The sequence below is a fragment of the Roseivirga thermotolerans genome (assembly GCF_014653175.1).
Classification (GTDB): domain Bacteria; phylum Bacteroidota; class Bacteroidia; order Cytophagales; family Cyclobacteriaceae; genus Roseivirga; species Roseivirga thermotolerans.
Genome location: NZ_BNAG01000004.1, coordinates 230,687 through 461,372 on the forward strand (window position 1 = coordinate 230,687; position 230,686 = coordinate 461,372).

Genomic DNA, 230,686 nt, shown 5'->3' on the forward strand with positions numbered 1-230,686 from the left:
ACACGAGATGCTATGGCTTAAGATGCCTTAGCTCCTTCAGCACACTTTTTATAGTTGTTGAGAATAGCCTGCCAGCCGTCTTTCTGCATTTCTAGGGAGTTTTGGGTTTCCGCATCGAAAGTCGTGGTTACTTCAACTCCCTCCGGCTTAGTTTCGAACGTGGTACAAACCTCGCGGCCATCGTCTAACCGATAAACGAGCTTCTTTTCTTTCTCCACCGTTTCGTAAGTCGCTTCAAAATCGAAGCCGAAACTACCGTCTTTGGCCTCCATTCTCGAACGGAGTTTTCCTCCTACTTTGAGGTCGTTTTGAGCCGTTGGGCAATGCCAGGTATCATCGGCAAAGTTCCATTGAGTAATGTAATGCGGGTTGGTATAGCAATCCCAGGCTGTGGAAAGGCCGGCTTTTACCGTAGCTGCAATAGTTATTTTCTGAAAAGTCATGTGGTTGGTGTTTTATAATTCAATTTAAATGTTTTTCTGTGCGAATGGGTGTTGAGTTACTTTACCATTACCAGGTATTTGTTACGGTTTTCAAAAATTACCCAACATTCAATGGCCAGTAATGCAATTACTAAGGGTAGCCCGCTGGGTGCTGCGGTAAGGTTAATGAGCGTGATACCGGTAAGAATAGGAATCAACACAATGGCCCCCAGAGCTCTGTAGCGCGGTATCATAAAAAGCACTCCACCAATTATTTCGATAATGGCCACCAAAGGCAATAGCCAGCTAACCTGCATTAGAGCCGTCATCAACTCAATCATGCTTTGAGGCAGATCGTCCGGTATCGGCATGTAGTTGAAAAACTTGTTGAGGCCGGCATTTACAAACATGAGCCCAAGGAGCAATGAAAGTGCAAAGAGTATTTTCTGTTTCATATATAAGTTTTTATAGGGTTAATGTTCTTAAGGGGTGGTGAAGCATCCATTGATTGCCAAATTGGTCGGTAAGTCCACCAATCATGGCTCCCCAATGTGTTTTTTGAATCGGACGCGTTACCTGTCCTCCCATTTTGAGCTTATCAAAAATGGCCTCCATTTCTCCTTCTTTTTGGCACTCCAGTAAAATACTCATGTGGTTGCCAGTGGTTAAAGGTTCATCCAAAAGGTCAGAAGCCATCAATATCAGTTGTTCACTTCTTAGGGTAGCATGTACAACCAATTGGGAGAGTTTGGGTGGAAAAGCGTGTCGTTGAGGCATGTCTTCAAGGGTTTGCATGTTCAGCTCTCCACCAAAGCAGTTTTTATAGAAGTGCATGGCTGCTCTGCAATTTCCGTTGAATGACAAATGGGCAAAGGCTCTTTTCATTTTTGTTTTGCTTCCCTACAAAGGTGGCAGAGTAGAAGCTTAGAAACAGGGTGTGAAAACGACTCTCTACGGGGTTGATCGCGTCAAATACTTCATCTATCTTCAATACATGAAAAACATATGCATACTTGTGCCCGAAATGGCAGTTACTGAGGCTGTTTCTAACCCTCGTTACATGTTCTCTGCCGCCAATCAGTTTTTACAAGCTTCCGGAAGGTCGCCCGTTTTTAATATTGAGCTGGTTGGTTCTCGGGCTCAGGTGCCGGTACACGATGGCTATTGCAGTATTCAAACCACTCGGCTTTTAAACCACTCCAAATCGGCAGATCTGGTGATCATACCCGCGCTGTTTGGAGATATGCAAACGGCTGTCAGTAAGAACGAGGCTTTGATTCCATGGATTATTGAACAACACAGTCGTGGAGCAGAAGTAGCCTCACTCTGTGTAGGTGCTTTTTTGCTGGCCGCCACCGGCCTGCTTAATGGTAAAAAATGCAGCACCCATTGGGCCTATTATCAAGAGTTTAAGGAAACCTATCCGGAGGTAGAGGTACAAGACGGAAGCATTATAACGGAAGAAGATCGTATCTACTCCAGTGGTGGAGCCAATTCGTATTGGAACTTACTGCTCTATTTGCTGGAAAAATATACCGACAGAGACACGGCCATCCTTGCCTCTAAATACTTTGCCATAGATATGGATAGAGAGAGCCAGGCACCATTTACGATTTTCAGAGGGCAGAAGGACCACAACGATCAACAGGTGTTGCAGGCCCAGGAGTTTATAGAGCAAAATTTTGCCGACAAGCTAACAGTTGATGAATTGGCCGATCATGTGGCTGTAAGTCGCAGAAGTTTTGAAAGGCGTTTTAAACAAGCCACCGGCAATACCATTCTAGAATACATTCAAAGGGTGAAAATAGAAGCGGCCAAACGCTCATTTGAGGCCACGCGAAAGAATATTACCGAGGTGATGTTCGATGTAGGATACACCGATACCAAGGCCTTCCGAAATGTTTTTAAGAAAATAACAGGTCTTACTCCGGCTGAGTACAGAGATAAGTATAGGAAGTAAGAAATTGATCAGGATAACTGTGGCACTTTAAATAAATTTGTCAACCATGTCGACAAAGAATCAAATCAATTGCCCCAATTGTGGCACCGCTATAGACGTACAAGACATTCTTTCGCATCAGTTAGAAGAGGAGATAAAACAGAAATATCAGGCCGAACTGACTGCTGCACAACAACGGTTCAAAGCCGAACAGGAGAGTCTGGCCAAAGCCAGAGCCGACTTTGAAGAAAAGAAGAGGAGAGAGAATGAGCTTTTTCAAGAGCGACTGGAAAAGCAAATGGCCCAGGAGCGCAAATTGTTGGAAGATAAACTGAAGTCGAAATTGCTCTCAGAACAAGCCGAGCAGTTTGAAGCCCTTCAAAAGGAACTCAACGAGAAATCCGAACAAGTAAAAGAGCTGAATCGCTCGCGGGTTGAAATTGAACGCTTAAAAAGGGAGAAAGAAGAGGCAAAGGAACTAGCTCAGTTGGAGGCACAGAGAATGCTCAACGAAATGCTCGTACAAGAGCGCGAAAAAATCAGCAAGTCGGAAGCCGAGAAAAATGAGCTTAAAATGAAAGAGCTCGAAAAAAAGCTGGAAGATCAGAAGAAGCTCACTGAAGAAATGCAGCGTAAGCAAGCTCAGGGCTCTATGCAATTGCAGGGTGAGGTACAAGAACTGGCCATTGAAGAGTGGCTTTCTACACAGTTTCCTTTAGATACGATCGAAGAAATTAAGAAAGGAGCCCGAGGAGCCGATTGCATTCAGGTAGTCAACACGCGCACTTTACAAAACTGCGGTAAGATCTATTACGAGAGCAAGCGAACCAAGGACTTTCAACCGGGATGGATTGAGAAATTTAAAGCCGATATGCGCGACAAAGAGGCCGATGTGGGAGTGCTGGTTACCGAGGCTATGCCCGCTGATATGGAGCGCATGGGGCTTAAAGATGGGGTCTGGGTTTGCTCATTTGCTGAGTTTAAGGGGCTTTGCGCGGTGCTCAGAGAGTCGGTTATACAGTTGAGTAAGGTGGCTATTTCTCAAGAAGGCAAAGGCGATAAAATGCATATGCTTTACGATTTCCTTACCAGTAACACCTTCCGTATGCAAGTAGAAGCCATTGTAGAAGGCTTCTCTCAAATGAAAGCCGACCTGGAAAGGGAGAAAAACTCCATGCAGCGAATTTGGAAGCAACGCGAAAAGCAAATCGATAAAGTAGTTTCTAATACTATTGATATGTACGGCTCCATAAAAGGAATTGCCGGCAATGCAGTTCAAAGCGTGAAGGCTCTGGAACTCGATGCCGGTTTGCCTGAAGAAGGAGAGGAGTAATAAGGTGAGTAGAAGGTGTGGGGCTGAGTTATAAGTTCAGAATGACACACTACGAGTTGTGCCAGACATATAAACCATGAGTCAGGAATTACAATTTAGGTGATGATCTTTGGAGAGTAATTACGACTACTCATCATTTAGTTCAACATATTTTATGCGTTTGGCATAGCGTGTGGCACGAATGTATACTTCGTTTACTTTGGCCATAGCTTTGATCAATTCGCCACCAAAGAATAGGATCACCGATGAGTAGTACACCCAAAGCATAAGTATAATAATACCTGAAGAAGCTCCGCCAAGCTGGCTAAAATTGCTACTGCCAATGTACCATCCAATGCCAAATTTACCAATGATGAGTAGCAGGGCGGTGATAAGACTCCCTCTGAATATGAACTTTTTGGGAATAACCACATCGGGTAGAAAGCGAATGAGCGCGTAAATAACCCCATACACCAGTAAAAGAATGAGGCTGTATTGGGCCGCCAGGGCCATGGCCACAGAAAGCGTGTCGAAACTTTCGGAAAGAAAATCGACAAAAGCCACCACCAAAGAATCAAGAATCAGAGAAATGATCATGATAAAGCCCAGGCTTAGCACCATGCCCAGCGAAATAAGACGGTCTATCACCAACTTTTTAAATCCTTTACCCTCAATTGCCTTCACCATAAATATCTCGTTGAAAGAGGTTTGAATTTGAATGAAGATGTTGGTGGCCGAATAGAGTAGAAGTCCAATGCCGGCTACTAACGAAAAGGTGTTTTGGTCTTCCTTATGCAAGGTATCCATAAGGGCGCGTACGCCATTAGCTCCTTGTGTACCAATCAGGCTCTCGAACTGAGAGGTCACCTGATCCCTCACCAGAGCATCATCGGCAAAAATACCTGCTACGTAAATGGCCAGTAAAATGAGCGGAGCGATTGAAAATAGTGTGTAGAAAGAGAGGGCGGCACTAAAGCGAAAACAGTGATCTTTCATAAATGCAGGAATGGCAGTTTTTAACACCTTCCAGGCGTACTTTATGGCTTTCATGTTTTGTTTATTGATGTTTTATAGGGTTACTACAAATATCAAGCAAGGTTTGGGCAGTTTTGTTTGGGCAGCCTGCGCTTGTTTTCCGGTAACTTCTCCACCCCTGTGTTTTTCCATTTGACAGAACCATTTTCAAATTGACAAAGAATGGATTGCAAGATGTGCTTATTATAGCAATAGGAGCGGTTTTGACTCAGCTGGCATGAGTTTTTCCTTATGTGAAGCAACCAAAATTAATCGCTATGAACACGCTTACCAAGAACCTGAAACTTGTATTGGGTATGGCCATAGCCATAGTGGCCTGTACCGAAGCGAGACAAAAAACGGAGGAGGTAGAAGATGCAGTGGCCAAGAGAGTGGCCAGCGAAGCCCAAAAGACCTACCGAACCATTACCACACCAATCAAAAGCATTAACGGGAGTGGTTTGAGGGGAGAAGCTACTTTCAAAGAATTAGAAAATGGAGCCATAGATCTGACGGTAAGACTGAACGGAGTGAGTCCCGGTGAGCATGCCGTGCACTTACACGAAAACGGAGATTGTTCTGCTGTTGATGGCTCTTCGGCCGGTGGGCACTGGAACCCAATGGACGTAAGCCATGGCCACAGGCTGGAAGATGAGCAGTTTCATCAGGGCGATATAGGCAATATTACCGTTGGAGCCGATAGCAGCGGCTTGTTTACCATGGAGGTCGAAGGCTGGACCATCGGAGGAGATTCTACCAGCAATATCCTTCAAAAGGCCATAATTATTCATGCCGGACCCGATGACTTTATCTCACAGCCTTCCGGTGCGGCAGGCTCGAGAATAGGTTGTGGTGTCATAAAGCTTTAGAAATCAACGAGATTTATCGACCTGATAAATCCTAGCTATACATTTATTGACCTTTCGACCATTCTGATAGACGATCGGAATGGTCTTTTTTATACTGAAATTTCATACTTACTTGTATGTGCTCAAAATAAGCAGCCCTAAGATTGTACTAAAAAACGGATTGGAGTCCTTCAATAGGAGCCAGAAAGTGGTGTCGGGTTATTCTTGCCTGATATAAGTTGTATTGTTTACCCCATTTCTGGCTAGCACATATTCGGTAGATCAAAAACCAAGAACTATGAATTAAGAACAATGAACCACCAAACCTCAAGCGGTTCCTCCCAACTGCATAAACTGCTGACGGTATTGACCGGGCAATACAAGTCTTTTTAGGAATGAATTTAACCCAAGAGGGCGAATGATTCTGTAGAAGCCAATTAAGAGAAGAATAGGTCTCTTTTTCTTCAGGCCCATTAATGAGCGTACCTTTTTGGGGGCCAAAACTGCTTGTACCTGTAACAGCATGTGGTAACGAAAAGACCCCAGGTGAAGTTTGTATTGCAAAAATAGGTCGCTGGTATAGTCGCTAAACTCCAGGTTTCGTTTAAGGTGTTTTTGGCGCATGTTCATCCATACTTGATAGGTTTCCGGCAGACCGGTCATTTCCATTTTCTCACCCAGTTGATTAAAGACCCGAAACACTTCCTCTTTCTCCTCATTAGTGAGTTGGCGATGAAGTACTTCATAGGCTCTTATGGAGTAATCAATAAGCATAAAGAGTACATCTCTGTAGGCCCATTCTGGAATTTGAAAGCCTCGTTTGTACTCCACTCCGTGGTGTATAGCCGAAATGCTGTCTATGGCTTTAAAGGCATCTTGTTTTTGGGAGAATACAATGCGCTTGGCGTAGGTAACTGTAGATAGTAAGCGTCCAAGAGGGTCGGAGGGAAGGCGGCCGGTAAAATACAACCAGTCCACGGCTTTGCTAAGCGCAAATTCTGCTGCGGCTCCTGCAAAAATAAGTAGTATGGTATCTCCATCGGCCCATATTTGCCGCACAATGGAGCCTTCCGGAACAAAGAACTCCTGTACGGCATCAGGTTCTGATGTTAATTGTGCTGTCGATTGTGTCATTGGTTAGTCGTTGAGTCTGGTAAACCTGACATCTTTCAGAACAGGGTTACTATAGGTTAAGGCAACAATTGAGCCTTGGTCGTCCCTTATCCACCCAATGTGCATTCTTCTAAAGACAAACATGTCTTTTACAACCGGGCTAAAGGGAAGCCGCTGCATAGGAGCGTGCTCCAAATATACGACCAATTGTTTTTCTGTGGCCTTTATATGGAAAACAGCTTTGAGGTCTTTGCTCTCATAACGACCTTCATAGCGACTCAATTCATCTATGGCAGGCCGGTATGTTTCTACTGGTACATATATTTCTTGTTGACCTTCCATAGAAGTGAGCGTAAAGCTGCCGTTAGGTTGAAATTCGATTTCGAACTGGTCTTCTGAGCGGAACTCGATATTTCTGCGAGTATTGATAAAGTGAGTATTGCTTTTGGCGCTGAGCATCGGTCCGCCTACAATAGCCAGTCTATTCTTATTCACGGTTAACTGGAGCAGGTTCTTGTCCTTTTTATGGATATACCATCCGCTACGTGTATTGAGTATATCTTCCGGCACCATCACATCTTCTTTGCCGGGGGGATACGACTGAGTTTGTGGTTCAGCGAACAACCTGAAAATCCGGCCGGCAAGTGCAGTTCTGTTGATCTGGTCACCCGAATTGCACATAATGGCAATGGATAAACCATGAGCTGGTAGATGGCCGACCAGTGATTTATAACCTCCGGCACTACCCGTGTGCCATATGAGCTTGCCCAGCTCGTTGGAGGTCACGAACAGCCCTTTGGTATATGAGAGTTCCCTTCCATTATTTAGGCGTGTCGGGGTTAGTAGGTTGTTGGTTACAAATTCACCTAGTTTTTGTTGTGCAAGCGCCTGAGTCCATAACAGTAAATCCGGTGCAGTAGTCATCAAAGCGCCATCGCCACCACGGTCGTTGTTTTCCAGCACGGCATTTTCCCATCCGCTCTTTCCCTTTTCGTAGGCCAGTGCCAGATTGGATGTTTTATCCGGATATTGAGTGTATGTGGTATTTTTCATTCCTAATGGTTCAAAGAGGTAGGTGGAAGCAAACTCACCAAAAGTTAAACCCGTTACCCTCGCCACGATCTCTTTGAGCAATACGTAGCCGCTGTTCGAATAAGACCATTGCTCCCCGGGAGCAAAATTGAGCGACTTTTGGCGCAAGACCATGGTAAGGGCGTCCTCATCGGCAGCAGAGATCATTCGTATGCCGGTCCAATCGCGAATTCCTGATGTGTGGGTGAGTAAATGATAAAGTGTAACCGGGTGTTCGTAAGGTGGTAGTTCCGGTAGGTACTCATGTATATCAGTATGTAGCGAGAGTTGCCCTTGCTCTACGAGCAGTAGGGTAGATGCTGCTACAAATTGCTTAACTACTGAGCCGGCATCGAGAACGGAGCTTGGTTGGAGAGGTGTTTTAGTCTCCATATTGGCCAAACCATAGGCTTTATTGAATAGTACTTCTCCATTTTTTGAAAAGGAACAAGAGCAACCGGGCTCATCGGTTGCTATGCTGCTAAATAATTGGTCGATGGCATCGGACTCTTGTTGAGCCATAAGTAGTAATGACCTGGTTGAGGCAAAGAGAAGCAGGCTGATCAAAAAAAAGAGGCCTCTAGATATCAGGTGGCTAGAGTACTTTGCTGTTGAAAATATTGAGTGATTGAACATTTGAGTATATTTTACTTTGAAATACAAAGTGCATGAATAAATTTTTTTAATTCCAGTAGGTGCCGTTGAGTCCGAGGACTGTGCCTAACCAGAGTGTCACTACAAAACCTAGTGTGCTAACTATGAATGCTAAAACCCTGCTCCAGTTGTTTGTGCTGAAGATTTTATCGACATAGAAGTGAAGGCCGCCACCCATTGCAGCAGCAATGGGAGTGATAATTAATGGCTTAATAAACCAGAGTTTGTTCCAAGAAGGATCAGCCTCATCAGCTGAAATTAGAAACAGTGTTATAAGCACGAGGCCAATGATTCCTCCAATGAGCATTCTTTTCATTAAACCTGTTGAAGAGACTGTGTTTGAGACATATTCATTCATTATTTTTTATTTAAAAGTACTTTGAAATACAAAGTAAATAATAAAATCAGATTCAATGCAAGAGGAGGGGGATATTAAATTGAACAATGGAAAATGTCTTGAGAAGACTAAGAATCTTTTTCTATTGGCCGAAAAGGGTAGGATAGTTAGTTTTAATTAGTTCAACCAATTCTTTACTTATAGATTCTGATACAACTCCAGATGCTATCATTTCTGTCATCTTGCCCAGAAATAGTTGTGTCCAGTTCTTTTTGTTTAGGAAATAAAAGTCCTTGAGTTCAATGAGTTGATCGGAGATGTCATCGTAGGTTATCTGTTGACCAACCTGAATTTTCTTCAATTCGGCAAGTATTTCAGTTATAGCCTTAGAAAGCTGTTCTTTTTCATATCGTGAAAATTCCGCTGGATCTAATGAATCTTCAATATCTTCTATTTCTTCTTGCAAAAAAAAGAGTGCGTTCTCAAAGAATTGATTGGTTGGACACTCCTCAATCTTACTTGCAGTACATATTTTTAAGTGCTCATCATAATCTGTCTTTGCTTTATTAACCAAGTGGTTAAGAAATTCTAGTTTATAAGAGTCTTTTCGATATTCATAAAGTTCGGATCTGACATCTTGTATGAATTTCTTGTGTTCCCATGGATAATCACTATTTGTGCTTATAAAGTCGTTCGCCTGCTGTTGTATTAAGTTCATCCTTGAGAATATCTGAGTATGTTTTCTTTATGAATATGCATATTTCAATTGGTAAGGAAAATAATTTTCTGCTTCGTTAGCAGTGATGGCAGGTGATATTAGATCAATATCCTTCTTTCATCTACCAATTTAGATTGAGTAGGAACAGTCTTTTTCTTTTCAATCTGGCTGAGGTCTTTGAAGATAATAGATTCAGCCTGACCGAGGTATTCTAAGATATGGTCGTACTCGTAGAAGGTTCTTTGTTTGCGACTGCTGAGGGTAAAATCGGCTTTTCCGTTAATTTTGAATCGAAGAGGTTTGTCCTTGTACAGCTCACCAATTTTATGATCAACACGTTCCGGCAGCCCTATGTAATAGTGGTTGTCAGTATAATTCAGGTGAATGTCGAAGCCTCCAGATTCATTCTTTTCGATCCTGAAAATTTCGAAAGCCCTTGGCTTAGCTGGTTTGCTGAAACTGACGAACTGAGGATTGGCCGCCAAAATGTAGCTGTATTGGTGTTCGGGTAGATTTTGACCACTACAGTCCTTCTTCACCGCCAAGGCATCGAAGCCATCAATATCCTGAATGATCATCAGGTCATCGGTTTTTATGTCAGGTTTAGACTCCGTACCTACTGGTAAGTAGAGGGTGCTATTTTCCAGATAACCAGTTTTGCAAACAAGCTTGCTTTCCCATACTTCCAGTTGTCGGGCTTCCGGAATATAGTCTGGCTTTTCAATTTTCCGTAGCGATTTCCAAACCTGAATTACGTCAGTCATAAGGTAGGTCTTAATTCCAGATGCCGTTGGATTCAGTGAGGATTACAGGCTCGCCATCCGTAATCAAAATAGTGTGCTCGTGCTGCGTTACATAACCACCTCTGTTGCCCACCAACGTCCAGCCATCGTTTAGTTGAACCGCTACAGTTGATTGGGTCGAAATAAAGGTTTCAACAGCCACAGTGGTGTTTTTTCTGAATCGTTCTCTATTGGTTTTTACTCTATAGTTCAGAATATCTTCTGGTGCTTCATGCAGGCTTCTGCCTACACCATGTCCTGCTAGGTTCTTAATTACCTTAAAGCCCGATTTTTTGGCTTCTGTTTCTATCAGATAACCAATGTCAGAGATTTTCACCCCTCCTTTGATGCTGTGGATCGCCTTGTGAAGTATGTCTCTAGAAGCATCTACCAAGGGCTGATGATTGTGAATGTCTTTGCCTAAAATAAAAGATCCTCCATTATCTGCCCAGAAGCCATCGAGCTCTGCAGACACATCAATATTCACCAGGTCGCCTTCTTTCAAGATTTTTTGATCAGACGGAATACCGTGAGCAGCCTCTTCATTTACACTAATACATGAGTAGCCAGGGAATCCATAAGTCTCATAAGGAGCAGATTTGGCACCATGGCTCTTAAGAATTTCGCCCCCAAAATTATCTAGCTCTTTCGTAGACATGCCCACTTTTGCGTGTTCTCTCATTAGCCTTAGCGTTGTGGCAACCACTTCGCTTACTCTTTTCATTCCTTCTAATTCAGACTCTTTTGAGATGGACATATCAGTATTTTTGATTGATGAGTTTTAGCTATTTCGATTCAAAGATAGAAGATTAGCTTGCTAGAAGAGATGATGTATGTATTTCTTCAAATTTAAATCTTTTGAATCCTTTCCTTCCTTTTGGGGGAATCTTACATTTGCCCAAAATGGGGTGCTTGCTTGCGCAGGCTGAGATGATACCCAGGAGTTTGGCTCCGCACCTGATCCAGATAATGCTGGCGTAGGGAAAACAAAGCTTTTGCCGTGCTGCAAGGGCTGGTTCATCTCCTCATTTCATTGAAACCTAAAAACAATGATCGAGGAATTTTTAACACAACTTACCTGGCTTCAAGGGTTGGGAACTCTCTTTGGCATAGTACAAGTAGTGCTGGCCCGTCAAAACAATGTGCATACCTATCTGTTTGGTATTGCCTCCATCTTAATCAGTATGTGGGTGCTTTATCAGAGCGCACTTTATGCTGATATTCTACTGAACATGTATTATTTGGTCATGAGTGTTTATGGCTGGGTTTATTGGAAATTTGGCAAGCAAAAAACGGAAACGCCCATTTCTTCAGTCAATAAAAATGAGTTTTTAAAGGCCAATGGTATTGTACTAGCTTGCTTTGTGCTGATGTCTTACTGGCTTACATTTCACACCGATTCGGATGTTCCCATTTGGGATGCTGTAGTAGTGGCTTTTGCATGGGCCGGAATGTGGCTGATGGCCAAGCGCAAAATCGAAAACTGGATTTACCTCAATATCAGCAACATCGTTTCCATTCCACTAATGGTTTATAAAGAGCTTTATATATATGCCGGAATGACCGTGTTCTTATTTATAATGGGTACATCGGGATATCTGAAATGGCGAAAATTAATGAAGAACGAAAGAGAGCTTACTTATGCAGCCGCCTAGAGAATATTTGAATGATGCAGCAGTTTTTAGAAAAGAGGTGTTGCAATGGATAGAGGAAGAAAACCTATGGAACATCTGGGTGCCAAAAGCTTTTGGCGGACTTGAATGCTCACTTTCTGATGGTTTGAAAACTCTGCAAGCTTTGGCTAGGTTAGACGGTAGTTTAGGCTGGACGGTCACTTTGTGTAGTGGTGCTAATTTTTTTATCGGTAACCTTCGGCCCGAAGTTGCCCAAGAAATTTTTGCTCAGTCAGCGATTTTGGGTGGAAGTGGAGGAATGTTTGGAACTGCCGAAAAGGAGGGAGATGCTTATCGACTGAATGGTACTTGGCGCTACGCAACAGGAGCACCATATCTCACTCATTTTACCTTGAATGCAAAAATTATAGAGAATGGGATAGAGTTGAAGAATGAGGATGGAACACCAAAATTCCTGTCATTCGTTATTCCAGCAACTGAAGTGACCGTCATTGAGGATTGGCAAACCATGGGGCTGAAAGCTTCGGCTACTCATTCTTTTGAGGTGAATAATGTAGTTGTTCACGAACGTTTCAGCTTTATTTATAATCAGTTTTATCACCCTCAATCAGTCTTTAAAATTCATTTTTCAGTATTTGCCGACCTCACCCTTTGGGTAAACTATATTGGTATGGCTGAACACTTTTGGGAAGAGGCAGCTTTAATTACTCAGTCCGAACCATTGAATGGGCTGGAATCTGTCGTTCGATCGGCTAATCGGGAAATCAGAGAAATTGTACGAACCGTATCGGAATTGACGGACAGCAACGGAATATTTGCTGATTCATTCATAAGAGAGGTACATGAGGCGGCATCCGTTTCAGTCAGGTATATTTCCAGCGCAATTACGGCTCTTTATCCCCACTTAGGCGTTAAGGCTAGCAGAGAGGATCATTCGATCAATCAGATTTTCAGAGATTACTTCACCGCTACCCAGCATCATATATTTACCAGAAAGACTGATTGAAGAAAGACGTTTAGGCATCTTTTAGTCAATAAAAAGAGACTTTCCCAAACTTAAACGCCATTGCCTACCCCTGAAGGTGATTTCATCTACTTGGCACTTAAGGCCGATGGAGATTTCCGATCAAACCGGAAATAACGAGAATAGTGGCTTTCGCGGTGACCTCTTTTTATGACTTTTGTTGAATAACTGTTCAACAATGCCTAGCAATTGCCTTCAATATCACAGCTATCGCCTTGTTCTGGCGAAGTATCGATGAAAGGGCTACATTCAGCCTGAACCTTTTCCAAGGTAGCCTTGAAATGCTCTATCGGTTGAGCTCCGGAGACGGCATACTTCCTGTCGAAAACAAAAAAGGGAACTCCTTGAATACCTATTTGCCGAGCCTCTTCAATGTCTTGCTTCACATAATGAGCAAATTGTTCTTCATTGAGCGCCAGTTCTACTTCATCACCACTAATTCCTACAGAATTAGCTAGTTCAACGAGCGTTTTAGTGTCGCTGGTATTTTTTCCTTTAGTGAAATAGGCTTCGAGGAGTGTTTCTTTTAGTTCATCGCCAAGATTCTTTCTCTTGGCTAACTGTAGCACGCGGTGTGCCTTAAATGAGTTGGCTACTTTGGCAATGTCGAAGTTGTAATCTAGTCCGGCATTGGCAGCCATTTCTTCAACGCGCTTATGCATTTGTATGGACTGTTCCAGACTAATGCCCTTGGCCTTTGCCAGGTATTCATAGACGCTTTCATCGCTGCTTTCCGGCATATTGGGGTTCAGCTGAAAGCTTTTCCAAACCACTTTAACTTTATCTTTCTCGGGAAAATCTTCTAAGGCCTTTTCCAGATGCCGCTTGCCAATGTAGCAAAACGGACACATCACATCGCTCCAAATCTCTATGGTCATTTGCCGGTTTTCATTTTAATGATCAATGCCTACAACTCCATAGTACCCGAATTGATTCAACTTTTGAAGGTTAAGTACCGATTTTTTTCATAATCGTAAGGTATTCGGGATCCGATTCCGACAGTTTTAGACATTCTACCATCTGCCAGTTTGCCCTTGTCAGGGTTCGTTTGAGACCGGGTAGAGAGAAGCCTGTGATATCGGGCGCAAGTTTAATTTTGGAAAGTCCTTTTAGAGTCAGTAAGAGAAGAGGTTTTTCTTTCATGCAGGGTGTGGTTGCCATAAAGTAACCTCCCGGTTTCAACAGGTGGTCGGCCCGCTGTAAAACGGCCTGTAGATCGGGTAATAGGTGGAGCAGATAGTTGGCTGTAATGCATTCGAAAGAGTGGTGACTGAGCTTTTCATCAAATACATCGGCTTTGAGAAAATGCGTGTTCGTAAGGCTATTTTGCAGGGCTCGTTCTTGCGCTTTTCTAATCATTTGGGATGAAATATCTATTCCTGTGACTTGTTGTACATGACCCGCAATTCGCGAAGCCATTAAACCTGTTCCGCAGCCTAGATCTAATACCTTATCGGCTGGCAGCATGTATTTTTTAAGGGTATCGAAAACCAGCTCGTGCTTATGGCTGTCGCTGGCCTCGGCATTGTCATAGCCTGGTGCGGCCCTATCCCAAAATTTTTCGGTGTTATATCTGCGGTTCTTCATTAAGCGGTAATAACAGTAACATATAGGCTGTTTACCGCCATGAAGGTATTAAGTTGAGTCGTTAGCGCCAATGGTTTTAAGCACTTAGAGGCTAATCCGTTTCCATTGAACCTGTTGAGGTAGGGCACCGGCCAAGTATTTTGGCTTTGGCCGATGCTTAAATAGGCTTGCCGTTAGTTGTTGAAATATATCTTGTTGGTATTTCTGTAGCCTGAGTTGTCGCCATACCAATCTTTATATAACGCCCCGCTGCTGAGTCCCCAGTCAACAAATTTGTTGTAGCCCTGGTCAATTCGGTTTTTTTCGATTGGGTATCGGAACTCATGTATGATATGGATGGCCCAAGGCAGGTTGTTGCTATCCTGATAGGTTTTTCCGGTGTTCACGTTGGTGTCATCGCTGGCCGTTCCAAATAGGCTTGCATCGGCCAAAGAAGTTGGCATTTTGCCGGCCAGGTGCAGTTCTTTTCCTCTCTCATAACTAGAGAAGATAAAAGGGTTGAAGGGGGCTTCGCCAAGTAACTCGGGGGCTATCGGGTTGGTAAATTCTACCACAACTTCTACCGTAAAGGGAGCCACACTACTTTCGGAAGGGTCGGTATTGATGAACTTTGCGCCTGCAGCCGGTTTCAGGTGATTAAAACTATCATTAAATACAATAATTACCGATTTGCTCTGCTGAGCCTCAAGTCCTTTGGCGTTGAGTGTGGTGTTTTGTCCGTCCGTTTTATGACCCGATACGGAAGCAATCAATGTGGGGTCTACATCGAGTTCAATGCCAAAACCACTATGATTGGCGGCTCCTACTGCCCGAATAGTAAAGCTCATTTTAAAGCGTACGCTTTTGTTATCTGAGTTTAACACATTGGTATATCGGTAACCAATAACCATGTCGTTGAAGTCGTAGTCGCCTTTTACCGGCCATAAATCTTCAAAAGCAAACGTACCCATGCCCAGTTCGGAGGGAGTGTAGCTATCTACAGCCGCAGTAGGATCGTTTGGATAGTCGTCCAATTCGTCAATTACTCCATCGTTGTCAGAGTCTTGCTGGTTGAGCGAACCGGTATCGCATTTCCAGGCGGTGAGGTCGTTAATTTTTTTGTTGAAAGTTTTTACAATCTGGTAGGCTCCATCTTCCTTACTAATTTGAATGAGGTTTGAGTTGGCATCGTTGGTACCTACAAATATTCTATCCTGGCGGTCTATAGCCATAGAGGTGAGTTGAAAGGGGAAGTTTTCGGCACTTATTCTTACAATTTCGGCTGTTCCGTTGGTGTCGTTTATTGAAGTGAATTTATACAGCCCTGAAAAACAAGCCAGATAAAGCTCTCCGTGCGAGTCGAATGCCAGGTCGCCACCACCGCTGTTGTTGATGAATCCGTTGATGGTGTAGCTGGCTACCAGGTTGTTTGTGGCTGCTTCTACTTTGTGCATGATATTTTTGTTGCTCATGTAGAAGTAACCGCCTTTATACTCGAGGCGAGGGTAGTTGCCATTGAAGGGGTTGTTGGTATGTTTTACGGAGAAGGTGCTGCTGGCAATATCGTAAGCATAGAGTGTTTTCCCCACGTTGTAATACATAATTCCGTTGGCCTGATCGAGAGCGTTGGCTATGGATCCGCCCCCTTGAAGCTGACTCAAGTCGGTAGGAGTAAAGGAAGAGTTAGAGATATCTATGGTAAAGAAATCTCCATTATTATTAACGGCATAGAGATGGTCTATACAGTCGGAGCTGCTATTGGCTACACTACCGGCAGCTGTCTGTTGAATGGTAAGGTTTGCTGAAGCACCACTTACCGGCATAGAAAAGGTTTCTGTACCATCAGCACTGATTTTGGTAACATACAACTCACTGATGGAGGCTGGCAATAACTGCTCGATACTTAGCCCACTGCTCTGCTTAATAAATGAGCCTATGGAGAGCGATTCTCCACCCGATAAGTAGTGTATTCGGTATTTGGCGGCTCCTTTGGTGTAGTCCGTAATGTTTAGGGCTACCATTTGAGAGGTTTCGAAATTAAACGAGTCGAAGCTGAAATCGGTAAGGGAAGAAGAGTTCTCTGCCGGTTCTTCGAAAGGTGGCTCTTCTATACACGATACGATAAGGAGGGGGAGGATTAAATACAATAAATTCTTCATGCTTCACTCGATTTCCTCCCAAAATGCTCAGTATTAATAAGGTAGAAGCAAATTTTCGATCACTGAACGGAATCTTTCGATAACCCGAACCTTTTCACGATAAGTGGTTGTGGTTGAAAATGGATTGGGTTTAGGTTTTGCTTAATATTCTTTTCATTGAATGTTGTTTTTCATTGCTTATATAACTTAGTGAGTAATGTTGTTGTGAATGGCTTTGATAACACAGCTTTTTCACCAACCCAGCATACCACCAATGTTCCAATAATAGATCAAATAGGAAAGTACGCATAGGTTAATGGAGAAGATGGTATGCACGAGTTTACTTCTGGTAGAAATATTCGTTCTTTTCCAATTTCTGTAAGTTTGAATAAGAAAATATAAGGTGGCCAGACCAAAAGTGATGTGGATTAGAAGTGGAGAATAACCGGAAGATAAGGCAGCGGAGCCGTTAGGTTTAAGAATTAGAGTTATCTGAAATGCTACTAGCCCAATGGCAAGCACAGAAGCAATTGCGGGATATTGAAGAATGTTTTTGTTTTTCCTTAGAGTTTGGATAGAGAATGCGATGATAGTGATTAGGCAAAATACTTTAGTAATAGCCAGAGGTATAATGCGAAATATAAAGTTGTTTCTAAACTGTGTTTCATAGCTTCTATTGATGCTATTGCTTGCGTAAGAGGCTTCTTTAAAGTAAATGATGGCGTCAAAACCATTGGCTGATTTTCGAATATTGTTTTCGAGGTTGGACTTTAAAGTGTCACTAACGGTTACAAGGAGCATTTGGCTATCGCCAAAATCATTGATTGAAATATTACTATTTTCGGAATTGTATCTTACAACATTAATATTGAGAGTACCATAACCGTTTTGGTTTGCTAGTTTTTGTGCATAGTCTCCTAGCGTAGGTACTCCATTAGGGCCAATACCATACATTGTATGAGCACCTCCCATTTTGAATACGGCTTTTGCATTAGGGAGCCGCTTTAGATAATTGTTGAGGTTTTGTTTCATCAGTTCTTCTCTCACAGCTACAGACTCCTGTCGGGTTTCAGGGTTCATCCACTTGGTAAATATTTCAATGGTTTGTTTTAGCTCTTGAATTATTAGTTCCTTTTCTTCAGAGGGGTTTGAGCTAAATGCCTTTTCCAAAGCTTCAATATCTTTTTCGTTATGCTGTCGGGTATATCTTCCCATTTTGAGGGTAGCCTTCAAGAAAGCTCCTCGGGCCAACCTTTTTTGTTTGGGGGTATTAGCCAACTCTATCAGTCTATAAAAAGGATGTATGGCTGTTTGCATTTGATCCATTCCCCAGACGGGCTGTTCTAGGGTTGGATTTAGTTCAATAGCGGTTCTCATTAATTCGATATCTCCGTTAGAATCAAAGGCTATTGAGTGTGGGTTTTGCTTCGTGAACTCATTAACCCCCATTTTAGCACATCTTTCGGTTGTCCAGGGGTCGGTTTCTAAGGCAAGGTGGTCAAACCCTCTGGACTGAAGTTGTTCATAAACGAAGTTCACAAATTCGGCTATTCCTTCAACTCCATGTTGTTCTCCGAAGAATACGAATTGACAGGTGTCGGCTCTGTCTAAAATCCAATCGATACCCGTGCCATGTAATGTTCCATTGGTTTTAGAAATAGGATAAAATTCGTTCGATTGTGCGATTAGGGTAGTGTAATGAATGATTAGAATGGTTGAAAGAATTAGTCTTTTCATAAAATATGGTTTGTTTAATATTTTATCTGTAGCCTTCGCACTATTCGTTTCTTAGCTCTTTAAGAAGACTTTTGGCTGTTTCATTATTTGGTTCAAGAATCAAAAGGTTTTCGATGCACTTTACTGCGTAATTTTGCCTTCCCATTAACACGGAAAACCTGCCAATGGAAATGAACCTTTCTGAAATGGGAATTTGTCTCGATTTATAGAATTGAAATAATCTCTTCGATAGGGTCGTATCTCCTTCTTCCAATAGCTGAGAAATAAGAGAGAAGGCAAAAATATCATTGAAAACAGGGTTTTTTTCTTGCCTGGGAAAGAAATACTCGAGTGCGAAGACCAGAGAGTCAGGATGATTGCTTCTAGCCAGTTGCCATGTTTGTTTTGGAGTAATAGGTAATGATGAATGAAAGTTATATGGTTCAACATTTGTGGTTCCTTTTGTTAGTTGAGTTACCAGTGGGGTTTCAAAATCCATGTTAAGGCTATAGCTATCTTCCTTGAACAGATTGGCTGCTGACGAATCATTTCCTAGCTTCCAGTTTAAAAAGGCCAAAATATATTGATTCACTTTGGTGTAGTTCACTAAATCTTGCTGGTCGTATAGGGTGGAACTTTCTCCATGTATCTTCCGGTCTAGAAATCCAGCGTCAATTCCTTGCGAAACAAACTCATTGTGGTTCAACGATTGGGGAAAAGTTATATAATACCTGTCGGAATGGGTTAAATAATCATACAATTGAAAGCTTGCCAAATGAGTTGTTAAGGCAAGTAAAGGGACGTTAAAAGCTCTTCTACTCTTTAGTACGGGCTCTGTGAAATCTTTCCATCGGGTATCGGCAATACCAAATATTTCCTGAGTAGTCTCAATAGCCACCACCAATTGAACGGAGTCAATGTTACCGGACTTGGCCAAAATGCAAGCCTGTGCACCTCCACTATGACCAACAAGAGCAACTTTTGAGGTGTCTGCACTTGGCAGATTTGCGGCATGTTCAATTAAAAGAGCAATGTCTTTAACCGATTGGTTTCTACCATCAACCCCCATATCTTCAAGATTCTCAGCAAAGAAAGAACTGCCCAGAACTATGTAGCCGTTTCTGGCCAGAAACTGTGCTAGTATAGAATTGTCTTCGAAACTGGCTCCAAAGCCCTGATGATAGATTATGACTGGAAAGTCATTTTTTACAATGGGCGCGTCTTTCATGACAAACGTTGGCTGTCTTAAGTAGGCCTTAAAAATTTCTCTTTCGGTCTCGTCCAATTCATGGGCTTCTTTCCCTAATAGTCCATAGGTCAAAGCATCCAGATTATAGTTTCTATAAGCTAGTGAGATTTTCTCCAAGCCATTTTTCTTCGATTCAATTTCGAAGTATTCACCAGTTGACATCACGGAGGACTGGGGGCTCTTTTTTGCCGGATACCACAAAGTAACCAGTATGGGTCTGACCATCGTGTCGTTTTCAAAAACAACGGATCGGGTACTGTCCCAAAGCCAATAAGAATCATAGCCTGCATCGTAGGTGCCACTAATCAAGGCTCCCCAATCTTGTTCCTGGGCATTAACCGAATTGGCTGTACTGAATAAATAGAATATAAGAACTGTACAGAATGTTCTTTTCAATATGGCAGTCACAAGCATTTTCTTTCTTGAATTTCTTATTCCTTTTCCATTTCACTTGCTCTTGAACCCCATTCCCACAGACCAAACAATCGCTTTTTATCTGGCATGTGATCACTCTGTTTCAATGACAGTATGATTTGACCTCTATGATGGGCTTCATGCGCAATTATATATCCGAGAAATGCTGTTGGGTGAGGTTTGAATCCTTTGATTCGGTTTGTTTGGAACCCTTTTTCAATCATTTTAGCCATTGCATGGGCACTCTTTTTAAATGCCTCGATGATTATTTTTTTATCCGTAGTGCCTTTTTCAAGTCTAATCACCGTGTCCATCAACTCCGGTTCACTTTCCTTTAGCCACATCAATCGTACGTTGTTTATATGGCCAAATTGATCTCCAACGGTTCTGCCTTTTGACGAGGCCGTATCATTCATGTGGGCTTGCTCAATGCCATTTAAGAGATACAAGTTTATTTGGTTATTGATGTGCCAAGTCTCTTTGATTTCGTCTAATCCATTCATGCGAAAAATTTGTTTTAAGGATTCTAATTATTGGTTAGTTCGTTTTTCAACTTTTGCTCAAGGTTGTTTTCCGCATAAAGCAGCAACATGCCTCCTTGACTAAATAACGTACTATTCGATCCATGCAATTAAGTTTTGGTCGTAGCGATACCACCTTCCAAGGCTGTGAGAGCGATATAGGGTGGTGCCAGCCGCTTTGGTAGTTAGAAAGGAAACTTTGGGTATCTTCTCACTTTCAGTTTTCAAGAATGCAATGTCCCTATTGGCCATTTTTGCAGACCACACTTCTTTGCCTAACTCATTGCGCACACTTATTTTCTTCTTGTTATAGAGAGTAATGCTGTGATTTTTAAATTCTGAGGTCATGTATTTCATTATTACTTCATTTTCCGTTGCATTGTACTGGTCTATGTTCGCTACATGTGCTGCATCAGCCAACCATTGAAAACTTATGAATACCGGTCCTTGTATTTGCAGTGTTTCTTTGAGGTCGAAATGACATTCCCCATCCGCTGCACGTACTTTTTTTATTAGTCTGTGCTCAAGCAAATCACCAGGAGACTTTTCAGCATTGAGTGTATATATTCTCGCCTGAAGCAGAATAGAGTCTAAACGCTGTACCTTGAATTTTACGCTGATTTTATTCAGAACTACAGGTTGCCCGCCATTGTCAATTACGAGGCCTACCTCAGACCCTCTATGTGGGAAAGCAATGCTTATGTCGCCATTGGATATGCTTTGCATTATGCCCGTAGGCCTGAGGTGTGTCGTGTTTTTTTTTGGGGTTACAAGTACATCATTCAAATGTGATATTGATTCCTTTAGGGTAATAGTGATTCTGTCTTGATTAAGCAAAGGACCAATTTCAACTGATATGGTTTCGTAGCCAATACAACTGACAGTGAGCTTTTCTTGTAGATAGTTTTTTGGAATAGATAGACTGAATAGGCCGTTTTCGAATGAATATGTACCTATGTTTTTGGTGTATATGCCAATGGTAGCATAGGGAATTGGAGTTCCTTGCCTATCGACAACCAATCCTGCAATATGATGCTGAGGGTAGGTTAAAGAGGGGAGGGCCAGTAAGAAGATTATTATGTATACTACTTTCATTGTTTAATAATGCTTAAGGCCTGTTGAAATGCTATACTGCCCGGTTTTGGAAGATTTTTATTGATAATTCTTCCTTCCGGATCAATCAAAATATATTGGGGAGTAAGTGTAGTCATTCGGACTTCTCCCGATTGAGTATGTGCCGGCTGAAGATTCGCGAGCATGAAGGGGTTAGAAAGTGAAAAACCACTAAAGTAGTTTGGATATCCTATGGAATACTTTTGATGATATTTAGAAAATCTATCAAAGGATTTATCCACATTTATGGCCACTACGGTAAGCTTCTTAGGATTTTCGTTGTTGAGGGCTTGTAAGAATGGAAAAGCCTCTACACATGGCTTGCAACCTGCTGTCCAATAGTCCAAAATAATCCATGTACCTTTCAAAGAACCGAAAGTAATGGTGTCTCCATTCACTGAGATTAACCAGGCATTGTCTGGAAAAACGTAGCCCTCGTCTATTGAGCTTGCCTTTTTTGCTAGGTTGGAAGCAGCCGTTTGAGCATTTAATCGTAATGCCCAGACAAAAAGAGCGGCTATGCAAAGTATGTATTTGATCATGCCGAAAGGGCTTTTTTTATAAACACAGCGTGAAGCATGAATAACAAGACGATTCCATAGAAAACCGCAAAAAAAGGCCCAGGATCAATAAGTTCATTATTGGCCGGTGGAACTGGGAAGGTAAGCATATTGATGAATAGCCCACCAATACCGATTATTAAACCGGCAATCGTCAGTAGTTTTGGCAAATATTTTTGGTATAAGATGGCCAAGGCAAAAAACGATATGCCAATAGATACCAGAACGTCCCAATAGAAATCCATACCCAATTGGGTAAGATTCCCGGACTTAAAACTTCTGCGTATCATCTCTCTTACCAGGTGGTCGTCTGTCGACTGCATATCGGCCATCATTGAAAAGACAGACTTCTGCACGGTATTGGTCATGAGTATTGCAGCTCCGGCAAGTATGGTAAACAACCAGCCTATTTCATTGTAAAAACTGTTGCCGTAATGCTTTATAAACAGATAAAGTGAATAACTACTAATGATAAACATTGGGCCAAAAGAGATTTCGAGAAGCAAAGGCCATAGCCCTGGGCCATGAGTAGTAATCATTAGGGGGTAAATAATGGAAGTTACTACTCCTGCTATGAGTCCAAACTTGATAGCAAAAAATCTGTCTCTACTGTTCATAATTCACGCAAGAACAGCAGATTGATGATTCAAAATAACAAAGACTTAGAGCTTGTGATGAATGACAGAATATTGGGACGTTTGAAACAACTAGTGAATCTGTGACCACCGGCTTTCAAAATGGCTTGAGTATTTACGGGAGACTTTAAAAGAAGAATCTATCCCTTTAAGTGAAATAAAACCACCAGAACTATTCATTTTCACCCAAGATACTTTCTCTAAATTGATGAGATAGGAACGATGAATACGGACAATAGGAGTACGCACCTGCTTCTCGAAATGTGATAAACTCCCTCTAAGGAGTTTCTTATTATAGGTGCCATTCTGAAGAAAATGAATGCTTGTATAGTTATCTTCGCTTTGCAAATAGAGTAGGTTTTTCATATCTAATTTTACCAACTCAGGATTTTTGTCTTTCGAAATTAAGATCAGATTTTCTTGTCTTCCTGTCTTGTTTATTAGTAAGACTATAAGGGAAAGAGGAATAATAGCAACTATTACCACCCTGTAAAGTGTGACTGGTAAGCTGTTTAAACCGGAGTCATTCCATCCAATCCAACTCGATCGCACGAAATAAATTCCGATGACCACAAAGGTTAATACAATCAGATACCAAAGTACATGACCATAGTAGGTTTGTGAAATCCTATTAGAGGATCTAAAGAAGTTGCCTAAAAACGCTTCAGATAGATAAACGATTGCAGCGGGAGTAAAAGAATAACTTAAAACCCTCAAGAATCCTGCGAGTGTGAAACCATGCCGTACATCGCCAAATGGCTGCAAAAAATAGAGTATAAAAAAAGTGCTAAGAAGTATAGTGAGGCAAATTTTCCAGAGCTGATTTCGGTTTGTTATATGAGGAATAAACATTGTTTGAACAGAATCTGAGTTAAATTTTATGAACGACAAGATTGATTGGCATAGGTTGCAAGCCATAGGGTATGATTTTCTTTAGACGAAAGAAAAATGTTTGATGTCCGGCTTAATCTACTCTTAATTTAGAGCAGGTGTATAAAATAGTGGGAATACCTGACCTTGTAAGAAGAGACTACATGTACGGCCATTACAGGTGCTTTACTTTCCGATACAAAACTTGCTGAAAATATTCGCCAGCAAATCATCTGTGGTGATTTCTCCGGTGATCTCACCAAGATAATGGAGCGCTTGGCGGATATCCATGGCCACAAAGTCATTGGTGACCTGATTGTCAATGCCTTCGATGACGTTCATGAGGGCGTTTTTGGTTTGTAGGAGAGAGTCATAATGGCGAATGTTAGTGACTACCGTATCGCCTCGCTTGAATTTGTTGAGGTTGACGAGCTCCAGGATTCTGTTCTTAAGCTCCTCCACGTGCCCCGGCTCTTTGGCGGTAAGGAAAAGCATATCAGGGTGTTGATGTTGGAGCTTTTCAACTAAAGCTTCATCTACCTTATCCAGTTTGTTACCGACTTTCAGGAATGGCACCCCGGTGTTTTCGAGTACATTGATCTCCTTGTTCATTTCCACAATATCTACCTGAGAAAGGTCGAAAAGGTAGATGATCATGGATGCCGTTTTCATTTTGGCTTGGGTTCGCTCCACACCAATTTTTTCAATCGCATCGGTAGTTTCTCGCAAACCCGCAGTATCGATAAATCGGAAGGCTACTCCACCAATCACGATTTCATCTTCGATAAAATCGCGGGTAGTACCGGCAATGTCGGAAACTATGGCTTTTTCCTCTTTTAGCAGAGCGTTGAGAAGGGTAGATTTACCGGCATTGGGCTTACCGGCAATCACCGTGGGTACTCCGTTTTTGATCACGTTACCCAGGTCAAAACTTTGTATAAGTGCATTTACAACCGTTAAAAGTCGGTTCACAAGGTCTTTGAGGTCATCTCTGCTAGCGAATTCTACATCTTCTTCGCCAAAGTCGAGTTCCAACTCAATCATAGAGGCAAAATGAATTAACTCCTCGCGAAGCTTTTTGATCTCACCGGAGAACCCACCACGCATCTGATTCAGAGCTGCATTATGAGCCGCTTCGGTATCGGCATTGATGAGGTCGGCCACTGCTTCAGCTTGAGCTAAATCGAACTGTCCATTCATAAAGGCACGTTTGGTGAATTCACCCGGCTTGGCCGGTCTGGCTCCTTTTCTGATCAGAAGTTGGATAATCTGCTTGATGATGAAGTTGGAGCCATGGCAGGATATTTCTACCACGTTCTCTTTGGTAAAGGATTTTGGGGCAATAAACAATGAAACCAACACCTCATCTAAAATGCGGTTGTCCTCATCGCGAATTGTACCAAAATGAATCGTGTGTGACTCCTGTTTTGTAAGGTCTTTTCCTTTAAAAACCTTATTGGTGATGTTGATTGCCTCTTTTCCACTTAAACGAATTACCCCAATGGCACCAACTCCCTGGGGGGTGGCCAAAGCGATTATCGTATCATCATTTTGCAGGAGATTTTGCATGCTGCAAAGATAGGTTTTCGAATGAATAGATGTTTATGTCTCAAATTCTAAATGGTAAGGCCAGTTCGCAACTAATTCTTTTCTAGTCTGCGTTGTTGTCAAGTATGGCTAATTGTAAAGAGAAGCGAGTGCTTTTGCTGTGTGGTGTAATGCTTTTTACGACATTACTTTGTTTCTCTCAACGTTGTTATGGATTGATTGTAGTATAGTCTCAGTTTCAATAATGGGCGATAAACAATGAACAAGCCCTGTGTCGGAGATCCTTCGGCCATGCTCAGGATAGGAAAGTGAAGTTTCGTTCTTAGCAATTAACCGAATAACCAATAATCTCGAACAAGCCCTGTGTCAGATTCTTCAACTACGCTTAGGATAGGAGAGGGAGGTTTCCTTCTTTACGATTAACCAATAACCGATGAGCGTGAACAAGTCTCTGCGGATCCTTCGGCCATGCTCAGGATAGGAAAGAGAAGTTTCGTTCTTGGTAATTAACCGAATAACCAATAATCTCCAACAAGTCCAGTGTCAGATTCTTCAACCTCGCTTAGGTCAGGAGAGGGAGGTTTCCTTCTTTACGATTAACCAATAACGAATAAGCGTGAACAAGTCTCTGCCGGATCCTTCGGCTGAGCTCAGGATAGGAAAGTGAAGCCTCGTTCTTAGCAATTAACCGAATAACCAATAATCTCCAACAAGTCCAGTGTCAGATTCTTCAACTACGCTTAGGACAGGAGAGGGAGGTCTCCTTCTTTACGATTAACCAATAACCGATGAGCGTGAACAAGTCTCTGCGGATCCTTCGGCCATGCTCAGGATAGGAAAGAGAAGTTTCGTTCTTGGTAATTAACCGAATAACCAATAATCTCCAACAAGTCCAGTGTCAGATTCTTCAACCTCGCTTAGGTCAGGAGAGGGAGGTTTCCTTCTTTACGATTAACCAATAACGAATAAGCGTGAACAAGTCTCTGCCGGATCCTTCGGCTGGGCTCAGGATGGGAAAAGGAGTAGGTAAGTGTTGAATAACGAAGAGCGGTTAACGACTAACCATTAGTAGCTTCCTTCAATGATATCAATAAACCTTTCTCTTGGGAAGGAAGAAAAGGGTATCAAAATAGCTTTCGCTACTATGAGAGAGGAGCTTCAGTTTTGAGTCTTTGTGCTTCTTTTCGTTGGAGTCTTTTCTTCATAAGCACTCCATGGCCGGGAGAAAAGAGGAAGGTGATCCCGAACAGAATACCTATGATGGTAACAATAGCACCGGCAATGGAACCATCTACCCAAACAGCAAGGTAGTAACCGAGCGCGCTACTGACAATGGCCACAAAAACGGTAATAATCATCATGGTTTGGAACCGGTCGGTGAGGAGGTAGGCAATGGCCGCTGGCCCGACAAGCAAGGCTACAACAAGAATGGCTCCTACAGAATCGAAGGCGGCTACAGTAGTCATGGATACAGCTCCCATTAAGAGGTAGTTCCAAAGCGACACTGAAACCCCTATGGTAGCTGCAAAAGCCGGATCGAAGGTGGTTAAATGTAGCTGTTTAAAGCCAATGCGAATAAAGGCAACATTCACTATGAGTGTCATGGCAGCTACATAAAGGGCTCTTGGACCAAATATGGTACCGTTATCTCCAATCCATAAATCGATTGGGACATAGGCAATTTCACCATAGAGTACGCATTCCTGATCGAGGTCTACCTGGCCCGCAAAAACAGAGATAAGAATTACACCCAAAGCAAACAGCCAGGTAAAAGTAACTCCTATGGCTGCATCGGTTTGTAGTCGGGCTTTATGATGAAAAAATTCGATAAGGAAAGTGCTGAAGATACCGATTAGTGCAGCACCGAGTATCATTTCGAACGAATCGCGGGTACCGGTAAGCAAAAAAGCAATCACTATGCCGGGCAATACGGCATGAGAAATGGCATCACCTACCATGGCCATTTTTCTGAGAATCAGAAAGCAACCTAGCAGGCCACAGGAAATGGCAAACAGAGTAGCCGTTAGTATGATATAAAAAGCATCCATCCGAATCAGTTGTCGGTTAATTGTTGTTTAGTTATCGGTAATATTTTTCATTACAATCTCTTGCCTAAAGCTTACTGTCTTCGTCTTCCGTCTTTTAGCCACTTCAATACGGTATCTTTTCTTCATGCGGATCCACTTCAGGATATTCCAGCATTTTTTCCAATCTTTTTTCCAATTCGGGGGTAATAATGTGCTCTATGGTTTCGGCATCTTCATGCACATGATCGGGGTCAATTTTCATGTATTTGGAAAGATATAACTCCCAGAGCCTGTGTAGTTTGACCACCCGCTGTCCTTTTTGTCGGCCGGCTTCGGTGTATCGCCAATGCCCGTTTTCTTTGGTAATGAAACCTTCTCGCCTAAGTCTTCTCAGCGAACTTCTCAATCGGTCTTTTGGAAAAAAACGTTCCTCAACAATTTCTTCAATGCTGCGTGCTTTATAAATATCTGCATCTTTTTCTCCCAGATGATAGAGCTCTTTGAGCAAGTTTTCGTCCATAATCATTCGTTGTAGCCTTCTTTGCTGAACTCCGCGGGAAATAATACCTCGCTTTGGGGCTATGAAGAAGGAGGTGAGCGCAATGGCAGAAATAATCATTACAATCCACGGGCCTGTGGGCATAGCCGGAGCCACATAACTTACGTAAGCTCCTGAAAGACCGGAAACTCCGCCCATAATGGCAGCTAAAACGGTCATTATTCGTACATCGTTGGTCCAAAAGCGGGCCGCTGCGGCCGGAGTAATCAACATGGCGGCCATTAACACTACCCCCACAGCTTGAATACCGGTAACCACAGCCAGCACTGTGAGCGAGGTGAGTAGCAAATCCATCCCTTTTACGGGTAGCCCAAGAGCTTTGGCGTAGCTGGCATCGAAGGCAATTAGCTTCAGTTCTTTAAAAAACAGTGCTACGGTAACCAGCAGTACAATAGCCACAATGCCAAAAACTTGTAAGTCTTTGCCCACCAATGCGGCTGCTTTACCAAATAAAAAAGAATCGAGGCCTGTTTGAGCTGCATTTCCGGAATGCTGAATATGAGTGAGCAGGAGTATGCCAATGCCAAAGAAAACAGATAGAATGAGGGCAATGGCGGTATCTTCTTTGATCTTAGTTTTAAGGGTAATGTTATCGATGATGACCAGAGATAGCCAGCCGGTAACAAAAGCTCCTATAATTAGCCAAAGAGGGTTTTTTGTGCCGGAAAGTATGAAGGCCAGGCATATGCCGGGCAATACCGAATGCGCCACAGCATCGCCAACCAGGGCTTTCTTTTTAAGAAAAGTGAAAGTCCCGACTACTGCCGAAGAGGCACTCAGAAGTACGGCACCCACTGTTACGGCAATTATGCTCGGATCGCTGAAAGAAAAGAATTCCTGTAAGGTTTCCATATCAGTATTTCTCCCGGCTGGGTATTTGCCTTTTCCGAACCAATTCGCCCACCTCGGCCAATACGGTGAGTTTTCCTCCATAAGTTTCCTGTAGCATTTCATTGGTAAATACCTTATCGATAGGGCCGGAAGCTACAAGTCTCATGTTAAGCAGTACTATCCAATCGAAAAACTCTGCAGCCGACTGTAGGTCGTGGTGCACCACTATTACGGTTTTGCCCTGTGCCGTCATTTCTTGCATAATGGAAAGTATGGCTGCTTCGGTTGCCGCATCCACTCCTGCAAAGGGTTCGTCCATAAAGTATAGATCGGCCTCCTGAGCTAGTGCTCTGGCCAGAAAAACCCGTTGCTGTTGCCCACCGGAAAGCTGGGATATTTGTCGGTCTACATAGGCTTCCATTCCCACCTTTCTCAAGCAGTTTAAGGCCATTTCTTTATCGGCTTTTCTGGGGCGTGTGAGCAAACCTAGCTTGGCGTAACGCCCCATCAGCACCACATCCAGCACAGAGGTGGGGAAATCCCAGTCTACACTTTCGCGTTGCGGCACATAGCTTACTCTATGCCTCACATCGTCCAGTGCTTCATCGAATATTCTCACATAACCAGAGGCTAAAGGAAGCAAGCCCATGGCCGACTTAATCAGGGTTGACTTTCCCGCTCCATTTGGCCCGATAATTCCAATAAGTGCGCCTTTGGGTAAAGTCATGTCAATGTTCCAGAGTACTGGCTTCTTATGATATGACACCGTCAAATCATGAAATTCTACTACTGGTTCTTGTGCTTCTACTTTCATTTCTTCCTTCCTTAGGTATCCCCTAAATCTCATAAAGGGGACTTTCGAATTTTTGACACCCTTTCGAGCCGGGGTCTTGTGCTTCTATTTTCTTCGTTCCGTTTCAGGTTTTATGTTCAATGTTCCAGGTGTTTTCGTAAAACCTTGAACCATGAACTTTAAGCTCATTTCAATGCTTCAACTATGGTTTTAACATTGGCTCTTACCATGCCCAAATAGGTTCCCTCCGGGGTTCCGGCAGCGCCCATGGCATCAGAAAATAGGCTTCCTCCAATTTTCACTTCGTGGCCTTTCTGTTCACAGCCTTCCACAATGGCTTTTATGTTCTTTTCGGAAACCGAGGTTTCTACAAAAACTGCATTTATCTGTTTTTCAACAATAAAGTTGATAAGGTCTACCCGGTCTTTCAGCCCAAACTCGGAGAGTGTAGAAATACCCTGTAGCCCGCGTACTTCCAGGCCATATGCCCTGCCGAAATAACTAAAAGCATCGTGAGCGGTAATCATTATCCGCTTGGTAGGGGGGATGGTTTGGATTTGCTCCGTGACCCACTCATGGAGCTCGGCAAATTGCCTGCGCAGAGCTTCAGCATTGGCAATAAAATAATCACGGTTTTCCGGTCGGGCTTCAATCAATGTATTGGTTACTTCCACAATGGTTTGGCTCCAAAGGCTTACATCGAACCAGATGTGCGGGTCGTATGTGCCCTGATATACCGGGCTATCGAGTAATAAGTTCTTTTCAATACCTCTGGCCACCGGAATCACCGTTTTTATGCGTTCCAGTTTTTCGAATACCTCGCCCATTTTACCTTCGAGGTGTAGACCGTTATAGAAAATAATATCGGCTTGTTGCAGGCGTGCCAGGTCGCCTTGTGTAGCCTTGTAGAGGTGTGGGTCTACTCCAGGGCCCATTAGGGCTGTTACCGTTACAGAGTCTTTGCCTACGTTTTTGACCACATCGGCAATCATGCCGGTAGTGGTTACAACATTTAGTTTACCGACAGTTTTCCGGCTGGCTTTAGGTTGGCAGCCCAAAAGAATCAATACGGCCAACAGTGCAATGTGTAGAGGTTTAATCATAGCGGTGTTACAAGTATATTTTGGGCAGCGGCCGGAGATACGGTGGTGCTTTTATTTTGGTTTATGGTAATGTCTACAGAGCCATCGAACTCATTGTGATCATCTATTCGCAAGGTGGTGCCAATCGATATACCCACCTTGTCCAAATATTTTAAGAAGGCCGAACTGGAATCATTTACGGTAATTACTTTGCAGCTCTGTCCTGCTTCTATATTGCAGAGGGGTTCCTTCTTTACGGTAGAAAAGACTCCATTCTCATCGGGTATGGGGTCGCCATGCGGATCGTGCTTAGGAAAGCCCAAAAACTCATCTAGTTTACTTATCAGTAGGGGAGATTTAATGTGCTCTAATTGTTCGGCAATATCGTGCACTTCGTCCCAATGAAAATTTAGCTTTTCAACCAAGAACACTTCCCAGAGCCTGTGCTTACGAATTATTTTGAGCGCAATCTCTTTGCCTTTCTCCGAGATATGAACCCCGCGATATTTCTGATAGTCCACCACTTTCTTTTTAGAGAGTTTGCGGATCATATCGCTTACTGAGGCCGGAGTAGTGTTCATTTCTATGGCTATGGCATTGGTGTTTACACTTTCCTGTCCGTGGTTAGACAGGTGGTAAATAGCCTTTATGTAGTTTTCTTCCGATAGACTATACACGTAATTAAAGTTTGACACAAATATATGTTTTAGATTTATCTAAAAAAAATGTATTGATAATCTAAACTATTTAAAATATGCTCCATATTGCTGATTTAAAGCTTGTTAGTTGGGGAGATAAAAATTTTTAGACAAAACTAAAAATGAGAGAAGAGGCTGTTGGTAAGGTTGGCTTAAACTCGGCAGAAGGTGGTTGTTAGCTCATTGCCCGGAGAGTTCCTCTAATAAGTTCAGTAGTTTCGGCTTCTCACTCGACCAAAGGCTGGAAGAAGCATTACCCCTATCGTAGAAGGTTTTGGTCTTCATGGTGTTCAATAAGGTCTTTGCATCAAAGTCATCAGGGTTAACTTCAATGGCCGCATTAAACTCGGCACAGAACTGCAACCATGTGGGGTTATTGAGCAGTAGAATAGGCAGTTTATTGGCGGTATACTCAAAAAGCCTGGTGAGTATTTTGTCGTCATTAATACCTCCATTCGAGCGTTTTAGTACAAAACCAAAATCGGCCTTTTGAATGGCTTCAATAATCTCCAGGTGCGGAACGAGGTGATCCCCGCCATTTAGTTCTATGAATTCATAGTGCTCTATTTCTTTATGAAGACGCATAAGGTCTTTTTTAAGAGCACAATAGCCTACAATGCGGAGCCTGACTTTCGGGTCGCACAAATGAAGCGATTTGGTGATGTCTATGGCATCAAACACCCCATTAGACTCAGAAATGGTGCCTGTATATAGCAGGTCTATATATTCAGGGTCGGGGTTGCGGTAGGCCGTAGACTCATGCGTTTGTGGTGCATATTTATTTTCGATTACGGTTACTCGTTTTGAAAGAAAGGGGAGTTGTTTGTTGTACACCCTTTCTGCAAGAATATAATGGTTGATAAAGGGCCTGCTCAGCCATTCTTTCAGTCGTACCCATGCGGCCAGAAACGGACGGACAGCGGGAGGGAAAACCTGGGTGAAACGAATATTCTTTACATAATTTTCTCTTAAATCATAGATGAGTTTGCTGCCAAATAAAATTTTGTAAACACTGCTAACTATCAGCAATTCATGGGTGTTAGCTATTATTATTTCAGGTTTTAGTTGAATGTACTTTTTGAATACTTTGAAGGGATGAATAAGGCGCTGAAAGCTCAAACGTCCGAAGGGACCATGAGGGTGAAAAGTAATGCCTTCATGTGTACGGACATTTTTTGAATCAAAGCCTATGATATTAATATCATATTTATTTGTTTCAGCCATTGAAAGGCCGAATTTCTCATACATGCGGGTGTCATCTATTGGCTTAAGCAGCGAGGCAATTACTACTTTGGTCTTTTTCATCAACAGTATTAAAGTTAAAATTTTCTGCGATATAAATGGAACTAAAAGACATCATCGAAAGAGCTTGGGAAGACCGCACATTACTCAATGATAAGGAGGTGGTAATTGCCATCAAAACTATTATTGAAGATTTGGATAGAGGAGATAAGCGTGTGGCCACTCCCACAGAAGAAGGTTGGGTAGTTAATGAATGGGTAAAAAAGGCGGTGATTCTTTACTTCCCTATTCAGAAAATGCAAACCATTGAAGTTGGGCCGTTTGAGTTTCACGATAAAATGAAGCTCAAAACCGGATATGAACAGAAAGGAGTCCGTGTGGTTCCTCATGCCGTGGCCAGATATGGAGCCTACATTAGCAGTGGCGTTATTCTAATGCCATCTTATGTAAACATTGGAGCTTATGTGGATGCCGGCACTATGGTAGATACCTGGGCTACGGTTGGTAGCTGCGCCCAGATCGGTAAAAACGTACACCTAAGTGGTGGGGTAGGTATTGGTGGAGTGTTGGAGCCTCTACAGGCTGCTCCTGTAATTATTGAAGACAATGCCTTTATTGGCTCGCGATGTATAGTGGTGGAAGGCGTTAGAGTAGGTAAGGAAGCTGTGTTAGGGGCTAACGTGACACTTACTGCTAGCACCAAAATTATTGATGTGACAGGTTCTGAACCTGTAGAATACAAGGGCTATGTGCCTGAGCGATCGGTAGTTATTCCGGGTTCCTATACTAAAAAGTTCCCGGCAGGAGAGTACCAGGTTCCTACAGCCTTGATTATCGGAAAACGCAAAGAAAGTACGGATAAGAAAACCTCACTCAATGATGCGCTTAGAGAAAACAATGTAGCCGTCTAGAATTGAATGATAATTTCCCGTTTTGGGAGCGATAATATCGTATGAATTTATATAAGTCATTGATTTTCAGTGACTTATTTTTTTGGTCTTTAGCTTGTCTTTTATAGGTTAGTTGTTTGAGTTTTTGACATTGGGTAGCGGACACTTGTCCGCTTTAGGGTAGACCTTTCACCCTACCTGAGGAAAGGGGGCTTAGTGCCCCCTTTTTCTTTTATTCTGATGTTTAAAGGGCTAACTTTGCAGCCGCAATTTGAAAAACAGATAAAATGAAAAAGTTGATAGGGTTGATTTGGGTGCTGATGATGGTGGTGTTTTCAGCTTGTAATTCTGATGTAACCAGAGAGGCCGATGTGCTGTTTAAAGACGGCAAATACAATGAGGCCATTGAATCCTATACCGAATATCTTTCTACGAAACCAAAAGACATAAAATCACTTTACAACAGAGGTAGAGCCTATGAAGAAGTGGGTCAACTGGAGGAAGCCAGAGAGGACTTCGAAGCAGTTTTGGCTATTGATGAGACCAATGTGAACGCCAACCTGAGCATGGGCAAATATTGGTATAACTCCAAAGATTTCACCAAAGCCATTTATTATTTCGATAAAGTGATTCAGGTAGATGGAAGGGTGTCTACTGCCTATCTGCTAAAAGGTCGTTCCCATCATCAATTGGGTGATTTCGATGAAGCAAAAGCCAATTACGACCAAGCCATAAACTTCGATAATGAGAATGCCGAAGCGTTCTTGTATAGGGGTGCTTTGAAAGTGGCTTTGAATCAATCCAAGGGTGCTTGCAATGACCTGAACCGTGCGAGGGCTTTGGGGTCAGAAGAGGCTAAAGACGCTATTGCCAGGTATTGCAAGTAGTTCCGTCAATGTGGTATTAGTCGAAGTTCCAACGGCTGGTCATCACCGTACTTTCGAGCATATTTTCCAGTTCATCGGGTATGGAAGGAAAGAAATCGAGCAGGGTGAGTCTTTCTATTTCATCGATAGTTACCACAAAAGAACTTAGCTCATTCGAAGATTTTTCGTTTTTCATAAGAAATGCAATGGCCTTGATTTCCGGCCTGTCAATGTCTAGCACAATCTTGTAGTAGTATTCAGGCACCGATACCTTATTTGGCCCAATACTTTTGAGTCCGGATTTCAACACCGGGCCCGTAACCACATATACCACTCCATTTTCTTTAGCCCAGTCTCGCACTTTCGATTCCAGTTTTTTCCAAATGCCTCTGTTGAACCCGGGATCTTGCGGACTCATATTACTCATGTAAAAACTCTGAGAAAGCGCAAATTCATCATATGAAAAGTCTGCGGCAGGAGCCAAATGACCACGGTCGTAGCCTGAGCCCCTGTAGTCGGCCAGTGAAGCCGATCCGGTTCGAACCCTTGGATCCTCCCTAAAATCATCGGCTCTATCGAAAGTGGGCCGGTTAAGCGAATCAGCCACTAATTTGTATGCAACCCACATGGCTTGCTCATGGTCTTCGTTGTAGCGCAGGGTATAATAAGGTCTTTCTATAATGGCATCATTCGTGTTGTATGCCGGCCACATGAAGTCAAATGCAGAGGTAAAGTATAAATCAAATTCACTGTAGTTAAGATCTTCATTATTAGAAGGTTCAGAGGTTGATTCAGGAGCTGATATTACCTCACTTCCTGTGTTTTCAGATCCCGGCTCAGCTTTAATACGGTCACCATTGAGGGGTGATTCTAACCTGAATTCTCTGATGGACTCAGGCACCAATTCTCCTTCGCGCAAGGCCAGACCGGTGTAGCCCAGTCCACCTAAAATTAAGACTCCTAGGATAAATTTGCCAAGACTAAAGCCAGAGCTGTTCTTTTTGCTTCCCGCTCTACTGCTGGTTTTTCGTGAAGCTGCTTTTCGTTTCTGAGCCATTCCGGTTTTTTCGCAATGTTAATTATTATTCAGCTTACTGCGTAACCGATATTTCTTAAATTCAAGACTGTTTACAAACTAATCAACTAAGCTATGACGCATTCAACTCAATGGAAGGCTACCGTACATAGAGTACTTTTATGCCTCTTTATTGGTCTTGTCTGGTTAGGGGTGGGAGTACAGCCCGCTCATGCCTTTTGGCAAGACGATAAGTCCGATACCTCAAAATTCAACCAAAAAACCTACAAAGATTTGCCCCTCAAGGCCGATCGACTGCTTGAGTTTAATACCAAGGAAGGTACCTGGGTTTCTGTAGACGTTTCGCCCGATGGAAAAACAATTGCTTTCGATATGCTGGGAGACCTGTATACCATGCCTATTTCGGGAGGAAAGGCTACACGGATTACCGATGGTATGGCCTACGATACGCACCCTCGCTATAGTCCGGATGGAAAAAGCATTGTGTTTACCTCAGACAGAAGCGGTTCGGACAATGCCTGGATTATGAACCTGGAAACAAAAGAATTCACTCAGATTACTAAGGGCAACAATGAGTGGGTGCAATCGGCCGAATGGTCGCCTGACGGTGACTATGTAGTGGTATCGAAAGGCCGCAGAAACTTAAAGTTATTTATGTACCACAAAGATGGTGGTGGAGGCTTTCAGCTTATCGATGAGCCAAGCAGCCTGAAAGTGATTGAGCCGGCATTTTCGGCCGATGGTCGATACATCTATTTTTCGCAGCGTAATGGTGCGTGGAATTACAATGCGCAGTTACCTCAGTACCAAATTGGTATGTATGACAGAGAGAACGGGCAGCGGGCTACCATTACCAGCCGTTATGGGTCGGCCTTTACGCCAACTCTCTCACCTGATGGGCGATGGATGGTGTATGGCTCTCGTTATGAAGACCAAACCGGCTTGGTGTTGAGAAACCTTTCAACAGGTGATGAAAGGTGGTTGGCCTATCCGATTCAGCGCGATGAACAGGAGTCTATAGCTCCGCTAGGAGTATTGCCTGCCATGTCTTTTACACCTGATTCCAAAGAAGTAATTACCTCATGGGGAGGAAAACTCTATAGGGTAGCCATTGAAGGAGGAAAGGCAACCGAGATACCCCTGGACGTGGATGTGAAGTTAGAAATGGGCCCCCGCCTCAAGTTTGAATACCCTATTTCGGACGACCCGAACATGGTGGTGACACAGATTCGCGATGGAGTGCCTTCACCGGATGGTACTCAACTGGCTTTTACGGCACTCAACCGACTGTATGTAATGAAAATACCCAATGGTGAACCCAAAAGACTCACCGACTTTGAGATGACTGAAGCCATGCCCACCTGGTCGCCAGATGGTAAAATGATAGCTTTTGTTACCTGGTCCGATACAGATGGTGGGGCTATTTACAAAGTGAATGTGGAAGGGCGCCCACGTCCGGTTAAACTCACCAAAACACCGGCTATTTATCAGACACCCGCCTGGGCGGCCAACAATAGAATTGTGTTTACCAAGGGAAGCGCACAAAACCTAAAAGATGCCTCTGGTCCGGGAGCACCAAGAGCCGATGAGGACCTTTGCTGGATTTCTGCCGATGGAGGTGATATTAACTTTATAATGAAAACCCAGGGAAAAGGAGGGCCGCACTTTGTAAAAGGTAGCGACCGAATTTACCTGAGTGGTTTCAATGGATTGAGCTCCGTAAGGTGGGACGGTACCGATGAAAAGGAAATCGTAAAAATTACCGGAATTACCACTTACGGTTCTATCGCTGATCATCACCATGCGCCATACGAAGTGTACGATCCCTGGTCTCAGCAAGCTGCCACGACTGCAGGTGGCACCTCGCTCGAAGAAGGTGAGGGATGGCGTGAAAATAACCCTCCATCCAGAGCTACAGCCATATATATGGCTCCAGAAGGAGATAAAGCCATGGCACTCATAAACAATGATATTTACGTAGTAACGGTGCCAAAACTTGGACAAACTCCAACTATTTCCGTCTCAAACCCCGAAAGTGCACAGTTTCCGGCTATAAAACTGACTGAAATTGGTGGTCAGTTTCCGGCTTGGTCGGCCGATGCAAAAAAGGTTCACTGGTCAATTGGCAATGCCCATTTTATCTATGACCTGAACGCTGCCGAGGCCTATGCAGATAGTGTGAAAATGGCGAAAAAGGCAGAGGCAGAAGCCAAAAAGACTGAGGAGAAAGACGAAGAAAAGAAAGAAGAGGCCAAAGAAGATACTAAGGAGGAGAAAAAGAAGGACGAAGGCTACAAACCTCATGAATTCAGAGTAAAAGTAATGGCCAAAAAAGACATACCGCAAGGTGTGGCTTTGTTGAAAGGTGCCCGAATTATTACTATGAATGGTAATGAGGTGATTGAAAATGGAGACGTTCTAATAGAGAATGCACGAATCAAGGCCGTTGGAGCCAGTGGCACACTTGATGTACCAAGGGGAGCTCAGGTATTCGACATGACGGGTAAAACAATAGTGCCGGGCTTTGTAGACACTCACGCACACATGTGGCCGGCCTGGGGACTTCATAAAAATCAGGTTTGGGTATATGCCGCTAACCTGGCTTACGGAGTAACTACTACGCGAGACCCTCAAACGGCAACTACCGATGTTTTAACCTATGCCGATTTGGTAGAAACAGGCGATTTGTATGGCCCTAGAGTCTACTCAACCGGCCCGGGTGTAGGTTTCTGGATGTACAACCTCAAAGATCTGGATCATACCAAGCGTGTGCTAAAACAGTACAGTGAGTACTACAACACCAAGACCATAAAAATGTATTTGGTGGGTAACAGAAAGCAGAGACAATGGGTTATTGAAGCTGCTAAAGAGCAGCAACTGATGCCTACTACTGAGGGTGGTTTGGATTTTAAACTGAATATGACCCAGATGATTGACGGATACCCCGGCCATGAGCACTCACTGCCAATTGCTCCGCTTTACAAAGATGTAACCTACGCGGTGGCACAATCTAAAATGGCTTACACACCAACCTTACTGGTGTCTTATGGTGGTCCCTGGGCTGAAAATTACTTCTACAGCAGAGAAAACCCTTATCACGACAAAAAGCTGCAACATTTTACACCATACGATGAACTGGCTTCTAAATCCAGAAGAAGACCAGGGTGGTTTATGGACGAAGAACATGTTTTTGAAAAACACAGTGAAGGGGTGAATGCCGTGGTGAAACAAGGTGGCTTGGCAGGTATTGGTAGCCACGGACAGTTACAAGGTTTGGGTTATCATTGGGAATTGTGGTCTGTTGGAGCTAAAATGGCTCCTCACGATGCATTAAAGGCAGCTACTATTTTAGGAGCAACAGCGATTGGCTTAGAAAAAGACCTGGGCTCCATAGAAGCAGGTAAGCTGGCCGACCTTGTCATACTTAATGACAACCCACTTAATAACCTGAGAAATACGAACAAGATTTATCAGGTTATGAAGAATGGAAGACTCTATGATGCCAATACTCTGGATGAGGTTTATCCACGCAAGCGTAAGGCAGAACCCTTCTATTGGCACCAGTCCAAACCAGAAGGACTGCCAGGGCTTAAAAAGTAGTATGATATTAGAGATTTATTGATGAACCGGTGGGGGAAACCCTGCCGGTTTTTGTTTTCAGCCTACCAATAGTAGCTCGCGCTGAGGACCTTTTATGTGCGGTGAGTTTGATTGATAAAGGTTCAGAGCGTACCGCACCAATTCTCAGACAAGTGCGGATGATTTCAATCCAAGAAGCCCGGAGGAGTGCTTGTCCCCCGAGTCTTCCTGATAGGCTAGTTATTCTACATGAACAAAAAGTTTATTGACAATTAACCACCGATTGTTGAAACAAGCCAGAGATAAAAAGTCATAGTAGTTAAACCCAAGCATGGGTATGCGAACTTTGGCGGTGGCTACATTATCCAGCACCTCAACAGCCAGTATTTCCATGGCAAAGCTCTCTCCAAGACTTTCAGGGCTTTTTCTGCTTTTTACCGCTTCCAAGTACTCCTCCAGGTTTTTTTCATAGGGGGTGCCCTTAATATTCCCATAAAGCCAGGCACGACTATCAAATACCTGCTTTAATTTTTGGATATCGCCTGTAAAGAGGCCATCAAAGTAGTTTTCAATGACCTCTACAACTGATTGAATGTTTTCTTTGTACATAAAATGAATGGTTTAGATGGCGTGGCCAATAGAATGGCCACCACTTAGGTTTAATGTTTCACCAGTTACAAATCCTGAAAAAGCCAAATAGTAGGCAGCTTCGGCTACTTCTTCAGCTTCGCCAATTCGGTTGAGCAAGTGTAATCCTGCCAGACTATCGGCATCTTCAACGCCAATTTTACTCTGAAGTGGACTGCGGATTATTCCTGGAGCAATGGTATTGACACGTATGTTGTCTTTTCCAAATTCTGCTGCTAGATGTCTCGTAAGGGTATGAATAGCTCCTTTGGAAACAAGAGGTGCCGAGCAAGGAAATCCTGCAATGGCATGGTCAACCAGAACGGTACCATTGTTTATTATGGCGCCCCCGGTGCCTTGAGCCAGCATTTGCCTAATTGTTGCCTGCGAAGTAAAGTAGGTACCCTTTAGGTTAATAGCCATGTAATGTTCCAAATCGTCTTCTGTGACTTCCAGAAAAGGCTTTGGAGCAAATACCCCGGCATTATTGATTAAGACATCAACCCCTCCAAAAGTGTTCACGGCAGTATCTACCAGCCTTTGGCCTACCTCTCGTTCGGCTATGTTGCCAACTACGGTTTGCACACGGTTTGTGCCCAATTCTCTGGCAGTATTGAGTAGCCGTTCTTCGTTGGCTGAATTTATAACCAACTGGTGCCCTCGGTCCAGAAAATATTGGGAAATGGCTTTGCCAATTCCGGTTGAAGCCCCGGTAATAATTATTCGTTTAGTACCCATCTTACTTTTGTTTTTTAAGTGTTGAATAAAGGTTTCCTCTAACTCCCCAGTTATCTACCGGAACTTCTTGAATGACTATGTGGGTAGTTTCCGGATTTTTGTCGAGTACATCGACCAAAAGTTGTGTAACTCCCTGTACGAGTTGCAGTTTTTGCTCTTTGGTTACATTCTCGTCAGTAACCTGAATGTTTACGTATGGCATATTAGCTTACTTATAATTGAACTTGTTTTGGAGCAAAGTTCACTAGAGAGGGTAAGACACCACAGGAGCCAGGTCACCATTTAGGAGTGATGTATATCACAGGTTTTCAGTCGTTCAGGCGACTCAATGTTTCCCGAGATACTCCCAGATAGGAGGCTATGTGCTTTTTGGGCACTCGCTGTAGTAGTTGAGGATACTGACTTAGAAGGAGTTCATAGCGCTCTTTGGCTGTGTTCTTCATCATGGAAAGAATACGATTTTGCAAAGCAATGCGACCTAGCTTGCTTTTCTTTGCCCAAAAACGCTCCATTTTGTGCATTTCTGAGGTGAGCTTTTCACGGTTTTCGTGGCTTATAGAGTAGAGTTCAACATCTTCCATGCAGTCAATAGATGTTTTGGAAGGTGCTCGCAATACGAAAGACTCGTAGTCGGTAATCCACCAGTTTTCCATACCAAATTGTAGGATATGTTCTTTACCATCTTCTCCAAGAAAATAGCTGCGAACACAACCCTCCGCAATCCAGAATTCTTTGTCGGCTATGTCTCCTTCCTGCACTAGGTATTGGTGCCTGCGCTTTTTTACATGAGAGAAATGACTGAGTATAAATTCGAATTCCTTATCGCTGAGTGGAATGAGTTCTTCTATATGAGCTCTGAGAGGATGCATATTACTGAACTACCTAATGCATTTTTTTGAACTCGGGTTCCATTTTAATGTTGGAGTTGGTGGTTGAGGGGGGAATGTTTAAGGTTTACGGTTCATGGTTTATAGTTTGATGTTGATGATTTAGAGTTCATGGTTCATAGCAGGATGGTGAATTTCATGTTGGTAAAGGCCAATGATGTCATCAAACCCTTTGGGGGAGATAGAGGGGAGTTATTCGTGTGTGATGAATTTATTTTTGAGATGGTAAGTGCAAAGTAAAGAAGTTTAGAAGGTGCATTGTGAGTCTGACGCTTTCCAAAGTAGGGTGGGGTTCTGAAGGTCATCTATCATTATTTCATTGCCAATATGGCCTATGAGAGTACCCTCACATGAATAAACGGAAAATATAGATCCACACATAGGACAACAGTTGCCAAACAGGAGTACGAGCTGCCCCTGATAAGTGGCTTTTTGAATGTAATTGTACTCGTTCATGCCTGAGTTTTCCAGCTCCTCTATTTTATCCTGAAGCCAGGAGCTATTTTCCAGGTCTATGCCTTCGCAAACAGGGAAGACACTTTTTTCACAACCATAAGACAGGCTTAACAACAGTATAAGTATTAAGGCTTTTTTCATACTTTTTAAGACACAGACCAAGACTATAGGGTTGTAATTGACTTAAAAAGAAGAGGTTGCCCCAGAAGTTTGCCGCTTGGTGTTGCGAACTTAAACTTTTGAGACAACCTCTTTTTAGTTTAGCTGTATGCCTAGTCGTTGCCTCCTTTTCGGGTAGGTTTTCTTGGCGATGGCCATTCTCTTGGTTGCCCGGTTCTAGGGTTAGTGCCTAATTCGGCCTTATCTCTCGGGAAGAACTCAGGGTCTTCACAAGCCATGTAAACCAAAATAGCCGTGAGAATAACATTATTTCTTACGTCATCAAATACCACCTTGTCATAAGTGTCACGGTTAGTATGCCAGGTGTAGGTGCCATAATCCCAGCTCAGTGAACTAAGGCTAAAGCCTGGTGCTCCGGCTGCCACAAACGAGGCATAATCTGAGCCTCCACCACCCGGAGCTCCCGGGAAGTTGGTGTTAATTTCGTTGCTAATAGAGCGTGGTACAGGTTCTAACCAGCGGTTAATAAACTCATAGGCATGCAAAAAGCCTTGTCCGCTAATGTTTACTACCCGGCCGGTACCGTTGTCTTGGTTAAAGAGTGCTTGTAGACCCTTTACTACTTCAGGATGATCTTCTACAAATGAGCTTGAACCGTTTAGTCCTTGTTCTTCACTACCCCAATGCCCTACCAAAATGGTGCGCTTAGGGTTAGGGTATACTTTTTTGAGAATTCGCATGGCTTCCATCATTATGATTGTGCCGGTACCATTGTCGGTGGCTCCGGTACCTCCATCCCACGAATCGAAGTGGGCAGAAAGCATAACATATTGATCGGGGTTTACCGCGCTTTTTATCTCTGCCATAGTATTGTAAGTAGGTACTGTACCATGGTCTTTATTGGTTACCTCCACTCTAATTTTTGGTACATCACCATACTCAACCATTCTAAAAAGTGTTCCGTAGTCTTCCAAGCCAATGTCTATGGTAGGAATGCTTTTGGTACGCGCACCAAAGATTTTGTTTACTCCAAATCCTCTGGACCAGTTGGATATAAGAATTCCTGCGGCTCCGGCCTCTTCCAATACGCCCGGTAACTCCCGGCTGTTGTACCCTGTGTTTCTGATTCGCTCACCCCAGGCGCGCATGGCGTCTCTGCGATCGGCTTCCATCTTTTCAATAGACTCTTTGGTGCCCCATTTTTCCCAGTTATAGTCAGGTCGGCCAGAAAGCTGGGCCATGTCTATCATTACAAACTTGCCTTTTACGGTCTTAAGCCAGTTTTTAAATTCGCTTTCATTTTGAACGTTTGGTATAACTGTTACTTCAGCGTCCACAATTCCATTGGTAGGAGGGCTCCAGGCCAGTTGCATGGCTTCGAGGGTTTTTACACGCGGCTCAATAAGGTCTACGTGGGTAATGCCGCGTTCCCAGCCTCTCCACTCGCCCCATTGCTCGTTTCTGGCACTAATTCCCCAGCCGTTGTAGCGATTAACAGCCCACTCATGAGCGTTTTGCATTTGGGGAGTTCCCACCAGGCGCGGGCCATTTTTATCGAGCAGTTCATAAGCCAATTGCTCGAGCATAGAATTATCGTTGGCTTCTTTGATAATCTGGTCTACCACATTGCCTTGCGCCCAGGCCTGTGTAAAGACCAGGGAGAAAGCTGTGATAGCAAAAAGTAGTTTTCTCATAATTGGATAGTTTTTGTGCGTTGAAATTAAAGAAGTTGGACACCAAACGTGAACCGATAGTGGAAAATTAGGAATGCCTCTGCTCGTATTTCTCCAACATGCGATGGGTTTGTTGTCGTAGTTTTTTCTTGAAATATTCTGACCAGCCAAGTATAGCTCCTTTAAAACCCATGGCTTGTTTAGCCCAGCGGTGTAAGTCGAAAAAATCTGTATGCCTTACGATGAGCCCCTCTTTGAATTCAAACTGAGCAATAATTTTATTGTGAACCTTTCGGCCTGTAGGGCTAAATGTGTAGAAGGCTTCCCAGTAGGCTGAGTCTTCCGTTACTTTGGTATACTTTATGGCAAAGTCCCTGCCTTTCTGACTATCGCAAAGCATGCGCCACATATTGGCAGCTCGCACGCCTTCAAGCCTGCCAAAAGCGGGGTCTTCAAAGACAACCTCTTTGTGGTAGCATTTGACCATTCCTTCAGCATCGAGCTGTTGAAACGACTGGTAGAATTGCTGAATGACTTCTTTCAAGGCTTATGTTTTTAAAGGTCTTGTACAATAAACAATGCATTTTTATTCAGGTCGAAGAAACCGAACTCGTGGGTGCCCCAGGGTGTGTTTTTTCGGAGACTGTCTTCATTAATAGTGTTGCGCTCCAGAAACTCTTCGTACCAGGGTTGAATGTCTTTTACAAATATCTTGACGACCGAACCGCCCAGTAGTGGGTCTTCAGGGGTATCGGCATGCCATTGCAAATGAATACAGAGCTGGTCGCGCACCATACCAGTATACATGTGGTCTCCAAAGGCATAGGTGAAACCGGTATACTGTTCGTACCAACTAAGATCCCGACCAATATCGGTGGTGGGAAGTACAGGTTCAATTCCTTTAATGTTTGGGTTGTGGGCCATAGTATGCTAAGCTTGGGTTGAACAAGTTAACTTATTTATTAGGATTACTTAGTCGGTTCACACAGAAGTAGGCAGACAACTTGAGCGATAAACTGTGTTTTCGCTATGCCTTATAGGCGCGATTGATAAAGACAAAAATGGTAGCAAAATGAGGAAACATACGCCAATCGACTTAAGCCAGTAAGCCTGTTATGAATAAAAAAGAGGCTGTATTCAAAGCCTTACCGCGCAGGTAAAAACTCTGAAACAGCCTCTTTAGCTGTAAGTAAGGGTTGGTTATTTCTTTTTAATATCGATAACCGGCTTGGTTTTGTCTACACCCGGAGTTCTGTTCAGGAACTCATCGTAAAGCCTGATTTGACGAGAAGTCATTGGTACTTTGAAGCCATCAATGAACAAGTCTGTGATCTTAGTTGCTGTTTCGAACGGATCGCCAGTAGCTACAAAGATGTTGGCTTTCTTGCCTACTTCAATAGATCCTACCTGGTCGCTAATGCCTAGGATTTCGGCTGCATTGATAGTAATGGCTTTCAATGCTTCTTCGCGTCCCATTCCGTATGCAGCAGCAAAACCGGCATGGTAGGGGAGATTTCTAACGTTCTCAGACTCCATGGTTCTAAGCGCTACTTTAACTCCTGCCTTAGACATAATTCCGGGATTGGCGTAAGCGGCATCGTAGTTGTCAGATTCTCTTGTAGGTATAGCCTGTACAGGGCCGGTGATTACCGGAAGACCGGCCTTGGCAATTTCATCGGCTACTCTCCAGCCTTCTGAAACGCCTGTTAGAATCACTTTTTTGTAGCCTCTTTTCTTAACCCACTCAATGGCATTGAGTATATCTTCGGCCGCATTTACCTCAATGAATAAAGGCATTTCACCTTTTACCACAGGAACCAAAGCTTCTATTTCAGGGTAGTTACGTAAGTCATCGGCATTTTGAAGTTTGGCATAAAGCTCAGCCTTATCCCAGGTATCGTTAACCTGCTTGAGCGCTCTTTCCTGACGTTTCTTCAGTTCGTCTTCCGAAAGTCTTCTCCAGCGTCTTCCTGCCCCGGTAGAGGGGTAGTTCATTACAATGCCTCTTTGTCCGGCATACATCTGATCTGGCGTATAGCCAAAAAGATTAATGGCTGCTGCAGTACCCGGCAAAAAGCCACCTTGCGGCATTGTCCATACAGTTGTTACTCCACTCACGCGGGTTACCGGAATGGCTACCGAGTTAGGGTTTACAGCCGTAAGCGCCTGCATCTGAGGTGTTAACTCTCCGTACTCACGGTAGTCGTTGGCTTCGGCAATACTTCCAATTTCGGCAAGGCCCAGAGTGGTTCCACCGTCAATCATGCCCGGGTAAATTTCTTTACCTCCGCAATCAATCACTTCCGCATCGTTCGGAATCTGTACATTGGCTCCAACGGCTTCAATAATTCCATTGTTAATTACCACTGTACCATTTTCAATAATACCGTTGGTTACGGTATAAATTTTGGCATTGGTCAATGCAAATTTGCCATTTCGGGCTTTCATTACCTGATCATCTTCCTGACCAAATGACAGAAGTGGGATGATGGCGAGCATTAACAATGCAGAAAACAGCTTTCTAAGTTTTTTCATGTCTTCTATCATTTTTGGTTAGAAAATAAATCTTCAAAGTTGATAAAGTTGGCTCCTTCCATGCATCTGTGCTGATCTTCTCTATCGAAAATGGTGATTTTCTCAATAGAAGATTCCGGGTCTACATAAATGCGTTGGTCAGCTTTGTCGTTGGCTTTATCAAAATACTTTACACCGTCTACAAAAGTCATTTGCGGAATGGCGTATACTGAAAGCGGATGGCCTTCAAATATGGCAATGTCTGCATCTTTGCCTACTTCTATTGAGCCTACACGGTTGTCAATACCCAATTGCTTGGCAGGGTTGAGGGTAATGAGTGCAAGGGCTTCATCGTCCGATAGGTCACCGTACTTCTGAGTCTTGGCGGCTTCGTGAAACAGGTGACGGATAAGTTCTCCTGAATCGGAGTTAATGGAAGTAAGTACTCCATTTTCGGTAAGAATGGCTGCGTTGTAAGCAGTTGAGTAATATACTTCAAGCTTGTATGCCCACCAGTCGGCAAATACGGAAGCACTGGCACCAAAGGCAGCAAGTTCTGGAGCTACTTTGTAAGCTTCGTTGGCATGCTGGAAGGTGATTTTCGGAATGCCAAAGTCAGAGAATACTTTCAGTAGCATGTAAATCTCATCGGCTCTGTAAGAGTGGCAGTGTACCAGTACGTCTCCATTCAGAATGTCTACCAAAGTTTGTAGCCTGAGGTCGTATTCAGGAGCTACTTTTCTTGGATTCTTATCGGCTCTGTAGGCTTCCCATTTCTTCTTGTACTCTACAGCCTGCTGAAAAGAGGTACGCAGCATGTTCTCAACACCCATTCTACTCTGTGGTTGAATACCACGTGCTCTACCACCTCTTGTTGGGTTTTCTCCAAGTGCAAACTTGATGGTTCTCGGAGCTCCTTCAAAACGTAACTGATCGGGGTCGGTAAGTCCCCAACGGAGCTTCATGGTTTCATTTTGACCACCGATTACGTTGGCTGATCCGTGCATCAGGTGAATGCTTGTCACACCTCCGGCCAGGGCTCTGTATATGGATACATCGTAAGGGTCTACCACATCTTCCATGCTTACTTCAGAAGTTACCTGGCTTGTGCCTTCGTTGATGGCCGAACCGGCAATGTGAGAGTGGGCATCAATAATACCCGGCATAAGGTATTTGCCTGTAATATCAATGGTTTCCACTCCATTTGGAGCTCTTAGTCCTTTGCCTATTCTGGCAATTTTTCCATCTCTTACCAACACATCGGTGTTTTCGAGAGTACCGTTGGTTACGGTGAGTACTGTACCACCTTTGAACAATACGTCACCTTTTGGTACCTGCTGCCCCCAGGCGGTGAAGCCTACTAGTAGGAGGAGGGATACCAGTATATTTTTAGTTTTCATAGTTCTGTTCATTATTGCTCGTCTTTGGTCGCTGTAAGGTTCATGCTAAAATCCTGTCCACCAAATGAGACAGTTGCAGTTGCATCGTAGGTTTTTCCGTTGATAGTGCCAACTACCACAATTTCTACAGACTGACCGCCAGCATCGATGGTGAAATCGAAAGCCAACTCATTGTTTCTGTAGCTAATGTTGTTCATGGTGTTGTCAGGGCTTCCGTCATCGCTGGTCAGGTAGCCGGAGTAGGCTCCATTTTCACGGCTGATCACCATTTTACCACCCTGGTCGCCCTGAGGGGTTTCTAATGTGTAAGACCACGATCCGGCCAGAGGATCGTTGCTTGTAGCAGCATTGTTGTTGGTGTTACGGCCATTACCTTTAGACTCTTTGGTTTCATACTCGAACTTGTCGCCATCAACAAACATCAGTTTTACCTGAGCATCTTTGCTAAAGATAGGAGCAGTACTTACCAATAGGTTGGCTAGTTTGCCTTGCTCTACTGTACCGGCAATGTTAGAAATACCAAATATTGAAGCTGGATTGGTGGTGAGTGCGGCCAGAGCAGCATCTTCCGAAAGGCCATTTTCAATATAGGTCCTTACATTTTTGAGTACAGCGTTGGCTCTTACGTTGCCTACTGAGAAGCCAAAGGGAATTCCGGCTTCTGAAAGTTTAGCAGCCTGAGAAACATGAATCTTGTAGAATTCCATTCTGCGGGCTTCAAGGGCTTTCATTTCGGCCGACTTATCGTCTTCTTTGGCATCTTTAGGCTCATCGGGAACATCGAGCGAAAGGAACAATGGTGTATTGCTGCTTTTAATTTCGTTGGTCAACTCCCAGGCTTGCTCAACACCGGCCACCATAAGAGGAAAACCAAGGTCTTTTTGTAGTCGCATGGCTCTACGTGCATCCAGCACACCATCTACATTGAACATAACGGGCTTTTGCTTAGCAATTACCGGGAAGAACGCCTGGCTAACTCGGTCGTTTTCCGGTCTCGGAAGCCCTGCCGGATTCTCGGCATATAGCTCAAAGTGCTTTTTATCTTGTTCGGCATTTCGGTAGAGGTTTCTCCATTTGGCCATCATACCCAAAATATTGCCAGGGTAGGCACCGGGTGCTCCAATCCACTGAGCAAATAAAGCCACATCTTTCTTTAGAATAATTTCGTCCGGATGCTCAGCATCGTTCAATAGAATAAGAGCTGTGCTTCCCGGTAGCATTCGTCCATAAGGCACTGCGTGCGAAATGGCAAAACCGGCTTCTCTCAGGCTTCCAATGCTGGAGTTGGTCACATCCAGTTGGGCAATAACACTGTTTTCTGGGGTTATTCCCGCATATTCATTGGGCGGATCGGGAGTGAATAGGTTTTGAGGTCTTTCCGGGTTTTCAGGTCTTTTGGCACCGGTATTCGACATACCGTCTATAAAAGCCGCATAAACGTATAGTTTGGAGGCATCTATAACCTGAGCCTCTGCCGGAATGGGTACATTCTTACCCACACGAACAATAAGACCGTCTTTAATGACCACGGTTGTTTCTTTCAATTCGGTGCCCGGTTTGGTTATTACCGTGGCGTTGGTCAAGGCATAGGTGCGGGTTACGGCCGACTCTCCGGTGGGGTCGCTTTGTGCCCTGCTACTCAATGCGATCACCGACATGGAAAGCAGCAACACAGCGTGAAGACATAACTTTCGGAGTGATTTCATATTTAGCAATTTAGTTTAGTATTTAATTCAAGCAGATAAGTTAAGTGAATCGCCATTTGATTTCAAAATCAAATATGAGAGTGGTAGCATAATCGTTTTGAGGGTCAATGTGTAGCACTGCGCTTGGCTTGCAATTATTCAGCAACACCCAACACTTATCAATCTTAGGCTCTTCATGTGCCCATTTTTCACAGGTTTGTTTTACTTTAATAGGATGGTACCAATGCGCGTGTGGTATTTGTGCTTATCGGCAAGCCTTTTTTTAGGCGGTTTTCCTCTGCTGGGTCAGGAAACTACCGAAGAGGCCATGATGAAGGAGCTCGATAGTCTCTATCGGGTTATTTTTACCTTTAATTATGCCGATGATACTACCACTATCAACGATTTTGAGAGTTTTGAGCGTAGACTTTCGGTCATTGAAAGGAGAGCTTATGAACAGGAGTTGAACGCTCCCTATTTTCAGGCACGTAACATTTGGTTTCTACACTTTAAGTATCAGGAAATGCGCCAGGAAGCCACCCGGTTGCTTGATGAAACCATTGCCACGGCTCGCGAATGGCGCGATGAAGAAAAGGAGGTTAGGTTTGTCTATTTTAAGGGTAACCTTTCCTTTCGGTTCGATGATTTCGATTCGGCAGTCTACTACTTTCAGGATGCTCTCTCTATGGCCAGAGCCATGGAGAGCCTTTCTTTGCAGGCGGCTTCTATAAATGCTCTGGCGGTTTGTTATGCGCAGTTGGGGCGCGATATGGAAGCGACAACTTACTACAAAGAGTCTTATGCCATAGCCCAACAAATAGCCGATAAAAAGCAGGTTTTGACAGCTGCCCTAAACCTGAGCAATGTGTACGGCCGTCTGGAACAGGCCGACTCGGCACTTTATTTTGGGCAGGAGGCTTACCATTTGGCCATTGAACTTGACGAGACCTCACTCTATTGGAGCTGCCTCAATGCCCTGAGTGTGGCTCATCTGTTGAAAGGGAACTTCAGTCAGACTATTGCTTATGCTAAAGATTTGGAACAGGCCGTATTGCCTATTGGTGAAACCGGCTTTCTTATCACTTCTTATTTGACAAGGAGTAAGGCTTTGTTTGCCCTTGGAAATGCAGTAGAGGCCCTGTCTTATGCCGAAAAGAGCCGACTTCTGGCTATTGAGTATGGAGCGGTAGACAATGAGCAACGCACCTTAAAATGGTTGGTAGAGCTTAGCAGCTATCTCAATGACTTTAAGCAGGCACTGCACCATCAGCAAAGGCTTAGTTTTTTGGAAGATAGTCTAAGCCGAATAGCCGTGAATGAGCGGCTGGAAAAGCTAGCGATTGCCTATGAAACCGATAAAAAGCAGGCGGCTTTGGAAAACCTGGAGTTGCTTCAGGCCCAAACCGCACAGAAACTGAGGTTTCGAAACCTCATGATAGGAGCCATTGTTGTTGCAGGCCTACTGCTGGTGTTATGGTTGGTTTATTTCTTTAAGCGCAGGGTAGAAAAAGAGAAAATTGCCCAGCAAAAAGCACAAAACGAATTGCTTCGCACTCAACTCAATCCCCACTTTCTTTTCAATGCACTTTCTTCCATTCAGCTTTTCCTTATCAATCAGGGGCAAGGTAGCCATGCGCTTGAGTACCTCTCTAAGTTTGCTAAACTGATGAGACGCATTCTGGAAAACAGCCGGAAAGATTTTGTATCCCTGGAAGAGGAGATAGTTACACTTCGCCATTACCTGGATTTGCAAAAGGTAAGGTTCGAAAGTGCCTTTGACTATACGCTCGATGTAAATGTAGAAGACCATCTCTCTGAAATAAAAATACCTCCTATGTTTGCCCAGCCATTCATTGAAAACTCACTTGAACACGGTATCTCCAGTATTAAAAATGGGCTTATAGCCATCTCATTTCAACAGAAAGGGGATACCATGCTCTTTAAGGTAGAAGATAACGGTGTGGGGCTTAGCCGTTCGGCTGCACTCAGGCAAAACAAGGAACATGTTTCGCTGGCTACTAAGATTACCCGCGATAGAATTGAATTACTGAAAAGACAGCTAAAAAAGAATATCTCGTTTGTGGTAAAAGACAGGCTTAATGAAACCAATGAAGTGGTGGGAACAGAGGTGATTTTTGAGATTCCAATACAATTTTAAGCATGAAAACACTCATAATAGACAATGAGAAAAGCATTAGGGAAGGGCTGAAACAGATGCTGGCTACTTATTGCCCCAAGGTGGTGGTTGCCGGTGAGGCCAATAGTGTAGCGACTGCCAAAGAACAAATTTTACAAAACCAACCAGAGCTCATGTTTTTAGATGTAGAACTTGGTGATGGTTTGGGTATAGACCTTATTCGTTCATTCAAAAAGCTAGAAACTCAGGTGATCTTCATTACGGCTCATCACAAATATGCCATAGATGCTTTTCAATGCAGTGCGCTTGATTTTTTGCTTAAGCCCATAGATCCGGAAGATTTGGTAAATGCAGTGCGCAAGGCAGAGCAATTTAGTCTGGTAAAAGACCTTGAGGCCCAGCTAAAAGTATTGGAAGACCGGTTGAACAAAGCTAATCAGCTTCCTGAAAAAATAGTTCTTACTGATTCTGAGAGTATTTATCTGGTGAAAGTGAACGATATTCTTTGGTGTGGGGCTGAGGGTAGTTATACCCGTTTTACTCTGGCCGATGGCTCCGAAATACTGGTATCTAAGAACCTGAAAGCGTATGAGGGTATTCTGGAGGGAGACCGTTTTTTGCGCATACATCACTCATACCTCGTTAATATTCAACACATCAAGCGGTTCGAGCGTAGCGAAGGAGGACTTCTTGTGATGGACAATGGCCAGATATTGCCCGTTTCGGTTCGAAAAAAAGACAATCTCATGCAGTTGCTAAAGACCTGGAACGAAACACTTATTAAGTAAAAAAAGGCAACTGTCTACTTATTCCTTTCGATGGCTAAACACTTGGGTATTTGGGCCATATTCTTAGCAAATTGAAGACTATACACTAGGGCTATGAAGTGGTTATTTTCTTCTGCTATTTTTCTTACTTCTCTTTGGTTTACATCCGGAAGTGGTACCCCAAACGGGCAGAACCTAAGGGTTTTTGCCGACTTTGAGGCAGAACAACTTACGGTTGAACAAGGCCAGAAGGTAAAGTTTATGGACAGGTCTAAAGGCCACCCTAACTTTTGGAGCTGGAGTTTTGAACAAGGATTGCCCAACCGGGCCACAGGAGCAACCCCCGAAGTGTATTATGCCAAAGCCGGGGTGTACGATGTAACTATTACAGTATCAGACGGGGAGAGTACAGACACCAAAGTAATGAAGGATTACATAAAGGTAAGGGGGGTGTTGCATAGCCTGCGGTTTGACGGAATGCTCCGTGACGATGCCAATGTGAATACAGCGATTGAGTTTAATGCCCGGCCTCAGTTTGAAAGAGACAGAAGTGGAGCTGCTGGCAGAGCACTGCATTTGATTGGGCATGAGCGAATTAAGCTGCCACCTAACCAGAAGTTTAAAACCAATGAGCTAAGCCTTAGCCTTTGGTTTAAGGCTCCTAAGAAGCAAGATACTCAGATGATTATAGTAGAGCAGTATGCGGGCCGTTCGGCCGACTTCGGTTTTCGGTTGTTGCTTACCAATGGCCACCTGCAATTTGAGGGCAGAGATGGCAGCCAGCTGATGCGAAGCAGCGGGCTTAGCCGCACTACTGTAGATGATAACGAATGGCACCATGTGGTTGCCGTAATGACTGCCGATAGCCAATGGCAGGTTTGGGTAGATGGCATTTTAGAAGCCCACAATGCATATACATACACTATACCGGAGCAATACAATCCGGCCAATTTAACCATTGGGCATTCAGAGCGTTTCGATTTTCGCACGTTTGAAGGCTTGCTCGATGAGGTCGTGATTTATAATAAAGCACTTAGCATGAGGTCCATCGTAGAATTGCTCAATTAAGAGCCATTCTGCGTTGACTCATGGTTTTGGTTGTGTCAATAGAGAGAGTGTCTTAAAAGCATTTGTCTGCTGTTGCTCCAATGTGTTTGGAAAGGTTCTATTGAGGTGGGTTTGGTTGGTATCTATTCTCCTCAATGGTCAACAGTTTAAGCCCGGTGTTTTTGGTGCTCTCTTGGATTCTGGAATTAGTTGATTCTTGGAATGAGGTGAAAAGGAAGGTTCGTACGGAACCTTCCTTTTTCAATTTAGTTATCCAGGTCTAAAATTTCTTCTATTCTATCTTTCAGGTCAGCCAAGTGCAGGTTTCCTGCCCGGTCAGAGGTATATCTTCCTCTGGCCGATCCAATGTCTCTCAGCAGAGCTCTCAATTCGGCTTTTACCACCGGTCGAATGTCGGACTGTGAGATGTTGACCTCCCTGGCCTGGAAAGAACTGGCTTCATTTTTTAACAAATATTCCATTCGCTCCACAAAGGCTCGTTGCAAATTTCTTCGGTAAGTAGAAATAGGAGCACCGGAAGCCAACTCAGTAAAGAGTCCTTGGCGTACATCGGTCACCAATTGATATATGGTGTAGGTATTGCGACCTTTGAAAGCTTCGGCCTCAATCAGGCGTTGCATGCGCACAGGGTCTAGTACAGAGTTGAGGAACGATGACTGTGTACTTCTGATACGGTTCACTGCCCCAAAGTCTTCCAGCTTTCGCAACAGATTCTCATCTAAAAGCCAATCAGGAGTAGCAAAAGCATATTTCATTAGCCAGTTCACGGCCTCAGTTTGCTGGCTCTCCGGAACAACCTCAAAAACAGCTCCCTGCTGATCGGTCGATTTTAGGTTTTCTGTTACACCTCCAATGTTGGTGATTACATGGCCTACAAACCTTCTCCACTGGCCAATTATTTCGCCATAAATTTCTTGAGTGTCATCATAGCTTTCACCGGCAGTAGTGGTCCACTCCAAAAGGTTGGGTACTACTTTCTTTAAGTTTTCCATACCATAGGCGCTTGCCTTCATGGAGTTATCTCCCAGGTCTTCGGTTTGAGCCTCAGGGTTTGAGCCATTGCTAGATCCAAAGCGGAACATACGATCATTGGCCTTTTCTAAAATCCACCGATCGAGAGTATTGGTTTCGGCCTCCGGGCTATTTGCACCGGGAATTACCCGGTAGCCCCAGTTAATCACGTATTTATCGTATGGTCCTATTTTTCGTATAAACCGTGTTACTCCATCGCCCGGCTGAGCAATGTAGTTAAGCCGAGCATAATCCATGATGGTAGGAGCAACACCATACTCTTCAGCAAACTCCGGGTTTCGAAGTGACTCAACAGGGTAGGCAGAACTGGCCTTCATGTTGTGGGGGAGTCCGAGGGCATGGCCTATTTCGTGGGCAATTACGGCACGCATCATTTCTCCAATGTCATCTTCGGGTGTGTTGAGGGTGCGGGCCCTCGGGTTGGCCGCTCCGGTCTGAATCATGTACCAGTTGCGGTAAGACCGCAGATGGTTGTGAAACCAGATAATGTCGCTTTCAATAATTTCTCCGGTTCTGGGGTCGGCAGTGCTGGGGCCTACTGCATTTCGGGTCATACTGGCAATGTAACGCACTGTAGAGTAGCGGGCGTCTTCGGGGCTCCAGTCGGGGTCTTCTTCTTTGCTGGGAGGGTCTTTGGCAATTATGGCATTTTTAAATCCGGCTGCTTCAAAAGCAACCTGCCAATCTTCTATTCCCAGCTTGAACCATTTCCTGAATTTTTCAGGAGTAGCCGGATCAAGGTAGTAGACAATCGGTTTTACAGGCTCCACCAGTTCTCCACGGGCATAGGCGGCCGGGTCTTTTGGCTCTAGTCTCCAACGTTTGAGAAAACTCACCTGATCGCCTTTGAGTGCATCGGAGCTGTAGTTGATATTGCCTACGGTGAACCAGCCTACACGCTCATCGGCCAACCGGGGCATCATGGGGTATACAGGGAGTTTAACCATCGATTGGCTCACCTTCATGGAAATTACTCCGGCCGATTCGTTGGAAGGAGGCCTGCCGGCATCGTACGTCATTACCTGGCGTACTTCTATATTAATGGGGAATGACTTTACCGATTCAACGTAGCTTTTGTCATTTTCCAGTCTTCTTATTTGCAGCTGGCTTCTCAAGCCCGAGCTCAGGGCGCTAATGGCTCTGGTGTCTTGATTGAAAAAGCCGGTAATATCAATAAGGTAGGCCGAAGAGTCTTTTGGTTGTCCTTCAATTTTAAAAGAGCCAATAATAGGCGCAAAGTTATTGTCGGCTACCGATTTATAAATGGCGTCTGTGCTGTCGGCCACATTGTTATAAGAGATCGATTTCAGGTAAATTCGACCTTTTATTTCCTGCCACTGTACCACCTGCTCGTTCATTTTCCATCCCGAACCTAAAAACGGACTTAGGTTTTCAGGACTGGAAACCAGCCGGGTAATCCAGAGCATGTCTTTGTTGAGCTCCGACTTCGGGATTTCAAACATAATCTTCTCATCGTTCTGATATACCTTGAAGAGGCCATCATCGGCTTTCAGGCCTTTTACAACCGATTCGTATGTTTTTTCATTTTTTTTAGGAGCTTCTTGCTTGGGACTTTCAGGGGGAGTGTCCTGCTTGTCCCGGTTTCTGCGTTGAGCATCTACATGAGTAGTGGTCAGAAGCAGAAAGGCCGCGGCCAGCAATGCGGCTGACGGTCTTAAAATGCGGGTGACTTTCATAGAATTGATAAATTTGAAATTTAGATGTAACCAAGTGAATTAACCCTTAGGAAAAAAAGTTATTCTTACCATTGGTTAGAGTTTAGTTTAACAGCGGGTTTAAAGCGGCTAATTGTGGAGAAGTATTTGGAAATAATTGCTAATGCATACCGTGGCTATGCTCAGTACTTGTGGCAAGAGATCACCTTTCAGTACGATTACAAACCCTGGTGGCAAAACTATTTTTGGGCGCTAATTCTTATTTCTGCCTTTTTTTTGCTCTGGGAGTGGCTCAGACCCTGGCGCGAAAACCAGCCCCGCTTTAGAAAAGACTTTTGGCTCGATGCCTTTTACATGTTCTTTAACTTTTTCCTCTTTTCGCTTATTGTTTTCAATGCGCTTTCCGAAGTTGTTGTCAATGCCTTCAATGATTTACTGGCTGTTTTTGGTCTTTCCAATATAGTAGCTCTAGAAATTGCCTCCTGGCCTGTGGGCTTGCAGTTGCTAACCTTGTTTGTGATTAGAGACTTTGTACAATGGTGGACCCACAGATTACTGCACTACGTGCCCTGGCTTTGGGAATACCACAAGGTGCACCACTCGGTAGAAGAAATGGGCTTTGCGGCTCATCTGAGGTATCATTGGATGGAAACAGTAGTGTACAGAACCATTGAATACATTCCGCTGGCTATGATTGGTTTTGGTATTGACGACTTTTTCTTTGTACACATGTTCACACTGGCGGTAGGGCACTGGAACCATGCCAATATTCGGGTGAAACTGGGTCCCTTAAAATACATCTTCAATCACCCTAACATGCACATGTGGCACCATGCCCACGACTTACCTGCCGAAAGAGCACGGGGAGTGAACTTTGGCCTTACGCTTAGTGTGTGGGATTATATTTTTGGAACGGCTTACATACCACACTCCGGCAAATCCATAAAGCTGGGTTTTCCCGGAATCAAAAGGTTTCCTAAAACCTTCTGGGGGCAGATAACTCATGGATTTAAACGCTCGGAAGAGGCACAGGCAGCTAAGAAGCCCTAATTGATTGCTCCAAGAGAGTGCTTGAGCGTGTGTATGCCTGATATTTAGCAAGTACCACATTGGCTATATTACTATATTTAGCTTCTGGATAATCTTCAACCATCATGAAAAAAGTAGCCTATCTATTCCTTTTTTGTGCCATAGGTTTTTCTAGCCGGGCTCAAACCGCCAAGCCGGAAGACGTAGCGTCTATGGACGCTATTCTTACGGCCTTATATGATGTTATTTCAGGCCCCGCTGGTGAAAAGCGTGACTGGGAACGCATGAAAAGCCTGTTCATACCAGAGGGCAGACTTATTCCTTCCGGCAAAAATCAGCAAGGTGATTTAGTGTACAGGTGGTGGTCGGTAGATGAGTACATTCAGACCAACGGGCCGGCCCTGGAACGCTCAGGTTTTTATGAAACGGAAATTGGCCGAAGGGTAGAAGAGTATGGCACTATTGCCCACGTTTTCAGCACCTATGAAACACGAAGGTCTGCCAGTGACAAGGAGCCATTTATGCGCGGCATTAATAGCATTCAGTTGCTCAACGATGGAAAACGATGGTGGATTGTGAGCGTAATGTGGATGGGAGAAAACCCTCAGTTTCCTTTGCCCGATAAGTACCTCAGGAAGTAGCCTTTGAATACTTACTTTCGCCATCCATCAGCGCCCAGCAATGGCACAAACTTAAAGTTGTCGAACGATTCTGTTCTCACCTTATTTTCGGCTGTTTTTGTAATGCGGAGCATACGTTGGGTTTTGGCATCGCCCACAGGAATAACCAGTACACCGCCAACGCGTAGTTGATCAATGAGCGCATCGGGCACAGTAGGCGCACCTGCCGTAACAATTATCTTGTCGTAAGGGGCATACCGGGGTAATCCTTTGGAGCCATCGCCAAAGAAAAAATTGGGTTTATAACCCATGGAGGGCAAAAATCGCCTGGTTCGCTCATAGAGCTCCTTTTGGTATTCAATGGTGTATACATCGGCCCCAAGTTCCAGCAGCACTATGGCCTGATAACCCGAACCGGTGCCAATTTCAAACACCTTGTCGCCTGGTTGTACTTGTAGAAGTTCCGACTGAAAAGCTACCGTGTAAGGTTGAGAGATGGTTTGCCCGGCCCCAATGGGAAAGGCCTTGTCTTCGTAGGCGTGTTCCAGAAAAGCATTTTCAAAGAAAAAATGTCTGGGTATTTTGCCAATGGCAGCCAAAACCCGCTCATCCTCAATGCCCTTCTCTCTGACAACCTTTACCAGCTGTCTTCTCATGCCTTTGTGTCTGTAAGAGTCTACCATAGAGCCTTCGAAGTTATTTCAAAAATCAGAGAACCATTCAAAAAAATGTCTGTTTTCATTAGAGTTGAAGAGAAAATTTTTTCTGAATTAATTCATTAACATTGCCCTATGTTTACCGGAATAATTGAAACCCTTGGTCAAGTAGTTGATATTCAAAAAGAAGGCACTAATGTGCATTTCGATGTAGAATCTGCCATTGGCCACGAACTAAAAATAGACCAAAGTGTGGCCCACAATGGCACCTGTCTTACCGTGGTTGCCCTCAAAGAGAAGGTGCACCGGGTAACGGCCATAGATGAGACTCTCAAGAAGACCACCCTTGGCAATTGGAAAGTGGGTACATTGGTTAATTTGGAGCGCTGCATGGTGGCCAATGGCCGTTTCGATGGGCATGTGGTGCAAGGCCATGTGGATCAGATTGGCACAGTTACGGCCATTGCTGAACAGGAGGGAAGTTGGTTGTTCGACTTTGCTTATGATGCTTCTTTGGGGAATGTAACGGTTGAAAAAGGTTCTATTTGCATTAACGGAACCAGCCTTACCTGTTTCAACTCTCAGCAAGGGAGCTTTAGAGTTGCCATTATTCCATACACTTTTGAGCATACCAATTTTAAAGAACTACGGGTGGGCGATAAGGTCAATCTGGAATTTGATATTATTGGTAAGTATGTAAAGAGACTTTTGGGCCAATGAGACTTAGGTTTCAGGTTATTCCTCATGTATTAAAGTTTCGGTTCGAAGCCGGTACTTCGCGTGGTTCTTTTACAGAGAAACCCACGTGGTTTATAAAAGCCGTTAATCAGGAAACCGGCCAGGTAGGTTGGGGAGAGGCCAGCCCTTTGAAAGGTCTTTCTAAAGACTATGTTCCGGATTATTCCAATCGACTAGAGCAATACCTCAACGCTTGTGAGGGAAACGATATTCCTGAAACAGAGCCGGAGGTACTGGAGTTTGTTTCTCAAGTTATTCCTGCCGAGTTTCCGTCCATCCGTTTTGGCCTCGAAACGGCCTTGCTCGATATCGCTCAGGGAGGCGGTTTTTGCCTGTTCAACAATGATTTTGCAAAGGGCAAAAACAGAATTCCTATTAACGGATTGGTGTGGATGGGCGATGAAAGCTTTATGAGAATGCAAATTGAAGAAAAACTGAAAGCCGGCTTTGGTACCATAAAAATGAAGATTGGCGCCATTGATTTTTCAACGGAACTAAGCCTGCTCGAATCTATTCGAAAACACTACACCAGTCGTGAAATTACCCTCAGAGTGGATGCCAATGGTGCTTTTGATGCTCACAACGTGTATGACCATTTGCACGAGTTGGCGGCTTTAGAGATTCACTCCATTGAACAGCCCGTGGCTCCGGGACAATGGTCGCTAATGGCAGAACTTTGCCAGGCAAATTTAATCCCCATAGCTCTGGACGAAGAGTTGATTGGAGTGCATGACACAGGGGAAAAAGTACGCTTGCTGGAAACAATAAGGCCGCAATATATTATTCTAAAACCATCGTTGGTAGGAGGTATAGGCTCTAGCCGTGAGTGGATAAATCTGGCAAACTCAAGGCAGATTGGCTGGTGGATGACCTCCATGCTCGAGTCGAACATAGGTTTGAATGCCATTGCGCAGTTCACCGCTCAATACACTAACCTCTTGCCACAAGGCTTGGGTACGGGCCAGCTGTACCACAACAACGTGCCTTCTCCACTCACCATTCGAGGTGGGCAATTGCTCTACGATTACCACCAAGCCTGGACCATACCCTATGCACTTCAAGGTTGAAACTTACATATTGAGCCAATAGGTAACCTTAAACACTACCTGTCGGTTTTTTATGTTCAACCCATCAATTCCGTAATTGTCGGTGTAGACTATGAACAGGTCTGACATGGGCTTGTAGCGCCATTGAAACCGCGAAAAGATGTTGTAGTTCTCGGCCTGAGAGTTGTATTGTACGGAAGTGGTCCAGAACATACGGTTGGAAAAACTGATTTCTGTGTTGAACCTGAAAAGGTGCAGGTCGGTTTCTCCAAACCCTTCAGCTAGTTTCACTTTATTGAAGTCGTAGTTTACACTAAAAGTACCCCATGGCTGTGCCCGCATATTGAGTCCACCGGAGAGTCCTGTTTTGGTACCGTTATAAAAGCTACCGTAGCTAAGGCGTAAATCGGTGCTGAAAATCTTTCTTCGGTCGCTGGAGTAGGATACAAAATTATCGCTGAACCGGTAATTGGCCACCGGTAAGTTCCGGTCTCCTCCAATCAGATTGGTTGGAACGGGCAGTTCTACTTCAAAAAACATACGATTAAAATTGAGCTCAGAAGTGTTTTTGAAGATAAAATCATAGGCCATCCCATGACGCCTCTCATTGAGGCTTCCATCTGTATTGAACCAGGCCATATGCCAGGTGCGTATGCCGTGTTGGTTGAGAGCGGAGCTTGGGTTTTCGGGCAGAAACCTATACATGAGCCAGGGATTAATGTGTGCATAGCCTTGACGTGTTACCTCTTTGGTTTCTGCATTGTAGTTGTACAGTCGTGGGTTAAAACCCAGTTCTGTTTCGTGGTTTTTTCCTACCACATCTAAAGCCCAACCCATTCGCAGATTTCTGTCGCGATAGCCTCCACTCATGCCATAATAGTGATTGTCGCCCAGCTGCTCTTCAGTTTCTGCCAAATGGTATCTAAGGGTATTGTTCCAGCTTCCTGAGGGGTGTACGTAGTTAAATTCAATTCCTCCGTTTCGGCCATAGTCGCCATTTGCGCCTTTTCGATTCATGAAAATTCCCTTAATGACCGACCGGCTTAGCACTCGCTGATGGACAGCTAATACCGAGTAGTTGTTTGAGGCCAATTCTTCGGTCGATCCGGTTTGCACGTTCATGGCTCCCACACGCATGTTATCTGTTACATTGCCGGTGAGCCGTGCACCGTAGGTTATGGGTACCTGCCGGCCATTGTTGAGCCCGATGGTTCTGGAGAAGAATGGCTGCACTTGCCAGCTACCGAAGTTGGAAAATATATCACCGTTTTCCAGAAAGAAGTTTCTGCGTTCTGGAAAGAAAATACTGAAACGGGAGAGGTTGGTGACCTGTTGATCGACATCGGCATTGGAGAAGTCCGGGTTTAGGGTCAGATCCAGATTGAGCGAACTGGTAATGGCCACCTTGGCATCCAGCCCTGCATCAATTTCACTTTCGTAGTCTTCCTGCACTTCGGTTTGAAAGTCTCTGGTAGTCGATCCGGCCAGATAAGGGATAAGTACTACTTTGCCTTCGGCTTTTTTAGGTGGAGCATCCCATTGCATAGTGCCCATAAAGTTGATGTCAACGCCACCAAAACTGAGCGGAAACTGGGTCCAGGTAGAGTAATGGTTGCGCTCCATATCCCCTCGAATAAAATTGACTCCCCAGGCTGTAGACTGGCTATTGTAGCGAAGGGTTTTAAAAGGTATGGCCATTTCTACCAGCCAGTGGTCGACATAGCTCTTTACCTCCGAAAACCACTTGTTGTCCCAGTTCTCATCGAAGTTGGTGTTTCCGTTTTCTACATTCATAAGCGCCTCAATTTGAGCTCCTCCGGCATTTACGCCAAAGAAGAAACCACTCTGCTTGTTATTGAAAGGATCAATTATAAAAGTGAAATTATCGCTGTTCCAGTGAGCTTCTCTATTGTCTCTTCGGAGCGACTGAACCACCCGATCTCCATTGTCGTAGAGTTTGGCCATCACGTAAATAAACTCATCGTCATAGGTGCACCATACCTCTGTGCGGGCTTCGGCCTCGCCAGTATCGTAAGGCCAGTGGTTCATCAGTTTGTCAATTTTACCGGCCTGTTGCCAGGCCGGTTCATCAGCCGAACCATCGACTATTATGGGCGATTGAGTCTTGGTAATTCGGTACTGATAGGTACTTCTTGTATCGGTTTGTTGAGCTGTTAGGCTCAGAGTAACTGCACAAAGCGCAAGAGTTAAAAAAGCTTTCATTTTGAGTTGTTGACTTGGGTGTTAGCTGCTTTTACTCCAATAATTTCCTGAGGTTCAGGGAATAGCGGCTTTTTAGACTAAAGACTTAGTTTTGGTGTCTAATGGCATAAAACGGGCTACGAAGTCACTCGTCATAGCAATGGTGTATTTGGTGCCATTAGTTGTGTAGTTTGTCTATTTGTATGAATATTAGAAACTTATGGCCTAAGTTTAGTGCTTAAACACATGAGTTCACCAGTCTTATGAGCAAACCCCGTTTAGAGAATCTCCTTTTCAATAGCCCCAGAATTGTCTGGCATCTGGTTTTCTGGGCGGTTTATATTCTCTTTTTCGGAATTGTTTACGGAAGCTTTGAGGAGAAGTATGCGCAGCAAATTCTGATTCAGTCTACTGATGCTTTGGTACAACTACCGGCTGTCTATCTTACCCTTTATGTATTAATGCCGGTTTACCTGTTCCGTCAACGGTATGCCCGTTTCTTTGGCTGGTTAATTGTACTCATTCTTACCTTTTCCATGCTGGCCTGGATTGGCTATCTGTTAGTACAACAGCCTTTGTTTTGGCCGGAAGATACTTACCGAAGTCCTATCATAAACATTGGCAAGATTCTAAAATTCACCACCAAGATATATCCGGTAGTGTTTCTGGCTGTTGTGATTAAATGGTTCAAGTATTGGTATTTGGAGCAGAAGAAGAATCAACAGCTTGTAGAGGATAAACTGGAGGCGGAGTTAAAGTTCTTGAAAGCTCAAATCCATCCTCATTTCTTGTTCAACACGCTAAACAACCTTTATGCGCTTACCCTCAAGCGAAGCAAAGATGCTCCAGAGGTGGTTTTAAAACTTTCGGAATTGCTCGATTACATGCTCTATGAGTGCAATGCCGATAAAATTCCTTTGAGTAAAGAGGTAAGACTACTGCAAGGCTATATTGAACTGGAGAAAATTCGTTATGGGGAGCGGCTGAATGTGAGCTTTAATATGACTAAAGAAAACGGAGAGAAAATGATTGCTCCTTTGGTCATCTTGCCTTTTGTTGAAAATGCCTTTAAGCATGGGGCCAGTGAGGAATTGGAAGACTCGTGGATATCGATAGATATAGCCTCAAAAGACAAAAGCCTAACCTTAAAGGTTGAAAACAGTAAAAGTAATCATACCGATTCGGAAGATCACTTCTCTTACAAAGAGGGTATTGGGCTCAAAAATGTGAAGCGAAGGCTGGAGATACTTTACCCGGAGCAGCATGAATTGAATATCCACGAATCGTCAGACTCTTTTTTGGTGGTGTTGAAACTGAATTTTTAGACCAATGAAACTTAAATGCCTGGTAGTTGATGATGAACCGCTAGCCCGAGAGGTGATTATATCGCATATAGAGAAAATTGAGGCTTTGGAATTAGTGGAGCAATGTGATAATGCGCTCAAGGCCTTTGAAGTACTCAAGAAAGAACCGGTCGATTTAATATTTCTGGACATTCAAATGCCTAAACTCAATGGTATTGAATTCTTGAAAGTGCTAAACCCTGAAGCCCAGATTATTTTTACAACGGCCTATAGAGAATATGCTCTCGAAAGCTATGAGTTGAATGTGGCCGACTACCTGCTAAAACCTGTTTCGTTTCACCGTTTTCTCAAAGCCGTAAATAAGGTGGTAGAAGTGCAACAAGAAGAAAATAATGCTGTAGAACCGGCCGACAAATTAAGAACAGACGAACCGCACATTTTTCTCAAGGCCGACCGCAAAATGGTGAAGGTATACCTGAAAGACATTCTGTATATCGAAAGCCTCAAGGATTATGTGCGCATTAAACTACCCGGAAGAGAAGTAATTTCGTTGCAGAAAATCTCATTTTTAGAAGAGAAACTTCCGGAAGACTGTTTCATAAGAGTACACCGATCGTTTATAGTTCCTTTCAAAAAAATCGAAGCTTTCTCTAACCATGCGGTTGAGGTGAATGGTGTAGAAATTCCTATTGGCCGCAACTATAAGGAACAGGTGTTAGAACAGCTCAACTCAAGCAAATCTATTATTAGTTAAGGCCATATGATTGTGTGCTTCGGTTAGGCCCGGTAACCTGCATTTTCTTTGAGCCAGCCTGGCAATTCGCTAATAGATGTCAGCCGCGGAAATTTATAGCCGTTTATTTGGGCTGAACCTAACTGCTCGTGTGCCCAGGTATCATGAAAGGGTATGTGAATAGCTTGTGCACCCAGATCGAGTAGTGGAATTATATCTGACTTAAGCGAGTTGCCCACCATAAGCAATTCATTTTCTGTTAGCTGGTGTCTTTTAAGTAGGGCAGCGTAAGTGGCAGTGTCTTTTTCGCTAACTATTTCAACTGCGCTAAAGTACCGATCGAGGTTAGACCTTGCAATCTTATTCTCCTGATCCCACAAATCACCTTTGGTAATAACCATTAGCCTGTAGTGATTCTCCAGCTCATCGAGAACCTCTTCTACACCCGGTAATACTTGCACGGGATGTTGGAGCATTTCTTTACCCAACCGGATGATACGTTCTACATCACGACCCTTTAGCGCATAGTCTGTCAGCTCCAAAGCTGTTTCTATCATTGAAAGAGTAAAACCTTTTATACCATAGCCGAATAGTTGAAGATTTCGTATTTCTACTGCGTAAAGCTCCTTTTCCAAACCGGAATCAATGGTCATATAGGCGCTTAGAATAGCTTCGAATTTTAAGCGGGTATCGGTGAAAATGGGTTCATTGACCCAAAGCGTATCGTCTGCGTCAAAGGCAATGGTGGTAAGGCTAGGCATGCTTCAAATTAGCAACTAATAAGCCATTTCCGGCAAGGAAATATAGGTTTTTATGACTGGTCCTTTTGTAATTCTCTAAACACGTAGAGCATTTCAGAGGCCACTTTCAGGTTTGTATCGTCATAGGCCAATTGCACATCTGGTGTGTTATCGAAAGCCTTGGGGTCTGAATAGGTAAGAGGAATTCTGGCTGAGGCTTGCGGTATGTAAGGGCATGCTTCATAGGCGGCATCACAGGTCATTACTGCAATGAAGGGGTGTTTTAGGTTGTCGGGATGATCGAAAAGCTTGGAGTACATGGTCAGCCGGGTTTGCTTATCGATGGTAACCCGATACCTGGGGTTTTCACTCTCGTCCATGAGCTCTATGCCAAAGCCCATTCGTTGACAGGAGGCTGCTGCATGGGCATTGAATCGGGTTACTTCCGTTCCACCGGACAAAGAGCGTATGTTGTAGCCAAAAAAGCGCGCGGCCGTTAGGGCCCAGAGCTGGGTCATTTGGCTTCTGCGAGAGTTATGAGTACAAATGAACTGTAGGGTAGGAGTGCCGGAACACTCCTTTATTTTACCCATTAATTCATTTAGAAGGCTCTTTCTTTCATGAGAAATAGGAAGCTTTTGAGCCTTTTCAATGGTTTGGAGTAATAGCGCATTCATATTAACAACAACCACCTCCCGGGCTGCAACAAGCCGCTGACGCTTCTGCCTGAGAGGCCGGTTGTTCAATTCCGCAACTGTCTTTGGCCAGGCAGTCGGTTTGTTGGGTAGTGAGCCAAAACTCTCCATCGTAGAAGTCCAGACCAAATTTTTGGATGGTCGCTTCACCCTGATATTCTACTTCAATTACTTGATCGGTAAGGTTGAGGTGACGCTCCGAAAGAGATATGATAGATTTTAATTTTTGTGGTGCTAGGCGGTGGTCATAGTCATTGGAGGTCCATAATTGAAAATTAATGACCGATTCTTTTCGAATAGTTCCGCCACAATCTATAAAGTGTTTGGTAACGGCACCAACCTCTGTGACATGAAAGTGCGAGGGTATTTGAGTGCCGTCAGGCAAACGAAAAGAGATTTCTTGAAGATTCTCCAGTATGTGTTTTAATTCAGATAGCTTCATATCAACAGCGTTTAGAGTTACACGGATCAGGACTATAAGACTGAAACAAACGATTTAGTCTCGACTCAAAATATTTCCAACGTTCGGCATTAATACAATAGCTCATGCTTACACCTTCTATAGTCCCTGATATGAGCCCTAGACTTTTGAGCTCTTTTAGGTGTTGACTAATAGTAGCCTGAGCCAGTCCTAGTTCGGCAACCAAATCGCTATTAATGCAGGCATTGGCTTTAAGTAAATGTTCGAGTATGGCTATTCTGGCCGGGTGAGCAAGAGCCTTGGCCATATTGGCCAGTTCGTTTTGCTCGGTGGTAAATAAATCTGTTTTTGTTAGCCCCATAAATACATTGCAATATTACGATGAATAGATCATTCGACCTAACTTTGGGTATATATTTTTCCCTTAAGTTCTGTGTTTTCTGTACCGGGCTCAGGTAGCCAGCCGGTAGAAATTCTCAATGTTGTGCTGTTCACCCTGCACGTAGACAATATCGCCCTGCTTAATCTTCTGGTCAGCACTAATGTTCTGAATTAGTTCATTGTTTCTGGATATGGCCAGAATATTAATGCCGTAATTGTTCCGTATTTGCAGGTCTTTAAGCGGCTTACCCACCAGTTTGGAGCTATCGGTAGTCACCCGGAGGCAGGTAATGTTAAAGTCTGGAAATTTAGAGGGCTTAAAGGTTCTCGGTAGCGATTTTTTATTTTGAAAGAGCTCGTAGTTATCGGCCCTAACAGCTTCAATAAAGCGGTTGATGTCGTCTACCGGTACTAAAAACTGGTGGAGTATTCTGGAGAATATTTCAATGGATGTTTCGAATTCTTCAGGAATAACTTCGTCAGCACCAAGGGCCAACAGCTCATTCATTTCTTTTACATATCGGGTGCGGACAACGAGGTAAACCGATTGCGATATGCTTCTTATATTACTAATGATGGCCTTGGTGGCCTTGGGGTCTGAGATAGCAATTACCACCCCTCTGGCCTTATGAAGGTGCACATGTTCTAAAATGTGCTTTTGAGAGGCATCGCCAAAAAGTATAGGTATCTCCTTTAGCCTTTCTCTTCTTACTGTTTCTGCGTTGAGCTCTAGCACCACATAGGGTATTTGATTTACCCGTGCGGCATGGGCCACATTCGAACCATTCACTCCATAACCAATTATCACCAGGTGGTTGTTGAGTTCATCGGGCGCATCTTCTAAAACAGGTTGTAGTCCGCTCATTTTCTTAGTAACCGAGTCGACTAACCGAGACCTAAGGGCCAGGCTGGAAAGCCGCTCAGAAAACATCATAACAAAAGGTGTGCAGAGCATAGAGAGAATGGAAACGGCTAAAAAGTATTGGTTGGTTTGGTCATCAATTAGCCCGTATTCTATTCCTGTTTTAGAGAGAATAAAAGCGAATTCTCCAACCTGAAAGAGCGCCAGTCCGGTAAGGATAACCGTGCGTGGTGGGTATTTAAGCACAGCCACAGCAAAAGAGGCAATGGCCGATTTGAGTACAAACACACCTACGAGCAGCAAGAGTATTGGCCCCAGATTTTCAAGCAAAAAGAATACGTCAAGCAACATGCCTACCGATATGAAGAAGAAGGAGGTGAACAGCTCACGAAAGGGGAGTATTATGCTTGTGGCCTGATGGCTATATTCCGATTCTGATATGATGAGTCCGGCCAAAAAAGCTCCTAAAGCCAGTGAAAGCCCGGCCTCGGAGGTAAGAAAGGCCACAGCAAAACAGATGGTAATGGTGGCCAATAAGAAGAGCTCTTTGCTTTTGGTCTTAGCTATGGCATACATGAGCTTAGGCACCAAATAACGCGCACTTAGAATGGTGACAAGAATAACTACAGCCGACTTTATGACCAGTTCGATAACACTTTGGGTTACATTGGTGGTTGCTCCGGCAATAATGGGAGTAACCAGCATCATTGGCACAACTATGATGTCTTGAAAAATGAGAATTCCCAGGGCATTTCTGCCGTGTGGTGTAGAAATTTCGTTACGCTCCTGAAAAATGGAGAGCACAATGGCTGTACTGGAAAGTGAGAAGAGAAAGCCCGTAAAAACAGCTTCATTCCAACTACTACCCAAAAGATAATATATACCTCCGGAGAACACCACTGTGAGCCCCACCTGCAACAGTCCCCCTATAAAAACGGTCCGTTTTATAGACATTAGTTGTTTGATGGAAAGCTCCATGCCAATTACAAACAATAGCAGAATGACTCCGATTTCGGCAATAATTTCTACCTGTTCGGCAGCTTCTACCAGGCTAAAGGCATAAGGGCCAATGAGAATGCCTGTGAGCAAAAAGCCAAGTATAGAGGGCAATCGTAAACGCTGAAGAAGAAAAACAATGATTACTGAGAAAACCAGCAATACCAGTAAGTCTTGAAGCAGCGGTAGGTGCATAATCTACTTAATTTAGGGTGTTTGAAAGGTTAGGGCTTTTTATAGCTGCTTGCCGCAGCTTCATCGAGAAACCAGATTAATTCTCCTTCTTTGGGGTTGATGTGATAGGCCGGATATGATTTGGCCACATCTTGTTCTTCAAAAATCTGTTTTATCTTCTCCTTTTTGTTGTCTCCGGTCACCAAAAAGCATACGGAGCGTGCCTGGTTAAGTACCGGGCCCGTGAGCGTGACTCTTTTTTGGCCGGTTTCCGGGTGGTTGGCTACTTCACAGGTTTTGGCACTGTCCAGCAATTCAATTTCATGAGGAAAAATTGAAGCTGTATGGCCATCGGTTCCCATGCCCAGAATGATTATGTCGAATACCGGATTTCCGTCTTTCTTTGGTAGGTTTTGCTCAATTAACTGTCCGTAGCGAATGACTTCTTGTTCAGGGTCGTTTTCTCCCAGCACTCTGTGTATGTTGCCTTCAGGAATGTTCACCTTAGCCAGTAAATGCTCATTCGTCATTTTATAGTTGCTGTCGCTGTCGGTAGGTGCTACACAACGTTCATCGCCCCAGTAAAGGTTTATTTTTGTCCAGTCAAAGGCTGCGGCATAGTCTGTAGCCAACAGGTCGAAAAGTATTTTTGGTGTAGAGCCACCGGAAAGTGCCACGTTCATTGCTCCATGCTGTTTGTGCCAGGCCAGCATATATTCGGCAAAGGCTTTGGCGGTAGCAACGGGGTTTTCACAAATATTGATTTGCATAATCTTCTTCTTCAGTTAAAGTTCACAGTAATTCCCATCGTTTGTCAGGTTGCTGCAGGGGTATCGCCAGGTCATTTTATCCCCTTCAATCAGGCTGTCTGCATTTTCCGGCCCCCAGGTTCCTGAAGGATATCCATAAATGGGCACTTCGTCATTGGCCCATGCTTTGAGTATTGGGTCTATAAATTCCCAGGCAGCTTCGGTGGAGTCGCCACGGGCGTAAAGAGTAGCATCTCCCTGCATGCAATCCAGTATCAGGCGTTCGTAAGCATCAGGTACATACACATTGCTGAGATCGTCATAGTGAAAGTCCATATTCACATGCTCCGTATTGTAGCCGGCTCCCGGAATCTTCATGGCGAATTTCAGTAATATACCTTCGTTGGGCTGAATTCTCAGTACCAATGTATTTTGCGGGTTGGCCAGATGCGGGTTGGCCGAGAAAAGGTGATGATGGTTAGGTTTGAAGTGAATAACCACTTCTGTAACCCGCGTAGGGAGGCGTTTTCCGGTGCGTATATAGAAGGGTACACCTGCCCAGCGCCAGTTGTCGATATAAAACTTGAGGGCAGCATAAGTTTCCGTTTTAGAATTCGGGTCAACTCCTTCTTCTTCGCGATAGCCCGGCACTTTTTCTCCTCGAATGGTAGAGGCCGTGTATTGGCCTCTGATTACGTTTTTGGCAATATCTTCAGTGGTGTATGGTCTCAGACTTTGAAACACCTTAAGCTTCTCATTTCTAATACTTTCGGCATCGGCTTTCACGGGAGGTTCCATGGCTACCAGCGCTACGAGCTGAAACAAATGGTTTTGCACCATGTCGCGCAAGGCCCCCGAAGAGTCGTAGTATCCGCCTCTTTTTTCTACTCCCACGCTTTCTGCCGCGGTAATTTCAACCCGATGAATGTAGTTCCGATTCCATAGGGGTTCGAATATGCTATTGGCAAACCGGGTAACAAACATATTTTGTACCGTTTCTTTGCCCAAGTAGTGATCGATTCTGTATATCTGATCTTCCTCAAAGAATTTTCTCAGGTGTTGGTTCAAGTGCCTGGCCGATTCCAAATCATATCCAAAGGGTTTTTCTACAATCAGCCGGCTCCATCCGTTTTTTTGACTATTCAAGCCATTGGCCGCCAGCCCCTCGGCAATAACCTCATATAGGCTGGGAGGGGTAGAGAGGTAGAAAATGTAATTATGACAGGTAGCCTTCTCCTCGTCTAGTGCTCTAAGCCTTTCTTTGAGTGTGGCATAAGCCTCTTTGTTTTTGGTGTCGAGCGACTGGTAATGAATGAGCTTGGAAAACGCATTAAGGTCGTCTTGACTTACTTTATTTTTGTCGGTGAGATGCTCGTTCTCAAAAACCACACTCTGCCTGTATTCTTCATCGCTGTAAGCCGTGCGCCCCACACCAACTACAGCATAGCACTCGGCTAAAAAGCCTCCTTTAAAAAGATTGAAAACTGCAGGGATTAACTTGCGCTTGGTCAAATCGCCTGAGCCTCCGAATATTACCAAAACTTGATCGTCAGTTTTTTTCATTAATGTTTTATGCCTTGCTAAGGCTTTGTTTCTTTGTAAAGTCTAAATCAGTTTTACCCGCTAAAGTTCCGCGATAAAGATAATGGGTTGTGGTCAGAGTAGAGGAACTTAATGGTAGTTTTAGAACTTGGAAATTAAAACAAAAGCATGTCTCAAGAAAAGTATGATTTTGGCCTGATAGGGCTGGGCGTAATGGGTAAGAACTTTATTCTTAATGTGGCCGACCATGGTTTTTCGGCTCTGGGCTACGACCTGGATCAGGGCAAGGTAGAAGGGCTCATTGAGGAAGCCGGTAATGATAAAGTTTCGGCCACAACAGATGCAGATACTTTTTTGGCCGGACTAAAGCGACCTCGAAAAATTATGCTGTTGGTTCCGGCCGGAAAACCGGTAGACGCAGTAATAGAGAGTTTGAGGCCTAAGTTGGATGAAGGAGATATTATTATAGATGGAGGTAACTCGTTTTATACTGATACCGACCGGAGGTTTGAATCGCTGGCCAAAGACAAAATTCACTTTTTTGGAGCCGGAGTTTCCGGTGGGGCTAAAGGCGCCCGGGTGGGGCCTAGCATTATGCCCGGGGGCAATAAAGAGGCCTATGAACATATCCGACCTATTTTTGAAGCCGCATCGGCTAAGGTAAATGGTGAACCTTGCGTGGCGCATTTGGGAAATGGTTCGGCCGGAAATTATGTGAAGATGGTGCACAACGGCATTGAGTATGGCCTTATGCAGCTCATTTCAGAGGTATACGATATAATGAAGCACGGCCTTCGAATGTCTAATGTTGAAATGAAAGCCACTTTTGAGGCTTGGAACCAAGCCGAACTCGGTTCTTTCCTTACAGAAATTACGGCAGACATATTGGGAGTTCCTGATGATTTGGAAACCGGTGCATTGGTAGATGCCATTTTGGATAAGGCAAAACAAAAAGGAACCGGAAAATGGACTTCGCAAAACGCCATGGATTTGGGAGTGCCAATACCTACGGTGGATGCTGCTGTACGGATGCGCGAAATTTCTTCGTTCAAAAGTATGCGCGTTGAGGCAGCTAAACTATACACTTTGCCCATGGCTGAACGGGCCGATTTATCGACCGATGAACTGAAAGCCGCGCTCTATACTTCCTTTATTGTTACTTATGCGCAAGGACTCCACCAGCTATCGGAGGCTTCTAAGGAATATAATTATGACCTGAACCTGGAGGTGATTGCTAAAATTTGGAGAGGCGGATGCATTATCAGGGCAAAATTTCTTGAAGAGATTCGCAAGGCCTATTCGTTCAATAAATCGCTGCAACATCTGTTGCTCAATGAGCAAATAGCCGAATTAGTGAAAACCAACCTCCCTCATTTAGCTAAGGTTTGCGCTGAGGGTATGCGTCTTGGTCTGCCGGTTTCGGCTTTGGCAGCATCACTTAACTATTTCAATGCATTCAAGGCCGAACGTTTGCCGCTAAACCTCATTCAGGCCCAGCGAGACTATTTTGGATCGCATACCTATGAGCGATTGGATCGGCCGGGTATTTTTCATACAGAGTGGGAGGCTTAAACGAACTGATAGGCAATAAGCACGAGTATAAAGCTGGTAACAGAAATAAGGCTCGACTGTATGGTCCATGAGCGCAGGGTTTGTTGTACAGACTGGCCTAAAATGCGATTGACTAACCAAAAACCACTGTCGTTTACGTGAGACATAACGATGCTGCCTGAGGCAATGGCCATCATGATGAAGGTTTTCTCCAGCATGTTCAGGTCCATTCCCGGTAATACAGCGGCTACAATTCCGGCACCGGTGAGCATGGCCACCGTTGCACTGCCTTGCATAATACGAACCAGCACGGTAACCAGGTAGGCTAGCAGAAGCACAGAAAAGCTTGTATTTAGCATGCCCTGGGCTATTATATCTCCTATACCGGTGTTAATCATTACGGTTTTAAGAACTCCTCCTGCCCCGGTTATCAGAATAATAGAACCGGCCGGAGCCAGTGAATCATTAGAGAGTTTGAACAAGGCCTCTTTTCCTAAACCCTTTTTGACTCCAAGAAAGTAAAGGGCTAGAAAGGTAGCCAATAGGAGCGATACAAACGGATGTCCTATAAAAGCCGCAACATCGACAAAAACCGAAGAAGCTATGAGGCCTTCACGAGCCATTGTGTTTAGAAATGATCCTAACAGTATAAGGCAAATGGGAAGCCCCAAAACCCAGAAAATGGTACGAACCAGCCCTTCGTCCAGAGCTTGGTCGGTCGTTTCAGTTGCTATTTCCAATTCACCATCGGGAGTATCGGGTACCAGAAACTTAGTCATAATCAGCCCGCAGAAAAGCGCAACGGGGATGCCAACGAGGGCTCCTACAACAATGGCATAGCCCAGGTCTACCTGCAATATATCTGCCACCGCTACCGGCCCGGGTGTAGGAGGAATAAAGCTATGGGTAATTCCCAGTCCTGTCAGCAAGGGAAGGCCATAGTATAATACATGGCGATTACTCTTTTTGGCCAGTGCCTTTACCAGGGGCATAAGAATGATAATACCTACATCGAAGAATACAGGAATAGAAACTATAAAGCCTGTGCTTAACAGGGCCAGCCGAGACTTAGATTCTCCTCCTTTTTTTAACAGGTAACGAGCCAATGCCTGAGCACCCCCTGAATGTTCCAGTATGGCTCCAAAAATGGCTCCCAGCCCCACAATGGTAGCTACAAAGGCCAGCGTATCGCCCATGCCTTTTGCTATAGAATCGATTATCTCGTCAGTATTCAGCCCTCCTAAAAGGCCTACCCAAATGCTGGCAAAAAGCAAACTCAGAAAAGCATTGAGCTTCCACTTCATAATTAGAAAAAGGAGCAGGGCTACTCCCGAAACAATGGCCAGATAGAGTTGTAGGTTTTCCATGAAAAAGTAATGAAGCCAAGAAATTAGTCAATTACTGTAAAGTGGAAAAATGTTCGGCCAGTAAATCAACCGATTTGGTAATATTGAGGGTGGCCGATAGGCGAAAAGCACTTGAAGGGATCTCTAGCGCATCGAGCTGAGATTGTACTAATGTAGCGGGCATAAAATGACCTTTACGTCTTTTTAGTCTTCTGTGAGCTTCTTCGGCAGTAATCTCTAAGTAAACCAGATGTAGTTTTAGGCGTTGGGCCAGGTACAACCTGTAACTTTCTTTAAGGGCGCTACAACCCAATACAAAACATGGCCTATGACTTTGTAATATGTGTTCTACTATGGCTGCAAGCCAAGGCCATCGGTCGTCATCGTCTAAAGGCTGCCCGCTGCTCATTTTCATTACGTTTTCGCGAGGGTGAAAATCGTCAGCATCTAAAAATGGCATGCCCATACGGTTGGCCAAGGCTTTTCCCACGGTGCTTTTACCTGCACCGCTTATCCCCATCACCACTATAACTTCTTTCAATGTTTTTTCCGTTTGTCACTTAAAATTCAGCAGTTCAAGTTATTTGAAAAACTCTACATCTGCCAAAGCGTTAATAGTCAGGTAATAAGGAGTTCTATGCTCAGGTGGTTTATTATATTATGGCTTTTAACGAGTACTCTATTCTCAGTAAACGCACAGACGTTTGGCGAGCCATCGGCTATTCGAAGTATTTATTTTGGAGGAGGAAGTGCCCGTGTGGACATACGCCAGGCCAATCAGCTAAAATTATTTCTGGACTCTATACCAAATATTCATGATTATTTTATCACAGTGCATAGCCATACCGACAATATAGGCGGCAAGGAGTATAATGAGCGGCTCAGTAAAATGAGGAGTCAGTCGGTAATTGATCTAATGCTAAAGCTGGAGAAGATTAAAAAGGAAATGATAGAGGTACGAGATTTTGGGCTATATAACCCGGTTTACGATAACTCAACCTGGGAAGGACGTATGAAAAACAGGCGGGTAGATGTAATTCTTTGGCTGGTTATTTAAAGAAACTGCCGAAATCAAAACCTTAAGGCTTTCTTTCGACAGCTTTTCTTTCGAGTGGTTTAGTGATGTGTCTACTACTGCCACAAGCTGTACCCACCCGGTATTTTATTACTGCTATTTCTGCCAACATCAATGGAGTTGAAACCCGGAGTCTGTTCTTTAGCTTGCCAGATTGGTCTCTCCATTATTGTTTTTAGAAAAGCTTTTCGGGTGGTGGTGTTACCCCTTTCATTCTCAGGTATACTGTAGTTTGCCCTCTGTGGTGAGTTTGGTGTTCAAACGCTTTTTTAAGCCACTCTACCCTGGAAATATTGAAGCCAAAAGATTCAACTTTTTCTTCGCCTTTGGTCATATCCATGTTTTTTACGGCAGCAATACACCAGTCGTAAGCTTCAACAGTGATATCCCGGAGGGCTTTTTTGTTATGATATTTGCTTTCCTTTTCAAGGTTTACCGTAGCGTAAATACGCTCAGCGCCCGTAGCATTGGCTACAATACCAATATTGCCCTGAGCCATGTGTAGAAATTGTTCGGCAAAGGTGCGTACTCCTTCGGTAGGTCTAAAAGTTATTCCGTCTTCAGGCATGGCATCAATATACTCCAATGAGTAGGCCTTAGCTCGTTCCCAGTCGGCAACGAAACCTTCTTTCATCGACTCCTCCACTGCAGAGTCTCCCGTTACGATCAGATTGGCCGAAGCAAATATGATGAGCGTAAGTGCTAAAATGGTTTTTGTGAAGTTTTTCATGAGATTTGAATAAAAGTGTCTTAAAGTCTTACGGTGATATTGGCAAAATGATTTGTTACTTTGATCCCCATGAACAATAGAGTGGCCATTATAGGTGGTGGAGCGGCCGGTTTTTTTGCAGCTATTTCGTGTAAAATGCACGCCCCAAATGCCAGGGTTGTGTTGTACGAAAAATCCGTCAAACTGCTGGCTAAGGTAAAGGTTTCCGGAGGAGGTAGGTGTAATGCAACGAATGGTTGCCAGGGTATTCCTACTTTTGCAGCGCATTACCCAAGGGGTGAAAAGCATCTTAAAAAAGCCTTTTCACAATTCAATGCCTCAGATACAATCGAGTGGTTTGAAAGTAGGGGAGTACAACTAAAGGAGGAAGCCGATGGGCGCGTATTTCCTGTGACGGACGATTCTCAAACCATAGTAGATTGCCTTTTGAATGAAGCCCGAAAGCTTAGGATTGATATTCAACTCAGTGCGGCCGTACAGGCCATTCAGAAAGAAGAAAATGCCTTTAAACTCCGTTTTAAAGAAGGAACCGAACAATTCGATAGAGTGATAGTGGCAACCGGTGGCAGTCCTAAACCAGAAGGTTTTGGCTGGTTAGAATCGCTCGGTCATCAGGTAGAATCGCCAGTGCCCAGTCTTTTTACTTTTAACATGCCCGGGCAGTCCATTACTCAGCTCATGGGGGTATCGGTGCCTGCCGCAGTTGTAAAAATTCAGGGTACACGCCTAATGGAAAAGGGACCTTTATTGATTACCCATTGGGGTATGAGTGGCCCGGCCATTTTGAAAACATCGGCCTGGGGTGCTCGTTTGCTTCACGAAATGAACTATAAGTTCATAGCTCATATTAACTGGTTGGGCCTTAGCGAAAAGGAGTTAAGGGAGATGTTAAGGCAAATACAGACAGACCACCCCAAGAAAAAAATTAAAAATCAGATGCCGCTGGGGCTTACACAGAGGCTATGGGAACATTTTCTGACAACCCTTGGAATAGACGAAGATAAGCCATGGGCTGAACTGTCGAAAAAGTCACTAAACCGTTTGGTGGAAAAACTCGGCAACGATCAGTATCCGGTGAACGGAAAAACCACTTTTAAAGAAGAGTTTGTGACAGCCGGGGGGGTAAAACTGGGTGAGGTAAACTTCAACACCATGGAGAGTCGGGTGGTTGAAGGCTTGTTTTTTGCCGGAGAAGTGCTCGATATAGACGGTATTACGGGAGGCTTTAATTTTCAGGCTGCCTGGACCACCGGCTACATTGCCGGAAAACACTGCCTGGCTTAGTTCCGCTCGTCAAAATGCTGCACCGCTTTTTGCAGTATTTATTTTAATTTCCCCATTCTTAAAATTTAAAACTATCATGAAGATTAGACATCTGATCATTACATGTCTTGCAGTGTTTTCTTCCGTGGGTCTACAGGCCCAGGATCTGCAGGGAATTCTTAAAAACTATGAGTTCCGAAACGTAGGCCCGCTAAGGGGAGGCCGTGTTACAGCCGTGGCCGGAGTAGCCAGCCAGCCCTCCGTTTTTTACATGGGAGCCACGGGTGGTGGCGTTTGGAAAACCGATGATTACGGAATGACCTGGAACAATGTATCAGATGGATATTTTTCAACCCCTTCTATTGGAGCCATATCGGTTTATCAAAAAGATCCCAATATCATTTATGTGGGTACAGGCTCTGACGGTTTACGCTCCAATGTGATTACGGGAAAGGGCATGTACAAATCTACCGATGCCGGTAAAACCTGGGAGTTTATAGGCTTAAAAGAAACCGGGCAGATTGGTGCTGTTGAGATTCATCCGGATAATCCCAATGTGGTTTATGTGGCTGCTATTGGTAAAGCTTTTGGTAAAAACGAAGAGCGCGGAGTATTTAAAACAGTCGATGGAGGAAAGTCCTGGCAAAAAGTATTGTATCATTCCGATAGTGTGGGTTTCTCCGATTTGGAATTGGCTCCTGACGACCCGAATACGATCTATGCCGGAGCCTGGCGTGCAGAACGTAAGCCCTGGACAATTATCAGTGGTTCGTCTGAGGGAGGCGTGTACAAGTCGACCGATGGAGGAGTGAACTGGACCAAACTTACCAACGGATTACCAACCCGACTGATCGGTAAGATAGATTTTGCCGTTTCGGCAGCGAAGCCGGAGAGGGTATATGCTAATATTGAAGCTTCAGACGATCAGGGCGGTTTGTACAGATCGGACAATCGTGGCGAAAGCTGGGAATTTGTTTCAGACAATTCTAACCTTACCAACCGGCCTTTTTACTACACCAATATTTACGCAAATCCGAAAAATGCCGATGTGGTGTTCAACAGTGCACTTCGCTTTTTAAAATCGACCGATGGGGGCAAAACCTGGCGGTCTGTGAGTACTCCTCATGGAGATAACCACGATATTTGGATTAACCCTAACGACACTTCCATTTGGATTCAGGCCAACGATGGGGGAGCAAACGTAACACTCAACAATGGCCGAACCTGGTCTACTCAGTTCAACCAACCAACAGCCGAGCTGTATCAGGTAGAGGTAGACGATCAATACCCGTATTGGTTATATGCCGGCCAGCAAGACAATTACAGCACTATTGCAGTGCCCAGTATGCCAACAGAAAGTGTGCAGTCGGGGAGCAATGCTTTTATCATAAACACCGGTGGTTGTGAAACAGGCCCTGCCGTGCCTAAACCCGGAAATCCCAATATTGTATACTCCAATTGCAAGGGGCGTTTTGGAGTATATGACAAGCGCACCGGCCAGGAATTACAGTACTATGTGGGGGCAACCAATATTTATGGACACAACCCCAAAGATCTTAAATTCCGTTTTCAGCGAGTGGCTCCCATTCATGTATCGCCTCATAATCCCGATGTAGTGTATCATACCTCACAGTATGTACACAAAACCACAGACGATGGAAAGACCTGGGAAATTATTTCGCCAGACCTGACAGCCTTTGAAGCTGACAAGCAGGTGGTACCGGGAGAACCAATTACCCGCGATGTAACGGGAGAAGAATACTACAGTACCATTTATGCCATTAGAGAGTCTACCTTGCAGGAAGGCCTTATTTGGGTAGGGGCTAATGACGGACCTGTGCATGTGACCCGAGATGGTGGTAAAACCTGGACCAACGTGACTCCTGATATGCCTAAAGGGGGCAGGGTAGATGCAGTAGAACCCTCACCTCATAATCCGGCCAAAGCTTACGTGGCCGTTTTGCGCTATCAATTAGACAATGACTTTAGCCCTTACATCTATAAAACAGAAGATTATGGGCAAACCTGGGAGCTCTTAACTCCCGGTAATAATGGAATACCGGCCGATTACCCTACCCGCGTGGTGCGTGAAGACCCTGAGAAAGAAGGGGTGCTCTATGCCGGTACCGAGTTTGGGCTTTTTGTGTCGTTCAATGATGGTAAAAACTGGCAGGCTTTTAACAATAACCTGCCTGTAACCCCAATTACAGACATTAAGGTGCATAATGATGACTTGGTGATGTCTACCATGGGTAGAGGATTTTGGATATTGGACAACATTATTAGCCTTAGAGAACTGGCCGATGTAAAAGATTATCAGGCTTATTTGTTCGATTTGAAAGACGGAATAAGAAACCGTATGAGAGCCTCTAGCGATTACAATGGCCCGGAATATCCATCGATGGGTGTTACAATTGACTACTACATAAAAGACCAAGACCAGCCGGTAAAGCTGGAAATTGTGAATAGTGAGGGTCAGGTGGTTCGTTCTTTTGTAAATGGAAGACCAAGTCCTCCGGTAGATAGAGAACGAGACATGTCTACGGAATTTTCTGAGCCGCCAGCCGCTGGAGGACTACCAAATAAGCAGGGAATTAACCGCTATGTATGGAATATGCGCCATGCAGGAGGCTGGAGTGAAAATCCAAGAAGGTCTTATCTTGGCAATGGGCCAATGGTATCGAATGGCACCTACACGGCCAGACTTACTGTGGGCGATCAGGTGATGGAAGAACAGTTTAAAGTGGTACTGGACCCAAGAGGCAGCCTGGTGAATGATGATGATGTAGCTGAGCAAGAGCGGTTGGCTTTGGAGATTCAGTCGTTTGCCGATGAGGTGGCTCAATTGGTAGCTACGGTAGCCAAGGCCAGAGAAGACCTGCAAAACAGCCTTGAAACTGAAAAAGCAAGTAAGAGAGCGCAACGCAAGAAAGAACAGTTAGATGCGATTTATTACCAATTGGTAACGCCTCCGGGTACATACATGCAGCCAATGTTGCAGTCACAGACCGGCTATCTTTCGAGCATGATTGGGCGGGCAGACCAACGTCCGGGGCAAGATGCTTATGAACGTTTTGAAGAATTGAAAAGCCGCTTCGAAGCAATTAAGAAAGAATTTGAGTCGCTTAAGTAGTGGCCGATAAGTCAATCAATAGGCTCCGTTTTAGCTTTCCACACCCAGTGGTAATGCTCTTCGGGATTTTAGTGCTCACAGCTTTGATGAGCTATCTAATACCCGCAGGAGTTTTTGATAGAGAAATAATTGATGGCAGGAGCCGGGTAATTCCCGGCTCTTATCATACCATAGACCCTACACCATTATCATTCCTCGATACTTTTCTGGCAATTCCCGGAGGTTTTGCCTCTGCTATTCCCATCATATTTGTGGTGCTTTCTTCGGGCATTATGTTCGGCATGTTAGAGAAGTCTGGCATGATCGAAAACGCGGTTGGTAGTTTTGTTAAAAGGCTGGGAGTGGAGAGAAGGTTGCTGGTTGTGGTGCTTCTAACTTACTTATATGGCTGTTTAGGAATCTTTATTGGGTATGAAAGCAATATTGCCCTTATTCCGCTTGCGGCCATTACTTCTCTTGCACTTGGTGGAGATCTTATACTGGCCGCTGGTATATCTGTTGGAGCGGTTACGGTGGGTTTTGGGTTGTCTCCGGTAAATCCTTATACCGTAGGAACAGGGCATACACTGGCACAAATGCCTATGTTTTCCGGATGGTTATTGCGACTTATTCTCTGTTTGGTGGCTTTAACGGTGTTAGCCTATTTTAACCTGCGGTACTTTAAAGAGATAATTAAGGAACCTGAGAAATCGCTCTCTCTTGGTATAGACACCAGCGGTTTAAAGCTTTCAAAACCTTTGCATACCTATGCCATGAGCACCAACAACTGGCTGGTGCTTTGGGCTTTTGTTTTAGGCATGATAGTTATGCTCTATGGGGTTTTTAAGTGGCACTGGTACATCAATGAAATTTCTGCCATGTTCATAATCATTTCTATTGTGGCAGGATTGCTATCGCGAATTAGCGGTAAAACTATTGGTGAGACCACCTTGCGATCGGTAGCGGTTGTGGCACCCGGGGCGTTTATGGTAGGCTTAGCCACCAGCATTAAGGTGGCCATGGAAATGGCCAATATTTCAGACACCATAGCCTTTAATCTTTCAGAAGGTCTTAAAGAATTGCCGCTTTATGCCAGTGCTCTGGCTATGTCAGGTTCGCAATGTGTCATTAATTTTTTCATACCTTCCGGCAGTGGGTAGGCCTTGGCTACTTTGCCCATAATGTTGCCTTTAGGAGATGTTTTGGGGCTTACCCGACAGTCCACAATTCTTGCCTTTCAGATTGGGTATGGTGTAACCAACCTGATCAATCCCACTCTCGGGGGGCTTATTGCTATGCTGGCTATGTGCAGAATTCCTTTCGACAAATGGATACGTTTTATCGCTCCGGTTGTAGGGCTGGTACTGCTTATGGCCTGGATTGGACTGAGCGTGTCGGTGGCCATTCATTGGGGGCCTGCCTAAAATTACCTTCGCTTTGCGACCGTTTGCAAAACCAAGGATTGTACTAATTTAGGCCACCGATTGACCAGCCAATGGCTGGCCGCATCGACAAACCTTGACTTACCGAACCTTATGCGTATGACCGTTGAAGAAATATTGTCTAAACTGGTGTCTTTTCCCGTCTTAGGAGGAGAAAGTAACCTTTCTATCATTCATTGGATACAGGAATACATAGAAAGCCATGGGGTGAAAACCACGTTGGTGCCGAATCCTGAAGGCACAAAAGCTTCATTACATTGTAGGATTGGGCCCGCAGTAGACGGTGGGGTCATCCTATCCGGTCATACCGATGTGGTTCCTGTAGAAGGTCAGGACTGGACCACAGATCCTTTTACTCTTACCGACAAAGGAGATGGCCTGCTCTATGGAAGAGGCTCATGCGATATGAAAGGGTTTGTAGCCTGTTGTTTGGCAGCCTTGCCCGATATGACCCGGGCCAACCTTACTAAACCAATTTACTTTGCCTTTTCATACGATGAGGAGATTGGCTGCCTTGCCGCTCCCGAATTGGCCCGAGCCATTAAAAGTCACTACACAGAGACTCCTCGTTTTGCCATTATTGGTGAACCAACCATGATGGTGCCAACTGTTGGACAAAAAGGGATTTGTATTTTTCAGACTAAAGTAACCGGTAGCCAAGGACATAGTAGCCGAATAAAACAAGAAGTAAGTGCTATACACGAGGCCATGCGTCTGATTCTCTGGTTAGAGTCTAAAATGGATGGATTAATTGCTTCGGGTTCGGTCGATCATCGATTTACACCCAATCATACGTCTATACACATAGGTAATATTTCCGGTGGGTTGGCGCCAAACATCATTGCCCAGGAGTGTGTATTCAACTGGGATGTAAGAACTATTCCTTCGGAAACTCCACAGCAAATATTAAAAGAATTTGAGGAGTATTGTCGCCAGAGAGAGGCTGAGCTGAAGCAGCGTTTTGCGGGGTTCAGGATTTCTACCACCAACAAACACCCTGCGGTTCCGGGGCTAGATACCCGTTCAAACCAGGCTATTGTAGCTTTGGTAAAAGAACTGGCGGCCAACGAGACCACCGATGCAGTTTCTTATGCGGCCGAGGCAGGGCAGTTTGCCGAAGTTGGTTTTGAAGCAATGATTTGTGGCCCGGGAGATATTGCACAGGCCCATAGGGCCGATGAATTTATAGCCAAAGAGCAGCTTGCACTGGGGGGGGAGTTTATGAATCGGTTAATTAAAAAATTTTCTGAATGAACCTGTCAAAGTTACTTGCTGAAGCCGGTATTTCGGCCGTACAACCCATTCGGTTTGGCTCCGGTGAATTTTGTCAACTGGACTTAAGTAAAAATAACCCTTCATTGGAGCGTATAGACCTGAACGATGAAGAGCAATTTACAGCACAGGTTTTCGGCCAGTTGAAGGCCAATGGAGCCAGAGTGGGTATTGGTGGATATTTGGAAGAACGGGGCTTGTATTCGCGCAGCGAGCTTTTTACTGAAGATGAACCCCGCACCATTCACCTGGGTATCGATTTATGGGCACAGGCCGGCACAGCTGTTTATGCACCTTTTAAGGGTGTTGTCCATTCGTTTGACAACCGCAGGTTTCATGGCGATTACGGTCCGGTAATTATTCTTGAACACGAGGAGGCCGGCCTTACTTTCTATACTTTGTACGGGCATTTGAGTACCATGTCTTTACACGGATTGTATGAGGGTAAGCCCATTAGGAAAGGGGAGCAGTTTGCTAGTCTGGGAGCTTACCACGAGAATTTTCATTGGCCCCCTCATCTTCATTTTCAATTGATAATGAATATGGAGGGCTTTCATGGCGATTATCCCGGTGTTTGCAAGGCTTCGGAAAAGGGCAGGTACTTACAAAATTGTCCCAATCCTGAATTCATCGTCATGGCGGGGATACACTAGGTAAAGAGTTCTCCCACGTGTTTCTTTAAAAAGTCCACGGAAAGAGGTTTAATTTCGAAACCGTTTACCTCAGGGTATTTTGCAGCCTTTTGTTCATCTTCGGGGTTTATGGAAGAGGTGAGAATAAATATACGTGTACCATCGTGCCCCTCAATGTTCTGGTAGGCATCCAGAAAGTCCCATCCGCTCATGGTAGGCATGTTAATGTCTAGAAAAATGATATACTGGCCTGGGGCTTCTTTAAGGTAGTCCAGGGCCTGTTTACCATTGAGAAAAGTCTTGATGGTTAAAGGTACAGAAGTGAATTTTTTAAGAATAATTTCATGCAAAACATTGGTTGGCTGGTCATCATCCACTAATAAAATCTTCCTCATTTTAGCTCAGTAGTTTTGTTCGAAATTTCACCAATAATTTGATCCAATTCTTTGGCCGAGTCTAATATTACCTTTTTTATTTCATCAAAACTAAGCGATTCAACCTCATTCTCATTGAGTAAAGCCACATAACCCATAAGACGGGCCAATGGAGCCCGTACAACGTGCGACTGTATCCAGGCAATTTCACGTAGGCTTTTATTTTGCTCTTCAATTTTTTTCATGCGCAGTTTGGACTCCGTGATGTCCATTACGGAGCCTACCACTCGTATGGGTTTGCCAGTTTTATCGCGCAAAATTGCACAGCGATCTATAACGTAAGACACTTGGTTGTTCTTATCCAAAATACGGTATTCTTGCTGCCAAACCTCATCGGTGCCTTTCATGGCTTGTTCAAAGCTTTTCCATGAGCTTTCCTTATCGTCAGGGTGTATGCGCTCAAACCATGAGTTTTGCTTACTAAAGTCTTCAGACTCTTCAAGGTAGAAATTAGACTCTCCACCTCGAGTAATGGCTCCACTGTTGGGGTCGTAATCCCATATAATCTGGTTACTGGCGTGTATGGCCAACTGAAAGCGCCTGTTACTTACAGCCAGTTGCTGCTCAAAGTCTTTTCTCTCGGTAATGTCTTGAATAGTGCCCTCCATGTATCGCGTTAGGCCACTAGAGTTTTTAACCACATGTACTTTTTGGTATACCCATCGTAATTGATTGTCGGCCGTAATGATCCGGTGTTCCAACTGAATGTTGTCTTCAGCCTTTATTACGTTTTTCAACCACTCATTCATTAGCTCCAACTCATCGGGGTGAAAGGTAACGTGCAGGTTGTCTACGGTTGGGGTAAAGCTTTCTTTGGAGTACCCGTAAATGCCATATGTTTCTTCAGACCACTCGAAGTGACTGGTGTTAATGTCTTTTCGCCAATAGCCAATGAGCGCGAGTTCCTGGGTATTTTTGAGTCTCTGGTTGGTGCGTTTTAAATGGCTTTGTACCTGTTTTTGTTCTGTAATATCTTTTCCCACAAAGAGCAATAGATCATCGGCTACACTATACCCCATATTGAGCAATACCCATACAAGGTCGCCAGTTTTGGTGGTCAGCCTTATTTCATAGCCAATCGGATTGGCCTGATCTTTATAGGGCTCAAGTAAAATCTGATCGATTATTTGAGAGTCATCGCTATAAATAAAGTCTCGAATGCTCATGGTACTTACGGACTCCCTGCTGTACCCTAAAACCTGCAGAAAAGTATTGTTGGTTTCTTTTAGCAAACCATCCCGATTAGTAGAAAAGTGTAGGTCGGGCGATATGAGCTGAAACTGGCGGTTTCGCTCTTCGAGCAATCGCTGCTTGAGCAATGGGGCAATGGCCTGGCCCATAGCGGCTATGGTTTCCTTAAGGTTTATGAAGTCGCCTTTGTCATGGCTGGATAAGAACACCAGTACCCCTAAGAATTCTTTGTTGTTGATTATTGGAACACCAAGGGCACCCTTAAGCTTAAAGTCGTTTACTAAATCGGCCCTGACAAACTCTGTTTCAGGTTGGTCGATGCTGTGCCACATAATGGCCTCTTGTTTTTCCCAGACTTTACCCGGTAGTCCTTTGCCTTTAGCAAAGCTGGAAACATTACTCTTTTCGCTGTAGGCCAGTAGCCCCATCGATTCTTTGAGGAAGAACTCAACCCGATTGAGTTTGGGCTCATCGTGCGACTTGAGCCATATTTCACAAATATCGAATCGTGTTTCTTCCACTATGGTGCGCAAGGCAGATTTAAGACTGTCTCTGAGTGGTTCTGCTTGTGAAAAAGTAGCAATAAGCGTATGCAGAACATCTTTTATGCGCTGCTTAAGTATGGATTCACTAATATCTCGCACAGTTCCTACCAACCGAATGGCATGTCCGTTTTTATCGCGTATAATGTGGCCGGAGTCTATAATGGTATAATAGTTTCCATTTTTTCCCCTAAACCGGTATTGCAAAATGCAGCGATCTTTGGTCTGATCTTCCAGAACAGCCTTAAGGCTATCGTACACATAGCCCACATCTTCCGGATGAATATTGGGAAACCAGAATCCTTCTTTATTCCAGTCGGCCTCTTCATAGCCAAACAGGGCTTTTAGGCTTTGCCCGGTACGCTCCACGTGGTTGGAAGCCAGATCCCAGTCGTAAATGTGATCTCTGGAGGTCATGCTGGCCAGGCGGTATCGCTCATTGGCTATTTCCAACTCATGTTCTGTACTTACTTGCCCGGTCACGTCTTTGGCATTGATCACAATTCCCTTTACTGCGGGGTTGTCGATCATATTGGTGAGTTGCATTTCAATGAGGATGGTATGACCATAGGCCGTGGGCACTTGAAAAGGTCTGAGCTGGGCAGAACCTTCATTGAGAGTTTCTTCTATTTTGGATCGAACATAGTCTACCTCAGACTTATCAATTAAATCATAGATGTAGCTTCCCACCAATTGTTTGGCCGGTTTGCCCAGTTTTTTCTCGCAGGTAGGGCTCACATAAGTGTAGCAACCATCGCGATTCATAATGGCCGTCAGGTCGTTGCTTTTTTCAACAATCGATTTGAATTTCTTTTCACTTAAGGCCAGTTCTTCTTTTATCTGCAGATTACAAACGGCCTGGGAGACACTACTTACTACAGTTTCAAAGAATTTTATCTCTTCACTGGTCCATTGCCTGTCTTTTTTGTAGTCATCAAAACAGATGTAGCCACCGGTAGAGTCTTCTTTTTGTACCGGAGCCAGATATAGCGATTTGGTGGTTTCAGGATTTGTGTACAGGTGTTCTTTAAAGACCTCCAGTGCCTCATCGAAGGCTTTGATAACAATTTTTTCGCGAGTCTTTTCTAGTAAGGCTACGGGGATAGTGGGAGCTTTCTCTGGGTTTTCTACCACAAACTCATGGTCTTTCCAGATGGCATATACCTGGCCATGCTTGCTGTTGCTGCTTATTTTAAAATAGCAAATGGAATCTATCTCTGCTACCGAAGCCACTAGCTCAAATGTACCTGAAAGGGCCTCATCAATGGTTTCGCAACTCAACAAGTAGGAGTTAACTTCTGAAATAGTGGTAAGAAAAAGCTGTTGCTGCAAGAGCTTATTGTCTTTTTCCCGGTCATCGGTTAGATCAATCACACTCACTAGCTCGCCCGGGCGACCGTCATAGTCTATGGTGTTTCCTTTAATGTGTACGTAGAGTATCCGCCCGTCTTTGGCCTTGTGTCTGTACACTCGCTGTGGGGCTTTTTCGGCTTTGCTTTTGAGTCGATCTATGGCTTTGAGCAGTAACTGAACATCTTCTTTAGGTCTGATGTCCTTCAGTGTCATACTCAAAAACTCTTCCCGGCTGTAGCCATAGAGTCGAATGGCCGAGTCGTTCACATAGAGAAAACGCAGACTTTCAAGGTCATATACCCACATAGGGAAGGGGCTTAGGTCTATGACCTGCTTAAACGATTTAATATCGTTTACTACTTCCATATTTGGGATTTGGTTCATGGGTATAATTATCCAACTTAATAGATGTACAATAAGTTACTCAATAATTCAACTACGTGCAATGGAGGTGAAGAATGTATAACCAGCTATAAACTTATTCTGACGATTGTTAATGAGAATCGGAGGTGACCCGATGTAAAACCAGCATGGTTGAGGCAGGCACTGGTATAGCAATCAATCATTCATTGTACTAAAGCTAGTTAAAAATTGTGGTTTGTTAATACAATACCATTGCATTCTCTCGAAAGATAAGGGTTCTTTGAAAGGGCTGGCTCCATTTCTTAGACTTTGATATTCAATCGTTTTCAGGGTTTTTGAAAAAAATCTGAACTATGCCGCCCTCTTTGTGTTTTATTAGTGTTATGAGCTACGCAGAGAATAGAATACATCCAAAAGATAGTATCGAGTCTCATCCTACAGGCCTGTTTCTGGCCAAATGCTCCTTTAGAAGTTAAGATGCTTTGAAATACTTTCTCTGATCCCGGCATTTTCATGTTCGGGCTGAAAGCTATTGTCAATTCATTTGTCAAACCATCATTCATTTTTAATCACAAATAAATTATGAAAGTACTAGTTATTGGGGCAGGTAATATGGGCCTCACTTACGCCTCGGCTATTGGAAAGTCGGGCTACCTGAAAAAAGAAGATCTAATGGTCTACGATAAGTCTATTGAATTGAGGGAAACCTTAAAGAAGGCCAATGAAAACTTTGAGGTATATGACACCCTGGAAGAATGTTTGCCTGTGAGTGATATCATTTTTTTGGCTGTCAAGCCTTATCACAACGATGAGCTTATGGCCGAAATGAAGGAAATGATGAACGATCAGCAGTTGGTCATTTCGATAATGGCCGGAGTAACCATAGAAACCATTCAGAAAGGTTTGGGCATTAATAAGGTAGTTAGAGCCATGCCTAACCTTCCGGCTCAGGTAGGAAAGGGCATGACCTCATACCTGGCGGCTCCCGAAATTTCACGCATTGAACTCTGGATGGTCGAAGACTTACTCAACTCCACAGGAAAATCGGTTAGGGTCGATTCACAGATGTTTATTGATGCATCCACGGGTATTTCCGGTAGCGGTCCTGCCTATGTATTCTATTTTATGGAATCCATGATGGAAGCAGCCAAGAGCATGGGCTTTTCTGATAACGATGCAAAAGTGTTGGTAAGCACCACCTTTGAAGGAGCCATTGAGCTCTTTAACAAAAACAAACTATCGCCCAACGGTTGGATGAAACGAGTGGCCTCTAAGGGAGGAACTACCCAGGCTGCTCTGGCTTCTTTAGAAGATAACAATGTAAAAGAGCTGATTCATGATGCGGCTTACGCTGCTTTTAACCGGGCCGTAGAGCTGGGACAAACTAAAGAAGAGAAAGAACAACTTGAAGAAGTAGAAAAATAGGTTTTGGAGAAATCAGAAAAGAAAAGAATAGTAATTAAAGTGGGTACTAACGTACTCACCAATAAAGACAACCGATTAGTAAGACCCATCATTCATCAAATAGTGAAGCAAATTGCGGAGCTGTATGAACAGGATATTCTTTCCGTACTCATCTCTTCGGGTTCGGTGATTTCCGGAAAAGAGGTAGTGGGCAGTTGCAATATAAAAGATAAGGCCACCCGAAGACAGGTATTTTCATCGGTAGGACAGCCCCGCATGATGCGCCAGTACTACGAAACATTCCATGATTACGGCATGAAATGCGCTCAGGTGTTGGCTACCAAACGAGATTTTAACCCGGGAGTATGGAGAGAAAACATGATTAACTGCTACGAGGGGCTACTTTCAGAGGGTATAATACCCATTGCCAATGAAGACGATGCCACCTCAGTTTCGCACTCCATGTTTACCGACAACGATGAACTGGCCAGTCTGGTAGCAGAATTAATAGGCGCAGATATGCTCATTATTCTGACCGATACCCATGGCCTTTACAATGGCCACCCAGATGATGATGGCACAAAAATAATTAGAGAGGTAAAGGCCGATGAACGCCTGGACCACTACATACGAGAAAGTGGCAAGGGCGAGGCAGAAGGTAGAGGAGGAATGGGCTCCAAACTTAAAATTGCCCAAGGTGCGGCCGCTAAAGACATTACCACCTACATAGCCAATGGAAAGCGTGAACGAGTGATACTGGATATTGTGGAAGGCAAACGGGTAGGTACAAAGTTTACATCATAAAATATTGACAATGAATTTATTAGATACAGATATAAAGAATAAGGTTTTAGATACAGTTATAGAATTGCTCGACCGGCACAGAGCTGAAATAATTCAGGCCAATTCGCTGGACTTGAAGGCCTTTAACAAGGACGATAGAGCCATGTATGATCGGCTGGTGGTCGATGATAATAAAGTGGATGGAATGATAAAAGCCGTAAAAGAGGTGAGGGAGCAGGAAGACCCGGTGGGTAAAACACTATCGGAAGTAGAGCGCGACAATGGACTGAAAATAGTCAATAAAACGGCTCCCTTCGGTACCATTATGATCATCTATGAGTCCAGACCCGATGTTACGGTAGAGGCGGCTGTATTGGCTTTTAAAGCCAATAATAAAATTTTGCTTAAAGGAGGTAAAGAGGCAATTCATACCAACAAAGTGTTGGTAGACCTATGGCACAAAGCCCTTAGGCTCAATGGCCTTTCTGACGAGTATATTCAATTGCTCAACCTGAAAAGAGAAGAAACACAGGCCTTTCTCAAGAATCCTACTCAGCCCATAGATCTGATTGTACCTCGCGGTGGCGAGCGGTTGATTCAATTTGTGAAAGACCATGCGGCCTGCCCGGTATTGGTATCGGGGCGAGGCAACAACTTTATTTATGTGGACCATACGGCCGACTGGGAACAATCCATTAAGGTAATACTCAATGCAAAAACCGATAAGATATCGGCCTGTAATGCTTTAGATAAAATATTGATTGACAAGAGATTGCCTGATTTTGAGAAGAAGCTAGTTCATCTGCAAAAGGCATTACACGAATTTGAAGTGGCTTTGCTGGTCGATGAGCAGGTAAAAGAAGTATTGCCCAATGAACAAGTAATAGAAAATGAAGAAACATGGTATGAAGAGTTTTTGGCACTCAAAGCATGCGTAGCGCTTGTGAGTGACGAATTAGAGGCCATAGAGAAAATCAACAAGTACTCTGGTGGCCACTCTTCTGCCATTATGACTAACGATATGGCTAAAGCCAGAGAATTTATGGATAGGGTAGACAGTGGAGCCGTTTACCATAATGCATCCACCCGATTTACAGATGGTGGGCAGATGGGTGTGGGGGCCGAACTGGCCATAAGTACCGACAAGCTTCACCACCGGGGGCCATTAGGCCTCGAACAGTTGGTTACCAACAAATACTATGTATATGGCCAAGGGCAGGTAAGGGTTTAAATACACGCCCCATACATACACTTTTCAGGCAACTATCTCTGTCAACCAGAGGTAGTTGCTTTTCCTTTTTTATGACCATTGAAAGAATTGTATTCTCAGAAAGTCATAATAGTGATTAGATTCAAGGGAGAATTCAACCTAATTTAAAACAAACATGATAAAACGATTTTTAAGCCTGGCTTCGGCTACACTCATTTTTTGGTCGTGTGGTCCCAAAGAAAAGGAAACCACTGATGTGAGCAATATGACAGAAGAAGAGCTAATTAATTATGCCAAAGGTGTTCACGACCGGGTAATTACGCTCGATACGCATGACGACATCAACACCACCAACTTTACAGAAGAAACCAATTACACTCAGCGTCTTTCCACGCAGGTGAACCTGCCAAAAATGGAAGAAGGGGGGCTGGATGTAGCCTGGTTTGTGGTGTATACCGGACAGGGAGAACTTTCTGAGGAGGGATATGCCCGAGCTTATGAAAATGCCGATGACAAATTCAAAGCTATTCACAGACTGTGCGAAGAAATTGCTCCGGATAAAATTGAGCTGGCCTACACCTCTGACGATGTGCGCAGAATTGTAGCCGCAGGGAAAAAAGTAGCCATGATTGGAGTGGAAAATGCCTACCCGCTGGGAATGGAAATAGACAGGGTGAAGGAATTTTACGATAGAGGTGCGCGTTACATGTCGCTCTCTCACAATGGTCATAGCCAGCTGAGCGACTCTAACACGGGCGAAAGAGACTCTGTTTGGTTGCATAATGGATTGAGCGATTTTGGTAAACAAGTGGTGGCCGAAATGAACAAGTGGGGCATAATGATCGACCTGTCTCACCCTAGCAAAGAGGCCAATATGCAAGCCATGCGATTGAGTAAAGCTCCGGTAATTGCTTCGCACTCTTCGGCCAGAGCTTTGAATGACGTGAGCCGAAACATGGACGATGAGCAACTAATGATGCTGAAAGAGAATGGTGGGGTAATTCAGACCGTGGCGTTTAAGAGCTACGTAAATGCCGAAAAGAACCGCTTGCACAGCGAAAAGATGAATGAAGTGATGGAGCGAATTGCCGGTGAAGAAGGCTTTGAGATCAAATCCAGAAGTGAGCTGAGAGAAATGTCGGCCGAAGATCGGGAATCCTATTACGAGCAGCTCTCTGCCTTTAGAGAGAAGCACGGAGAAACCATTGAGAAAGAAGTTAATGCAGTGGCTCCACCGGTTGATGTAGCCGACTTTGTAGATCATATCGACTATTTGGTGAAAAAGATAGGCCTTGAGCATGTGGGCATAAGCTCCGATTTCGATGGTGGAGGGGGTATTGAAGGTTGGAGCGATGCTTCAGAGACCTTTAATGTGACGCTCGAACTCGTAAGAAGAGGCTACACCGAGGAGCAGATAGCCAAGTTGTGGAGTGGAAATCTGCTGAGAGTATTGGATGAGTGTCAGGCCATAGCCAAGAAAATACAGGCCGGAGAGCTTTAGAATACCAGTGATTGGGTTAGAATGCCCTAAGGAGCATTGAGTTCCATAAAAACCCTTCAGTACTACGTGTATTGAAGGGTTTTTTTAGTTTATGTAAGCGCATGCTAAATAATATTAACCTCCGGGTGCAACTCTATACCAAATTTTTGACTTACTGAAGCTTGAATATCAAAAGCCAACTCTTTGATGGCATTTCCATTTCCTCCACCATAGTTTACCAAAACCAGTGGTTGTAGCTTATGCACCCCAATATTACCAAAAGTCTTTCCTTTCCATCCGGCTTGCTCAATGAGCCAGGCTGCAGGGATTTTCACTTTACCATCCGGCTGATTGTAGCCCGGTACATTGGTGAACTCCGCCTTTAAACCCTCATAATCAATTTTATCTACTGAAGGATTTTTGAAGAAACTGCCTGCATTACCAATTTGTGCGGGGTCGGGGAGTTTGCTTTGCCTTATTTTGATAACAGCATCTGAAATAGCCTTTATGCTCAACTGCGTTACCCCCATTTCATCAAGGGTTTGCTGTATGGCTCCATAGGAAGTGTTGAACTCATGGGCTTTGGTGAGTTTGAAAGTAACCGAACAGATAATGAAACGGCCTTTAAGTTCCTTTTTAAAGACACTTTCGCGATAGCCGAAAGCACATTCGGCATGGTTAAATCGCCTCAGTTGGCCACTGGCAATCTCCAGGGCTTCTAAATGATCGAATACCTGCTCTATTTCTACACCGTATGCACCAATATTTTGCATGGGAGCTGCCCCCACAGTACCCGGAATAAGCGAAAGGTTTTCAATACCTCCCCAACCATTTTCAATGGCTTTTAGTACAAACTGATGCCAGTTTTCACCAGCCTGAACTTTTATATAGTAGTGCTCCTCTGTTTCTTCAATGAGTTCTACACCCATTAACCCGTTTTTTAAAACCAGTCCCTCAAAATCGCGCGTTAGCAACACATTGCTTCCTCCGCCCAATACGAGAAGGGGCATGCCTGCGCTTTGCTCAAGCGCCTGCTGCAATTGGTCAACCGACCGAAAGGTGAAGAAATGGGACGCTTTGGCTTCAATACCAAAGGTGTTGTACGACTTTAGCGATACGTTTTTTTCGAACATGAACGATTACTTATCAAAGAGCCTGCGATGATAATTGAGCTGACCCAAGTGGTAGTTAAGGTGACCATAGAGGTGATAAATAAAGCTGAGGGTGCTCATTTCCTTGTTGAAAACATTGACAGGATAAACCTCAGAAAGCTGAGTTTCTTGTATGTTTTCAAGGGTTTCGGTTACAATTTTTCGGGTTTGTTTAATCTGATCTATGATCTCCGATCGCTTTACATCTTTGAGATTAAACTCATCGTCACGCTGCCTAATGTAGCCACTACCACCCAAAATGGCCCCAATAAAATGCCTGAGATTGCCGCAAAGGTGCAGGGCCAAATTACCGCCACTGTTGGCAATGTCGCCTCCAGTCAGCCACAAGTTTTCCTCCTTTTTATATGATTTTACTTCTTTCAGGAGCGTATCTAACTCCCTTTGATAAAGCTCTATTAATGGTTCTATTATAGCACTCATAGTTTTAAATCAGCTTTTATATGCTCTATTTTGGCCTTTAGGCTCTCTTTTACCTGTTGGTAGGCTTCGCTGTTGGCTAAAGGCGCGTTTACACTTATATAAAATTTTATTTTTGGCTCTGTGCCTGATGGCCGGGCCGATACTTTGGAGCCATCCTGAAGCAAAAACTGAAGTACATTAGATTTTGGTAAATCAATTGTCGTCTCATTGCCAGTTAGCAGATCTTTGCTTATTGAAGCCTGATAGTCAATGCTTCTGACCACCTGCTGACCCGCCAGTGTTGCGGGAGGGTTGGCCCGGAAATCGGCCATCATTTGCTGAATTTCTTCTGCTCCCTTCATGCCTTTTTTAGTAATGGAAATGAGGTCTTCCAGATAAAATCCATATTCCCGATAGATTTTGGCCAGCAGGTCGAAAACGGAGAGCCCCTGGTCTTTGGCCCAGGCACACATTTCGGCTAGCATGGCACATGAAGCAATGGCATCCTTGTCGCGCACAAAGTCGCTGATCATGTAGCCATAACTTTCTTCTCCACCACCAATAAACTCCTTTTTACCTTCCAATTCTCTAATGAGAGCGGCTATAAACTTGAAACCCGTTAAGGTATTGGGGCAATCAACCCCAAAGCCTGTGGCCATCTTATCCAGAAGGTCAGTAGTTACAATGGTTTTTACAATCATTTGCCGGCCATCCAGCTTGCCCTTGTTTTTCCACTGAGTAAGCAGGTAGTAGATGAGTAGGGTAGCGGCCTGATTTCCATTAAGAATCTCAAACTCCCCGCTCTCGTTTTTAGCCGCAATTCCCACACGGTCGGCATCGGGGTCGGTGGCCATCACCAGATCGGCATTTATAGCTTTGGCTTTGGCCAGGGCTATGCTCATGGCTTCTCGTTCTTCCGGGTTGGGATATACCACCGTTGGGAAATTACCATCGGGAGTAGCCTGCTCTTCTACCACCGTAACGTTTTTAAAGCCCTTGCGCTCTAACACTTCGGGCACCAGGGTGATGGCAGTGCCGTGAATAGGAGAGAAGACTATTTTGAGTTGATTCTGTCGCTCAATTGCCTCAGCATTAAGTGTGAGGTTCAAAATTTCATTGATGTAGGCCTCATCAACTGCCCGTCCGATAAGTTCAATCTTGCTATCATCTTTTTCAAACTTTACCTGTTCTACTCCGGAAATAGCCTGAACTTCTTTGATGATGTTTTTATCGTGAGGGGATATTACCTGAGCACCATCTTCCCAATAGGCTTTATAACCATTATATTCTTTGGGGTTGTGCGAAGCAGTTAGTACCACACCACTTTTGCACCCAAGCTTTCTAATCGCATAGGAGAGTTCCGGGGTAGGTCTCAACTCCTCAAACAGGTAGACGTGAATGCCATTGGCCGAAAAAACAGCGGCTGTTGTTTCGGCAAAAAAACGGCTGTTGTTTCGGCTGTCATGAGCAATGGCCACCTTTACCGTTTCATTCGGAAAGCATTTTTTCAGGTAATTGGCCAGGCCTTGAGTGGCCATTCCAACAGTGTATTTATTCATTCGGTTGGAGCCTACACCCATTATACCCCTCAGGCCTCCGGTGCCAAATTCAAGGTCTTTGTAAAACGCATCGGCCAGATCGGTATCAGACATGGCTCTTATCGATGCTTTGCTGTCTTCATCAATGCCCGAATTGAGCCAGGTATTTATTTTTGCTTGTATTTGTTCGGTGATCATACGTTCAGTTTAAGCGTGGTGCACATCAGAGTTGTTAAGTGAAAAACTCAAATGCATGTGGTTTATTATTACTTGTAAAAATGAGTCTCTGAATACACTTCAAAAATAGATGTCCATTTGGATTGGAAAAAGGAATTGCCGGTGAATATATGACAAGAAGTAATCCTTTGGGTTTCGGGTAGGGCTTTCCACTTCATAAAAAACCGGATTAGTGGCCTCCTTTTCCCAGCTTTTCTATTGAGAGTTTGGAAGTTAAAAATGAACTCAACAGCTTTGCACACAAACGATAATTCATGGACGTAGATAAACTGAACAGGGACTTTGCATTGATTGCAGATAAAATCAACGAATTAGACGAGTTGGACTATAACGATGAGCGTTATGATGATCTGGAAGAGGAGCTGCACGACTTGGAAGATGCTTTTATAGAGGAGTTTGGTGCCGATTTGGAAGAGGCCATTGCACTGGTTCACGATGAATTTTGCCCCGATAACGAGGTACTTTTGCCAATTGCCTACTTTGCCAAAAACTATATCAGAAACCAAAAAGACAATCAGGGCCGATATAGCTACGATGTGGAGTATGGAGAGGGTGTTCCGGTTCAGGTAGATGACTTCCCCGATCAGGAGGTACGTTTGGTATTGGTACCCGGACCAACGCGTCTCATTGTTACAGTGGGTAATACGGCCAAGCAGGTGGCCTGGAGAGCAAAGTAATTGAAGTTATAGGCCTCGCATGTCGTAATATTTTGCCACCATTAATGTTTTCGCAAATGGTTGTTAAAAGACGCTGTGAGTACACAGTTTATGGCTAGTATACTGGGTCTAACAAAATGTGATCTAAATAAGTAACCCCATAAATTGATCATAAAGACATGAAAAAGCCCGCTCTGAAGTCAGAGCGGGCTTTTTTGTTAGGTTATTCCTTCAGTAACCCTTAGTTATCATCGGGCAGGTCTATGTCTACATTGTTTCGGTAGTCGCCCAAAAGGTGTTCGGCAAAGAAATACCACATCATGTATTCGTAGTAGTCTCTTTTGCTACCATAACCATGGCGCGAACCCGGAATAGGCATATAATCGAAGCGTTTGCCGGCTTTCATCAGCTCATCGGCTACGCGCAAAGAGTTGCCCGGATGCACGTTATTGTCGCGCGTACCATGGGTTAGCAACAAGTGACCTTTCAGGTTTTTGGCCAATGACTGGTTGGTTTCAATCTTGGCATTCCATGTGGTTTGCGTAGTTTCGTTGCCATCCTTGTCTTTCTTTTTCTTGTCCACACGCTTTACACCATTGTGCGTTTCGCTCCACCATTTGTTATAAATGTTGTTGTCATGATTACCGGCCGAAGAAGCTGCGGCATCATAGAAATCGGGGTAAGTGAGCAAAGCGGCTGTAGACATAAAACCACCACCGGAGTGCCCAAAAATACCTACATGATCCAGATCTATGAATGAATGACGTTCCGCCAGTTGCTCAAGCGATCGCTTGTCATCTTTGAGGGCGTAGTCACGCAAGTCCTGATAGCCATAAGTATGGTAATACTTATCTCTCATGGGGCTACCGCCACGGTGGCCCATAGAAACTACAATGAAACCTAGCTGAGCCAGTGCGGTGTTGTAGCCGCCTGTAATACTAAAGTCGTTGCCGAACGACTCCGTTTGTGGTCCCGGATATACGTAAGATATGATGGGGTATTTACGAGTTGAATCGAAATCGAAGGGCTTGTACATTACGCCATACAGATCGGTAATGCCATCGTCTGCTTTTACCTTAAAGCGTTCCGGCATTTTAAAGCCTGCCTGATTAAGCAGAGTCATGTCAGCCTCTTCCAGCTTCATTATTATGTTGCCTTCGTTGTCTTTTAAATATGACTGAGGTACCATGTCTACAGCCGAAAAGTTATCTACATAGTACTTGCTCGACTCGCTCATGCTCATAAAATGATTGGCCGGTTCAGTGCTCAATGCTTTAAAGCCAGTTCCATCCAAATTAGCCTTATACATTAGGGCATAGTATGGGTCAACTCCCGGCTCACGACCTCGCGCTTCAAAGTATACCTTTCTACCCACCGTGTCTATTTGTTGTATTCGGCCGGTCACAAAGTATCCGCTGTTAGTGATTTTGTTTTTAAGGGCTCCGGTGTTGCCATCGTACAGATACAATTGTCCCCAACCGTTGCGCTCAGACCACCAGATGAGTTCTTGACCCTCGTTGAGTATAGCCAATTGCTGATAGCTCCAGTTAAAATAAGGGTGGTTTACATCGGTAAAAAGTGTAGTTACCTCTCCCGTAGCCGTATTTACGCGACATACGTCCAGCGTATCAGAGGTTCTGTTCATTCGGGTAAAGAACATCTTGTCGGAGGTTTTACCCGGCAGGTAAGCACTTATAGTTTGGTCGGTGTATTTGTCAATGTCCAGAATGGTTCGGGTACGTGTGGCCACATCAAAGAGCTCTAACTGCTCCTGAGGCACTTCTTGCTCTCCCGGCATGGCATATTTATAGATCTCAATTTCCGGTCTTGGGTTCTTTAGTTCGTCAATTACAAATAGCTCACCTACCTTGCGGGAGTCAGATCGGTTCACAAACATCTTACTTTCATCTTCGAACCACCGGGCTCTTGCACGACTCTTTTTGTCTTTGGCGGTATCACCCTGATCCCAGGCATAGCTAAACCAACGCTCGCCATCTTCGGTAAGCTGAATTTCAACCGAATCAGGATCATCGGCTTTCATAAGATAGAGGTTATGATTCTTCGCAAAAGAAATCCAGGTACTATCAGGAGAGTAGGTAGCCCAGTTATTACGCTTAGGAGCTTTTTCGGTTGAATCTCCTTTGGTGATGAGCTTGGTGTTAAGATCGAAATGATAGTCGATGCTATCTACCATAAAGGTCAGCGTTCGGTTATCATCTTCCAGTTCAAGCCCTTTCAGATCAAGGTCCAGGTAGTTCCATGGCTTACGGGTCAATTCACTCAGCTGTGCAGCAAAGTCTTTGTTGTTGAACATGAGCGTTTTGGTCTTTTTGGCCGGATCAACCACATAAAAGTTTTTTCCATTGGTGGTTGTGTAGGTATACCAAAACTTATCGCTGTCCTTAAACCACTGCGGGCTTACCCGGGTGCTTTTAAGCATGTTCCGGATGTTGGTCGACTTAAACTTCTCAGCCGCCTTAAAGTTGGCTTTGTGCTGTTGGGCTACAGCACAGAAGCTTAGCAGCACAAGCAGCATAGATAGGTAGAGTTTCTTCATAGTTTGTTTGTATTTGGCCATCAATAATATAGGCTTTATCATTTTATTAAAACATCAATTGAGTTGAGTGGTCAATAATGGTATGAATGGAGCTTTGGTATTGTTAGTGCAGCAAGGCATACTTGCTTAAAATTATCCATCATGCCATTTACAGTTTTTTTAAAACCATTTTTAGGCCTCATTGCGTTTATTGTGTATACCTTAAATAAAACCATGAGAATAAAATCACTTCTTTTTACCACCGTATGGTTATCAGCTTTGGCCTGCACGGCAGGGCCTAACGATGTACCTCTCACCGAAAAAGATACTGAACCAATAAGAGTAAAAGCTGAGCTGGTAAACGATAAGCTTAAGAACCCGTGGGGAATGGCTTTTTTGCCCGATGGCCGGATTTTAATTACTGAAAAGGAAGGTAGGATTGTGCTTCTCGAAAATGGTGAGATTGTCAATGACAATGTAGCCGGAGGGCCTTCTAGTGTAGTGAGAGGGCAGGGTGGTTTGCTGGATATTGAGTTGCACCCCAATTTTGAGAACAATCGATGGGTATACTTTACCTATGCCAGCAATGAAGGTGATGGAGATGGAGCCATGACTGCGCTGAGCCGCGCTCAGTGGAACGGTTCGGCCTTCGAAAACCATGAGGTACTCTACAAAGGAAGTCCGAATACACGAGCCAGCCAGCATTTCGGCAGCCGAATTGCTTTCGACCGCGATAATCATGTCTACTTCTCCATTGGTGATAGAGGAAATAGGGATGGGAATCCTCAAGACATTACACGAGATGGAGGAAAGATATACCGCTTGAACGATGACGGTTCAATTCCTGCAGATAACCCTTTCATTGGGCATAAGGGAGCTAAGGAAGCCATTTATTCTTATGGACACCGCAACCCGCAAGGGTTGGCCATGCACCCCGAAACCGGAGCTATTTGGTCTCATGAGCATGGCCCTCAGGGTGGCGATGAACTTAACCTAATAAAGAAAGGGGCAAACTATGGCTGGCCTGTAATTACCTATGGGGTGAATTATGGTGGCTCGCCAATTACCGATGAAACTACTCGCCCCGGAATGGAACAACCGGTTACTTACTGGGTGCCCTCTATAGCTCCCTGTGGAATGGCCATTGTTCATCAATCGAATTATGAAGGGTGGGATGGTAATATCATTGTTGGCTCTCTTAAGTTCAATTATTTAGTGCGTTTAGTAGTAGAAGATGATGAGGTGGTGGCAGAGGAGAAAATAGCCAAAGGAATTGGCCGGGTAAGGAATGTGGAAATGGGCAATGACGGTTATTTGTATGTTGGAGTAGAAGGGGGCGGACTTTACCGATTGGTTGCCGACTAATAGATTAGAAGGAGTTCCGGTGGGGGCTACGTCCATCTCAATAAGAGCCATTTGTGAAGACACCAATGGTGGCAAAAGGCCAAAGCTAGGCCATGCCGCTTAAGTAACCCAACTCGCTTTTAAAATGCCCTCTTACTTCTTGTAAGCAATGATAATTGCTTGCTCATATGGGCCGGGCAGGTCCGAAATCAAATGCTTTTTGATTGCTATAATCACTCTGAAACTTGCCTTTGCCACAGGCAGGCAAGCTCAGTGTGACGCTTACAAAGTTTTCCAGACGCTCTCTTCAGGCCAGTGAGATTAGAAATCTACCTAAATAGGCCTTTAGCCTTTTTCTTCCAGCCTTCCATCGGCATGCAAGGCAAACCTATCCCGATCGGGAGCATGTGTGTGGGCATAAGAAGGCCAGGGCCAGCCACCGAATTCAGTCTGCTGAAACTGAGCAAAGACATTCTGAATTTCCTGATGTGAATTCATCACAAAAGGGCCATACTTAGCCACAGGTTCACCAATGGGTTTGCCCTGAAGTAAAAGTAGTTTTGCACCGCTGGCTGAGGCCTGCAAGTTAGTGGGTTGTTCGGCTTTTAATTTTACGGTATGCATGGCCGGCACCTCAGCACCTTCTACATCGAGCGAATCACCGTTATACAAGTAAATACTGCGGTTGGTATCTTTGCGGCTGGCGGGCAGGGTGAAACGGGCATTTGGAGCCATATCAATCAACCAAATGGCTACATCGTTTTCAGGGTTGGCCGCAAACGAATCTGGCGCAGGCGCATAACGCTTCACTTCGTTTAATTCACCACATATTACTTTAATGCGACTCAATGCTCCACGGCTGTCGGTAAACTCCACTATAGGAATGTCTTCATTCCAAAGCATTCCAAAGTAAGGCGGTACTTTTTTGCTTTTAGCCGGAAGGTTAAGCCAAATCTGAAAGAGCAGTAAGTGATTTTCTGCATCTTCTTTGAGCAACGGAAACATTTCGGCATGTTGAACGCCTCCTCCTGCGGTCATCCATTGCACATCGCCATTGCCAAACCTACCGGCTGCTCCTAAAGAGTCCGAATGATCTACCAGTCCTTTTTCGGCAATGGTTATGGTTTCAAAGCCGGCATGCGGGTGGGCCGGAAAACCAGGGACGCTTTCTCCATGATACATGCTCCAACCGTCTTTACCACTAAAATCGGATCCAATATTTCTGCCGCTGGTTCCCCCAAACGGCCCAAGGTGCCCATTTCCTCGCGGATATTTATCGTTGTGATAGGCGCAAAACAAAAAAGGGTCTTGCGTTTGCCAGGGAAATTGAAGGGCTTCTATTCTAATGATGGGATTGCTCATAAAATTCGGTTATACATGTAGCAACATACAAAAAGGAAAGAAAGTTTTGTCTCTTTAATGAGCACATATTTTACCAATTTAAGCCGAAATAGAGACTTCTGATTGGCCGACTATGAAACACTCCTTGTTCTTTTGTCTATTAATGATACTGGCCGCATGTAGTGGCAACTCACCAAAGATGGGAGAAAGGCTGGTATACCTTAAAATATCGGATGGGAATGCTGATTTGTATAGTGCTGATGTGTTTGGGCAGTGGGAAGAAAGACTTACTTCCAGCCCAGGTTATGACCGAAGTCCTAAATGGAATGCAGCGCTGAATAAACTGATCTATTACTCCAACGATTCGCTGGGAAACTTTAACGTATTGTCTATGGATTTGAGGACAGGAACTACTGATACGCTTCCTTTTTCAGATCTAGATAACTATCAGTTGTCGCCCGATGGTCGTTTTATCTTCTATACTGTTTCGGAAGGGGAGACGACTCATATTTGGAGGGCCGATATAGACGGAAGTAATCCAGAACAACTAACTCACCATGAGGGCTACAACGGACGCTTTAGTATTTCTCCTAACGTTGAAAAAATGGCTTTCATTTCTGACCGAACAGGTACTAATCAGCTCTTTATTCTGGACTTGAAGAATATGGAGTTAGAGCAGATAAGCTTTTTTCCGCTGATGGCAAAATATTCAAGCTGGTCTCCTGATGGAAAGCAATTGGCCCTATGCTTAGCAGGAGATGCGGAAGAATTGCAGTGGGATATTTGGTTGTACACCACAGCCAATGGAGCACTTGAAAGAATTACCAATACAGTATATTCTGAACAGGAAATTGCCTGGTCCATCAGTGGCCGAAAAATTGCTTTTCACGGAACCACTGCAAGCGATGGAGATCAAATCTATACCATCGATTTAGTGGATGGAAGTTTTGTTAAAATCACCTCGGGCAATTTTTATCACGGTGAGCCCACTTGGGTGCCCTCTCCTAAATAGTGTACCCCTTAGTATGTTTATTGATTTTGCCAAGGCTAAGAACGGATGTCTTAGGCCTTTGGTCGAAATACCTTGATAACTTCCTCTTTTGTTTTCAGGTACGGGCCATTGATTAAGTCTATGCAATATGGAACGGCCGGAAATACGGCATCCAGACATTCGCGGATAGACTTGGGTTTGCCGGGCAGGTTAATAATAAGGCTACTGCCTCTGATCCCGGCTGTTTGCCTCGAAAGAATGGCCGTAGGCACATACTGAAGGCTTACCTGACGCATAAGTTCGCCAAAGCCGGGCATCATTTTGTCACAAACCGTCTCGGTTGCTTCAGGTGTAACATCGCGTGGAGCCGGCCCGGTACCTCCTGTGGTCACAATAAGGCAGCATTTTTCTTTGTCTGCCATTTGCTTAAGGGTGCTTTCAATAAGGTATTGTTCATCAGGAATAATCTGGTGAATGGGTTCCCAGGGCGTAATGAGGTAGTCATTGAGGGTGTCGATAATGGCCGGACCTGAGAGGTCTTCGTACTTTCCTTCGCTCGCTCGGTCCGATACCGTGATAATACCGATTTTTACCGGTGCTGTTCCATCCAATTCCATGCTCAAAGAAACAATGGAGCCTTCTCAAATCCAATGCATGCCTTAAGATTATGCCTTATATTGGTGTCATGAAAAAGTATTTTGTAGCCCTGATAGCCGCTTTACTTCTGGGTTCAGCACCCCTTAAACGATACGAAGTGGCTCAAATTAACACCCGATTTGGTGAAATTCTGGTTTGGTTATATGACGATACACCCAAGCATAAGGCGGCATTTTTAGAGCTGGCTCGCGAAGGATATTTCGATGATTATACCTTCAATAGGGTTATTGAAAACTTTGTAGCTCAGGGTGGCTGCCCCGATACTCCGGAAGGCTTTGCCTACTCGGTGCATCTGTTGGAACCGGAGTTTGAAGCCGGGCATAAGCATATTTACGGAGCTTTTGGTGCAGGAAGAGATAACAACCCCGGTAAACTATCTGCGGCTTGTCAGTTTTACATTGTGCAGAATAAGGAGGGACTGCCACGACTTGACGGTAATTATATGATCTATGGGCAAGTGATTAAGGGAATGGATTTGGTTGATCGCATCGTTAAGGAGGAGAAGGATAAAAACAATGCTCCTTTAGAGCCGATTCCGCTCGATGTAAATGTGATTGAAATGACAGCCAGAGAGCTAAAGGCTTTGGGGCTGGATGTTGCCACTCAAACATTTAAAGGATATTAAGGGGTCTTAAAGAGTCTGCGGGTATATATGAGCCCAAACAAAGGGCCAATGAATAAGGTGAATAGTAACCATTCTACGGGTAGGAATGTACTCAGAAATTGCAGCATCTGAATACTCGGAATGGTAAGAAAAAAGCCGATAGAAACGGCCAAAGTAAGCGCAGTACCCTTAAGTTCTGTGGGGGCTTTTTGGGCATTGAGAGCGGAGAATTGTGCCGAATCGCCAATAACGGCATAGCCCCATAGACAAAGGGCGATTAAGTAAAGCCATTGAGGCAGAGAGAATAATAATGGAGAGATGAGGCAAAGGGCCCCGGAGGTCATAAGAAAAGCATAGGCTACCCGGGCACTTCCTTTTTTCACTGACCAGTACCCGCCTGTTACACAACCAATGGCACCCATGGCCATCACAACAAAGGTCCATAAACTGGAGGGCAATGCCTCAGAGTAATGTCCAAGAACCAGGGGTAAGAATGCCCAGAAGGTGTAAAGCTCCCACATATGGCCAAAGTAGCCGAATGCAGCATGGCGAAACTCTTTCTTTTTAAATACATGAAGAGCCTGTTTCATCGAAAATCCATTCGATTTGACTCGTGAGGGACCATCGCCCACAAAAAAGAAAATGAGCGTTCCCCCAAAAACGGCAAGGGTGGAGGTTCCAATCATTACCGGTTGCCAGTCATAGCCTCCCCCCAGGTGGTTGAGTAAGTGTGGAAAGGCAGAACCCATGACCAGAGCACCGACCAAATAACCTAAGGCCTTGCCCAATCGGCCTTCAAACCAATCGGAGGCAATTTTCATCCCCACCGGGTATATCCCGGCCAGAGTAATACCTGTAAGAAAACGAAACAACAGGAGCAATTCGAACGACTGTCCTGTAAACAGTACGGCACCATTGAGTGCTGCACCCAGCAAGGCACATATAAAAAACACCTTAGAGGCACTGAACCGATCGGCCAGAGAGCTTAGTGCGAACAGTAGTGTGCCGCTAATGAAGCCTAACATTACACTGGAAGTAACCAGAGCAATGCTATTGGGGGGAAGCCCCCACGATTCCTGAATTTGTGGTAAAATGGCATTGCCGGCAAACCAAAGTGAAGTGCCGGCAAATTGAGCCAATACAATAATGGGCAATATGTATGCAGGTGGTTGCTTCAAGTTCTATTGAAGTAATCCCGCTCTTCTCAATAGTGCCTTCACATCGGGTTCCTGACCTCTAAAGCGCTTGTATAGCTTCATTGGGTGTTCAGAACCACCGGCCGAAAGCACATGCTCTTTGAACTTATCGGCAATACTACGGTTGAAAATGCCATGTTCCTTAAAGTATTCAAAGGCGTCTGCATCCAACACTTCGGCCCATTTGTAGCTATAGTATCCGGCCGAATAGCCTCCCTGAAAAATATGAGAGAAGGAGCAACTCATATTGGTGCCTTCAATGGGTGCCAGAACATCGGTTTTACTCATAATGTCACTTTCAAAGGCTGCCACATTTTCTACTTCGAGGTTTTCTGTACCGTGCCAGGCCATATCTAACATACCAAAGCTTAGCTGGCGCATGGTTTGATAACCTTCCATAAAGCTGGCACTCTCCTTAATGCGTTCAATATACTCCTGTGGAATTTTTTCACCGGTTTTGTAATGGCGTGCAAACAGGTCGAGACATTCTTTTTCATAGCACCAATTTTCCATGAGTTGAGAAGGTAGCTCCACAAAGTCCCAGTACACACTGGTTCCGGAAAGGCTCTCGTAAGTGCCATTGGCCAACATACCGTGCAGGGCATGTCCAAATTCATGAAACAAGGTAGTTACTTCATTGAAGGTAAGGAGGGAGGGGGTGGTTTTACTTGGCTTAGTGAAGTTGCACACAATTGAAACTAATGGACGATGATTGCCTGATTCATCTTTATACTGTCCCGCATATGAGGTCATCCATGCCCCGGCACGTTTACCTGCTCTGGGAAAAAAGTCGGCATAGAAAGTAGCTACATCATTGTCGTTTTCATCTTTTACCTCATAAACGGTTACGTCTTTGTGGTAACGGTCTATCGATGGGTTTTCGATAAAACGAATTCCAAAAAGCTTTTCGGCAGTTTTAAAAACGCCTTCCACCACATGCTCTAACTGAAAATAGGGCTTCAAAAGCTCATCATCTACATTATATTTTTCTTTCTTGAGCTTTTCAGAATAGTAGGCAAAGTCCCATTTTTCTAACTTCTCCAGGCCATCTAGCTTTTGAGCAAACGCAGCCACTTCTTCCACATCTCTGCGAGCTCCGGGCTTACCATATTTTTCCAATTCACTTAAAAAATCCATCACCTTGTCTGGCGATTGAGCCATGCGCTCTTCCAATACGAAATGAGCATGAGTTTTATAGCCCAGTAGTTTTGCACGTTCATTTCTGAGCTTCACAATTTGCTTTACAATCTCCCGGTTGTCTAAATCATCGCCTTTAAAAGCCTTAGAGCCAAAAGCCTTCGCTAGTTTTTCGCGCAGGTCTCTTCGAGCCGAATACGTCATAAATGGCACATAGCTGGGGTATTCAAGGGTAATCACCCATTTACCCGGATAGCCTTTATTTTCTGCGGTTTCCGCAGCTTGTTCTTTAATCTGGTCGGGCAGACCGGCCAAATCGGCTTCATTTTCAAGAACCAATTCATACTTATTGGTTTCTGCCAAAACGTGTTCCCCAAATTCCAGAGATAACTGAGCTAGTTCAACATCAATTTTTCTAAGCCTGGCTTTCTTTTCATCGGAAAGTAAAGCTCCGTTTCTTGTAAAGCTCTTGTATGTTTTATCGAGCAGAGTTTGGGCTTCGGGTGATAAGTCTTCCCTGTTTTGTTGATCGTAAACAGTTTTAACACGCTTAAAAAGCTGTTCATTCAACAATATGTCATTTGAAAACTCAGTAAGCATGGGTGATACCTCTCGGGCAATCGCCTGCATTTCATCGTTGGTTTCAGCACTGTTCAGGTTAAAGAATATGGCACTTACTCTATCCAGATCTTTACCGGCAAACTCCAGCGCTTCAATGGTGTTTTCAAAGGTAGGTTGCGCCTCTGATGCACCGATTTTATCAATTTCTGCTTTTGCTTTTTCAATGAGTTGTTCAAAAGCAGGTTTAAAATGATCATTGGTGATTTTGGAAAATGCAGGTGGATTATTTAGCGAATTTGATATTGTCAGTAATGGATTCATTCGATATGGTTTTATTCCAAATTTTCTGTGGTGTTGAAAGTCCTAAAAAGGGCAATACAGCCCAAAAATAAGGTAAATTTCGAACTATGCAGGTAGGGTGTTTGTTGCCGTTCAGGTAATTATAGCGACACTTTTCAAATACAATTTTTTGTCGTTAAAAAAACAAAAGAAATTTGGTCATAAGTCCATCTGAAAGTGCGCGGTTTTCGTACATGTCAGCGGCTTGTATTATTTCACCTAAATGTCGAAGTCTTTAATCGGTTTATTGCTTCTGATTGCGCTTGCCCATATGGCTCAGGCGCAAGGGGTGTTTGTTTCTGCAGGGTCTGGGCAATGGCGCGATAGAAATACCTGGACGCTGGTAAGCGGTAGTGATGCCAATGGTCGACCGGATGGAGATGATCAGGTGACAATACAATCGGGCCATACCATTACCATATCTAACAATGAAGATTGCAATGTGCTCATTTTACAGTCGGGCACCATTAACTATAGCGGCAACCGTACCCTTACTATTAATAGCTCTGTAACAGCAACCGGCACTTTTACTCTGTCGGGTTTTAATACCAATCATGTATTCGATAATCTGGGGTCTCTCACAGTAAATTCGGGGGCTACACTCAATATAGGTGCACTGACTTTTCAAACCGCAGGAGCCACCTCAGTGAACGGAACCATATCCGTTTCAGGTTCTTCCCGAACACGCACCTTTGGAGCAGTAACCGTAAACTCTGCCGGTAGTTTCTTAAATGCCGGTAGCGGCTCTACATGGACTATTGGCGGGAATTTGACTGTGAATAATGGTGGTACAGCCACCTTCAACGGCTCATCCAATACTTTTAATTTTTCGGGCAATGTACAAAACAACAGTGGAGGCTCTATGACCATGAATGCCTCAAGCGGTACATATAATTTTGCCGGAAACCTGGTGAATAATGGTACATTTACCAATACGGCCTACGGCACACAATTTAACTTCAATTCTGCTTCGGGAAGTATTAGCGGTTCCGGGCTTATTAGTCTTTTTCAAGCCAATTTCAACAGTCCATCCAATTATACCAATACCGGTAATCTACAGATTAGAGACGGCATGGCCGGAACGGGTGCTTTTACAAATGGTGCTGGCGCCCAGCTGGAGTTGCAAAATGGTGGGCCTTTTGCCGTAACAACCTTTAATGCAGCGGCTACTGGAAATACCATCACCTATACGGGCTATGGCAACCCTACGGCATTTTCAGGTAACTATTACAATCTGGTATTGAACAAGTCGAGTGGCAACCTGAGCTTTGGTAGCAGCCTTACGGTGGGTAATGACCTAACTATTCAAAGTGGTATTTTACAAGTCAATGCCGTAACTCTCAATATTGGTAATAATGTGAATATAAGTGGGGGAGAACTTACTCCCGATAATGCTTCGGCTGTGGTGAATATTGGAGGTAATATGAATCTTTCGGCCGGAGAGTATGACCATAACAATGGCGATGTGAATGTAACAGGAGCCATAACCGTAACGGGAGGAGACTTCTTTCTCAACGGAGCATCATCTACCATCGATGCCGGGTCGGTAAGTTTGCAAAATGTGTCTCTCACGCTTTCGCAAGGTACCTGGACAACTACTGGCGATTTTAATGTGGGCTCTGGTGCGAATGTCACAGCCAATGGAGCGGCTATTTCTGTTGGAGGGGCGTTTAATCTCAATGCCGGAGCAGCTAATTTTACAGGAGGATCGCTTTCGGGCAATTCATTATACGTGGCTTCCGGTAGAGAGCTTTTTATTAATTCCGTAAACCTGGCCATGACGGGAGCTGCGGTGCTGGATGGTACAATGACCTTTAACAGCTCTACCGGTACAAAGTCTGTTGGTTCTGTGTTGGTTAATTCTGGAGGTAACTGGAATGTGACTCAACCGCTGAATATTACAATCAGTGGAAATATTACCAACAACGGCACCTTTACAGGAGATCCCGGTTACGGAAGTAGCGTGTATACCCTCACCAGTAGCTCAGGCACCATTGGGGGCAGTAACCCGCTTACCATACGCGACATAGTGATTAACAGTCCGGCTAGTTATACCAATACAGGCCAGCTAACAGTGAGCAATACCCTTACAGGTTCCGGCAGCTTTATCAATGGAACGGGAGCAACATTTACCTATTCAGGAAACAATAGTTCGGGTTCTAATTTTACGATTACCAACTTTACTGCTTCCGCAACAGGCAATACCGTAGTTTGGGCAGGCACCACCCATAGTCAGCAATGGCGAACTACCACCAGCACCGCCAATGATTACTACAATGTGGTGGTAAACCTGGGTACGGGAGACTATCAACGCCTCAACTTAGTGGCTGATGTTCGGGTGAATGGTGTGTTGACCATTACGGAAGGAGACCCTGTGTTGGGAAATTTCGATCTGGAACTGGCCACAGGAGCTTCCATAACCGGAGGAAGCAGCAGCAACTGGATTCGGCAAAATGGATCGGGAGTGGTCAGAAAATACTATAGTGGTTTTGGAGATGACCTGAGTCTACCTATTGGAGACAATAACAACTATTCGCCCATTGGCTCTTTTGTGGTGCATTCGGCCACACTTGGAGCCAATCCATATGTAGAGTTTAGCGTAACCGATGCGGCTCACCCCAATCGAAGTACAAGCAACACCGCTCAGGGGGGGGATGATGACGGTACGGCTGCGGCTGACTATATATCCAGATACTGGACTTTGACAGGCAATGACATGACCGCTCCTAACTTTAGTGCCAGCTATACCTATATTGATGGCGATGTGGTGGGTACGGAATCTAATCTGGTGGCTACTTTGTATAGGCAGCCAATAGGGTCTTCATTTATGGACTGGGCCCAAAAAGGTACGGTGAATGCAGTAAATAATACAGCCACCATCAACAATGGAGATAACTGGGGAGTACTTTATGCCATGGATAACAACATGCAAAGACTGCCGGTAGAGTTGGTCGAATTCAAAGCAAAAGCAGTCAACCGACAGGTAAAACTATACTGGACTACCTCGAGCGAGGTAGACAATAGTTATTTTGAGATTCAACGCTCCAAAACAGGTTACGATTTTAAAGCCATTGGCACCGTAGATGGGCAGGGCAGCTCTGGCACACCGGTTCATTATCAGTTTACTGATCAAAGCCCCGGCTTCGGCCATGTCTTTTATCGCCTTAAACAGGTAGATTTTAATGGAGCTTCTGATTATTCGGAAGTGGTAGGGGTAGATGTGGTTAACCATGAAGGCCAACCCATGTCTGTTAAAGTATATCCAAACCCTGCACCATCGGGAAGCCATGTGAAGCTGTTGGTGGAGGAGGGAGCTACTTTAGAGCCCGGAGCACAATTGCTATTAATTAATTTGTGGGGTCAGGTGGTTTGGGAGTATACGGTGGCAAGCGAGTCTATAGAAGAGTTAGATCTTCCGCAAATGGCCAGCGGTACTTACGTGCTCAGAATTGCCAGCAAAAACCGACAAATGACTAAGCGATTGGTAGTTCGATAGGTTAGAACTGTGAATTACAGAGGGTTATAGACCTGTCTCCATTCAGGTAGCTCTGGTTTTGTGTGCCGTTAATGCCAATGTTGGTGGCTCCCAAAATTTCATCTTTCATAGGTCCAGAGGCCTCAAAGTGAATTTTGACGCTTCCATTAAACACCAGAAGATCACTATAGGTAATAGACTCTCCATTCTCCAGCTTACTCAATAGGGTTATACTTTGGCCTACACCGTCAACTTCAACTACCGGGTTGAGCATGGTGGCTATACTGCCATTATCTTCGAGACTTCCGTAGTGTAAATGTGCCGGGTGATTGGCATTGTTAAATACACCGTTTAGGGTAATTTCTATCTGAGCCACACCACCGGTTCGTTCACGAATGAGCAATGTGCCTGTGGTTTCGTTGCCCTGAACATTGCCGGGTATTAATTGATAGCTAATCTGGTTGCCGGTAAATTCGGCATCGCCTGAATTGTCGCAAGCCGAAACTATCAGTACAGAAGCAAGGGCGATTATAAAATTCTTCATGGTGCTTAAATCTGCTAATTCAACGCAGCAACGCCATGTTTGGTGCAAAGCTGGCCGGAAAATGTGCCTTGAAAGCAAGACCTAGGCAAAACCAATGGCTTTTTTAAATCGCTGTAATACTTCCCGGGCAATTACTCTGGCCTTTTCCTCACCAATAGAGAGCTGCTTCTCCAATTCATCGAGGTTGTTCATGTAATCGTTGTATAGGGCTCTTTCCCTGGCAAATTTTTCAACAATCAGCTCAAAGAGTTCTTGTTTGGCGTGGCCGTAGCCATAATTACCTGCCAAGTATTTTTCCCTCATGGCTTTAGCTTGTTCTTTATCGGCCAATATAGAATAGAGCGCAAAAGTATTGTCAGTATCCGGGTTCTTAGGTTCTTCCAGCCGAGTACTATCGCTTACAATTTTCATGATGTTCTTGCGCAAGGCCTTATCGGGCTGAAAAATATCGATGATGTTGCCGTATGACTTGCTCATCTTCTGCCCGTCAATTCCCGGTATGGTCATAATTTGCTCATCGATTTTGGCTTCGGGCAAAACAAATATTTCACCATACTGATGGTTAATGGCACTGGCAATGTCTCGGGTTATCTCCAGGTGCTGCTTTTGATCTTTGCCCACGGGCACTACATGTGCATCGTAGAGCAGAATATCGCAGGCCATAAGTACCGGGTAAGTGAATAGTCCGGCATTGACATCGGCAAGCCTATCCGACTTATCCTTGAAGCTGTGCGCATTGGCCAGCATAGGGAAGGGAGTAAAGCAGTTGAGATACCAATTGAGTTCGCACACTTCGGGTACTCTCGATTGCCTGTAGAATGTATTTTTGCTGGTATCGAATCCAAATGCCAACCAGGCTGCGGCTACGGCATTGGTGTTTTCTATTCGAGTTTTCGGGTCTTTAATGGTGGTGAGAGAGTGCAAATCGGCAATGAAGAAAAACGATTCGTTGCCCTCATCTTTAGATAGCTCTATGGCTGGCTTTATTGCACCTAAAATATTACCCAAATGTGGTTTTCCGGAACTCTGTATACCAGTAAGTATTCTTGCCATCGGTAAAATTTTGGGCAAATTAAAGAAATATGACCCGCTCAAATCAAATTAACATCGTTTATTTTGGTTGATATTACATATGGAAAATATGACTAGGCTTTCGAGGTTAACTCTTATTTCGTTTATGTGTCTCGTTTACACGGTATTAGGGGCGCAGGAGTTAGAATTTATTGATTTGGGAGTGGTTGAAGGGGAGTTCAGAACCCTTCACAAAGAGGTTGTCTGGGTTAATACAACCCATGAGCAGGTCGACTTACGGGTGGTAAGCAAAAGCAGAAATCTAATGGTTAGCCGGGAGTCGTTTTCTTTAGCTGTAGGGGATACGGCTCACATTGCCTTTGAAATTGCCCTGGCCCAGCGCCCCGGATATTACGAATATGAGATTCAACTGCTGGCCGGTGAGAATTTTCTGTTACACGGAATGCAATTTGGTTTGCAGGTTTTGGCTGCTGAAATCGATGTTTTTAGAGCGTATAGAAATATTCATTGGCCTTTTCGGGCAAAAGAGAATGTATTCAATTTACAGGCTGGCTATAAGGGAGATACCCTTCGAAAAACTTTTGATGTATTCAACCTGAGTGGTGAAAATTTATCGCTCGAAAATGTTCAGGCCAATGATTCTACCTGGATTACTTTTGAACCTAAATTAATAAAACACAATCAGTTTGGTCACATGACCATAGCCGTACTATCGGGCAAGAAGGCTCCTTCAGGCTTCCAAAGGTATAATCTTGAGCTTATTAATGAGGGAAAAACATTGGCCAACCTTCCCATACAGTTCACCCTTTTGCCCCCTCCGGTACAGGCCGATTCTGTGGTTCATGAGCGACCAATCTTTACCAGCAGCTTAATTAATCACGATTTCAAAGAGGTTAAAAAAGGGCAGATAAGAGAAGTAGAGGTTGTGCTGGCCAATGTGGGCAATGCAGAGTTGGTTATAGAGCAGTTGGAGTCTAACTGCACCTGCCTCACGTATTCTTTGGCCGAAAGCAAATTACAGCCTGGAAGCAGTACCGTATTGACAGTGACATTTGATGCTACCAACCGGAGCGGACTTGAAAAAAAGACGCTGGCCGTCTTTACCAACGATCCCAATAACCCAACTCAGGTACTTACTTTTAGGGCTCATGTAAAGTGAGGCATACCTTTGATAATAATAAGGTGCTATAATTCTTAAATAGGGCTGTTCTTTAGTAGTTTTTTCTATATTAGTCGCCCCTGATAAGTAACCCCATGAGCGAGTTTTTAATAACAGACGACTCTATTAATAATAACCTACAGGCTTCTAAAAGGCTGACCAACGCTGATTTTAATAAAATTAAGACACGGGCCGACCTTGAAGCAGTATTGCAGAGTAAGAATAGAGATTACAGCAAGGCCCTTTTTAATCTGGAGTATGAGCGACAGTTGGAACAACTACAGATTGAACTGGTGAAATGGCAACGATGGGTGGCCGAAACGCAGCAGCGGGTGGCAATAATTTTTGAAGGCCGTGATGCTGCCGGAAAAGGGGGATCTATAAAGAGATTTATCGAGCACATGAACCCGCGTTCGTTACGCGTGGTAGCTCTTAACAAGCCAACCGATCTGGAAAAAAAGCAATGGTATTTTAGGCGCTATATCAAGGAGCTGCCCAATGCTGGCGAAATAGTATTTTTTGATCGAAGCTGGTACAACAGGGCTGTGGTAGAGCCGGTAATGGGATTTTGCAGCGAGGAGCAGTATCAACAATTTATGCGTCAGGTGCCTGAGTTTGAACATATGTTGTTTGAGGATGGGGTTCATGTAATTAAACTCTGGTTTTCCATTAACAAAGAAGAACAGCATCGGAGGTTCGAAGACCGCAGAAACAACCCACTTAAACAATGGAAGTTGAGCCCGGTTGATGAAAAGGGACAGGAAATGTGGGAGAAATATACCTACTACAAAGAGCAAATGTTTGCCCGAACGCACACCACATTTAGCCCCTGGACCATTATTAAAACCAATAAAAAGAAGATAGCCCGCTTGGAGAGTATTCGCTATGTGCTTTCCAAATTTGAATATGATGGTAAGGAAAGTGCCAATACCACCGTGTTGCCCGATCCGAATGTGGTAATGAGGTTTCACCGTTCAATTTATCACCTGGTATAATGGATAAGAAGTATATGTTTTCAGAAAAGGAGCTAAGGCTTCTTAATACCAATAAGGCCATAAAACTATTGCTGGCACAGGGCGATGAAATTAACCCCGAGAAAGTGTTGCGTTATGTGCGTTATGAAAAAACTCTCGAAGACCTGCAGGTAGAACTTATTAAAATGCAGCAGTGGGTGATTAAAAATAACAAGCGGGTTTGTCTTCTGTTCGAAGGCCGTGATGCGGCCGGAAAAGGGGGAGCAATCAGACGGGTGACTCACCACCTGAATCCTAGAAACTACCGGGTTGTGGCCCTTCCAAAACCCACCGAACAGGAGAGAGGGCAGTGGTATTTTCAGCGCTATATTACCCGGTTGCCTAACCCGGGAGAGATTGTTCTTTTTGACAGAAGTTGGTACAACAGAGCTGTTGTGGAGCCGGTGAATGGCTTTTGTAGTCAGGAAGAGTATGAACGCTTTATGAGTGAGGTGAACGACTTTGAGAACATGATCACCAACGATGGCATTATTCTCATGAAATTCTACTTCTCCATTACCAAAGGTGAGCAGGCCAACAGGTTCGAAGATATTGCTTCTAATCCATTGAAAAGATGGAAAATGTCTCCGGTTGATGCCAAAGCGCAGGAGCTATGGGATGTATATACCCAATACAAAGAGCGCATGTTTGCCCATACTAATACAGACAGAAACCCCTGGATAATTCTACGGGCCAACCGAAAAACCACCGCCAGGGTGGCAGTGATTAAGCATATCCTAAAACGAATTCCGTATAAAGAAAAAGCTTAACAAAACCCAAGTGGGTGCTTAAACCCCAGTGTTCGAAACATTCTCAAAAATTCAGGCTGGGGAGAAGCCTGTATTTGAATCTCCCGGCTCAAAATTGGATGTCTGAAGCTTAATGAACAAGCATGCAAGAGCATGGTGTTCATGTTCCATTTTTCCAAAAAGAGCTTGTTTTGTTTATTGCAGCCATGAGGCCTGTCGCCAATGATTGGGTGCAGGATGTGTGCAAAGTGCTTCCTGAGCTGATGCATTCTTCCGGTTTCGGGTTTGGCTTCAACCAACGAGTATCTTGATGTAGGATGCTTGCCAAATGGAACTGCAACTTCAGTTCTATCCAACGTCTTATAATGCGTTACCGCTTGCTGAGTTTTGTCTTTGTCGTTGGTTAAGGCATAGTCAATAGTGCCTACATCATCCGTGTAGCCTCGTAAAATGGCCCAATAGATTTTGGAGACGGAGTGTTCTTCAAACTGCACCATCAAATCCGTTATCAGTTCTTTATTCAACGCGAAGAGTAAAACGCCCGAGGTCTTTCTGTCTAATCTATGGATGGGGTACACGTGTTGACCGATTTGATTTCTAAGCTCTTGCACAGCATAAGTATCGGTGTTGGTAGCAATAGGGGAGCGATGTACCAGCAGACCATGGGGTTTGTTAATGGCTATGAGGTGGGAGTCTTGGTAGAGGATTTCGAGCATGGGGGTAATGAGTATTGCGTACCGGGTATTGCGATGATGCAAGGTTCAAAGATACGTCACCCTGAATTTATTTCAGGGTCTTTTTCAGCGATAAAATAGATGCTGAAACAGGTTCAGCATGACGTTTTTTCTTAGTGTTGTCACCCTGGACTTGATTCGGGGGGGCTTCCTCAAAGATTCACAAGATGCTGAAATAAATTCAGCATGACGTTGTTTTATTGTGTCGTCACCCTAAACTTGATTCAGGGTCTTCTTCAAAGATTCAGAGGATGCTGAAATAAGTTCAGCATGACGTTTTTTCTTAGTGTCGTCACCCTGAATGCGTTTCAGGGTCTTCCTCAAAGAATCAATAGATGCTGAAAGAAATTCAGCATGACGTTCTTTTTTAGTGTCGTCACCCTGGACTTGATTCAGGGTCTTCCTCAAAGATTCAATAGATGCTGAAACAAGTTCAGCATGACGTTTTTTCTTAGTGTCGCCACCCTGGACTTGATTCGGGGTCTTCCTCAAAGATTGACAAGATGCTGAAACAAGTTCAGCATGACGTTTTTTCTTAGTGTCGTCACCCTGAACTAGTTTCAGGGTCTTCCTCAAAGAATCAATAGATGCTGAAAGAAATTCAGCATGACGTTCTTTTTTAGTGTCGTCACCCTGGACTTGATTCAGGGTCTTCCTCAAAGATTCAATAGATGCTGAAACAAGTTCAGCATGACGTTTTTTCTTAGTGTCGCCACCCTGGACTTGATTCGGGGTCTTCCTCAAAGATTGACAAGATGCTGAAACAAGTTCAGCATGACGTTTTTTCTTAGTGTCGTCACCCTGAACTAGTTTCAGGGTCTTTCTTAAAGATTCAGAAGATGCTGAGACAAGTTCAGTATGACGTTTTTTCTTAGTGTCGCCACCCTGAACTTGATTTAGGGTCTTCTCCGAAGATTCAGAAGATGCTGAAACAAGTTCAGCATGACGTTGTTTTATTGTGTCGTCACCCTGAATGCGTTTCAGGGTCTTTCAAACATCATAGTCTAGATTGATTCCAATAGACTCTGAAAGGTCGTTGAGTTCGGGGTTATGTTCTTTTACAAGATTCCATTTCCATTCCCTATGCCAATTCTTTAGCTGCTTTTCTCTAGCTATGGCTTCCTGAATACTAGAGAATTCTTCATGATATATCAGGTCGGTACAGTGATACTTTTTGGTGAATGTTGAACCATTATGTTGTTTATGTTGAAGGACTCTGGATATCAATTCAGAAGTGACGCCAATGTACAGAACAGTTCTTCCTGGATTTGACATGATATAAACAGAGCCTCCTTTTGCCATATAACAATATAAGGCTTTTGCAGATCATCGGAAAAGCCTGAGATGATAGGGCACCGTCATCCTGAACTCGTTTCAGGATCTCGCTAGGGCTGAGAGGATGCTGAAATAAATTCAGTATGACGTTTTTTCTTAGTGTTGTCACCCTAGACTTGTTTCAGGGTCTTTCTCAAAGATTCACAAGATGCTGAAACAAGTTCAGCATGATGTTGTTTCTTAGTGTCGTCACCCTGAACTCGTTTCAGGGTCTTCCTCAAAGATTGACAAGATGCTGAAACAATTTCAGCATGATGTTGTTTCTTAGTGTCGTCACCCTGAACTCGTTTCAGGGTCTTTCTCAAAGATTCAGAAGATGCTGAAACAAGTTCAGCATGACGTTCTTTTTTAGTGTCGTCACCCTGAACGCGTTTCAAGGTCTTCCTCAAAGAATCAATAGATGCTGAAATAAATTCAGCATGACGTTCTTTTTTTAGTGTCGTCACCCTGGCCTTGTTTCAGGGTCTTCCTCAAAGATTCAGAAGATGGTGAAACAAGTTCAGCATGACGTTTTTTCTTAGTGTTGTCACCCTAGACTTGTTTCAGGGTCTTCCTCAAAGATTCAATAGATGCTGAAATAAATTCAGCATGACGTTGTTTTATTGTGTCGTCACCCTGAATGCGTTTCAGGGTCTTTCTCAAAGATTCAGAAGATGCTGAAACAAGTTCAGCATGACGTTTTTTCTTAGTGTTGTCACCCTGAATTTGATTCAGGGTCTTTCTCAAAGATTCAGAGGATGCTGAAATAAATTCAGCATGACGTTCTAAGAGAGAATTTCCTTTACCCGGCCCACCTGACCATCTTCCAGCCGTACTTTGATGCCGTGGGGATGGGAGGGCGATTTAGTGAGTAAGTCCTTTACAAAACCATGGGTTAGCTTGCCAGTTCTTTGATCTTGCTTGAGCACAATGTTGACCTCTGTACCCGGTTTGATATCTGCTCTTCTTGTTCCGTCCATTAGATTTCTTCTAAAATTGATGTGCCTTTAGACTGATCACCTGATGTCCACTGCCAGTCTTCATGCAGTCTGATTTTGCCATTGGGCAGGATTTCAGGGGTGGAGGTGCACCTGCCAGTATTTTGCTTCAATTCGGCATTCACCTGGGTATAGTTCATTTCAATGACTCCATTCTCATCTACTGTGCCTTCCAGCCAGCCTTCCAGAATTTTACCACCAAAGTACTGACAAACCAGCCGATTTCCTTCCTGCTTGTAATGAAAGATCAAATCTCCCGTAACCTCGCCATTGGGTGAGTTCTCTATGGCCCTGAATCGTTTGTCGTTGTAGTTGATCATTTGTTTAGTACTCAATTATAATGACTAAGCTGAAGGCTCCAAATTTCATGGCAGCATAATTATATCAGAGGACTCTGTTTACATATTTATTTAGGAGTTCTTTATGTCTTTCCCTTTACTTTTCTCTTCGAACTCTTCAAGTGCTTTTTTAAGTTCTCCAATTTTCCCGAAACTGAGCGACCTATTGTCCTCACTTTGTACTTCTATTGAGTCAAATGGACGCAGCCAAGTGACATTATTGCCTTTAATTGGTTGCCCATCTCTTCTCAGAGGAAGATTTGTATTATTGCTGTTTTTCCAGATTTGTAAAGCATTGGACTTGGCATCTGAAAGATTCACAAGTTGTGGTAGACCCTGTCCTTTAACAATAGCTGAAATAGCTTTTGATTCTGGAATAGGTACACCACTTAAAACCCTTATTACTTTTACTAAGTAGTCCCAACCCACGGAAATGTAGTTTTTTGATCCAATTGTTCTAGATAATTCTTTTAAGGATCTTAACGCACTTTCACGTTTTTCGGCAAAAGTCAGTTCCGTAATTTTGTTAGAGTAATTGATGTAAGTATCATCATTGATTAGCTGATCAAAGATGTTGATCAATTCAATTGGAGCACCTGCTTTTGGAAGTGAAATTGACGGAAATTCAATATTTTCATATTGATTAAGCAATCCCTCAAGTTGAGCGAGAACTAAACGAGAGGTTGTGTTATGAACTTTACTACGAAGAAATCTTATTGAGTCCATTGAAGTTCTAGCATTATAGCCAATTTGAATACCATGATTAAAACCCATGGATAGCTTTTTAACATCACTGTGTAGTTGATCAAGAGCACGAATTAAATCCCTGGGAGTGTTTTTTGGAACCTTTATGAAATTTGAGCTATCGTTCATGGAGGCATCAAACTCCCGTCTAATTTCAAAGAGTACTCTTCTGACCGTTTCTATTTCTTTAGTGTCATCAATAACTGCAATTCTGTTCCTGAGTAGTGTAGGCATTTTTTCTAGTGCCTCAATTTCAGGTGAGGATGAGGGTATTACAATTTTTATAGCTCCAAACGAGACATATTCTTCTAACATATATGCAAATGCAGAAAAATCCACAGTAAGGACTACCTCCTCTGTATCATTCTCTATTCCAATTCTTCCGATTGGTAGCGGTTCGCATAAGATTTTACTCATTTCTTTTCTGTTTTCAATGAGATATTTATGTTAGAAAATGATAGATTTTTGTACCGTCATCCTTTTTCGCTAAAGGGGTTATTATGCCAGACTTCCGTCCTCGGTCTTCGGGCTTCTGACTTTTAAAGACTCTTCACCTCACTAATCAATTTCTCTAATGAGTCCTTGGCATCGCCAAAGAGCATACGGTTTTTGTCGTGGAAGAAGAGGCTGTTTTCAATGCCGGCATAACCTTTACCCATCGATCGCTTCATCACAATCACATTCTTGGCATTGAGCACCTTAATGATCGGCATACCGTAGATTGGGCTGGAAGGATCATTCTCTGCCGCAGGGTTCACCACGTCATTGGCGCCAATTACGAGCACCACATCTACATTCGACATGTCGTCATTGGCGTCTTCCATTTCCAGGAGCTTAGGGTAGGGCACATCTGCTTCTGCCAGAAGTACGTTCATATGGCCGGGCATACGCCCAGCCACTGGATGAATAGCATAATTCATTTCTACGCCTTTATCGTCCAGTATCTTTTCCAGGTTGTGAACGGTGTGTTGTGCTTGCGCCACAGCCAGGCCGTAACCGGGTACTACGGTCACCTTATTGGCATAAGCCAAAAGAATGGCTGCATCGGTCACCGAAATCTCTTTGATGGTGCCTTGTTCACCATCGTCAGCTGCTGCAGTTCCACCACCGCCAAACGAACCAATAATCACATTGGTTAATGAGCGGTTCATGGCCTTGCACATCAGCACGGTCAAGATGGTTCCGGCAGAACCCACCAGTATACCACCGGTAAGCATGGCCTGATTACCATAGAGGAAACCACCAAAGGCAGCTGCCATACCGGTAAAGCTATTGAGCAGGGAGATGACCACAGGCATATCTGCTCCGCCAATCGGCATCACAAAGAGAACTCCATAAAGAAGAGAAACACCTAGTAAAATGTAGATGTAAATGGCTTGTGGCTCGGCTGTATTGGCCATAAAGATGGCCATGCCCAACATACCCAATAACAGAATGATATTGAGTATTTGGCCAGCAGGAAGCGCTTTATCTCCAATTTTTCCTTCCAGTTTACCATAGGCAATAATGCTCCCGGAAAATGAAACGGATCCAATAATCAGCCCTAGAAGGATGACAACCAGCATGCCTGAACTTATAGTGCCTCCATGCATCACATGGTCGAACTCAACGAGTGAAATAACCGCTGCACAGGCGCCTCCCATACCGTTAAAGAAAGACACCATTTGAGGCATGGCCGTCATTTTCACCTTCAATGCCATGCGGGTTCCGATAACGGTTCCCACTATCAGGCCGGCCAAAATCAGTGCGTAATTGAGCCACTTATCGGCTGTCAGTTCTTCCTTAAAAAGAATGGTGGCCAGAATGGCGATGCCCATACCATAGGCGGCAATGAGGTTTCCTTTTCTGGCTTTGTCTGGGCTGGAAAGCATTTTCAAGCCCAAGATGAAGGTAATCGAAGCGGCTATGTAGCAGAGTTCGAGAATGGATAATCCTAAAAGTTCTGTCATGGCTTTACTTCTCCTTTTTCTTAAACATTTCCAGCATTCGGTTGGTCACCACAAAACCGCCAACCACATTGAGCGTTCCTAGTACCACCGCAAAAAAGCCCAGAATCAAGGCGAGATAATTAGTTGGGTGGGCCTCCAGCATAATGATGATGGAGCCGATAATGACCACTCCATGAATGGCGTTGGCTCCAGACATCAAAGGCGTATGCAGTACGGCCGGAACATTGGATATGACTTCGATTCCAAGGAATATGGAGACGATAATGAGAAAAATGAATTCCCTGTTTTCAACAAACAGTTGTAGTATGTTTACCATGGCTTAGGCAGTTTCAGTTTGAAAAAGGATGTTTTTAACACGTGGACTCATCACCTCACCGGCATGAGTCACACAGGTATTGGCCAGAATATCGTCTTCCCAATTGAGATTGAGGTTTCCTTCTGCATCAATAAGCAGCTTCAGGAAGTTGACCATGTTCTTACCATACATTTTGCTGGCATCGAGCGGCATGGTGGACGCCAAATTGGAATTACCGATAATGGTAACGCCATGTTTTTGCACCACTCGGTCGTTTTCAGTCAACTCGCAATTACCTCCAGTTGAAGCCGCTAAATCTACAATCACAGAGCCTTCAGCCATATTTTGAACTGTTTCTTGTGTGATTAAAACTGGTGCTTTTCTTCCCGGAATCTGTGCGGTACAGATAATGATATTGGCTTTGGCGGCATGTTCCTGAATCAGTGCCTGCTGTTTAGCTTTATATTCTTCCGATTGTTCTACTGCATAGCCTCCGGCCGATTTATCGTCAGTTGCGCCTTCAACCTTCACAAATTTGGCCCCCAAGCTTTTTACTTCTTCTTCGGCTGCGGTTCTTACATCGAAGGCCTCCACTACAGCACCTAATCTGCGGGCAGTGGCGATGGCCTGAAGACCAGCTACACCAGCGCCTAACACTAAGACCTTGGAAGGAATAATACTTCCTGCGGCAGTCATAAACATAGGGAAGAAGCGGGGAGAATTGGAGGCTGCTAAAAGCACTGCCTTGTAACCTGCTACGGTAGCCATGGAGGAGAGCACATCCATAGACTGTGCCCTGGTGGTTCTCGGCACATTGTCCATGCTAAAGCTCGTGAACTGTAAAGACATGAGTTTTTCTACCAGCTGTTTATTCGATAATGGCTGAAAAACAGACATCAAAACCTGTCCGGCTTTCAGGTCTTCAAGCTCCGAATCGGTAGGAGGGTTAATGCCTAAAACAAGATCAGCGCTAAGGACATCCCTGCGCTGACCAATTTTTGCTCCTGCCTTTTCGAACTCAGAATCGGTTGTAAAGGCAGCCGTACCTGCCTGAGACTCTACGATGAGTTCTACATTAAGAGCAATAAGGGTTTTAACATTTTCCGGTAGAAGAGCCACTCGGTTTTCACCTGATGGTTCTTTCAATAGACCTATGATCATAGCGGTTTTTAGAATTAAAAATCCCTATGAAGATAAAAGTTTTTAGGGCTTTTGAAAATGAGGCTTATGTACCCGATTGAAAATAGTCCCTCTGAAAATGAGTGGCTTAGCCTGTTGCATACGGCCTTAGTCATTCATTTGCTCATATTTGACTACGGTTTTTTCTATGGCAGGCACGGTTTTCAGGTAAGCATAAATGGCTTTAAGGTCTACCGTATCCATACCGGCATACATGCTCCAGGGCATTATGGTATTCATGTCTCCCTGACTGAGTGTGTAGGCATTGTTTTCGTAGTTTTTAAATTTGGCTATAAACATTTCTTCGGTCCACTGGCCCAAACCTGTGCTATGAGGCGTAATGTTTGGGGTTCTCATGATTACGCCTCCAGGCATTAAAAACTCTCGTCCACCACTAAAAGCCTGCTCAGCAACAATTTGCCCTTTTTCTACTGGGGTATGACACTCCATACATGCTGCGAATGTAGCCATATACTTACCATAAGCAATTTCATCGGTTCTCTGAGGGCGAGGTTGTGGTGATGCATTTACGGGAATTGTCTTTAGAATAAGGCTGAAAGGAAAATCGGCCTTAGAGTCTGGGATTTGACTTTCTACTGGTGGAAGACTACGTAAATAGGCTATGATGGCATGAATATCGTCTTCAGCCATTTGACCATAATAAGGGTAAGGCATAATGGGGAATAGGGCTTTGTTTTCTTTGGTAACTCCTGTGGTAATAACCCGGAAGAGTTCGCCATCGGTATACCGGCTTATACCAAAAGGAGTGATGTTTTTAGCATAGAAAACTCCCGGCATGCCCATGGTTTGATCGAACCGGTCGCCACCTGCACCTTCGGTGCCTGGGGTTGGTGGCCCGGAATACCTGGAGAAATCTCTTTGTGAGTGACAGTCCATGCATAAGGCCACATGGTTGGCCAGGTATTCTCCCCGTGCGATAAGCTCCGGTGTTGGATTCACCGTGAGTTCGGGGGCAGGGTCCACTTTTGGGTAGGTAAAGTTGAGGTAGGCAAAGGCTAAAACCACCAGGATAACCACGGAGGCAAGCACAAAAACTGTGATTCTCGTTAACTTTCTCATTTGGTTGAAGATTGATTAAAAAATTGAATATGAGTAAGTTAAGGTTTTTTATTGTGAATTAATAGTGCTTGCCGGCTTCGGCCATTGCTCCACAGTTATTGTCTATCCTTCATGGGCCTGTACAAGCGGTTGAATCAAAATTTTCTTCATGCCCATTAATGCCTGCATTACCCGGTTTCTTTGTGCTTCTGTACCGGTTTTCATTAGGCTCATCAACTGGCTTGGCACTACCTGCCATGATAAACCAAAAGGGTCTTTGCACCATCCGCACATGCTTTCCTGACCTCCGTTTTGAGTAAGGCGGTTCCAAAAATGATCTACTTCGGTTTGACTGTCGCAAAGAATCAAAAATGAAACAGATTCATTGAAGGTAAATTTTGGCCCTCCGTTTAACGCTATAAATTTTAAGTTCTCTAATTCAAACTCTACGATCATACCGGAATCGGATATTACTTTGGAACGATCGAACAGCGTGCAGTAAAAGTCGGCTGCTTCTCTGGCTTGGTCATTGAACCATAGGTAAGGAGTGATTTTTTGAGTAACAATTTTTGACATGCTATAATGTGTTAAATGGAAAATAATGAGGAACCTCTGATAGGTCTTATGCAAAAGTCATAATTGTAAGGTGTTTCCGTTGCTGTCATATGCGGCACATTAAGGGTGTGTTTGCGACAGAGAATGTTTCAGGCTGAGTATTATTCCTACTTACCCGTCTCACCGCTTTGAGCGGTCGGACGGTTGTTGAATATTTCTGAAAGTATTGGAGTTGTGTTTTCCTCATAGTCCTCATCGAGAGACTATGAGGGGGGGATGTGTATGGCTTTTCTGGAGGGGTAATTCTATACTGTTCTTACTTACCGGTCTGACCGCTCGAAGAGGTCGGACGGCTGCTGAATATTTCTGAAAGTATTGCCGTTGTGTTTTCCTCATAGTCCTCATTGAGAGACTATGAGGGGTGAAGAATAATAGAGTATTGATGAATCAACCTTGGGGGGAGTTCATAAAAAAGGCTGTTGCGAAAGCGCTGGAGTTCGTCACTCTGAATTTATGTCAGAACCCGGGTGAATGGTCAATCAATCACTTACAGATCCTGAAACAAGTTCAGGGTGACATTCAGCTAACTTTCGCGACAGCCTCTTTAAAATAAATTTGGCCTTGTCGGCTTATTTGTTTTGCTCCTTGATCAGATTAAGCGCAGAACCAGCTCTGAACCAACCAATCTGGGCTTCGTTGTAGGTATGGTTGGCCACAATCACATCTTTGCTGCCATCGGCATGAACAAATTCTATGTTCAATGGCTTGCCTTCGCTAAACTGATCCAGGTCCAGGAAGTTGATGGTATCATCTTCCTGTACTTTATCATAGTCGGCTTCGTTGGCAAAAGTCAGGGCCAGCATACCTTGCTTTTTAAGGTTGGTTTCGTGAATACGGGCAAATGATTTTACCAATACTGCTTTTACACCAAGGTGACGAGGCTCCATGGCCGCATGTTCGCGAGAAGAGCCTTCTCCATAGTTGTGGTCTCCCACAACAATAGTAGGAATGCCCTCAGCTTTATATTGTCGCTGTGTGGCAGGCACCGGGCCATATTCACCAGTAAGTTGGTTCTTTACCTTGTTGGTTTCTTTATTAAATGCATTTACGGCACCAATCAGGCAGTTGTCTGAGATATTGTCCAGATGACCTCTAAACCTCAACCATGGACCAGCCATTGAAATGTGGTCAGTTGTACACTTACCAAAGGCTTTAATCAGTAATTTGGCGCCAGTGATGTTCTTACCATCCCAAGGTTTGAAAGGCTCCAGAAGTTGAAGTCTTTTAGAGTCAGGACGAACAACCACTTCAATATTGCTGCCATCTTCTGCCGGAGCCTGATAGCCATTGTCCTCTACTGCAAAGCCTTTGCTTGGAAGCTCTTCACCCACTGGTGGGTCCAGTTTAACCTGTTCGCCTTTTTCGTTGGTAAGAGTATCGGTAATGGGGTTGAAGCCTAAGTCGCCTGATATAGCAATAGCAGCTACCATTTCCGGTGAGGTAACAAAGGCATGGGTATTAGGGTTGCCATCGGCTCTCTTAGAGAAGTTTCTGTTAAAAGAGTGCACAATGGTATTTACTCGGGTATTGTCTCCTGATCTTTCCCACTGACCAATACATGGGCCACAGGCATTGGTAAATATGGTGGCATCCAGGTCTTCAAAGATTTTCAGAAGTCCGTCTCTTTCTGCCGTGTACCTTACCTGCTCGGAGCCAGGGTTAATACCAAAGTCTGCTTTGGTCTTTAGCCCTTTTTCTACGGCTTGTTTGGCAATAGAAGAGGCCCGGGAAAGATCTTCGTAAGAAGAGTTGGTGCATGAACCTATAAGACCCCATTCTACTTTGGTGGGCCAGCCGTTTTTCTCGGCTTCTTCACGCATTTTAGAAACCGGAGTGGCACGATCCGGAGTAAAAGGACCATTTACGTGCGGTTCTAGCGTGCTTAGGTCAATTTCTATAACCTGATCGAAATATTGTTCAGGATTGGCATATACCTCATCGTCACCAGTAAGGTGCTCTCTTACCTGATTGGCCATTTCAGCCACATCAGCCCGGTCTGTAGAGCGCAGATACCTTTCCATGGAATCGTCATAACCAAAAGTAGAGGTGGTTGCTCCAATCTCAGCACCCATGTTACAAATGGTGCCTTTTCCGGTTGCTGAAAGGCTTTTGGCACCTTCGCCAAAGTATTCGAGAATGCAACCCGTACCACCTTTTACGGTAAGAATGCCCGCTACTTTAAGAATTACATCTTTTGGCGCAGTCCAGCCGTTCATTTTGCCGGTTAGTTTTACTCCAATGAGCTTAGGGAATTTAAGCTCCCAGGGCATTCCGGCCATTACGTCTACGGCATCGGCACCGCCAACACCTATGGCTACCATGCCCAAACCACCTGCGTTTACAGTGTGAGAGTCGGTTCCAATCATCATTCCTCCAGGGAATGCATAGTTTTCTAAAACAACCTGGTGAATAATTCCGGCTCCGGGTTTCCAGAAGCCAATACCATATTTATTAGACACAGACTCAAGGAAGTTGAACACTTCTCCTGAAGCAGTGAGTGAATTTCTTAAATCTTCTTCGGCACCTTGTTTAGCCAAAATGAGGTGGTCGCAATGCACGGTAGAGGGTACCGATACTTTGGCTTTACCAGCTTGCATAAACTGTAAAAGAGCCATTTGTGCTGTGGCATCTTGCATGGCCACCCGGTCAGGAGCAAAGTTTACATAAGACTTACCTCTCTCGTATGCCTCAGTAGCGTTTCCATCCCACAAGTGTGAATACAAAATTTTCTCAGCCAGGGTAAGTGGTTTACCCACAGATTTTCTGGCTGCTTCTATACGAGAAGGCATCTTCTCGTAAACAGCCTTAATCATATCAATGTCAAAAGCCATGAAAAATATTTTTAAATGATTAGTTCTATTAGATAACTATCTAGGGGCCGCTAAGTTATCAAAAATCGAAGAATTGAGTATGCCTCAGAGGTATTTGTTGGAGCAGAACTTATGTCTTTGCTCTAATTTCTTCCTTCAGTAGGCTAATGAGTATTTCAAGGCTTCTTTGTACCGGGTTTTCAAAGTAGATGGTATGCTTGAGACGGTTGTACCTGAGGTAAACCAAATCCAAGAACTGACGGTCGTTGAGCAATACCCGAATAATCCGATCCACCTGTTGTTCGGAGATGTTAATTTCATCCATATCCTCCATGGGCTCCAGCAAAGAAAGCACCTGTTTTTGAAGCAAGTATGGTTCTAGTTTATCTTCGATGAGGCGTCTTTCTACATTTTCGGTAATGGGGGCGCGGGCGAGTCGTCCCTTGTATCGGATAATGGTTTTACGAATGGTGTCCGACTCTATTAGGCGGAGATTGCCCGAACTGGTCAGATCCTGATAAACCACATCGGACGGTGAGAAAATACGGTTGATGAGCAATTCTTTTACGGCCATTCTCAGGGTGTCTTCGGCTACTTGCCGATTGGCTGTTTCCAGTAATTTTCCAAAGAGTACAAGCTGATGCTTACGCGTTTGCTGATCGGCCCTGAGCTCTTCCAAATTGGTCATAGCTTCCTCCATCAGTTCCTGAAGGTACTTTTTTTCCAGTGCCTTTTGCTCCTTTCTTTCTCCATACTTATCGAGCGCAAAGGCCAGGTAAATACCCACTACAATAATCAATAGTTCTACCACTATTTTTCCCATGCCTCTGAAAGAAAACCTGGGAGCTTCGCCTTCCAGTCTGTATTTGTTTGCCATGTATCAGAAAATCAATAGGTTGCTTATAAATATAAGCATTCCGAGCATCATCACTAAAACGCTGTAAGGAAGAATATCTTTTGCTTTAAGTTGAGTGATGCCCAAAAGGGGTAGAGCCCAGAAGGGTTGGAGCATGTTGGTCAACTGATCTCCATAGGAGAGAGCCATAATGATTTTAGGTATAGAAACTCCTAATGCTTCGGCTGCTTCGGTCACTATTGGTCCCTGAACAGCCCATTGTCCGCCACCACTTGGCACAAACACATTGACAATGCCGGCACTAATAAAGGTAAAGATGGGAAGGGTGGTTTGGTTGGAAATAGCCACAAAGGCGTAAGAGATTTCAGCTCCTAATCCCGAGTACTTCATAATGCCCATTATGCCCGCATACAGGGGGAATTGAATAAGGATGCCCGAGGCACCACCAATAGCTTTTTGTATGGCTGTTAGGAAATTGGAAAAGCTACCGTGCATCATCAGGCCCAGGCCGAATAATAAAAAGTTAATGTAATTAAGGTCAATAAAGCCTAACCCCGATCCGGAAGGGGTGTTCCAGGCCTGACGAATGGCTATAAAACATATGAGTAAACCTAGGCCAATGGCCGGAAACCTGGCATGGTCTAGCTTCTCGGCTCCAACGGCTTCGGTGGTCAATTTTTGACTCTTCTTAGATTGGCTTTTAAGTTTATTAAAGGTTCTGTGTGGCGACAAACGTCCGAGCAGATACAGAAACCCGGGAATAAGCACAATAAGGCAGAGACTTGTACTAATATTCATTGTGGAAAGGAGCGTTTCCTCAATGCCTATCACACCGATTTGGTTGACTAAAAAATGACTTTTACCCGATACGGTGAGTGGTGCCGACCCGGAAAGCCCGCCATGCCAGCACATCATGCCGGCATAACCGGCCGCCCCAATGAGCGGATAGTTCAATGGCTGACCCAGCTCTTGGGATCTTTCGGCCACTTTTCGCGCAAAAATTGCCCCAAATACCAAACACAAGCCCCAATTGAAGAAGCTGAGCAGAATTGTAATCAGGCCAACAATCATGGCAGCAGTGGCTGTAGTATGGCAATAGCGAGTAAGGAGATTAATGAGCCGGTTGAACAGAGGGGTTAAAGCGAGAGCATGGCCAAGAATAAGAATGAGGGCCATTTGCATGGTAAAGGCCAGTAGCTCCCAAAAACCGGTTTGCCAATATTCCAATAGCTTTATTGGGTAAGATGATACTGCATTTTCCGGCCTTTGAGTAAAAATGAGTGCCAAACCGTAAACTAAAACGGTAAGTAAAACAGCTATGGCAAACGGGGAAGGGAAAAGATGATAAAAGAGTTTCCTAAATCTTTGGCTCATACCTAAAGATGCAAATTCCGGGGATTTTTATTATTGAAATTCAGAATAAGAAGTATGTAGCGTTCAGCCAGGCGAAAATAACCATCCCAACCGCCAGCAGCAGAGCACTGACTATACTAGTGCCTCCTTGTTTTCTGAGATATTTTTTGGCTTCCTCGTCTTCCTGAATCTGGATATTGTCAATTACCTTGATTGCTTTGGCTAAGTATAATCTATTGAAAATGAATCCCGAGACAGTTGCGAACAGAAATGTCATAAAGATATTATATCCGGTATCATGCATAAAAGTTAAGTTGAACGTAGTAGCTATGTTCAATGAAAGAATTTGTTCAGTATAGATCAGAATCAAGAGAATAACCCCCTCTTTGTACATTTTCCGGTAAAAGAAATATACTCCCCCTAATAAAAATGAGGGGAGGTTAAAGGTGTATCTATTCCCCTCTTTAAACTCACGGAGCTTGTTCAAAAAATACGCCCTACTATTAGCGAAGTATATAGAATAAAGTTGATCCTTGTTCATGGATTGGATTACAAGCTTGCCAAAAACTCCAGCGTATCAACCCCATCGGCATAATCCCACAGCTCAGGGCATTGGGCAGTGCCAAAGGGTAAGCTGCCTTCGTACCATCCATCTTTAGCAACCATACACTGGATTTTATCTTGTTGAGCTGAAAGCTTTAGTGATAGCTCGGCTTCAGAAGCGTATGATTCGTAAAAAACCACCGAAATAGGAGAGACCAGTTCAGAGCTCTCTCGCATAAGAAAGAAGCCCGAGTCGAGATGTGGCTCCTTGTTTACCAAATACACGGACTTATTGTAGTCATAATTGTTCTGGTATTTGTGATGACTCAATACATTCTCGTGAGTGTCTTGCGCAGCAATAAACTGAGTGAGGTCAAATGATTTAGGACAATAAATCTTAGCCACATTTCTACAGCCAAGCCCGTAGTAGGTAAAAATGTCCAGACCAAGGTTCTGGAGATCGGTGGTTGTTTCTTCTCCGTTCAATAGGCCAACCGATACCCTGTTTTGCCGAATAATGTGAGGGTGTTTAGCAAAGTAATGTTTGAAATACCGAGCTGTATTGTCCGAACCGGTAGCAATTACAGCTTCTATATCATTTAGCCGATCAACTTCCGCAAGTTGACTTTTTAGCTCAGGTTCCAGATCAATAAGCGTTTGCAATGCGGCTTTCATCAATACAGCATCTTGCGATGAGTATTTCACACAAGCCTTGTGTCCGCTTATAATTACCGAGAGTACATCGTGCAAGCCCACTAAAGGAATATTGCCGGCTAGTACAAGACCAACCTTTCTGGGGTTTTTAGACCAATTATAGCCCTTTATCCAGTGACCGATCTTTTCTTCGGTGAGAGCCTCGCCCCAGGCATTAAAGGCCTTTTGAATATTGTCTTTAGTGAACCAATTGTTTTGGTTTATAGCCACCTGGCAAAGGTTTGAGAACTCTTCCGGGGTTATTGTTTTGAACCAATTTCCCAAATTTGCCAGTGCTGTTGCTCTTCTTTCTATACTCATTTCCATAATTGTGCCCCAAAAATACAAGCTAAGTTTGCGCCTGAGAACTATTACCTATTACTTTTGCGGCAAATATTTTTAGAAACCTGAAACTTAGCCAACAAATAATTGTTGCACTAAGGACTACCAATAAAATTAGAGCACTATGGCCATAATGATTACAGACGAATGCATTAACTGCGGTGCATGCGAACCTGAATGCCCCAATACAGCGATATATGAAGGAGGAATGGAGTGGACCTGGGCCGGAGGAACTGACCTGAAAGAGGTAGAAATGGAAGATGGCACTGTGGTAGACGCCAACGAACCACAAGAGCCCATTTCAGATGAGTTTTATTATATCGTATCAGGCAAGTGTACAGAATGTACCGGATTCCACGAGGAACCACAGTGTGCAGCTGTGTGTCCGGTAGATTGTTGTGTGGATGACCCTGATTACAGAGAAACCCAGGAAGAGTTGGAAGCCAAGAAAGAATGGCTACACGTGTAGTACCAAACTCATTATGAAAGCATTAAAAAAAGGCCTCAACAGAGGCCTTTTTTCGTATAGGTCTACTTTATTTAATCATATAGATGTAACTAGACCACTTGAGCAACAAGCATTGCCTTTACCAACGGTGACAGCATGTCGAATCATACGCTATGCGACTTAAGTAAGTAATCCGGTTTTATTATTAAGACTCGCAATTCTTTATAACTTATGGCTATGGAAGTGTCTCAACTTACGAATTGGCTTTCGGAGCCTCTTGCAAAACGCTTTTTGTTGCTGCTGGTAGCCTTTATCCTGGTTATGCTGGTGGCAAGGTTTCTTAAACGAGTGCTTTCACGCTATGTAAGCGATAAGAGTACGCGCTATCAGGCTAAAAAACTGGTAACCCTATTGGGTTATATTGTTTTTGCCCTCAGTGGCATGCTCATTTTCAATTACAAGCTTTCTAACATTACACTGGCTGTAGGTTTGGCCGGAGCAGGTATTGCCTTTGCCCTGCAAGAAGTAATAATGAGTATTGCAGGCTTTTTGGTCATTCTTTCCGGTAAATATTTCAAAGTAGGAGACCGCGTACAAATGGGGGGAGTGAAGGGAGATGTAGTAGATATTGGCGTATTGCGCACTACACTTATGGAGATTGGCGACTGGGTAGATGGTGATCTTTACAATGGAAAAATGGTGCGATTGACCAATAGCTATTTATTCAAGGAGCCGGTTTATAACTATTCGGGAGATTTTCCCTTTTTGTGGGACGAGATTAAAATTCCGGTGCGTACTGATAGCGATCAAGAATATTTTAAAGGTGTGCTGAATCAAATACTCGATGAGGTGGTGGGTGATTTTAGTCGTGACTCACAGGCCTCGTGGGATAAACTAACCGGGCAGCTTTATGTGGAGAAGGCCCAAATTCCTCCAATGATTACTTTCTCTTTCGATGAAAATTGGAGCACCTACACCCTTCGTTATGTGGTAGATTTTAAAAAGAGAAGAACCACCAAAAACCTCATCTACGAAAAGGTACACAAGGCTATTCTTCAGAGTGGAGGCAAGGTTTCGTTGGCAGGAAGTAGCCTGGAAGTAACTCTGACCAAATAAGTCCCATCCGGTATGTATTGAAATTTAGTGATAACGTAAACTGCCCCGCTGCGTCTAGTTTGAGGTAATTACGATGGCTTCGTTTAGGCCGGTTTCCGGGGTCAGAGTGAGGCCATACGTGTTTTTGAGCGCAAGTAATAGAGCCTCCGTGTCTCCGTTTGGTAATTCTATGTCTAATTTAAGGTCTAATTTGGGCACATCCCCCCTGATTGGTGTATCGACTATTTTTTCGAGAAATAAGATGAAGTTATCCAGGCTACCAATAAACCTCACTCTTTTGGGGTGTGTAGAAGATAATTGATCAATTTCCGGGTGTACGTTTTTCGCCTGATGTAGAAGATAACTGTCCGACACTGCAAGACTATAAAACGATTGTTTTCTGTTTTCAATCTTCCACTTAAAATCGGCTTTTTCAGCCATGAAATTCAAAATATCTTCGCTTAAGTCAGAAATTTGGGGTGAGGGGTAATTGGTCACCTTCAGGTTGAAGTGATAGCGATCAGGTAAACTCTCAATTACCACCACTTTCTCAGGATTAAAAGATTCCACCACTTCTTTTAAATTACCAAGTCGTTGAAATAAAAGCTCTCCATCAGCTGTGCCAGACGATTTTGAGGTAGAGTGGTTTTTACTTTCTATTACCAACTCTATTTTGGCATCACCTTTATCTTTAAGCACTTTTTGCCATTCAGAGATTGAATAGGGAGTATTGCAGGCAATCAATAGAAGAATTATGGAGAACAGTATTAGTGTGTTTTTCATGTGCTAAATATTGGTATTCTATTCAAGTCATTTTTTGACGCTTTATCAAGTAAGCTTTAAGTATCTGGTCAAATCCCTGATTGATGTCGGCTGTGATCAGGTCAATTTTTAGTTTGGCACATTTGAGATAAAGTTCATGGTAATAGTTGTCCATTTGCTCACGGAAAGCCTTTTTGATGGAAGCCGGGTTAAGTTTAACTCTTTCACTAGTCTCTGCATCGATAAACTCATAGGGGCGGTCTTCAAAGTCAAAATCCAACTCAGTTCTATGGTCTGTTACGTGAAAAAGCAGAACTTCATGCTTTCTATGTTTAAGGTGTTGCAGCGCGGCCATTAGTTCCTCTTCATTGGCCTCATTGTCGAACATATCGCTAAAAATAACCACGAGCGAACGTCTGTGAATTTTCTGAGCCAATTGATTTAAGATGGCCGCAACGTTAGTCCGTTTTTCGGTTTTGGGCTTGTTCAACAATTCGTTGAGCATTAAAAAGAGTTTATGCACATGAGAGGCCGATGACTTGACGGGAGTTTCCAGTTCCAACTGACTGCTAAAAGTATGTAACCCAACAGCATCGCGCTGCTTGTGTAGCAGGTAGGTGAGTGCGGCCGATGCCAAAACGCTAAATCGCATTTTGCCAAAGTTGGTGTCCGGGTAATACATGGAAGAAGACTGATCGATGACTAACTGGCACCGCAGGTTAGTTTCTTCTTCATAACGTTTGGTATAGAGTCTGTCCGTTTTGGCATACAACTTCCAGTCTATGTGGCGGGTACTTTCCCCGGTGTTGTACAGTCTGTGCTCGGCAAATTCTACCGAAAACCCATGATATGGCGATTTGTGCAAGCCTGTAATAAAGCCCTCAACCATCTGCCTTGCCAGTAATTCTATATTACCAAGATGCTTAATATCTTCTAATGAAAACTGCATAAACTCTGTTTTGCCGTGTATGCCAAAGGTTTAATTTACCATAAGAATCACAAATGGGTTGCGCTTTTTATTTTTACGGTGTTTGCAATAGTAGCTAATATTGGTTTATATTAGGACAGCTATTTTTCGAAAATCAACTGAAACCAAGACTAAATACTTTGAGAAGTGGAAGATAAGGACAGGAATGAGATTTTTTCAAAGAGGGTAAGGGCAGGAAAAAGAACGTATTTTTTTGACATCAAGGCCACTCGATCAAACGACTACTACTTGACCATCACGGAAAGCAAAAGAAAATTTAAAGATGATGGGTTTAGCTATGAAAAACATAAAATATTCCTCTATAAGGAAGATTTTGGGAAGTTCGTAGAAGCACTGAATGAGGCTGTAAGTCACGTAAAAGAAGAATTGCTTCCTGATGTAGACTTTTCTCAATTCGACAGAGAAGAGCTCAGCGTTAACGGAGAAACAGATCATGACAGCGAACTCAGCTGGGACTAATACATCTTCATGCAAAGAAATTAAGGGGCTACGGCCCCTTTTTTATTGGCCCATTCAGTGCAGATTGTATTAATTGCTATCTTTGCCGCTCATTTAAAAACAAGCAATTCTTTAGACAGTTATGGGTTTAAAATGTGGAATTGTTGGGCTTCCCAACGTAGGTAAATCAACCTTATTTAATGCGCTGTCAAGTGCAAAGGCCGAAGCGGCCAACTTTCCATTTTGTACTATAGAACCCAATGTTGGGGTAGTAACCGTGCCCGATGAGCGACTGGAAATCTTGAAAGAGCTTGTGAACCCGCAAAAAGTACTGCCTACGGTAATTGAATTTGTGGACATTGCCGGGCTGGTGAAAGGTGCCAGTAAAGGAGAGGGGCTGGGCAACAAGTTTTTAGCCAACATAAGAGAAGTAGATGCTATTATTCATGTGGTCCGCTGCTTCAAAGATGATAATGTAGTCCATGTGGCCGGTAATGTAGACCCTGTTTTCGATAAAGAGGTTATTGATACCGAGTTGCAGCTCAAGGATCTAGAGTCCATTGATAAGAAAATTCAACGACTGATTAAAATTGCTAAGTCGGGCGATGCTAAAGCCAAGAAAGAGCTGGTTAGTCTTGAGAAATTTAAGGCTGCTTTAGAAGGAGGTGCCAATGCACGTTCGGTAGAAGCCGATGCCGATGAGTTAGCTGCCGTTAAAGACCTTTCTTTGCTCACTATTAAGCCTGTTATTTACGTAGCCAATGTAGAAGAAGCATCTATCCATACCGGAAACGAACATGTAGAAGCACTAAAAAATGCGGTGAAAGACGAAAGCGCAGAGGTGCTCCTTATTTCAGCTTCTATAGAGTCTCAAATTGCAGAATTGGAAGATGCCGATGAAAAGGCCATGTTTTTGGAAGAATATGGCTTGAAGGAGTCGGGGCTCAATAAACTTATTAAGGCTTCTTATTCTCTGCTAAACCTGATTACCTATTTTACTGCAGGAGAGAAAGAGGTAAGGGCATGGACTATTACCAAAGGCTGGAAGGCCCCTCAGGCTGCCGGAGTTATTCATACCGACTTTGAGAAGGGCTTTATTCGCGCTGAGGTTATTAAGCTGGCTGACTATCAGCAGTATAAAACCGAGGTGGCCGTAAAAGAAGCCGGTAAAATGGCGGTAGAAGGTAAAGACTACATTGTGAAAGACGGAGATATTATGCATTTCCGCTTCAATGTGTAAGCCGATCGTATAAATCACTTTATTTTTTTCGTTCAGACTGAACAATCCTATAGGCCATTGAGTTATGGTCATACCGGTTGCATGTCAATGCATTAGGCTTGGAAAGTTTTGTATTTTAAAGTAGAGTGTCGTGAGAGTCAGGGTAATTTTTAAACTTAAAAACCGTGGAGCTTACCTTCCGTTTCATCATCAACACATATTAGCCCAATTCTTAAAAGGAGTGTTGGTAAAAGGAGGGAAAGAAAAATTTATTCATTACGAATTTTTCAATTTTTCAGGACTGAAAGGTCAAACTAAAGTTTCGCGCAATGGGCTGCATTATTATTCCAACTTTGTAACGTTGGTCATTTCTGCTTCCGAGCAGGAGTTTTTAGACTACCTTCTGGAACAAATCTTTGAGTTTGAGGTAATAGAACTTGGTAATTTACAGGTGCTTCCGTTGTTTACTGAGCTGGAAAAACCAATAGAACTGACTGGAGAAAGCAAGTTCATTTGTATATCACCCATAGTTCCGTTTAAGGCGAGGTTTAATGACGAGCGCTCCAAGCGCTTTATTATGCCCGAAACCGATGAGTTTTCAGATCTGCTCTATGAGTCTACCCTTCAGAGGCTAGAGCGTACCGGCAACTACTCTACCAAAGATTTTGAGCGCTTCAAACGCTTTCAGGTAGTGCCCGATATGGATTATATTGAAAGAATGAAAGCCAAAGAAAAGAAGTTTGCGCGTATCTATTCGGTTTTTGAAAATGATGTCAAATATGAGGTGCGCGGATATACCTTGCCTTTTAAACTATATGCCGAAAAAGAGGTGCAGGAATTTATATTCAGTTGTGGCCTGGGCAACTATACCTACAAAGGCTTTGGAATGCTCGATTTGGCCAATGCCGATCCCTTGGAGCGTACCGAGAAGTATCATTTTCAGAAAAACGCCCCAACAGCTACCGCCTAGTGTTGTAGCCCAGCTGCGAATAACCCACCAGGCGGTCGCCACGGCCGCCCATGGGTGAAAAATAAACAAAGACTTCGTAAAGGTTTTCGGTTTCAAAGAAAGAACCGTCTATTCCGAATGGATTAGCTCCTTCTTGGATATAGGAGTAATTATACCATCCTTGCTTCAGTAATATTTCGGCTTCATATGCCTCTTCAACTTCGTTGTATTTCATGAGCGATGCACTGTTTTTTTGCCAGTTATTAAAGGCGCCCACTACGTAGACTTTTTCATCGGATTTGGGAATCTTAAGCATAAAGTTGGTGTAAACATATTCTGCACTTATACCTCCCGATTGTCCCTCCACATCGCGTATGTAGTACTGGCCATTAATGTCCAGGTTTTGCAGGTAGGTGTCGGCCAAAGGGGCGTCTGTTCTCAATTGAGCCACCACACGCCTGTTACTCATGTAAATTTCGTCAACCCTTCTACCTGTAAAAGTGGTGGTGCTCAGGTCGAAGGCTCTGAATTCGTTGGTGCCGGGAAAATCGAATACCTCGTCTAGCCCCTGATACCTTATAAACTGAGCGTTCTCATCGATAAAAGTTGGTGGTAGTTTATAGCGGGTTAAGTCTGGTCGTTGGTTTTGCCGAACCACTATTTTAAACTGTTCTCTTGGGTCTACAGCCTTTAATCCGGCATAGTTGAGGGAGACCTCTATGCGTTGGTTGTTCACCCGGTGGATTTGCTCAGTGGAGCGTTGAACAGAAATTCCTACGGAAGTATTTTCTTCATACACATAAAAGCGCTGGCTGAGTACAAGGTCTTTTTTGTTTCGGTTTCGGTATACCACTGCCAGATAGTTGCCCGATATTTCGAAAGAAGGTATTGTAAACGTGTAATTTACATATTGTTGCTTAGCCTCCTGGCTGAATTCAAAGTCTGTAATTTCGAATTCATTGTAGTTTTTCAGAAACATGTTGGGTCTTAGATTAGAAGGTTCCCAATTAGCGTTGCAGTGTACAAAGTAGACGTAGTAATAATCGGCATCTTCTTTTAAGTCGTCAAAGCTCAACATCAGGTTCGATTGCCCAACTTTGGTTACGGGTGGGGCAATGCTGCTTTGCACATTATTTCCTGCCGGGTTTAGCCTCACCGTTCTTATGTTGGCGTCATAAGTATGGTTATTGTATTGCAAATTTTGTTGAGCCCAAAGCCCCTGGCTGCAGAAGACGAACACAAGGAAGAGAAATCTCACAGACTTTAAAGACATTTGTTGAAGCAAACGAAATTAGGATTAATTATTGCTCTTACAACCAATTTTAATACCACAGTGTCTAAAGGCGAGAAGAGGGGATCTTCTTGAAGGTTAATGATTCAGGATATAGAATTAATCAATAGGTGCATTAAAGGAGAAGTTAAGGCGCAACGCGAACTTTACGATCGCTACGCGGCCAGACTTATGCCTGTTGCTATGCGTTATGCCAAATCGCAGGCTGATGCTGAAGATATTCTTCAAGATGCCTTTATAAAGATCTTCAATAGTCTTGAATCGTTTAGGCACGAAGCACAGTTTTCTACCTGGCTAAGGCGCATAGTGGTGAACACCGCCATTAACCACAACCGCAAGAAGCTGTATCAACAGCCAATGCTCGATATAGACAAAACCCCGCTTCATGTAGAGAAAGAACTGGTGATTTCGCATTTACACTTTACTGAAATAATGGCCATGATGCAGAAGTTACCGGTAGGTTGTAGAACAGTATTCAACCTTTTTGCCATTGAAGGCTATGGGCACAAAGAGATAGCCGAAATGATGGAAATAACCGAAGGCACTTCCAAATCGCAGTATGCCAGAGCAAGAGCTCTGCTGAAAGTGATGATAGAAGAGGCCAATACAGTGATAAACTCAAATGTGTCGATGTAATGGGCAGTTTTGAAAACGATCTGAAGGATATGTTTGATGGGGTTGAATTTCAACCCTCAGAACAGGTGTGGGCCGGGGTAGAAAAGGCGCTTCAGCAAAAGAAAAAGAGAGGTATATTCTTCATGTGGCAGACCTATGGGGTTGCCGCAGCTATAGCCTTGTTTGCTATTGCCGGTTTTATCTACAACCAGGGAGAGAGTCCCGTGGTCAATGCTGAAACACCCAAGGAGCTGAGCCAAAAAGAAGATATATCTGCCAAGAACGAACCACAGAAAAATGATTTAAATAGTGGAGCAGGTACCGGTCTCGCAGCTGATTTAAAAACCAGCTTGCCCAAGGCGCAAGACACAGAAAATAGCGACAGTAGAGCAGAAGTAGCAGCTCGCAACAGAGAAAGGCTGGTTGCTGATTACTCCAATTTAACGGAAGTAGAAAGTGTACCTAAGGAAGAGCAGTTCTTTTTACCAGAAGTATTAATGGCTACTCCAAAGGCATACAGAGCTAGTTTGGCAACCACCAGAGCTTTGTGGATGAAAGATCTGGGTGTAAGCACCCGGCCGCTTTCTGAGCTTATTGCCGGTGTAGAAATAGAGCCGGAAAATTATGCAAGACAGCAGATACTCTCGGGCCATGTGGGTAGCAATAGTTTAAATATTGAGTCGGAAAGTAGTCACCTGGCTGCTTTTAATATTGAAGATGCCAATGTTGCATCCCTTCGTTCCGATGTAATCAATAGCTCAGAGCGGGCTATAGGTGCCATAAGTGCAGGATTCGGCCTGTCTTATGATCTCAGTGAAAAGCTTGCCTTGGGTGCTCTGGTTAGGTATAGTCAGTTTAAAGTGAGTAGTACTTCCAATGCCTATTCCATAGAAAACGGGAAGTCTTTGCCCATTTACCTGCCATTGGGTTACGACCCGGATAATGTAAACTTCACCGGTAACTACAACCTTACCAATACACTGCAGGGTATTTCTGTATTGCCAACGTTAAGCTACAAAGTGGTTCAGTGGAATGGCTTCGATGTTTCTTTGCTCGCAGGGGTAGGAGTGGACTACTTCTTCGACTATAAAGTGAAAGGTGACCTGAATTTTCTTTCGGTTCGTAAGGCAGACCTGAGCCGGGCCGATTTCATTAGTGAATGGAACCTGAGTGGCATGGCAGGACTTGGTTTAAATTATCGCATAAACGAGCAGTTTGGCGTGGGAGCCGATGTTCACTATCGATACTTTGTACCTGTAAGCCCACAAGACCGGCAAGCTTCGGTGTTTGGTTTTGGCCTTGGAATCAATTATTACCTCAACCGAAAACCCTAATCGGCTTCCTGAGCCTCTATTTCAAGGTAAAGCGATTCCCATTCTTGCTGCACTTTCTGCAGCGATGTTTTCAGCGCTTGGTGCTTATCCGTTTTTTCGGCTAGTACTTCCTGGTTTTCGAATACTTCCGGAAGAGCCATTTCTCCTTCAATGGCTTCTACCTGTTGTTCTAGTTGTTCTATTTGAGCTTCTTTGTCTGCCAGGTTTTGCTTTAGCTTCTTCAGTTGTTGTTCGTCTTCGTTGTTCCTTACCTTTTTATTTGAGGTTTTAGGCTTTTCTGTTTTGGCCGATGATTGAGTGGTTGGTGTGCTTTCGGCTTTAACTCTTTGAGACATCCAGTATTCGTACTCCTCGTAGGTGCCCGGATAAACCTTTATTTGCTCATCTTCTATATACCAGATTTTATTGGCTATCTGAGAAATAAAGTGGCGGTCGTGCGATACAATAACAAACGTACCTTCATATTGCTGTAAGGCTTGAATGAGAATGTTAACCGATAGGAAATCTAGGTGGTTGGTCGGTTCATCCATCATCAGAAAGTTGGCTTCAGAAAGCAGAGTTTTGGCCAGAGCCACCCGCGACTTTTCTCCACCAGAAAGTACTTTTATCTTTTTAAATACTTCTTCGTTCTGGAAAAGAAAACAACCTAGTATGCCTCTCAATTCTCTTTCAGACTTATTCGATCCGGCTTGTTGCAGCTCCTGTATGATCTCATTTTCAATGTTCAGAGATTCCAACTGGTGTTGAGCATAAAAGGCAGTGTTTACATTATAGCCCTCTTGTCTTTGACCTTCAATTTTTTCTGTGCCGGCAATAATTCTCAGCAGGGTAGACTTTCCCTTACCATTGGCACCTATGAGCGCAATTTTATCTCCACGCTCTACCTGAGCTGTGGTGTTTTTGAGTATTTGCAAATCGCCATAACTCTTAGATATGTTGTTTAGCTCAACAATAAAGCGTCCCGATTTTTGCTTAAAGCCAAACTGAAAGTTCATGGTAATGTTTTCATCTACCACGTCTTCGATCAGGTCCATTCGTTCCAGTGCCTTTACCCGCGATTGTACCTGGCGGGCCTTTGAAGATTTGGCCCTAAAGCGCTCAATGAATCGTTCGGTTTGCCTTATTTGTGCTTGCTGATTTTCGTAGGCGTTTTTCTGTATCTCCTCGCGCTGCGCTTTTTCTTCCAGATAGAAGGAATAATTGCCGCTATACTGAGTGAGTTTAAAGCCGGAAACCTCTACGATAGAGGTCACCACATTGTCAAGAAAATACCTGTCGTGTGATACCACAATAATGGCTCCCTCATAGGTTCGGAGGTAGTTCTCAATCCACTGAATAGAGGGTAAGTCCAGGTGGTTGGTTGGTTCATCGAGCATTAGCAGCGATGGCTTTTGAAGCAGTAACTTTGCCAACATTACCCGCATGCGCCAGCCACCGGAAAATTCGCGCAAAGGTCTTTTTAAGTCTTCGGTTTTAAATCCAATGCCTTCTAAAATGGCCTCAGCTTCCGATTGCATAGAGTACCCTCCAAGAGCTTCAAACTGCTCCTGAGCTTTAGCAAGCTTTTCCACCAGCTGGTCTTCATAGTTCACCTCCATTTGATGAAGCAACTGGTCTATTCTACGCTGGAGTTTGTTTGCTTCCTCAAATGCCTCCATAGCAATACTCAGAATACTGTCGTCACTCTGGTACGACAACAGATCCTGATTGAGGAAACCAATGGTGCACTCTTTGCTCTTGGTAATTTCTCCGGCTGTGGGCTGGTAGTCGCCAATGATTAAGCGCAGTAAAGTAGATTTTCCCTTGCCATTCAACCCAATCAGGCCAATTCTGTCATTTGGTTTAATGTGTAGGTTGGCCGAATCGTATAAAGGACGGTCTCCTATGTAATAAGAAAGGTTGTTAATGGCAATCATGGCGCAAAATTAGCTTTCAGTAGAAGAAAACAAACAGCAGGGTAATAAAATACTCAAAGACCTGCCACGGCTCACTCAATATTTAAGCAACTCATAAAAACAATGATTTATGTATGAACACAGTTTTGTAAATTGTGAACCATGAAACGTACCTTTATTAACCCTAGTTCAAGTGCTTTGGCCACGTTTTGCTTATTGCTGCTACTAAGTTGCAATGGCCAGGCTCAAACGAAGACTGACAATGAATATGCCGAAAGGCTGAAGCGAATTAACCTGCCCGAAGGTTTTGAGATATCTTATTATGCCAAAAATATAGTAGACGCCCGCTCGTTGGCGCGCACCGAAGATGGACGAACCGTCTTTGTGAGCAACCGGAGAAGGAAGAATGTATATGCCCTGACCGATACCAATGGTGACATGGTGCCAGACAAGATAGATACCATAGTGACGGGCTGGAACTCGCCCAATGGAGTGGCATACAAAGACGGTGATTTATATGTGGCGGAAATTAACCGAATACATCGATTCCCTGATATTATAAACAACCTTGATCAGCCTAAGTCGGAGGTGATTTATGATGAATACCCTACCGATGGTCACCATGGCTGGAAATTCATTGCCTTTGGCCCTGATGGCAAGTTGTATGTGCCTGTAGGGGCTCCTTGCAATGTTTGCGACAAAGAAGATGAAAACCCTGTATATGCGACTATTACCCGGATGAACCCTGATGGTTCCGGTATGGAAATTTATGCCAGGGGAGTAAGAAACACCGTGGGTTTTACCTGGCATCCACAAACCGGAGAAATGTGGTTTACCGATAATGGTAGGGATATGCTCGGTGACGATATACCGGCCTGCGAACTAAACCATGCTCCGCAAGAAGGCATTCATTTTGGCTTTCCTTTTTGGCATCAGGGCGATATTCCCGATCCGGAGTTTGGTAAGAAGTTTCCGCGTAGTCAGTTCAAAGAACCGGCCTATAAGTTTGAACCTCATAGTGCTCCGCTTGGGCTCCGGTTTTATCAAGGAAATATGTTCCCTTCCCAATACAAGAACAATCTGATTGTCGCCCAGCACGGTTCGTGGAACAGGTCTCAGGAAGCCGGCCATATCGGATATCAATTGCGATTTGTACAAATCGAAAACGACAAAGTGGTAAAGAGCGAAATCTTTGCTGATGGCTGGCTTGACAAAGAAAAGAACCAGGGATGGGGCAAGCCGGTAGATGTGCTGGAAATGCCCGATGGCTCACTTTTGGTTTCAGACGACATTAATCATTGCATCTATAGAATCACCTACAAGCAATAGACCGGTTAAAGTAAAAGAATTGGAAAGGCCGTCTCAAAAGAATAATTAGTTTTGGGTCGGCCTTTTCTATTGCCCTTAAAATGCTCAAAATAACGCATCTTCATAAAAAATACCCTGGCGAAAGTTTAGGTGCTGTGGTAGATGTTTCGTTTGAAATGAGCGGACAAGAAGTGCTGGCTATTGTTGGTAGAAGTGGGTCCGGGAAAAGCACTTTGCTGCGTATGATTGCAGGGCTCGCTAAGCCCGATTCGGGCACTATCGCATTTCGTGGCGAACCGCTCAAAGATCCTGAAGAACAGTTGATTGCCGGCCACGATAAAATTAAAATGGTTTTTCAGGATTTTCAGGTAAAGCCCAATATGACTGTTGCCGAAAATGTGCGCTACAAGCTGTTACATTTTACCGGGCAGTTTCAGCAAGAGCGAACTAATGAGTTGCTCGAAATGTGTGGGCTGGTGAGCCTGGCTTCTAAAATGCCTCATGAACTGAGTGGCGGACAACAACAAAGGCTCTCTTTGGCCAGGGCATTGGCCGATGATCCTGAACTGCTGGTAATGGATGAGCCTTTCAGCAATTTGGACCCCATCATTAAACAAGATCTCCTTTTGGAACTGACGGACATTGTGCGCAAAGAAGGTATAGGTCTTATATTGGTGAGTCATGATGTTCAGGATGCTTTGCTAATAGCCGATAGAATAGCCTATCTGGAAGACGGTAAGCTCTTACAAATGGACTCTCCTAAAGTTATTTATCGTCATCCTGCTACCTTAGCCATAGCACAGTTTTTTGGGAGGGTAAATAATGTTTCTGCCCTTATGAATAAGAAAAATACCTTTGTTCGGGCGGAAGATGTACATGTACATGTTGAAGGAGCTTCTCAGGCTTTGTCTATAACGGCAATGGTACAAAGCTGTCGTTTTTTGGGGTCAAGGTATTTGGTTACAGCTCAGAGTGGCGACACCAATCTATCACTGTATCATAGTCATACGTTAAAAACAGGCCAAAAAATAGCACTCCGTATAGACCAATCATGTGTACTACATTTTTCTTGATTTAAACGATATATGAAAGATTTTTAATATCTTGGCCTTATGTTCAGCAATGAACATCCTCGACTACCATCAACGTTGCGACTGACCTGTCGTTATTTTTGTATTCAACTATCAGACCTTAATATGAAACGATCATTATTGACCTTAATGATTTTCAGCCTTATCGGAATAGCGAGTCTTCAGGCACAAAACCTGAACAAAGTGTATGGAGCTATGGCTGAAGAAGACTGGGAGGTGGCTCTACAAGAGTTAGAACCCATATTAGCCAAGAAAAAGAAAAATTATGAAGCCATGTGGCTGGCTGGTATTTGTCATACCAAGCGCTATCGCATGGACAAGGCCTTTGAGCTCTTTAAAGAAGCCTTGCCATTGGCAGAAGAGCTCCCTTACTTTTGGATTCCTTATGCCGAGGCCTATCTGGTAGCCGAGCGAGTAGACGATGCAGAAAGAACTCTGCGCAGACTGAATGTAAATTCGTTGGAAGATGCTGATCAGGCTGACTGGTATGCACTTTTTAATAAAATTCAGAATGCCAGAAAGTATTTGTCCAACCCAAAAGACATTATCATTAAAAACCTGGGGCCTAATGTAAACACAGAGGGCAACGAATACTCTCAGGTGGTTACGGCCAATCAAATGGGAATTTACTTTACGGCCAGAAGAGACGGACTCGGTAAAATTGCCGATGATGGTGAAAACTACGAGATGGTGATGACTGCTGAAATGGACGACTTGGACAAGTGGAAGAAAGACCGCCCCTTAGATGGCTTCTCGGCCAGAGATGCCAATGAAGCACCGGTGCAGCTGACAAATGGCGACAGTACTTTGCTTACCTTTCTGGATGAAGACCTTTACATTTCGTACCGACAGGCCGATGGTACCTGGGGTAAGCGGCAGCCATTGCCCATCAACACCAATAAGTGGGACTCTCATGCCTTTCTGTATAACAACGGAAACTCAATGATTTATGCCTCGAGCTTTGGCAATGACGATGAAAACTCTGACCTATATATTGTGCATAAGAATGCCGATGGCTCATGGACCAAGCCTTATTTTATAGAAGAACTTAATACGCCTGAGCGTGAAGACGCTCCCTTTGTGGCCGAAGATGGAACCCTTTACTTTTCTTCCCAAGGACACGACTCCATGGGAGGGTATGATATTTTTTCCACTCGTTTAGATAGCGCCACGGGTAAGTTTTCTGAGCCCCAAAACATGGGAGCCCCAATTAACCTACCTAACGATGACACCTTCTTTACACTTTATGGTAAGAACGCATATCTGTCGTCCAGTCGCCCGGATGGCTACGGACAAGTAGATATTTACCGAATCATCATGTTCAACAAGTCACAACTTCAGGGCAAACTGCTAGACTGTGATAACGAAACGCCTGTAGCCTATGCGGAAATAAAGGTAACGACTGAAGATGGTGACGAGCTAACCACTACCACTGACGAATACGGAGTGTATAAAATGGTAATGCCTATTGAGCGAGACTTTACGCTTAGCGTTTCTAAAGACGATGAGGTACTCTACGAAAAGGAGCATGCTATTCGCGTGTTGTTTAGAGACGAATTTGATGTAGAGCAAGACTTTTATATTGGATGCGACAGGGTAGAGAAAGAGATTTATGTAAAAATGATCAACAGCTTTGACCTGGATCCAACCAACGTTCCTGTACCTCCGGTTTCTACAGAAGGAGTTCAGCCTGTGGTAGAAGAAGAGGAAGAGCCGATAGTTGAAGTGATAGCCGAAGACCCCGTTGTGCCAGACCCACCGGTAGTAGAAGAAAAAACCGAAGCATTGCCTCCGGCTGTTACGCCTGAGAACATTGAGCTACCAATGGTTTACTTCGACTTCGATAAACATAACATCAAGTCGGAATTCTTTAAACGACTGGATGAGGCGGCTGAGCTATTGGTACGAAGAAGAGACCTTAGAATAATGGTAGCCGGTCATACGGATGCCTATGGTACCAACCCATATAACGTAGCTCTTGGCCGAAGAAGGTACACAGAAGTATACAATTACCTTATCAATAAAGGAGTGAACCCGGAGCAGCTAGAGACCAAAACCTTTAGTGAAGATATTCCTGTGGCCTCTAACCGTACAGTACAGGGTAGGGCATTTAACAGAAGGGTAGAACTTTACTTTATTGATGAAGATGGAAATAGAGTAGACTACTAGTCTTTGCTTATATTGATTCATGGAGAGGCTGTCTGAAACGCTCGAATAGGCGCGAAAGACAGCCTCTCTTTTTATTTACTTAATACGCTTATAGAATATCCGCCAGTTGAGCGTCCAGGTTTTGCCTCCATCGGTGGTTCTTTCCCAGTCCCAGGTAAAGGAATCTTCAGTGAAATTGTAAAAGACCATCCTTGATTGCGTGGTTTGGCCATTAATGGTTTGGGAGGCGGTGCTGAAAATTTTGCGATCACCTTCCACAGAGCCTGTGAAAATCAGATTACCACCCTGATTGTCCATCCACGTCTGATGCCAGGTGGAAGTATTGGGGTTAAACACAGAAATGCTGGTACCCTGAAAGCCTGCCAATTGGCCTTTGGTGGCCGAAAAATTTTCGTGCAACACTTTGCCTCCGGATATTCTGTTGATCACGTTGGTGCCACTACCGGCCTGACCGTTGGCATCGGTCCAACGAAGTTCCCAGGTGCCTTCCCAAAAATCGAATGTAGAAGCATCTATATTTTGGGCTTCAGCCACAAAAGCAGACACAGCCAGGCTGAGAATGATGATGAGTTTTTTCATGCTTTTTTAAACCCATTATAGGGCCTTTGAGGGTTTTATTCGGCAAATCCGATCATATTTTCCCTGTTTTGTGCCTTGCCTATTCTTTCGCGATAAAGAGATGGAGATATACCCTCATGTTTTTTAAAGGCATTGAGAAAGCTGGTTTTATTATTGAAGCCGCTTTCCAGGGCAATGGCCAGAAGCTTTTCATTTCGGTTTTGTAAATAGCAATCCTTAATCAGTTGCTTGGCCTTGGCTATCCGCCAGGTATTAACATAGTCGTTGAAGTTTTGTTGCTTCATGGTGTTCACTGCTTCTGAGAGGTGGTGGGCACTTAAGTTTAAAGATTCGGCCAGGTCGGAGAGCTTCAGGTGGCCATCTAAGTAAGGAGAGTTGTTTTGCATGTGTTCATCAAGTCTTTTTATGAGCTGCTCGCGCATGGTAACTGAGAGTCCCGAGTGTTCATACTTTTCAATAGTTTGACGCTGTTCAGGAGGAAGTTGAATAAACTGATACCCTATGTAATAGACGCAAATGGCCATGCTGAGTGAAACGGCATAGTCATAGGCCGGTACAAGCCGGCCCGTCCATACCAATAGGTAATAGATAGAAAAGCTAATAGAGTATATCAGGAACAAGTAACCATAAACGCTGTTCTTCGGTTTGTTAGTGTGCAGTATTGCAATGCTGTAGCTCAGGTTCTGAAGAAGTTGCAAAGCAATAAGTGCCAATCCCATTATGGGCCATAATGATGAGCCAGCAAAGACCAAAAACAACAGACAGGCGAGAATAAAAGGTAAAAAGTGAAGCCATTGAGTTTTTTGTTTGAACTGACTTTGGGCCGATAAGTGCATCCATAACAACGGTCCTAACAATAAGGTCAGGTACTGAAGAAGCCCCATCCATGTAGGTAGTTTCGGGGTAACTTTCAACCAAAACAGCAAGTAGTAGCCTAACAAGAGAGTGAAGCAAAGTACAAAGGCTCCTAACCAATGGTAACTATTGGACTTACGGCTTTTTACAACCAGTGCCAGTCCGAGCACGGTTCCCTGGCACAGGGTAGCACTAAATAATACCAACCAAAGAGTGGGCATAGCATACATAACCTTAATTTATGACATGGCAGTTGGAGCTAATGTCAGAAAGCTCATGGCATTGAGTCCGACCTTTGGCCAAGTTACCTGTTCAAGCCAATGTTTAAGGTAATTATAAATGAGCAATTATGCTCAGACCCTCACCAGAGGAAGGGTGGAGCAGCGTAGCAAACCGCTCAACTTTGAGGTTTCAAAGTATTTCACTTTATGGCATGTGATACCCCGGGCTTCGAGTTCAGAGATGAGCCTTGTAAAACCTTTCTCTATTAACACATCGTTTGGTCCAATGGAGAAAATATTAGGGAACATGAGGTTCTTCTCTTCCTGGTCGATGCGGATAAGGTTATCTGTGCCAAACAGGTCGTAGATTATTTCGGGTTTGTGTACAAAGCCCTCTTCATAAAAAATGGCATACTTTTCACCCACTGGCTGAAAAGCACAGTCCAGGTGCAGAATATTTACTTTGGGGTCGTCACTCACAACAAGCTCCAGTGCATGAAAGGTTTTGTTAGGAAACTGATCTTTCAGATAGTCAAATCCTTTTCTGTTTGTGCGCTTACTAATGCCAACAAAGACATGGTTTCCGTGAACCAGAACATCGCCCCCTTCTATAGTGGCACCATCCGGTATCCGTACTATTTTTTCGGGATTGAACTGGCTCATAATACGTTCAATGCCTTTAATTTCTCCCTGCCTAAGTGGTTCTTTCATATTGGCGATCACAAATCTGTCGTCAATCACAAAACCAATATCCCGGGTGAAAATTTGTTTCTTCTCTTTTAGATTGTCTGGCTGAAGCACCTCCACACCGGCTTTTTCCAGAGCCAGTTTTGCCTCATTTATTTCCTCCTCAATATCTTCCGGTTTGGGGTAAGTGCCTTGTTGCTTATGCATTTTGGCTACCGGATTAATCTCATAAGGCTCTCCCTGGTCGGTGCCAATGCCCAAAATAACGGTTTTTAGTTGGGCTGTTTCGCTGGTGATATTGAGTGGTATGTAATTCAATGTTGTCCTTTTTTGCTGCTAATTTACTCAAGTAGCCTCCTCAGACCAACCTTTAGGCCATTTAAACTGATTCGGCCGATGGCTTGTCAGTCTTTGGTTCTTTGGCTTGCTTAAGTACGCGAGAAGCTAATAGCCAGCAAATCAGAGCGAACAATGCACCCAGAGCAAAGGCCGCTCCGGGAAAGTAATAATCTGGTTTAGTAAAATAATAGAAGGTTTCGCCCATCATGGAAGGCCCAAAGATGGCTGCAAGACTCATCAGACTGGTGATTCCTCCCTGTAGTTCTCCCTGTTCGTTACGGGGTACTTGATTAGACATAAAGGCCTGAATGGTTGGCCCGGCCAAACCTCCCAATACGTAGACAATCAGAAAGCCATAGAGCATGGTAGTGGTTGTAGTGATAGCAAAGAGGGCCAATCCGGCACATGTAAAAAATAAACCCAGGTGCACGGTTTTCTTGTATCCCAATTTTAGAGTTAAGTTGCCTATGAGGCCAGCCTGAACAATGGCGACTAATACGCCCACCACACTCAGTGAAAAGCCTATGTCGCTGCTTTCCCAATCAAACATTTCAGCTCCAAAATAAGACCAGGTGGATTGTACGGAGTGTGAGGCTATGTATAAGAAAAACAGAGCAAGAGCAAAACCAAAAACGATGCGGTTCTTTTTTAGCTGCCTGAGCGACCCCAAAGGGTTAGCCCGTTTCCAGTTAAAGGCTCTTCTTTCTTCTTTTGGCAGCGATTCGGGGAGTATAAAGAGGCCATAGAGAAAATTAATGAGTGTAAGACCGGCTGCCACAAAGAAGGGAGTACGTAGTCCATAGCTGCCGAGATAGCCGCCTATGGCCGGGCCAATAATAAAACCCAAAGCAAAAGCAGCTCCCAGTAATCCGTAATTTCGAGCTCGCTTTTCGGGTGGGCTGATATCGGCCATATAGGCATAAGCGGTAGTAAAACTTGCTCCACAAATGCCAGCTATAAATCGCCCCACAAAGAACAACAATATGGTAGGAGCCATGGCCAGGAACAAGTAGTCTATTCCAAGGCCGAATAAGGCAATTAGCAATACCGGTCTCCGGCCATACTTATCACTCAAACTGCCGAGAATGGGAGCACAAATGAATTGCATTAAGGCATATACAGTTACCAGCCGAGTACCCACCCTTGAAGCTTCACCATATGTCAGGTTGCCCAGTTCTTTAAACAAATCAGGGAAAATAGGGATAACCAACCCCAAGCCGATGATATCGATGAGAACAACTGCAAAAATGAATCCGAGAGCGGGTGTACGTTGTCTGGTCATAAAAAACGAAAGGGTGAATTTACAGCTTTGAATTCAATTAATGAGAAGGTGGGCTTTAGGAAGGAGAAAGTACTTTTCTAGTTACCAACCATTCCGTTATGGCTGCATGGTTTTGCCGGTGATTTTTCCAGATGGTTTCACACCACTTTCTAATGGCGGCATCTCTTTCTTTTCCTTCTTTTACCTTTAAAATTTCGCCCACAGAAAAGTTCACTTTCGATTTTGGCAGTAATAACTGCGGCCAATTGCTTTTGTCTTTGCTTAAAAATACGTGGACATTCTGCACTTCTTTACCAGTAAACCCATGCTCCAGATACAGGCACAAACCCAATAAACCGTAAACCAATTTTATGGTTTTGGTTGATTCATTGGCGTGTTGAACGGCAAAAGCATCTACTATATGCTGATGGATAAAATATGCCTGGTTGGAGTGCGCCAGGGTGTAAAACGAGAGTTCATGAAAAAGATCTTCTTCGTTGGGCATATCAGGCAAACTTAATATTGTTAAGAATAAGGCCTGAAGAGGGAGCTACCAGACTGAGGTGTTGATCAAAGCCCGGTTGCAAGGTTTTTCGATGAGCTTCCAGGTCTGTTTCGTGCGTACCCAAGCGTATCAGTTGCCCCATCATGTAGCGAATTTGATTGCGCATAAAGCCCTTGCCACATACTCTGAAGGCATAGGAAGGGGATGGAAAGAAGTTGGCGGTGAGAAAAGTGTTGTCTACTATTTCAGCGCTGTCAATAGTGCGTACAGTTTTAGTTTCACTTTTTGGCTTTTTAGTGTAGGCTTTAAACTCATGTTCTCCTTCATACATTTTAGCACCCTCAGCCATCAATTCCAGATCCAGTGCATCGGGGAAGGTATAGAGAAAAGGAGAGGAGAAGGGGTGTGCTTTTTGTCCGAAGGCAAACAGGTAGATATATTCCTTTTGCTTGGGGGTTTTAATGATGTTAAAGTGCCTGTCTGTTTCTTCTATAGCCAGCACTTTAATATCGGGTGGTAAGTGTTTGTTAAACAGCTCAAGAAAGGCAGATTCATCTTCGATAGGCTCGGTTAGAAATAATTCGAAGATTCCGTGGTTGGAAGAAACCATAGCATCGGTTCGGCTGGCTCCCAATGTTTTAAACCATCTGTTTTCCATAATGAACGTAAGGGTACGGTCTATCATGTAATGTATGGTTTTAACGTTGGGCTGTTTGGCCCATCCATGGAAGCGGTATCCGAGGTACTGAATATGCACCAGATAAAAGTAACTGGCTTTCATTGCTGTATAATTAACAAGGGTTCGGCAAAAGTACTGCTCTTTATAAAACCCCTAAAGAGTTTTTGGTAAAATGGGCAAGAGTGCCCCAGTACTTTAACCGAACCCCGGCCAATAAGCCAAATAAGGAGGCTATTTTAAAGGACGTACCCGTATGTTGCGATAGTGTACCTCATCGCCATGGTTCTGAAGGCTGAATGCTCCTTCTTTAAAAGCTGCATATGTAGCAGAATTAGCCCATTTTCCGGCCGCTTTTCTGGCTAGCCAGTCTTCCGATCCTTCTTCAAATTCCAGTACTTTTTCATCGTTGAGCCAATGCTCTACATGACCATTATTGTACACTATTTTCACCTTGTTCCATTCCATGTGAGGGTTGGGCTTTTTGGTTTCGGCAGGGGCATGCATGGCATAGTTCGATGCTACCATTTTATAGGGCTCAGTTTCTGAGCGCGAAAACTCATCGTCTAAAACCTGATACTCCGGTCCGGTTATAAAGTCGAAAGGTAAAGTATCGGCCTCAATCACATGATAGAAAATACCACTGTTGCCGCCTTTGGCAATTCTATATTCTAATTCGAATTCAAAGTTGCCCCAGGTAGAGGTGGTTACCAGCGATTCGCTGCTAAAGCCCACATTATTTTCTCCTGCACCGGCATTGCAAACAATGGCACCGTCTACAATAGACCAGGCGGTTGCCATCGTGTCTTTGCCATAGGTTTTCCAACCGTCAAAATTTTCACCATTGAAAAGAGTAACCCACTCTGTTTCTTTTTCTGAGCTGGTGTTGGTTGTTTCTTCTGCTTGTTTGCCCCCGCAAGCCATTGTAGCCAGGGCAATCATAGAAAAACAAATAGTTTTAAAGTTCATAGTCTAAAGGTTTATGCCAAGTTAGCGAAACCTCCAATAACTACGCAAAGCCTTGTGGGCAGAATCGTCAAACGATTGCATAGAGAGAAGACGAGAATAATTAGGGCCTGGAGTCTCTCCAAACCACCCCCAGAAATTCTGCTTTCTCATTAAAATCAGGGCAAGTGTTTACACCGGCAAAGCCACCGCTTTCGCAAACCACCTGACAATCTTCATTATAGAAGGTGTACAGCCAGTCGGCATAGCCCGACCCCGGATTGAAAACATAGACCCGCTGACCGTTGTATAAATAGGCTTCTACTGATGCCCTCTCGGGGCTTCTTACATTGCTGTTGAGTGCCACAGTTTTGATTTGATCCTGAATGCAGGAAGGAAGATCTACCGGAATGCCCTTATTGTCGCAGCTCAAGGCTAACAAGAGCAAAAATGTACTTGTAATTAATTTTTTCATCTGTTTGACCTTATTTGAGAGTTTAGACACAAAGGGGAGTCAAACAGTTGTATTGGTCGTTTTTACCCGCGCCTAATCAACAAGTTTCTTCTTTTTCCATCGGCCCATTTTAAACCACGCTACTGTAAGTATACAGGGAATAACATAACTTACCGGAAAAGACCACCACACCCCAAACTCCTGAAAACTCTCCATTTCTGAAGTAATCCATGCAAATGGAAACTGAATAATCCATATCCCAATAATGGCCAGAATCATAGATTCTACCGTGTTGCCCGAACCACGCAAAGTGCCCACTAAGGCCAGTTGGGCACCCATAAAGCCAAAGGCCAACGAGGTTATTTTTAAGAAATCTACCCCCATGCCAACCACCTCATCGGTAGAGTCGAGAAAAGCTCTTACCAGGGGTTCGGCCGAAAAGTAAAAGACTATGCCAATGATAGTGAGGGCACCAAAACCAATCCATGCGGCATAAGTGGCTCCCTTTTCAGCCCTGCCAACCTGTCTGGCACCCATGTTTTGGCCAACAAATGTAGAGGAGGCGTGGAGCAGGCCCAGACCAAATATGACCACAAAACTTATGAGCCGTGAACCAACTCCGTAGGCGGCCAGTACTTCAGTTCCAAACTTAGCGGCTATGCCTGTCATAATGGTAAGCCCCAGAGCTCGTGCCGAAATTTCTACAGAAGAAGGAGCTCCCAACCTGAAGGCCTTCTTTAACAGGGGCAAGTCGAACTGAAAATTCTTTAAGGAAAGCTGAAAATCAGTTTTACCCTTGAACAGAATATACACTCCGGTAAAGGCTGAGAGGCTTACCGTAACCAGTGTACTGACAGCTGCTCCGGTTACACCAAAGGCCGGAACAGGCCCCCAGCCATAGATAAATAGCGGATCTAAAATAAAATTAATGGCAAGGGTGGCTGCGTTGATGTAGAGTGGTATTCTTACTTCGCCAATGCCCCGCATAAGTGATTGGAACATAATGAAACCGAAGTTGAAGACCAGTCCAATAAAAATGGTTCGTTGAAAGATGTTGGCGTCTTCGAAAATTACTTCTTCTACTCCGAGCCAATGAAGAATAGAAGGAGACAGAAAGTAAGCCACCGTGGATAGAACAAGGCTGATGATTACCACCATGGTGAGCGTTTGAGTAGCCACATGGTTGACCATGCCAAAATTTTTGGCCCCGGCATACTGAGCGACCAGAATGGTTCCGGCAAAGGCGAATCCTGAACTCAGTGAAATGAGCAGGAAATTTACCGGAAAACTAACAGAAACGGCAGCTACAGCGTTGGCTCCCAGTTTACCCACCCAGAAAGCATCGACCAATTGATAGCCTGTTTGTAGCAGGTTTGCACCAATAATTGGGAGGGCAAGGGCAATGAGTCCTTTTAATATGGAACCTTCAGTAAGATCTAACCGGCCTCTTTTCATGAACGGACAAAACTATGTTAAACAGTGCAGATGGGAGAAAATAGTTTCAGTTTTTTCTAATTCTTCCATGAGAGGTTGCCACCGTTAGTATTCAATGAGTGCCTGCTCTTATGGTTTGTTCAGTTCATACTTTTTTATGGCCAATCTCCATTAAGCCAACTTCGTTTTAAAGTTGAATTCTTTATCTTGAAGGCTTGCTTTAAACTATTCATCAACTAACAACGCGCTATGCAAATAATAGAATCAGCAAAAACCTACGATGTGGCCATTGTAGGTTCCGGTGCTGGAGGCGGAATGGCCACCAAAATCCTGTCAGAAGCAGGTTTTGATGTGGCAGTGCTGGAAGCCGGACCCCATTTTGACCCTGCCAAAGATGAGGATCGTACTCAACTGCGATGGCCCTGGGAGTCTCCCAGAAGAGGGGCCAGTTCAGACAGAAGATCGTTTGGCGATTTTGATGCGGCCTATGGTGGCTGGAACATCGAGGGAGAACCTTTCACCAACGGTCAGGGAACCGATTTTAGGTGGTTTAGATCCAGAATGTTGGGAGGAAGAACCAACCACTGGGGTCGGATTTCACTACGTTTTGGTCCACTGGACTTTAAGCGAAAAAGCATTGATGGTCTCGGTGATAATTGGCCCATTGGCTATGACGATGTAAAGCCTTATTACGATAAGGTAGATAAGCTGATTGGTGTATTTGGTTCCAGAGAGAATCTGCACAATGAGCCCGATGGCTTCTTCTTGCCACCACCCAAGCCCAGGCTGCACGAACTTTATTATGTAAAAGGAGCCAGAAAGGCCGGTATTCCCGTAATACCTTCAAGACTTTCCATTCTTACCAAACGAATAAATAATCAGAGAGGTAGCTGTTTCTATTGTGGGCAATGCAACCGGGCATGTTCGGCCTATGCCGATTTTTCTTCAGGTACCTGCCTTATTTTTCCGGCCCAGCGGAATGGCGGAAAGGTAGAGATACTTACCAATGCCATGGTAAGAGAGGTAACAACCAACAAAGAAGGTAAAGCCACAGGGGTAAACTACATCAACAAGCTCGATCGCAAAGAGTACCACCTGAAAGCCCGGGTAGTAGTAATGGCTGCTTCGGCTTGTTCTACGGCACGCATTTTACTCAACTCAAAAAGCAGTATTCACCAAAACGGACTTGGCAATAGTAGCGGGCTTGTAGGACACTACCTACACGACTCTACCGGAGCCAGCCGATCGGCTTTTATTCCTCAACTCATGGATCGCAAGATTTACAATGAAGACGGAGTGGGAGGGATGCACGTATATACGCCCTGGTGGCTCAACGATAAAAAACTAGACTTCCCAAGAGGCTATCATATAGAGGTATGGGGAGGCATGGGTATGCCCGGCTACGGTTTTGGCTTTAACCCCAACGACCTGAATAAGATTACTGGAGGTACTATTGGAGGCTATGGCGACTCACTTCGAGACGATGTGAAGCGCTACTATGGCGCAGTACTTGGTGTTTCCGGAAGAGGTGAAAGTGTGCCGCAACGCGATAACTATTGTGAAATTGACAACAATGTGGTAGATGAATGGGGAATACCCGTACTCAAGTTCCACTATAAATGGACAGAGCACGAAGTGAAACAGGCCAAGCATATGCAAGATACATTTGAGCAAGTACTTGAAGCAGCGGGCGGAATACTTTTGGGTTCAAAACCCGGAGCCGACCGACAGTATGGACTCACCAAGCCCGGTGAAATTATTCACGAAGTAGGTACCACCCGAATGGGTGATGATAAGAGGGAGTCGGTAACTAACAAATACAACCAATTGCACGATTGTGAGAATGTATTTGTGATGGATGCCGGGCCGTTTGTATCGCAAGCCGATAAAAACCCAACCTGGACCATTTTGGCCCTGGCCTGGAGGGCTTCCGACTATCTGGTAGAACAAGTAAAACAAAGAAACATTTAAACCATGGACAGACGAGATTCATTAAAATCATTATTGGTGGGTTCTGTGGCCGGAGGCCTGTTGGTAACCGGTTGCGCTCCTGGAGAAAAACCTGAAGAGACGGCTAAAACCCCTGAATTGCCTGGTTATGGTAGAAATGAGAAAGAAAAGGAACACGACCGTAAGGTATTGGCCGAAGTATTTCTCAATGAACACGAGTTGGAAACAGTTGCGGTACTTTGCGATATTATTCTCCCTGCCAATGCCAACTTTGGCTCGGCCAGCGATGCCGGAGTGGTAGAGTTTATAGAGTTTATAGTGAAAGATATGCCGCACCACCAACTACCTATCCGTGGTGGCATTGCCTGGCTCGATTCTTATTCCAATAAGCTCTATAATGCAGAGTTTAAAAAGCTCACTGAAGAACAGCAAAAAAGCATTTGTGACCAAATTGCTTACCCGGGCAAAACGGCCCCCGAGCTATTGCCTGGCGAAAGATTCTTTACGCGAATGAGAAACCTTACGCTAACAGGTTACTTTACCTCTGAGATGGGGATTAAAGACCTGGGCTACAAAGGCAATACACCCGGAGTATGGGATGGCGTTCCGGCCGATGTCTTGGCCGAACACGATGTAGATTATGAACCGGAATGGTTGGCCAAATGCGTAGACCAAAGCAAGAGAACTGCCATAGCCGAATGGGACGATGAGGGTAATCTCATTACCTAAGCGGCTGAACTGGTAGGCTTGTACTACGAATAAAGAGCTGTTTCAATACTCAGTAACTTCTTTACCTGTAAGGATTATGCATTCTAAGCATGGCCTTCAATAAGTATGCTGATGGTTGGAGCAGCTTTTTTATTCCCAATGTACTGTCTGCTTTAATGATACTCTTTACTTACCTTCAGGTTCGAAAGAACTAATTCCCAGACTTCTCAGTTTTTAGTCCATGAAAGATCAAGAGCTAGTCGACAGACTCTGCGCATTCAACATACTCTCCGATATTCCCCGCCAACAAATTGAGTGGATTGTAGAGCGGGGTAAGCTCACCGCCTTTAAGGCCGGAGATCAGATTTTTAAACGTGGCGATTCAGTAGACCGGCTGTTTATTATGGTCGATGGAGCGGTTTCGCTTAAAATGGCGGTAAATGGCCAATACAGAGAGATGGCCAGAATTTCAACCGGAGAAATTTCTGGTGCATTGCCTTACAGCAGAGTGCAATCAGCTACAGGCAATGCCTTTGCTCTGGTCGATTCAAAAGTGTTTTACCTTTCTAAAACCTTCTTCAAAGACCTCATTTGCGAGTGCCACGAGCTCACTGAGCTATTGGTGCATTTAATGACAGACAGGGTTAGGGACTTTTCAAGGTTTCAACACCAGAGCGAAAAGCTAATGGCTCTAGGCAAACTTTCGGCTGGTCTGGCTCATGAGCTTAACAATCCGGCAGCAGCCATTGTGCGTTCGGCCGAATCGCTGCAAAAGCATTTGGGCACTGTGCCCGATAAGCTTAAACGGGTTATCTCTATGGAGGTGACCAATCGCCAAATAGACTTTGTCAATGAATTAGTTTTTGGAAAGCTCGCCCGGGGAATCGATAAAGCTGAGCCAATGCTTTCGCGCGCTAAACGCGAAGATGACTTGACCGACTGGTTGGAGGCTAATGGTTATGGCGACTGCTATATGCTCGCAGAAACATTAGCCGATTATGGTTTTTTGGATCAGGATCTGGACCGGGTGAAAGAAGAAATCGGAGAAAAGGAGTTTCCGTCTGTTTTGGTATGGATAGACAATGTGCTTACTACCGAAAAGATGGTAGGAGAAATAAAAGACGCCTCCAACAGAATTTCCACTTTGGTCAACTCCGTGAAAAACTACTCACACATGGATCGGTCGTCCGATTTTGAGCCTACCGATGTACACGAAGGCCTGCGTGTAACGCTCACTATTCTAAACCATAAGATCAAGAAGAACCGGGTGGAAGTAATAGAACACTGGGCCGAAGAGTTGCCTAAACTAGCGGCCTCACCGGGAGAGCTCAATCAGGTTTGGACCAACGTAATAGACAATGCGCTAGACGCTATGGAAGAAAATGGCGGTACGCTTAGGCTTTCGACAGAAGTAGTAGGCGAATTTATAGTCGTTAAAATCTCAGATACCGGAAAAGGTATTCCTAAAGAAATTCAAGACCGAATTTTTGAACCATTCTTTACTACCAAAGACGTAGGTAAAGGAACAGGGCTGGGGCTTGAAACTGTGCAACAAATTATGGACAAGCACAATGGTCGAATAAAACTTGAATCTAAGCCTGGCCTCACTACTTTTGAATTTTGTATACCCATTCATCATCAATAGGTCAAATGCCCAAACAACCCATTATTTTTACAATAGACGATGACGAACAAGTACTGGCAGCTATTCGAAGAGACATACGAAAGCAATACCGGGCCGACTATAGAATACTCAGTACTACCTCTGCTAAAGAAGCTTTAGAGGCCTTGCGCGAACTCAAGCAAAAGGGAGAAGACGTAGCTTTATTTCTTTCTGATCAGCGGATGCCCGAAATGAGTGGAGTAGATTTTTTAGAGCAAGCCAAAAAGCTCTATCCATCGGCCAAAAGAGTGCTGCTAACAGCCTACTCCGATATTGAGGCAGCTATAAAGGCCATTAATGATGTTCAGCTCGATTACTACCTAAACAAGCCCTGGGATCCTCCGGAAGAAAAACTATACCCGACTCTGAACGATTTGCTCGATGAGTGGCAGATAAACCATATTCCGGTGTTTAAAGGAATACGTGTGGTGGGTTATCAGTATTCGCCCAAATCGCATGCGGTAAAAGACTTTCTGGGCGGAAACCTTATTCCCTTTCAGTGGCTTGATGTGCTTAATGAGCCGGAAGCGAAGGAGTTAATGGAGCTGGCGTCTATAAGCGACCAACAACTACCTGCCGTGTTTTTTGAAGACGGTAGTTGCCTCGTCAACCCCTCTGCTGTAGAACTAGGTGAAAAAATAGGGCTTAGGTCTAAGGCTGCAGAAAAAATGTACGATGTAACCATTGTAGGTGCAGGTCCGGCTGGTATGGCCGCAGCGGTATATGGTGGTTCAGAAGGATTAAAAACCCTGCTTATTGAAAAGCATGCCCCTGGCGGACAGGCAGGTACCAGTTCCCGAATAGAAAATTACCTTGGTTTTCCGAAAGGGCTTTCCGGTGCCGACTTAACACAGCGAGCTATTACGCAGGCCAGGCGCTTTGGGATTGAATTTCTTTCACCACAAAGTGTGGTGGGGGTAGAAACGCAAGATCAATACAAGAAAGTGATTCTGGAGAATGGAGAGCAGATTCATACCAAAGCCGTGATTATTACAACGGGCGTTCAATACCGAAAGCTTAATGCAACGGGCATAGACAACTACACCGGAGCCGGTATTTATTATGGAGCCGCAACCACCGAAGCACACGCCTGCCGCAACAAGGATGTGTATATAGTGGGCGGGGGCAACTCGGCCGGGCAGGCCGCCATGTATCTCTCCAATTTTGCCAGCCACGTGTATATTGTCATTCGCAAGCCCGATCTTTCCAGCAGCATGAGTCAATACCTTATCGATCAGATAGGGCAAACAGAAAATATCAGTCTTTTGCCGAGATCGGTGGTAGAGGCAGCTCATGGAAAGACGTACTTGGAGTGTGTCACTCTCAAAAACCTGGAAACACAAGTTACCCGGCAAAAGCCGGCCGGTGCATTGCTCATTTTTATTGGTGCCAGACCTTATACCAGTTGGACGGGGGAACACATATTTAAAAACGAAAGAGGGTTTATTCTTACAGGACGCGATGCCCAAAAGGAAGATGAGTTCAAAAAAGTATGGAAGAAAAAGCGAGAACCCTTTTTGCTGGAAACTAGTACTCCCGGAGTTTTTGCCGCTGGCGATGTGAGGGCAGGAGCCATGAACCGCGTGGCTTCCGCAGTGGGAGAAGGGGCAATGGCCATCAAGTTTGTGCATGAGTATTTAGCAGAAATATGATCAAGCCATAAGGTGAATTCGAGAAGGCAGCCTAAGGTTCTGTGAGTTTTATTCACTGAGGGGGGTAACCTAAAACAGTTTTAAGAGACTGTTTTTTTGTGTGGCATTTGAATGGAGACACTGTACAATATATTAGGACTGGCAGTCATTGACTTTGGACTGATTTGGTTATGGAAATACCAAATGGACCCTGACCCAAGTGTGTCTATCGGAATTATTCTTTTAGTTCCGTTTGTTTTCGTGCTGAATCTGATAATTACAGGAGTTCTATTCTTTGCTAAAGAGAAAGAGTTTTCGAGAATATTCCTTATCAACTCAGTTATTGTTTCAAATATGATCTTTTATCTTTTTGGAAAAGGAATTGATAGACACCAAAACAAACGTTTGGAACAGTGGATATTTCAAAAAGCTGATACACCTTTTTCACAGATTAGATGGAAAGAGACAAACGAATTTAGTATAACTATAGCTTAAACCCTGGCTCGTCTTGGGGGTAGACGGAATCTACAAGAAGGAAAACGGCAAGTGGATTTTAAAAACTGAGTCATTAACAATGACTATTGACGAAAATAGACAACTTAATAGGTTTCAGAAACCCAACTGACACAATTGAAATAAATGAAAAGATAAAAACTCTACAACAACACATATAGCTTATGGCGGGGGGACGGCTGTCAGCAAGTTTTCGCTTCGTAGTTAGCTTTGGTTTCTGCGAGAAGCAAAGTGCTTCGAAACCGCCACAAGACATACACAAACCGTTATGTTTATGGTTCTTTCTTTTTATAAAGAGCGTGTTGAAGGCTATTATTATACCTTCATGTGACCTTGAAGATATCCTGGCTTTCTCGGGATCTTTACCAAGTATAATTCAAATCCTTTTACATTTTTTTAGCTCGGACCGCCAACTGGTATTTATAAACCTCCCTGCTCTTATAATTATTAAGATTTATTTTAATTATCAGACTTAAGATAGATTGTCGTCTATCCTGATTTGACGGCTTGGTAATACTGTGTAATTGTTCCAAATATGGAATTATATTACCGATTGTGTAATTCGAAAAATTACAATTATTGATCAACAACAATATCATTGATGTGAAATAGCTGTTTGATGTATTTGAAGATTTTAAGGGATTTATAGGGCTGTTGTGTCAGTTATTATATGTATTGGATAATTATTTGATACTTACTTAATTTCTCAAAATTTCAAACTACATAAGCACATCATGAAACAAATTTTCTTCGGGTTCTTATACATCTTGTATATTCCAAACGTATTTTGTCAGACTGCGAGTGATATTGTTAATGCCTCTAGTGCAAAGCTAGGGTATTCTTCATTAGTAGATATAGGCGTAATTCAATACAGGATATTACAAAGTAATAACTTAACGATTGACCAGGAAATTGTCTTCACCGCTTCATCTAATGGCGATTTAAGAGCCGATGTACAACTTGAAGATGGTCAGGTATCATTTATTAAAAATAGTAAAGGTTATTTTCAGGTAATAAGCGGTCAAACAATGCCGCTAACCTCTGAACAGACTATCCAAAATCTCGAACGCTTTAACTTTCTGGATAATTTCTATACTCTCTGGGGTTTTTCAGATAATGTCAAATTGGGTAAATCGAATGGCTTTATTGTAATTCAAAGCAAAGACAGGTCAAAAAAACTAAGCGTTAAAATTGATGAGAATACCTTGCTTCCAATGGTAATTGAAGAAGATGTCTCAGGTTATGGGAAGAGGTTTCAAAGGACTATCGAGTTTAGGGAATACAAGGAGTTTGCAGGTCTTTGGATAGCTACTGAACAGACTTTAACCACGAGAGGCAAGGATAATGATACGGATCTCTCAGAGGTGATTAGGATTAGAGACTTGGTTGTGGCCAACCATATTAAGCCTTCTTTTTTCTATGTCAATTAAGCCTCGCAAATGCATATCTCAAAAACACTCATACTTTATACAGTTGCTGTACTCTGGTCTTTTGGGCTAAATGCTCAAGAACAGGAGACATTTGAGGCTTTAGAGTCATTGATGCAGAAGATAGAGAAGGCCGATGAGTCTCTTCAAGTGCTACATTCCAAGAAGGGCTCATATAAGGTTGATGTTTCAGATTCGGCTGACTCTTCCCAAAGCATATGGGCATATAATCAATTGTTAGATCAAATAAGTTCTCTGCAAAAGGAAATAGAGTTTGCTATGGGCTATGAGCAGGTGATTATACTCAATAAAAGGTTTGAAGAGCTTAGTAAAACAATTACAATATTTAGATCTGATAGCCCATCTCAGTTCGGTAGCCCACTTTTTCAGTCCAGACTTAACCAGCAACTTGAAGAGTTGATTGATTTAGTTCAAATGTCGTCCGACACTTTTCATGAAGTTTTGAATGGTTCGGATTTTCTCAAAAACCTCAAAGGTGAATATTTAAAGAATAAGAGCATCGAAAAAAACTTTTTTAATAGAGTAGGGCTTGATGTTAATGAAATTCAATCCATAGAGCTTTTAGAGGGCCGCTTCTTGCATAGATATGGTGGTACGCCCGAAGATTTTTCATCAGCTTTTGTAGAGCAATTATCGCAGGAAATTGCAGCCTTCGAATCAGAAAAAAAAGCCCTAATTCTTCAAAGTGTTCGTAAAAATGAGACCGTGGTTTCTCACAACAGGAAATCACTCGTTGGTGGGAGTTTTTCTATTCTTCCTAGTAAACCCATTAAGATATCTCTATCGGCAGATTATATCAAACCTGTTTCCTACAGATGGGCTCTAGGTTTTGGAATTCTGGCTGATAATGAATTGAAAGCTAAGAAACTAAGCCAACTCACTTTAACCAACAGGTCGTGGGGAGGCAGGGGGATTCTTAACTACCATATAAGTCCCAGGTATTTTTTGGAGGGTTCTTATGAAATGAGCCGATACAAAGTAAGTATTGTATCCAATGGTAGTGAGCCTTTATCTGCTGAATGGAAAGATGAGACTAAGATAGGCCTTGGCAGGTTTCAACGAATAGGAAATAACAAGGTCTTACGACTTGTACTATTATACACGCCTTCTACGCAACGAGGCACCAACAGGCTAGAATTTAGAACCGGTATCTATATTAATTAAACGTATTGTACACACAGTTATGAAAAAACAGTTTTCCCAAAGAGTGTTAGCGATCCTTTTCGCTTCAAATCTGACTCTTTTAAGTTTCTCTCAAGATATGCCAAAGGTGATCCCTCCTTCACCTGAGGCTGCCTCTATAGTAGGATATGGCAATACCAATGTAAACTTCTATACGGGTTCACCTTCCTTCTCAATTCCTATACATACGGCATCTAATAAAGAGGCGAGTTTACAGATATCGCTAAGTTATACAGGATTTGGTGGCATTAAAGTAGAAGAAGTTGCGCCATGGGTTGGATTAGGGTGGACTTTGAATGCCGGTGGAGTAGTATCCAGAACTATTCGTGGCAGAGCTGATGATGAAGGAGGTGGATATCAGACATTGCCTCCTTTGCCAGATTTGACTACATCTTCCTCTAGCTTAACCACATACCAAGATTATGCCGATGGTGATTTGGATGGCGAACCTGATGAGTTCAATTATAATGTAAATGGTCTGAGCGGAACATTTTACATCAACAAGTCAAAACAAGTGGTAGAGCAGGTTAAATCGAATGTAAAGATTGTTCCTGTTTTTTCCGGTCATTCAATTATTCGCTTTGAAATTACAGATACTCACGGTCTTAAATATGTCTTCAGCGAGCAAGAGGTTGCCAAGTCGTTTGAAATGAGTGAGGCACCCGGTGCGATTGCAGCAAAAACCAACAGTTGGTATCTATCGTCCATCAATTCGGCTGCAGGTGAGGAATTGATCAGTTTGACCTACTACAACTGGAGTAATTCTGGTGATATCACATGGCAGTACGCATTAAAAAATGTAACCTATGGGCCGCAGAGTGAACTAGACTTGGGGGTTGTTTTTGGGCAGCAACACATGTATAAGTCTTGGAACTATGTGAAGCCTAAAAGAATACATATTATTGATTTTAAAAAAGGTAAAGTTGTATTTAACGAATCAAATATAAATCGACAGGATTATAGAAATGATTATTGGTTAGACAATATTCAGGTTACGGATTCTAACAATGTCTTAATCAAGAAGTTTAAACTGGAGTATAGTTACTTTACTGCTACAGGAACTGCGGCTATTAACTCTACCCCAACGGGAATAGGATTTCAGGGATTGGATACAGGAGATCATGAACGCAGGTTAAAACTAGATAGAGTAATTGAGGTGGGGAATGATGGGATTACGGAAAAACCGCCATATGTTTTTACTTATAACAGTACACACTATTTGCCAAGCCGATTCTCTTTTGCTCAGGATCATTGGGGGTATTATAATGGACAAACAGGAAACACTAGCCCTGAGCCTGTACAACGCGTCAAATATTATGATGCAGCCTCCATTCTTCGACTTGTAGGTTTTGGAACGGCCAATAGAGAACCAAGTGAAGCTCATAGTCAGGCAGGGATATTAACTAAAGTTAGCTACCCAACCGGGGGATATACGTCCTTTACTTACGGCCAGCATGAAGCTATTCATCCTAAATTAAAGAACGATTACCTTCAGCAAAGTTATAATTTTCAGCCGAACGGAACTTGGCATACGATTACAGTCTCCCTTATTAATGATCCTTATGAGGTATTGTCTATTAACGCTGATGCTTCTGGTACATGCAACATAGGAGTAGAGTTTTATAACCAGGCGGGTACCACGTACATTACCGGTCAAACCATGACTTACGTAGGAAGTGGAATGTATAGTCATGGCACCAAAACGGTAACCTTGCAGCCGGGGACATATAAAGTAAGAGCCGTAAAGTACGGTTGCAGTGTGGTTGCTACAGACAATATCAATTTACAGTGGAAAAACGAAGTCGCCAAGACGAACAAACCTGTGGGAGGGCTTAGAATTGAAGCTATTGTAGATCATGATGGAATAAGTAGTGCCAACGATGTTAGAAGAGAGTTTTACTACAATGAGAATGGAGATGGTGGCACTTCCAATAGTACGGGAAGGATTCTTAATGCTCCAACCTACGGTGGCCAGGTGATTCACAATGAGGAAGCTTATGCTCCTAATGTTTATATGAAACCAAATGGTTATCGTAGAGCGATTCAGTCTACTTATCCGTTAATGAAGACCAATGGTTCAGAGGTGGGGTATGGAAAAGTTACGGTAAGAACTATTGGAGTTGAAAACATTGGAAAAACAGAGTACTACTTTACTACTGCAGCAGACTATCAGGACTTATATGATGGCTATTACTATACCCCTCTGAATGGAGAAACATACTTTACCACGACAGCTGCCGGAACACATGAGACCTTTCCTTTCCCAAGACCAGACAGCAGAGATTACCTGAGAGGATTACTTTTAAAGCAGATAGACTACCGCTGGACTGGAAGTACCTATCACAAAGTAAAAGAGGTAATTAATACCTATGTAAGCACCTTTAACGCACCAGCTGACAATGGTAGCATTTTGCCATGGGTTGCATTTTTACCAACCAATACCCAGGCAGCAAATGGTATGAATTACGTTTCTATTGAAGGTGCTGTATGGAAACCAGGCGCTCATAACCACTTTAAAAGGTATAGGTTTTACACTGGGCGGGTCGATTTGGAAAAGACCATAACCCGAATATACGATTTGGGTAGTACAACTAATTATCTGGAGACCGAAACCACTAACTTTTGGGACGATCTGCCGTCTTATTATTTCAATGTTTCGAGGGTGCAAACCAAAGACAGCGAAGGTGTTACCCGTGAAACCCGCTTCTATTATCCTTACGATCAAAGTTCACTGACAGGTCTTACCACTCCGGAAATAAATGCTTTATCGGCTATGCGAAATACGCTAAACATGATTGCCCCTGTAATACAGCAAGAAGAGTATGTGGGAACAACTAAGACCTCAACCGTACGCAATAACTTTGAGTATTTCAGTACCCCGGCAACTTATCTGCCTTCAAGTATAGAAGTGGCAAAAGGAAGCTCTGCGTTGGAAACGCGACTCACAATGCATGAATATGATGCCAATAGAAATTTACTAAGCGTATCCAAAGATGGCGGAGTGAAGTATCGCTATTTATATGCCTATGGCAATGCGCATTTACCTGTAGCTCAGGTTATTGGTGCCGATTCAAACAATGACATTGCCTATACAAGCTTTGAGGCTTTAGAAAAAGGAAACTGGACTTATTCAGAAAATCCGTATACCGATGTGAATTCTCCTTCCGGTAAGATGTATTACAGGCTGAGTCTTGGTAGTATCTCTAAAACAGGATTAAGCTCATCAAAAAAGTATAAGGTTACTTTCTACGCGAAGAATGGAGTGCCAACACTTAATGGTGTTCAAAGTTCGGTAAATGGTGCGGAAGCTAATGCCCATGGATGGACCTATTATGAGCGTGTGGTAACCGGTATATCTACACTAACCATAAGTAGTGGTACGGCCTATATTGATGAGTTGCGTTTGTACCCAATTGATGCACAGATGATTACTTATACCTATGAACCCATGGTTGGGGTGACCACTGAAGTAGGAATGAATCATAATATACTTCGCTATCAATACGACAAGTTTAGTCGGTTAGAGCTTATAAAGGATTGGAAAGGGCATGTTATCAAAGCCTTCGACTATCAGTACCAAACCACCACTTCTTATTAATCCATGCACACACTCATGTTATGAAAAAGATTATTCAGAAAATAGTATTTAATGAGTCAGGTAGAAGATTGACGTTACCTTTATCTCTAGTTCTGTTTTTCGCCTTTACCTTAACCTCACTAAAGGCTCAAATGACCATATCAGGTCCAACAAGTGTGAGTTGTGGATCCAATTACAGCTATACCCAATCTGGGGGAAGTGGTACAATTATATGGGATGCACTCAACGGAACCATCACAACATCAAATAATACCTCGGCTTCTGTTACCTGGTATGGGTCGGGAGGAGGAACCATCATGGCCGAGATACAAGGGAGTGGAGCTTTTCCGGCATTTCTAAACGTAAATATTAGTGGCCCGGCTGCACCATCAGTTACCTCAGCTTCGGGTTGCCCTAACACCAACATTGTGCTCACTGCTAACCAAACTGTGCGGTGGTATAGCGCTAGCTCAGGGGGAACTTTATTAGCTACGGGTACCACCTACACTCATAATGGAACTAATTCTTTAACGGTTTATGCAGCTGCGTTTAGTGGTAGTTGTGAGAGTTCAAGGGTAGCTGCAACAGCCACCGTGAGTTGTGGTGGGGGAACACTCAATCTTGTTCGTTCCTACACCGTGCAAGAACCAGGACACCTGACCATTAGTGCAGTTCAAGCACAGACTTCTGCTACTGATGTATTAGTTACCTCTTCTTATGCAGATGGACTAGGACGACCGATTCAGTCCGTTTCCAAGCAACTTTCTCCTGACTTGAAAGATGTTGTTTCAGTAACTGAGTACGACAATCTTGGGAGAGCTTTAAAACAATATCTCCCCTTTAAATCCACTAGTGGAACGGGTACATACAAAACCGGTGCAAACACAGAAAGAGCGAGTTTTTATACTGCTCAGTACGGTACTATTGATGATGACTACGCTTATTCACTGGTCACTACCGATAATTCCCCGCTGAACAGAACCTTAAAACAAATGGCACCAGGGCAACCGTGGGTAGGAAGTAATAGAGGAGTAAGTATGGACTATCGAACCAACACCAGTGCCGAATCGGTGGTGCGTTGGACGGCCGGAACAGGAGAAACGTCTATACCTACCTTTGCCGGATATTATTCGGCCAACAAGCTATCTGTAGTACAGAGTACAGACGAACAAGGTAATAAAGTATTAGAGTATACCGATCTTACAGGCAAAGTTGTTCTTAAAAAGGTGCAGGACTCGGCAAGCCCAGGGTCGAATCATACAGGATGGTTGTGCACCTATTACGTATACGATGTATATGGCAATTTAAAAACGGTCATTCCTCCAAAGGCTGTCCAACTCATTTCTAACGACTGGAGTATTAGCACCACTGAGTCTGATGAGCTGCTCTTTCATTACCATTATGACGACCGCAACCGAATGATTGTAAAAAAGGTGCCCGGGGCAGGTAAGGTAGAAATGGTGTATGATCGAGAAGATAGACTTGTGCTTAGCAGGGATGGCAAACAAACTACGGAAGCTATTTGGGTTTTTACCAAGTATGATTACTTGGGTAGACCCGTGATGTCAGGTACCTATTCCGGAAGCACCGCCAGGTCTACCTTACAATCCACAATAAACAGTGATGATAGCGCCTTTGAAGTACGAAAGACCTCGGCTACTGGATATACACTTTATCATAATTATTATGTGAAACCATTTAGTAGTCTGAGTTCTCTGAACATCGAATCGGTAACCTATTTCGATGATTACTCATTCACTACCAAAACCTTCTCGAGTGCCTATAACTCTGCCATGAATGGAGGCACATTTGCTGATGAGCAGACACCACATTATCATGTGAATGGCATGTCAACAGGGAGCAAGACCAAAGTATTGGGCCAAAGTACTTGGTTGGAAACAGTGAACTTCTACGATGGAAAGGGAAGGCTTTTACAAACACGCTCTATAAATCATTTGGGGGGCGAAGACATTGTAACCAACAAGTATGACTTTTCTGGAAAACTGCTGTTTACCTACATTCACCATAAAAACCCTGCGGCCGATGATTTTTCAGAGTTGAGGGTTTTAAAGAAGATGACTTACGATCATGCCGGCCGATTAACCAAGGTAGAGAGCAGAAATATAAACCAGGAATCTGTATTTCAAACACTTACTTCCAATACATACGATGCGTTGGGACAACTTACTCAAAAGGCCCTGGGAAATAATAAACAGTATGTTGACTATACCTACACTATTCGTGGTTGGCTGAGCCAAATAAATAATCCGGCCAGCCTTGGCAGCGATTATTTTGGCATGAAACTCAAATACCACGATGCCACCGATGCGGTAGATATGTTTAATGGCAATATCTCGGAAATAGAGTGGTCATCTACCGGAGATAGTCACCTAAAACGATACGAGTATAGTTACGACTATAGTAATCGTTTGACAGCTGCTGTTTATGACAATCTAAGCAATAATACTTATGACAATGATTTTAGTGTAACAGGTATTACCTACGACCCTAATGGCAATATTCAAACCCTTACGCGTAGAGGTAGGGTACTGAATACAGCCAAGAATATTGACGTACTCAACTATGACTACAGCAGTTCAGATATTGGGAATAAACTGACAAAGGTGACCGACTCGGGAGTTAAAGGTAAGATTGGGGATTTTATAGATGGCAGCAGTGCCACCATAGAGTATACTTACGATGCCAGCGGCAATATGCTTACAGATCTAAACAAGGGCATCAGTAGCAATATTACCTATAACAGATTTAACTTGCCGGAATATGTAAATATGGGCGGAGGTCGTACCATAACCTATCGCTACGATGCATCAGGTGCCAAAGTGCAAAAAATAGCCAACAACAATGGAACCGTAGTAACTACCGATTATGTAGGAGGCTTTATTTATGAAAACAACAACTTGCAGCACTTTGCACACGAAGAAGGCAGGGTTCGTAAGAATAGCCAGGGAGCACTTGTGTATGACTACTTTATAAAGGATCATCTGGGCAATACCCGAACCACCTTTACTACCGAAACCTCTCCTGTAATAGTCTATAAAGCCACTATGGAGAGCGAAAATGATAATCAGGGCAATAACATAGCAGCGTTTGAAGAACAAGTCTTCTTCAACCTTAGAGAAACACGGTATACCAACGCTACGGCCAATCAATCGACCCTGGCCGATGACAATTGTACTACCTGTAATGAGGTGAGTCGAACCAATGGCAGTTTGGCTGCCAATCGCATAGGAGCTGCTCTGCTATTGGATGTTATGCCAGGCGATGAATTGGATATTGAAGTATGGGCCTACAATGAAGGAGGAATCTCTACCGGAACTTCGCGCATTAGCAGTACTACTCTGGTAACTGCTTTGGTATCTGCTTTTGTGCCGGGCGGTTCGGGCACCGACCTTTATACCCAAACCAACAGTGTATTTACCGGAGTAAGTAGTTATCTGACTGGGGGAGGAAGCTCGGGTACCACCACTCCCTTTGCATTTCTTAATTACATTGTTTTCGATAATAATTTTAATCGTGTGGCATCAGGTCATCAACGGGTGAGTAGTGTGCTCAATGCCAAACATTTATTAACTTTGAACAACGTTAACATTACCCAGAAGGGGTATGTATACATATGGGTGAGTAATGAGAGTAATCAGAACCACAATACCTACTTTGACGACCTGAAGGTAACCCATACCAAAGGGCCTGTATTGCAGGAAGATCATTATTATCCTGGTGGTGCGACAATATCCGCCCTCAGTTCGTCCGCTCCGCTATCTAAACCTAACCAGTTTAAGTATCAGGGTAAGGAACTCGAATCAGATTTTGATTTGAATTTGTATGACTTCAATGCAAGAATGTATGATGGGCTGTTAGTTAGGACATTACAGATAGATCCTCATTCAGAGAATTATCTCAACCTCTCACCATATCATTGGGCAGGCAATAATCCTGTTACAAATATTGACCCTGATGGTAAAGACTGGTTCAGGTATACAGACGATGATGGTAATGAGTCGGTTGTTTGGCGAGAAGGAAGTGATAAGACAATTGAAATAGATGGAAATACCTATAACAACATAGGAAGTGGATATGTCAAGAAGGGAGACGATGGTACGATCAATATTTACTATCAAAATGAGATATTTGCTACAATTGACCCAAACCAAGAGGTAGGTAGTGATCCTGCAAGATTAGCTGCTCTCCATCAATTAGTTGACCCTGATCAAGATGTAGGTTATAACTCCATGACTCCTCAATGGGAAATGTTCTTCTTAGCTGTTGAAGTGTCGCTAGAGATTGGTGCAGTTAGTGCTCCAGGTAAAGGGGGGAATGGTAGGACTGTTAGGCCAAGAGGGCAGGCTAGAGGTGTAAATAGAGCAACGGTTGAAAGTCTTGAAAGCTCAAGCAGAAGACTGGATAATGGTAGCGGGGCGAGAGTGTTTAAGAATGCAGGGAGTGCTGATAAGACTTTTAAGAAGCTAGCTATGCACTACAAACCATCTAAAATCAATACTTACAGTAATGGTACTAAGTATTTTAAAACTGGTGATGGCAGAACTATATCACTAAGGAAAAGCGGTAGTGGTGAGCCTACTATTAGTATTCAGAAAGAAGGGGTGAACAGACAGACAAAGATTAGGTTTTCTAATGATTAGGGAAATTGAAAATAAAGTAGAAATAAGAGCTATTCTTGATGTAATATCAGGGATAGCTTTTTCATTAGAACTACCGGAAAGAATGGTGAAGTCCGCAAACTGGGATGAAAGATTCTTTAGATCATACGATCTTTTTTCCGAAAACTTTTACCCGCTGATTCAAGAACTGATATTCAGACAAGAGAGTAAAATCTATCTGGTTGATGCAGATTTTGAATCTCCTCATAAACTACTCGAAATAGAATCATCAACTAGTTACCAAGAGTTTTTTTCTGTATTACATGACGAACTGAACCTTCCCAGCATCTGTAATCTGTTCTTTTTTGATAGAAATGGGGAATGGCTGGTTTATGCTGATACTTTTTATGATCTGTTGGTTGCCAGTTTTAGTAAGCCTTTATATAAGTCTGAGGCAGTCAAAAGTCATTATCTGCTCAATAAGGAAGGGTTAAAGAGTTATCTAAAGGAGATGGCTTCTCCGCGTGATATAGATGGTTTTGTATCAAAAATAGCTTCAAATTATCCGAGTGCATTTAATCAATGAAGCATTTAGCCCTCATTGTAGTAGTTTTTCTTTTTGCCTCCTGTGAGACAAAGAATGAAGAACGTAACGGGAGACCTGTGGGGATTATTTATATAGATGTCTTCGAGAAAGGTTACTACACTGTCAATGGCGATCGAATAGCCAGTGAAAAGCTGGAAGAAACCATCTCCACAGAAGCAGATGAGATCGAAAAACTGGGCTTTGCCAGAGATGAGATCATAGTCAACATTGTCCCAACCCCTGAAGTGAAGGTGGTGCAAATTATTGATATACAGGTAGCGTTAAAAGAGTTGAAGCTTAGAAAGGTTTTCTATGGAGACCCAGACGGAGCTACTGAGAAAGCTGTTCCTGGAAGAAGTCTTTGAACTTGTTTTTGGTGAGCATGCTGTCCACTACCCTGAACACCGCCTGCTTGTCATCGTCCCCCAGCTGGTCGATCATCTTCATGCGCTCCAGAACTGACTTGTCCCCGATGGTCACTTCACTGGGGACATCCCCCTCATAGTACACCACCTGGTCGATGGTCATGCCGAAGAACTTGGCCACTTTGGCCAGGGCATCCACGGACGGTTCCCGTTCCCCCTTTTCGATCTTGTTGTAGTTGGCAGGGTGCAGGCCAGCTGCGGCAGCCACTTCCTTTTGCAGCATCCCTTTTTTGGAACGAATCTCTTTGATGTTTAAACCGACCTGAAGCATATGAGGAACTTATAGAAAGCCCAAAGATAGTCTGAAAGTGAATTTTTATCAATATTGTAAATTTATTGACTATTATAAGTTGTCAAATAATTTGCCGACAGTTTGAACTACTTTTCTGGAGATAAAATTCCTGATTTTTTGTTCGAAGAGTGCTTAGATTTGAGAAGAGATTTGTGGAAAGGGTTGCATAAGCCAATTTCTGTTAGATGGGAAATATTACAGAAAGTTCATGATAAAACAGCCTTGGAAGCAGTGCTAAAAGACGGTGATCGCAGGTTGAAAAAAAAGTGTAAGCTGATTGAAGAACCTGGATACCCTAATTTTAAAATTCCTTATATCAATAAGTCATTCTATCAACTCATAATGAAAAGATGTTTGGAGTTAAAATAGGATAACAAATAATGACTGCCCACCATTAGTTCTCCTTTGCAAGATAGTGCGATCATTATCACATAAAATTAAACCCATCTTCGGATGGGTTTTTTATTTACACGTCCTGTAGTACGTTGGATAGCGTATCTTTGAGCTTCTTTTTGCCGATGAAGGCATCAAGGATGGTAAAGAGCGTTTTGCGCTCATCCTCTGGTAGCTGGTCTATCATGGCCACCCGTTCCATTAATCCCTTGTCATAAGAGTTCACATCCTCCAGGGCACTATCAGTGAAAAGCTTGGCCAGGGAAACCCCCAAAGCCTTGGCGATTTTAGGAACCGTGGCAAAAGAAGGGTCAGTCTTGCCGTTCTCGATCCTGGAATATTGGCCTTGTCCAGTCCAGCCTCCATGATCACCTCTTTTTGTGAAAGCCCTTTAGCCGACTAGCCGACCTGATGCGCTTGATCTGTTCTCCTAACTCCATTTGATGCTCATTAATACAACAAAAAATAGATAGTTAGCCATCTATCGCAAATCATAGATTTATTTAGTTGTCTATTAACACAACTATAAATATCTCGCGCTCTACTTTTTAGGAAAAGAAGCTGGCATAAATGGGGCTATCCGTTTTATAGCAACAATTTATTGTATCCTACAAGTTTTCAGGAACTATACTAGATTACAGATATTCGTTAGAAACAATTTTAAGCTGAAAAGGTCACAGTACATTCCTCTGATCTTAACGACTATAATTGTTGTGCTATTAGTGCTGTTGGTATTGAATGATTATTTAAGTCGGTTTGTGATATTTGGCACAATCCTTATGGGTGTAGGGTTTATTCTTTTCGAAGGATACCAAATTTTGAAAAGAAGAGTCTAGGGGTTCTTCTTGATCAGAAACTCCCAATCGCTGTGTAGTGGTTGGGAGTTTTTTTATGAGGCCAGTTTTTTGTGTGCATCGGTCATCTGTGCATCCCGGAGCAGGGAATCCATGACCATTAGGATGCGTTCCCGTTCCTCTTTTGAGATGCTGCCCAGCACTTCCAGGCGGTAGAGCATCTTCTTGTCAATTACCATGTTGGTAGAACCTATCAGGTAGTCCAGCGAAACCTCCAGTGCATCGGCCAGCTTCTTGAGCACATTGGCCTGTGGGATGCTGGCGCCCAGCTCGTAACAGGACAGGCTTTAGAGGTTCACCCCTTCGACCTGTTGGTCAGCTCCGATTTCGACAAACCCTTTTTGCTGCCTTGTCAGCCTGATAAGCTCTGCGATGGTCATAAATAAGAAGTTTTGTATTTAAAATCCCTTCTGTTGCGATGATCAGACAAATCAAGAATGCTTTGGTATCTGCTTTTGTGCCGGGCGGTTCGGGCACCGACCTGTATACCCAAACCAACAGTGTATTTACCGGAGTAAGTAGTTATCTGACTGGGGGAGGAAGCTCGGGTACCACCACTCCCTTTGCATTTCTTAATTACATTGTTTTCGATAATAATTTTAATCGTGTGGCATCAGGTCATCAACGGGTGAGTAGTGTGCTCAATGCCAAACATATATTAACTTTAAACAACATTAACATTACCCAGAAGGGGTATGTATACATATGGGTGAGTAATGAGAGTAATCAGAACCACAATACCTACTTTGACGACCTGAGGGTAACCCATACCAAAGGGCCTGTATTGCCGGAAGATCATTACTATCCTTTTGGTCTAAACATTCAGGCACTTAGTTCTACTGCTCCTTTGAGTAAGCCAAACCAGTTTAAGTATAATGGTAAGGAAGAGCAGACAGACTTTGACTTGGACTGGTATGATTACGGGGCAAGGCAGTATGATCCACAAATTGGTAGATGGCTGGCTCCTGATCCTATGGCAGATGCCTACCTTGAGTTCTCGCCCTACACTTATGTTGCGAACAATCCGATAAAGTATATCGACCCTGATGGTAATATCATAACCGATAAAGATGGGAATATAGTTTACTACAACTGGTGAACAAGTAAGTGTTCCGGCAATGCAGGTCTCTGATGTGACGAGAAATGCCGATGGCACTCAAAATGCAACTTTCATTTCGAGAACATATGAGGTCGTAAATATTTTTGCTGATAATGGCACACCAATTGAGGCGTTAAGGCTGGTTGCAGCGGAGCAGATAGAGGCCACTTTTGATGCAGAAGGTAATTTGATTGGCAGTACTTCATCAGCTGTAAACAGTGAACAATGTGATTGCGGAGCAGACTGTCATGGTTATATTTTTACGGATAATAGTTTGTGGATAAATGATGATCAGGTAGAAAAGCTTTTGGAGAATGACGGGTATTTGAGGAACCTTGATGAGGAAGATGCAAGTGCAGTTATTTTCAAAAAAGGAGGTAATGTAGTGCATTCAGGAAAACGAAATGCAGATGGCACATATAACAATAATGCAGGTATTCTGACTACGGAGTATAATGTAACATTAGAAGGAGCTGCCAGAGGGCTTACGGATACTAGGAACCGCAGTAATGTTGAATTTGTGAGGAAGATATCGGCAAACAAGGCTTTGAATACAACCCTTGGTACTGTTGATAGTCGTGGCGTGAGAGTCATTAGTGATAAGAAAGAAATAGAACAATTTTTAAATCAGCTTACCGGTAATGATTAGGACAAAGGTTTCAATATTAGTCATGCTGTTTTTTGTATTTGGGTTGAACCTAAAAGCGCAAATGCTTACAGTTAAGAAAATTGATAAGGACAATTTAAAAGATGGAGGGCTTTTAATAAAGCCTACTTCAGACATAGACTCTAAAGAAGAGCTTTATAAAATTGTATTTAAGGGCTATGATAGTGATAAGGATATTTTGACATACCCTTTTGCAATTCCAGATACTGTGGATAAACTGTCTTTAATAAGGGAACTTCTGACTTTTGAAGGAGATCAAAGGTTGTGTGTGTTGCCCATATCTAATCACAACCCTTTGTCGTCACAAATATATATGGGGAATTTAAAGAGATATTCTTTGCAGCTTGAGGCCCTTTTTTTAATCAATCAGATTTATTTGGATGATCCATTCAAATACTCGGCATATCCTTTATTAAAAGATAATGAGGGGAATATGGAGAGTGTAGAAGGTAAGCTTATTGAACAAGCATATGAATACTATCGTGATTGGTTTGAAAAAGTAAAAAGTGTTGGTGGATTGGATCAAGCAAGGAAAGCGGGATTAGTTCCGCTCAGAAACGCACAAGCAATAAGCTGGTATAACTAATAGGACTATAAAGTAAAGAAACCAGCTTCGGAAACGTAGCTGGTTTTTTATTGATAAGCCGCCCTGGCTTTAGCATCCCTGAGCATGGCCTCCAGTGCAAAAGGATATGCTCACTGTCTTTATCTGGCACCGACCTGTATACCCAAACCAACAGTGTATTTACCGGAGTAAGTAGTTATCTGACTGGGGGAGGAAGCTCCGGCACCACCACTCCCTTTGCATTTCTTAATTACATTGTTTTCGATAATAATTTTAATCGTGTGGCATCAGGTCATCAGCGGGTGAGTAGTGTGCTCAATGCCAAACATTTATTAACTTTGAACAACATTAACATTACCCAGAAGGGGTATGTATACATATGGGTGAGTAATGAGAGTAATCAGAACCACAATACCTACTTTGACGACCTGAAGGTAACCCATACCAAAGGGCCTGTATTGCAGGAAGATCATTATTATCCCTTCGGTCTCTCGATAAGTGCCTTGAGTTCTTCCGCTCCGCTCTCTAAACCGAACAACTACAAGTTCAATGGCAAGGAGATTCAGGAAGAGTTCGATATCAATATATATGACTATGGAGCTAGAAACTATGATGCTGCCTTGGGCAGATGGTTTAATGTTGATCCATTGGCCGATTTATACCTAGAAACTTCCCCTTATGGATTTGTAAAAAACAACCCTTTAGTAAATCGAGAAATTGATGGTAGATACTTTGATGAAAAGAATGAAAAGACAGCTGCAAAAATGGAAAGAAGGGCTGAAAAGCAGGCATCAAAATTAGAGAGAAAGGCGGATAAGCGTGAGGCCAAAGGAAAAGATGTCGGTGATTTAAGAGAGCGCGCTTCAGAACTTCGACAGACTGCTGGTGATATTGTAGATATGAGAGGTTCTACTACTGAATTTCGTTTTGCAAAGTCTAGCGACAAGTCAAATACTGTAAGAGATGGTAATGGTAATGGACTACCGGTAACTTATCGAACAGGAGAAAACCAGATAACTATGTTCATGGATAAGAAAACTAATTTTCATGAACCTAGACACGGTGGCCAAATAGCTAGAGGTGAATATGATATTGATCAGCAAGGCAACATAAGCTCGGGTTATGGAGCCTCGCATGAAATATCTGCTTATCGAGCCCAGTATGCATTAAGAGGTAAATTAATCTATGGTGTTGGTATCGATTTGGATCAAGTAGGCACTCTTTTACAAATGGCACAGGGTGTGAATGTGCCAAAAAGAACGATGTCTAGTATATCAGGGATTAATATGGATTTTTTAAGGAATCTTGTTGATCAGCCAGGCCTCAATCAAAAGTATGTTTATAGAGACTACCCAGCTTCTTGGTGGGATAACTAAATGTATATGCACAAAACTTATTCTTTATTAATTGTGATCTTTTGTATGTCGTGCAGTCCTCATTTAAGAGGAAAGATCACCACTTATAGTTCCTTGAGCTATAAGTTTTCAGACTCAGGGAATCGAAGCTTAAAGATTGACTTTAAGAACGACTCGATTGTAACGGTCTCTAACAGAACCAGTATAGCTCATAATCATGGTTTTTTGAATTTTGATGTTAGTTATGAATATAAGACCGGATTGTTAGGCACGGTCATAATTGTTGGGATGCTTAATTCGAATCGTATTTTTCAAGAGAATGATAAATATCTGAAACCATATGAAAACAGAGACTTCTCTTTTGACAGCGGTTCTGCAGATTACCTGTTCCCAGATATCTCAGGCGATACAATTAGGTTCTCTAGAGATTTTAACACACTCCAGATAAAAGAGTTCTCGTTCAAAAGATCAAAGCGATAGGCTGATAATAGTCTTTGGCAATTAATGAAAAAGCCCCTTTCGAGGGGCTTTTTCATTGCGCCAGTTGTTTTTGCATGTCTTTTTGAAACAGGAAGGCCTTGAGCATGGCCTTGATGGCCTCTTTGTCGGAATCGTTGAGCTGCTGCGCCTTGGAGAACATTGCCAGCAGTTCCGGGTCCTGGATCTTCGCCTTGGCCTTCTCCTGGTCAGCCCCGTAGACCAGGTCATCCACCGAAACCTCCAGCACATCCGCCAGCTTCTTGAGCACATTGGCCTGTGGGATGCTGGCGCCCAGCTCGTAACAGGACAGGCTTTAGAGGTTCACCCCTTCGACCTGTTGGTCAGCTCCGATTTCGACAAACCCTTTTGCTGCCTTGTCAGCCTGATAAGCTCTGCGATGGTCATAAATAAGAAGTTTTGTATTTAAAATCCCTTCTGTTGCGATGATCAGACAAATCAAGAATGCTTTGGTATCGGCTTTTGTGCCGGGCGGTTCGGGCACCGACCTTTATACCCAAACCAACAGTGTATTTACCGGAGTAAGTAGTTATCTGACTGGGGGAGGAAGCTCGGGTACCACCACTCCCTTTGCATTTCTTAATTACATTGTTTTCGATACTAATTTTAATCGTGTGGCATCAGGTCATCAGCGGGTGAGTAGTGTGCTCAATGCCAAACATTTATTAACTTTGAACAACATTAACATTACCCAGAAGGGGTATGTATACATATGGGTGAGTAATGAGAGTAATCAGAACCACAATACCTACTTTGACGACCTGAAGGTAACCCATACCAAGGGGCCTGTATTGCAGGAAGATCATTATTATCCTTTTGGTGGATCGATCGCTGCACTGTCATCGACCGCACCGCTCTCTAAACCAAACCGTTACAAGCTGTCAGGTAACGAGGAACAAACGGACTTCGACTGGAACGTGTACGACTTCAATGCAAGGACTTATGATCCGATCTTAGGCCGGTTTATACAGGTGGATCCTATGGCTGATGAGAGGGCTTGGGTAAATCCTTATAACTACGTTCAGAACAACCCTCTTTTGAGAGTCGCCCCTGCTGGTTTGGTTGATGATTATGTTTTTGATGAAGAAGGTAAGTTTCTAAGAGTTGATGAAAATGATCAGCCAGATAAGTTAGTTATTGAGAACTCGAAAACCAAAGAACAAAAGTCTTATGAGTTTAATGATCCTGAGACTGATGTTCAGGCCATTAAATATAATATGGAGAAGTTTGGTGATGATTTTAAGAATGTGAAGTTTATTTATAATATATCTGACGAGAGAATTGATGAAATGATGAGTGAGTCAGGTGTAAGTCACAAAGGAAGTCGTGCGGGTAGACTGCTATTTGCCGCATGGTACTCTGGGCCGGGGGGTAAAATGGATTTTTCGGCTTATCATTTACCAATAGATTTAGCAAAAGGTGGAGCGGCTACTCTGGGTGCCAATGGTGAAGTTCAAACGCTTTGGAATGATAGTGAATTGTTTAAAAATGATCAGGGTCCAATGGTTATTTTTAACAATACCTCTCGTGCCTATAATTACTTAGATGGAGGGAATTGGTTATGGGGAAATGCGGTACAGAGATTGGGAGGTACTCAGAAGAATGCTATTAACTGGTCTAAGACATATAACCCAGGGGATAGTGGTGCAGACCAGTATGCAATACAGGAAGGGTATTTTTATGCAGCGGGATTTAGAGAACCAAGAAAATGAAGAAGGTCAAAATTTTGTTATTTGGCTCACTGTTTTTTTGCCTTTTAGGCTGTTATAGTGAGAAGAGGGCTAGAGAAAAAAAGGCTGAAACGATGCGTGAGCGTGTGGAAGAGTACCTCAATAAAGTAGATACTCTTAAGACCGAAAAAAGAGATAGTCTTGAGATAGACTTTAGGTATTAATGAGTCAAAGAAACCAGCTTCAGCAATGGAGCTGGTTTTTTATTAATGAAACAGCTCTTCAGCGACTTTATCGCCATGATGTTCGGGGAACCTGACGAAGGGGAAACCCATTCCTGGGGAACGATCATCGGTGTAATGCTCTTCCTGGCCTTTATCGGGTTCATGCTCTCAATGGCCAGCTAAAATGTGCCACGGAGGCATAGGTTGTGTGATGTCATAAGCAATACAACAACCTAACGTGTCTATGTAAAGGGGTGTGCTTGTTAAGTATAACAAGCATTTACTTGACAAGAATTAATGCTGAAATACTGCTTAAATCAGTCTTCATTGGCTGGAATCGATGTTTTGTAATAGTGATTACGTTTAGAAACGTGAATTAACGTGAATCGATAAACTGAAGCGTGTAGATGCCCTAGCAGATACTTTACATAATATGCTTATGTTCAACCCGCAAGCCACCAAATCAATAATCAATAAGCGAGGAGTTACATAAGAGCATGTTATGTAAAAGCTTATCAGAGCAGGGATGGTTTGGGGGAAAACTATAAATATGACACAATACTAAATATTGAAATGCGCTTATATAGACAGTGAAAATTTTGCTGTCAATGTAGCATGTAAAATATTCTTGGATAGATCAAAGGACTGGGTCTTTTTCTGCGGATCAAATGAAAACGGTTATAGATAGAATTAACAATAACAGACTTAATGTACTAGGGGATAAAGATAAGGCATGGAGAAGTTATTTAAGAAAAAAATAATATATCTTATTACTATAGTTTTAGTAATCTGGGTCTTGTTGAATAATTTTCATAAGGTAGATTTTGTAAAAGGTGAAACTAACCTCAAAGGATTTACTTTAGAATTACCAGAAACTTGTTTGATTTTAAAATCTTCAATTGATGAAGGAGCAAAGGGATCAATTTTATGCCGTGGGTATAAGATTAAATATGAGTGCGGTGGCTTTGTTGAAGCCCCTGAATTTGATTCAACCAAATTTGAATATAAGATTGATACTATCAACAAGGATCATATTAGGAGAGTTCTTGTGACTTATCCGTCTAAAAATCACTTGCAGTTAGTGCTGGAAAGCATAGGTTCTAAAGAAGAACTTCAGCACATATGGTTACTTACTCTAAAATCGGAAGGTTTTAAGGATGCCAAAAGGCGAGCAATTCTTGATATAATGAATTCTGCCAGTTTACAATATTGAAAGTGTTGTGCTATGAGTTGGGTAATGCTATCAATTATCTGTTAAAAACATAAAGCCTCTTCGGAGGTTTTTTTTTATAAAGTAATGATACAGAGTGATAAGCACTAGGCTGTGAAAGGTAGAATTCTCATTATCCAACCAGCAATTTTGCCAATAATATCAATTGCTTTGCCCTTTATTTTGTCCTTTCTCTCTTTCTCCTTGTGAACTAATTCTTTCTCTTTTAGAGGTGGTGGTGGCGCTGCAATTGAAGATCAAGGCCCCAAATTTCCTACTGGGACATTGGGTTCTGGGGGGGTAAAACAGAGAAGAATATGATAGACTATAAATCGCTTATCGCAAAAGCAAAGCAGCCAGTGGGGATATTCTACATACTGCTTTTTGGGGTTGCGCTCTACTTTTTAGGAAAAGAAGCTGGCATAAATGGGGCTATCCGTTTTATAGCAACAATTGCCTCCATTTGTGTCCTCACAAATGGCTGTTAAAAGACGCTGTGAGGACACAATAACTATCACACCACGGTATCAGCTATTGCAATAGAAAATAATATTTCTGACCCAAATAAAATCAAAGCTGGTTCATCGTTAAATATTACTAACTAGGATTCATTATGAAAAAGGCTCTTAAATTTTTGTCACTTGGTTTAGTGACATCATTATTTTTCGCACTTCTGTCGTTTTCTGATAAAGAAGATGTACAAAATGGATATGTCCCGAAAGATGGGTTTGTCCCAAATAAAGAAACGGCAATTAATGTTGCCCTATCAATTCTAAAACCAATTTATGGGGAATCTGTTGAAAGCCAATTGCCATTCACAGCCACACTTAATGATGATAAAATTTGGGTTGTTGAGGGAACACCAGGTTTAGAAGAAGGAGGAGTGGCAAGTATTGAGATACAGAAAACGGATTGTAAAATTCTGAAAGTTTCTCATGGCAAATAAGGTGATGTTATCAGTCTGATGATACATATTACCTTCAAAGCCTTCAAGAAAAAGGGCTACGTTTAAGTAGCCTTTTTAATGGGTAATGCTATCAATTATCTGTTAAAACATAAAACCCTCTTCGGAGGGTTTTTATAATCAGTTCTTTTGACCTCTTAGGGGCATGCTATCGTCTTCTTTTCTTGCCTTTAGCTGTTTTCTTGGTCGGTGGGGCTTCCTTTAATAACTGTCGCCAGTCTTTGGAGTCATCTTCTGTGAGTGCCTTTACCATGGCATAGTCTCCTTTACTAATGCTAATACGCTCAATGGGCTCAGTCAGCTCCTTTTCAATTTGCTCAAGTATTGTTTTTTCTTCCGGGCTACAAAAGGAGTAAGCCTGACCTTTTGCAAAACCCCGGCCTGTACGGCCCACCCGGTGTACATAATGTTCAACCGTTTCAGGCAGGTCATAATTCACAACAAAATCTACTTCAGGTATATCAATACCTCGGGCACTGATGTCGGTGGTAATAAGTACCTTTAAAACCCCACTTTTAAACCTGCCCAGAGTTTCATCTCGCTGCTTTTGATCTTTGTCTCCATGCAGAGTGTCCGCTTTCAGTTCCATACGCTGGAGGGCTTTTTGTACTCTTTCGGCCCTTACTTTGGTACGCACAAACACAAGCATCTTAGCCTCTGGGTTGTTTTTTATGAGTTGCTCCAGAAAGTAGCGCTTATCATCCATTTCTACATAAGCCACGGCATGCTCAATATTCTTGGCTACCGGATTTTTAGGCGATAGCTGAATACGAATAGCTTTATGCACCAGTGAATAAGCCAGTTTCTTTATCTCTTCATTGATGGTGGCCGAGAAAAACAGTGTTTGCCTTTTTTTGGGTAAGTGAGGCAGTAAGTCCCGCATATCCTTAATAAACCCACGACCCAGCATATGGTCGGCTTCATCCACAATAAGCACCTCTAATAGCGACAGGCTTAAATAGCCCTGGCTAATGAGGTCGAACAAGCGGCCTGGTGTGGCAATGAGCACATCGATACCCGATTGAAGCATTTTAATCTGAGGGTCCTGCTCCAGCCCACCGTAAATAGCATAAATGGTCAGGCCACTGCCTTTGCTCACCTGCTGAAATGTTTGCTTTACCTGCTGTGCCAGTTCATGGGTAGGAACCATTACCAGGCATCGCACTGCGTTTATATTGAGCTTGCGCGAATGATCCAATAACCTTTGTACCGTTGGAATGGCAAAGGCAGCGGTTTTGCCAGTTCCTGTTTGTGCAATAGCCAATACATCTTCTCCTTTGAGAATAGGAGTTATGGCCTTATACTGTATGTCCGTAGGCTTTTTAAAGCCAAGCTCTGCCAGATTGGACTTAATAAGCGGGTGAAAAGCGTATTTCTCAAACTTCATGCAAGACAAAGATACCGCTTCGCTATACAAAATCGTTAGCTTTGGGTTAGTTTACCCACAATATTCACGCGGTAGAAGTTAGATAGCTCAATGAAATTCTTGAAAAATATAGCTTTAGCACTGCTCATACTCACAGGGTTGGTTCACGGGCCGGAGAGTAAGGCGCAGTTTTTAACAGTAGATACAACGGCTTATATTGAGTGGTCAGACAATTTATACCTAAGCTGGAAAGACTTTAGGTTTAGAAAACAAAAGTCCAAAGAGGAGAGGGGGCTTGCTCTGACCTCCGTAACCCATTCCATACGAGGGGGCATATTTAACGATGAACCCAGGTTTGAGGTGAAGGTACTCTTTGTGAAGAAAGACTCCTGGACCACCGATTCTACCAGCATAGCACTCTTGGCTCATGAGAAGCTGCACTTCGATATTGCCGAATTGTATGGCAGAAAAATAAGGAAGCAGATTAGTGAATTGCACAAAAGGGGAGAGCGAGACCTAAAAGTTTATAACAAATATGTGAGGCAACTACTGGCCGATTTTAAGCGATTTTCTCTGAACTACGATAAAGAAACCGGTCATGGAAGAGACTCAGAGCGTCAAAACGAATGGTTCGAACTTGTTTTTTCGGAATTGGAGCGATTAAAACAATATAGTCAATAATATTAATATTTATATATGTTAATAACAACATGTATAAATTGCCCTTGAATTATTTTCCGATGTTTCGGTTTGACTCTATTTTCGCTTAATTTAATCAGCCGAACGACTGTGCCATGAGTGAACCACTGGTAAAGGAATATAGCAATGGAGAGGTTACCATAGTATGGAAACCAGATCTGTGCATTCATTCCGGTATTTGCCTCAGGGGTTTGCCCAAGGTGTTCAATCTCAAGCAGCGACCGTGGGTTCAACCGGAAAAGGCCAATTCAGATCAGATTGTGGCTCTGGTTCGGGAGTGCCCCTCAAAAGCACTATCTGTTAAAGGCGTTCGCTTTAAAGAGAAAGACAATAGCGATGTGAAGGTAACGCTCATACCCGGAGGCCCCATACTGATAAAAGGAGGAGCCACGGTAACGGAAAGAAACCATAAGCAGGTACATCGTGAAACAGTGGCCTTTTGTCGTTGCAAACGTTCGCGAAAATTTCCGTATTGCGATGGCACACACGCTCAACCAAAAGAAGACTAAGAGACTATGGCTATTACGATAAAAGACATTGCCAATGCGCTGAGTATTTCACCTTCAACGGTGTCGAGAGCGCTCAACGATCATCCAAACATAAGTGAAGAAACCAAGAAGTTGGTAGCCGAAAAAGCAAAGGAAATGCGTTATCAGGCCAATTTTATTGCTGCAGGCTTACGCACCAAGCGTTCCAACTCCATAGGTATTTTAGTACCCCACATTACCAGTAACTTCTTCGCTTCTGCAATCGATGGTATTCAGAAGGTGGTAAGCGACAACGGATACTATACTATAATTTGTCAGTCTAATGAGAATTATCATGATGAGATAGACCAGATTAAGTCGCTGCTTTCATGTAAAGTGGAGGGCATTATACTGTCGGTTTCCAGTGAAACCAAAGAGTTCGATCATCTGGAGACACTCAAGGCCTATGATGTACCCTTTGTGTTTTTCGATCGCATTGCTCCCGGCTTCGATACGCCAACCGTAGAAGCCAACGATTTCACAGGTGGTTTCCAGGCGGTGGAACATCTGATAAAACGTGGGCGCAAGCGCATTGCCCATCTTGGAGGCCCTGGACTGCTGGGGATTAGCAAAAGTCGATATGAAGGTTATTTGGAGGCTCTCAGAACCTACGACTACGAGATTAATGAAGATTTTGTCGTGTTCACTCACCCCGATGAACCTCACGATGCGATTATAGAGAAGATGTTTGAAGACCCTAAAAGAAGACCCGATGCCCTTTTTACCTTTAGCGATGAATTGGCAGTGGAATCCATTCTAAAACTTAAAAAAATGGGTCTTAATGTTCCAAGAGATGTTTCGGTGGTTGGTTTTGGCAATAGCAACTTGTGCGAAATAGTAGAACCCAACCTTACCAGCGTAACGCACGAACCTATTAAAATGGGTGAGGCTGCGGCCGAGCTATTGTTTAAAGTAATTCAGAAAAGGCATATACCCCAACACCAGCTTCACCTGAAGTTTGATTCGAGGGTTATTATCCGGGATTCTTCCCGATAAGTGCTTAACATATAAATGAGGCTACCCGGCAGCGACTAACCTCCTGTATTCAATTCCTGTTTGCCAATTGTGCATGAGATTTTGTGCCCGGGTTGCCTTCTTTCGGCATCTTAAATACATTCAAACAGAAATGAAAAAGCTTAGTCAACTTATGATGATTGGAGCCCTCGTGCTCATTCAGTCCTGTAACGAAAAACCACAATTGGTCTGGCAAGACGAATTCGATGGCCGTGAGTTGGATACCACCCGGTGGACAGCCTATGTTGGTGATGGCTGCCCCGATCTGTGCGGTTTCGGTAACAATGAGCTTCAGTATTATACCGACAGGCCCGAAAATATCAATTTAGCCCATGGTATACTCACCATTACTGCATTGGCCGACTCTTTTAAAACCCGTGCCTATTCTTCGGCCAAGCTCATCACAAAAAACAAAGGCGATTGGAAATATGGCAGGGTAGAGGTGAGAGCCAGAATTCCAAAAGGACGTGGCAATTGGCCCGCAATATGGATGTTGCCCACCACCAATAACTATGGTGGCTGGCCCAAAAGTGGAGAAATAGACATTATGGAACATGTAGGCTACGACCAGGGTAACCTGCATGGTACGGTACACACCGAAGCCTTCAACCACCTTAAAGGCACACAGAAGGCAGACTCCGTTCAGGTAGCCGATATCTCCGATAAATTCCATGTATATGCTATTGAATGGGATGAGGATAAAATCGATTTCTTTCTAGACGATGAGAAATACTTCACTTTCGAAAACTCAGGCAATGGTTATGCCGAGTGGCCCTTCGACCAACCCTTTTATCTCATCCTAAACCTGGCCGTTGGAGGTGGCTGGGGCGGCAAAAAGGGCATTGCAAACGATATCTTTCCAAACCGCTTTGAAATTGATTATGTTCGTGTATATCAGTAGCAACTATTGAATATCATTCAACCTTAACCTTACGTCTATGGTAGACCTAGTTAGTCTCGATTACATTTTTATAGCCGCCTATTTTGTGCTGGTCTTTGGTATAGCCGCTTGGGCCACTTTTAAAGAAAAAGTTAACTCTTCATCGTCCGATTACTTTCTGGGAGGTAAGAATGTAGGCTGGTTTGTCATTGGCGCATCACTCTTTGCATCCAATATTGGTTCTGAACACCTTGTGGGTTTAGCAGGCGATGGGGCAACAGGGGGTGTGGCTGTGGCTCAATTCGAAATTATAGCCGGATTTATGCTTATGCTCTTAGGTTGGGTTTTTGTGCCCTTCTACTTGAAAAGCGGAGTGTTTACCATGCCCGAATTCTTAGAAAGAAGATACTCCTCCAAGGCGAGAAACTATCTTTCCTGGGTTTCGATAATCGCTTACATACTTACCAAAATATCGGTGACCATTTTTGCCGGAGCTGTAGTTTTCTCAGCTATAGAGGTGCCTTTTTGGACAGGTGCCATCATCATAGTTGTAGCTACAGGTGTTTACACCGTTTTTGGAGGGTTAAAGGCCGTGCTTTATACCGATATGATTCAAATGTTTGTACTCATTGGAGGTGCCATTGCTGTAACCTACTTTGGTCTGAACGAATTAGGCGGGTGGTCAGGGCTAACCAGTAGTGTAGACGAAGGCTTTATGTCTATGTGGAAGCCAATATCCGATGATAAATTCCCTTGGACTGGTATCCTGTTTGGGGCTCCCATTTTAGGGGTATGGTATTGGTGTACAGATCAGTACATTGTGCAGCGAGTGCTTTCCGCTCGTAACATTGAGCAGGCGAGAAAAGGAACTCTTTTTGGCGGATTTCTGAAGATGCTTCCGCTTTTCATCTTCGTTATTCCCGGAGTAATTGCGTTTGCCCTTTCTCAAAAAGGTGTTTTCGACCTGGAAAAGAATGATCAGGCACTCATTATGATGGTGAAGAGTATGGTGCCGGCAGGTCTTCGAGGTGTGGTAATAGCCGGTTTACTGGCCGCACTAATGAGCTCACTAAGCTCCGTGTTCAACTCGTGCTCAACACTTTTTACCATCGATATTTATAAGCGTTGGAAACCCGATACCTCAGAAAAGAAGCTGGTGAGAGTAGGGCAGTTGGCTACCATCATTATGGTGGCAGTAGGTATTGTTTGGATCCCCATAATGGAGCGTATCTCCGGACAGCTCTATACGTATTTGCAAACAGTACAGGCCTATATTTCACCCCCTATTGCCGCTGTGTTTTTGCTAGGAATATTCTTTAAAAGATTGAATGCAAAAGGCGCAATGGCTGCTCTATGGACCGGTTTTGTGTTAGGTATGGGATTGCTAGTGCTTGATGTTTTCAAAGCATCATTGCCCGATTTTCTAAGTGCCATTATTGCTATCAACTTCCTGCATTTGGCCATTTTCCTTTTTGTTATATGTTCTGTGGTACTCATAGTGGTGAGTTTAATGTCCGAAAAACCGGCACCAGAACAAATCAAAGATATTACATACGCCAAGGGAGTGCTGAGTGCCAGGGGGCAAGCCTCCAGAACGAAAGACCTGGTGCTTACTGTATTGCTTATAGCTCTGATAATTGCTATTTGGATATACTTTAGCTAATGGCCTATGAGTGGAGCATATAAAATAGCGGTAGTTGGCCCTATTCCCAGAGATCATATTACTACTCATAAGGGAGAAGTTATAGAGAAGTATGGATGCATTACCCACCCTACTATAGGGCTTGCCCAGTTGCTTCAGGGCCAGGGAACGGTCTATCCGGTTTCGCATATTCGCAAAAAAGACATGGCTGCAGTAAAGGAATTATTTGCCCCTTATTCGGCCATAGATATGAAAGGCGTTACAGACGATGCCGATAGCGGAGACGTGATCAAACTTAAATTTCTCGATCAGAACTTTAGGGTAGAAAAACAAACGGCTTTTATGAACCCCATAATGCCGGTGGATATGGCTCCGTTTCTGGATTGCAACGTGTTTGTTTTTGTGCCTATAACCGACCATGAAATAGCTCTCGATACGCTTAAATACCTAAAAGAGTTTAGCCATGGAACCATCATATTCGATGCTCATGGCCCCACACATACTATGACCATCGGGGGCGATCGGCACAAGAAGTTTTGGGTGGAAAGAGACTTCTGGCTACCCTATATCGATGTTCTAAAGATGAATCTGGAAGAATCGTGGTGTACCTGGTACAAGCACGAGTACAGAGAAGAGGAACTCACCGATCTTCTGGATGATATTGGTCAGGAGCACCTTCGCCCCATGGCCGATTACATTTTAGATAGAGGCCCCAAGGCTTTAATTGTAACTACCGATGCCACCGGTTGTAAGGTATTTACAAAAGTAAACGGACAGCTCAAAGAAGAATTCGTGAAGAGCATTTACATGGAAAATGTAGTAGACACCACCGGCTGTGGAGACTCTTTTGCGGGAGGACTAGCCTATGGGCTGAGAGACGGACAAAACGATTATATATTGGCTTCAATGTATGCCAATGCACTTGGAGCTCAACGTACTCAAGGCACCACTTTCGAGGTTTTTAAGCCTCTGAAAGAAACAGAAAATATGATACGTGCCAATTATTCTATAAACCTATGATTTTACCAAAGGCCTGCATTTTTGATTTAGATGGGGTGATTGTAGATACAGTTCCGGCTCATTATATAGCCTGGAAGTCTATTGCCGATGAACTGAATATACCTTTTACGGAAAAAGACAACGAGCAGTTAAAAGGCGTGAGCAGAGTAGACTCTATGAAGCGCATTTTGGCGATAGGAAATCTCGAAAAAAGCGATGAGGAAATTGAAGCTTTAACCACGCGTAAGAACGACAGGTACGTAGAGATAATATCTAAAATGACTCCTGCCGACATTCTGCCGGGAGTCAGAGAATTTCTCCATGTGTTGGCAGAGGCCGGATTAAAAGTGGCGTTGGGATCTTCCAGTAAAAACGCGCCTACTATTCTAAAAGCCGTTGGGCTGAGCGATCTGTTTCAGGTGAAAGTGGATGGTAACCACATAAGCCATTCCAAGCCTCACCCAGAGGTGTTTCTGCTTGGAGCCGATCGCCTGGGCTTGCATCCTTCAGAGTGCGTTGTCTTTGAAGATGCTATTTCCGGTGTGCAGGCAGCCAAACGCGGAGGCTTTCCATGTGTAGGAGTGGGCTTGCCTGAACTATTGCATGAGGCAGACCTTGTAGTTCCTGATCTGAAAGACGCAGACCTTACCATATTCAAACGTTTACCATCATTTGCATGAAAAATTATATCAAACATCATCCCTGGTCGATTATCGAAGAAGGGTTTGTGCCCGAGTATAATCAGATTTCCGAAAGCATTTTTAGCCTGGGCAACGGCATGTTTGGTCAGCGGGCTAATTTCGAAGAACAATATTCGGGAGAGAGCCTCCAAGGCAACTACGTTGCCGGGGTGTACTACCCTGATAAAACCCGCGTAGGCTGGTGGAAAAATGGGTATCCGGAGTACTTTGCCAAGGTGCTTAATGCAGCCAACTGGATTGGAATTCATATTTCTTTTGAAGATGAGGCTCTGGACTTGGCCACTTGCGAAGTGGAGCATTTTCGAAGAGAGCTCAACATGAAAGAAGGCTGGCTTAAGCGTGAGTTTACAGCCAAAATGCCTTCAGGTAAACGCGTAAAGGTAGAGGCCACCCGAATATGCAGTATGGCCAGAACCAAAGTAGGAGCACTGTCCTATCAGGTTACACCTCTCAACTTTTCCGGTGTAGCCCGAATAGTGCCATTTGTAGACTTTGATGTAATCAACGCAGATTCTAACTACGATGAAAAATTTTGGAATGAGCAGCATAGGAAAGCTTCGCACGATTTCAGCTATGTGGTAGCCAGTACCAAGAAAACCGATTTTTGGGTAGCTACGGGAATGAAGTTCAATATCTCCGGAGGTTTCTCCATGGAGTCTGCTCAGGAATTCGAGCGAGAGAAATATGTGGAAGTAGCAGTAACGGGTCGGGTAGAAGAGGGTAAGCCTTTGACCATAGAAAAGTATGCAGCCAATATTTCTTCCATGTATTTTGCCAAAACGCAGCTGGTAGAAGTATGTGAAAAAGAAGTGCTGGAGGCGGCCCAGGTCGGGTTCGATAAACTTCTGCTGGAACACAAAGAAGCCTGGGCAGCCAAGTGGCAAATGAGCGATATAGTGATTGATGGTGATGTTTCGGCACAGCAGGGTATTCGATTCAATATTTTTCAGCTCAATCAAACCTATACCGGAGAAGACGAGCGACTTAATATTGGACCCAAAGGTTTTACCGGAGAAAAATATGGTGGAAGTACTTACTGGGATACTGAGGCGTATTGCCTGGCTTTTTATCTGGCTACGAGTGATAAACAAGTGGCCAGAAACCTGGTATTGTACCGTTACAAACACTTGCAAAAAGCTATTGAAAATGCTCAAAAACTAGGTTTTACTAATGGTGCTGCTCTTTACCCGATGGTGACTATGAACGGTGAGGAATGCCACAACGAATGGGAAATAACCTTCGAAGAAATCCATCGCAATGGCGCCATAGCTTATGCCATTTACGACTACATAAACTATCATGGCGATGAAGACTACCTAATAGATTATGGTTTAGAAGTACTGATTGCTATTTCGCGTTTTTGGGCTCAAAGGGTACACTGGTCTAAACAAAAGGGTCAGTATGTAATGCATGGAGTTACAGGGCCCAATGAATACGAGAACAACGTGAATAACAACTGGTACACTTCTAAAATAGCTCTTTGGACCTTGCAGTATACCTTGGAAGGGCTTCAGAAATATAAGGGTACTACGCAGCTCAATGAGCTGTTTCAAAAACTCAATTTTAAAGAAGCCGAAACTGAAAAGTGGCAGCACATACTCGATAATATGTACTTGGGCTATGACGAAAAGAGAGGAGTGTTTTTACAGCAAGATGGTTTTCTGGATAAAGAGCTGATGCCTGTTTCGGATATTCCGGCAGGGCAGAGGCCAATTAACCAAAACTGGTCTTGGGACAGGATACTCCGTTCGTGCTTCATCAAACAAGCCGATACACTTCAGGGAATTTACCTTTTCGAAGATGAGTTCGATTTGGAAACCATTGAGCGTAACTTCGACTTCTATGAACCAATGACGGTGCATGAGTCGTCACTTTCGCCATGTGTGCATGCGATTCTGGCCTCGAAACTTGGTCGAAAAGAAAAGGCATACGAAATGTACCTTCGTACGGCCCGTCTCGATTTGGACGATTATAATAATGACACGGAAGATGGCTGCCATACCACCTCAATGGCTGGCACATGGATGGCCTTTGCTAAAGGTTTTGCCGGAATGAGGGTAAGGAGTGGAGAGTTGTACTTCAGCCCATATCTGCCCGATCATTGGGATGGTTATTCCTTCAAAATAAAATTTAGAGAGAGAAACCTCACCATTAAGGCCACCAAAGGTCACGTGACCATCATGAATGAGTCAGCCGATGATTTGGGGATTTATCTGTTCGATAAGAAGTATGAATTAGCAGGCAACGGAAAGATTGATGCGCCTATGAATTAGTGATCAGGGATAGGCTAATTAGAAATCAGTAGTTATCTACTGGTTTCTTATTAACTAGTTTTTTAGCCTTGCTGTCTATCCAATGTCTATTCATCATAGCCTCCGGGCATCACCTTATTTCCTTCAATTTCCATAAGTTTGAATATGCGTTGGAAAACTTTTCTTACCATAGTACTTATGGGCTTGTGTTTGGTCGTTTTAGGCCAGGAAAAGGATAGCACAAGTAAAAGGCCTCCCAATGTAGATGAAGAAAGTTGGCAGCGCATTCAGGAGGGGCGGTCAGAAACCCCGGAAGAGGCAGAGCGAAGGTTTCTTACCAATCGGGTTATGATGCGCGATGTAGGCATCACGCTTCTAGCCACAGTGGGTATTTTGGTTTTTATCGCCATTAATTCCAGAAATAATCGTCAGCGAAACAGAAAGAAGCTGTATAAGTACAGGGTTCGGAGTACGCAGGCCGAAATGCGGAGTATTGAGCTAAAAAATGAACTCATCAAGTCGGAGCTACACACTAAGGAAAAAAGGATGAGCGAATTGCTCGATGTAATTAAGCAGAAGAACAAGAAGCTGGATGAACTCAACTCAAAACTTTCTGAGAAAGAAAAGATAGAAAAGGCTGATGTACTTAGCTCTGTTGCAGAAGCCTTTGCCTCAGAGCAGGAGTGGGAGAATTTCCGCGTAAGCTTTGAGCAAATTCACAGCGGCTTCTTCGATAAAATATTATCTATTCATCCCACACTCACGGCCTATGAATTACGACTTAGCGCTTTATTGAGGCTCAACCTAAGTTCTAAAGAGATTGGGAATGTCCTTAACATTTCTGCCGGCAGTGTTAATACAGGTCGCTATCGTATGCGAAAAAAGATGGGGCTAACGGAAAACGATGATCTGGTTCGTTACCTCATGTCGGTTTAGTGTATGGTAGCGACCGTTATTGACTCTTATGAACGGTTAAAGTGACCTTCACCTCAATTAAGGAATTAATGTCTATTCCTTGTCTATCCCCAAAGTTTTTGCTCTTCGGTCATTTTGCCTTGGTTTGAGGAAACGGAAAACGCATGAAGTATCTTTTAACTTTAAGTCTGGCAATTGCTTTGTTCTTCAATGCTCAGGCCCAACAAAACCTTAAAACGCTCGACTCTGTTTTAACCTTCCTTTCTTCGGAGCAAATGTTTCACGGGCAGGTGTTAATTGCAGAAAACGGAAAGACTATCTTTTCTAAGGCCTATGGTCGGCAGCGCCATGGAGAAGCCTATCTTACCACCACTCCCATCCACATACAGTCGGTGGCCAAGGGCATTACAGCCATCAGCATTTTGCAGCTTAATGCGGAAGGAAAACTCAGCCTGCTGGATCCGATTGCACTATATCATCCTTCCATTCCCTATAAAGGTGTAAACCTGAGACACATACTGAACCATACCAGTGGTATGCCGCGTTTCTTTGAGCTTATATTTAAGGAATGGCCACACGACCGTTTTCTTACGGTCAATGATATGGTTCATCTGGTGGCTCAATACATGCCCGACCCTCAAGGTGCTCCGGGAGCTCATGAAAACTACAACCAAACAGCCTATTTGTTGTTGCCCGGTGTAGTAGAGAAGGTTGCGGGCCAAGAATTCTCCCATTATGTGAAGCAGCACATACTAGAACCATCTGGAATGGAGAATACTCATTTTGTTACTGATGTGCCGGGATATAAGGAGAGAATAGGAGCAGCTCATTTAGACAATTTGTTCGCATTTATGTTGGGTGAAGGCAATATGGTATCTACTGCAGAAGACCTTTTCAAATTCGATCGTGCTTTGGCTCAGGAGAAAATTTTGGAAGCTGCCATTCAGGAGCTGGCCTATACTCCCATGATATTGGCAAGCGGAGAAAAGGGACGATATGGCTTTGGAGGTAGTTTAGTTGGCGACAAACCGGGGAACCGGGTGTTTCAGTACTTGGGGCAAGGGGTAGAGTCACACGTAATTTTTAGCCGCTATATTGATACCGATGACGTACTCATTGTGGTACACGACCGGTCGGTTGAGTATGCCGTTCCGGTATATAAGGCCATCCGAAACATTTGGAAAAAGAGACCATTCGAACTACCCCAACCAAGGGTAGAGCACAAGTTGAGCACCAACCTCATTAATAAATATGTGGGTGACTATGGAGATAATGGATTCATGCACATTACCACAGAAGGAGGTAAGCTATTTATTCAACCCGATGGAAACCCCGGTAAAATGGAAATCGTGCCTTCTTCTGATACAACATTCTATTTCAGAGATCAAGCCGTAGACTGGCAAATATACCTCAATGAGCAAGGCGAGGTCATTGGTTTTGGACCGCTGGGACAAAAAGAGTTTATGATGAAACGATTCCGACAGCAAAACTAGCTGATTACAGGCTCATTGGCCACTGGTCAGTACATGACGGAGGGAACATACTAAGCCATAAAAAGAAGCTTTAAACCCTATAAAAGTCTACAATTTGCTTTACAGCTTTTAAGATAATTCGCATCTTCGCAGCAAAGAACTGAGACCATGTTTATTATTCTAGTAATTGCCTTATTTATAGCCGCTATAGTTGCACCATTTGTATTGCCAAATACCAAAATTAGTTCTCATGAGAAAGACTGGGAAGTATAGTTAATAAGGCATTCTTCGCTGATTCCTTCCTATGATCAAATAGAGTATAGAGCCCAGAATGGGGAGTAGTATTACTACTATTACCCAAATGAGCTTGTTCTGACTTGGTTCAAAATCACTTCTTAAAATATCTACCAAGGCTACCAATACAATAAGGAAGGGAACAAGGTAGAAAACGAGAATTATAAAGAGCATACCCATACGGTGTTAATTTCCTGTGTTAATCCTCTGAGTTGAGGTTAAATGTTCGCTTAGGTTTTTTCTGTCCTTTTCCTACAGCAAAGTAAATAAGCGTCCCAAGGAATGGAGCAAAAATAACTACCAATAGCCATATTAACTTGGTTGTTCCATCTTTGAATTGACTGGTGGCAATATCTATAATAGCCGCCAATGGGAGTATAATTCCGACCAATAAGAAGATGATGACAAAAATTTCTACCCCACCGGGCATTCCAATTCCTAGCAATTCCATGTGTTTTTCTTTCAATATAGAAGCTAGCCGGAAAGTGACCAAGCTAAGCCCGATTATTTCATAAAAATAAATAGGGTTACTCATTTAGATCACCTTTGTCAGACCCAGTATACTAAGCACAAGCTGTGTCCTCACCGCGTTTTTTAAGAACCATTTGTAAAGACACAAATGGAGGCAAGATTTAGAAATACACTTCTTGCCTAAAAATAAAAATAGGGTGAGTTACTTGATTTTGGATGGCATATGATGCTGCCCTTTGCCACTATTGTAGCTTCTCGTATGTGACTTACGAGGGGCTGGGAAGACACAACGTGTGGCGGAAGTTGTGTTGAACTACATAAATAATCCTGAAAAATAGAGCAAAGCAGTTCTATCCAGCTATTCCTCTACCTGGCTTCTTCCCATAAGTTTTACCAGTAAGTCGGCATCGGGGTACTGTGCTAAAATAACGCGTGCCAGTACAATTAGCGGCACTGAAAGAAGCATGCCTGCAACACCCCATATATAACCCCAAACTACCAGTCCGAGAATTACCGTTACTGTATTTAGGGCTACAGAAGACCCCATAACATAAGGTTCAATCACATTGCCCCAGATAAACTGAGTAGCAATTAGCAGAGCAATAAAAAACAAGAAAGAGCCGCTAGAGTCGATCTGAATAAGGCCCAGTAATGCAGGAGGAATGGTAGCCGTTATTGAACCAACAGTAGGGATAAAGTTGAGAAGAAAGGCCAAAAAGCCCCAAAACAAGGCAAAATCGACCCCGAAAAAATAACAAATAGCCCCAAAGAATAGCCCGGTGAAAAAACTGGTAAAGAACTTTACCTTCATGTAGCTTACAATAGAGTTGCGTACCTCTACAAACGAACGGGTAAGCCTTTCTTTCCCCACCACATCATCACCCTCCAGATAGGCAATGTATTTTTCGTACCGCACAATACTGCCAAGCACAGCTACCAAGTAAATCGCACAAAGTATAAAGTTGAAGGTGAAAGCGCCCAGTGAGCTCGCGAGTTCACCCGATGTATTCAACAGAAAATCAGTAGAAAACGCCTCATTTAGCATCTGGATGAACCCACCGGTTTCCAGTTGGCTAACTCCCGGAATAAAATCTAGATTACCAAGTATGTCCTGGAATTTCACTTCAATCTGAGCCAGAAGTTTATCCTTCTCATCAACTATCTGCATGCCCGTATCATACACGATAAGGCCAATTAGAAATATAAAGCCAAGGGTAATAATAGTAATTAAGGTTATGCTCACCGTATATGGCCAGCGTTTGCGCTCCAAAAAGCTGATAATAGGAGTGAGTAGAATGCCAATAAACAAGGCAAAGGCCAGTGGAATGAGCAGTGAGGCCAGTGTTTTGATAATGACTATCCCCAATATTCCGGCAAAAATCAGCAAAACATTTTTTACTACTCTTAGGTCGGCATTGAAAGGGCTGTCCATTAAAAAAAGGTTTGAGATGGTTGAAAGGCCATAAATTAAAGAAAATATTGGAGTGGAGCATTTATGCTAAAAAATTAAGTTCGAAAGCACTTTATATTTAGCTTTGTAGTCGGATCATTTAACAAACATGCTTTTGGAATTTGAACAACCAATAATAGAGCTTGAAGGTAAGTTGGCCGAGATGAAGCAACTGGCCGAGAGCAGCCGAGTGGATGTAACAGAAGACGTGAAATCATTGGAGCGAAAAATTCTCAGGCTCAAGGAAGAGACTTACAAAAACCTAACCCGTTGGCAACGCGTGCAGCTAAGCCGCCATCCGGAAAGGCCCTACACCTTAGATTATTTCTACAACATAACAGATGACTTTGTGGAGCTTCACGGTGACAGAACTGTGAAAGACGACAAAGCCATGGTAGGAGGCTTCGGAACCATTGGCGGCCAAACGGTAATGTTGGTGGGTCAGCAAAAAGGACGTAACACCAAGCAGCGCCAAATGAGAAACTTTGGTATGGCTAATCCGGAAGGCTACAGAAAAGCCTTGCGCCTATTCAAGATGGCCGAAAAGTTCAATAAGCCCATAGTTACGCTTATTGATACTCCCGGTGCCTATCCGGGGCTTGAGGCCGAAGAGAGAGGTCAGGGAGAGGCTATTGCAAGGAACATTAAAGAAATGTTTATGCTCAAGGTGCCTGTAATTTGCATAATTATAGGTGAAGGAGCCTCTGGTGGAGCTCTTGGTATAGCCGTTGGCGATAAGGTGCTTATGCTCGAGAATACCTGGTATTCGGTAATTTCTCCTGAGTCTTGCTCATCTATTCTTTGGAGAAGCTGGGACTACAAGGAGCAGGCAGCAGAAGCTTTGAAGCTAACCGCTACTGACATGCTCGGCTTCGGACTCATTGATGGCATCATTGAAGAACCGCTGGGTGGAGCTCATAGAGACCCGGACTGGATGTATGAAACACTTAAAAATCGGATTCTCAAAGAACTTAAGCCGCTCATGAAGCAGTCGGCTGAGGAGAGAATCAACAATAGAATAGAAAAATTTGCCAACATGGGCGAAGTGGTGGAGTAGTACATACTCTACTTTTTCGTATGGCACTTAGCAGGTAAGCCTGTCTTAGATAAAGAATACAGTAATAGACTCCGGTGGGTTAATTGTTGTAGGTTTTTAAGGCAGGCTCACTTTTTTGGTGGCGTGCGGCAAACTTTCACCCGGCCTGTTTAGTTTATCACTTGCTTTTTCTTTGCTGAAGGGATTGCTTAACTTTCCTCTGATTCCATCAATCGAACTATGGCAAAAACAAAAGCTCAATCTAAACTCAAACCCTACATTTTAGATTTGATTGTTGTAATTGCAGGTATTTCCATTGCCTTTGCACTAGACAACTATTCGGAAAACCGAAAACAGCAGCAAGAGGAAGTACTGTATCTACAAGCTTTGAGAGACGATCTTAAGCAGGACAAAGCCAACCTTAATAGAGTAGTAGACTCATCCAAGGTGCTCATTCAGAATGTATCTGAAACCTTTCAGTTTCTTTTCAGTCGTCAACCCCTGCAAAAATTTCAGATCAAGCACATTACCAGCACCTATACTGCTCCTTATTTTTTTGGTAATACAGGTACCTATAGTGCGCTTATAAACTCCGGAGACCTGCAAATCATTTCATCGTTCGAGCTGCGCAACCAACTTGCCACGCATTATAACGTATCGTATACCGAACTACATCGTATAGACGATTTCATTAAAAACCTGGTAGACAATCATCTGTATCCATATATGCTAAAAAATATTGCCTTTCAGCAGGGAACCAACGGAATTCGAGATACCAAACCACTATTGGAAAACGAGGCCATTAATCTAATGGGCAGTTACTACAATTTTTTGCTGACACGAAATAAAATATACGATCAGGTAATACAACGATGCGATTCACTCATCGCTAACATCAATATTGAACTCAAATGAATTTACACGTAATAAACACCGGTTTTTTTAAACTAGATGGGGGAGCTATGTTTGGTGTGGTGCCCAAAAGCCTTTGGTCGCGCACTAACCCGGCCGATGAGAGAAACCTCTGTACATGGGCCATGCGATGCTTACTTATAGAAGATGGCGACCAGCTGATACTTATTGATAATGGAATCGGAAGTAAGCAGGATGCCCGTTTCTTTAGTCATTATTACCTGCATGGAGAGGCCTCATTAGATGGTTCTCTGAAAAAAGCTGGGTTCGACAGATCGGATGTCACAGACATGTTTCTTACCCATCTGCATTTCGATCATTGTGGGGGCGGAGTAGATTATGTGGGCGATGACAGAGAAAAATTGGAGTTGCATTTTCCTAATGCCAAATACTGGTCCAATCAAGACCATTGGAAATGGGCTACACAACCCAATGCACGCGAAAAGGCCTCTTTTCTGAAAGAAAATATTATACCTATGCAAGAAAGCGGTCACTTGCACTTTGTGCCCCTAAATGGACGGGCCGCTTTTCAGCAGTTTGAGGTACTTACTGTTGATGGTCATACCGATAAACAGATGATTCCGAAAATAAAATATAAGGATCACACCATTGTGTTTATGGCCGATTTACTGCCTTCAGTTGGGCATATACCCTTGCCTTATGTGATGGGTTATGATACACGCCCCCTTTTAACCCTCGATGAAAAAGAGAAATTTTTGAACGAGGCGGCAGACCAAGGCTATATATTATTTCTAGAACATGACCCTATGAATGAATGTTGCACTGTAAAGCATACAGAAAAAGGAGTGAGACTCGATAAAACTTTTTCACTTAAAGAAATACTTTAAACCATGAAGGTAGGATTGGCACTGTCAGGCGGTGGAGCACGAGGTTTTGCTCATCTGGGCGTTTTAAAAGCTTTGGAAGAAGTAGGTATAAAGGTAGATATGATTAGTGGTGCCAGTGCGGGGTCAGTAGCGGCAGCCTTTTACAGCTATGGTTATAAGCCGGAAGAAACACTAAAGATTTTTGAAAACACCAATATCCTCAAGTTGGTATGGCCGGCATTTAGTGTAACGGGGCTGCTCAATATTCAAAAAACTGAGTCGGTATATAGCAAATACCTGAAGGAAGATAGCTTCGAAGCTTCGCAAATCCCTATTTACATTGCCGCAACCAATCTCAATGAAGGGAAGACTGAAATGTTTCATTCAGGGTCGCTAAAGCAAGCAATTATGGCTTCATGCTGTATTCCCTTCATTTTTGATCCGGTAAAAATTGGTGAAGATTACTATGTAGACGGAGGGATATTGAACAACATGCCTACAGAAATACTACAAGAGAAAGGTTGCGACTTTATAATTGGTGTAAATGTGGCACCCCTGGTTAAAGAGCCTAATTTATCGGGGCCTAAGCGCATGATTGAACGAGTAACCGTATTAGCCCTAAGCGCCAATGTTATGTATAGTAGCCGGATTTGCGATGTTTACATTATGCCCCAAGAACTCAGAAAGTATGGTACGTTCGATTTTAAGAAGTCGCGCGAACTCTTCGATATAGGTTATGAGCATGCCCGACAACTTTTAGATTCTCCTGAGAGTGAGAAGCTTCAAAAACTTCTGAGAATAGCCGAGTCGAAGTCGGCCTAATCTTTTCCCGGGTATAAATCACCTTTCACCTGTTCAAGAAGGTAGTGGACACTTTACATTCTTTTGCCGTTTTAGCATGAATCCAATTTTTTTTAGCAAAAACAACCAATACTGGTAAACCTTTTGTGGGTTTGATACGACTACAAAAAAGAAATTCATAGAGTCGTACGTGTGTTTGACTTGCGGCTCGTCTAAGACAATAAACAAAACAATCAAACATCAAAAACTCAATCTAAGAACAGCAATGCGAGTATTTTTTATCGTTGCCTGGGTGTGCCTGTTGGTCAATATGGCACAGGCCCAGGAAAAGTTTACCCTAAACGGGTACATTAGAGACGCGGCCAATGGCGAGGAGCTTATTGGCGTTACCGTGTATGTGAAAGAAACCCAGGCCGGAGTTATTTCCAATGCCTATGGGTTTTACTCTCTCACCCTTCCCAAAGGCACTTATCATGTAAGCTTCACTTTCATAGGCATGAAAACCGTAGAACGGATCATTGAACTCAATGCCGATAAGTCTATGAATATTGAGCTGCAGGAAGAAGTGCTTAACCTGAGCGAAGTAGTAGTGACCGGAGAGCGGGAAGATGAGCACGTAGTGAAAATTCAGATGAGCAAGAATGAACTTAATCTTGCTCAGGTGAAAAAGTTGCCGGCTCTCTTTGGCGAACCCGACATTATTAAAACCATACAAATGCTTCCGGGAGTTATTTCTGCAGGAGAAGGCACCTCCAGTTTTTTTGTGCGTGGAGGGAGTGCCGATCAGAATCTGATTCTTATTGATGAAGCTCCTGTTTATGATCCCTCTCACTTGTTTGGCCTTTTCTCAGTGTTTAATGCCGATGTTATAAAAGACTCTGAATTATATAAGGGAGGAATTCCGGCACAGTTTGGCGGTAGACTTTCTTCCATTTTGGAAGTACGCACCAAAGACGGAAACAATAAGAAGTTTGGAGGAGAGGCTGGTATTGGCCTGCTGGCTAGTAGTCTTATGTTAGAAGGACCTATTAAAAAAGACAAAAGCTCATTTATTGTTTCGGCCAGGCGGTCTTATGTAGATATGTTTTTAAAACTGGCCGATCAGGATAACTTGGTGTATTTCTATGATGTAAATGCCAAAGTCAACTGGCGGGCAAACAATAAGAACCGTTTCTTTCTGGCACTTTATGCCGGCCGTGACGACTTTAATTTTGATGGAGAGTTTGGCTTTGACTGGGGGAATAAAACAGCCACATTTCGTTGGAATCACCTGTATAATGATAAGCTATTTTCCAACACATCGCTCATAGCAAGCAAGTTCGACTATGGCCTTGGGTCATCTACACAAAGCGATGGTTTTCAGTGGGATTCAGACCTTACAGAATATAGCTTTAAACAAGACCAGAACTACTTCTTCAACCCCAGATTGAGTCTGGATTTTGGCTATCATTTGACCTATCGCCAGTTTAACCCGGGAATTATAGAGCCGGGCGAGGGATCCATTTTTAAGTCTACAGCACTACAGAAAGAGTATGCGTTAGACCACGCCTTCTATGCCGGGTTGGAGCATCAGGTTTCTGACAAGCTCACTTTTCAGTATGGAGCAAGGCTTTCTATTTTCCAGAACATAGGAGAGCAAATGGTATATGAGTATGAAGATGTAAACAATAACGTTCAACCTGTGAGAACCGACTCTACTTACTATGGTGACTTTGAGAATATTAAAACTTACATTAATCTGGAGCCGCGATTTTCGGCACGATATATCGTCAATGAGTCAACCAGTATAAAAGCAAGCTACAATAGAATGGTGCAGAATACGCACCTCATAAGTAGTGGCACGGTGCCTCTTCCGTTCAATACATGGGCACCAAGCTCAACTTACCTGCTTCCTCAAAAGGCCGATCAGTTGGCTGTAGGCTATTTCAAAAACCTCAATAATAACCGCTATGAGTTTTCGGTTGAGGCCTATTACAAAGACATACAGAATGTAACCGATTTTGCCGATAATGCGCGGATTTTCTTTAATCAGGACCTGGCCACTGAATTTAGGCAAGGTGCTTCAGAAGCTTACGGACTGGAGCTAATGTTGCAGAAGAGGAAAGGCGACCTTAGCGGGTTTATCTCTTACACATGGTCGAAGGCTACACGCCAGGTGCCCGGAGTAAATCATGGCAACGAGTTTTTTGCCAATCATGACAGACGCAATAGCCTCAATGTAGTGGCTACTTACGACTACAACGACAAATGGACCTTTGGAGGAAACTTTACATACGGTACGGGCAGGCCCATAACCCTACCGGCAGGGTCTTATGAGTATGGCGATGGCTATCTGCCTGATATTATTACCGAAAGGAATGGTTACAGGCTAAGCGATTTTCATCGAATGGATTTAAGTGCTACACTAACACCACGCAAGAATGCCGGAAAGAAGTATGAAACTTCCTGGGTGTTCTCTCTTTACAATGTGTATAGCCGCAAAAATCCATTTTCTGTCTACACTCGGGTTACCATGGACGATGACGGAAATATAACTGGCGATGGCACTCAGAAAGAGGCTCGCCTGATTTACTTGTTCCCTGTACTCCCTTCAATCACCTACAACATTACCTTTTAAGTATGAAATCTTTAAAATTATATATTGGCCTGTTTCTTTTTCTAGTGTTGACCTGGAGCTGTGAAGAAACCATTCCTATAGACTCACTTCAAACAGAAAGTAAAGTGGTTATTGAAGCCCTGGTGACGAACCACGAGGGGCGCAGTTATGTAAAACTTTCCAGAAGCAGGGGCTTTTATGAAACCGGTGCAACCCCGCGAATTACCAATGCCGATGTGCGTGTGACTACCTCTTTGGGTGAAACCATTGTGTTTGTTCATAATCCTACGGCCGACCCTGAGAAAAATGGCTACTACTGGCCAAATGCCAATTTTACAGGCGAGGTTGGTTTGAGCTACACGCTCAATGTAACGGTAAACGGAGAAGTATATACTGCCACCGAAGAATTGCTCCCTGTTACTACCATAGATTCATTAAAGGTAAAAGTGGATGATGAAGAGTTGGAAGACCCTGAGGTTCCGGGAAGAATTTACTCGGTACTTTTCTACGCGAAAGAACCACAAGATAGGGTAGACCACTACCTGTTTAAATTCTATAGAAACGATTCCATTTTGCTAGACTGGCCCACAGACATTTACTTCTCTGACGATGAAGTGTTGGGAGAAACTATCGATGATGTAGAAATTGCAGGCTATTACAGCGAGGGCGATGTGGTGAGGGTAGAAATGTTTAGCCTTACGCGTAAGGCATTTATTTTCTATTCAGATCTCTCTAACCTTCTCAATAATGATGGTGGCATGTTTAGCCCTCCTCCGGCCAACCCACGCAATAATCTTAGCAATGGAGCCCTGGGCTATTTTCAGGTAAGTGCCATGGATTTTGAAGAAATGGTGGTCACTCCTCCCGGTGATTAAAATTTTGTGGGTTTAAACAACAAGAGGTTGTCTCGTTGGCTACTCTTTCTGTGTTTATAGCAGAGAAAGAAGCAGAGCCGGAGACAACCTCTTTGCGTTGGGGGGGTGCTAGGCTACTACCACCAAATAGTAATTTTTCTTACCCTTCTGAACCAGGAAGTATTTGTTCTGCAGTAAGTCAAACTGAGGCCTGGCGTTCATATCTTCAATTTTATTCTTATTGATAGATACTCCTCCGCCTTGCAGCATTCTGCGGGCCTCTCCCTTCGAAGCAAATATTTGGTCCCGGGTAACAGTGCTGAGCAGGTCTATATAGTTTTCAGTGGCTTCTATTTCTGCCTTGGATACTTCCACCTGAGGCACACCCTCAAAAACGGATAGGAGAGTGCTCTCGTTCAAAGAAGCCAGGTCTTCGGTGGTAGACTTTCCAAAAAGGATATTGGAGGCCTTAATGGCCGTCTGAAGATCTTCTTCGGAATGCACTCTACGGGTCACATCTTCGGCTAACGCCTTTTGGAGTGTTCTCCTATGAGGGGCTTCGGCATGTTCCTTCTCCAGGGCTTCAATTTCTTCCTTAGGTAGTAGTGTAAAGACCTTTATAAAGTTGGCCGCATCTTCGTCAGAAGTATTGAGCCAATACTGGTAGAACTTATACGGTGAGGTTTTCTCCGGATCGAGCCATACATTTCCGCCCTCAGACTTTCCGAATTTAGTGCCATCGGCCTTTTTTACCAGGGGAACTGTAATGGCAAAAGCTTCTCCCTGCACCTTTCTGCGAATGAGCTCAGTACCGGTAACAATATTGCCCCATTGGTCAGAGCCACCCATTTGTAGCTTGCAGTTCAGGTTTTGGTATAGGTGCAAGAAGTCATAGCCCTGCACCAGTTGGTAGCTAAACTCTGTAAATGACATGCCACCTTCCAGGCGGTTTTTTACAGAGTCTTTGGCCATCATGTAGTTTACGGTAATGTGTTTTCCGATGTCGCGGATAAACTCCAGAAAGCCAAAATTTTTAAACCAATCGTAATTATTGACTATTTCAGCCGAGTTTTCGCCACAGTCAAAGTTCAGGAACTTTTGAAGCTGTTTTTTCTGCGATTCCAGGTTATGGTTCAGTGCATCGGTATCGAGCAGTGGTCTTTCGGCCGATTTGCCAGAAGGGTCTCCCACAAGTCCGGTAGCCCCCCCCACAAGAGCTATGGGCTTGTGTCCCGCTCTTTGTAAATGAACGAGCAACATCACCGGAACCAAATTACCAATGTGCAATGAATCGGCTGTAGGATCGAAACCCACATATCCGGTAGTCATTTCTTTACTCAGTTGTTCCTCTGTGCCGGGCATAATGTCGTGAATCATGCCTCTCCATTGTAATTCTTCTATCAGATTGTTGCTCATGCTGTAGATTTTTTCGGAGCGCAAATATAGAATTTGAAGGGGGAGCTTGAAAGCTAAAAACAAAGTATATATAAAATCACCGGCTGTAAACAGAGTATCTATTTTTGCCCTTTGCTGAGCCGGCTATGCGCAGATTGAGGTAAACGGTAATAGTATAGCAACCGTCTCTTGAAGAAGGGTGTGAGGGGAGTAGAGAGGCCAATGGGCCTGGCAGTTACCAGGCCACTGTGCCGTAGTTGTCTTTTTGCTCGTTGGGCATTGACGAGCTTCTGTTACGGTTGATGTTGATATCTTTAGACGATCGGGAAGGGGAGCTGGAGCTTAGCTCAGGCATTTCCACCTGTTCACCCACTGTCACTTTGCCGTTCATCTCGGCACCGTTTTCAACCGAAATCTTTTTGGCATATATCTTACCGTAGATTCTGGCGTTTTGAGCCAGGTGTAAGTGCCCATTGGAGAGCACATCGCCATTTACATAGCCTTCTATGGTAATGTCCGAACCACTCAAATTGCCTCCAATCTCGCCATGCGATCCAACAATGATTTTTTCTCCCGAAATCAGATCGCCAGTAACAAATCCATCGACCCTAATGCTGTGTTCGGATTTCATGTTGCCCGATATTACGGAGCCTTCACGAATCTGAGTAATTAAGGTAGATGGATTGTTTGTTGCTTCGGCTTTTCTACTCATTAGTATTCAGCGGGTATTGAAGATTCTGTACTCAAGTTATTTTCATCATACACAGAAATGATAGTGGTGGCATTTCCTATGTCCAGACCCACTGCATTTCCTTTCACCCCTCCGTTCAACTGAGCAGAATTTATGCAATAGCCACGGCTGGCAAGTGTTTGCGGTTCAAAAGCCACTTCCAGATCCAGAATATCTTGAAACTCTTCTTTGAAACATTCAACCAACTGAGGGTAGAGTGCTCCGCCCCCGGCAAGGAACATGCGGTGCGAAACGGTAAAGTCGTTGTCGTTAAAGGCCTTGCGCATGGCCGGAGACACAACGTCTTCGTAGTATTGTCTAATTACTTTGTCTCTGATAGACTTAATGTCGATACGCTTTCTATTCAGGAATATCACACCTTTTTGAAAGGCTACATCAATTTGATGTTCTGTTTTCAACTCCAGGTAGTAGGTTTTAGCCAGCTCTTTTTCTAACAGGTTTACAGCATATCGCAAACCGTAGGTAGAAAGCGATGTTCTCTGTACTATACCGCCTTCAGTGCTCAACAATCCTTCCAGAGTACCATATCCCAGAGACATCACAAAGAAATTGCCGTCTACTTTCTGATTTCCCTTTCTAAGAGCAATGGCGCAGCCAATAACTTCAGGAATTACCTGTACATGATCAATTTCTACCTGCACATTTTTCTTTGAGCCTCCACCGTAAGTAGCTGCATCGTATTCAATCACATGATTGGCGTTGATTTGCTGCGTTGCTTGCTCTTTGTATAGCTGAAAAGTAGAGAAAGGAAATCCTGTGGTTACTGTAAGCGGATTGCCCAACTTTTGATTGGCAATTAATAAACCTGACTTGAGTAGTAGGTTATAATCCAACTCATCGGGGGCACTATTAATGTTTCTGTGTGGAGACACACCCTCGGTGAGGGCAAGGTTACCAATTACGTAACCATCGTTGTTGTGAAATATTTTTAGCCCGTTAATCAGGTCAGGAGATACATTTCTTAGGTCGGTGTTGTTTCCTTCTATAACACTAGGGAAAGTGTAAGTTTTGAACATAGCTACTTATTGAAGTGGTTAGATTGTCGAATTCAAATGAAAAACAATAATACGATTAAATCGTGTTTAACGCGTGATTTGATCCAAAAAACAGCCTGAATTTGTGAAATACTTTTGAGACAAAAAAGCGAAATAATGTTAGTTGTTAATGACAATGGCGAGCTTATCATTCTCCTGGCTAACAGCCATACGCGTAATTCCTTTAGAGGCCATTGCACCCAGGTCGGCTACTTCCTGCCAGTTGGAGTGGTGCTTTGGATTGAAAGCCAGAAGCTTAGTGCCCACACTGGTAATGTAGGTTCCCTGTCCGGTAATGGTCCAGTCAGAGGCATTGGCAGGCTTTTCAATTACCTTAAAAAACTCGTTTTTACTACGCTCTAAGCGGTAAATAATAGTAGACCCGTTTTCTTCTCTTCTTTCAAAGGTAAACTCATTAGTACCCGGAATATGCCTTATGGTACGGCCAACGTTGCTGGTTATAATGTCATCGTCAACTACCGAAGTGTTGGCTAATACCAAGGTGACCGGCCGCCCTAACACAAACATGAGTACATCGCCTTCGTGGTATGCAAAATAGCCGACCGGTTGAATTTTTTCGAACAAAAGCTGCGGTTCGGTTTTTCCATCCATTTGGTAGAGCCACAATCGTTGGCTATTGTCTTCTTCAACCCGTACTACAGCAAACGACTGGTAACCCGGAATAGGATAGGGCGAATATTCACTGTCGGCCGAGTGGGTAAGGTTGGTGCTTTTGTTTTCATAAAGGTCATAAATCATGATGTCGTTCTGACCATCTTCCTGATGGGCTGAATAGAGAATGTAATCGTTATTGAAGAAGGCCGGCTGGTTGTCATAACCGTTTCTGTTGGTAATGTTTCGGCCTTTGCCAAGAGTTATTTTGCCCTTTTTCTCTTTGATTTCATACACGTGAATGTCGGTGCTGGGAGGGGCTGTTTGGCTTCTGGCACCGGTAACCAAGAGCATTAGCACCAGTGTGCCCATTAGCTTTTTCATATATATAGTGGTTAAAGTGGGATCGGAAATTAACGAAATATGGTTTGAATTGAAACGGGCAGAAAGCCAAACCTTTACCGCTACATCAAGTTTGTTCATTTATGGGTAAGTATGAGCATATTTCAAAAGCCAGACTGGAGGAGTATCGTTTGGTGGCCGATGATCCTGCCGATGCGGTAATTGAAGCGTACTTCCCGGACCAAAAGCAAGCCCTTTGGTCTATAATTAATGGTTTGGAAGATAACGGGAGTAACCTGGCTCCTGAAGCATTGCCTTCTTTACAGCATCTGTACGAACAAATGCAACAAGAGGCAAAAGGCTTTTCTGTCTCCCTATTACAACAGGGGCAGGCTTTTTTTAATGCTCATGCTTCAGATATTATGCTGTTGTTAGGCCTGCTGTCTTTGCCCTATTGCTATGCTGCGGCAAATGGAGCAGAGGTGCTGGTTAGGTCTAAACGAATTGTGGAAGAGCCGGAGAGACGTTTGTTCGAAACCGCAGAGTTTGTTTTTGATGTGTCGGCCAAAGGTGCTTTTGGCCCAAAAGGAAAAGCCCTGCCCCAACTATTAAAAGTTAGGTTAATGCATGCAACGGCCAGATGGTATGCAAAACGCTCAGGAAGTTGGTCTGTGAAAGAGTGGGGTGAGCCCATAAATCAGGAAGATATGGCTGGTACTAATCTGGCTTTTTCCCTTATAGTTATTCGAGGATTAAAGAAACTGGCTAAGAAGCCGAGTTCCAAAGCTGCACTGGAATATATTGTTTATTGGAATTGTATTGGCCGCTTGCTGGGGCTTCATGAAGAATTGCTGCCCAAGAGCAATAAAGAAGCCTATTTGCTGGAAAGGAACATTCGGGAGCGTCAGTTTAGGGCCAGTAGTGCCGGGCAGCAGCTAACCTCTTCTTTGTTGAAGTATTTTGAACAGGCTACTTATAATTCACCTATAAAGGGCAAGTCTCAAGCCTTTGTTGCCTTTTTACTGGGGCCGGAAGTTGCTCGTTTGGTTGGAGTAAGCACCAGTCGTTTAGATATAGCTACTTTTCAGCCATATCGTTGGTTTTTTCAACTTCAGGCCGCCTTGAACAGACGATCAGACTCTTATGCTTTAGCTTTAAAGCAATTTAGGAAAGCATCGGCCCTGCTAAAGCCCTAATTGTTGCTATTTGTATTTGTCGTTCAATCCAATGCCCTGCCGAATCATAGGTATTATTTTCTCTAGTCTGGACTGCTTGGTTTCTGCACGTTTGGCCAGAGTAATATATTCCGCAAAGTCGCGCTTTCGGGTAAGGTTCAAAGCCTCAAAGGCTTCCTTTAGTTCAGTATCCTTATGAAGCACCTCTTGCAGCTCTAAAGGAATCTCCAGCGGCTTACCTGCTTTCGGTTTAATTTCTTTTCCGGCTTTTTGATTGGCCACAGCTTCTTTTACATAATCTGTAATTAGGCTGGAGTTGGCTTCAATTTCAGAAAGACTATTGAACCTCCATTGGCGCATGGCCTGAGTTTTACCTTCCTGGGCGTTCACCAGTTTTTGTTCTTTGTCTTTGAGCAAAGCCCCCTGAAAAAACCAGAGTCCTACATAAGACTTAAATGCTCCTAAGCCCACAATGTTTTTTCCTTTGAAAGTGTACACAGGAGCGCCCCACTTAATGGTCTCTTCTAGCGGTTGACTTAATACTAAATCTTTTAGAAGAATGAGTTCGTTCTGCCACTCCGAATGTTTAATAATGTAGTCGCTAACCGTCTTTTGCATTTTCATTTTCCTGTCTTATCCTGTGAAATTGCGCAATACCCCGTCAAAATGCAAGCCTCAGATGTGTGTTAAAAATTTTAGCATAAACTAATTTGTGTAGTTTGATAAGCTAAAATATTTAGTATATTTGAACATGCAAAACGACAGAGATCCCATGCTTTTTAGTAACAGTGCACTCAACGAGTACTTGATCATTGCCTTACCCTATGCTGAGATTAATGGTGAGGTTAAAGAGTTTAAGCGCGATTTCTTTAAACGATACGGTTCTTTCTGTGGGCAAAACTCCTGTGCACACATTCGGCTGATGTCGTTTTTTCAGACTGAGGAGCGAGAGCCCCGGGTCATTGAGTGTGTACAAAATGTGCTTAGAGAGATCAAAGCTTTTGAGGTGTTTTTGAGTGGCTTTGAGTTTGACTCGGTCAGTCGGTCGGTTTACATCGATGTGGTCAATAAACAATCCGTAGCCGATGTCTATCATCAATTGCGCTTGAGTTTGTTCAGGCAATTGGTGTCACTGGCGTTTCTCAATAAGCATTTTGTACCCAAAATGCATATAGGGCAAGATTTGAGCCCGCTTCAGTTTTTGCATGCTGTAGAAGATTATCAGTCCAAAGCTTACTCCAACAATTTTCGGTTAATGCGGCTACACCTACTCAAAAGGCAGGCTCCGTATACGGTATGGGAAAATCTGGCGGCTCTGCCTTTTGCACGATCCGAAAATGAAATGATAGGCTTTTGTTAAGAGATAGACAGGAAGGTTGGTGGTGTTTAGGTGAAAAAGTTAAGACGCAGACGGTGTCTACATCAACCTTCGAACCGCCTCTTTGGCGATGGCCAAAAACATACACAACATGAAAGATTAATGGATTAAAAATGGAAAGCTATGAAGAGCAACGTAAATCTAAAGCTATTGGAGCAAAGTATTAAGCTGGTTTCTAAAGCATCAGAATTAGAGAACAATACCGCCAACGGCAAACTAAGAGGACTTTTGCATGAGGTAAATAAGGTGGCTCTTGGCATTCCTAATATCACACAGCAGGCAGAGCCATGTGCCAATGATAGGCATGGAGTAGAAAAAGACAATCTTCTGGAGACTATTAGAACTATTCGCGAAAAAATTGAAATGTACCCTGAGCGGTCGGAGGCTATTTTTGAGTTCGCTCAACTGCTCGATCAGGAAAACGAAATGGTGTTGAACTATAGGGGTGAAGAGAGGCCGGTAATGAGGCCTGTGAAGCGTACCAGACTAGACCTCAGAAATAGAGAGAGGGTAAGCAGTTCTCTTAAAGTAAATGCCGGTTGGCAAACCAGTTTGTTTTAAATGAATCAATCTCATGAATATTGGGTGAAATATTCAATATTTGAAGGGTGTACAATGCAAAGGAAATAGCGTCCAGAACTTATGATCAGGAACTGGAATTTCAAACATCCAGAAGCAGTGGTCCCGGAGGTCAGAATGTAAACAAACTGGAAACCCGTGTTACTCTTCGTTTTCATGTACAGAACTCAGAATGTCTCTCGGAAGAGGAGAAGGAGCATTTGATAAAGAAGTGGTCAGGTAAGCTAAGCAATGAAGGCTATTACCTTATCAGCTCAGAAAAATTTAGAAGTCAGCATAAGAATAAAGAATGGGTGATTGCCTCCTTTAGGTCTGCTTTGGAGAAGGCTTTTACACTGCCCAAGCCACGAAAGAAATCGAAACCATCGAAAGCTGCTATCAAAGAGCGGCTAGACTCCAAAAAGAAACATGCACAAAAGAAATCGATGAGGAAACCTCCCGAATTTTAAGCTCTAAATAACGCAAGAAAGTGCGAAGTTTTAAGCGTTCGGCAGCTGAGTTTGCTTGTTCTGTTTTGGGACCAACTCAGTTAGAAGAACAAAACTGCTCAATTAGCCGACAAAACTAATGCTTCTGATGGTGCTTAGGTTTTGGTTTATGGTTAACCAGTCATTTCCCTGATTTACAGATAAATATAAGTTTCCATTATTGGTTCCAAAGGCCATGTAATTGCCCTTCTTTGCAAAAGCAGCGCGTAGCACCAAATCGAACGAGGTGTGCTGAGGGAGTCCGTTTGAAGTGCTCTGCCAGGATTTGCCGGCATCTTGGGTATGATAAACCGCCAGTTTGCAGTCGTGTGGATAGCGAAGGTCATCGGATTGAGCGGGAATTACCCAGGCTTTGTTTATATCTGTTTCATCTATAGCTAAAGCAAAACCATAGCTGGCCATGCCATTAGGGTCTGAAACATCTTGCCAGTTATCTCCATTGTCGATTGACCTGAATACGCCACAATGGTTTTGCTGCCAAAGCACTTCGTGATTTTGAGGGTGCCTTAATATGGCATGGGGGTCGTGGCCAATAGGTGCTGAATTATCGGGAAGGTAAAAGGCTTTAAGACCTTTATTGGCGGGGTGCCAGGTGTGGCCTTCATCAGAGCATTTGAACACACCCGCACAACTAATGCCCACGAGTAGTTCTTCGGGTTTGTGGGGATGAAAAACAATAGAATGGAGAAAAGGGTTTTTGCTTCCTTTACCACCACCTTGCCATTCTGGTCTGCTTGGGTGCTGAGAAAGTCCGGTTATTTCTTGAAAGCTTTGGCCGTAGTTATCACTTACAAAAAGGGCAGCCGGTTCGGTGCCTATATAGAGTTTCAGAGCACTGTTAATGTAAGTGGATTGTATAGTCCAGATTGACCTGACTGTGTCATTTTGGTTCAGTTCATGGCGTGGAACAGCCACTTCTTCAAAGCTTTTCCCTTCATTTCCAGATAAATATAGTTTGCTTCCCCAGTGTTTGTGATTTATAGCGACCCACCAGTTACCTTCTTCATCGGTATGAAATGCACCGACCGGCAGACCTACAAAAGCTAAGTCAGTCAATGTCCATTTCCCATCGGTTGGAGCATAAATAATAAGTCCTTTGTCTGTTGCAGCCACTAACTTCATATGCGTTTCTATTTACTGCTTATGGCTTGTTAAAATCGGACTTTCCGCCAGTTTTGTGAATGAGGCGTGTTTCCTTAATGACTATTTCATGAGAGAAGGCTTTGCACATGTCATATACGGTTAGGGCAGCTACTGAAGCTCCTGTCAAGGCTTCCATTTCCACTCCTGTTTTGCCGGTGCATCGTGCCTCACAAGTTATTTCAACTAACAGAGGTGTAGCCAATTGAATTTGAATGTCTACTTTATTGATATTCAATTGATGGCACAAGGGTATAAGCTCATAGGTTCGTTTTGCGGCCTGTATTCCGGCTATAATAGCGGTTTGAAACACAGGGCCCTTGAGGGTTTTAATTTCTCCGTCTTTAATGTGTTCCTTCATCTCTGAAGGTAACTGTATCAGGCTTTTGGCAATGGCTGTGCGCTGGGTATCGTTTTTAAGGCCCACATCAACCATGGCAGGTTGTTGATCTCGTACATGTGAAAAATCCTTTTTCATAAGCTAGTTTCTAATAGGAAGGTAGGGATATGATTCCCCACTTTTAAATTGGTTTTTGTTTTCGGGCAATACCAGAAAACCATCGGCTTGGATCATATTTGCAAAATCGCCTGATCCGTTGCCTTTAAAGGTTGTAGCCCTGACGGTACCGTCTGATTTATGTTCGAGTGAACATTCGATGAAATAAGTTAGCTCAGGAGCGAACTCCAAATCATGCGTGAGTATGGCATGGGGGAGGTTCGCCTGAATTTTAAGGCTGCAGTTTACCCAATGCCTAATGTATACCAGAGCGCAAACAAAGGATGACACCGGGTTGCCGGGAAGAGCAAATACTGTATTGCCCTTGTTGTGAGTGCCAAACCAGAAGGGCTTTCCGGGCCTTTGTTTCACCTTGTGGAAGTGTTTTGTTACTCCTAACTCTTCGAGTACTTCCGGCAGATAGTCGAACTTTCCTCTCGATACTCCACCGGTTAAAACAATTAATTTATAACTTTCTAATATGGATGATATTCGTTTGATCATCAGCTCTTTATCGTCTGCGATGTGAAATTGGTCTACTTCAATTCCTAGATCGTTAAGCAAAGACTGAACTCCATAATTGCTCGATCGTCTTACCTGGTGCTCTTTGGGAACATCTCCAATATCAACCAGTTCATCACCGGTAGTTATAATGGCTGCCTTGGGCATTTTCAATACCTCTAAGGCCCTAAGTCCAACAGCTGCTGCTACAATTAACTCCGGATGACTTATTCTTTTGCCACTGTCCACTACAATTTCACCAGCTTGCTTGTCGCTACCTTTAAAATGAATGTTTTGCCTGGCCTGAACATTATCGGCCTGAATGGTGGCTACTCCATTTTCGATGCTAAGGTCTTCATAGCGAATTACCGTATCCAATCCTTGAGGCATAATTGCCCCTGTCATTATCTGAACACATTTACCGGGAATATGGAGCGTTTGTTTGGGAGTGCCCGCACCAATGGTTTGATGTATGGTAAATGCTCTCTGGCCATTGGCAAAGTCAGTGAAGTTAATGGCAATACCATCCATGGTTACTCTGTCGTAAGGAGGCAAATCCCTATCGGCAAGTATTGGAGAGGCGAGTATTCTTCCTGTAGCCTCATGCAAGGCCACTTTTTCTTTGGCTGGCTCAAAAGGGTACTTAGCAATTGTATCGAGTGCCTGTTGATAGCTGATCATACCTGAGTATCGTATTAAAATCTGACATAGAAAATTAGACTATCCGCCAATGGTAGCCATAGACTCAAAACTAGCAGATTGCTCCTTATTCTGTTCTGCCTCAAAACCATTCTTTGCTCTTCGTCCAAAATGCTCTCTAAACTTGGCCTGTAGGTCTTTGTCTGTGGCTCCTGCTCTCATATAGTCTCTAAAACTAAAACCTCCATTCTGGTAGAGGCAGGTTTTTAGCTCGCCTTTTGGGGTGATTCTTATACGGTCGCAGGTAGCACAAATGGCTCTGGAATACGCTGGAATAACGCCAAAACTACCGGCATATCCGGGTACTTTATAGTTGTATGAGGTAGAACTGCTGTGATCATCCAACCGTAAGGCCTGCGGGTGCTTGTTCAAAATATGGTGCAAAATCTTTTCGTAGTTCCATTTAATTTTTTGATAGCCTTTACTGCCACCATTGAACGGCATCTCTTCTATAAATCGTACACTCACAGAATGCTTTTCAGTTAGGGCAACCATCGGTAGTATATCTTCCAGATTATGCTCTTCCATAACTACCGCATTGATTTTAGTTCTTAGCCCCTGGTTCATTAACTCTTCAAAATAGCTCCATACTTTGTCGAATTCGTTTCTGCGCGTAATTCGCGCAAAGCGCTCAGGATTCAGACTATCAAGGCTAAGGTTAACCGCATGAATGCCTAGTGCCTTCATTTGAGCAATGGTTTCAACAGGAGCTGTTCCATTAGTAGTTATACTCAGTTGCTTTATACCTTTTATGGCCTTCAGCTCGCGCATAAAGTAAACGAGGTCTTTTCTAACAAAAGGCTCGCCCCCGGTGAGCCTTACCTTGTCGATGCCCAAGCCGGCCAAAATGGTAACCAGCCGAAGCATTTCTTCATAGCTTAATAACTGGTTTTTGGCGCTCCAGGCAAGACCTTCTTCCGGCATACAGTAGAAACAGCGCAAATTGCATCGCTCGGTTACTCCCAATCGGAGGTATCTTAAAGGCCGCCCATGATTATCGACAAGCAAATTATTTATATTGAGGTTTGTTTAGTCCTTTCAAACGTCAGTTATGACCGACATTGTTTCAAGATTAAGAGAATTAGTTGAAAATAGAAAGCGCTTTGCCATTGCCCGGGTCATACAAACCTGGAGGAGTTCTCCACGGCCGGTCGGGTCGGCCATGCTGGTGACGGAAGATGGTACAATGACTGGATCGGTGAGTGGTGGTTGTGTAGAAAGTGCCGTGGTGGCAAAGGCCCTGGATGTTTTGAAACACAACAAGGCAGTAGTGGCCGACTTTGGAGTGGCCGATGACGAAGCCTGGCAGGTAGGCTTGAGTTGCGGGGGAGCCATAAAGGTGCTTATTCAGTCAGGAGATTCTATTGATTGGGAAGTTATTCTCAATGCTTTGGAGAGTAATGTGGCATTGGCTTGGGTCACTAACCTGAACAATGGTTATGCAAATGCGTTTTACTCGGCACAAGATGGGAGCGATGAGGTAAAGCAGGCCTTGGAAAGAAGACAACACTTCTTTGCTGATGAGCAATGGTTTATCCATGTTTTTCCTCCCCGGTTGCGGATGCTACTCATTGGGTCAGCGCACATAAGCACGGAACTTTTGGTATTGGCGCAACTACATGATTTTGAAACACTTTTAATTGATCCGCGCGATACTTTTGTGCGTAAGACGGAGCGTATCATTAAGCCTGACCGGTTGGAGGTAAAATGGCCTCAGGAGGTACTGCCAACACTGAAACTAGACCGTGATTGCTTTGCGGTAATACTATCTCACGATCCAAAGATTGACGATGAGGCATTGAAATTATTGCTGCCTTCTGAGGTGCGTTACATTGGTGCATTGGGAAGCAAAAAGACACATGCCAAAAGAGTAGAAAGGCTAAAAAGTATTGGCTTTACAGAAGCCGACTTGGCTAGAATAGATGCTCCCATTGGTATTGATATCGGTTCGCAGACTCCCAGAGAAATAGCCCTAAGCATAATGGCCGCTATTATTAAGGCCAAGAACAACGGTGCAGGCTAGTTTTTATCGGCTACTATTTTTCCCGATTGTCCTTCTGGTCTGGAGCCTATCCATCCTATTTTACCAGTATTGGTTTCTACCAAAAGAAACTGTTTGTTCTTGCCCAGCACTTTATATTGTTCATCAACCAGAAGCAAATCGGTTGTAGTAACAGGGTCAGGTTTCGCCATTAGGGCCATTTCTGACTTTATTACTCCTCTGGAGATTGGTGTATTCAATGTAAGCAATTGATTTCTGGGTATATATCCGGTTCTACCATCGGGGAGCTCAATCTTGCAGCGAGCAGCATTGAGAGCCAAAACCCTGGCTACCTGATTGCGCTCAAGCGTTTCCTGAGCTCTTTGGCTTTTTACATCAGCATAAAAAGGCACTTGCGTTTTCATTCGCATAGTTTCTCCCAGCCAGTCCAAATCGCGGTGCACCACTTTAATACTCCCGTCTATTGGCTTTAAATGATTAATTGGATTCATGGCCCCACGAGAATAAACACCAAAGTGCAAGTGAGGGGGGGTGGTGCGGGCATTACCGGTATTGCCAACGAAACCAATGGTGTCGCCTGCCTTTACCCGGTCGCCTCGCTTCACATTCCAATCGCTCAAATGGGCAAAGTAGAGGCTTTGAGGATTGTGATGGTCTTCCAACCAGATCACCTTGCCTCCAATTCCTCGTTCATCGGCCACTTTTATATACCCATCGGTGGGGGCTACTACGGGTGTGCCGATTGGTGCAAAAATGTCTACTCCTTCATGGCTTCTTGCTCCGCCATCTCGTGGATCTCCCCATACACTGCCAATGGATTTATAGTTGAGCCCGGCCACTGGAAAAGAAAGGGTTGGCACACTTTCGAAAGTAATTTTAAAACTTCCTCCCCTCAATAATTCGGTTTGAAAGCGAAGTACATATTCGGAGTCTTTACGGGGTTCGAAGCCTAACACATGATGGGTGCTATCGGCCGTAGCTACATGAACCATTGAAGATTTTTCTACCCTAAACAGATCGATAAACAAACTGAGGCTGTCTACTGCAAGATCTTGAAGCGAAATTTGAATTTTCTGACCACGCTTGGCCTCAAACCGATAGCCAATGGCCTTGGCTGCCTTATCGTCTACAAAAAAGGCCTCCTCATACGGAAGGTCTATATACAATGGCTTTTCAAGTGCTTCTTTGGCAGAGTTTTGCCAATCTTTGCCCAAAGCTGTATGAAGAAGGTTAGCTCTTTCTAGGGCTTTTTCGTATGCTTCATGGTCGTTTCTGGGAATAAAAGGTTCCGGAATTTTCTCTTCCTGGCATGATGCAATGGCCGCTAAAATGGCAGCCACAAGCACATAATTACGCAATTGCTTAAATCGCATACTGTGATTTTGAGTTTCGACTGGTGTTGGTTTGTCATACATTGACCAATAATCCACTGGGTTTTGGCCAAATGATCTTAATTACTGCCAAACGCAAGAATATGTTGCGTTGGTATGCCTATTCACTAAAAATATTTTCGGAGAGTAACGGAAAAATGGCAGAGGTAGCGGTGTGGTTATTGTTCTTGAGGCAGTTTGCAGGTATAGACCCAATAGTTCATGAATGTTTCAATGGCTCTTGAGTAATCACCCAGATCGCCAGGCTTCACCACATAGCCGTTGGCAGCCTGGCTAAAGGCATCTTTAATGTCGCGCTGGTTGTCACTGGAGCTAAACATTACGGTAGGTATGAACTTGAGCCGTTGTTCTTTCTTAATCAAGTTGAGTAACTCAAAACCTGATATTTCCGGCAGGTTGATGTCGAGAATAATAAGGTTGGGAAAATGAGACTTTGTTTGCTTTAATCGGTGAAGATAGCTTTTGGCCGACTGACCATCTGAAACTACCGTAAGCTCAACCTTATCATCGATAAACTCTTTAAAAAGGTTGATGTCGGCCAAGCTGTCTTCTACATACAATATTCTTGTTTTGTGATCATACATTTGTGCTTTCCTTTAAGTGTTTACTGATTGTGAATTTGAATGTAGAACCTTTGGGTTCGTTGGCTTCAATCCAGATTTCTCCCTGATGTTTTTCTACAATTCGCTTGCAAATGGTGAGCCCCATGCCCGAACCTTTTTCGTCATCGGTGGTGCGCAGGCGTCTAAAAATTTCGAATACCTCTTTTCTGCTTTTCTTCGGTATACCCACTCCGTTATCACTCACCGAAAACTGCCAGGCATTGATAGTTTCTTTAACGGCGATTCGAATAAGGGGCTTTTCTTCTGATTTGAATTTTATGGAGTTGGCAATGAGGTTGATGAAAAGGCGCGATAATAAGATATGTGAACCAACCAAACTAGGCATGTTTTTGTCATAGACTAACTTGGCTTGGCTTTTGGCTATTCTCGACTGTAATTGCGAGCACACGTTTTCTAAAACCTCATTCATGTCTACCTCTTTATAGGGAAACTCACTGGAATTGAGACGGCTATAGTTCAGCAAGTCTTCGGTGAGTTGAATGGAATGTTTTGCGCTCGATTTGATGAACTCGAAGTATTGACGGGCTTTATCGTCCAGCACATGGCTGTACCTCATTTCAAAGAGTTGCACATAATTATCGATAGTGCGTAAGGGCTCCTTGAGGTCGTGTGAGGCTATGTAAGCAAAGTTTTCCAGTTCCATGTTAGACCGTTTGAGCTCCCGGTTGTTTTCTTCCAGTTTCGTCTGCAGCGACTTGAGCTCAGTAATTTCTCTACTTATTGTAACTAGTTCAGTAGGCTTCTGGTTTTCATCCAGCAAAGTTTTAGTAATGGTATCCAGCCAAATTATCGTTCCGTCTTTCCTTTTGGCCTCATATTGTGTGCGAATAAGATCGTTGCCTGCTAGTGCCTGTTCATGAAGGTTTTGCCTCACTTGCTCTAAATGATCTTCCTTAATAAACTCGTAAGGGTCGCGGCCTATCAGTTCGTCTGGACGATAACCCGTTATGCGTATCGAAGATGGCGAAACCGACTTATAGCGGCCGTCCAGTTCGTGCCGGCATATGAGTTCGCTGGTATTATCGTGAAGTACCCGATAATTATAGGCAAGGTCGTCTAGCTCGTGTTGAACTCGCCTTACTTCGGTGAGATCTTTTACGGTGGCCACAAAATATTGGACTTCACCTTCATCGTTCTCAATGGGCGAGGGGTTGACTAACACGGGAAACCTGACACCGGATTTTCTTACAAATATGAGCTCGAAGTTTCTGAACTTGCCTTCCATGGTTTCTCCAAGGGCTTTCATAATGGTGTCCAGCTCTTCTTCGGGCCAATAAATGTGTGGTGGAGAACTTTTTAGTAGTTCTTCTTTAGTAAACCCGGTAATGGTGGCCATAGCCTTGTTTATCCAAACGTGCTTTCCTTCTTTATCGATGATTGATATGCCATCGCTTAAGTTTTCCAGTACGGTTTTGAAGGTAGATACCTTTGAGAGCATGCAGTCGAAAAGTTTATGCTGATTGAAATGGATTGAAATAGTGAAAGTCTGTGTGTTTGGTTATTGTTTTCGATATTCCGGTAATAGCCTCAAGAATAAACGCACGAAGTGATTCATCCTCCCAGGCGCTGGTTTTACGTATTCAGAAGAATTATAAGCCTTCTGAAATATCAACTAACAATTTAAAAATAAAGAGAATTTTTTTGAAATAACCTATTGTGGGTAGGCTGTTTTTAAGGACAATATAAAAACAGATGCTATCTGAGGCATAAAATTCTTGATAATACAACCTGTGTACAAAACCCAAAACATGGGGAGATATTGGGCTTTTAAGGAACTAGGTAAGATGCCTATTCAAAACGGTCGTAGTGACCATTGAGCCATTTCCAAAAGCGAACGATTGGGTTTTTAGTCCTTTTTGCTTCAACAGGTTTTTGCGGTTGGGCTTGAGACGGCACAGACTTAACATTTTTCTTTTTCTTCTTTTTGGGAGCTTTTTCTGAAGACTTATTTTTCAGCTTTTCCTCGTAGTGCTTTTTACGCAGTTCTTTCAGTCGCTTTTCTTCCTCCTCTTTCTTTTTGCGTTCCAGATACTCGGCTTTCTTTTTCCGAGCCTCCACCGGATTTCTGTTGTTTCTGGATTTTGGTCTTCTCTTTTTATCCGTATACCGCTGACGGGCTCCTTTTTCGTCAATGGTGTTTGTCTTGCCTGTGGCTTGGCTTGATTCTTTCGTTGTCTCTTGCTCAGGCTTTGTTTTTGGTTTGGGTTCCGGCAGGTCAATTTTACCCACTACTTTCAAACCTTCCAGCTCGGGCTTTTCTACCTTAAAGCTTTCGAGAGACCGGGTTTTTTCACTGAACTCGTTTTCGAGAGTAATCACCTTGGGCCGGAGAGACTCCACATATTCCGGTTTTTTAGCTTCGGTAACTTTCTCCTTATCTTCTTTTTGAGTACTTTCCTGTTCTGTAGTTTCTGGTTTCTCAGTCTTTTGAGGAGTTTCCGTAGCCATCTCCGTACCGGTAGGCGTGGCAGGCTTAGGAGCAAAATGCGAAGTAAGAAAGGCCAACTCTTCTTCCTGAATCTTTATGTTCGGATGGTTATTTACCTCCCTAAAATGTTCCTTCAGTACTTTAACTATGACTGATGAATCTACCTCAAGTTTTCTGGAGAGTTGTCCGAGTCGCATGCCGTTGGAATTTATGGCTGCGAATATAAAGAACTCGTTTTCAAGATGCTAGTGACCAATTGTAATTCGATGTAGGACCCGTGCCGTCCTAAGTTTTCTTTTGTTTTCAGTCTCCTTCAATTCATGGATAACACTTCTTTGCCTTTTCGTATAGCCAAATGGGCAGCACGCTATGAACTATGATGCAGTTAACTGTTTTTTCAAAATTCTCTTTGATCTAAAAAATAAACCCTTCACTTTTGGGCGAGATGAAACGAGTAAGCACTATCCAAACCATTATTACCATTGTGGTGACACCGCAATAAGGGGAGGATATTGTTCAAAATATATGATACGAAGCCTTCCCGAAACGGAAGGCTTTTTTGTTTTAGTGCCATTATTCAGCAGGTGCCCAATTTCCAGAGACTTCTGGCCGGGATCACCAAAGAATCTCCAAATGCCTTGCACTTAGCAGGAGATTCTTCGGTAACACATTCCTGATGAACATGAGAATGTTCTCCCTCTGAATGACTCGGTACAGGAACATTGAACATAAAATATGAAACAGTTAAACTCAATTATTACAGTAGTCATTATTACCGGCCCATCGGGGTGAGGGAGCGACTTCTGTATGCAGTATTGAAGGCCTTTCTCACCCCGTGAGAGAGGCCTTTTTATTTGGCGTTCTCCTGAATCTATCTGCCAACTGGCAAGCTTATTTCAGGAATTGCCGAATAAATGCCTTATCGATCAGCCTGGTCTTGGCAGGTAGGCTTTAGGATTAGGAATAAATGAGGTTAGTGAGAGACTTAAAACTGTAAAAGTATTAGTGTAAGTACTTGAAAAACAATCAAATAAGATAGCGATTGTTTGAATTGAAAACTGTAGTAAAAAGGAATTTAGGGCTGTAACAGGTAGCTCAAACCAATAATTTCAAAATGTAGAAACATGTATTACAACGACCAGACAACGATTTTTTTAGATGGCCAGTGGTTAAAGGCTGGAGAAGCCAGGGCCAGTTTATACAGCCAGTCCATGCACTATGGGAGTGGGGTGTTTGAAGGCATCCGATCATATGCTACGGCCGAAGGAACCTCAATATTTAAAGCCGAAGCTCACTATGAGCGTTTGATCGATTCCGCGTATAAAATGCACATGCCTTGCGACTATACGGTCAGCCAACTGGTCGATTGGACATACGAGTTACTGGAGCGCAATGGGTTAAAGGATGCCTATATCCGCCCGTTACTTTATCTGGGTGAGAATATGTCTTTACAAAAGGTAAGCACCAGCCACCTTTTTATCTGCGCCTGGGAATGGGGCAGGTATTTAGGAGATAATCTGCTCAATGTAATGGTATCATCCTACGAACGGCCCAACCCCAGAGCTGTGCCGGTTTCGGCCAAAGTTACCGGACACTACACCAACTCTATTTTGGCTACTACAGAGGCCAAAGGCAAAGGGTTCGATGAGGCTCTGTTGCTCGATGAAAACGGCAGTGTGGCCGAAGGTAGTGGTGCCAATTTTTTCTTCGAAAAAGACGGAGAGCTCTTTACGCCACCGCTGGGCAACATTCTACCCGGTATAACCAGAGCCACTGTGTTTGAACTGGCCGCACAAATGGGAATAAAGGTAAATGAAGCCTACTTCTCTCCGCATATGGTTAAAGGAGCAGACGGGGCCTTTTTTACCGGTACGGCTGCAGAAATTGCCGGTATAGAATTTTTAGATGGCAGTCCTTTCCGATTGCCCTGGAAGAAAACCATTGGTTATCGCATAGCACAGCATTACCAACAACTGGTTCGAAAGACATTGCCTAAAACATTGATAAACGCTTAAATGGAACTCAATAAATATAGTAAAAGACTCACGCAAGACCCCTCACAGCCCGCTTCGCAGGCTATGCTCTATGGCATTGGCCTCACGGAAGAAGACATGGGCAAAGCCCAGGTAGGTATTGTGAGCACCGGCTATGATGGAAACACCTGCAATATGCACCTGAATAAGCTGGCAGAGCAGGTAAAAGCCAGTGTTTGGAAAGAAAACCTGGTGGGACTCATGTATCATACCATTGGCGTGAGTGATGGTATTGCCAATGGTACCGAAGGTATGCGGTACTCGCTGGCTTCAAGAGAGATTATTGCAGACTCCATAGAAGCTGTGGCAGGAGCGCATTATTACGATGCTCTTGTAACCGTAGTAGGCTGCGACAAGAACATGCCCGGGGCACTAATTGCTATGGGGAGGCTCAATCGACCATCCATTATGCTATATGGTGGCACTATAGCCTCAGGCTGCTACAAAAATCAGAAACTCAACATAGTTTCTTCATTCGAAGCCCTGGGGCAACGATTTGCAGGTACTTTATCAGACGAAGATTATAAAGGGATTATTAAAAACTCCTGTCCGGGAGCTGGTGCTTGTGGGGGCATGTATACGGCCAACACCATGTCTTCGGCAATAGAAGCCTTGGGTATGTCACTGCCTTACAGCGCTTCTAACCCGGCCATAAGTGCTGATAAAACGGAAGAATGCAATAAAATAGGTAAGGCCATCAGAAATGTGCTGGAGCTCGATTTAAAGCCCCGGGATATTATGACCAGGAAATCGTTCGAAAATGCCATTCGGTTGATCACCGTTCTTGGAGGCTCTACCAATGCTGTAATGCACCTTATAGCCATAGCCCATAGCATAGACATTGAGTTGACCCTTAATGATTTTCAGCGCCTTACAGACATTACTCCCTTTTTGGCCGACCTAAAGCCCAGTGGGAAGTATCTGATGGAAGATTTACATGAAGCAGGGGGGATTCCTGCGGTAATGAAGTGGATGCTGAAAGAGGGAATGCTCCATGGCGATTGCCTGACGGTTACCGGTAAGACCATTGCAGAGAATCTGGCTACAGTACCCGATCTGGATAACTCAAAAGCCATTCTTAAGCCAAAAGAGACACCCATTAAACCCACAGGGCATTTACAAATGCTCTTTGGTAACCTGGCAGAAGAAGGTGCTGTAGCTAAAATAACCGGAAAAGAAGGTGAAAGATTTGAAGGAAAGGCCATTGTGTTTGACGATGAGTTTTCTGCGATAAGAGGTATACAAAGTGGAAGAGTAAAGAATGGCCACGTGGTAGTAATTCGCTATGAGGGCCCTAAGGGTGGACCGGGTATGCCCGAAATGCTCAAGCCTACCTCAGCCATAATGGGAGCAGGTTTGGGCAAAACAGTAGCTATGATTACTGACGGCCGATTCTCAGGAGGAAGCCACGGATTTGTAGTTGGCCATGTGAGTCCTGAAGCTCAGGTAGGGGGTACCATTGCCTTGGTTCAGGACGGTGATCCCATAGTAATAGATGCCACCAGCAATCAAATCAATTTACTGGTATCTGAAGCCGAGTTGGCTGAAAGAAGAAAAAACTGGAAAGCACCGGCTCTTAAAGTGAGTAAAGGTGCCCTTTATAAATATGCCAAAACAGTAAGCTCTGCGGCACAGGGCTGTGTAACCGATAATTAAATGCAAATGGAAGCAACTATAGCTCAGTCAGTTAGCGAAAAAGTAAAGACTTCGGGTGCCGAAGCTGTAATTCGTTCACTCTTGGCCGAAAAAGTCGACCTGCTGTTCGGTTACCCCGGTGGAGCCATTATGCCGGTATACGATGCACTTTTTCACTATCAACAGGCACTTAAACATGTACTTACCCGGCACGAGCAGGGGGCCATACATGCAGCTCAGGGATATGCCCGGGCTACCGGAAAGGTAGGTGTTGTTATGGCTACATCAGGTCCGGGAGCCACTAACTTAATCACCGGAATTGCCGATGCCATGATCGATTCTACGCCATTGGTGTGTATTACTGGTCAGGTGGGATCACACCTTTTAGGTACAGATGCTTTTCAGGAGACAGACATCATAAGCATTTCTATGCCCTGTACCAAGTGGAACTTTCAGGTAACTAAAGCAGAAGAGATTCCTGCCGCATTGGCCAAAGCCTTTTACATTGCTCAAAGTGGCCGACCCGGCCCTGTACTTATAGACATTACAAAAGATGCTCAGTTTGGAGAGGTAGAGTTTGAATACAGCCCCTGTCAGAATGTGAGGAGTTACAAGCCAGAGCCACCAATAAACCCGGAGGCTATTGAACAGGCTGCCGAACTTATCAATTCAGCAAAAAGGCCATTTGTTCTTTTTGGTCAGGGTGTAATTCTTGGGCAGGCCGAAGAAGAATTCAAGAGTTTTATTGAGAAAACGGGTATACCGGCTGCCAGCACCCTTTTAGGACTTTCTGCCTTGCCTACCGATCATCCTCTTAATGTCGGTATGTTAGGAATGCATGGCAACTATGGCCCTAATAAGCTCACCAATGAATGCGATGTGCTAATAGCCATAGGTATGCGTTTCGATGACCGCGTAACCGGAGATCTTTCTCGCTATGCCGTTCAGGCTAAAGTCATTCATCTGGATATAGACCCTTCTGAGATCAATAAAAACGTGAAAGTTCAAGTGCCTGTATTGGGCAACTGTAAGGAGACATTAAAGCATCTAACCCAAGCAGTAAAACGAAAAAGCCATCAGGCTTGGCTAGAACAATTCAGAGCCTATGACCAGATAGAGCATGAGCAGGTAATTGAGCCCGAATTGAAGCCATTAGGCCCTGAACTAACCATGGGTGAAGTAATTCGGCAGGTGAATGAACTGGCTCGGGGAGAAGCGATCTTGGTTACTGATGTAGGGCAACATCAGATGGTGGCTTGCCGCTATACTCACTTCAAACAAACCAAAAGTAATATTACTTCCGGTGGATTGGGCACCATGGGATTTTGTCTTCCGGCTGCTCTGGGAGCCAAATTAGGCACGCCCGATAGAGAAGTGGTGGCCGTGATAGGTGATGGAGGCTTTCAGATGACTTTACAAGAGTTGGGAACCATTTTCCAGACAAAAGCTGCCGTAAAAATCATTATTCTCAACAATAGTTTTTTGGGCATGGTGAGGCAATGGCAACAGCTCTTTTTCGATAAGCGCTATAGCAGTACCGAAATGGTGAACCCTGACTTTGTGAAAATAGCTGAAGGCTACGGTATTAAAGGCCGATCAATCAAGCAGCGAAGTCAGCTCAAAGAAGCAGTGGCGGAGATGTTGGACCATAAAGAAAGCTATCTGCTCGAAGTACACGTGGGTAAAGAAGATAATGTATTTCCCATGGTGCCCACAGGAGCCAGTGTTTCAGATGTAAGATTGTCATAGCTATGTGTAAAGACTTTACCATAACCGTATTTACAGAAGACCATATTGGTTTGCTAAACCGAATAACTTCTGTATTCACCAGAAGGCATCTCAACATAGAAAGCCTCAATACCTCAGAGTCTCAGATACCGGGTATTCACCGGTTTACTATCGTGCTCAACACTACCGAGGAGATTGTACAGAAAATTGTGCTTCAGTTGGAAAAACAGGTAGAAGTAATTAAAGCAGTTTATCACCTCGATGAAGAGACTGTTTTTCAGGAGATTACCCTGTTTAAAGTGTCGGTAGAACAAGCAGCTCAGCACAATCTTGTGGAGCGACTTATCCGCGATAAGAACGCACGCATACTCTCCGTAGAGCAAGACTTCATGATTATTGAAAAAACCGGTCATAAGGCCGAAAACGATGACTTGCTGGAGTTTCTTAGACCTTTTGGGCTCATAGACTATGTGAAGTCCGGCAGGGTGTCGCTTATCAAACCAGACGAAGAACTTAAAAACCTGCATGAGCTAGTCAATGAAGCCAAGCAGGCCAATAATAATCAATCATTTAACTGAAAATCATTTAAATCTTAATACAATGGCATTAATCAATTTTGGAGGCGTTGAAGAAAACGTAGTAACCAGAGACGAATTTCCACTAAACAAAGCACAAGAAGTGTTGAATGGAGAAACTGTAGCCATCATAGGCTATGGTGTGCAAGGCCCCGGACAATCGTTGAACCTCAGAGATAACGGAATCAACGTAATTGTAGGGCAAAGACAACCTTCCAGGTCTTGGGATAGAGCCGTAGAAGATGGTTGGGAGCCAGGAGTGAATCTTTTCTCAATTGAAGAGGCTTTGGAAAGAGGCACTATTATTTGCTACCTGCTCTCTGATGCGGCACAAATTCAGTTGTGGCCAACCGTTAAAAAACACCTTACAGCCGGCAAAATGCTCTATTTTTCGCATGGCTTTGGGGTTGCTTATTCCGATAAAACCGGCATTGTTCCTCCTGCCGATGTCGATGTGGCTCTTGTAGCTCCTAAAGGCTCAGGAACCAGCTTGAGAAGGCTTTTTGTCGAAGGCAAGGGATTAAACTCTTCATTTGCTGTGCATCAAGATGCAACCGGAAAAGCACGTGATCGAATTCTTGCATTGGGTATAGGGGTAGGTTCAGGCTACCTGTTCGAAACCACCTTTATCAAAGAAGTAACCTCTGACTTAACAGGAGAAAGAGGAACCTTGATGGGAGCAATACAAGGGCTGTTTCAGGCGCAATATGAAGTATTGAGAGCCAATGGTCATTCTCCTTCCGAAGCCTTTAATGAAACGGTTGAAGAAGCAACCCAGTCACTCTATCCGCTTATTGCTGAAAACGGTATGGATTGGATGTATGCCAACTGCTCTACCACTGCTCAGCGTGGGGCTTTAGACTGGAAGGATCCTTTCTATGAAGCCACAAAACCGGTGTTTGAAAAACTCTACGCATCCGTAAAAGCAGGTATTGAGGCACAAAAATCCATAGATTCCAACTCTCAGTCTGACTACAGAGAGAAGCTACAGAAGGAACTGGACGAACTTCATAATTCGGAAATGTGGCAGGCCGGCCGTGCAGTGCGCGCACTAAGACCCGAAAATGCTCCATCTGTAAAGAAAGAGGAATTGGTTTAACCCGCTCCATCTTTCCCTAGAATAGGAGGAGAGTATTACTGCTAGAGTAGGCTGTAAAGGCCTACTTCAAATGATTCTAGAACCCGTCATTCCCAACTTGATTGGGAATCCCTCTCGGCCTAAGGTGCGATTGTTTGGAGATTCCCGCCTACGCGGGAATGACGTGTTAAATGATACGAATATGCGATGAATACAACTACTTTTTACATACCGCAATTAGATGATATTGAAAAGGCAGCAGAAAGGCTTCAAGGGGTCATTCAACGAACCCCTTTGTTGCCAAATCTGTCATTTTCAGAAAAGCATGGAGCTAATATTCAATTTAAGCGAGAAGATTTGCAGGTAGTAAGGTCCTACAAGATTCGTGGAGCATACAACCGTATCAGCCAGCTAACCGGGGCAGAAAAGGAGAATGGCGTGGTGTGTGCCAGTGCAGGAAATCATGCGCAAGGCGTGGCATATTCCTGCAGAATGTTGGAGGTAAATGCCACCATTTTTATGCCTGCTCCAACACCAAAGCAAAAGGTAGATCAGGTCAAGTTCTTCGGTAAGCATTGGGTAGATGTGGTGCTGATTGGCGATACTTTTGATGATGCCTACCGCTTGGCTCAGGAATATTGCAAGAAGCAAAGGGCCGCTTTCATCCATCCGTTTGACGATGAGCAAGTGATTGAAGGCCAGGGAACGGTGGGGCTTGAAATTCTGGAGGATGCCCATGAGCCCATCGACTATCTCTTTTTACCGGTAGGAGGTGGCGGGCTCGCTGCAGGAGTCTCCACCATTTTTAAGGCACTAAGTCCTAAAACCAAAATCATAGGAATAGAGCCTCAGGGAGCACCGGCTATGCTTCAATCGGTAAATTCCGGTAAGAGAGTAGTCCTTCAATCCATTGATAAGTTTGTCGATGGGGCTGCTGTCCAATCGGTTGGAGAGAAAACTTTTGAGATTTGCAGAAATCAGCTCGATGAGCTTGTTACGGTTCCTGAAGGGCTGGTTTGCACCACCATTCTGGAGCTCTATAATCGCGAGGCCATTGTGGTAGAACCTGCAGGAGCACTGAGTGCGGCCGCCTTAAGCCTTTTTAGTCGGCAGATAAAAGGTAAAAATGTGGTTTGTGTATTGTCAGGAAGTAATAACGACATTTCGAGAACCGAGGAAATTCGTGAACGGTCGTTGCTATATGAAGGACTCAAGCATTATTTCATAGTTCGTTTTCCACAGCGAGCTGGAGCGCTCAAAGAGTTTTTGGTTGAAGTATTAGGGCCGAATGACGATATCGTACATTTTGAATACACCAAAAAAACAGCCAGAGAAAAAGGCCCTGCTTTAATTGGCATTGAGCACATGCGAAAAGAAGACTTTGAGCCGCTTTTGGAACGAATGAATTCGAGAAACTATCAGGTAGAATACCTCAACGAGCAACCGAATTTGTTCGGGTTTATTCTTTAAAACTTAACCGTCACCCTGAACTTGTTTCAGGGTCTTTTTGAAAAGGATTCTGCTCCTGAAAAGTCGGGACAGAATGGCGAGCATAATTTTGGTCATCATTGGTGTCCTCATCAATGTGAGAAAAGCGGTGAAGACACCGCTTGTGGCTAAGAATAATTAAGCGGTGAAAAACCTTACCGTCATCCTGAACTTGTTTCAGGGTCTTTCTGAAAAAGGTTCTGCTCCCGAAAAGTCGGGACAGAATGGGGAGCATAACTTTGTCATCATTGGTGTCCTCATCAATGATGTGAGAAAAGCGGTGAAGACACCGCTTGTGGCGAAGAATAATTAAGCGGTGAAAAACTTAACCGTCACCCTGAACTTGTTTCAGGGTCTCTTTGAAGATGGTCCTGCTCCCGAAAAGTCGGGACAGAATGGGAGCATAACTTTGTCATCATTGGTGTCATCATCAATGTGAGAAAAGCGGTGAAGACACCGCTTGTGGCTAAGAATAATTAAGCGGTGAAAAACCTAACCGTCACCCTGAACTTGTTTCAGGGTCTTTTTTAAGAGGATCCTGCTCCCGAAAAGTCGGGACCGAATGGCGAACATAATTTTGGTCACCATTGGTGTCATCATCAATGTGAGAAAAGCGGTGAAGACACCGCTTGTGGTAATTAAATAACTCATAAATCAATAAATCAGCGAAACCATGAAGGTTTTGAAGTTTGGCGGTACGTCCGTAGGAAGTGTAGAGGCAATCAGAAAGGTTGCTGAGATTCTGAAAAAGGAATCCGGTCAGGAACAGTTGGTGGTAGTAGTTTCTGCCATGAGCGGGGTCACGAATACTCTGATTTCCATTTCGCAAAAAGCTGCGGTTCGGGATGCCAGTTATGAATCCAACCTACAAGACTTAGAGGAAAAGCACTGCACTGCGTTTAAGGAACTCACAGGAAATTCCAACTGCTTCGAGATTTCTAAGCTCTTCGTTCGACTTACCGAAATTTGCAGAGGCGTATATCTTTTGCGCGAATTGACTCCAAGAACCAGCGACTATATTCAGTCCTGTGGTGAAAGGCTATCGAGCTATATTATTAGTGAATATCTCAAAAAAGAAGGGCTTCAGGTAGAACTCTACGACAGCCGAAAATACCTGATTACCGATAAGAAATTCGGTAGTGCCAATGTACTTTGGCAGTCCACCAAAGCAGCTTTACAAGAGCTTAAGCCACAATTAGCTTCAATTAGCGTTTTCCCGGGCTTTATTGCTTCAACCAGCGATAACGAAACCTCTACGCTGGGGCGTGGTGGTTCTGACTACACGGCAGCGGTTTTGGCTAATTTGCTTCAGGCTAGAGAATTACAAATCTGGACAGATGTTAACGGTCTAATGACCTCCGATCCGCGATTGGTTCCTTCGGCTCATTTGCTGGAGCATGTTTCATACGAAGAAGCGCTTGAACTATCTCATTTTGGGGCTAAGGTGCTTTATCCGCCAAGTATTCAACCCGCCCTTGATGCAGAAATTCCAATTTGGGTGAAGAATACTTTCGACCCTGAGGGCCCAAGCACTTTGGTTACTAAAGAGTGGGATGACGAAAAGCAGACCATTTGCGGAATTTCCAGTATTCAGGATGTAGC

211 protein-coding genes and 1 pseudogene (1 of these 212 only partly in view) are annotated in these 230,686 nt (G+C 43.7%); 96 read left to right on the forward strand and 116 right to left on the reverse strand.

The genetic code is table 11. The annotated features are described in order from the left end of the window. Positions 1 to 17 precede the first annotated feature (17 nt). From IE164_RS14730 to IE164_RS14740, 3 genes are read right to left on the reverse strand one after another with little or no spacing between them, the layout of a single operon-like run. Positions 18 to 443 carry an SRPBCC domain-containing protein gene (locus tag IE164_RS14730; protein WP_189631017.1) on the reverse strand — a complete coding sequence of 142 codons (426 nt, stop codon included), beginning with the start codon at positions 441 to 443 and terminating at the stop codon, positions 18 to 20. A 56-nt stretch (positions 444 to 499) separates the two neighbouring features. Beyond that, entirely contained in the window at positions 500 to 877 is a 378-nt protein-coding gene (locus IE164_RS14735) for a DoxX family membrane protein (protein ID WP_189631018.1), read from the reverse strand. A gap of 10 nt (positions 878 to 887) precedes the next feature. Then, positions 888 to 1,307 carry a VOC family protein gene (locus IE164_RS14740; protein WP_189631019.1) on the reverse strand — a complete coding sequence of 140 codons (420 nt, stop codon included), beginning with the start codon at positions 1,305 to 1,307 and terminating at the stop codon, positions 888 to 890. 109 nt (positions 1,308 to 1,416) lie between these two features. Here IE164_RS14740 and IE164_RS14745 point away from each other — a divergent pair, with 109 nt between their 5' ends. Both IE164_RS14745 and IE164_RS14750 read left to right on the forward strand, forming a co-directional pair. Further along, positions 1,417 to 2,382 (forward strand): GlxA family transcriptional regulator, encoded by a 966-nt coding sequence (locus IE164_RS14745; RefSeq protein ID WP_189631020.1) that lies wholly within the window; start codon positions 1,417 to 1,419, stop codon positions 2,380 to 2,382. A 46-nt stretch (positions 2,383 to 2,428) separates the two neighbouring features. Then, a complete protein-coding gene (locus tag IE164_RS14750) occupies positions 2,429 to 3,694 on the forward strand; it encodes a DUF2130 domain-containing protein (protein ID WP_189631021.1) in 1,266 nt (421 codons plus the stop codon). 126 nt (positions 3,695 to 3,820) lie between these two features. Here the strand turns inward: IE164_RS14750 and IE164_RS14755 are convergent, their stop codons facing one another. Beyond that, positions 3,821 to 4,723 (reverse strand): YihY/virulence factor BrkB family protein, encoded by a 903-nt coding sequence (locus IE164_RS14755; protein WP_189631022.1) that lies wholly within the window; start codon positions 4,721 to 4,723, stop codon positions 3,821 to 3,823. A 242-nt stretch (positions 4,724 to 4,965) separates the two neighbouring features. Between IE164_RS14755 and IE164_RS14760 the strand changes: the two genes are divergently transcribed. Further along, positions 4,966 to 5,556, forward strand: a complete 591-nt coding sequence (locus IE164_RS14760) for a superoxide dismutase family protein (protein WP_229838708.1) — start codon at positions 4,966 to 4,968, stop codon at positions 5,554 to 5,556. 306 nt (positions 5,557 to 5,862) lie between these two features. On the opposite strand, the gene IE164_RS14765 is transcribed toward IE164_RS14760, so the two are convergent. The 6 genes from IE164_RS14765 to map form a co-directional block, all read right to left on the reverse strand. After that, entirely contained in the window at positions 5,863 to 6,669 is an 807-nt protein-coding gene (locus IE164_RS14765; RefSeq protein ID WP_189631023.1) for an oxygenase MpaB family protein, read from the reverse strand. A 3-nt stretch (positions 6,670 to 6,672) separates the two neighbouring features. Then, positions 6,673 to 8,241: a serine hydrolase domain-containing protein gene (locus tag IE164_RS14770; protein ID WP_189631024.1), complete on the reverse strand. Its 1,569-nt coding sequence runs from the start codon at positions 8,239 to 8,241 to the stop codon at positions 6,673 to 6,675. Between the two features lie 160 nt (positions 8,242 to 8,401). Beyond that, positions 8,402 to 8,731 carry a potassium transporter KefB gene (locus IE164_RS14775; RefSeq protein ID WP_189631025.1) on the reverse strand — a complete coding sequence of 110 codons (330 nt, stop codon included), beginning with the start codon at positions 8,729 to 8,731 and terminating at the stop codon, positions 8,402 to 8,404. A 121-nt stretch (positions 8,732 to 8,852) separates the two neighbouring features. After that, positions 8,853 to 9,428, reverse strand: a complete 576-nt coding sequence (locus IE164_RS14780) for a hypothetical protein (protein WP_189631026.1) — start codon at positions 9,426 to 9,428, stop codon at positions 8,853 to 8,855. Between the two features lie 98 nt (positions 9,429 to 9,526). Continuing rightward, positions 9,527 to 10,192, reverse strand: a complete 666-nt coding sequence (locus IE164_RS14785) for a hypothetical protein (protein WP_189631027.1) — start codon at positions 10,190 to 10,192, stop codon at positions 9,527 to 9,529. 10 nt (positions 10,193 to 10,202) lie between these two features. After that, positions 10,203 to 10,967, reverse strand: coding sequence for a type I methionyl aminopeptidase (gene map / locus IE164_RS14790; RefSeq protein ID WP_189631028.1), 765 nt, complete (start codon positions 10,965 to 10,967; stop codon positions 10,203 to 10,205). A gap of 292 nt (positions 10,968 to 11,259) precedes the next feature. Here map and pnuC point away from each other — a divergent pair, with 292 nt between their 5' ends. Together pnuC and IE164_RS14800 are read left to right on the forward strand one after the other, a co-directional pair. Next, positions 11,260 to 11,865 (forward strand): nicotinamide riboside transporter PnuC, encoded by a 606-nt coding sequence (gene pnuC / locus IE164_RS14795; RefSeq protein ID WP_189631029.1) that lies wholly within the window; start codon positions 11,260 to 11,262, stop codon positions 11,863 to 11,865. Continuing rightward, the gene (locus IE164_RS14800) at positions 11,852 to 12,850 is read left to right on the forward strand and encodes an acyl-CoA dehydrogenase family protein (RefSeq protein WP_189631030.1); all 999 of its coding nucleotides are present in this window, start codon (positions 11,852 to 11,854) and stop codon (positions 12,848 to 12,850) included. Before pnuC ends, IE164_RS14800 begins: the two co-directional genes overlap by 14 nt. Before the next feature lie 200 nt (positions 12,851 to 13,050). On the opposite strand, the gene IE164_RS14805 is transcribed toward IE164_RS14800, so the two are convergent. The 17 genes from IE164_RS14805 to IE164_RS14885 form a co-directional block, all read right to left on the reverse strand. After that, positions 13,051 to 13,746 carry a DsbA family oxidoreductase gene (locus IE164_RS14805; RefSeq protein WP_189631031.1) on the reverse strand — a complete coding sequence of 232 codons (696 nt, stop codon included), beginning with the start codon at positions 13,744 to 13,746 and terminating at the stop codon, positions 13,051 to 13,053. Between the two features lie 70 nt (positions 13,747 to 13,816). Then, positions 13,817 to 14,455, reverse strand: coding sequence for a class I SAM-dependent methyltransferase (locus tag IE164_RS14810; protein ID WP_189631032.1), 639 nt, complete (start codon positions 14,453 to 14,455; stop codon positions 13,817 to 13,819). A 173-nt stretch (positions 14,456 to 14,628) separates the two neighbouring features. After that, positions 14,629 to 16,593, reverse strand: a complete 1,965-nt coding sequence (locus IE164_RS14815; protein WP_189631033.1) for an LruC domain-containing protein — start codon at positions 16,591 to 16,593, stop codon at positions 14,629 to 14,631. Between the two features lie 231 nt (positions 16,594 to 16,824). Further along, positions 16,825 to 18,309 carry a hypothetical protein gene (locus IE164_RS14820; protein ID WP_189631034.1) on the reverse strand — a complete coding sequence of 495 codons (1,485 nt, stop codon included), beginning with the start codon at positions 18,307 to 18,309 and terminating at the stop codon, positions 16,825 to 16,827. Between the two features lie 40 nt (positions 18,310 to 18,349). Further along, positions 18,350 to 19,933 carry an alpha/beta hydrolase gene (locus IE164_RS14825; RefSeq protein ID WP_189631035.1) on the reverse strand — a complete coding sequence of 528 codons (1,584 nt, stop codon included), beginning with the start codon at positions 19,931 to 19,933 and terminating at the stop codon, positions 18,350 to 18,352. 35 nt (positions 19,934 to 19,968) lie between these two features. After that, positions 19,969 to 20,454, reverse strand: coding sequence for a DinB family protein (locus tag IE164_RS14830; RefSeq protein ID WP_189631036.1), 486 nt, complete (start codon positions 20,452 to 20,454; stop codon positions 19,969 to 19,971). Between the two features lie 111 nt (positions 20,455 to 20,565). Next, positions 20,566 to 21,567: a carboxypeptidase-like regulatory domain-containing protein gene (locus IE164_RS14835; protein ID WP_189631037.1), complete on the reverse strand. Its 1,002-nt coding sequence runs from the start codon at positions 21,565 to 21,567 to the stop codon at positions 20,566 to 20,568. After that, a complete protein-coding gene (locus tag IE164_RS14840; RefSeq protein ID WP_189631038.1) occupies positions 21,564 to 22,127 on the reverse strand; it encodes a TlpA family protein disulfide reductase in 564 nt (187 codons plus the stop codon). The genes IE164_RS14835 and IE164_RS14840 overlap by 4 nt, the downstream gene beginning before the upstream one ends. Further along, positions 22,124 to 22,762 (reverse strand): hypothetical protein, encoded by a 639-nt coding sequence (locus IE164_RS14845; protein WP_189631039.1) that lies wholly within the window; start codon positions 22,760 to 22,762, stop codon positions 22,124 to 22,126. The genes IE164_RS14840 and IE164_RS14845 overlap by 4 nt, the downstream gene beginning before the upstream one ends. Positions 22,763 to 22,852: 90 nt before the next feature. Then, complete coding sequence (locus tag IE164_RS14850; protein ID WP_189631040.1) at positions 22,853 to 23,632, reverse strand: LytR/AlgR family response regulator transcription factor; 780 nt, start codon at positions 23,630 to 23,632, stop codon at positions 22,853 to 22,855. Between the two features lie 204 nt (positions 23,633 to 23,836). Continuing rightward, on the reverse strand, positions 23,837 to 25,219 hold the full coding sequence (gene mnmE / locus IE164_RS14855; protein ID WP_189631041.1) for a tRNA uridine-5-carboxymethylaminomethyl(34) synthesis GTPase MnmE: 1,383 nt from the start codon (positions 25,217 to 25,219) through the stop codon (positions 23,837 to 23,839). A gap of 1,121 nt (positions 25,220 to 26,340) precedes the next feature. Beyond that, positions 26,341 to 27,246, reverse strand: coding sequence for a metal ABC transporter permease (locus tag IE164_RS14860; RefSeq protein WP_189631042.1), 906 nt, complete (start codon positions 27,244 to 27,246; stop codon positions 26,341 to 26,343). A gap of 103 nt (positions 27,247 to 27,349) precedes the next feature. Next, positions 27,350 to 28,636, reverse strand: coding sequence for a metal ABC transporter permease (locus tag IE164_RS14865; protein WP_189631043.1), 1,287 nt, complete (start codon positions 28,634 to 28,636; stop codon positions 27,350 to 27,352). A gap of 1 nt (position 28,637) precedes the next feature. Beyond that, a complete protein-coding gene (locus tag IE164_RS14870; RefSeq protein ID WP_189631427.1) occupies positions 28,638 to 29,429 on the reverse strand; it encodes a metal ABC transporter ATP-binding protein in 792 nt (263 codons plus the stop codon). A 164-nt stretch (positions 29,430 to 29,593) separates the two neighbouring features. Further along, positions 29,594 to 30,511, reverse strand: a complete 918-nt coding sequence (locus IE164_RS14875; protein ID WP_189631044.1) for a metal ABC transporter solute-binding protein, Zn/Mn family — start codon at positions 30,509 to 30,511, stop codon at positions 29,594 to 29,596. Next, positions 30,508 to 31,185, reverse strand: coding sequence for a metal-dependent transcriptional regulator (locus IE164_RS14880; protein WP_229838710.1), 678 nt, complete (start codon positions 31,183 to 31,185; stop codon positions 30,508 to 30,510). The genes IE164_RS14875 and IE164_RS14880 overlap by 4 nt, the downstream gene beginning before the upstream one ends. A 183-nt stretch (positions 31,186 to 31,368) precedes the next feature. After that, a complete protein-coding gene (locus tag IE164_RS14885; RefSeq protein ID WP_189631045.1) occupies positions 31,369 to 32,493 on the reverse strand; it encodes a glycosyltransferase family protein in 1,125 nt (374 codons plus the stop codon). A 35-nt stretch (positions 32,494 to 32,528) separates the two neighbouring features. Here IE164_RS14885 and IE164_RS14890 point away from each other — a divergent pair, with 35 nt between their 5' ends. Next, positions 32,529 to 33,341: a 2,3,4,5-tetrahydropyridine-2,6-dicarboxylate N-succinyltransferase gene (locus tag IE164_RS14890; protein WP_189631046.1), complete on the forward strand. Its 813-nt coding sequence runs from the start codon at positions 32,529 to 32,531 to the stop codon at positions 33,339 to 33,341. Between the two features lie 266 nt (positions 33,342 to 33,607). Continuing rightward, positions 33,608 to 34,207, forward strand: a complete 600-nt coding sequence (locus IE164_RS14895) for a tetratricopeptide repeat protein (protein ID WP_189631047.1) — start codon at positions 33,608 to 33,610, stop codon at positions 34,205 to 34,207. 16 nt (positions 34,208 to 34,223) lie between these two features. Here the strand turns inward: IE164_RS14895 and IE164_RS14900 are convergent, their stop codons facing one another. After that, entirely contained in the window at positions 34,224 to 35,243 is a 1,020-nt protein-coding gene (locus tag IE164_RS14900; protein ID WP_229838712.1) for a DNA/RNA non-specific endonuclease, read from the reverse strand. A gap of 93 nt (positions 35,244 to 35,336) precedes the next feature. Here IE164_RS14900 and IE164_RS14905 point away from each other — a divergent pair, with 93 nt between their 5' ends. Then, entirely contained in the window at positions 35,337 to 38,822 is a 3,486-nt protein-coding gene (locus IE164_RS14905) for an amidohydrolase family protein (RefSeq protein ID WP_189631048.1), read from the forward strand. Between the two features lie 219 nt (positions 38,823 to 39,041). On the opposite strand, the gene IE164_RS14910 is transcribed toward IE164_RS14905, so the two are convergent. The 11 genes from IE164_RS14910 to IE164_RS14960 form a co-directional block, all read right to left on the reverse strand. Next, a complete protein-coding gene (locus IE164_RS14910) occupies positions 39,042 to 39,410 on the reverse strand; it encodes a nuclear transport factor 2 family protein (protein ID WP_189631049.1) in 369 nt (122 codons plus the stop codon). Between the two features lie 12 nt (positions 39,411 to 39,422). Then, a complete protein-coding gene (locus IE164_RS14915; protein WP_189631050.1) occupies positions 39,423 to 40,166 on the reverse strand; it encodes an SDR family NAD(P)-dependent oxidoreductase in 744 nt (247 codons plus the stop codon). Position 40,167: 1 nt separating this feature from the next. Then, on the reverse strand, positions 40,168 to 40,368 hold the full coding sequence (locus IE164_RS14920) for a tautomerase family protein (RefSeq protein WP_189631051.1): 201 nt from the start codon (positions 40,366 to 40,368) through the stop codon (positions 40,168 to 40,170). Between the two features lie 106 nt (positions 40,369 to 40,474). Beyond that, entirely contained in the window at positions 40,475 to 41,035 is a 561-nt protein-coding gene (locus IE164_RS14925; protein ID WP_189631052.1) for a Crp/Fnr family transcriptional regulator, read from the reverse strand. Between the two features lie 264 nt (positions 41,036 to 41,299). Continuing rightward, positions 41,300 to 41,650, reverse strand: a complete 351-nt coding sequence (locus IE164_RS14930) for a hypothetical protein (protein WP_189631053.1) — start codon at positions 41,648 to 41,650, stop codon at positions 41,300 to 41,302. Positions 41,651 to 41,781: 131 nt separating this feature from the next. Next, positions 41,782 to 43,323 (reverse strand): M20/M25/M40 family metallo-hydrolase, encoded by a 1,542-nt coding sequence (locus IE164_RS14935; protein ID WP_189631054.1) that lies wholly within the window; start codon positions 43,321 to 43,323, stop codon positions 41,782 to 41,784. Positions 43,324 to 43,390: 67 nt separating this feature from the next. Beyond that, positions 43,391 to 43,846, reverse strand: coding sequence for a nuclear transport factor 2 family protein (locus IE164_RS14940; protein ID WP_189631055.1), 456 nt, complete (start codon positions 43,844 to 43,846; stop codon positions 43,391 to 43,393). Between the two features lie 11 nt (positions 43,847 to 43,857). After that, positions 43,858 to 44,226, reverse strand: a complete 369-nt coding sequence (locus IE164_RS14945) for a VOC family protein (protein ID WP_189631056.1) — start codon at positions 44,224 to 44,226, stop codon at positions 43,858 to 43,860. 276 nt (positions 44,227 to 44,502) lie between these two features. After that, positions 44,503 to 45,837, reverse strand: a complete 1,335-nt coding sequence (locus tag IE164_RS14950; RefSeq protein WP_189631057.1) for an amidohydrolase family protein — start codon at positions 45,835 to 45,837, stop codon at positions 44,503 to 44,505. A gap of 8 nt (positions 45,838 to 45,845) precedes the next feature. After that, positions 45,846 to 47,216 carry an amidohydrolase gene (locus IE164_RS14955; RefSeq protein ID WP_189631058.1) on the reverse strand — a complete coding sequence of 457 codons (1,371 nt, stop codon included), beginning with the start codon at positions 47,214 to 47,216 and terminating at the stop codon, positions 45,846 to 45,848. Positions 47,217 to 47,227: 11 nt separating this feature from the next. After that, a complete protein-coding gene (locus tag IE164_RS14960; RefSeq protein ID WP_189631059.1) occupies positions 47,228 to 48,922 on the reverse strand; it encodes an amidohydrolase family protein in 1,695 nt (564 codons plus the stop codon). Positions 48,923 to 49,145: 223 nt separating this feature from the next. On the opposite strand from IE164_RS14960, the gene IE164_RS14965 reads away from it, so the two are divergent. The 3 genes from IE164_RS14965 to IE164_RS14975 all read left to right on the forward strand — a co-directional run bounded on the left by IE164_RS14965 (position 49,146) and on the right by IE164_RS14975 (position 52,873). Then, positions 49,146 to 51,059 carry a tetratricopeptide repeat-containing sensor histidine kinase gene (locus IE164_RS14965; protein ID WP_189631060.1) on the forward strand — a complete coding sequence of 638 codons (1,914 nt, stop codon included), beginning with the start codon at positions 49,146 to 49,148 and terminating at the stop codon, positions 51,057 to 51,059. 2 nt (positions 51,060 to 51,061) lie between these two features. Then, positions 51,062 to 51,826 (forward strand): LytR/AlgR family response regulator transcription factor, encoded by a 765-nt coding sequence (locus IE164_RS14970; RefSeq protein ID WP_189631061.1) that lies wholly within the window; start codon positions 51,062 to 51,064, stop codon positions 51,824 to 51,826. Positions 51,827 to 51,919: 93 nt separating this feature from the next. After that, positions 51,920 to 52,873 (forward strand): LamG-like jellyroll fold domain-containing protein, encoded by a 954-nt coding sequence (locus tag IE164_RS14975; RefSeq protein WP_189631062.1) that lies wholly within the window; start codon positions 51,920 to 51,922, stop codon positions 52,871 to 52,873. Between the two features lie 245 nt (positions 52,874 to 53,118). Here IE164_RS14975 and IE164_RS14980 read toward each other — a convergent pair whose 3' ends face one another. Beyond that, positions 53,119 to 55,602: a zinc-dependent metalloprotease gene (locus IE164_RS14980; RefSeq protein WP_189631063.1), complete on the reverse strand. Its 2,484-nt coding sequence runs from the start codon at positions 55,600 to 55,602 to the stop codon at positions 53,119 to 53,121. Positions 55,603 to 55,716: 114 nt separating this feature from the next. Between IE164_RS14980 and IE164_RS14985 the strand changes: the two genes are divergently transcribed. Both IE164_RS14985 and IE164_RS14990 read left to right on the forward strand, forming a co-directional pair. Beyond that, positions 55,717 to 56,631 carry a sterol desaturase family protein gene (locus IE164_RS14985; protein ID WP_189631064.1) on the forward strand — a complete coding sequence of 305 codons (915 nt, stop codon included), beginning with the start codon at positions 55,717 to 55,719 and terminating at the stop codon, positions 56,629 to 56,631. 104 nt (positions 56,632 to 56,735) lie between these two features. Continuing rightward, on the forward strand, positions 56,736 to 57,251 hold the full coding sequence (locus IE164_RS14990; RefSeq protein WP_229838714.1) for a hypothetical protein: 516 nt from the start codon (positions 56,736 to 56,738) through the stop codon (positions 57,249 to 57,251). 11 nt (positions 57,252 to 57,262) lie between these two features. On the opposite strand, the gene IE164_RS14995 is transcribed toward IE164_RS14990, so the two are convergent. Next, positions 57,263 to 57,913 (reverse strand): protein-L-isoaspartate(D-aspartate) O-methyltransferase, encoded by a 651-nt coding sequence (locus IE164_RS14995; RefSeq protein WP_189631065.1) that lies wholly within the window; start codon positions 57,911 to 57,913, stop codon positions 57,263 to 57,265. A 108-nt stretch (positions 57,914 to 58,021) separates the two neighbouring features. Between IE164_RS14995 and IE164_RS15000 the strand changes: the two genes are divergently transcribed. Together IE164_RS15000 and IE164_RS15005 are read left to right on the forward strand one after the other, a co-directional pair. After that, complete coding sequence (locus tag IE164_RS15000; protein WP_189631066.1) at positions 58,022 to 58,606, forward strand: riboflavin synthase; 585 nt, start codon at positions 58,022 to 58,024, stop codon at positions 58,604 to 58,606. Beyond that, complete coding sequence (locus tag IE164_RS15005) at positions 58,603 to 59,691, forward strand: o-succinylbenzoate synthase (RefSeq protein WP_189631067.1); 1,089 nt, start codon at positions 58,603 to 58,605, stop codon at positions 59,689 to 59,691. The genes IE164_RS15000 and IE164_RS15005 overlap by 4 nt, the downstream gene beginning before the upstream one ends. A gap of 3 nt (positions 59,692 to 59,694) precedes the next feature. On the opposite strand, the gene IE164_RS15010 is transcribed toward IE164_RS15005, so the two are convergent. Next, on the reverse strand, positions 59,695 to 61,893 hold the full coding sequence (locus tag IE164_RS15010; protein ID WP_189631068.1) for a DUF5916 domain-containing protein: 2,199 nt from the start codon (positions 61,891 to 61,893) through the stop codon (positions 59,695 to 59,697). A 242-nt stretch (positions 61,894 to 62,135) separates the two neighbouring features. Here IE164_RS15010 and IE164_RS15015 point away from each other — a divergent pair, with 242 nt between their 5' ends. Beyond that, a complete protein-coding gene (locus IE164_RS15015; protein ID WP_189631069.1) occupies positions 62,136 to 63,197 on the forward strand; it encodes a sensor histidine kinase in 1,062 nt (353 codons plus the stop codon). A 4-nt stretch (positions 63,198 to 63,201) separates the two neighbouring features. Then, the gene (locus IE164_RS15020; protein WP_189631070.1) at positions 63,202 to 63,930 is read left to right on the forward strand and encodes a LytR/AlgR family response regulator transcription factor; all 729 of its coding nucleotides are present in this window, start codon (positions 63,202 to 63,204) and stop codon (positions 63,928 to 63,930) included. 23 nt (positions 63,931 to 63,953) lie between these two features. Here the strand turns inward: IE164_RS15020 and IE164_RS15025 are convergent, their stop codons facing one another. The 7 genes from IE164_RS15025 to zwf all read right to left on the reverse strand — a co-directional run bounded on the left by IE164_RS15025 (position 63,954) and on the right by zwf (position 70,490). Beyond that, a complete protein-coding gene (locus IE164_RS15025; protein WP_189631071.1) occupies positions 63,954 to 64,670 on the reverse strand; it encodes an HAD family hydrolase in 717 nt (238 codons plus the stop codon). A 50-nt stretch (positions 64,671 to 64,720) separates the two neighbouring features. Then, the gene (locus IE164_RS15030; RefSeq protein WP_189631072.1) at positions 64,721 to 65,326 is read right to left on the reverse strand and encodes a low molecular weight phosphatase family protein; all 606 of its coding nucleotides are present in this window, start codon (positions 65,324 to 65,326) and stop codon (positions 64,721 to 64,723) included. 1 nt (position 65,327) lies between these two features. Beyond that, positions 65,328 to 65,786, reverse strand: coding sequence for a DUF6428 family protein (locus IE164_RS15035; protein WP_189631073.1), 459 nt, complete (start codon positions 65,784 to 65,786; stop codon positions 65,328 to 65,330). A gap of 1 nt (position 65,787) precedes the next feature. Further along, positions 65,788 to 66,126: an ArsR/SmtB family transcription factor gene (locus IE164_RS15040; protein WP_189631074.1), complete on the reverse strand. Its 339-nt coding sequence runs from the start codon at positions 66,124 to 66,126 to the stop codon at positions 65,788 to 65,790. Positions 66,127 to 66,216: 90 nt separating this feature from the next. After that, complete coding sequence (locus IE164_RS15045; RefSeq protein ID WP_189631075.1) at positions 66,217 to 68,199, reverse strand: monovalent cation:proton antiporter family protein; 1,983 nt, start codon at positions 68,197 to 68,199, stop codon at positions 66,217 to 66,219. A gap of 29 nt (positions 68,200 to 68,228) precedes the next feature. Then, entirely contained in the window at positions 68,229 to 68,948 is a 720-nt protein-coding gene (gene pgl / locus IE164_RS15050) for a 6-phosphogluconolactonase (RefSeq protein ID WP_189631076.1), read from the reverse strand. A 15-nt stretch (positions 68,949 to 68,963) separates the two neighbouring features. Beyond that, positions 68,964 to 70,490: a glucose-6-phosphate dehydrogenase gene (gene zwf, locus IE164_RS15055; RefSeq protein WP_189631077.1), complete on the reverse strand. Its 1,527-nt coding sequence runs from the start codon at positions 70,488 to 70,490 to the stop codon at positions 68,964 to 68,966. 147 nt (positions 70,491 to 70,637) lie between these two features. On the opposite strand from zwf, the gene gnd reads away from it, so the two are divergent. After that, positions 70,638 to 72,041, forward strand: a complete 1,404-nt coding sequence (gene gnd / locus IE164_RS15060; RefSeq protein ID WP_189631078.1) for an NADP-dependent phosphogluconate dehydrogenase — start codon at positions 70,638 to 70,640, stop codon at positions 72,039 to 72,041. Here gnd and IE164_RS15065 read toward each other — a convergent pair. Further along, entirely contained in the window at positions 72,038 to 73,387 is a 1,350-nt protein-coding gene (locus IE164_RS15065; protein WP_189631079.1) for a GntP family permease, read from the reverse strand. The two genes, gnd and IE164_RS15065, sit on opposite strands and share 4 nt — an antisense overlap. A 31-nt stretch (positions 73,388 to 73,418) precedes the next feature. Further along, positions 73,419 to 73,907, reverse strand: coding sequence for a gluconokinase (locus IE164_RS15070; RefSeq protein ID WP_189631080.1), 489 nt, complete (start codon positions 73,905 to 73,907; stop codon positions 73,419 to 73,421). A gap of 96 nt (positions 73,908 to 74,003) precedes the next feature. On the opposite strand from IE164_RS15070, the gene IE164_RS15075 reads away from it, so the two are divergent. Continuing rightward, the gene (locus IE164_RS15075; protein ID WP_189631081.1) at positions 74,004 to 74,423 is read left to right on the forward strand and encodes an OmpA family protein; all 420 of its coding nucleotides are present in this window, start codon (positions 74,004 to 74,006) and stop codon (positions 74,421 to 74,423) included. 193 nt (positions 74,424 to 74,616) lie between these two features. Here IE164_RS15075 and IE164_RS15080 read toward each other — a convergent pair whose 3' ends face one another. Beyond that, a complete protein-coding gene (locus IE164_RS15080) occupies positions 74,617 to 75,171 on the reverse strand; it encodes a DinB family protein (protein ID WP_189631082.1) in 555 nt (184 codons plus the stop codon). 69 nt (positions 75,172 to 75,240) lie between these two features. On the opposite strand from IE164_RS15080, the gene IE164_RS15085 reads away from it, so the two are divergent. The 5 genes and pseudogenes from IE164_RS15085 to IE164_RS15105 all read left to right on the forward strand — a co-directional run bounded on the left by IE164_RS15085 (position 75,241) and on the right by IE164_RS15105 (position 82,913). After that, complete coding sequence (locus IE164_RS15085) at positions 75,241 to 76,455, forward strand: BaiN/RdsA family NAD(P)/FAD-dependent oxidoreductase (protein WP_189631083.1); 1,215 nt, start codon at positions 75,241 to 75,243, stop codon at positions 76,453 to 76,455. 76 nt (positions 76,456 to 76,531) lie between these two features. Further along, on the forward strand, positions 76,532 to 79,567 hold the full coding sequence (locus tag IE164_RS15090) for a WD40/YVTN/BNR-like repeat-containing protein (RefSeq protein ID WP_189631084.1): 3,036 nt from the start codon (positions 76,532 to 76,534) through the stop codon (positions 79,565 to 79,567). A gap of 47 nt (positions 79,568 to 79,614) precedes the next feature. Further along, a pseudogene (locus IE164_RS15095) lies at positions 79,615 to 80,970 on the forward strand (YfcC family protein). A 117-nt stretch (positions 80,971 to 81,087) separates the two neighbouring features. Continuing rightward, the gene (gene argE / locus IE164_RS15100) at positions 81,088 to 82,242 is read left to right on the forward strand and encodes an acetylornithine deacetylase (protein ID WP_189631085.1); all 1,155 of its coding nucleotides are present in this window, start codon (positions 81,088 to 81,090) and stop codon (positions 82,240 to 82,242) included. After that, the gene (locus IE164_RS15105; RefSeq protein WP_189631086.1) at positions 82,239 to 82,913 is read left to right on the forward strand and encodes a peptidoglycan DD-metalloendopeptidase family protein; all 675 of its coding nucleotides are present in this window, start codon (positions 82,239 to 82,241) and stop codon (positions 82,911 to 82,913) included. The genes argE and IE164_RS15105 overlap by 4 nt, the downstream gene beginning before the upstream one ends. Here IE164_RS15105 and IE164_RS15110 read toward each other — a convergent pair. Both IE164_RS15110 and IE164_RS15115 read right to left on the reverse strand, forming a co-directional pair. Further along, a complete protein-coding gene (locus tag IE164_RS15110; protein WP_189631087.1) occupies positions 82,910 to 83,287 on the reverse strand; it encodes a response regulator in 378 nt (125 codons plus the stop codon). The two genes, IE164_RS15105 and IE164_RS15110, sit on opposite strands and share 4 nt — an antisense overlap. Further along, a complete protein-coding gene (locus IE164_RS15115; protein WP_189631088.1) occupies positions 83,284 to 86,778 on the reverse strand; it encodes a PAS domain-containing protein in 3,495 nt (1,164 codons plus the stop codon). Before IE164_RS15115 ends, IE164_RS15110 begins: the two co-directional genes overlap by 4 nt. A 579-nt stretch (positions 86,779 to 87,357) precedes the next feature. Here IE164_RS15115 and proC point away from each other — a divergent pair. The 4 genes from proC (at position 87,358) to IE164_RS15135 (ending at position 91,673) form a co-directional block, all read left to right on the forward strand. Next, complete coding sequence (proC, locus tag IE164_RS15120) at positions 87,358 to 88,200, forward strand: pyrroline-5-carboxylate reductase (RefSeq protein WP_189631089.1); 843 nt, start codon at positions 87,358 to 87,360, stop codon at positions 88,198 to 88,200. A gap of 3 nt (positions 88,201 to 88,203) precedes the next feature. After that, complete coding sequence (gene proB / locus IE164_RS15125) at positions 88,204 to 88,983, forward strand: glutamate 5-kinase (protein WP_189631090.1); 780 nt, start codon at positions 88,204 to 88,206, stop codon at positions 88,981 to 88,983. A gap of 10 nt (positions 88,984 to 88,993) precedes the next feature. After that, positions 88,994 to 90,193: a glutamate-5-semialdehyde dehydrogenase gene (locus IE164_RS15130; protein WP_189631091.1), complete on the forward strand. Its 1,200-nt coding sequence runs from the start codon at positions 88,994 to 88,996 to the stop codon at positions 90,191 to 90,193. A gap of 154 nt (positions 90,194 to 90,347) precedes the next feature. Next, a complete protein-coding gene (locus IE164_RS15135) occupies positions 90,348 to 91,673 on the forward strand; it encodes a dipeptidase (protein WP_189631092.1) in 1,326 nt (441 codons plus the stop codon). A 104-nt stretch (positions 91,674 to 91,777) separates the two neighbouring features. Here IE164_RS15135 and murB read toward each other — a convergent pair whose 3' ends face one another. Genes murB through IE164_RS15150 form a run of 3 tightly spaced genes read right to left on the reverse strand, consistent with a single transcriptional unit; the run spans position 91,778 to position 94,959 of the window. Continuing rightward, positions 91,778 to 92,785 carry a UDP-N-acetylmuramate dehydrogenase gene (murB, locus tag IE164_RS15140; RefSeq protein ID WP_189631093.1) on the reverse strand — a complete coding sequence of 336 codons (1,008 nt, stop codon included), beginning with the start codon at positions 92,783 to 92,785 and terminating at the stop codon, positions 91,778 to 91,780. Positions 92,786 to 92,791: 6 nt separating this feature from the next. Then, positions 92,792 to 93,244 (reverse strand): DinB family protein, encoded by a 453-nt coding sequence (locus IE164_RS15145; RefSeq protein WP_189631094.1) that lies wholly within the window; start codon positions 93,242 to 93,244, stop codon positions 92,792 to 92,794. Then, the gene (locus IE164_RS15150; protein WP_189631095.1) at positions 93,241 to 94,959 is read right to left on the reverse strand and encodes a phospho-sugar mutase; all 1,719 of its coding nucleotides are present in this window, start codon (positions 94,957 to 94,959) and stop codon (positions 93,241 to 93,243) included. The genes IE164_RS15145 and IE164_RS15150 overlap by 4 nt, the downstream gene beginning before the upstream one ends. A gap of 293 nt (positions 94,960 to 95,252) precedes the next feature. Here IE164_RS15150 and IE164_RS15155 point away from each other — a divergent pair, with 293 nt between their 5' ends. After that, the gene (locus tag IE164_RS15155) at positions 95,253 to 95,675 is read left to right on the forward strand and encodes a hypothetical protein (RefSeq protein ID WP_189631096.1); all 423 of its coding nucleotides are present in this window, start codon (positions 95,253 to 95,255) and stop codon (positions 95,673 to 95,675) included. Positions 95,676 to 95,895: 220 nt separating this feature from the next. On the opposite strand, the gene IE164_RS15160 is transcribed toward IE164_RS15155, so the two are convergent. After that, positions 95,896 to 98,211 carry a S9 family peptidase gene (locus tag IE164_RS15160; RefSeq protein ID WP_189631097.1) on the reverse strand — a complete coding sequence of 772 codons (2,316 nt, stop codon included), beginning with the start codon at positions 98,209 to 98,211 and terminating at the stop codon, positions 95,896 to 95,898. A 141-nt stretch (positions 98,212 to 98,352) separates the two neighbouring features. Between IE164_RS15160 and IE164_RS15165 the strand changes: the two genes are divergently transcribed. Then, positions 98,353 to 99,555: a PQQ-dependent sugar dehydrogenase gene (locus IE164_RS15165; RefSeq protein WP_229838716.1), complete on the forward strand. Its 1,203-nt coding sequence runs from the start codon at positions 98,353 to 98,355 to the stop codon at positions 99,553 to 99,555. 324 nt (positions 99,556 to 99,879) lie between these two features. On the opposite strand, the gene IE164_RS15170 is transcribed toward IE164_RS15165, so the two are convergent. Further along, a complete protein-coding gene (locus tag IE164_RS15170; RefSeq protein ID WP_189631098.1) occupies positions 99,880 to 100,896 on the reverse strand; it encodes a pirin family protein in 1,017 nt (338 codons plus the stop codon). 178 nt (positions 100,897 to 101,074) lie between these two features. Between IE164_RS15170 and IE164_RS15175 the strand changes: the two genes are divergently transcribed. Next, on the forward strand, positions 101,075 to 101,887 hold the full coding sequence (locus IE164_RS15175) for a TolB family protein (protein WP_189631099.1): 813 nt from the start codon (positions 101,075 to 101,077) through the stop codon (positions 101,885 to 101,887). A gap of 50 nt (positions 101,888 to 101,937) precedes the next feature. Here IE164_RS15175 and mog read toward each other — a convergent pair whose 3' ends face one another. After that, complete coding sequence (mog, locus tag IE164_RS15180) at positions 101,938 to 102,483, reverse strand: molybdopterin adenylyltransferase (protein WP_189631100.1); 546 nt, start codon at positions 102,481 to 102,483, stop codon at positions 101,938 to 101,940. 68 nt (positions 102,484 to 102,551) lie between these two features. On the opposite strand from mog, the gene IE164_RS15185 reads away from it, so the two are divergent. Next, complete coding sequence (locus IE164_RS15185; protein ID WP_229838718.1) at positions 102,552 to 103,148, forward strand: peptidylprolyl isomerase; 597 nt, start codon at positions 102,552 to 102,554, stop codon at positions 103,146 to 103,148. Here the strand turns inward: IE164_RS15185 and IE164_RS15190 are convergent. After that, entirely contained in the window at positions 103,145 to 104,305 is a 1,161-nt protein-coding gene (locus IE164_RS15190) for an MFS transporter (protein WP_189631102.1), read from the reverse strand. The genes IE164_RS15185 and IE164_RS15190 overlap by 4 nt on opposite strands. 3 nt (positions 104,306 to 104,308) lie before the next feature. Beyond that, positions 104,309 to 106,342, reverse strand: a complete 2,034-nt coding sequence (locus IE164_RS15195) for a M3 family metallopeptidase (RefSeq protein ID WP_189631103.1) — start codon at positions 106,340 to 106,342, stop codon at positions 104,309 to 104,311. 241 nt (positions 106,343 to 106,583) lie between these two features. Between IE164_RS15195 and IE164_RS15200 the strand changes: the two genes are divergently transcribed. After that, entirely contained in the window at positions 106,584 to 109,856 is a 3,273-nt protein-coding gene (locus tag IE164_RS15200; RefSeq protein WP_189631104.1) for a T9SS type A sorting domain-containing protein, read from the forward strand. A 1-nt stretch (position 109,857) separates the two neighbouring features. On the opposite strand, the gene IE164_RS15205 is transcribed toward IE164_RS15200, so the two are convergent. Both IE164_RS15205 and trpS read right to left on the reverse strand, forming a co-directional pair. Further along, the gene (locus IE164_RS15205; protein ID WP_189631105.1) at positions 109,858 to 110,379 is read right to left on the reverse strand and encodes a hypothetical protein; all 522 of its coding nucleotides are present in this window, start codon (positions 110,377 to 110,379) and stop codon (positions 109,858 to 109,860) included. Positions 110,380 to 110,460: 81 nt separating this feature from the next. Then, the gene (gene trpS / locus IE164_RS15210) at positions 110,461 to 111,432 is read right to left on the reverse strand and encodes a tryptophan--tRNA ligase (RefSeq protein WP_189631106.1); all 972 of its coding nucleotides are present in this window, start codon (positions 111,430 to 111,432) and stop codon (positions 110,461 to 110,463) included. Between the two features lie 88 nt (positions 111,433 to 111,520). On the opposite strand from trpS, the gene IE164_RS15215 reads away from it, so the two are divergent. The 3 genes from IE164_RS15215 (at position 111,521) to ppk2 (IE164_RS15225) (ending at position 114,353) form a co-directional block, all read left to right on the forward strand. Continuing rightward, entirely contained in the window at positions 111,521 to 112,570 is a 1,050-nt protein-coding gene (locus tag IE164_RS15215) for a DUF1573 domain-containing protein (RefSeq protein ID WP_189631107.1), read from the forward strand. Positions 112,571 to 112,665: 95 nt separating this feature from the next. Then, the gene (ppk2, locus tag IE164_RS15220; RefSeq protein WP_189631108.1) at positions 112,666 to 113,565 is read left to right on the forward strand and encodes a polyphosphate kinase 2; all 900 of its coding nucleotides are present in this window, start codon (positions 112,666 to 112,668) and stop codon (positions 113,563 to 113,565) included. Beyond that, positions 113,565 to 114,353 (forward strand): polyphosphate kinase 2, encoded by a 789-nt coding sequence (ppk2, locus tag IE164_RS15225; RefSeq protein WP_189631109.1) that lies wholly within the window; start codon positions 113,565 to 113,567, stop codon positions 114,351 to 114,353. The genes ppk2 (IE164_RS15220) and ppk2 (IE164_RS15225) overlap by 1 nt, the downstream gene beginning before the upstream one ends. On the opposite strand, the gene IE164_RS15230 is transcribed toward ppk2 (IE164_RS15225), so the two are convergent. From IE164_RS15230 to IE164_RS15310, 18 genes are all read right to left on the reverse strand, one after another. After that, positions 114,350 to 115,048: a pseudouridine synthase gene (locus tag IE164_RS15230; protein WP_189631432.1), complete on the reverse strand. Its 699-nt coding sequence runs from the start codon at positions 115,046 to 115,048 to the stop codon at positions 114,350 to 114,352. The two genes, ppk2 (IE164_RS15225) and IE164_RS15230, sit on opposite strands and share 4 nt — an antisense overlap. A 231-nt stretch (positions 115,049 to 115,279) precedes the next feature. Next, entirely contained in the window at positions 115,280 to 115,810 is a 531-nt protein-coding gene (locus tag IE164_RS15235; protein ID WP_189631110.1) for a hypothetical protein, read from the reverse strand. Between the two features lie 246 nt (positions 115,811 to 116,056). Next, positions 116,057 to 116,368 (reverse strand): GIY-YIG nuclease family protein, encoded by a 312-nt coding sequence (locus IE164_RS15240; protein ID WP_189631111.1) that lies wholly within the window; start codon positions 116,366 to 116,368, stop codon positions 116,057 to 116,059. Positions 116,369 to 116,511: 143 nt separating this feature from the next. Next, positions 116,512 to 116,847: a hypothetical protein gene (locus IE164_RS15245; protein ID WP_189631112.1), complete on the reverse strand. Its 336-nt coding sequence runs from the start codon at positions 116,845 to 116,847 to the stop codon at positions 116,512 to 116,514. A gap of 85 nt (positions 116,848 to 116,932) precedes the next feature. Continuing rightward, complete coding sequence (locus tag IE164_RS18550; RefSeq protein ID WP_229838722.1) at positions 116,933 to 117,127, reverse strand: hypothetical protein; 195 nt, start codon at positions 117,125 to 117,127, stop codon at positions 116,933 to 116,935. A 38-nt stretch (positions 117,128 to 117,165) separates the two neighbouring features. After that, on the reverse strand, positions 117,166 to 117,360 hold the full coding sequence (locus IE164_RS15250; RefSeq protein WP_189631113.1) for a YwbE family protein: 195 nt from the start codon (positions 117,358 to 117,360) through the stop codon (positions 117,166 to 117,168). Continuing rightward, the gene (locus IE164_RS15255; protein WP_308440975.1) at positions 117,360 to 117,713 is read right to left on the reverse strand and encodes an avidin-fold protein; all 354 of its coding nucleotides are present in this window, start codon (positions 117,711 to 117,713) and stop codon (positions 117,360 to 117,362) included. The genes IE164_RS15250 and IE164_RS15255 overlap by 1 nt, the downstream gene beginning before the upstream one ends. Before the next feature lie 75 nt (positions 117,714 to 117,788). Continuing rightward, positions 117,789 to 118,877, reverse strand: a complete 1,089-nt coding sequence (locus IE164_RS15260) for a hypothetical protein (RefSeq protein ID WP_189631115.1) — start codon at positions 118,875 to 118,877, stop codon at positions 117,789 to 117,791. A 122-nt stretch (positions 118,878 to 118,999) separates the two neighbouring features. After that, positions 119,000 to 120,409, reverse strand: coding sequence for an NAD(P)(+) transhydrogenase (Re/Si-specific) subunit beta (locus IE164_RS15265; RefSeq protein ID WP_189631116.1), 1,410 nt, complete (start codon positions 120,407 to 120,409; stop codon positions 119,000 to 119,002). A 4-nt stretch (positions 120,410 to 120,413) separates the two neighbouring features. Then, a complete protein-coding gene (locus tag IE164_RS15270; RefSeq protein WP_189631117.1) occupies positions 120,414 to 120,725 on the reverse strand; it encodes an NAD(P) transhydrogenase subunit alpha part 2 in 312 nt (103 codons plus the stop codon). Positions 120,726 to 120,728: 3 nt separating this feature from the next. Then, positions 120,729 to 121,865, reverse strand: a complete 1,137-nt coding sequence (locus IE164_RS15275) for a Re/Si-specific NAD(P)(+) transhydrogenase subunit alpha (protein WP_189631118.1) — start codon at positions 121,863 to 121,865, stop codon at positions 120,729 to 120,731. Between the two features lie 126 nt (positions 121,866 to 121,991). Then, positions 121,992 to 122,963: a c-type cytochrome gene (locus tag IE164_RS15280; protein WP_189631119.1), complete on the reverse strand. Its 972-nt coding sequence runs from the start codon at positions 122,961 to 122,963 to the stop codon at positions 121,992 to 121,994. 102 nt (positions 122,964 to 123,065) lie between these two features. Next, positions 123,066 to 123,518, reverse strand: a complete 453-nt coding sequence (locus IE164_RS15285; RefSeq protein WP_189631120.1) for a VOC family protein — start codon at positions 123,516 to 123,518, stop codon at positions 123,066 to 123,068. Positions 123,519 to 124,126: 608 nt separating this feature from the next. Then, entirely contained in the window at positions 124,127 to 126,388 is a 2,262-nt protein-coding gene (locus IE164_RS15290) for an aconitate hydratase (protein WP_189631121.1), read from the reverse strand. A 109-nt stretch (positions 126,389 to 126,497) separates the two neighbouring features. Then, positions 126,498 to 127,244, reverse strand: a complete 747-nt coding sequence (locus IE164_RS15295) for a hypothetical protein (RefSeq protein ID WP_189631122.1) — start codon at positions 127,242 to 127,244, stop codon at positions 126,498 to 126,500. Between the two features lie 3 nt (positions 127,245 to 127,247). Next, positions 127,248 to 128,597, reverse strand: a complete 1,350-nt coding sequence (locus IE164_RS15300; protein ID WP_189631123.1) for a short-chain fatty acid transporter — start codon at positions 128,595 to 128,597, stop codon at positions 127,248 to 127,250. Positions 128,598 to 128,637: 40 nt separating this feature from the next. Continuing rightward, positions 128,638 to 129,117 carry a DUF2628 domain-containing protein gene (locus IE164_RS15305; protein WP_189631124.1) on the reverse strand — a complete coding sequence of 160 codons (480 nt, stop codon included), beginning with the start codon at positions 129,115 to 129,117 and terminating at the stop codon, positions 128,638 to 128,640. An 8-nt stretch (positions 129,118 to 129,125) separates the two neighbouring features. Next, positions 129,126 to 130,133 (reverse strand): acyl-CoA reductase, encoded by a 1,008-nt coding sequence (locus tag IE164_RS15310; protein WP_189631125.1) that lies wholly within the window; start codon positions 130,131 to 130,133, stop codon positions 129,126 to 129,128. Between the two features lie 145 nt (positions 130,134 to 130,278). Here IE164_RS15310 and IE164_RS15315 point away from each other — a divergent pair, with 145 nt between their 5' ends. Further along, positions 130,279 to 130,623 carry a 4Fe-4S binding protein gene (locus IE164_RS15315; protein ID WP_189631126.1) on the forward strand — a complete coding sequence of 115 codons (345 nt, stop codon included), beginning with the start codon at positions 130,279 to 130,281 and terminating at the stop codon, positions 130,621 to 130,623. Between the two features lie 216 nt (positions 130,624 to 130,839). Next, a complete protein-coding gene (locus IE164_RS15320; protein ID WP_189631127.1) occupies positions 130,840 to 131,718 on the forward strand; it encodes a mechanosensitive ion channel family protein in 879 nt (292 codons plus the stop codon). A 54-nt stretch (positions 131,719 to 131,772) separates the two neighbouring features. Here the strand turns inward: IE164_RS15320 and IE164_RS15325 are convergent, their stop codons facing one another. Then, positions 131,773 to 132,480 (reverse strand): hypothetical protein, encoded by a 708-nt coding sequence (locus IE164_RS15325; protein ID WP_189631128.1) that lies wholly within the window; start codon positions 132,478 to 132,480, stop codon positions 131,773 to 131,775. 22 nt (positions 132,481 to 132,502) lie between these two features. Continuing rightward, positions 132,503 to 133,408, reverse strand: coding sequence for a DUF58 domain-containing protein (locus tag IE164_RS15330; protein WP_189631129.1), 906 nt, complete (start codon positions 133,406 to 133,408; stop codon positions 132,503 to 132,505). A gap of 165 nt (positions 133,409 to 133,573) precedes the next feature. Here IE164_RS15330 and IE164_RS15335 point away from each other — a divergent pair, with 165 nt between their 5' ends. The 3 genes from IE164_RS15335 (at position 133,574) to IE164_RS15345 (ending at position 136,074) form a co-directional block, all read left to right on the forward strand. Next, positions 133,574 to 133,906 carry a DUF3276 family protein gene (locus tag IE164_RS15335; RefSeq protein ID WP_189631130.1) on the forward strand — a complete coding sequence of 111 codons (333 nt, stop codon included), beginning with the start codon at positions 133,574 to 133,576 and terminating at the stop codon, positions 133,904 to 133,906. 121 nt (positions 133,907 to 134,027) lie between these two features. Continuing rightward, positions 134,028 to 135,125 carry a redox-regulated ATPase YchF gene (ychF, locus tag IE164_RS15340; protein WP_189631131.1) on the forward strand — a complete coding sequence of 366 codons (1,098 nt, stop codon included), beginning with the start codon at positions 134,028 to 134,030 and terminating at the stop codon, positions 135,123 to 135,125. Positions 135,126 to 135,255: 130 nt separating this feature from the next. Beyond that, positions 135,256 to 136,074: a CRISPR-associated endoribonuclease Cas6 gene (locus tag IE164_RS15345; RefSeq protein ID WP_189631132.1), complete on the forward strand. Its 819-nt coding sequence runs from the start codon at positions 135,256 to 135,258 to the stop codon at positions 136,072 to 136,074. Here the strand turns inward: IE164_RS15345 and IE164_RS15350 are convergent. After that, positions 136,064 to 137,251 carry a type IX secretion system plug protein gene (locus IE164_RS15350; protein WP_189631133.1) on the reverse strand — a complete coding sequence of 396 codons (1,188 nt, stop codon included), beginning with the start codon at positions 137,249 to 137,251 and terminating at the stop codon, positions 136,064 to 136,066. The two genes, IE164_RS15345 and IE164_RS15350, sit on opposite strands and share 11 nt — an antisense overlap. A gap of 174 nt (positions 137,252 to 137,425) precedes the next feature. Between IE164_RS15350 and IE164_RS15355 the strand changes: the two genes are divergently transcribed. Together IE164_RS15355 and IE164_RS15360 are read left to right on the forward strand one after the other, a co-directional pair. Beyond that, a complete protein-coding gene (locus IE164_RS15355; protein WP_189631134.1) occupies positions 137,426 to 137,980 on the forward strand; it encodes an RNA polymerase sigma factor in 555 nt (184 codons plus the stop codon). Continuing rightward, complete coding sequence (locus IE164_RS15360; protein WP_189631135.1) at positions 137,980 to 139,293, forward strand: hypothetical protein; 1,314 nt, start codon at positions 137,980 to 137,982, stop codon at positions 139,291 to 139,293. Before IE164_RS15355 ends, IE164_RS15360 begins: the two co-directional genes overlap by 1 nt. Here IE164_RS15360 and IE164_RS15365 read toward each other — a convergent pair. Continuing rightward, positions 139,290 to 141,209 carry an ABC-F family ATP-binding cassette domain-containing protein gene (locus tag IE164_RS15365; RefSeq protein WP_189631136.1) on the reverse strand — a complete coding sequence of 640 codons (1,920 nt, stop codon included), beginning with the start codon at positions 141,207 to 141,209 and terminating at the stop codon, positions 139,290 to 139,292. The two genes, IE164_RS15360 and IE164_RS15365, sit on opposite strands and share 4 nt — an antisense overlap. Before the next feature lie 141 nt (positions 141,210 to 141,350). On the opposite strand from IE164_RS15365, the gene IE164_RS15370 reads away from it, so the two are divergent. From IE164_RS15370 to IE164_RS15380, 3 genes are all read left to right on the forward strand, one after another. Continuing rightward, on the forward strand, positions 141,351 to 142,517 hold the full coding sequence (locus IE164_RS15370; protein ID WP_189631137.1) for a PQQ-dependent sugar dehydrogenase: 1,167 nt from the start codon (positions 141,351 to 141,353) through the stop codon (positions 142,515 to 142,517). 80 nt (positions 142,518 to 142,597) lie between these two features. Further along, positions 142,598 to 143,569, forward strand: coding sequence for an ABC transporter ATP-binding protein (locus IE164_RS15375; protein ID WP_189631138.1), 972 nt, complete (start codon positions 142,598 to 142,600; stop codon positions 143,567 to 143,569). Positions 143,570 to 143,692: 123 nt separating this feature from the next. Next, a complete protein-coding gene (locus IE164_RS15380; RefSeq protein ID WP_189631139.1) occupies positions 143,693 to 145,756 on the forward strand; it encodes an OmpA family protein in 2,064 nt (687 codons plus the stop codon). A 75-nt stretch (positions 145,757 to 145,831) separates the two neighbouring features. Here IE164_RS15380 and IE164_RS15385 read toward each other — a convergent pair whose 3' ends face one another. From IE164_RS15385 to IE164_RS15425, 9 genes are all read right to left on the reverse strand, one after another. After that, complete coding sequence (locus tag IE164_RS15385) at positions 145,832 to 146,335, reverse strand: hypothetical protein (RefSeq protein WP_189631140.1); 504 nt, start codon at positions 146,333 to 146,335, stop codon at positions 145,832 to 145,834. A 35-nt stretch (positions 146,336 to 146,370) separates the two neighbouring features. Continuing rightward, positions 146,371 to 147,411: a helix-turn-helix domain-containing protein gene (locus tag IE164_RS15390; RefSeq protein ID WP_189631141.1), complete on the reverse strand. Its 1,041-nt coding sequence runs from the start codon at positions 147,409 to 147,411 to the stop codon at positions 146,371 to 146,373. A gap of 132 nt (positions 147,412 to 147,543) precedes the next feature. After that, positions 147,544 to 148,416, reverse strand: coding sequence for a dimethylarginine dimethylaminohydrolase family protein (locus tag IE164_RS15395; protein ID WP_189631142.1), 873 nt, complete (start codon positions 148,414 to 148,416; stop codon positions 147,544 to 147,546). Between the two features lie 61 nt (positions 148,417 to 148,477). Further along, positions 148,478 to 149,719 (reverse strand): TCR/Tet family MFS transporter, encoded by a 1,242-nt coding sequence (locus tag IE164_RS15400; protein WP_189631143.1) that lies wholly within the window; start codon positions 149,717 to 149,719, stop codon positions 148,478 to 148,480. 55 nt (positions 149,720 to 149,774) lie between these two features. After that, a complete protein-coding gene (locus IE164_RS15405; RefSeq protein ID WP_189631144.1) occupies positions 149,775 to 150,203 on the reverse strand; it encodes a DUF5946 family protein in 429 nt (142 codons plus the stop codon). A 1-nt stretch (position 150,204) separates the two neighbouring features. Continuing rightward, entirely contained in the window at positions 150,205 to 150,984 is a 780-nt protein-coding gene (locus IE164_RS15410) for a tRNA pseudouridine synthase A (protein WP_189631145.1), read from the reverse strand. A 129-nt stretch (positions 150,985 to 151,113) separates the two neighbouring features. After that, positions 151,114 to 151,848, reverse strand: coding sequence for a 3-keto-disaccharide hydrolase (locus tag IE164_RS15415; RefSeq protein WP_189631146.1), 735 nt, complete (start codon positions 151,846 to 151,848; stop codon positions 151,114 to 151,116). A gap of 100 nt (positions 151,849 to 151,948) precedes the next feature. Continuing rightward, positions 151,949 to 152,299: a DUF6970 domain-containing protein gene (locus IE164_RS15420; RefSeq protein ID WP_189631147.1), complete on the reverse strand. Its 351-nt coding sequence runs from the start codon at positions 152,297 to 152,299 to the stop codon at positions 151,949 to 151,951. A gap of 72 nt (positions 152,300 to 152,371) precedes the next feature. Continuing rightward, on the reverse strand, positions 152,372 to 153,733 hold the full coding sequence (locus tag IE164_RS15425) for an MATE family efflux transporter (RefSeq protein WP_189631148.1): 1,362 nt from the start codon (positions 153,731 to 153,733) through the stop codon (positions 152,372 to 152,374). A 228-nt stretch (positions 153,734 to 153,961) separates the two neighbouring features. On the opposite strand from IE164_RS15425, the gene IE164_RS15430 reads away from it, so the two are divergent. The 11 genes from IE164_RS15430 (at position 153,962) to IE164_RS15480 (ending at position 171,954) form a co-directional block, all read left to right on the forward strand. Beyond that, positions 153,962 to 155,683 carry a GMC family oxidoreductase gene (locus IE164_RS15430; RefSeq protein ID WP_189631149.1) on the forward strand — a complete coding sequence of 574 codons (1,722 nt, stop codon included), beginning with the start codon at positions 153,962 to 153,964 and terminating at the stop codon, positions 155,681 to 155,683. 3 nt (positions 155,684 to 155,686) lie between these two features. After that, positions 155,687 to 156,391 carry a gluconate 2-dehydrogenase subunit 3 family protein gene (locus IE164_RS15435; RefSeq protein ID WP_189631150.1) on the forward strand — a complete coding sequence of 235 codons (705 nt, stop codon included), beginning with the start codon at positions 155,687 to 155,689 and terminating at the stop codon, positions 156,389 to 156,391. Between the two features lie 220 nt (positions 156,392 to 156,611). Further along, complete coding sequence (locus IE164_RS15440) at positions 156,612 to 158,015, forward strand: ATP-binding protein (protein WP_189631151.1); 1,404 nt, start codon at positions 156,612 to 156,614, stop codon at positions 158,013 to 158,015. A 5-nt stretch (positions 158,016 to 158,020) separates the two neighbouring features. Next, positions 158,021 to 159,685 carry an FAD-dependent oxidoreductase gene (locus IE164_RS15445; RefSeq protein WP_189631152.1) on the forward strand — a complete coding sequence of 555 codons (1,665 nt, stop codon included), beginning with the start codon at positions 158,021 to 158,023 and terminating at the stop codon, positions 159,683 to 159,685. Between the two features lie 111 nt (positions 159,686 to 159,796). Next, on the forward strand, positions 159,797 to 160,159 hold the full coding sequence (locus IE164_RS15450) for a hypothetical protein (RefSeq protein ID WP_189631153.1): 363 nt from the start codon (positions 159,797 to 159,799) through the stop codon (positions 160,157 to 160,159). 752 nt (positions 160,160 to 160,911) lie between these two features. Beyond that, on the forward strand, positions 160,912 to 161,607 hold the full coding sequence (locus IE164_RS15455) for a hypothetical protein (protein WP_189631154.1): 696 nt from the start codon (positions 160,912 to 160,914) through the stop codon (positions 161,605 to 161,607). A 9-nt stretch (positions 161,608 to 161,616) separates the two neighbouring features. After that, positions 161,617 to 162,789 (forward strand): hypothetical protein, encoded by a 1,173-nt coding sequence (locus IE164_RS15460; protein WP_189631155.1) that lies wholly within the window; start codon positions 161,617 to 161,619, stop codon positions 162,787 to 162,789. A 97-nt stretch (positions 162,790 to 162,886) separates the two neighbouring features. Next, positions 162,887 to 166,405 carry an RHS repeat domain-containing protein gene (locus IE164_RS15465; protein WP_189631156.1) on the forward strand — a complete coding sequence of 1,173 codons (3,519 nt, stop codon included), beginning with the start codon at positions 162,887 to 162,889 and terminating at the stop codon, positions 166,403 to 166,405. A gap of 131 nt (positions 166,406 to 166,536) precedes the next feature. Further along, positions 166,537 to 171,045: a DUF6443 domain-containing protein gene (locus tag IE164_RS15470; protein WP_189631157.1), complete on the forward strand. Its 4,509-nt coding sequence runs from the start codon at positions 166,537 to 166,539 to the stop codon at positions 171,043 to 171,045. Then, on the forward strand, positions 171,038 to 171,589 hold the full coding sequence (locus tag IE164_RS15475) for a hypothetical protein (protein ID WP_189631158.1): 552 nt from the start codon (positions 171,038 to 171,040) through the stop codon (positions 171,587 to 171,589). The genes IE164_RS15470 and IE164_RS15475 overlap by 8 nt, the downstream gene beginning before the upstream one ends. Next, entirely contained in the window at positions 171,586 to 171,954 is a 369-nt protein-coding gene (locus IE164_RS15480) for a hypothetical protein (RefSeq protein ID WP_189631159.1), read from the forward strand. The genes IE164_RS15475 and IE164_RS15480 overlap by 4 nt, the downstream gene beginning before the upstream one ends. Here the strand turns inward: IE164_RS15480 and IE164_RS15485 are convergent. Further along, the gene (locus IE164_RS15485) at positions 171,920 to 172,285 is read right to left on the reverse strand and encodes a helix-turn-helix domain-containing protein (protein ID WP_189631160.1); all 366 of its coding nucleotides are present in this window, start codon (positions 172,283 to 172,285) and stop codon (positions 171,920 to 171,922) included. The genes IE164_RS15480 and IE164_RS15485 overlap by 35 nt on opposite strands. A gap of 102 nt (positions 172,286 to 172,387) precedes the next feature. Between IE164_RS15485 and IE164_RS15490 the strand changes: the two genes are divergently transcribed. After that, the gene (locus tag IE164_RS15490) at positions 172,388 to 172,675 is read left to right on the forward strand and encodes a hypothetical protein (protein ID WP_189631161.1); all 288 of its coding nucleotides are present in this window, start codon (positions 172,388 to 172,390) and stop codon (positions 172,673 to 172,675) included. A 97-nt stretch (positions 172,676 to 172,772) separates the two neighbouring features. Here the strand turns inward: IE164_RS15490 and IE164_RS15495 are convergent, their stop codons facing one another. Both IE164_RS15495 and IE164_RS15500 read right to left on the reverse strand, forming a co-directional pair. Then, positions 172,773 to 172,973 carry a hypothetical protein gene (locus IE164_RS15495; protein ID WP_229838724.1) on the reverse strand — a complete coding sequence of 67 codons (201 nt, stop codon included), beginning with the start codon at positions 172,971 to 172,973 and terminating at the stop codon, positions 172,773 to 172,775. 615 nt (positions 172,974 to 173,588) lie between these two features. Further along, positions 173,589 to 173,795, reverse strand: a complete 207-nt coding sequence (locus IE164_RS15500; RefSeq protein ID WP_189631162.1) for a hypothetical protein — start codon at positions 173,793 to 173,795, stop codon at positions 173,589 to 173,591. A gap of 176 nt (positions 173,796 to 173,971) precedes the next feature. On the opposite strand from IE164_RS15500, the gene IE164_RS15505 reads away from it, so the two are divergent. The 4 genes from IE164_RS15505 (at position 173,972) to IE164_RS15520 (ending at position 177,260) form a co-directional block, all read left to right on the forward strand. Next, positions 173,972 to 174,652, forward strand: a complete 681-nt coding sequence (locus IE164_RS15505) for an RHS repeat-associated core domain-containing protein (RefSeq protein WP_189631163.1) — start codon at positions 173,972 to 173,974, stop codon at positions 174,650 to 174,652. Between the two features lie 19 nt (positions 174,653 to 174,671). After that, positions 174,672 to 175,301 carry a hypothetical protein gene (locus IE164_RS15510; protein ID WP_189631164.1) on the forward strand — a complete coding sequence of 210 codons (630 nt, stop codon included), beginning with the start codon at positions 174,672 to 174,674 and terminating at the stop codon, positions 175,299 to 175,301. Further along, on the forward strand, positions 175,294 to 175,905 hold the full coding sequence (locus IE164_RS15515) for a hypothetical protein (RefSeq protein ID WP_189631165.1): 612 nt from the start codon (positions 175,294 to 175,296) through the stop codon (positions 175,903 to 175,905). Before IE164_RS15510 ends, IE164_RS15515 begins: the two co-directional genes overlap by 8 nt. Positions 175,906 to 176,165: 260 nt before the next feature. Then, positions 176,166 to 177,260 (forward strand): RHS repeat-associated core domain-containing protein, encoded by a 1,095-nt coding sequence (locus IE164_RS15520; protein WP_189631166.1) that lies wholly within the window; start codon positions 176,166 to 176,168, stop codon positions 177,258 to 177,260. Between the two features lie 511 nt (positions 177,261 to 177,771). Here IE164_RS15520 and IE164_RS15525 read toward each other — a convergent pair. After that, positions 177,772 to 177,987 carry a hypothetical protein gene (locus tag IE164_RS15525; RefSeq protein ID WP_189631167.1) on the reverse strand — a complete coding sequence of 72 codons (216 nt, stop codon included), beginning with the start codon at positions 177,985 to 177,987 and terminating at the stop codon, positions 177,772 to 177,774. Between the two features lie 175 nt (positions 177,988 to 178,162). Between IE164_RS15525 and IE164_RS15530 the strand changes: the two genes are divergently transcribed. The 5 genes from IE164_RS15530 (at position 178,163) to IE164_RS15555 (ending at position 181,787) form a co-directional block, all read left to right on the forward strand. Continuing rightward, entirely contained in the window at positions 178,163 to 179,449 is a 1,287-nt protein-coding gene (locus IE164_RS15530) for an RHS repeat-associated core domain-containing protein (RefSeq protein ID WP_189631168.1), read from the forward strand. Positions 179,450 to 179,676: 227 nt separating this feature from the next. Next, positions 179,677 to 179,814: a hypothetical protein gene (locus IE164_RS15535; RefSeq protein WP_189631169.1), complete on the forward strand. Its 138-nt coding sequence runs from the start codon at positions 179,677 to 179,679 to the stop codon at positions 179,812 to 179,814. A 550-nt stretch (positions 179,815 to 180,364) separates the two neighbouring features. After that, positions 180,365 to 180,844 carry a hypothetical protein gene (locus IE164_RS15540; RefSeq protein WP_189631170.1) on the forward strand — a complete coding sequence of 160 codons (480 nt, stop codon included), beginning with the start codon at positions 180,365 to 180,367 and terminating at the stop codon, positions 180,842 to 180,844. Positions 180,845 to 181,158: 314 nt separating this feature from the next. Continuing rightward, positions 181,159 to 181,329 (forward strand): hypothetical protein, encoded by a 171-nt coding sequence (locus IE164_RS15545; protein WP_189631171.1) that lies wholly within the window; start codon positions 181,159 to 181,161, stop codon positions 181,327 to 181,329. A 125-nt stretch (positions 181,330 to 181,454) separates the two neighbouring features. Then, the gene (locus tag IE164_RS15555) at positions 181,455 to 181,787 is read left to right on the forward strand and encodes a YbbC/YhhH family protein (protein WP_189631172.1); all 333 of its coding nucleotides are present in this window, start codon (positions 181,455 to 181,457) and stop codon (positions 181,785 to 181,787) included. Between the two features lie 166 nt (positions 181,788 to 181,953). Here the strand turns inward: IE164_RS15555 and IE164_RS15560 are convergent, their stop codons facing one another. Beyond that, positions 181,954 to 183,192: a DEAD/DEAH box helicase gene (locus tag IE164_RS15560; protein ID WP_189631173.1), complete on the reverse strand. Its 1,239-nt coding sequence runs from the start codon at positions 183,190 to 183,192 to the stop codon at positions 181,954 to 181,956. 90 nt (positions 183,193 to 183,282) lie between these two features. On the opposite strand from IE164_RS15560, the gene IE164_RS15565 reads away from it, so the two are divergent. The 10 genes from IE164_RS15565 (at position 183,283) to IE164_RS15610 (ending at position 194,293) form a co-directional block, all read left to right on the forward strand. Continuing rightward, complete coding sequence (locus IE164_RS15565) at positions 183,283 to 183,852, forward strand: DUF922 domain-containing protein (protein WP_189631174.1); 570 nt, start codon at positions 183,283 to 183,285, stop codon at positions 183,850 to 183,852. A gap of 113 nt (positions 183,853 to 183,965) precedes the next feature. After that, the gene (locus IE164_RS15570; RefSeq protein ID WP_189631175.1) at positions 183,966 to 184,379 is read left to right on the forward strand and encodes a (4Fe-4S)-binding protein; all 414 of its coding nucleotides are present in this window, start codon (positions 183,966 to 183,968) and stop codon (positions 184,377 to 184,379) included. A 6-nt stretch (positions 184,380 to 184,385) separates the two neighbouring features. Continuing rightward, positions 184,386 to 185,393 carry a LacI family DNA-binding transcriptional regulator gene (locus IE164_RS15575; RefSeq protein WP_189631176.1) on the forward strand — a complete coding sequence of 336 codons (1,008 nt, stop codon included), beginning with the start codon at positions 184,386 to 184,388 and terminating at the stop codon, positions 185,391 to 185,393. A 130-nt stretch (positions 185,394 to 185,523) separates the two neighbouring features. Further along, positions 185,524 to 186,312, forward strand: coding sequence for a glycoside hydrolase family 16 protein (locus IE164_RS15580; protein WP_189631177.1), 789 nt, complete (start codon positions 185,524 to 185,526; stop codon positions 186,310 to 186,312). 37 nt (positions 186,313 to 186,349) lie between these two features. Further along, positions 186,350 to 187,954 (forward strand): sodium:solute symporter, encoded by a 1,605-nt coding sequence (locus IE164_RS15585; protein ID WP_189631178.1) that lies wholly within the window; start codon positions 186,350 to 186,352, stop codon positions 187,952 to 187,954. Positions 187,955 to 187,960: 6 nt separating this feature from the next. After that, positions 187,961 to 188,953: a carbohydrate kinase family protein gene (locus IE164_RS15590; RefSeq protein ID WP_189631179.1), complete on the forward strand. Its 993-nt coding sequence runs from the start codon at positions 187,961 to 187,963 to the stop codon at positions 188,951 to 188,953. Beyond that, the gene (pgmB, locus tag IE164_RS15595; RefSeq protein ID WP_189631180.1) at positions 188,950 to 189,612 is read left to right on the forward strand and encodes a beta-phosphoglucomutase; all 663 of its coding nucleotides are present in this window, start codon (positions 188,950 to 188,952) and stop codon (positions 189,610 to 189,612) included. Before IE164_RS15590 ends, pgmB begins: the two co-directional genes overlap by 4 nt. Then, positions 189,609 to 191,906 (forward strand): glycoside hydrolase family 65 protein, encoded by a 2,298-nt coding sequence (locus tag IE164_RS15600; RefSeq protein WP_189631181.1) that lies wholly within the window; start codon positions 189,609 to 189,611, stop codon positions 191,904 to 191,906. The genes pgmB and IE164_RS15600 overlap by 4 nt, the downstream gene beginning before the upstream one ends. Positions 191,907 to 192,050: 144 nt before the next feature. Then, on the forward strand, positions 192,051 to 192,821 hold the full coding sequence (locus IE164_RS15605) for a helix-turn-helix transcriptional regulator (protein ID WP_189631182.1): 771 nt from the start codon (positions 192,051 to 192,053) through the stop codon (positions 192,819 to 192,821). A gap of 143 nt (positions 192,822 to 192,964) precedes the next feature. Further along, entirely contained in the window at positions 192,965 to 194,293 is a 1,329-nt protein-coding gene (locus IE164_RS15610) for a serine hydrolase domain-containing protein (RefSeq protein WP_189631183.1), read from the forward strand. Positions 194,294 to 194,545: 252 nt separating this feature from the next. Here the strand turns inward: IE164_RS15610 and IE164_RS15615 are convergent, their stop codons facing one another. The 3 genes from IE164_RS15615 to IE164_RS15625 all read right to left on the reverse strand — a co-directional run bounded on the left by IE164_RS15615 (position 194,546) and on the right by IE164_RS15625 (position 196,469). Next, positions 194,546 to 194,740: a PLDc N-terminal domain-containing protein gene (locus tag IE164_RS15615; protein ID WP_229838725.1), complete on the reverse strand. Its 195-nt coding sequence runs from the start codon at positions 194,738 to 194,740 to the stop codon at positions 194,546 to 194,548. 25 nt (positions 194,741 to 194,765) lie between these two features. After that, a complete protein-coding gene (locus tag IE164_RS15620; protein ID WP_229838726.1) occupies positions 194,766 to 195,101 on the reverse strand; it encodes a PLD nuclease N-terminal domain-containing protein in 336 nt (111 codons plus the stop codon). Positions 195,102 to 195,395: 294 nt separating this feature from the next. Beyond that, positions 195,396 to 196,469, reverse strand: a complete 1,074-nt coding sequence (locus tag IE164_RS15625) for an AI-2E family transporter (RefSeq protein WP_189631186.1) — start codon at positions 196,467 to 196,469, stop codon at positions 195,396 to 195,398. A gap of 127 nt (positions 196,470 to 196,596) precedes the next feature. Between IE164_RS15625 and IE164_RS15630 the strand changes: the two genes are divergently transcribed. The 6 genes from IE164_RS15630 (at position 196,597) to IE164_RS15655 (ending at position 203,534) form a co-directional block, all read left to right on the forward strand. After that, positions 196,597 to 197,544, forward strand: a complete 948-nt coding sequence (locus tag IE164_RS15630) for an acetyl-CoA carboxylase carboxyltransferase subunit alpha (protein WP_189631187.1) — start codon at positions 196,597 to 196,599, stop codon at positions 197,542 to 197,544. 219 nt (positions 197,545 to 197,763) lie between these two features. Then, a complete protein-coding gene (locus tag IE164_RS15635; protein WP_189631188.1) occupies positions 197,764 to 198,438 on the forward strand; it encodes a DUF6090 family protein in 675 nt (224 codons plus the stop codon). After that, positions 198,435 to 199,283: an MBL fold metallo-hydrolase gene (locus tag IE164_RS15640; protein ID WP_189631189.1), complete on the forward strand. Its 849-nt coding sequence runs from the start codon at positions 198,435 to 198,437 to the stop codon at positions 199,281 to 199,283. Before IE164_RS15635 ends, IE164_RS15640 begins: the two co-directional genes overlap by 4 nt. Before the next feature lie 3 nt (positions 199,284 to 199,286). After that, positions 199,287 to 200,084, forward strand: coding sequence for a patatin-like phospholipase family protein (locus tag IE164_RS15645; protein ID WP_189631190.1), 798 nt, complete (start codon positions 199,287 to 199,289; stop codon positions 200,082 to 200,084). Between the two features lie 244 nt (positions 200,085 to 200,328). Further along, positions 200,329 to 202,680, forward strand: a complete 2,352-nt coding sequence (locus tag IE164_RS15650) for a TonB-dependent receptor (RefSeq protein WP_229838727.1) — start codon at positions 200,329 to 200,331, stop codon at positions 202,678 to 202,680. A gap of 2 nt (positions 202,681 to 202,682) precedes the next feature. After that, entirely contained in the window at positions 202,683 to 203,534 is an 852-nt protein-coding gene (locus IE164_RS15655) for a DUF4249 domain-containing protein (protein ID WP_189631191.1), read from the forward strand. Positions 203,535 to 203,642: 108 nt separating this feature from the next. Here IE164_RS15655 and tyrS read toward each other — a convergent pair whose 3' ends face one another. From tyrS to IE164_RS15675, 4 genes are all read right to left on the reverse strand, one after another. Next, a complete protein-coding gene (tyrS, locus tag IE164_RS15660) occupies positions 203,643 to 204,929 on the reverse strand; it encodes a tyrosine--tRNA ligase (RefSeq protein WP_189631192.1) in 1,287 nt (428 codons plus the stop codon). A gap of 214 nt (positions 204,930 to 205,143) precedes the next feature. Beyond that, positions 205,144 to 205,620 (reverse strand): bactofilin family protein, encoded by a 477-nt coding sequence (locus IE164_RS15665; protein WP_189631193.1) that lies wholly within the window; start codon positions 205,618 to 205,620, stop codon positions 205,144 to 205,146. After that, positions 205,620 to 206,675 carry a ParM/StbA family protein gene (locus IE164_RS15670; RefSeq protein ID WP_189631194.1) on the reverse strand — a complete coding sequence of 352 codons (1,056 nt, stop codon included), beginning with the start codon at positions 206,673 to 206,675 and terminating at the stop codon, positions 205,620 to 205,622. The genes IE164_RS15665 and IE164_RS15670 overlap by 1 nt, the downstream gene beginning before the upstream one ends. Before the next feature lie 138 nt (positions 206,676 to 206,813). Then, positions 206,814 to 207,788, reverse strand: coding sequence for a TolB family protein (locus IE164_RS15675; RefSeq protein WP_229838728.1), 975 nt, complete (start codon positions 207,786 to 207,788; stop codon positions 206,814 to 206,816). A gap of 2 nt (positions 207,789 to 207,790) precedes the next feature. On the opposite strand from IE164_RS15675, the gene IE164_RS15680 reads away from it, so the two are divergent. Then, complete coding sequence (locus IE164_RS15680) at positions 207,791 to 208,843, forward strand: oxygenase MpaB family protein (protein WP_189631196.1); 1,053 nt, start codon at positions 207,791 to 207,793, stop codon at positions 208,841 to 208,843. A 6-nt stretch (positions 208,844 to 208,849) separates the two neighbouring features. Here the strand turns inward: IE164_RS15680 and IE164_RS15685 are convergent, their stop codons facing one another. Continuing rightward, positions 208,850 to 209,440: a YdeI/OmpD-associated family protein gene (locus tag IE164_RS15685; RefSeq protein WP_229838729.1), complete on the reverse strand. Its 591-nt coding sequence runs from the start codon at positions 209,438 to 209,440 to the stop codon at positions 208,850 to 208,852. Positions 209,441 to 209,573: 133 nt separating this feature from the next. Between IE164_RS15685 and IE164_RS15690 the strand changes: the two genes are divergently transcribed. From IE164_RS15690 to arfB, 3 genes are all read left to right on the forward strand, one after another. Then, positions 209,574 to 210,182 carry a 2'-5' RNA ligase family protein gene (locus IE164_RS15690; protein WP_189631198.1) on the forward strand — a complete coding sequence of 203 codons (609 nt, stop codon included), beginning with the start codon at positions 209,574 to 209,576 and terminating at the stop codon, positions 210,180 to 210,182. A 141-nt stretch (positions 210,183 to 210,323) separates the two neighbouring features. After that, the gene (locus IE164_RS15695) at positions 210,324 to 210,761 is read left to right on the forward strand and encodes a hypothetical protein (protein WP_189631199.1); all 438 of its coding nucleotides are present in this window, start codon (positions 210,324 to 210,326) and stop codon (positions 210,759 to 210,761) included. A 47-nt stretch (positions 210,762 to 210,808) separates the two neighbouring features. Beyond that, the gene (arfB, locus tag IE164_RS15700; protein WP_189631200.1) at positions 210,809 to 211,228 is read left to right on the forward strand and encodes an alternative ribosome rescue aminoacyl-tRNA hydrolase ArfB; all 420 of its coding nucleotides are present in this window, start codon (positions 210,809 to 210,811) and stop codon (positions 211,226 to 211,228) included. Positions 211,229 to 211,330: 102 nt separating this feature from the next. Here the strand turns inward: arfB and IE164_RS15705 are convergent, their stop codons facing one another. From IE164_RS15705 to moaA, 4 genes are read right to left on the reverse strand one after another with little or no spacing between them, the layout of a single operon-like run. Further along, a complete protein-coding gene (locus IE164_RS15705) occupies positions 211,331 to 212,389 on the reverse strand; it encodes a WD40/YVTN/BNR-like repeat-containing protein (protein ID WP_189631201.1) in 1,059 nt (352 codons plus the stop codon). 19 nt (positions 212,390 to 212,408) lie between these two features. Continuing rightward, the gene (gene moaC / locus IE164_RS15710) at positions 212,409 to 212,885 is read right to left on the reverse strand and encodes a cyclic pyranopterin monophosphate synthase MoaC (RefSeq protein ID WP_189631202.1); all 477 of its coding nucleotides are present in this window, start codon (positions 212,883 to 212,885) and stop codon (positions 212,409 to 212,411) included. 3 nt (positions 212,886 to 212,888) lie between these two features. Beyond that, complete coding sequence (locus tag IE164_RS15715; RefSeq protein ID WP_189631203.1) at positions 212,889 to 214,085, reverse strand: molybdopterin molybdotransferase MoeA; 1,197 nt, start codon at positions 214,083 to 214,085, stop codon at positions 212,889 to 212,891. A 39-nt stretch (positions 214,086 to 214,124) separates the two neighbouring features. Continuing rightward, a complete protein-coding gene (gene moaA / locus IE164_RS15720; RefSeq protein WP_189631204.1) occupies positions 214,125 to 215,111 on the reverse strand; it encodes a GTP 3',8-cyclase MoaA in 987 nt (328 codons plus the stop codon). Between the two features lie 43 nt (positions 215,112 to 215,154). On the opposite strand from moaA, the gene IE164_RS15725 reads away from it, so the two are divergent. Beyond that, positions 215,155 to 216,126: an XdhC family protein gene (locus IE164_RS15725; RefSeq protein WP_189631205.1), complete on the forward strand. Its 972-nt coding sequence runs from the start codon at positions 215,155 to 215,157 to the stop codon at positions 216,124 to 216,126. Here IE164_RS15725 and IE164_RS15730 read toward each other — a convergent pair. The 4 genes from IE164_RS15730 to IE164_RS15745 all read right to left on the reverse strand — a co-directional run bounded on the left by IE164_RS15730 (position 216,123) and on the right by IE164_RS15745 (position 220,744). Further along, the gene (locus IE164_RS15730; protein WP_189631206.1) at positions 216,123 to 217,478 is read right to left on the reverse strand and encodes a M23 family metallopeptidase; all 1,356 of its coding nucleotides are present in this window, start codon (positions 217,476 to 217,478) and stop codon (positions 216,123 to 216,125) included. The two genes, IE164_RS15725 and IE164_RS15730, sit on opposite strands and share 4 nt — an antisense overlap. 176 nt (positions 217,479 to 217,654) lie before the next feature. Next, positions 217,655 to 218,080: a response regulator gene (locus IE164_RS15735; RefSeq protein WP_189631207.1), complete on the reverse strand. Its 426-nt coding sequence runs from the start codon at positions 218,078 to 218,080 to the stop codon at positions 217,655 to 217,657. After that, positions 218,073 to 219,557: a PAS domain-containing sensor histidine kinase gene (locus IE164_RS15740; RefSeq protein WP_189631208.1), complete on the reverse strand. Its 1,485-nt coding sequence runs from the start codon at positions 219,555 to 219,557 to the stop codon at positions 218,073 to 218,075. Before IE164_RS15740 ends, IE164_RS15735 begins: the two co-directional genes overlap by 8 nt. A 350-nt stretch (positions 219,558 to 219,907) precedes the next feature. Then, positions 219,908 to 220,744, reverse strand: coding sequence for a hypothetical protein (locus IE164_RS15745; RefSeq protein ID WP_189631209.1), 837 nt, complete (start codon positions 220,742 to 220,744; stop codon positions 219,908 to 219,910). 927 nt (positions 220,745 to 221,671) lie between these two features. Between IE164_RS15745 and IE164_RS15750 the strand changes: the two genes are divergently transcribed. The 8 genes from IE164_RS15750 to thrA form a co-directional block, all read left to right on the forward strand. Next, on the forward strand, positions 221,672 to 222,562 hold the full coding sequence (locus IE164_RS15750; RefSeq protein WP_189631210.1) for a branched-chain amino acid transaminase: 891 nt from the start codon (positions 221,672 to 221,674) through the stop codon (positions 222,560 to 222,562). Then, positions 222,563 to 224,236 (forward strand): dihydroxy-acid dehydratase, encoded by a 1,674-nt coding sequence (ilvD, locus tag IE164_RS15755; RefSeq protein WP_189631211.1) that lies wholly within the window; start codon positions 222,563 to 222,565, stop codon positions 224,234 to 224,236. A 6-nt stretch (positions 224,237 to 224,242) separates the two neighbouring features. Then, positions 224,243 to 225,964, forward strand: a complete 1,722-nt coding sequence (gene ilvB, locus IE164_RS15760) for a biosynthetic-type acetolactate synthase large subunit (RefSeq protein WP_189631212.1) — start codon at positions 224,243 to 224,245, stop codon at positions 225,962 to 225,964. A gap of 2 nt (positions 225,965 to 225,966) precedes the next feature. Beyond that, positions 225,967 to 226,521 carry an acetolactate synthase small subunit gene (ilvN, locus tag IE164_RS15765; RefSeq protein WP_189631213.1) on the forward strand — a complete coding sequence of 185 codons (555 nt, stop codon included), beginning with the start codon at positions 225,967 to 225,969 and terminating at the stop codon, positions 226,519 to 226,521. 22 nt (positions 226,522 to 226,543) lie between these two features. Then, on the forward strand, positions 226,544 to 227,617 hold the full coding sequence (gene ilvC, locus IE164_RS15770) for a ketol-acid reductoisomerase (RefSeq protein ID WP_189631214.1): 1,074 nt from the start codon (positions 226,544 to 226,546) through the stop codon (positions 227,615 to 227,617). Between the two features lie 186 nt (positions 227,618 to 227,803). Further along, complete coding sequence (ilvA, locus tag IE164_RS15775) at positions 227,804 to 229,066, forward strand: threonine ammonia-lyase IlvA (RefSeq protein WP_189631215.1); 1,263 nt, start codon at positions 227,804 to 227,806, stop codon at positions 229,064 to 229,066. A 163-nt stretch (positions 229,067 to 229,229) separates the two neighbouring features. Then, on the forward strand, positions 229,230 to 229,397 hold the full coding sequence (locus IE164_RS15780; RefSeq protein WP_189631216.1) for a hypothetical protein: 168 nt from the start codon (positions 229,230 to 229,232) through the stop codon (positions 229,395 to 229,397). Between the two features lie 360 nt (positions 229,398 to 229,757). After that, positions 229,758 to 230,686, forward strand: the start of a protein-coding gene (gene thrA / locus IE164_RS15785; RefSeq protein WP_189631217.1) for a bifunctional aspartate kinase/homoserine dehydrogenase I. 1,504 nt of this gene lie beyond the right edge of the window; the window shows 929 of its 2,433 coding nt (coding positions 1–929); its start codon is at positions 229,758 to 229,760; its stop codon lies beyond the right edge, outside the window.

Excerpts from the sequence above, each read along its gene's own strand:
- IE164_RS14860 (WP_189631042.1), bottom strand. The coding sequence starts at position 27,246 with ATGGATGCTTTTTATATCATACTAACGGCTACTCTGTTTGCCATTTCC.
- IE164_RS14800 (WP_189631030.1), top strand. The coding sequence starts at position 11,852 with ATGCAGCCGCCTAGAGAATATTTGAATGATGCAGCAGTTTTTAGAAAA.
- IE164_RS14840 (WP_189631038.1), bottom strand. The coding sequence starts at position 22,127 with ATGATCAAATACATACTTTGCATAGCCGCTCTTTTTGTCTGGGCATTA.
- IE164_RS15705 (WP_189631201.1), bottom strand. The coding sequence starts at position 212,389 with ATGAAGTTAGTGGCTGCAACAGACAAAGGACTTATTATTTATGCTCCA.
- IE164_RS14845 (WP_189631039.1), bottom strand. The coding sequence starts at position 22,762 with ATGAACAGTAGAGACAGATTTTTTGCTATCAAGTTTGGACTCATAGCA.
- IE164_RS15645 (WP_189631190.1), top strand. The coding sequence starts at position 199,287 with ATGAAGGTAGGATTGGCACTGTCAGGCGGTGGAGCACGAGGTTTTGCT.
- IE164_RS14910 (WP_189631049.1), bottom strand. The coding sequence starts at position 39,410 with ATGTACAAAGAAAACATTCAATCAGTTGTAGAGGTCATTGAAAACTAC.
- IE164_RS14915 (WP_189631050.1), bottom strand. The coding sequence starts at position 40,166 with ATGGGTACTAAACGAATAATTATTACCGGGGCTTCAACCGGAATTGGC.
- IE164_RS15365 (WP_189631136.1), bottom strand. The coding sequence starts at position 141,209 with ATGATTGCCATTAACAACCTTTCTTATTACATAGGAGACCGTCCTTTA.
- IE164_RS14920 (WP_189631051.1), bottom strand. The coding sequence starts at position 40,368 with ATGCCATACGTAAACATTCAGGTTACTGACGAGAATGTAACCAAAGAG.
- IE164_RS15570 (WP_189631175.1), top strand. The coding sequence starts at position 183,966 with ATGAGTGAACCACTGGTAAAGGAATATAGCAATGGAGAGGTTACCATA.
- IE164_RS15685 (WP_229838729.1), bottom strand. The coding sequence starts at position 209,440 with ATGCAAAAGACGGTTAGCGACTACATTATTAAACATTCGGAGTGGCAG.
- IE164_RS14815 (WP_189631033.1), bottom strand. The coding sequence starts at position 16,593 with ATGAAGAATTTATTGTATTTAATCCTCCCCCTCCTTATCGTATCGTGT.
- IE164_RS14745 (WP_189631020.1), top strand. The coding sequence starts at position 1,417 with ATGAAAAACATATGCATACTTGTGCCCGAAATGGCAGTTACTGAGGCT.
- IE164_RS14830 (WP_189631036.1), bottom strand. The coding sequence starts at position 20,454 with ATGAATGGATTAGACGAAATCAAAGAGACTTGGCACATCAATAACCAA.
- IE164_RS15085 (WP_189631083.1), top strand. The coding sequence starts at position 75,241 with ATGAACAATAGAGTGGCCATTATAGGTGGTGGAGCGGCCGGTTTTTTT.
- IE164_RS15135 (WP_189631092.1), top strand. The coding sequence starts at position 90,348 with ATGATAAAACGATTTTTAAGCCTGGCTTCGGCTACACTCATTTTTTGG.
- IE164_RS15130 (WP_189631091.1), top strand. The coding sequence starts at position 88,994 with ATGAATTTATTAGATACAGATATAAAGAATAAGGTTTTAGATACAGTT.
- IE164_RS15155 (WP_189631096.1), top strand. The coding sequence starts at position 95,253 with ATGGACGTAGATAAACTGAACAGGGACTTTGCATTGATTGCAGATAAA.
- IE164_RS15470 (WP_189631157.1), top strand. The coding sequence starts at position 166,537 with ATGACCATATCAGGTCCAACAAGTGTGAGTTGTGGATCCAATTACAGC.
- IE164_RS15635 (WP_189631188.1), top strand. The coding sequence starts at position 197,764 with ATGGCAAAAACAAAAGCTCAATCTAAACTCAAACCCTACATTTTAGAT.
- IE164_RS15330 (WP_189631129.1), bottom strand. The coding sequence starts at position 133,408 with ATGCAGTTTTCATTAGAAGATATTAAGCATCTTGGTAATATAGAATTA.
- IE164_RS15650 (WP_229838727.1), top strand. The coding sequence starts at position 200,329 with ATGCGAGTATTTTTTATCGTTGCCTGGGTGTGCCTGTTGGTCAATATG.
- IE164_RS15625 (WP_189631186.1), bottom strand. The coding sequence starts at position 196,469 with ATGGACAGCCCTTTCAATGCCGACCTAAGAGTAGTAAAAAATGTTTTG.
- IE164_RS15010 (WP_189631068.1), bottom strand. The coding sequence starts at position 61,893 with ATGAAAGCTTTTTTAACTCTTGCGCTTTGTGCAGTTACTCTGAGCCTA.
- IE164_RS14785 (WP_189631027.1), bottom strand. The coding sequence starts at position 10,192 with ATGACTGACGTAATTCAGGTTTGGAAATCGCTACGGAAAATTGAAAAG.
- IE164_RS15605 (WP_189631182.1), top strand. The coding sequence starts at position 192,051 with ATGCGTTGGAAAACTTTTCTTACCATAGTACTTATGGGCTTGTGTTTG.
- zwf (WP_189631077.1), bottom strand. The coding sequence starts at position 70,490 with ATGAAAAAAACTGACGATCAAGTTTTGGTAATATTCGGAGGCTCAGGC.
- pgl (WP_189631076.1), bottom strand. The coding sequence starts at position 68,948 with ATGCAAATCAATATTTGTGAAAACCCCGTTGCTACCGCCAAAGCCTTT.
- IE164_RS15240 (WP_189631111.1), bottom strand. The coding sequence starts at position 116,368 with ATGGCAAAAGGAGGCTCTGTTTATATCATGTCAAATCCAGGAAGAACT.
- IE164_RS15250 (WP_189631113.1), bottom strand. The coding sequence starts at position 117,360 with ATGGACGGAACAAGAAGAGCAGATATCAAACCGGGTACAGAGGTCAAC.
- IE164_RS15655 (WP_189631191.1), top strand. The coding sequence starts at position 202,683 with ATGAAATCTTTAAAATTATATATTGGCCTGTTTCTTTTTCTAGTGTTG.
- IE164_RS15620 (WP_229838726.1), bottom strand. The coding sequence starts at position 195,101 with ATGAGTAACCCTATTTATTTTTATGAAATAATCGGGCTTAGCTTGGTC.
- IE164_RS15420 (WP_189631147.1), bottom strand. The coding sequence starts at position 152,299 with ATGAAAAAATTAATTACAAGTACATTTTTGCTCTTGTTAGCCTTGAGC.
- IE164_RS15005 (WP_189631067.1), top strand. The coding sequence starts at position 58,603 with ATGAGACTTAGGTTTCAGGTTATTCCTCATGTATTAAAGTTTCGGTTC.
- gnd (WP_189631078.1), top strand. The coding sequence starts at position 70,638 with ATGTCTCAAGAAAAGTATGATTTTGGCCTGATAGGGCTGGGCGTAATG.
- pgmB (WP_189631180.1), top strand. The coding sequence starts at position 188,950 with ATGATTTTACCAAAGGCCTGCATTTTTGATTTAGATGGGGTGATTGTA.
- IE164_RS15370 (WP_189631137.1), top strand. The coding sequence starts at position 141,351 with ATGAAACGTACCTTTATTAACCCTAGTTCAAGTGCTTTGGCCACGTTT.
- IE164_RS15690 (WP_189631198.1), top strand. The coding sequence starts at position 209,574 with ATGCAAAACGACAGAGATCCCATGCTTTTTAGTAACAGTGCACTCAAC.
- IE164_RS14970 (WP_189631061.1), top strand. The coding sequence starts at position 51,062 with ATGAAAACACTCATAATAGACAATGAGAAAAGCATTAGGGAAGGGCTG.
- IE164_RS14780 (WP_189631026.1), bottom strand. The coding sequence starts at position 9,428 with ATGAACTTAATACAACAGCAGGCGAACGACTTTATAAGCACAAATAGT.
- IE164_RS15175 (WP_189631099.1), top strand. The coding sequence starts at position 101,075 with ATGGGAGAAAGGCTGGTATACCTTAAAATATCGGATGGGAATGCTGAT.
- IE164_RS15680 (WP_189631196.1), top strand. The coding sequence starts at position 207,791 with ATGGGTAAGTATGAGCATATTTCAAAAGCCAGACTGGAGGAGTATCGT.
- IE164_RS15065 (WP_189631079.1), bottom strand. The coding sequence starts at position 73,387 with ATGGAAAACCTACAACTCTATCTGGCCATTGTTTCGGGAGTAGCCCTG.
- IE164_RS15025 (WP_189631071.1), bottom strand. The coding sequence starts at position 64,670 with ATGCCTAGCCTTACCACCATTGCCTTTGACGCAGACGATACGCTTTGG.
- moaC (WP_189631202.1), bottom strand. The coding sequence starts at position 212,885 with ATGAAAAAGGATTTTTCACATGTACGAGATCAACAACCTGCCATGGTT.
- IE164_RS14905 (WP_189631048.1), top strand. The coding sequence starts at position 35,337 with ATGACGCATTCAACTCAATGGAAGGCTACCGTACATAGAGTACTTTTA.
- IE164_RS14980 (WP_189631063.1), bottom strand. The coding sequence starts at position 55,602 with ATGAAAGTCACCCGCATTTTAAGACCGTCAGCCGCATTGCTGGCCGCG.
- IE164_RS15290 (WP_189631121.1), bottom strand. The coding sequence starts at position 126,388 with ATGGCTTTTGACATTGATATGATTAAGGCTGTTTACGAGAAGATGCCT.
- IE164_RS15510 (WP_189631164.1), top strand. The coding sequence starts at position 174,672 with ATGCAGGTCTCTGATGTGACGAGAAATGCCGATGGCACTCAAAATGCA.
- IE164_RS15515 (WP_189631165.1), top strand. The coding sequence starts at position 175,294 with ATGATTAGGACAAAGGTTTCAATATTAGTCATGCTGTTTTTTGTATTT.
- IE164_RS15035 (WP_189631073.1), bottom strand. The coding sequence starts at position 65,786 with ATGAAGCTATCTGAATTAAAACACATACTGGAGAATCTTCAAGAAATC.
- ychF (WP_189631131.1), top strand. The coding sequence starts at position 134,028 with ATGGGTTTAAAATGTGGAATTGTTGGGCTTCCCAACGTAGGTAAATCA.
- IE164_RS15165 (WP_229838716.1), top strand. The coding sequence starts at position 98,353 with ATGCCATTTACAGTTTTTTTAAAACCATTTTTAGGCCTCATTGCGTTT.
- IE164_RS15160 (WP_189631097.1), bottom strand. The coding sequence starts at position 98,211 with ATGAAGAAACTCTACCTATCTATGCTGCTTGTGCTGCTAAGCTTCTGT.
- IE164_RS15450 (WP_189631153.1), top strand. The coding sequence starts at position 159,797 with ATGGAGACACTGTACAATATATTAGGACTGGCAGTCATTGACTTTGGA.
- IE164_RS15665 (WP_189631193.1), bottom strand. The coding sequence starts at position 205,620 with ATGAGTAGAAAAGCCGAAGCAACAAACAATCCATCTACCTTAATTACT.
- IE164_RS15145 (WP_189631094.1), bottom strand. The coding sequence starts at position 93,244 with ATGAGTGCTATAATAGAACCATTAATAGAGCTTTATCAAAGGGAGTTA.
- IE164_RS14900 (WP_229838712.1), bottom strand. The coding sequence starts at position 35,243 with ATGGCTCAGAAACGAAAAGCAGCTTCACGAAAAACCAGCAGTAGAGCG.
- IE164_RS15020 (WP_189631070.1), top strand. The coding sequence starts at position 63,202 with ATGAAACTTAAATGCCTGGTAGTTGATGATGAACCGCTAGCCCGAGAG.
- IE164_RS15015 (WP_189631069.1), top strand. The coding sequence starts at position 62,136 with ATGAGCAAACCCCGTTTAGAGAATCTCCTTTTCAATAGCCCCAGAATT.
- IE164_RS14895 (WP_189631047.1), top strand. The coding sequence starts at position 33,608 with ATGAAAAAGTTGATAGGGTTGATTTGGGTGCTGATGATGGTGGTGTTT.
- IE164_RS14950 (WP_189631057.1), bottom strand. The coding sequence starts at position 45,837 with ATGAAAAAACTTAGAAAGCTGTTTTCTGCATTGTTAATGCTCGCCATC.
- murB (WP_189631093.1), bottom strand. The coding sequence starts at position 92,785 with ATGTTCGAAAAAAACGTATCGCTAAAGTCGTACAACACCTTTGGTATT.
- IE164_RS15455 (WP_189631154.1), top strand. The coding sequence starts at position 160,912 with ATGAAACAAATTTTCTTCGGGTTCTTATACATCTTGTATATTCCAAAC.
- IE164_RS14820 (WP_189631034.1), bottom strand. The coding sequence starts at position 18,309 with ATGAAAAGACTAATTCTTTCAACCATTCTAATCATTCATTACACTACC.
- IE164_RS15325 (WP_189631128.1), bottom strand. The coding sequence starts at position 132,480 with ATGAAAAACACACTAATACTGTTCTCCATAATTCTTCTATTGATTGCC.
- IE164_RS15215 (WP_189631107.1), top strand. The coding sequence starts at position 111,521 with ATGACTAGGCTTTCGAGGTTAACTCTTATTTCGTTTATGTGTCTCGTT.
- IE164_RS15385 (WP_189631140.1), bottom strand. The coding sequence starts at position 146,335 with ATGAAAAAACTCATCATCATTCTCAGCCTGGCTGTGTCTGCTTTTGTG.
- IE164_RS15485 (WP_189631160.1), bottom strand. The coding sequence starts at position 172,285 with ATGCTTCAGGTCGGTTTAAACATCAAAGAGATTCGTTCCAAAAAAGGG.
- IE164_RS14750 (WP_189631021.1), top strand. The coding sequence starts at position 2,429 with ATGTCGACAAAGAATCAAATCAATTGCCCCAATTGTGGCACCGCTATA.
- IE164_RS14865 (WP_189631043.1), bottom strand. The coding sequence starts at position 28,636 with ATGGAAACCTTACAGGAATTCTTTTCTTTCAGCGATCCGAGCATAATT.
- IE164_RS14810 (WP_189631032.1), bottom strand. The coding sequence starts at position 14,455 with ATGAAGAACCGCAGATATAACACCGAAAAATTTTGGGATAGGGCCGCA.
- trpS (WP_189631106.1), bottom strand. The coding sequence starts at position 111,432 with ATGGCAAGAATACTTACTGGTATACAGAGTTCCGGAAAACCACATTTG.
- IE164_RS15610 (WP_189631183.1), top strand. The coding sequence starts at position 192,965 with ATGAAGTATCTTTTAACTTTAAGTCTGGCAATTGCTTTGTTCTTCAAT.
- IE164_RS15390 (WP_189631141.1), bottom strand. The coding sequence starts at position 147,411 with ATGCCCACTCTTTGGTTGGTATTATTTAGTGCTACCCTGTGCCAGGGA.
- IE164_RS15445 (WP_189631152.1), top strand. The coding sequence starts at position 158,021 with ATGCCCAAACAACCCATTATTTTTACAATAGACGATGACGAACAAGTA.
- IE164_RS15480 (WP_189631159.1), top strand. The coding sequence starts at position 171,586 with ATGAAGCATTTAGCCCTCATTGTAGTAGTTTTTCTTTTTGCCTCCTGT.
- IE164_RS14965 (WP_189631060.1), top strand. The coding sequence starts at position 49,146 with ATGCGCGTGTGGTATTTGTGCTTATCGGCAAGCCTTTTTTTAGGCGGT.
- ppk2 (WP_189631108.1), top strand. The coding sequence starts at position 112,666 with ATGAGCGAGTTTTTAATAACAGACGACTCTATTAATAATAACCTACAG.
- IE164_RS14975 (WP_189631062.1), top strand. The coding sequence starts at position 51,920 with ATGAAGTGGTTATTTTCTTCTGCTATTTTTCTTACTTCTCTTTGGTTT.
- IE164_RS15540 (WP_189631170.1), top strand. The coding sequence starts at position 180,365 with ATGGAGAAGTTATTTAAGAAAAAAATAATATATCTTATTACTATAGTT.
- IE164_RS15585 (WP_189631178.1), top strand. The coding sequence starts at position 186,350 with ATGGTAGACCTAGTTAGTCTCGATTACATTTTTATAGCCGCCTATTTT.
- IE164_RS15430 (WP_189631149.1), top strand. The coding sequence starts at position 153,962 with ATGCAAATAATAGAATCAGCAAAAACCTACGATGTGGCCATTGTAGGT.
- IE164_RS15075 (WP_189631081.1), top strand. The coding sequence starts at position 74,004 with ATGCTCAGGTGGTTTATTATATTATGGCTTTTAACGAGTACTCTATTC.
- IE164_RS15295 (WP_189631122.1), bottom strand. The coding sequence starts at position 127,244 with ATGGCAAACAAATACAGACTGGAAGGCGAAGCTCCCAGGTTTTCTTTC.
- IE164_RS14875 (WP_189631044.1), bottom strand. The coding sequence starts at position 30,511 with ATGATTAAACCTCTACACATTGCACTGTTGGCCGTATTGATTCTTTTG.
- IE164_RS14835 (WP_189631037.1), bottom strand. The coding sequence starts at position 21,567 with ATGAAAGTAGTATACATAATAATCTTCTTACTGGCCCTCCCCTCTTTA.
- IE164_RS15320 (WP_189631127.1), top strand. The coding sequence starts at position 130,840 with ATGGAAGTGTCTCAACTTACGAATTGGCTTTCGGAGCCTCTTGCAAAA.
- mnmE (WP_189631041.1), bottom strand. The coding sequence starts at position 25,219 with ATGCAAAATCTCCTGCAAAATGATGATACGATAATCGCTTTGGCCACC.
- IE164_RS14765 (WP_189631023.1), bottom strand. The coding sequence starts at position 6,669 with ATGACACAATCGACAGCACAATTAACATCAGAACCTGATGCCGTACAG.
- IE164_RS15640 (WP_189631189.1), top strand. The coding sequence starts at position 198,435 with ATGAATTTACACGTAATAAACACCGGTTTTTTTAAACTAGATGGGGGA.
- IE164_RS15400 (WP_189631143.1), bottom strand. The coding sequence starts at position 149,719 with ATGACCAGACAACGTACACCCGCTCTCGGATTCATTTTTGCAGTTGTT.
- IE164_RS14935 (WP_189631054.1), bottom strand. The coding sequence starts at position 43,323 with ATGAGAAAACTACTTTTTGCTATCACAGCTTTCTCCCTGGTCTTTACA.
- IE164_RS15205 (WP_189631105.1), bottom strand. The coding sequence starts at position 110,379 with ATGAAGAATTTTATAATCGCCCTTGCTTCTGTACTGATAGTTTCGGCT.
- IE164_RS15670 (WP_189631194.1), bottom strand. The coding sequence starts at position 206,675 with ATGTTCAAAACTTACACTTTCCCTAGTGTTATAGAAGGAAACAACACC.
- proC (WP_189631089.1), top strand. The coding sequence starts at position 87,358 with ATGAAAGTACTAGTTATTGGGGCAGGTAATATGGGCCTCACTTACGCC.
- IE164_RS15715 (WP_189631203.1), bottom strand. The coding sequence starts at position 214,085 with ATGATCAGCTATCAACAGGCACTCGATACAATTGCTAAGTACCCTTTT.
- IE164_RS15505 (WP_189631163.1), top strand. The coding sequence starts at position 173,972 with ATGATCAGACAAATCAAGAATGCTTTGGTATCTGCTTTTGTGCCGGGC.
- IE164_RS15280 (WP_189631119.1), bottom strand. The coding sequence starts at position 122,963 with ATGAGAAAGTTAACGAGAATCACAGTTTTTGTGCTTGCCTCCGTGGTT.
- IE164_RS15415 (WP_189631146.1), bottom strand. The coding sequence starts at position 151,848 with ATGAACTTTAAAACTATTTGTTTTTCTATGATTGCCCTGGCTACAATG.
- IE164_RS15285 (WP_189631120.1), bottom strand. The coding sequence starts at position 123,518 with ATGTCAAAAATTGTTACTCAAAAAATCACTCCTTACCTATGGTTCAAT.
- IE164_RS15200 (WP_189631104.1), top strand. The coding sequence starts at position 106,584 with ATGTCGAAGTCTTTAATCGGTTTATTGCTTCTGATTGCGCTTGCCCAT.
- IE164_RS15300 (WP_189631123.1), bottom strand. The coding sequence starts at position 128,597 with ATGAGCCAAAGATTTAGGAAACTCTTTTATCATCTTTTCCCTTCCCCG.
- IE164_RS15695 (WP_189631199.1), top strand. The coding sequence starts at position 210,324 with ATGAAGAGCAACGTAAATCTAAAGCTATTGGAGCAAAGTATTAAGCTG.
- IE164_RS15545 (WP_189631171.1), top strand. The coding sequence starts at position 181,159 with ATGATAGACTATAAATCGCTTATCGCAAAAGCAAAGCAGCCAGTGGGG.
- IE164_RS15675 (WP_229838728.1), bottom strand. The coding sequence starts at position 207,788 with ATGAACAAACTTGATGTAGCGGTAAAGGTTTGGCTTTCTGCCCGTTTC.
- IE164_RS15575 (WP_189631176.1), top strand. The coding sequence starts at position 184,386 with ATGGCTATTACGATAAAAGACATTGCCAATGCGCTGAGTATTTCACCT.
- IE164_RS15750 (WP_189631210.1), top strand. The coding sequence starts at position 221,672 with ATGTATTACAACGACCAGACAACGATTTTTTTAGATGGCCAGTGGTTA.
- IE164_RS15560 (WP_189631173.1), bottom strand. The coding sequence starts at position 183,192 with ATGAAGTTTGAGAAATACGCTTTTCACCCGCTTATTAAGTCCAATCTG.
- IE164_RS15405 (WP_189631144.1), bottom strand. The coding sequence starts at position 150,203 with ATGCCCAACGAAGAAGATCTTTTTCATGAACTCTCGTTTTACACCCTG.
- IE164_RS14945 (WP_189631056.1), bottom strand. The coding sequence starts at position 44,226 with ATGGCCCACAACCCAAACATTAAAGGAATTGAACCTGTACTTCCCACC.
- IE164_RS15375 (WP_189631138.1), top strand. The coding sequence starts at position 142,598 with ATGCTCAAAATAACGCATCTTCATAAAAAATACCCTGGCGAAAGTTTA.
- IE164_RS15150 (WP_189631095.1), bottom strand. The coding sequence starts at position 94,959 with ATGATCACCGAACAAATACAAGCAAAAATAAATACCTGGCTCAATTCG.
- IE164_RS15615 (WP_229838725.1), bottom strand. The coding sequence starts at position 194,740 with ATGCTCTTTATAATTCTCGTTTTCTACCTTGTTCCCTTCCTTATTGTA.
- IE164_RS15355 (WP_189631134.1), top strand. The coding sequence starts at position 137,426 with ATGATTCAGGATATAGAATTAATCAATAGGTGCATTAAAGGAGAAGTT.
- ilvN (WP_189631213.1), top strand. The coding sequence starts at position 225,967 with ATGTGTAAAGACTTTACCATAACCGTATTTACAGAAGACCATATTGGT.
- IE164_RS15040 (WP_189631074.1), bottom strand. The coding sequence starts at position 66,126 with ATGGGGCTAACAAAAACAGATTTATTTACCACCGAGCAAAACGAACTG.
- IE164_RS15185 (WP_229838718.1), top strand. The coding sequence starts at position 102,552 with ATGAAAAAGTATTTTGTAGCCCTGATAGCCGCTTTACTTCTGGGTTCA.
- IE164_RS15630 (WP_189631187.1), top strand. The coding sequence starts at position 196,597 with ATGCTTTTGGAATTTGAACAACCAATAATAGAGCTTGAAGGTAAGTTG.
- IE164_RS15590 (WP_189631179.1), top strand. The coding sequence starts at position 187,961 with ATGAGTGGAGCATATAAAATAGCGGTAGTTGGCCCTATTCCCAGAGAT.
- IE164_RS15360 (WP_189631135.1), top strand. The coding sequence starts at position 137,980 with ATGGGCAGTTTTGAAAACGATCTGAAGGATATGTTTGATGGGGTTGAA.
- IE164_RS15110 (WP_189631087.1), bottom strand. The coding sequence starts at position 83,287 with ATGAGGAAGATTTTATTAGTGGATGATGACCAGCCAACCAATGTTTTG.
- IE164_RS14755 (WP_189631022.1), bottom strand. The coding sequence starts at position 4,723 with ATGAAAGCCATAAAGTACGCCTGGAAGGTGTTAAAAACTGCCATTCCT.
- IE164_RS15460 (WP_189631155.1), top strand. The coding sequence starts at position 161,617 with ATGCATATCTCAAAAACACTCATACTTTATACAGTTGCTGTACTCTGG.
- IE164_RS14805 (WP_189631031.1), bottom strand. The coding sequence starts at position 13,746 with ATGACCATAGAGATTTGGAGCGATGTGATGTGTCCGTTTTGCTACATT.
- IE164_RS15260 (WP_189631115.1), bottom strand. The coding sequence starts at position 118,877 with ATGAGTAAAATCTTATGCGAACCGCTACCAATCGGAAGAATTGGAATA.
- IE164_RS15080 (WP_189631082.1), bottom strand. The coding sequence starts at position 75,171 with ATGAAAAACTTCACAAAAACCATTTTAGCACTTACGCTCATCATATTT.
- IE164_RS15105 (WP_189631086.1), top strand. The coding sequence starts at position 82,239 with ATGAACCTGTCAAAGTTACTTGCTGAAGCCGGTATTTCGGCCGTACAA.
- IE164_RS15275 (WP_189631118.1), bottom strand. The coding sequence starts at position 121,865 with ATGATCATAGGTCTATTGAAAGAACCATCAGGTGAAAACCGAGTGGCT.
- IE164_RS15440 (WP_189631151.1), top strand. The coding sequence starts at position 156,612 with ATGAAAGATCAAGAGCTAGTCGACAGACTCTGCGCATTCAACATACTC.
- IE164_RS15565 (WP_189631174.1), top strand. The coding sequence starts at position 183,283 with ATGAAATTCTTGAAAAATATAGCTTTAGCACTGCTCATACTCACAGGG.
- tyrS (WP_189631192.1), bottom strand. The coding sequence starts at position 204,929 with ATGAGCAACAATCTGATAGAAGAATTACAATGGAGAGGCATGATTCAC.
- IE164_RS14955 (WP_189631058.1), bottom strand. The coding sequence starts at position 47,216 with ATGAAAACTAAAAATATACTGGTATCCCTCCTCCTACTAGTAGGCTTC.
- ilvB (WP_189631212.1), top strand. The coding sequence starts at position 224,243 with ATGGAAGCAACTATAGCTCAGTCAGTTAGCGAAAAAGTAAAGACTTCG.
- IE164_RS15735 (WP_189631207.1), bottom strand. The coding sequence starts at position 218,080 with ATGTATGATCACAAAACAAGAATATTGTATGTAGAAGACAGCTTGGCC.
- IE164_RS15315 (WP_189631126.1), top strand. The coding sequence starts at position 130,279 with ATGGCCATAATGATTACAGACGAATGCATTAACTGCGGTGCATGCGAA.
- IE164_RS14925 (WP_189631052.1), bottom strand. The coding sequence starts at position 41,035 with ATGCATCCTCTCAGAGCTCATATAGAAGAACTCATTCCACTCAGCGAT.
- IE164_RS14850 (WP_189631040.1), bottom strand. The coding sequence starts at position 23,632 with ATGTTTATTCCTCATATAACAAACCGAAATCAGCTCTGGAAAATTTGC.
- mog (WP_189631100.1), bottom strand. The coding sequence starts at position 102,483 with ATGGAATTGGATGGAACAGCACCGGTAAAAATCGGTATTATCACGGTA.
- IE164_RS15030 (WP_189631072.1), bottom strand. The coding sequence starts at position 65,326 with ATGAATGCGCTATTACTCCAAACCATTGAAAAGGCTCAAAAGCTTCCT.
- IE164_RS15310 (WP_189631125.1), bottom strand. The coding sequence starts at position 130,133 with ATGAGTATAGAAAGAAGAGCAACAGCACTGGCAAATTTGGGAAATTGG.
- IE164_RS14740 (WP_189631019.1), bottom strand. The coding sequence starts at position 1,307 with ATGAAAAGAGCCTTTGCCCATTTGTCATTCAACGGAAATTGCAGAGCA.
- pnuC (WP_189631029.1), top strand. The coding sequence starts at position 11,260 with ATGATCGAGGAATTTTTAACACAACTTACCTGGCTTCAAGGGTTGGGA.
- IE164_RS15305 (WP_189631124.1), bottom strand. The coding sequence starts at position 129,117 with ATGAACAAGGATCAACTTTATTCTATATACTTCGCTAATAGTAGGGCG.
- IE164_RS15425 (WP_189631148.1), bottom strand. The coding sequence starts at position 153,733 with ATGAAAAGAGGCCGGTTAGATCTTACTGAAGGTTCCATATTAAAAGGA.
- IE164_RS15410 (WP_189631145.1), bottom strand. The coding sequence starts at position 150,984 with ATGAAAGCCAGTTACTTTTATCTGGTGCATATTCAGTACCTCGGATAC.
- IE164_RS15230 (WP_189631432.1), bottom strand. The coding sequence starts at position 115,048 with ATGCTCGAAATCCTCTACCAAGACTCCCACCTCATAGCCATTAACAAA.
- ppk2 (WP_189631109.1), top strand. The coding sequence starts at position 113,565 with ATGGATAAGAAGTATATGTTTTCAGAAAAGGAGCTAAGGCTTCTTAAT.
- IE164_RS15115 (WP_189631088.1), bottom strand. The coding sequence starts at position 86,778 with ATGGAAGTAGTAAACGATATTAAATCGTTTAAGCAGGTCATAGACCTA.
- IE164_RS14885 (WP_189631045.1), bottom strand. The coding sequence starts at position 32,493 with ATGAAAAAGACCAAAGTAGTAATTGCCTCGCTGCTTAAGCCAATAGAT.
- IE164_RS15170 (WP_189631098.1), bottom strand. The coding sequence starts at position 100,896 with ATGAGCAATCCCATCATTAGAATAGAAGCCCTTCAATTTCCCTGGCAA.
- IE164_RS15465 (WP_189631156.1), top strand. The coding sequence starts at position 162,887 with ATGCCAAAGGTGATCCCTCCTTCACCTGAGGCTGCCTCTATAGTAGGA.
- IE164_RS14960 (WP_189631059.1), bottom strand. The coding sequence starts at position 48,922 with ATGAAATCACTCCGAAAGTTATGTCTTCACGCTGTGTTGCTGCTTTCC.
- IE164_RS14775 (WP_189631025.1), bottom strand. The coding sequence starts at position 8,731 with ATGAATGAATATGTCTCAAACACAGTCTCTTCAACAGGTTTAATGAAA.
- ilvC (WP_189631214.1), top strand. The coding sequence starts at position 226,544 with ATGGCATTAATCAATTTTGGAGGCGTTGAAGAAAACGTAGTAACCAGA.
- IE164_RS15580 (WP_189631177.1), top strand. The coding sequence starts at position 185,524 with ATGAAAAAGCTTAGTCAACTTATGATGATTGGAGCCCTCGTGCTCATT.
- IE164_RS15435 (WP_189631150.1), top strand. The coding sequence starts at position 155,687 with ATGGACAGACGAGATTCATTAAAATCATTATTGGTGGGTTCTGTGGCC.
- IE164_RS15270 (WP_189631117.1), bottom strand. The coding sequence starts at position 120,725 with ATGGTAAACATACTACAACTGTTTGTTGAAAACAGGGAATTCATTTTT.
- IE164_RS14760 (WP_229838708.1), top strand. The coding sequence starts at position 4,966 with ATGAACACGCTTACCAAGAACCTGAAACTTGTATTGGGTATGGCCATA.
- IE164_RS15045 (WP_189631075.1), bottom strand. The coding sequence starts at position 68,199 with ATGCACCTACCGCTGCTTCAAGACTTACTGGTATTGCTGGTTTTCTCA.
- IE164_RS15600 (WP_189631181.1), top strand. The coding sequence starts at position 189,609 with ATGAAAAATTATATCAAACATCATCCCTGGTCGATTATCGAAGAAGGG.
- argE (WP_189631085.1), top strand. The coding sequence starts at position 81,088 with ATGACCGTTGAAGAAATATTGTCTAAACTGGTGTCTTTTCCCGTCTTA.
- IE164_RS14730 (WP_189631017.1), bottom strand. The coding sequence starts at position 443 with ATGACTTTTCAGAAAATAACTATTGCAGCTACGGTAAAAGCCGGCCTT.
- IE164_RS15745 (WP_189631209.1), bottom strand. The coding sequence starts at position 220,744 with ATGCGACTCGGACAACTCTCCAGAAAACTTGAGGTAGATTCATCAGTC.
- IE164_RS15740 (WP_189631208.1), bottom strand. The coding sequence starts at position 219,557 with ATGCTCTCAAAGGTATCTACCTTCAAAACCGTACTGGAAAACTTAAGC.
- IE164_RS15530 (WP_189631168.1), top strand. The coding sequence starts at position 178,163 with ATGATCAGACAAATCAAGAATGCTTTGGTATCGGCTTTTGTGCCGGGC.
- IE164_RS15380 (WP_189631139.1), top strand. The coding sequence starts at position 143,693 with ATGAAACGATCATTATTGACCTTAATGATTTTCAGCCTTATCGGAATA.
- IE164_RS15090 (WP_189631084.1), top strand. The coding sequence starts at position 76,532 with ATGAAGATTAGACATCTGATCATTACATGTCTTGCAGTGTTTTCTTCC.
- map (WP_189631028.1), bottom strand. The coding sequence starts at position 10,967 with ATGTCCATCTCAAAAGAGTCTGAATTAGAAGGAATGAAAAGAGTAAGC.
- ilvD (WP_189631211.1), top strand. The coding sequence starts at position 222,563 with ATGGAACTCAATAAATATAGTAAAAGACTCACGCAAGACCCCTCACAG.
- IE164_RS15195 (WP_189631103.1), bottom strand. The coding sequence starts at position 106,342 with ATGAATCCATTACTGACAATATCAAATTCGCTAAATAATCCACCTGCA.
- IE164_RS14930 (WP_189631053.1), bottom strand. The coding sequence starts at position 41,650 with ATGAAAAAAGCCTTAATACTTATACTGTTGTTAAGCCTGTCTTATGGT.
- IE164_RS15265 (WP_189631116.1), bottom strand. The coding sequence starts at position 120,409 with ATGACAGAACTTTTAGGATTATCCATTCTCGAACTCTGCTACATAGCC.
- IE164_RS14735 (WP_189631018.1), bottom strand. The coding sequence starts at position 877 with ATGAAACAGAAAATACTCTTTGCACTTTCATTGCTCCTTGGGCTCATG.
- IE164_RS15555 (WP_189631172.1), top strand. The coding sequence starts at position 181,455 with ATGAAAAAGGCTCTTAAATTTTTGTCACTTGGTTTAGTGACATCATTA.
- IE164_RS15475 (WP_189631158.1), top strand. The coding sequence starts at position 171,038 with ATGATTAGGGAAATTGAAAATAAAGTAGAAATAAGAGCTATTCTTGAT.
- IE164_RS14990 (WP_229838714.1), top strand. The coding sequence starts at position 56,736 with ATGAAAAAAGTAGCCTATCTATTCCTTTTTTGTGCCATAGGTTTTTCT.
- IE164_RS14890 (WP_189631046.1), top strand. The coding sequence starts at position 32,529 with ATGGAACTAAAAGACATCATCGAAAGAGCTTGGGAAGACCGCACATTA.
- IE164_RS14770 (WP_189631024.1), bottom strand. The coding sequence starts at position 8,241 with ATGGCTCAACAAGAGTCCGATGCCATCGACCAATTATTTAGCAGCATA.
- IE164_RS15535 (WP_189631169.1), top strand. The coding sequence starts at position 179,677 with ATGAAACAGCTCTTCAGCGACTTTATCGCCATGATGTTCGGGGAACCT.
- IE164_RS14870 (WP_189631427.1), bottom strand. The coding sequence starts at position 29,429 with ATGAAAGTAGAAGCACAAGAACCAGTAGTAGAATTTCATGATTTGACG.
- ilvA (WP_189631215.1), top strand. The coding sequence starts at position 227,804 with ATGAATACAACTACTTTTTACATACCGCAATTAGATGATATTGAAAAG.
- IE164_RS14995 (WP_189631065.1), bottom strand. The coding sequence starts at position 57,913 with ATGGTAGACTCTTACAGACACAAAGGCATGAGAAGACAGCTGGTAAAG.
- IE164_RS15725 (WP_189631205.1), top strand. The coding sequence starts at position 215,155 with ATGACCGACATTGTTTCAAGATTAAGAGAATTAGTTGAAAATAGAAAG.
- IE164_RS15000 (WP_189631066.1), top strand. The coding sequence starts at position 58,022 with ATGTTTACCGGAATAATTGAAACCCTTGGTCAAGTAGTTGATATTCAA.
- IE164_RS15730 (WP_189631206.1), bottom strand. The coding sequence starts at position 217,478 with ATGCGATTTAAGCAATTGCGTAATTATGTGCTTGTGGCTGCCATTTTA.